This is a genomic window from Paenibacillus larvae subsp. larvae, assembly GCF_002003265.1.
GTDB classification, from domain to species: Bacteria; Bacillota; Bacilli; order Paenibacillales; family NBRC-103111; genus Paenibacillus_H; species Paenibacillus_H larvae.
Genome location: NZ_CP019687.1, coordinates 3,117,672 through 3,348,357, shown reverse-complemented (window position 1 = coordinate 3,348,357; position 230,686 = coordinate 3,117,672). Strand labels below are relative to the sequence as shown.

Here is a 230,686-nt window from a genome sequence, read left to right as displayed (position 1 = left end):
CTCCTCCTCGGGTAATCTGGCGGAATCTGTCCGGACGGAGGGAATCCAGACTAATATTGACGCGGGTAAGTCCGGCTTCCTTCAAAACCCGGGCTTGTTTGGCCAAAAGCATCCCGTTGGTCGTTAAAGCTATATCCTGAATCCCCGGAATCTCTGCCAGCCGCCTGATCAACACAGACAGATGCTTGCGGACAAGAGGCTCTCCCCCTGTCAGGCGAAGCCTGGATATACCCATACGGGCCGCCACACGGACGAATTCTATTATCTCATCAAAAGAAAGGAGCCGGTCTTCCGGCTCAAACTTCATTCCTTCAGCAGGCATACAGTAGACACATCTCAAGTTACAGCGGTCTGTTACTGAGATACGCAAATAGTCATGATTCCGTCCATAACGGTCTGTCCAATTCGATTGCATGCCCTCTCACCTGCCCCTGAAATGAATATTTTTTAATCATATAATAGAGATTAATACCACCATTACCTGATCTATTATCTTTTACCCGCTTTTATGCTTTTATAGATGCCTTCTGAACCACTAGAGGAATTATCCGGCCTGGAACCCTCCCCCTGCTGATACAAAAAGACAGCTATCACCATGCTGGATAATGCCGCCATCGACAGCAGCATGAAACCGATGGAATATTGTCCTGTCAGAGAAAAAACGCCGCTTAGAATGAGAGGAGGGAAAAATCCGCCAAGGCCTCCCATAGCGGAGATAATTCCGTTGGCGATTCCGGCCTGCTTACTGAAATACATCGGTACCAGTTTAAAGACGGCACCATTGCCGATTCCCGCAAAAACCGCTATGCTCAAGCATCCGGCGGTATACAGCCCCAATGAAGGAGTAAATGCAAGCAAGATCCCCGATAAGGTAAGACCAGCAAAAACGGCCATTAATATTTTATATGCATTGAACCGGTCTCCCAGCCATCCCCCGACAGGTCTCAGCAGCGTAGCCAAAATGATGAACCCGGCAGTACGAAGCCCTGCATCCACTTTGTCCAGCTGAAAATGAGAGGACAGGAAGTTCGGTAAATAAACGGTAAAGGCCACGAAAACGCCAAAGGTAATAAAGTAAAACAGGCATAGATACCAAAGTTTTTCGTTCTTATAAACACTCTTAAATTGTTCGGTCAGCGACTGCTTCACCTTCGGCTCTTTCGGATCTCCCAGGAACATATTCCCTACGATGAACACGGCCAGAAGAATCAGATAAACCCGGACGGTATTTTCCCATCCCAGATGATTCGCCAACACGGGGGCAAAGAATGTACTAACGGCAGAACCAAGATTCCCCATGCCAAAGACCCCGTTTACAAAACCATGGCGTTCCTTAGGATAATATTTAGGCAGGGAAGTAACACCTACAGAAAACACGGCACCTCCAATACCCAAAAACAATCCCCCAAGAATCAAATCCCGGAAAGAACCGGCGTAGCTGATGAACAGGACTGGCGGCAGCAGCAAAATAAAGCTGGCAGAAAATACAAACCTCGCCCCATACCGGTTGGTCAGATATCCAATGGGAATCCGCAGCAGGGAGCCGAGCACTACCGGGATTGCGGTTACCCAGGAGAGCTGCGCAGGAGTTAGGTGAATGTCTTCTTTGATAAAAGGGATCAGGGAAGATAAAATTCCCCATACTGCAAAACCTGCGATCAGACTGAGCGTTTGAAGAGGAAGCTGCAGTTTGATTCTATTCATCCTTAAATCGACCTACTTTCTCATAAAAGTCTTTCTTACTTTTATCTTGATTGGTTCATGATGCCAAATAAAGAGGGGAAATCCCTCATTCCCCGGGAAGGATTCCCCCAAATGAATTACCTTTTCCACTTTCCCCGGCCTGTACCTGCCAGGAGGGGTCCTCCAGGAGCAGGCCAAGGTGATAGTTCATGACTAAATAGAATTCTCCCGGGGCATTGTACATTTCCACATTGCCTTTTAATGTTTGAACCCTTTGGATCAACCAGCCCAACCGGTAATACGGGTCCTGTACTTTCCGGTTCAGCATCAGGTCTATGGATAATAGAAAGCCTTGCTTTCGTTCCATACTGACAATAATTCGATCTTCCTGAAATTCCAGGAGTTCGCTGAAAAGCTGTGCCAACCCTTCCAGCAAATAAATCTGAATGGAATCGGCCAGTTTGGTCACCTGTTGGTCCAACAACTGGCAGGTAATCCGGGTTTCCACCCTGCGAAGCCGCTGCACATAGTTTTCCAGACTGGATGACTGCTTTTCCTGCAAGGGTTCACCCGTATAACCATGCAGGTTATAAAGTGCAGATGCCTCCGCAATTTCTCCGGCTACCTGCTCGCAAGCTTCGACGGGATCGTGTGTAAAAGATTGCCGGGTCCGGTAACCGGCCAGCAATACCCCATATACCTCCCCGTCTTTCTTTATAGGCACAACGATAGCAGAACGAAGCCGCTCCACCATCATAATCGGATATTCCATTTGGTCCTCGGGCATTTCTTCCGGGAAAGCTTCTACCACAAGCTTCCTTTGCGTTTGCAGTACCGTGCCGGCCACTCCTTTTCCTATCCGGATGGCAATAGCCTTATATTGTTCACTGGAGGCCCCGTAAGCAATGCGCCAGCGGATTTCCCGCCGGTTCCGGTCATACAAAGCCAGGGCTATTACATCTACGGCCCATGCCCCTTTTAAGGTGAGCAGCTTCTGACAAGCCTCATGTCGGAAGGCCTGCTCCTGTGAAGGTTGGTTCATCCGCATTCCCCTTCTTTCCTTACATTCTGTCCTGTTTTCCATGGAATCAGTCATCAAAATCAAGAAGCCCTCTCTTAACGGCAAAACGGATCAGATCTCTTCTGGTATTGAGGTTCAGTTTGTCCATGATATTCGCTTTATGGTTTTCTACTGTCTTGGCACTGATTGACAGAAGATCGGCAACTTCCTTGTTCGTATACCCTTTAGCCACCAGACTGAGAATTTCCTTCTCGCGGTCCGTTAATTGCTGAAATGCATCCGTATGGTCATGGGAAGCAGATTGCAAATAGCCTTCTATGACCTTTTTGGCTGCCGCATGATGCAGATAAGCCTGGCCCTGATATACCTGACGGATAGCCTGGATCAGTTCCGTGCCCGGAGAGGACTTGAGCACATAGCCGGATGCCCCGGATTTGAGCGCCTGAAATAAATATTCTTCATCATCATGCATTGTTAAAATGATAACCTTGATCTCGGGCATGCTTCTCAGAAGCTCGGCGGTCGTGTACAGCCCGTTCCGGCCGTTCGGCATATTCAAATCCATAATGACAATATGCGGCTTGAGTTCGAGGGCCTGACGGATCGCCTCCACGCCGTCGGCCGCTTCACCGACCACCTTTAGATCAGGTTGGGCATCAATCAGCATTTTAAGGCCGCTCCGGACTACGGCATGATCATCTACCAGCAAAATCCGAATATTCATTACTGATCTCCTCCTTCCGTAAATGGAATGCGCACTTCAATTTTCGTCCCTTTTGTTTTTTGTGACGTAATGGTTACACTTCCTCCCAAAATACCGGCACGCTCTTCCATACTATAAAGACCGACTCCACGTGCTGTTCCGGGTTTCAGTTCAAACCCTACGCCAAAATCCTGAACGCTCAACCTGGCCTGATCCGGCTCCCGGTCCAGCAAAATGTGAATATTTTCCGTCTGGGCATATTTAGCCGCATTGATCAGTGCTTCCTGGCAAATCCGGTATAAGGCCGTCTCTACAGGCGCGGGAAAACGTTCTTTGCTTCCTTCATAGGCAAAATGAACCTGGATGCCGAACTTGTGGCTATAATCCTGAATATAATTTCGCAGAGCCGCCACCAGCCCTATATCATCCAAAGTTGACGGCCTTAGTTCAGCTGATAAATGACGGACATCCTGAATCAGCAATCGTGTAGATTCCTCCAATTCACCAAGCGGATTTATGATAGAATCCTGCCCTTCCGCTTCCGCTTTAATCATTCCCAAATGAATCATCATAATATAAAGCTGCTGTCCGATGCCGTCATGAAGCTCCCGGGAAATCCGCTTCCGTTCATTTTCCTGTGCTTGTAAAATCGAACGAGTGATCATTTTTGCTATTTTTTCCTGTTCTTCCTTACGTTCATCCCCCACTTTGCGCACGCGCAAGATAAACATGGGTCCGTGATCCGGATCTTCATACTCGGATGTTGTTACGGTTACGGAGGCTGATTCGCTGACCGGAGTCCGTATCTGTACCTCCACAGGCTCATGCTGGTGAGTGGCTACATAACAGGAATCGTAATCGCATAATTTCTCAAGACCTGGGTAATTTGAACAAAGAGAGCAATAAGAAATCTTCTTGGCATCCTCAGGTAATTGAAGCAATTGACGGGCTGCCGGATTGGATTTAACAATCTCCAGATACTTGTTCAGGACAAGCACCCCATCTGAAATATGTTCGAATACATTGCTCAGCATTTGCTGTTCCGTACGCAACCAGCGACCCTGCCAATAAATAATGACGAAGAATGCCGTCGTGACAACCAGAACAAATATAAATACAGGCAGGAGCCGTACCCTATCCGTCAACTGGACACCCATCATGGCAAAAATGGAAATTACGATCAACAATGAAGTCATGACGGTAAGCAAGCCGTTCATCAATAAAAAGAAAGCCATCCTCCCGTATCTTTTCCTGCCGGTGTTCATCCGTAAAAGACACACCTCCTATGGTAGAGAAACCCGGTTACTGGTTCCGAAGCTTCGTTGTTTGAAACCGATTCTTTTTCGTGTTCATTATACCGCTATGTTCCGCTATGTTCATACTTACCGGTTTGACGTTTTTGTGCCATCTGTTTAAGATGGTCTACATGCACTTATGATATACTGAGTCCAAAAGGCTTGCCTGGAGCGTGATGACATGAGTTACACCATTCATATTTTTGCAGGTTTGGCTGATTTGCTCGGAGGTTCCGTCATTTCTATACAGAGCACCAAACAGCAAATGACGGCGGAAGAACTGATCCGGGAAATCGGTGAACAATTTCCTGAAGCGTCCGAAGCTCTTCGGAACTGCTTTGTTGCCAAGAATCAGGCCTATGCCGGACCGAACGAGTTGCTTTCACCAGACGACGAAATTGCCTTGATTCCTCCGGTTTCGGGCGGACGGGGGGAAGGAACGGAAGGTGAACATACTTCCGATTCGGAAACGCCCCTTTATGTTATAACTTACGAACCTATTCAGGTGGAAGAAGTTACTCAGAAAGTGATTCATCCCCATCATGGAGCCGTACTTTCTTTTGTCGGGACAACAAGGGAATTTACAAACGGACAGCGCACTGTACTGCTTGAATATGAAGCCTATGTGCCCATGGCTTTAAAGACCATGGAACAAATTGGAACGGAACTTGCTCAGCGCTGGCCGGGAACACGATGCGCTATTACCCATCGGCTGGGGCGGGTAGACCTGGCAGAGATTAGTGTAGTCATTGCCGTCTCTTCCCCGCACCGGGCTGAATGTTACGAAGCAAGCCGTTATGCCATTGAACGGTTGAAACAAATTGTTCCGATCTGGAAGAAAGAAGTATGGGAGGACGGCTCGGAATGGAAAGGCCAGCAAAACGGCCCATGGAATCCGACTGCGGGGATAGAGGATGATGAAGAGGTGAAGCGGCCATGAAAAAAACGGATGAGCAAATTCCCGGACGTTATTCCCGCCATATGCTGTTTCCCCCTATTGGCCGGGCAGGTCAGCATCGTCTCATGGAGTCCAGAGTCGTTATAGTCGGCATGGGCGCGCTGGGTTCAGTCCTGGCCAACCATATGGTGCGGGCGGGTATTGGCTATGTACGCATTATCGACCGGGACATCGTCGAGGAAAGTAATCTTCAGCGGCAGATGCTCTACGATGAAGAGGACGCCATCCAGTTGGTGCCCAAGGCCAATGCTGCCGCGGACAAGCTGCGGCGAATTAATTCGCAGGTCCAAATCGAGCCCCATGTCACAGACTTGCATGCGGTTAATGCCGAGGACCTGTTGGGAGGTGTTGACCTGATCCTGGACGGTACCGATAATTTTGCCGTCCGATTTCTGATCAACGATGTCTCTGTGAAGCACCGTATCCCATGGATCTATGGCGGTGCTGTAGCATCCCGGGGCGTATCGCTTGCGATTCTCCCCGGTAAGACCCCCTGCCTCCGCTGCCTTTTCCGCCAGGCTCCTGTACAAGGAAGCGCGGAAACCTGTGATACGGCAGGCGTTATCGGAGGCATTATTCATGTAGTCGCGTCGTATCAGGCTACCGAAGCATTAAAGCTGCTGGTCGGAGATACAGAGCATGTAAATCCCTCTATGATGCAGTGGGACCTTTGGTATAACCAGCAGTCCGCCATTGATGTCTCCAAAGCCCGAAGGCAGGATTGCCCTTGCTGCGGGGAACAGCGTTACGACTATCTGGATGCCGAGCTGGAAGGGGAAACCATTCAGACGCTTTGCGGAAGAAACTCTGTACAGGTACAGCCAAAGATACCCAGTTCCCTAAGCCTGGAAGAATGGGAAGAACGCCTTCAGGGCATCGGTCCCGTCACACGCAACAAGTTCCTGTTAAAAGTTGAACTCAGCCCGGACTTTACCCTCGTGGTCTTCCAAGGCGGACGTGTAATGGTCCAGGGGACCGACGACCCTGTTACTGCCAAGAATCTGTACTGCCGTTATATAGGAATGTAAAAAAAGCCCTACTATATACCGGTGCCGGTATGCAGTACTCCGGACTGTATAGAAGGGCTTTTCTGTTGTTATCCCAAGTGCTTTATTTGCTTTTATTCTTAAACTTTGGCCTTTGGATCAAACGAGCTTTTTAGGGATACGATCAGGTTAAAGACCAATTGGTTATTCGTGCTGTCTTTAGGATCTACATTGAAGTAGCCGTGGCGGAAGAATTGGAATTTGTCCTGGACCTTGGCCCCTTTCATGTTCGGCTCTACGAATCCGTGCACCACTTCCAATGAATTTGGGTTGATCCGTTCCATGAACGGTTTTCCTGTCGGCTCATCTTCATCCAGCACAAGCGGTTCGTACAAGCGGAACTCGGCGGGAACAGCCTGTGAAGCGTCTACCCAATGAAGGGTTCCCTTCACTTTCCTTCCGGTGAAACCTGTACCGCTTTTGGTCTCCGGATCGTAGGTACAGTGAATTTCCACGATTTCCCCTGCCTCATTCTTAATCACATCATTGCACTTAATGAAGTAAGCGTGCTTCAGACGTACTTCGTTACCCGGGAACAGACGGAAATACTTTTTCGGAGGATTCTCCATGAAATCGTCCTGTTCAATGTAAATTTCCCGGGAGAATGGAATTTGTCTGATGCCCATGTCCGGATTCTCAGGATTGATCTCTGCATCCAGCATCTCCACGTGCCCTTCCGGGTAATTGGTGATCACTACTTTCAGCGGCTTGAGTACCCCCATAGTCCGCGGAGCTTTGAGCTTAAGATCTTCACGGATAAAATGCTCCAGCATTTTCGAATCCACAACACTGTTGCTCTTGCTTACACCGGTTTCCCTACAGAGATTGCGGATTGACTCCGGTGTATACCCTCTCCGGCGTAGGCCGGAAATCGTCGGCATCCGCGGGTCATCCCACCCGTCTACGATGCCGGCTTCCACGAGCTGCTTCAGATAGCGCTTGCTCATAATGCTGTTGGTCAGATTTAGGCGGGCAAATTCGTACTGATGCGGAGTATGCTCCATTTCGCACTCCCGGATTACCCAGTCATACAACGGACGCTGATCTTCAAATTCCAATGTGCAGATAGAATGTGTTACGCCTTCGATAGCATCTTCCAGAGGGTGGGCGAAAGCATACATAGGATAGATGCACCACTTGTCTCCGGTATTGTGGTGGGTAGCATGAGACACACGATAAATAACCGGGTCACGCAGGTTTACATTGGGAGAAGCCATATCGATCTTGGCCCGGAGCACTTTCTCCCCGTTCTGGAATTCACCCTTGCGCATCCGTTCGAACAGATCCAGGTTTTCCTCCACAGGCCGGTTCCGGTACGGGCTTTCCTTTCCGGGTTCGGTTAATGTTCCACGCGTCTCGCGGATTTGTTCGGCACTTTGATCATCAACATAGGCTTTTCCTTTCCGGATTAGCTTAACGGCGCGGTTGTACATCTCCTCAAAGTAGTCGGAGGCAAAGTAAAGTCCGTCCCAATCAAATCCAAGCCATTTCACGTCTTCCTTGATTGCTTTTACGTATTCCGCATCTTCTTTTAAAGGATTGGTATCATCAAAACGAAGATTGGTTCTTCCCTTAAATTCATCGGCCAGTTCAAAGTTCAGACAGATGGCTTTGGCGTGTCCAATATGCAGATATCCGTTAGGCTCAGGCGGAAAACGGGTAACCACTTCCTTGACCTTGCCTGATTTCAAATCTTCTATCACAATATTTTTTATAAAATTTGACGAAGCGTTGTTATTCTCCACTGTATCCCAGCCTTTCTCTCCGAAAATTCTTTATCTTCTTAATATATAACACTACCTTCCGCTTACTCAACTTTTTTTGCCTTTTCTCTTGACTTCTGTTTATTAGTCATCGCGGCTGCATCAGCTCCGGAGTAAGGGAAGCTGATAATTAAGACTTTATTCTACCATAGAAGAAGGCTATAATCAGAAGAAAAACTTATTTGCACTAGAGGGGGATGACCATGACAACTATGTATAGGGCATTAACCGTGGCGGGATCGGACAGCAGCGGCGGTGCCGGCATTCAAGCTGATCTGAAAACATTCCAGGAACGCAACGTTTACGGAATGACTGCGATAACAACTATTGTATCCATGGACCCTAAAGATAACTGGGCACACCATGTTTTTCCACAAGAAGTATCGACCGTACAAGCCCAGTTGGATACTATCATTTCCGTTGGCATTCATGCCATGAAAACCGGTATGCTTGGTTCGGTTGAGATCATCGAGCTAGTTGCGAAAACGATCGATGAGTACAAGCTGTCCAATGTAGTAATTGATCCGGTTATGGTCTGCAAAGGCGTTAATGAGGTACTTCATCCGGAAACAGCAGTAAGCCTGCGAGAAGAATTGGTACCAAGAGCTGCCATTGTGACACCTAATCTGTTTGAGGCTTCCCAATTGAGCGGCCAAGGCCCGATAACGACTGTAGAAGCTATGAAGGAAGCCGCCCGGGCCATTCAAAAGCTGGGTGCCAAATATGTGCTGGTCAAAGGCGGCGGTAAATTGGAACATGAAAAGGCCGTTGATGTTCTGTATGACGGAGAGACGTATGAACTCCTGGAATCCGACCGCATCAATACTACCTATACCCACGGAGCAGGCTGTACTTACTCTGCGGCTATTACCGCCGAGCTCGCTAAGGGCAAAAGTGTAAAAGAGGCTGTGCATATTGCCAAGGCTTTCATTACGGAAGCTATCCGCGAGTCTTTCAAACTCAATGAATTCGTAGGGCCTACCTGTCATGCTGCTTATCGCAAGTTTGACCGTGGCTGACATAAACTGAACGATCGACCAGGTTTCCGGAAATACCGGAGGCCTGTTTTCTTATAGCCGGAAGAGTAGGGTATAATGAGGATATCATCCATAAAGGAGGACTCCTATTGTCCACGTCGAATAATTGAAACAGCAAATGAGCGGCAAGAGACCCCGCTTCATATTTGGGGTTCAGATGGAAATCTAGGGCTATAAAATTAATCGCGAACATAAAACAAAACGTTTCACGTCATACCATTATTAACAAGAAGCTTTGAAACGTTTCGAGTTTATTCATGATGTTCTTTTTGCATTTGTACGGCTCAATCATTAAAATGGGTAAATTGAAGAGGAGAGAAATATGACAGCTTAGAAAGAGATGTGATTGTTTATATGTTTTGGCTTCAATTGCTCGTTGTACTCGCAGCCATCTTCGCAGGAGCACGAATCGGAGGAATCGGGCTTGGTATATTGGGAGGACTGGGTCTAGGAGTCCTCACCTTTATATTCCATCTTGAACCTACTTCTCCCCCTATCGACGTCATGCTTATGATCGCCGCTGTAACCACCGCAGCAGGAACCCTGCAAGCGGCAGGGGGAATGGATTATCTTGTTCGTTTGGCAGAAAAAGCTTTGCGCAGGCATCCTCACCGGATTACCTTTATGGGCCCCATTGTAACGTATCTGTTTACTTTTTGTGCAGGTACGGGGCATATATCTTATTCAATCATGCCTATTATCGCCGAAGTATCAAGACAGTCCGGAGTCCGGCCCGAGCGGCCTATGTCCATTGCCGTCATCGCTTCTCAGCAGGCGATAACTGCAAGCCCCATATCTGCGGCCACTGTAGCCCTGTTGTCCCTTCTTTCCGGAGCCTCTATCAGCTTGTCCCAAATTCTGATGATCTCCGTTCCCGCCACTTTCATAGGGTGTATGATTGCTGCTTTTGTAATGACAAAAGTAGGAAAGGAACTAAAGGATGATCCTGAATATCAGAAGCGGCTTCAGGATGGGGATAATCTGGATCTTCAAATAATGGATCAGGACGAGCTGCCAAAAGGGGCAAAACTATCTGTTCTTCTCTTTTTGGCAGGAGTTCTATTCGTTGTTCTATTAGGCTCATTTCCTTCCATGCGTCCCGGGTGGTTCACTGAAAACGGCTGGAAACAGCTAGATATGGCGTCTTCCATCGAAATCGTAATGCTCGCAGCCGCTGCCCTCATCGTATTAATCTGTAGGGTCAAACCGGACAAGATTGCTAAAGGCAATGTATTTATGGCAGGGACTCAGGCTGTGATCAGCATTTTCGGGATCGCCTGGATGGGAGATACTTTCTTCTCAGGCAATATGGAACTGATCAGCGGTTCCATTCAGGGAATGGTGACTGCCGCACCTTGGCTGTTTGCCACCGCTCTTTTCCTTCTGTCTATGCTACTGTACAGCCAGGCGGCTACTGTAAGGGCTCTTGTGCCTCTCGGAATCTCTCTCGGGCTTCCCGCTCCCGCCCTAATTGCCATGTTTCCGGCTGTGAACGGATACTTTTTTATTCCGAATTACCCGACTTTGGTAGCGGCTATTAATTTTGACCGCACCGGTACAACCCGAATCGGGAAATATGTCCTGAACCACAGCTTTATGCTGCCTGGACTCATTGCTACCATCAGTGCTGTAGCCATCGGCTTTGTTCTTGCCCAAATCATCCTGTGACCAAATCTCCTCAGCTCAGAATAAGCCCCGGCTAGTGCCGGGGCTTGAGCGTGTAGACAAAGTATGTCCGAGTTATTCACTTAATCTCTACTTTACGCAGATAAGCGATCCGATAGGATAGAGCCACGAAGATACAGCCCCCGACAAAATTACCAAGAAAGACCGGAATAAAGTTCGCCAGATACTCCCCCCAGGAGAAATGGCCGGCAAAAATAGCAGCCGGAATGACGAACATATTGGCCACTACGTGCTGAAAGCCGATGGCAACAAAAGCCATGGTCGGGAACCAGATACCGAGAATTTTACCCCAAAACTGTCCGCACCGTAAGAAAGCCATACAGCCAAAGCCACAAGCCAGTTACATCCGATCCCTGATACAAAAGCCTGAAGAAAGGAATCGTCCAGTTTATGTGCAGCCACATCCACCGTCTTGGCTAAGTACGGGCCGGCTTCCGTCAATCCTACAATATGTCCAAAAAAATAGGCAACAAAGATGGCTCCCAAAAAATTGCTTACCGTTATGACAAGCAGGTTTCGAACCGTTTCCCAAGTGCTGATTCTTCCCATTATCCTCGCAAGCGGAACGGCCATCATATTTCCTGTTAATAGTTCCCCGCCAGCTAAAAGAACAAGAATTAAGCCAACCGGGAAAACCGAAGCACCCAGGAAAGATGAGAAACTTCCCCATTCTGCCGGTACACTTGCTATAACTCTAATGTAAAGTAAGTAACCAAGCGCGATAAAAGCTCCAGCCAGGAATCCGAGCACAATCATAGTGGAGAATGGGTTGGTAGCTTTTTTGTACCCTGTCTCTACAGTGAGTTCCGCAATTTTTTGAGGTTTTTGATATGACATAGCATCTATACCCCACGATCTGTAGTGGTTTGTGAAAAAAATCCCAATATCAACTACAAGTATCGTGTAATATAGCACCTGTCTCAATAAAAAACATCACATTCCTTTCGCTACGCCTTCGTCCATCCGGATCAACCCTTAGGGTAGCATATCACACTAGAAGGGAAGATCGTCCATATACTAAATTAACCTCCTTTCATACGGAAAGAGGTAGTGCCCGATTACAACGTGCTTGATATTAGAAGCTCCCTGTCTACTCGAAGGTGAACAATGCACATATTGCCCCGGGCATTTTTTTTATTCCTTTTCCCTGCTCTTTTCCCGGATCGTTCCCGGCTGGATAAGCTGTGGAAGGATGATGCCCGCGAAAATAATAATAATGCCTATCCATTGAAGGAAGGTAACGTTTTCTCTAAGGACCCATACAGAAACCACCACCGCGGCAGGCAGTTCAGCAGCACTGAGAATAGTTCCAAGCCCGGGCCCCACCTTAGGTACTCCTATTGCAAAAAAGACTACCGGCACGATAATTCCGAGTAGAGACAAGACAAGTCCATATTTCCAAAGTCCCCCTGGAATAGAACCATCATATAAGATAGAGGGGGAGAAAACGGCAAATACTAAAACAATGGCTCCCGTTACCATAAATAAGCTTTTGTTGAGTACCGGTACACTTGTCCCTACACGCCCGCTGACAAAAATGTAAAAGGCAAATGAACAAGCCGCCACAAGTCCAAATAGGATACATGCTACCGAGAGAGACTCCAGGGTACTGTTAAATACTCCCCCGGCCAGAAAGCTTCCGGTCAAAAGCAGCACCATGGAGAGCCATTTTTCTCTCGAAGGCCATTTTCTCTCAGCTACGGCCTCAAGAAGGACCCCAATCCATGTAAATTGAAAAAGAGCAACAACTGCGATAGAAGCCGGCAGCACGGTGACCGACTTACTGTAAAAGATCGACGTCACACTCATGGACAAGCCTACTAGAACCAGCTTAAGAGCCATTTTCGCGTTGATTCGTACTCTGGAGAAAACAAGCGTCAACAAGAGAAGCAGCAGCCAGCCAAACAAATATTGACCGCCTATAAGCTGCTGTGTCGTATAACCATCTTGAAAAGCTACTTTCATAATTGTAGATAAAGTTCCGTAACTGCATCCTCCGAGAAGTACGAGTATGGCATATTTCAGTTTATTCATCTCTTCTGCGACTCCTTTCCCCCCATAAAACAAGCCCCCTGCCGACAACAATCGGCAGGGGGCGACTGAAACCAAAGAACATTTCTTCGTAAAATTTCGCCACTCCGTCTTCCTGGGTGAAGAACTGGAGTTTGGATAGGTATATCTTTATGAACCCTATTATAAAAAACTGGGCCCATTAGTCAATACCTTTTTCATGTGAAGTGACCTCTTTTTTCCCTTTACTGTGCAGCAAGACCTGCAGAATTCAGAAAATTCCAAGGTTTGTTATAATGAGGCTGGAAGAAAAAATCTACAAAGCCAAGATCATCAATAGTCATCCCATTCTGAATACATACAGAAATGGTATTAATAGATTGGGTCAGATCAGCTTTGGACATTATCTGTGCTCCGACAATCCTTCTGGTATCTGCCGTATAAACAACTTTTAGGGTAATAGGTTCATAAGTAGGCATAAACTCCGGCCGGTAATTGTCCGTTATCAGGACTGATCTTATAGGCAGGCCCTGTTCTGCAGCAGCCCGTTCCGTAAGTCCCGTTGAAGCCAGGTTATACTCGTAAATTTTCAAACCGGATGTACCTTGAGTCCCCATATACTTCGTGACTGGATTCACAAGATTTCGTGCAACAAGGGTCCCCATTCGAACAGCGTTTGTAGCGAGTGGAATATATGCATGCTGTCCGGTAGGATTATAGTAAATGGCACAGCTGTCTCCAGCGGCAAATACATCAGGTTTGCTTGTGCGCATATATTCATCCACTATGATAGCCCCGTTACTCAGCATGTCTACCTGGCCGGCCACCAATCCGGTATTCGGACGGAATCCAATGCACAGAATGACCAAATCGGTCTCATATTCCCCTTTTGTAGTAATGACTTTGGATACTTTACCATCAGTACCCTCAAAACGGGTTACCGTCTCTCCAAGGGCCAGCTTGACGGAATGGCGGCTCAATTCCTGTTCGATAACATCTGTAAATTCCGGATCCAGATATTTGGCCAGAATACGGTCACAGCTGTCAATCAATGTTACCTGTTTTCCGTTCATTTCAAAAGCTTCCACTAATTCAATGCCAATATAGCCGGCTCCCACTACGGTAATATTTTTGGCTGCTTTTGCTTTCTCAATAATTGCATTGGAATGATTGAAGTTTTTGGACAGCACGATGTTTTCCAGATCGCTTCCTTCTAACTTCGGCAAAATCGGCCAGGAACCTGTGGTCAGAATCAGTTTATCGTAAGGTTCTTCAAATTCATCTCCTGTCTCCAGATTTCGGGCATTCACTGTTTTTCTCTCTGTATGAATCGCCAGCACATCATGTCTCATTTTCGTAGTCACTCCCAGTTTAGCCAGTTCTTCTGGGGATGAGTAAAACAATCCCTGGGGATCTTCCACAACTCCTCCTACATACAGTGCGATTCCGCAAGACAAAAAAGAGATATTATCGTTTCGTTCAAAAACGGTGATCTTAGCGTCAGGATATAACTTGGCGGTATTGACAATAGCTGCAGTCCCTGCATGTGTACAACCTACAACAATTACTTTCATGTATGTTCCCTCCCGATTCCATCTTGTTGATAAAAATAAGTAATTGTATGTGAATACTTTCACTATTTAATATGTGACTAATATCACAACATATTACAATTCTTATTATATTATGGCCGGATATCAGTAACAAGAAGCAAAACATGAAAACTGTGACTTATTTGTGAATTATTTCTCATAAGGACATGATTTTCATCACATCGTATTCCCGGGTCATTATCCCGATCATACGTGACGGATTTCACTGCCAATGGAACGTGAAAGAGGCATGATAAAACAGAAATTCAGGCACGGAAAGGATACGATTGTTTCATGAAAACCAACAAGGAAATCACCTGGGAAGCTTCCCGCTTCAATGCCCAGACCCTGGTTGAGGATGGAAGTCTAGTCCTCTATAACAGTTATACCGGGGCTATCGCTTCATTTCCCCCTACAGAAGCCGATGTAATCAGACAATGGCTCAAGAAGCCCGTCCCCCAACAACAGAACCTTTCCATCCACCAAGAGCTGTTTACCCATATGATCCGGCAAGGTTTTTTGGTTCCCAATCATGTGGATGAGAAACGGAGGGCTCTCTTTTTGCACCAGTCCATGCACCGTGCTGATCTGATGCATCTGATTCTCCTGGTTACAGAAGCCTGCAATTTCCGCTGTGAGTATTGTTATGAAAGTTTTCCACGCGGTTCGATGACCAAGGAAGCCATCTCCGGATTAAAAACATACGTGGATGAAAAAGCCCGGACACTCAGGGAACTTACTGTCAGCTGGCACGGGGGAGAACCTCTCCTTGTCCCTCATATCTTGGAAGAATTGTCCCTCTCTTTTATAGAGTCAGCCCGCAAACATGGAGCAGCATATAACGCTGAAATGTCTACTAATGGTTATTTCCTCACAAAAGAGCAGTTTGAAAAGCTGTTAAGCTGGAAAGTGCAGCGGTTTATGGTTACATTGGATGGACCAGCAGATGTCCACAACCACCGGAGGGGCTTGAATGGGGGCCGAGCAACTTATGAACGGATTATCGGCAATTTACTTTCTCTTAAAGAAGTAGCTGCACCTTTTGAAATCAATCTTCGGGTGAATTTTGACAACAGCAATCTGGAAGCAGTGGAGCAGTTTATTCCTGTTCTAAGTGAACTTTTTGCAGATGACGACCGTTTCGCAGTCTACTTCCGCCCTGTCGGATGTATGGGCGGGGAAAATGATCTGAATCTTCCCGTCTGTGACGAACGGACCAAAGATCAGAAAATTTGGGAGTTCAATCAGAAAGCAACTGCATCCGGACTCGCCCTGAGTTCGTTCATTTCAGACATTTTGATGCCGACAGCTGCTGTCTGTTACGCCGCCAAGCCGAATTCAATGATTGTCGGCTCAGACGGAAAATTGTACAAATGTTCAGTTGCCCTTGATGAGGAATATAATCAAATCGGCCGGCTTTACAAGGATGGAACGGCTGATATCGATTATGACAAAATAGCCCTTTGGGTTACTTCCGGAGAAGATCAGGATGAAAACTGCCAGGCTTGTTTCTTCCGCCCTTCCTGCCAGGGAAACCATTGTCCTCTTTACAGGATGCGTACCGGAAATCGGCCTTGTTCTTATGAAAAAAGACAAATCAAGAAAACCCTGCAGGCAATCTGGAAAGCCTCGGCAGGCTGCTGATTTTTAGGTCAAATCCGGCAAGGAGGTGAATCCATATGACCATTATTCGTCCTGCAGCCGCCCAAGCCCATTTGGTAAAAGCAGGCCGCTTATCCAAATCGGTACCCGGAAACCTCCGGTAGAAATTTAAGAACAGCCTGTTTTTCCAACGGAAAAACAGGCTGTTTGATATCCATAAGCTTTTCAACGGGCAAAAGTTCGGTTATAATCTCACATTGTACATAATCCTTTTTGCCTGGAACAGACTCGTACACCTGCTCCGGGTATTAGAACAACTTTGAAGATAGACCCGAGGAGGCATGACCTTTGTCTGTATATTTATCTCATTAGGATGGCATCCTGCTTTTCCCTTTGTTTGCCCTGCTGCTAACCATTCCTTTTTGCTTGATGCAGGAGATACGTAAAAACCCATGGAATACGCTTATGCCGGGCTTGTTCCACGTGAATCATTTTTGTTTCCCCAGGAAACAAGTCAAAGAAATTATCGGTTAAGACTAACTCTCATCAGTTCAATGTTCACCATCATGTAATCAAAGCATCTTCCACAAACATTCTGACTTCCTCCTCATATTTTTCCTTATCCACTGCATAAGAGTTCCCATGACTGGCTCCCTCCACAACAAGAAGCTTTTTTTTCCCTATTTTGGCCTCGTACAGTTCTTCGCTCATATAAGTCGGAACGAAATTATCCAATGATCCGTGGATAAACATCACAGGAATTTCTGCCTGCTTCATGGTTTCAATTGGCTTAACATCAGCCAAACGAAATCCCGCTTTTTTATATACCAAACGATCCACCAACTGATAGAAGGGAAAGGCAGGAGCTCGCTTTATTTTTATCTGGTATTTGATTAGGGCGCTGAGGTCCGAATAAGGGCAATCCGCGATAATAAATGAAACATGCTCGTTAATGGCGGCATATTCCAGAACCGTCGCGCCGCCGAGCGATTGCCCATGAAGGCCAATCACACAATTTTGATCATAACGTTTCCTTACCCAATTCACCCACTCATCAAGATCGTATTTTTCCAAATAACCATAAGTGGTATATTTGCCTTCACTCCATCCGTGAGCCCGCTGATCTACTACTAAAATATTGAACCCTTGTTCAATAAACATATCGGAAAAAGGCAGAGAAACAGGGTGGGCGACAGTATAGCCATGAACTATAATCATGACTTTTCGGCTGTTTTCGTTCGGCTTTAGATGCCACCCTCTTAATTTATATCCATCCTGGCTTACAATCTCAACTTGTTCCTTATCCATATGATCAAGTTTACTCCGGGAATAGCCGATCTTATGCTCCAGTTCAGCAAAGCACTCGTCCACAGACATTTTTTTCATCTGAGTCACTTGGATAAAGCCGTAATAAGCCAGACTGTACAATATGATGATTAGCAGGGTAAAAGTAAGAAGCGAATACATCAACACAGGAACCTGATCCTCCTTAAATGTTCATCAGGTTTTTTAGTATTCGTTCTTCTCGGCAGTTCATTCACTACATATATTAATATGTAAATATTTGCAATTTTCCCTCGACAAGATTCTATTCAACACTTGCAAGAATTTGTATTTTATACTATATTAAATAAAATATTATAAATAATTGAACTATTAGGTTTAATGAACCGGAGATATTTGTCTTATTAATTCAAAAAATTCATAGCCCCGGGGGTGACGATATTGTTAAGCGGCCTTCATTTCAAAGAAAAAAAGTGGCATTATTACTTCCTCTTTGGTGTTACTTATCTGATTCTATCATCTACAATACTTTTGGCTATTGTTTCAGATATGAGTGACGACGAATTTGGAAACATTCAACAACTTTTTTCAGAAAAGAAAATACCCATGTTAGCCTTACTTGGAATATGTCTGATTTTCTTCTTGCTGTTTGTATTTGTCCAAATCTTCTTTGTGGCTTTTGTTTTATATTTAATTGCCAGGTTTCTTTTCTCTATTCAAACGACGTTTCCTTTGTTCTTTCAAATAGTCTTAAAATGCAGTGTTCTGTTTTCCTTAAGTATTTTAACTCATATCGTTCTTGCTTCTGATGTTCCTTACGAAAAATGGTTACTGGCTTTGAATCCATTTCTATTGGTTTGTTTTGTAATGCTATATGTTAAAATTCGCAAACATTTAGCTGCTTCCTTACAGAAAGCCCTTCTCTTTTCGAGTTCCTTATATATCCTTTATATTTCAATACAAATTATACAAGGAGGTTGAACTCATGCTATCATCAGCCATTAGTAACAAAATAGTTTCTAACAAAGTCTTGTTCATACTTATTGGAGCTGCCGCTGCCATCTTCCTGACCATTTATATGTTCACTACTTCCACATTTAATATCTCGCGGATTGTACCTGGGCTGACTTATGCTTCTGCCTTTAATGGACTAAAGCGTGTTCGAGAAGTATGGAGAACAACAAAAAATGTCAGGAAAGCTATGAAGGTAGCTTTTGGATGGACTGTTATCAGCTTCGTTATTTCTGTTTTGGGTGAAGAGGTAATAGAAAATCTTTTGGAAAATAATCTTGATACTCTATCTAAGTGGTAAAGGATTAAATTAGAAATGAGAAGGGCTTTTTTATTTTCTATAGGAGAACACGTATGTCGAATTTAATGTGCCAACTTTATACCATATTCTTTTATACTTGGAAGATCATATTGAACAAGGTCTTTCTTCGTTTGCAACAAACTGCCTTTATAGGTAAAAAGATTGCAAGTAAAAGCGCTGCCTCTCTTACCCATTGGATAATTGCAGGTCTTTCTTTAACTTACATACTGTGGATGGCCCTATCCATTTTATTTCAAATCTTTTTTCACTACACTTCATTCTCACCTGATAACACCGAACTACTATTAGTTTTTGGCTTTATCCTAAGTGCTTTCTTTATTACAGGGTTTCCCATCCACCAGGACTTTGCCCTTTATATTTATGAGTCCAACCAGCCTATTCCTGTGAAGAAAAGATTACTTTTATTAAATACTTTCCTGGGGGTTACTGTTAGCTGGAGTTTTATTCTTTTATTATCTCTGCCCTTTCTGCTCTGCCAGTTTTATTGGTACGGTTTTTCGGGAATAAGTGTCCTGCTTACGTTATTATTAACCTTACTTGTTATTGGATTTGTAGCAGATTTCCTTAAATTTATCGGGTTTTATCGGAAAATATATTCCCGCGGTCAATCCAATCGATTTATTACCTATACAAGTCATCTCATTTTTTTGATTTCCATTCCTTATTTGTCCCGGTTTTTTAAAACAATGATCGATCAGTTTATCCTAAAATTGAATCCTGAAGACCGGATAAACAATATTCAGCAGTTACTGAGTTATATCCCATTCAGGCTTACTGAAGTATCCTTCTCTTATGTCTATTTAATCGTAGCTGCAGGAATCATCCTAAGCATAATTATAAGCACGAAATGGGTAAGCAAATCCTTCTTTAAGGAAAGAATATTACATATTCCAAACAGGAGATTATTTTTCCCATCTCACCCCTATGGGGCCTTGATTACACACTTTGTCAGAAAAAACGGGTGGATGAATAATGAGATTATAGCCGCCGTATTCATGACCTTCTTTATCAAACAATATACAGACCAATTAGATGCAAGCTCCCTTTTTACAATAGCCGTACCGGTATCTATTCTGCTTTCAGCGTGTGTCTTTTTCAATAAGGCGGATTATATCTTTATGTTAAAACAAAACCAATGGACTAGAGCCCAAATCTCCTGCTCCTATGCTCTTTATATATTCATTCAATATATATTTGTTCAAATTTCGCTTGGAGTCCTCGGTACTTATTCATTGTCTCTAACTGGGTTCTGGAGCTGGACCGAATCGATCCTGCTCGGATTTGTTTTCATTTCCTGCACGATGAGCTGCTATATATCCACTCTCTATACATTTGATGGAATGATTGAACCTAAATTTTTCTATACGGTATCCACCTATTTAATCAATGGGTTCCTGCTTTTATGTACAACCCCCATCTATGTTCTTGAGAAAATCATGAATCCCGTATTCCTGTTATTTCTTACGAAGTTGGCAGTTCCCTATATTGTCATTTTTGTTTATTACAGGGTGATACGAATAATACGGGGTCCTATCCATTACGGAGTTGATTAACGTGAAATTTGGAGGATTAATCATTAAGAACAACAAGAAATTGCTGCTCACCATCGTATTTCTTTGGGTTGGCTTTTTGGTTTTAACCGCGTTTTCTATAAGCCTTTCAACTGATCCTATAATTACAAAAGAAGATTTCTTAGCAGAATCTTTGCATCCTATGAGTATATTTGTTCATAACCTTCTGTCTGCTTTTTTTCTTATTCTCTTGGGAAATTTAACTTTAGGGTTATATGCCATTTACGCCCTGCTCCTGAATATATATATTACATCTTATGCCATTTATTTTGTATATACGGAAACAGGGATGTTTTCCTACGCTTTTGCTATTATTCTTATTCATGGCATCCTGGAAATCCCAGCTATCTGTTTATGCTTTTTACTCTCCTCTTTTACTCTTCGCCTTTCGCTTAACAAAATATTTGGTCATCATGTATTCCATATGAATTCGGCTAACGAAAAAGTGGCTTTAGTCCTGCTTATGATAGTACTTTATTTTATTGCCTCTATTGTTGAAGCTTATATGACTCCGGCTTTATCCGGAACCATGTATCAGATACTATAAAACTATTCGGGAGAAATCGAAATGATATTCAATATAAAAGGATTAACCAAAAGATACAATCGCGTTATCTTAGATCAGGCCGCCCTATCCATGGAATCAGGGAACGTTTATTGTCTCCTTGGCCGAAATGGGGCAGGGAAAACCACTTTAATGAAAATATTATCCGGGACGGTTCCCTACGAGGAAGGACAGATATCCACCAGTAACGATCATTCCCAGAAAACACAACTTTATTATGTACCGGAACACCCCATTTTTCTTGAATACCTTACAGGTTATGAGCATTTAGACATGCATGCCAAAATAAACGGGTACAAGCTCAAAAAAGCGGAATTAGACAACTTTGTTGAACAGATGGGGATAGCCTCTTTCTGCAATGATTTTATTTTCCAATACTCTCATGGGATGAAGCATCAGTTAGCTTTGGCAATGGCTTTCTTAATTACTCCCCCTGTTCTGCTGCTGGATGAACCCCTTGTTTCGCTTGACCCAATTAATATATACGATATGAAACAAAGGCTCATCGATTATGCCAGGAAGGACCATATTGTCCTCGTCTCTACCCACATGATTCCGATTGCCCAGCAAATAGGCGACCATATTCTGGTATTATCAAATGGGAAAATCACGCAAGTAAAAAATGACTTTTCTGAAAAAGATTTAGAACAGTTCGTCCTGAACCTGCTTTCTGCTTTTCCCCAACAAAACACTGATTAAGTTCAGATTCCCTGGAATGAAACAGCGCTGGAAGCAAAATCTTTTCCCTATCTGCTTTGTCTGCATACTTAAACGGAGTACTTCTACAGAAGCACTCCGTTTTTAGACTCCGACAAAGTTCCTTGAATTTACTGTTAAGGGAAAAGGTTTTAGCTGGAGTTCGTTAGCGGGCGCCTTTCATTCCGGGGAATGCCCTTTACAAATCCCTATTCAGGATTCCCTGGAGTGAACAGCACCGGAAGCAAAATCTTTTCCCTAATGAAGCAATCCGCTTTCTTTTGCCTTCTTCACCATTTTGGCCGAGTGTTTATTGATATGCTTTTTAAACAGGAGCCCTAACATCAGCGTAATCACCACATAGATACATAGGGCAGCTATGTCCTTTAATACAATGTCCCAGATTATGCCGCCCACTGCTTCCCGCATCATGCTGATGGCATAAGTAAACGGCAGAAACGGATGGATCATCTGGAAAAATGGCGGTGTAACCTGAATCGGGAATGTCCCGCCCGAACCGGCCAGTTGAAGCACCAGCATAATAATGGCCATAGCTTTTCCGACATTGCCAAATACCGATACCAGCGTGTAAACCATTAACATGAATACCGCGCTGTTTATCAGCCCGAAGAGGACAAACCATAAAGGATTGGATACATACGTTCCAAGAAGATATATATCACCCATTGTCACGATCACGGACTGCAGCAGGGCAATCGTTAAAAAGGTCAGAAATCTCCCAAAGTAGACTTGATAGCTCTTATATGCTTTTTCCGGATGGTGTACCTCTGTCGTTAGCAAGGACACAAGCAGCAGGGCTCCTACCCATAAGGATAAGGTAGAAAAGAACGGGGACATACCTGAGCCGTAATTTGGAATCGGGTACAGCCTATTTTCCTTCAGTACAACCGGGTTAGCCAGAAAATCACTTTCTTTTTCTACATCATGCTTTAAAAGATCAATAATCTGATGGATATCCTCAGTGGATTCGAACTGGCGGATGCGGTCAGCTATCTGTTTAATTTTGCTTTCTATGGCCGGAAGCTCTTTTTGAATTTTCGTGACCTCTTCCTTGCCGACCGTAATGCCCTTGGAAGCATCACTTAGCAGTTTGGAGACATCCGGCAAGCTGTTTTGGGCATCCTGCAGGACAGTCGATGCATCTTTTGCCGCTGTTTTGGCCTGGTCTACTGCCGCGGAAATAGCCGGTACAATCGTGGAATCGTACTTGCCCAGAATATCATCCAGTAAAGCCACACTGTCTTTGGAGATCTGATTGACACCGTTGATGATGTCCTCCGCCGGCTTTTCCCCTTTGTCTATAGCATTTATCGCTGCCTGAATATAATCGATCTGCTTCTGGAACATAGCCTTCACCTTGTTTAGCTTATCGATTACATCCTTTATGGCAGGCTGGGGAGAAGCTTTCGAATTAAGGCGGTCGAGAAAGTTAACAATACCGTCGATGATCTTAATTCCGCTTTCCAGGCGGGACTTTACGGTATTGAGATCCTGCTTGGCTGTTGCAGGGTCGATCTCGGGATTTTGCAGGATAGCGGTTATCTCCGCAGACGAGGAAGCAATCTGCCTAAGCGTATTAAGTTCCCCTTTGATATTTGGTGCTGCTGTTTGCAGAGCCTGCCCGCTTTTATCCAGGAAATCAGTAAGCCCTTTGGACAGGTCCCCGGCGTTTTTGGTCAGTTCAACCACAAGAGGTAAATCCGACTGCGCCTTGCTGACAATATCCTGTGCTTTCTGTGCGTCAGTCAAAGCCAGATTAACCGCTTCATTGATCTGGGGAAACTCTTTCTCCAGCCTGAACACAAGGTCCTTTACTCTTTCGATACTCGGTAAATTTTGTTCCAGCTCAATACCAAGGTCATGCAAAACACTAAAAATTTTTTCGTTCACGGTCTTGGTAAAATTGTAACTCACTTTCTCTATAATGCTGGATGCTCCCTTGGAGGTGATTTTAGGAGCAACAGCATTGATTTTTTCGTTTACACTATAATCCAACTCGGGTTTTTGGGGATTATCCGAGATAATAGTTGCAATCTTCTCAGAAAAATCCTCCGGTATAACAATGCTTGCATAATACTTACCGTGCATAACCCCGTTCAGGGCCGTTGCTTCATCGACAAACTTCCATCCGATCGCTTCATTTTGTTTAAGACTGTCTACAATCATATCTCCCATTTTAATATCATGGTCTCTTATAGTTGTACCCCTATCCTTATTGACTATAGCTATGGATAATCCCTTGGTATTTCCATAGGGGTCCCAGGATGCCTCTATGTTAAACCAGGCATATAAAGAAGGCAGAATAATAAGGCCTAAGATAATAATGGCCGCTGCCCAATTCTTCACTATCTTCCGTACATCCGTAAAATAAATGTTGAATATGTTCTTCATACACGCATCTCCTGCACCTATTTTGTCTTTTCGTGTAGTATGGGATAGCCATCTCCAAACAATTCGCTTCCCATTTGGGCTTCCCCATTAAATAGGGATTCAACTATTATAGTACAGATAAGCATGAGAAACCAAACTCTAACTTTGTTAACAATTCCATACCCGGAACTTGGCAAAAGCAAACAGGGGATACCTCTACTAAGCCGGAAAACTTTCCTCCTGCCGGTCAGAAACTATCTTTTGCCCCGTTTAGCCGATGGTTTTCCCGCAAACCGCTTCCTGTTTTCGGTCCTCCCATTTGGAGCCTTAGACCGGGACCTTCCTTGGCCGGCATGATTGGAACGATTTTTTGCGGGCCGGGAGCCAACTTTTCCGGACCTCGTCCTATGGAGCCCTTCTTCTCTTTTCACCGGTATCTTATCTTGGGTAAAGGCCGGTCCCGGCATGATCTTTCGTTCCAGCGTAAGATGAATGCCCTTCTCGATTTGTTCCAGGTACTTCCGGTCCTTGGGAGCTGCAAGCGTAACAGCCAACCCTGTCCCGCCCGCGCGGCCGGTTCGGCCTATGCGGTGAATATAACTCTCCGCATCATGAGGGATATCATAGTTAAATACATGCGTGACACCCTCCACATCCAGCCCCCGTGCCGCTACATCCGTAGCTACAAGAATGTGCAGCCTGGCCTCGCGGAATTTTTTCATCACCTGTTCCCGCTTAGCCTGGGACAAATCTCCATGAAGTTCATCGGATATATACCCCTTCGCCTGAAGGGCTTGATTCAAGGTGCCGGCTCTCCGTTTCGTCCGGCAAAATACCATGGCCAAAAATGGTCTATACTCGTCCAGCAATGTACAGAGTACCCGCTGTTTGGCACGGTCGGTCGTCTCCACCACAAGCTGGCGGATTTCCTTCACCGTAATTTGCCTGGCTTGGATTTCAACCGTCTCCGGCTGATGCATGAACCGTTTCGCGAGTGATCTCACCTGTTTCGGCATCGTAGCTGAAAAAAGCAGGGTCTGCCGATTTGCCGAAAGTTCGGCCAGTATCTCTTCCACTTCCCCCAGGAAACCAATATGCAGCATCTGGTCTGCCTCATCAAGTACCAAGGCGGTTGCCCGGGACAAATCGATAGTTTCCCGCCGGATATGGTCCAACAGCCTTCCGGGTGTACCGACAACAATCTGTACATTTCTCCTCAGTTTATTCATCTGTCCCTCTACATCTTGTCCACCATATACGGCAAGCACCCGTACCTGTTCCATAGCAGCTGTAAGTTTCTTCAATTCAGCGGTGATTTGCAGCGCCAGCTCTCTGGTAGGGGTTATGATAAGTCCCTGAATGTGAGGTGCATCCGCCCTAATCTTTTGAAGAAGGGGAAGAATAAAAGCAAGCGTCTTGCCCGTTCCTGTCTGGGCTTTGCCGATCACGTCAGTTCCTTTCAGTATACGGGGAATGGCTTGTTTCTGAATGGGAGTTGGTGTTATGATCCCGTTTTTTTGTAGCGTTTCTGTAAGCGGCGGGTCGATGCCTAACGCAGCAAATGCTTGCATACCTATCACGTCTTTTCTTTTATTATCTTTATCTTATTTTCTAAACACTTATATTATGAAACCAAATCTGATTGGATTAGTCCATTTCATAAATAGATCCGGATTTGCTGGCATAGAGCTCCGTATATACTTTTTCTGCATAGGCGTCCGTCATGCCGGAGATATAGTCCGCAACAAAACGGGGCCATGGCCAATGCCCATTATGCAGCTCGTAGTTCTCCATCCAATCAGGCGGAATAATGAGACTGCCTTGTTCCGGTATTTTGAAGCTGTCCCAAAGCCGGTGCAGCATAATTTCACTGCGTTTCTGAAGGCGTTGGACCCGAAAGTCTTTGATCAGGGTAACCCAGGCGAGTTTTTTCAAAATTTCCAATGTCCGCAAAAGCTCCAGATCCTGCCGGCCTTCTTTTACAAAGGTAATCTTCTTCCAGCTTTTCACCGGGTCCTCAATAATCCCTATTCGCCCTGCATATGCACTGACCCAGCGGCCTTTCATCTCTCTGCGGGCCCGTGAAGAATCCCTTCCGCATTCCCTATATACCTCTTCCCACTGCTCCAGGTAGGAATGAAGCACCCGGGTAACCATCTCTTTAATATCTACCTGATCCCAGCCGACCTCACTATTTCCCTGATCATTCACGATCTCCTGCACCAGATGCTCTATCAGCCGGTCATCCTCCATGAAAGACTGATTCATCTGAATTTTCCCCGAACGGATTCCGTCCTCAATGTCATGGGTCGAGTAGGCTATATCATCGCAGAGGTCCATGAGCTGGGCTTCCAAAGTGGAGGCCCCAACCGGCATTTCCCATCGGTCTCTTATGGCTTTTATCCCTTCCCATTCCATGGAGTAAACACCCTTCAATCGTCCCGGCTCATCCAAACAGTAGGGATATTTGTTGATCGCCAGCAGCACGGCTGCCGTCAGATCCAGCCCGCTGTCACTCCCCGCTCTCTTTTCCAGGAACATCAGGATACGGAAATTCTGGGCATTCCCTTCATAAGATAAGCCGTATTCCCGGGTCAGCAAATCGTTCAAAACTTCTTCCCCTTTATGCCCAAAGGGGGGATGCCCGAGATCGTGGGCCAGAGACGCACATTCCACAACACCCGGGTCCAGCATTAAACCCGGGTACCCCCTGCGGATTGAGAGAGAATACTGCTTATCCAACCGTCTTGCGATTTCCCTGGCAATCTGGGAAACCTCCAAAGAGTGAGTCAGTCTGGTGCGGTAATAATCCCCGCTGCCTGCACCAAACACCTGGGATTTGCCCTGCATTCTGCGAAAAGCGGGGGATTGAATCAGCCGTGCATAGTCCCTTTCATATTCGTCCCGCTCCTCGCTAAGTGTATTCATCATCGGCTCATCCAGCCGCAATTTGCGTAAGTCCATCATGATTCCTCCTTTATAGGACCATAAACAAAATGATGTCAGTAAGTCTTACATACAAGTCTTTTTTGCAAATTGTAGCACAGATGAACCTCAAACAAAAATAGGTATCCCGAAGCTAATGCAGTCCAATTGGAAATGGTTCCGTCCAAGGTGCCCAAACAGGAAAAACGACCGCCGGCTTTGCGATGGCAGTCGTTCTCCTGCTAATTCTTCATCCTTGGGTCCAGCACATCCCGTAATCCGTCACCCAGGAGGTTAAAACCAAGTACGGTAAGCATGATGGAAAGGCCCGGGAAAATCACCGTCCACGGTTCCTGTTCAAAAAACTGTCTGGAATCCGAAATCATCTTCCCCCACTCCGGTTCAGGAGGCTGCGTACCAAGACCCAAAAACCCGAGGGAAGCAGCTTCTATGATAGCGGTCGCAAAACCCAGGGTCCTTGAACAATAATAGGGGATAAGCTGTTAGGAAGGAGATGGACGAACAAAATCCGCCGGTCCTTCATCCCTTGTGCTTTGGCCGCGATGATAAATTCTTCCTGTTTTAGGCCGAGCACTTTGGTTCTTGATTTTTTTATAGTTTTCTTATCCGAATAGTTGGCAGATGCTGAAATCAACTGCCGGGTCCGAAGGGAAACCATGATTTCATCTTTGTCTTTATGCTTCGCTGTTTCTATTCAGCCTTTTCCGCCATTTCCTTTTTGGCTTCTTCCATTTCATTTTGTTTCTCTTGGCGAACTTGTTCCTGAATTGCATTTTGGAGCTCTCGGATCTGTTCTTCCAGTTTCTTTATCTTATCCCTTTTTACAGCCTGGCTTTCTTTTCAGGATACGGGATAATTCACTTCATCCGCAAACGGAATGGAAGAGAACGCCCCTTTTCTTTGAACAACCAGAGAGGAAAAATAACTCGCAAACCGCACAGCTTCCCGGATATGCTGCACATCCTCCCATCGGGAAATATCCAGCTTGCTGGTGAAAGCCCCGATGAAAGAATCCCCTGCAGCAGTTGTATCCACTGCGTTTACCTTAAAGGATAGGACAAAAACTTCTCCTCCCGAATGACAGAGCAGGGAACCCTGTTCACCTAAGGTCACCAGAACGTAATGGACTCCTTTTTCAAGCAATGCTTTAGCCGCGATTCCCATATCTTCCCGGCTCAATGAATCCTTGCCGGTGATTACCTGCATTTCTGTTTCATTAGGGATAAGGACATCCGTGAGCCTAAGCAGTTCATCCGGAATCTCACCCGCCGGGGCCGGATTCAGTACGGTTTTCACATTATGCTGTTTCGCATAAGTAAAAGCTTCTATGATAGCCGGTACCGGAACCTCAAGCTGGGATATGAGGAAATCCGCTTTTTCTATGGTGGAACGGGCAGCTTGAACGTCTTTGCTATTAAGTTCCATATTGGCTCCGGACGTTACAATAATCGCATTGTTTCCATCCTGCTGGATCAAGATGCACGCTTCCCCTGTTGGGGCCTCCTTATCCAGCCCTACGTAAGAGGTGTCTATTCCTTCCTCTTTAAGAATATCCAGCAATTGTTCCCCGTGCTTATCTTTTCCTACTTTCCCAATAAAGGAAACGCTTGCTCCAAGCCTTGATGCGGAAACAGCCTGATTGCACCCCTTGCCCCCGGCATTGGTCAATTTGCCGATCCCTTGTACCGTTTCGCCAAGCTTGGGCAATTTTGAAAGCAGGAAGCTGTTATCTATATTTAGACTTCCCAATACACATATAGTATTCATAGTTTCTCTCCTTCTTCCTTACCGGACTTTTACCCATTAAGCGAACATGAAGAACGATAAAAGCATACAGCCAATGATACCGATAATAATCGGAACGGAGGTCCGTTTCACGACCTGAATGGGGTTAACGTTCACAATAGAGGCCACTACGATAATCACAGCCGCAACCGGGGATACCGAACGAATCAGGTTGGACGTAAGCTGCATCGGTAATGCTACCATAATACTGTTTACCCCGATCTTCTCCGTAATTTCCGGAATGATATTAATGAACGAATAAAATACGGCCAAACCGCTTCCGCTGATGAAACCGATTAGCGCAGCAACACCAGAGAAAATCAGCATGAGAATTGAACCGGCGCTTTCCACGTGCTTTACAGAATCGATCAGCATGTCAATGATGCCGATGGATTTCAGGCCCTCAACCAGCAAACTGGCAGCTACGATCAAGGATACAACCTGGGCGAATCCCGTTCCCATTCCTTTGAAAAAAATGCCAAATTGCTTGGACGTTTCTTTGAAGGAACGGCTGCGGATCACCTCGACTATAACTGTAATGGTCATACACAGTAGAGAAATGCCGACCAATCCAAAGTTGATACCTTTTATGGCCAGATTAAAAACCAGTACCAGAATAAGCGGCAGAATCGGGAAGATGCCATAATAAGCAGGAGGCAAGTTCTCATTCAGATTTAATTTGTCATCATTAATTTCGGCAGGTTCAATCGCGCCTTGTTTTTTGTCCATATATTTTTGCCAAAAGTAATGGGTTACCGCCATAATCAGCAGCACAGGGATAGAAATCTTGGCATGATAGGAAAATACGTAATCAACCAGGTTATACCCCAATTTTTGGGCAGCTACAACGTTATCCGCCCCCAAGGGAGTCGGCATAATGGTAGCAGTTGTGGCAATGACGGCCCCTGCGGTCAGCGAGGACATCCCTGTCTTTTTAAGAACCGGATATAAGGTAGCCATCAGGAGTACCGCCAAGCTCGATGCGCTAGGAACTACCAGGGACAGCAGGTTCCCAAGCAGGAAAATAATCGGTACCAGAATGTACTTGGATTTAATGCGTCTGAGCGGCTTGGTCATAAGATGAACCGCCACATCATTTGCCCCGATATGGGACATATAGCTGGAAAACCCGAACAGTACCATAATCGTTAGTCCGGCTGACCCGAGCTGTTTGACGAAAATCTCTTCAATTTGTTTAAACGGATCCAGCCAAACGGAACCGGTAGCCAGCTTATCCGAAAGGATCGGGTGTCCGAGTAACGCCGCGGAAAAAAGAAGGACAAGGCCGGCAGCCAAAAGGACTACTTTGGCATCGTAGTTTTTGGCAATGAGGTATCCCGTGAGTACAAGGACAACTAAACTGATGATGATTTCAATCATGCGTGAGCACCCTCTCTAGTTAGTTAAATAGCTTTTCTCAGTTGCTCAAGAACCCAAATACGGAAAGAGGGAACATCAATTTCCAGACAAACCGTGGCGTTACTTGGTTTATTCAAACGTCCGCGAAGATCAACGACTGTTGTGCCGGAAGTATAAACACCTTGCGTTTCTATGTCGACAAAGCTGTCTTGCGTCTGGAATAACTCCGGCTTAATCAGATAGGCAATGGCACACATATCATGCATTTTCAACCCGGTTTTGAGACTGCCTCCGCGGTAATGCTGGAATAAAGAATACAGCATCTCGCCGTTTTTGTTCATTTCCCTGATTTCTTCCACATTCTCTTTGGTCAAGGTGGCTTGACTAGTTACATCTAACCCGCACATGACAATCGGAAGTCCGGACTCAAACACGATCTTGGCTGCCTCAGGGTCGGCGAAAATATTGAATTCCGCGTTCGGCGTATGATCTCCTCTGGATGCGGAACCACCCATCAGGACTATACGTTCAATGTTTTCCTTGCACTGAGGGAACACAGTAAGCATAAGAGCCACGTTAGTCAAAGGTCCGATAGGTACGATAGTAATGGGCTCAGGACTTTTCAGGATGGTATCTCTCATTGCTTCAATAGCATGCATAGGCAGCAGATTCTGGCTGCTTTCCTCAAATTCATATCCGTCCATGCCGGAGTTTCCGTGAATATGACTGGAATCTTCAAGATGCTTCACCAATGGCTTCGTCGCACCTCTGGCCACAGGAACATCTTTACCGAAAAATTTGAGCAGTTTCAGTGCATTGTTCGTCGTTTTGTCTACAGATACATTGCCGGCTACAGTAGTCAGCAGCTTCATATCCATGTTTTCATGAAACAAAGCCACTGCAATGGCTACCGCATCATCAATGCCGGGATCAGTGTCCAGAATGACGGGAATTCTTTTGTGTTGTTGGGTCATGTTCAACATCTCCTTTGTATTTGTTAAGGGAAAGATTAATTTTTTTATTGGAATAAACTATGTGTAACCGATTACACATCAGATAGTATAATTATTTGGAAGTATTCCCTAATGCCTGTTTATCCCTTCAGGCCATTTGGGAGAAATCCGGCAGGGAGCGGGAATTTCGCATTATCCTTCCCGTTGTTTGCTCTTGCCGCTTCCCTTTTGTTCAGGATTCGCTTTTTGAGGTTGTCCCCCGCTCCAGTAAATAAACCGGGAAAACATGATGCAGGGACTCAAGGGGTTTGCTTTCAATCAATTTGATCAAGATACGGGCTGCTGTCAGCCCCATATCATAAATCGGCTGGGCTATGGTCGTTAACTCGGGATAAACCATGACGCTTATGGGAATGCCGTCATAGCCGATAATTTCAAGACCGCCAGGAACAGTCAGATTATACATCTGGGCAGCCCGCAGGGCACCGATAGCCATGATATCATTACCGGCAAAAATACCGTCCAGGTCAGGATAACTCTCCATCAGCTGATAGGCCTCTTCTGCCGCTTTATCCATCTTGAAGAGACCGTTTACAATCAGGCCCGGTTCAAACCAGTCCAGCTGCTGCACCATATCAAGGTAACCTTGACATCTCTCATCCGGAATGGTGAAGTGTTCAGGTCCACGGATATGAGCGATCTTACGGCAACCCTGATCCAATAAAAATTGCACCGCTTTGCGGGCGCCAACCCGGTTATCTGCCGTAACACTGGGAACATCATCGGATATGATACGGTCCAGGGTGACAACCGGTACGGTCAAATCCTCCACTTCTTTGGCAGACAAGGTATTGGAGGCCAAAATAAATCCATCTATATATTTTTGCCTAAGCACGTCTACGTAATGCTTTTCCTTATCAGGAGAATCATCCGAGTTGCACAATATAGTGGTATACCCATATACGTAAGTTACATTCTCAACGGCTTTAGCCAGTTCGTTAAAAAAGGGATTGGTTATATCAGGAACAATTAGGGCTATGGTCTTGGATGTCTTTTTTGTCATGCTCCTGGCCACCAGATTAGGTGCATAATTTAATTCTTTAATCGCGTTCAGCACCTTTTTTTCCGTATCCTCATGCACGTAACCGTTCTGGTTAAGCACCCGGGATACGGTAGCCACGGATACCCCCGCAAGCTTGGATACATCTTTTATGGTAGCCATAAACGGTAATGTCGCCTCCTCTTCTGTAATCGGTTACACATTATTTGTAACCGATTACATATTTCATGCTTTGATTATAGTTCAGGCTTGTATCCGTTGTCAATCGGTCTTTTAAAAATTCTCTCTCATTATTGCAGTAATGAATTCCATTTTTGGATAAATAAAAAACAGCTTCCTCCTTAAGGGACGGGAAAGCTGTTTTCCTTCTTGCTCTACAGGTTATTCATAAAGTCCCGAATAGCTTTTAAACCACTCAAAATATGAAGCACAATGACTTTCAGTACCGCATATCCGGGGACAGCAAAGATAATTCCGAGAATCCCAAACAGGTTCCCTCCAATCAAAATAACGAAAATAATCGTAATTGGATGGACGCTCAGGTTTTTACCCATCACCTGAGGGGAAATAAACTTCCCTTCGATCGACTGCACAATAATCCAGACGACAGCCAGTTTCACCAGCATAGCCGGAGAAGTTACAGCTGAGATGATAATCGCGGGGGTAATAGCAATTACAGGTCCCAAGTAAGGAACTATACTGGTTAGCGAAGCAATAATGGCCAGAACCAATGCATAATTAAGGCCTATAACCAAATAGCCGACAAACAGGAGAAATCCGATACAAAAGCTGACGATAATCTGCCCGCGAATGTACGAGCTTATCTGATGATGCATTTCATACATCATTTGATACGTATGTTCCCGTGTTTTTACCGGCAGCATATTCAGAATAAAACGGGGCAGCTTACGGCCGTCTTTTAGGAGATAGAACAAAATGAACGGCAAGGTTGCGATGGCCAGAACAATTTCGGTAACCGTTCCAACTACTCCACTAACGCTAGCCCAGGCATTTTGCAAAATAACGGAGCTTTTTTCAGAAATGTAATTCATGATATCGGTACTTACATTGTTCAATTTGTCATTAAATTGATGAAATAGACTTGTGCCTGCAAATTCATTGAATTTTTCTGCTACCTGCTGCCCGTATTTAGGGAGATTATCAACCAGGTTCAGAACCTGGTCTTTTACAAAAGGAAATACCGTTAAGATCAAGATGGTTACAACCCCAATTATCACCAGGAACAATCCGATAATAGAGTAAATCCGGTTAATCTTATGCCTTTCAAGCAAATCCACAATCGGATTTAGCAGGTAAAAGGCAATTCCCGCCAATATCAACGGCAGCATCACCGTTTTAACGATAATGCCAATGGGAACAAAAATGAAAGAGATTTTTGAAATCACCAGAATATTCAATGCAACCAGCAGCAAAATCAATAAGAACACCACAAATTTATTGTGCAGAAAAAACAGTTTCAATCTCTCCGTTCGAGAGCGGGGGCTTTCCATGGGGTTTTCGAACTCCTCTCCCTTAGAAATCAACATTGTAACGAATAGATGCTATGTTTACCTGTTCTAAATTAATGTGTATCTATTCTTGTTTTTGAAAAGAAAACCTTCCGGTTTTTTCTTGTATTTTATCAGACTTTCATGAAAATACCACCTTGATTTAACCCAGAAAGGTTTAAAAAGATGACTTATTTGCATGCCCGGGCTTCTTGTTAAAAAATGGATCCCGGGCTTTAATTTATATTTTCCTGATAATCGTTCCGACAAACATCACCTGCAGCCAATTTGAAAATTTTATCCTTATTTGTATAAACTCGGATAAACTTCTTGTTCGGGGTCGAACCTGTTTTATACATAATCAGTAAGACCTTTTCAATAATGGGACATGCATTCTTTCAAAAAAAACGATCATAATAACGGTTGCATGCTCATTTATCTATATAAACAGGCCCACTCTTTCATTGAATTAATCAAAATAGGGGTGTAATTTAATTTTTTTCCTTTAAAATAAAAGAAGGGGGAACCTGGCTGTTTGGTCATAGCCCCATCTTCATTCTTAGATCAATACAAGGGCCCCCGACGAAAGTCTAGGTTGGAAACCGAACCGTAGTCCATTTTGATACGTATGAAAGAAACATAAAATGAAATTAATCGATTGTACGGTACGCTTATTGGTTTAAATATAAACAGAGAGAGTTAAGAAAAAGGGAGTTGTTTAAGGATGCAGGAGCTTGGTATGGTGAAAATCACTTCAGATAAACAAATTAAGGTGCTTGTACTTACAGGTTCATTGGGGCACGGCCACATTCAGGTTGCCAATGCGATTCGGGAAATGGCCGACCGGTGGGATCACCATCAAGTGAATGTTGAAATCATAGATTATATGGAACTGGTATCTCCCAATCTGCATGATATCAGTTCGACCTGTTTTTTGCAGTGGGTCAAGCATTTCCCAAGTTCATACGGTCTGTTGTTTGAAATGACCCGCAAAGACCGTATGCTGGCCCAGTTCATCAAGAGCATCCGGTTTACCAGCTTAAAACCTCTGATCCAACGCATTGAAGATGAACAGCCGGACGTTATTATCAGTACACTGCCTGCGGCAAGCGCGGCAGTCTCTAAAATAAAAGAACGGGGACTCATAGATTGCCCCGCAGTAACCGTGATTACCGATCATACGGATCATAGCTTCTGGCTGCATCCTTATACAGATAAATATTGGGTCGGATCGGAAGATGCCAAGAACAAACTGCTTCGCCAGGGTATTCCCGCTTCCAGCATTGAAATTACGGGTATTCCGGTAAGGCCTGTTTTCTATGAAACTTATGATCAAACCTTGCTGCGAGAACAGTACGGCCTGAACCAGGAGGCCACCACCATATTGCTAATGGGAGGTGGCTGCGGTTTGATAGATTCTACCTTGCTGCGTTCTCTGGAAGAAGCGGAATGGACACGTTCCCTGCAGTTTGTCGTAATCTGCGGCCGGAATAAGAGCCTGCGCAAACGTCTTGAACGCTGGTCTGCCCAAACATTATTGGATGTACATGTCATCGGATATACAAAAAATGTGCATGATTATATGGCGATGGCCGATTTAATGATCACCAAATCCGGTGGTGTGACAACAGCGGAAGCTATTGCCCGTCGGCTTCCTCTGCTAATATATAAGCCGCTCCCCGGTCAGGAGCAAGATAATATTGATTATCTGATTCGCAATGGTGTTGCATGCTGTGCAGATAATCGGCTCCAGCTTTTTTATCAGCTTTTCTTCTTAATAACCCATGAAGATAAGCTGCAGAAGATGCGTGCGCGGGCACAGCTTCTCAGACAGCCTAGACCTCTGGATCTCATTAAAACCCTTGTCCATGTTCAAGAGCAGCCGGTCCTTCAGCCATCCAGAGTCCATACCTGGTTCCGTAAAAGTGTTGTTTAGGCTGATCCTCCCATATGGACAAGCAGGAAAGACTTCGTTCTATTCGTGATTGAACCTCTTTCGTGTTGAAAAGCAAGATCCGCTTTTCTCCGGGCCCGCACCTTTCCCATTGTGCGTTGCGGCGTCCCCGTCGGGGTGGTCAGAACTTGATTAATAAAAGACAGCTGTTTAGGCCTGATACTGGCACTAACAGCTGTCTTTTTTTGAATATGAAAAACATGTTCTGCTTAATTCCGTCCTTCTTCACCCAAAGAAGACTGAGGGCGAATCATAAACATGTAGCAGAAGATGGCCCCAAGGCCGCAGCAGACAATGACTATCCCCATAGGCACCGCCGTATGGTTTCCGGCAATCCCGACAAGAGGCGCCGCCACCGAACCTGCAATAAAAGGAAGCAAACCAAGCATCGCCGATGCGCTTCCGGCATTTTTGCCCTGATTCTGCATGGCCAACGAGAATCCAACGGTATTTACTATACCTGTACTTGATACGACAATAAACAGAAAGATCAGGACAGCAAACAATGGGGCTCCAATCAAAATCATAGCCAGCAACAGCAGGGCTCCAATTAAAGATAAAAGGATTCCGCTGATAAACAGCCGGCTTTCATGAAAACGTGGGGCCAGACGCCCGGTCAACTGTGTTGCAATAATCAAGCCTAATCCGTTTAATGCAAAGACCAAGCTGAACTGCTGGGGAGAAGCCCCGTAAATGTCCTGCAATACAAACGGAGAACCGGATATATAACTGAACATGGCTGCAAAGACAAAACCCTGGGTACAGACATAACCCATAAATACTTTATCGCCCAGCAGCCTGCCGAAGGTGCCTACGGTTGTTTTTATCCCGCCTTTGGACCGGCCTTCCCGGGGCAGCGTCTCCTGAAGACCGATAAATGCCGCCAATACCATAACCAGTCCAAGAATACCAAGAACAGCGAATACGCCATGCCAGGAAGTAAACTGCAGCAGTTGCCCTCCGGCAACAGGGGCCAATATCGGTGCCAACCCATTAATAAGCATCAGCAAAGAGAAAAACTGGGTCAGCTCTGTACCCGAATACATATCCCCTACCATGGCACGGGCAATCACAATACCGCCGGAGCCGGCCATTCCCTGTATAAACCTTAAAAGGATCAGGCCCCAGATAGAAGAGACAAGGCCGCATAAGAAAGAAGCCGCCGCATAAATCAGCAGGGATATAAGCAGAGGGCCGCGCCTTCCCCGGGAATCACTGAGCGGACCAAGCAGCAGCTGCCCGATCGCCAAACCCAGCAAACAAGCCGTAAGGCTCAATTGGGCAAGTGAAGTGCTGGTGCCAAGATCGTTAGCCAAAATAGGCAGTGACGGCAAATACATGTCAATGGAAAGAGGTCCGATAGCCGTCATAGAGCCAAGAACTATAGCCATGGAAATCCTTTTTTTCCTGGTAACAGCAAAAGAAGTATTTACCGGATTCGTGCTGGGGTTCATAAGATTTATCTCCACCTTTCTCTCTATAACAATATAGCGGAAGCGGCCTCCCTGTCTATGAAAAAGGTGACCGTTCCCAACGAAACATTCATTATACCAGAATTTGAGTCCACTTCTTTTTGGTACAAGAACGATTCTTTCTTTGAAAAATCATATGTAACAATTATAGTTACAACAAATAAATGAATCAACCCTTTTCCACAAAAAAACGGCCCTGCCTTCGAAGAGGCGGAACCGATATTTGTCCTATGTTCTTTTTAAGATCCCATAAGCTGCATGAAAAGCGGAATTACCACAACAGTTACAACACCAACCACAACAACCGCAATACTGGCCATCGCCGCTTCCACTTCTCCCATTTCCATCCCTACTGCAACCCCGAGGGCATGGCCGGAAGTACCCAAAGCAAGACCACGGGCAATCGGATTTTTAACCCGGAATGTTTTAAGAAAAAGAGCACCGAGAGCATAAACGATCACTGCATTGAAAATGACTGCAAAGGAAGTGATAGCCGGAATCCCGCCAATTCCCTCGGATAAAGGCAGGGCAATAGCTGTCGTAGCGGCTTGGGGAAGCATGGAATTCATCACTGCCGTGTCCAAATGTATGCCTTTGCTAATCACATATACAATTCCCACCGAGCAAACAGATCCCACTACAATAGAAGCTAAAATCTGCCACCAGTACTTTTTCAGCTTATCCGCCTGTTTATATAAAGGGATGGCAAATGCAATCGTAGCCGGTTCAAGGAAAAAACTGATGATTTTACCGCCGTTGTTATACTGCTCGTAAGAAACCCCTCCCGCTTTTAAAAACACTATACCCAGTACCATTGCAACAAACAAGGGGGTGAATAAAAAGAAGCCTTTTGTATACTTAAACAGCCACGTTCCAATACCATATGCAAGAAGGGAAACGACTATGCCAAAATAAGGTGTTGTAAAAAATTGCGTCATCTTTATCTACCGCCTTCTATCATAGTTAGGTGACCCTGGGATAAAGTCCTGGCCTGATCATGCCGTTTACTTTTTGGTTCTGCCCCTTTTCTTTTGAATGGGTTGGCAGTCGGTTTCTTTTCCTTTTTCTTCACCTATTAAACCTTCCATACTGCGTTTACCCAGGATCATTTGAGAAAAGAGCCCCGTTACTGCAAGCAAAATCGCAGTTGCCGCAAAAATGACCAATATAATCTGCAATCCGAACTGCTGCATAACCCCCAGCGAATTCATGACGGAAATTCCCGATGGGACGAACAAAAAACCAATAATCCCGGTAAGGGCCGCACCAAACGATTCTACTTGCTCCAGTTTCACAACTTTGAGGCAGAGCAGAACGAACAGAAGCACAAGACCGATTACGGATGCCGGCATAGGGATTGGGAGTAAAGCCGTTATTATATGGGAAACCAGCATAATCACGGAAAATATGAATGCCTGAGTTAAGAAACCTGCCGCCTTTTTAGTGCTCATGGCTGCCACCTCTTTCTCTTTGTTGCCTTTAGTATAATGAATGAAAAAGCATATAAAACGGTTTCATCATGAAAGGTATTATTATGAGGCTGAGCTGCAGAAATTAAGGGATGAAATACAGGAAAAAAGGAAAAAGCCCGGCTAAATACCGAGCTTTTGTTTCAGTTCTTTGGCATAGGTTCTGCTTACGGGAACCTTTGATCCATCTTTCATTATTAAGGTATAGGTAGAATTAAACCAGGGTTGCAGCTCTAAAATATGATCAAGATTCACGATAAAACTGCGGTGAACCCGGAAAAAACTGCTGAAAGTCAATTTCTTCTCCAGAACTACTAAGGTATCATTCGTAAAACATGTACGGGTTAAGGTCCGGACCGCTACCTTCCCGTCCACAAGTCCGGCAAATACTATGTCCTTGACCGGGAGCAGAACGATGGATTCTTCTACGGAAAGAGCAAGCTTATTCGCATTCTTATTTTCCTTATGCTCTTGGGAAACTGTTTCATTATTGTCCGCATCTCTGGCAGGGCAGAGCTTGTTATATTTTTGGATGGTTTGAATAATGCGGTCTTCATCAAAAGGTTTCAGAATGTAGTCCAGGGCATCTACTTCAAAGGCTTTAACGGCATATTGGTCATAAGCGGTGGCAAAGACAATGGCAGGCGGCTGCTTCATTCTAGCCAGCCGATTGGCAAGTTCAAACCCGTTATCTTCGGACAGCTGAATATCCAAAAACACGATATCCGGTTTGAAGTCCAGCATTTTCCCAACAGCCGTTTCAATACTGTCCGCCTCATCGATAATATCTACTTCCTTCGTCCTGTATAACAAGTATTTCAGCTCGTCCCTTGCGAGCATTTCGTCATCCACTACAAGCACCCTAAGCACTGGTGTCTTCCTCACTCTCTCTTTGAATAGGCAGGGCAAACGTAATCTTTGTCCCTTCTCCCTCACGGCTCTCAATATGAAGCCGGGTCTGGCTGCCGAACAGCCCTCTCAACCGTTGATTAATATTGTACAGGGCTGTTCCTGTGCCCTTCTCGGACTGAACAAGTTCGTAACCCAGAAAGACCAAATGATCGGCGGAAATTCCCTTGCCATTATCCCGGACGCTGACCTGCAGCTTCCCCTGATTTTTGAAGATCCGGATGTCCACCTTGCATTCAGGCTGCTTTCTTGGGAATGCATGACGGAGAGAATTCTCGACAAGAACCTGAAGCACAAAAGGCGGCACCAGAACGTCCTCCAGTCCGTCCTCCATGAAGGTATTCACTGTGTATTTGCCGGGAAACCGGGCTTGTTCCAAAGATAAATAAGCATGGACATGGCTGATTTCCTTTTCCAGCGGAATCAGAAGCTGCCGGGCTCCCTGGAGGTTGGACCGGAAATAAATACTCAACTGGAAAAGAAGTTTACGCGCTTTCTCCACATCCGTACGGCACAGGGCAGAGATTGTATTAATTGCATTAAACAGAAAATGCGGATTTACCTGCGCTTGAAGTGCCTTAATTTCAGCATCCTGCAGGAGCTTACTCTGCAGTTCGGCTTCTCCAAGCTCAAGCTGAGTAGAGAAGATATTAGCCAACCCTTCGGCCAGTTCCTCTTCTACCCGACTAAGGCGATTTACCTCCTTGAAGTACATTTTTAAGGTGCCAATAGTCTGGCCATGAGTCTTCAAGGGAAGAACAATTGCGGCTTCCAGCGGACAATTCTCATGGGAACAGGCAATCTCCCCCCGGCTCTTTGCTTTCTTGATCTCCCCGGTACGGAGAACCGTCTTGGATAACCCTGTAATCAGGCTTCTGGATGGAATATGGTGATCTGATGCCGCTCCGACATGGGCCAGAATTTTATGTGTATCTGTAAGAGATACCTCATCACTTCCTGTAGCCTTATAAATAATTCCCGCCACATGCCTGCATGACTCCTCATTTAGACCCTGACGAAAATAAGGCAGGGTCTCATCGGCAATGAGCAATACTTTATGAGTCTGCAAGGCTCTCGCCTGTTCTTCCTGCCGAAGTATGGACTGGATAATGGATAGAAAAATGAAGCTGCCCAGACCATTGACGATAATCATCGGGACCGCGATAGTACTGACCAGCAGCCAGGCGTCTGCGAACGGCTTGGCAAAGAGCAAAATGATGAGCATCTGCGAAGATTCCATGGCGATCCCGATAATAGCCGCGAATCTGGGTGAAATAGCGGCATGACGTCTCCGGTACCTCCGTCCGATGACCCCGGTTAATAGTCCGGCCAGAATGCTGGATAAAGCACAACTAAAGGCAGTACTTCCCCCCAACAAGTACCGGTGAGCGCCTGCCAAAACCCCCACACCAAACCCGACAACCGGTCCGCCTAGCAATCCTCCCATTTCTACACCCATAATCCGGGTATTGGCAATCGAACTGGACGGATCCAGCTTCATTTGCCAATCCTGATTAATAATCGTACTCCCCTTGATCTCAATGCCAGTATAGTTGCTGATAATACTGAACAGGGAAAATACTGCGATGAGAGCCAGCTTTTCTTTCACTCCACCCGAATCCTGAAGAAGTTTCCTGAACAATTTCATGTGGGCAAGCAGAAACCCCAGGATAACCATAACTCCTACCCGTTCAAGCATCATAATAAGTAAATGTGCCATCTTACAGTTGTTTCACCATATGATCATATGTTTTGTTATTTATGATCTTCTCTTTGTTCTTCACATAACCAAGCCGTTCGTACAAGGCCCGGGCTCTCGGGTTCTCTTGCACTACAATCAGCGCAATCCTGGCATAACCCGATGCGGCGGCCTTCTTCTCAGCGGCTTGAATCAGCTCTTGACCGATACCTTTTCCCCTTGCATTGGGGGAGACCGCCAAAGAGTCTATATAATACTCATCTTTATCCGCTTCCTGACTAATTCGTATTTCACTGCCTCGATTAAGCGAACGGAGCCGCTCCAGGATAGGCTGGTCCAGCCGCACAGCTTCACTTCCGTGGTAAGCCAGTAAAACGCCGGCTAGATTCCCCTCCTTTTCTTTAACCAGTACATTCTGGTAGCTGAGGCGGTTATCCTCTATGTGAAACAGTTCGGTTAATTGCCCAAGTACTTCGGATTCTTCTGAGGCTCCGGTCAATTGATAGGCTATACCCTGCATGGCCGCAAGCAGTAAGGGGGCTGCTGCGGCAGCGTCAGAGGGGAGTGCTTGTCTTATTGTCATGTATGTCACCTTTACGTTTTTTCTGGTTAAATCATATCATAAGGGGCAAAACAAGACAAATAACCATGAGGAGCTCCCATAGTTCCTGTCTTTAATAACTAATCGGCTTAACTATTCAAGGTCTATCTGCCACTTCAATATGATCCTTCCCGCCATAAAAGTCCCACCATGGCGTAGCGGCACCCGCGATGACCTCATTAAGTTTATTCATACGGCTTATACCTTCTTCTTTTAACCAGGAGCGAAGGCCGGCCTCGCCTTCTTTACCGTAAATTTGAATCCCGTCCTGCCAGGTTGCCCGTCCGCATAAAACGCCCGAGAACGGAACTTTCGCTTCACCCGCAAAGGTCAAGGTTTTCAAGAATAATTCGTTGGAAACACCTCCGCTTAAATAGATAAACGGAATGGTGGCGAGTTCAGCCGTATCCATAAAATGCCCAAGAGCTTCTTCCCGGGTAAAGACCGTTTCCCCTTCCCCGATGCCTTTCACGTAGTTCATGTTAACAGGAACCTCCAGCTTCAAACAGTCAATTTTGTACTGGGGTTTAGTGAATTCACGCATGCTTGCCTTCACTTTGGCCGGTCTCACTTTGGCAAATTCCACACTTTTGGCATCGGCTATATCATCTGTATAAGTCACCGCTTCGAAGAAAAACGGAATATCGTATGAGTCGCACTCCGCCCCTACCCGTTCAATGAAAGCGTGCTTAATATCATTAATATCCCCTGAATCGTCCGGATCGTAATACATCAAAATTTTGATTGCATCTACCCCTTTGTCCACAAAACGTTTCACAGACCAGTTGGGCAGCAAATCCGGCAAACGTCCTTTAACTGTCGCATCGTAACCTGTTTCCTCATAGGCAATTAATAACCCGCAGTTCTTATCCCGGATTTCTGCCGCTTTCCACCCGTATTCGGGATCAAGAAGAATAGCGCTGGAGTATGGGGTAAGCTCCTCGGAGACGAGCCTTTTAAAGTTTGCAACATGATTCTCATCCGCTTCCTTCCCGGTTGCTTCGGCCAACGACTTCTTGAGTGAACCCCGCTGGTCCAAAGCCGTAGCCACAATCAGCCCTTTTTCGTTCGCCAGTTTATTTAAGCCTTCGAATTTCCCTCTGGTCATTTTTACCGTCACAGTCAGCACCCCTATCTACAATCTTTATATGATTAATTTAAGTCAAAATACAACAGATGAATCAACCAGTACATGGAAAACAGAAAAGATAACGCTATCAAACTGATACGGACACAAAACGTCCACACAAAACGTCCAAAACAAAACGGGAAAGATGTGCCATGAAATTTCATACCTCCATACATAACAACCCGAGGAAATCATACCTACTCAAAACGGTTTTGAATACAATTTCATTTTGATCGCTCTGGCTGTAGGTATCGGACTAACCGGACCTGGTGTCTGCACTTTATTGTAAGAGTTAAAAACAGGATCTCTTCCAAAATTACAAAGGAGATCCTGTTTGTGTTCATATGTATCGGTTAAGTTCCCAAAATCCTGTGAAGTGAAGCAATATGGCTGCCCCCAATACAACAATTCTCGCCATGTTCAGAATGATAAAATTTTGAACGGCTAATCCGAACGTCTCTGCCTTCGATTGGTTACGAACAAACAGCGTAATATTTTTCCGTAATGGTATAAAAGTGATCAGCACAAGCACAAGAAGAACCGGATGAACACCCAGCAGATATAGTACGATCAGATCCAGATAAGAAACATAATAAACAAGCCGGAACAGCTTCAGCGCCAGCGTTTTCCCGATGTAGACAGGAAGGGTATACCGTTTATTCTCGACATCCTCTTCCATGTCGCAAATATTGTTGGCCAACATGATATTCCCAATGCCGGCGATAGCGGGAATCGAGACCAGCAGCATCAGCAGGACTTCCCGGATGTCCACGTGAACGGTCAGCCATTTATCCTCCAGCATAAGCAATACAATCTGTCCTTGTTCCAGATGGATATAAGACGAAATGAACAGAATGACAAAGCCCATAAAAAGCCCTGAGAACAGCTCACCCAGTGGCATTCGGGAAATGGCCAGAGGTCCGAAAGAGTATAAAATGCCCACCAGAAACGAGAGGCCCCCAAGCAGGAAAATCAGAATATCTGTCTCAATAAATATCCAGAAAGCAGCTACCGCCGCCACAAACAGCAGTGTAATAATCACGGTAACTACCGTGCTTTCTTTCAGCTTGTACTGCACAATGGCATTATGGACCTCATATCCGTATCCGTCAGTTTTAACCGCTCTTTTATAGTCATAGTAGTTGTTAATAGCCGTAGTCGCCATGTCAAATGAAAGCAGAGAAATCAGCATCAGCAAGAAATGGAAACCGTGGAATTCTTGAAAACGGAAGAAGGCATATAAGGTTCCCATAAAGAACGGGATTATACTTGCTGTTTTAGTCCGAATCTCAACCAGTTTGAAGAATTGTCCGAATGTCACGAGAGATACCCCTTTATGTCCAACATCATGATGCAACCTTAACATTATAAACCTTTTTCGGAAAAAGAGATTCCATAAACCAAAAAAAGCAGCCATTTTCTTTGCAGAAAATGCTGCCGGCCCGATTATTCCCCTTATGCGGCCAAAGCGGTAATCAACACCCCCACGGCAATAAAGGCCACTCCGACCCCGCCCCAGAAAGATAATCTTTCCCCAAGAAACAAGAGAGCGAATCCTACTGCCAATACGACGCTAAGCTTATCGATCGGAGCTACTTTGGCTACCTCGCCCTTTTGAATAGCCACAAAATAAAACAGCCAGGACAAAGCGCCCGCCACCCCGCTAAGAATAATAAAGAGCATTGCCTTCTTATTTACCAGGACATCACCGATTTGGGACAATTTCCCCTGGACGGCCAGAACCCCCATCAGAAACAGCATCATAATCACGGCCCGGATCGTCGTAGCCGTGTTAGGATCGACCTGATGAAGGCCTATTTTTCCAAAAATGGAAACAAGCGCAGCCATAACCGCTGAAGCAAGTGCAAACCATAACCAGCTCATGGCTTTCTCTCCTTTCTGATTTCCGTTTAACTGCAAAGAATAACACCCTAACTTATTCATAAGGTTAATCAAATATGTACTCCGCTATTTTATCGGAATTGAGAATCATTATCAACATAAATCTGTACTTATCCTCCCTCTTTATTCTACAATAGAATTGGGCTTGCCCGGAAACCCACTTCAATTGGAAATGGTCTGCATAGGCCAGTGGGGAAATCCCTCAGCCGCTGCCCGGGAACCCGCGAAAGGGATTGGAATTAACGGTATTTCATAGGTCCCAAAGGCGGACGTAAACTCTTACAGGATATCTCCCACCTCATTTTTACATAGCCATTTCCTGATTATGGGGTTTGTCGACAGTCTGAGATGAATTTCATACGTGAAGAAGGAGATGTGAACCAATTATGAAATTTCACCGATTAGGAAGCAGCGGATTAAAAGTATCCGCTTTAGGTCTGGGCACTAATGCTTTTGGAAAGCGCGCCGGCGAAGAAGCATCTGTCCGGGTTATTCATCAGGCTCTGGACATCGGAATTAATTTCATTGATACCGCTAATATTTACGCCGGGTCCGAGTCGGAAAGAATCATCGGTAAAGCCTTAACCGGAAGACGGCACAATGTGATACTGGCAACCAAAGCCGGACTGGTTCAAGGAGAAGGTCCTAATGAAAAGGGTTCATCACGCTATCACCTTCAGCAGGAGCTGGATAAAAGCTTGAAGCGGCTTAAAACTGATTATGTGGATCTTTATCAAATTCATACCTTTGATCCCTACACACCGCTTGAAGAGACACTCAGGACACTGGACGATATGGTCCGCACAGGCAAAGTCCGTTATATCGGGGCTTCCAACTACGCGGCCTGGGAACTGATGAAGGCTCTCGGAATAAGCGACCGGTTGGGACTGAACCGTTTCATATCCATGCAATCCTGTTATTCACTCGCGGACCGGACAATTGAACAGGAGTTGATTCCTCTCTGTCTGGATCAAGGTGTGGGGATGATCCCTTATTATCCGCTCGCAGGAGGAATTCTAACCGGCAAATACAGCTCGGCAGAAGCCGTACCCGCGGGGTCCCGTGCCGAAACAGATCCAAACTTTACCCGCTTTTTAAGTGAAGAAAGACTAACCCTCGGACATCAAGTCAGCGGACTGGCGGAGGAACTCGGCTGCAGTCCGGGAACCCTCTCCCTGGCATGGCTCATGCATCAGCCCGCTGTTTCCACCGTGATCGTAGGCGCTACCCGTGCCGGCCAAGTTGAGGAAAATGGGAAAAGTGTATCCCTGGAACTGAGTCAGGAGATTCTGGACAGGCTGGATTCCATCAGCCGTCCCTTCCGGTATGGAGAACCTTTTGCCGTATACCGCCTTCCGAAATAAGCTGAGGTGCCTGATTTACCGTAGTTGCATGGGGTTTGACCACCTGCCGTGCAATGCCGCAACGCGTAACGGAAGAGTTACGCGTTGCCTTTTCAGTATTGCTAAGAGGATTCTTCAGCTTCCAGCCATTGCTCGTAAAGAATGTCAAGCTCTTCCTGGACCTTTTCCCTCTCTTTCCAAATGTCGCCTGGATCTTGGATGTTTAAGGTCCACTCCCCCGGAGCATCCAGAGCAGCATCCAGAATTTTCATCTTTTGTTCCAATCCATGAATCCTCCGCTCCAACCCGGTACTCCTATGGTCCGGCTTATTGGGCGGACAAGGTTTATTAGCCAATGAGGTTTTACGGATCTGTCCTTCCGGATCTGCCTTTTCAGGCGGCCGTCCTGGTTTCCGGTCTTTCTCTTCTTAATAGGGTAGATTTCCCGCTGCCGTTAGGGCCAATGAGCCCGATTCTTTCCCCTTTCCGTACTTCCAAAGTGACATTTTTCAAAACTAACTGGGCGCCATGATATTTTAGCAGCAACAGGAATATTGGAAAAAGTAACATGGCCTTCAAGCAGCCGTGGTACAATAAACACAGAATGGCTAAAGGAGATGAAAAAAGTGAAGCAAGAGATCATTGAACGGTTTACCTCCTACGTGAAAGTAGATACCCAATCCAATGAAAACAGCGAGGCCTGTCCTTCCACGCCGGGGCAGCTGAAACTTGCCAATCAGTTGGTGGAAGAACTTAAAACCATAGGTATGGAGGAAGTAACCATCGATGAGAACGGATATGTTATGGCCAGCCTTCCCTCCAACACAGACAAGCAGGTGCCGACCATCGGATTTTTAGCACACGTAGATACGGCCACAGATTTTACCGGAGCTAATGTGAACCCGCAGCTTGTGGAAAACTATGACGGCAAGGAGATCGTCTTGAACAAAGAGCTTAACGTCATCTTGTCTCCTAAAGAGTTCCCTGAACTATCGGGTTATAAAGGCCATACCTTGATCACCACAGACGGCACGACTTTGCTTGGTGCAGACAACAAAGCGGGCATTGCCGAGATTATGACAGCTATGGCCTATCTGATCCGGCATCGGGAAATCAAGCACGGCAAAATAAGGGTAGCTTTTACACCTGACGAAGAAATCGGAAGAGGCCCCCATAAATTTAATGTTGCCGCCTTTAACGCTAAATACGCCTATACGGTAGATGGCGGTCCGCTTGGCGAACTGGAATATGAGAGCTTTAACGCTGCCGCAGCCAAACTTACCATAAAGGGAAACAGCGTTCATCCTGGAACGGCGAAAGGCAAGATGGTGAACTCCGCTAAGATTGCGATGGAATTCCACAGAAGACTTCCGCCTGATGAGGCGCCTGAACTAACGGAGGGTTATGAAGGCTTCTACCATTTGGTCTCTATTCATGGTGATGTGGAACAGACGAAGCTTCACTATATTATACGGGATTTCAACCGGGAGCAATTCAATGCGAGAAAAGCCAGGGTTGAACAAATTGCAAATGAACTGAGGAAAATTTATGGAGACGAGTGCATTACGCTTGATATGAACGATCAATATTACAACATGAGAGAAAAGATCGAGCCGGTAAAAGAGATTGTGGATATTGCCTATCAAGCGATGAAAAACTTGGGAATTGAACCGAAAATCTCCCCCATCCGGGGCGGTACGGACGGTTCACAGCTTTCCTATATGGGACTGCCAACCCCAAACATATTTACAGGCGGAGAAAACTTCCACGGCAAGTTCGAGTATATCTCGGTGGATAATATGATCAAAGCAACTAATGTTGTTATTGAGATTGTGAAATTATTTGAAGAAAGAGCAAAGGGATAAATTCCCTTTGTACCCGGTCCAGTTCAGCGACCTAAAAAAGTCCCAACCCCGAAGGGTTGGGCTTTCTTATCTGTTGTATTAAATTAATCGGAAGCTGCGAGTGCATGAAAGCTTTCAGGGCCTACGCGAGTCGCCAAAGCTATACCGGTCACACTGACGAAAGCCTGGTAAGTCAGGAAGCCAGGGTTCGGAGGCAGGAAGTCGGAACCGGCAATGGTGATGACTTCTGTGCTCAAAACGCCCACACCGAGCAGAGGTAAAGTATGGATCGCTGTATAAACAGTCGTTCCTACCCCCGGTCCGCCCAATCCTCTGACAATTTGAATGATAACGGATGAAGCAACGCTAACAATTGCACTTATTGTAACAGTGGCCTCAAATTGTACACGCAAATTCGGTCCTGCACCTGATGTGATTAACCCCAACGTCCCAAACAGAAGAGGGGCGCCGTCAACGGGAGTCAACGGAGATCCAAAAGAACCGGAGTTTTGGGAAACCTGATCATCTAAATAGGTCGGCATGATTCTTTCACCTCCTTTACATTTGATACTCTATCTTATGAATCTTTCATAGTTTCGCTTGGACGAACCGTCATATTCAATCATCTAAATCTGTAGTTTCCAAATAGGTTAGCATGATTCTTTCACTCCTTTTGCGTTTGATATACTATTTTATGAACCTCGCATCATTAGGTTTGGACGAACATTCCATAACCAATTACCCAATTCTTGTCCACCAATAGCCGTGAGGCCATCTTCCCCGGACAAAGTCACTTTTTATAGAGCTCAAGAATACGATGTGGTAACTATAACAAGGAGGAAACCATCCATGTGTTATCGGAGCCATTTTATAGGAAGCGAGATGATTTCCGGATGACGAGTGCAGCACAGTGCCGGTTTTGTTCCCGTTCGACACTGTACAGCTTCGTGGATTTAGGTTTAACGCCGCTATCCAATGCATTCGTCAAAGAAGAGCATCTTGGGAAATACGAAGCTTTCTACCCTCTGCATGCCTATGTATGCGCATCCTGTTTCCTCGTCCAACTGGAACAGTTCGAGTCCCCCGAGCATATTTTTGGCGACTATGCCTACTTCAGTTCCTTCTCCAGCAGCTGGCTCGCGCATGCCGAACGGTATGCGCACCAAGTCACGTCAGCATTCGGTTTGGATAAACATTCGAATGTTGTAGAGATCGCCAGTAACGATGGCTACTTGCTGCGATACTTCAAACAGAGCGGCATCCGGGTTCTCGGCATCGAGCCGGCCGGTAACGTAGCAGAAGCAGCCATAGAAAGAGGAATTCCCACGGTCATAGATTTCTTCGGAAGCAAGCTGGCTTCTGAACTCACCCGCCAGGGCCGCGGTGCCGATTTGCTGATTGGCAACAACGTGCTGGCTCATGTACCGGATTTAAATGATTTTATATCCGGCATGAAAATATTGTTGAACGAGAACGGCATCATTACAATGGAATTTCCCCATCTGCTTCAATTGATGCTTCACAATCAGTTCGATACGATCTACCATGAACATTTCTCCTATTTCTCCCTGTTAACCGTTAAGCATGTGTTCGCCAGTCACGGACTTGTAATTTTCGATGTAGAGGAGCTTTCTACACACGGAGGGTCGCTGCGGATTTATGCCAAACACGAGACAGACGGCACTAAACAGGAGACCGAACGGTTACGGAAGCTTATAGAGCAGGAACGGACATACAAACTGGATACCCTTCAGGCGTATCTCGTCTTCTCCGAACAGGTAAAGCAAGTAAAAAGGGATATTTGGAAATGCCTTATCGGGTTAAAAAACAAGGGCAAACAAATGGTTGGATACGGTGCCCCTGCCAAAGGAAATACGCTATTAAACTATTGCGGAGTCGGAAAAGACGTGATCGATTACGTCGTAGACAGAAATCCTTACAAGCAAGGGCTATATTTGCCCGGCACCCGTATTCCCATTTACCCGCCTGACCGGATTAGGGAAACGGAGCCGGATGTGGTCATTATCATGCCATGGAACTTATCGGATGAAGTGATCACCCAAACCGGCTACATTCGGCAATGGGGTGGTCAGTGGCTCCGGCTTATCCCCGAACCGGAGGTGCTGGAATGAAATTTTCCAAAACTCCATTGGAGGGAGCTTATCTCATTGGACTCGAAAAGCATGAAGATGAACGGGGATTCTTCACACGGACTTTCTGCGCTAACGAATTCGAAGCAAGGGGTCTGATGCCGCAATTCATACAGTGTAATCTTTCCTATAACCGCAAACGAGGAACGATTCGGGGCATGCATTATCAGCATCCCCCTTACGGGGAAGCCAAGCTTGTCCAGTGTATTCGGGGTGAGCTTTATGATGTCATTATAGATTTGCGCCCGCTTTCCAAAACCTATAGGCAAACGTTCGCTGTTCACCTGGCCGGAAATAGCGGGACGATGCTGTATATACCGGAAGGTTTCGCCCACGGGTTCCAGACACTGCAGGATGAGACTGAGGTCCTTTACTATATGAGCAGTCCTTATAAGCCTGAGGCAGCAGCCGGCATCCGCTGGAACGATCCTTCCTTCAGCATCGTATGGCCCCTTGATGTGAAAATCATTTCTGAACGGGACCGCCATTACCCAGATTATAGGGAGTTCTCCCGATGAGGACAGTTCTTGTTACTGGAGCCGGAGGTTTTATTGGCAGTAGTGTATTAAAGCTCCTAGACAAAAACCCGGATAAAATTCATGCCGTTTCACGAACAGTACCTTTACCGGATCATCCCTATGCCGTTTCCAATATAACTTGGCATAAGACTGATCTGTTCAACGCTGAACAAACCGTGAATCTCCTGAATCTCGTTCAGCCTACTCATCTGCTTCATTTGGCCTGGGAAGCGGAACCCGGGCTTTATTGGACATCACCGGCTAATTTCCAGTGGGCCGAGGCCTCCTTGCGGTTAATCCGTTATTTCCATGCCAACGGCGGACAACGCTTTGTCGCAGCGGGTACTTGTGCGGAATATGACTGGAAACACGGGGTACTATCGGAAGCAAGCCCCCTTGCTTTCACATCCCCTTACGCCACTTGCAAAAATATAACCCGTCTTCTCATGCAAGCCTATTCTGAACAAGCGGGACTCTCCTTCGCATGGGGCAGGCTTTTTTACTTGTACGGACCCCGGGAATCCCCTTCCCGTTTCGTTCCAACTGTCATCCGGTCGCTCCTGCGGCAAACCGAAGCTACGTGCACCAACGGGAATGCTTTCCGGGATTACCTGTATGTGGATGATGCGGCCTCTGCACTAATCACTCTATTGGAAACCGACGCTGGCGGTACATTCAATATCGCATCAGGGCAAGCCATTTCCTTGAAAACGTTGACCAAAACAATAGCCGCTATGTTAGGAACCCCAGAGCTGGTCCGATGCGAAGCCCTTCGAGCCGAACAGAACGAAACTCCGCTTGTCCTGGGTGATGTACGCCGCTTGCGTGATCTCGGCTGGAGTCCGGAAACCGGCCTGGAGGCGGGATTGGAATGTACAATTGCCTGGTGGAAAGAAACGATGAAGGGAGAGGAAAGATGAAAACCATCTCTGCAAAATGCCCTGTCTGCACTGATAAACAGACAGAATGTTTATTGTATAGAGCGCAAGTTCCCGTTCATCAGAATATGATATGTCAGGTTCAAGAGGATGCCGTTAACATAAAGCGGGGCGACCTGGCCATCCGCATTTGCGGGCGCTGCGGATTCGTGTTTAACGAAGCCTTTGATCCTGCCCTGATGAGCTACGATCAGCATTATAACAATAGCCAGAATTACTCCTCCGTATTTTCCGGTTATACGGGTTCTCTGGCTCAATCTATCGTCAGACAGACAGCGGGTAAACCGGAAACAACGATCATCGAAGTAGGATGCGGAAAGGGAAGTTTCCTTCATCAACTGTTCGACCTCGATGACCGGTTGACGGGATACGGGTTTGACCCGAGTTATGATGGCCCTGAAAAAGCATTCGACGGAAGACTTGGCTTTATCAAAGACCTATATGGGCCCAAATATGAGCATATTCCGGCTGATATTGTGGTCTGCCGTCATGTCATTGAGCATATCCCGGATCCGGTCGGCCTGCTGTCAACTGTTCGAAAAGCGCTCCGGAATTCCCCCCAAGCACGTGTCTTTTTCGAGACGCCCTGTGTAGAGTGGATTTTCAATCATCACGCAGTATGGGATTTTTTCTATGAACACTGTTCTTATTTCTCTGCAGCTTCCCTTACTAAAGCATTTCAGCAGGCAGGCTTCAAAACGGAACAGATAAGCCACGTTTTTAACGGCCAGTATTTATGGTTAGAGGCTTCACTTAATGCAGATAATCCGGCAAAGACGTTTGATTTGGCGGGTGACCCCCTTTCCGATACAGTCCAAGTAGTGGAAGCAGCACGTCAATACCGGCAGCAGGAGAACAACACAATGAACAGATGGCGGGAACTGTTCCATCTGACATTGGCGGAAGGGCCTCTTGCCATATGGAGTGCCGGAGCAAAGGGGGTCACATTTGCCCAATTATTTGACCCCGAAAGAACGCATATCTCCTGTATTGTGGATATAAATCCGAATAAACAAGGACAATATCTTCCGGGTACAGGGCATCCGATCGTGCATTGCCGTGACCTTCCCGATCTGGGGATCCGGAACGTTATCTTAATGAATCCGAATTATAAAACGGAGGTTCAACATTTGCTTGCAGATCATGAACTTCCGGTAAACCTTATGGAGCTGGAGTGAATGGAATGAAGTTAAATATCGACCTGAACGAAAGAAAGTTATCCATTGATAACGGAGGAGAACAGTTGGAGCTGGACTTGTACACCAAAGAAGCGTTCACGTATCTTTCGGACGTTTGGTTGAAATGCGGATGGATGAATAAATACGCATACAGCTTCACCTGGTTTGGCCGGCCTATCATTCAATTGCCCGAAGATATGATTCGCATCCAGGAGCTTATCTATCGTGTCCAACCCGACGTCATCATTGAAACGGGAATCGCACACGGGGGTACCCTCATTTATTACTCCAGCTTTTGCAAGGCGATGGGAAAGGGAAGAGTCATTGGGATTGATATTGAAATCCGCCCGCACAACCGCCAGAAAATCGAAAACCACGAATTGTTTGACTACATTACACTTATTGAAGGAAACTCTGTGGATTCCGCTATCGTACAACAGGTCCGCTCATTAGTGAAAGATGGAGAGCGCGTACTCGTTATCCTTGATTCCAATCATAGCAAGCAGCATGTACTGCAGGAACTGCAGCTTTATTCCCCGCTTGTCTCTGCGGATTCGTATATTGTAGCTACAGACGGTATTATGGAACAACTAGCCGGGGCACCCGGTATAAAACAGGATTGGTCCTGGGATAATCCAAAAGCGGCCGCCGAGCAATTCGTGCAAAACGATCCCAGGTTCGTACTGGAAGAACCCCTTTTTCCGTTCAACGAAGGAAACATTACAGAGCGGATTACGTATTGGCCAAGCGCCTACATTAAAAGAATCATATAGACGTCAGGAGGAGGAGACATGAAGTACGTATACGGCTTCTTCTACCGAAACAGCCTCGATTTATTGCGCCTCGCCCTTAACAGCATTAAGCCGTGTTGGAACCATACCGTCATTATTGATAATACTTCTGATCTTGCTTTACGGGGGGAATCTTTTCCGCAGGGAGTGCAAATTCTGGAGCCTCCCGTCCCCCTTACATTCACCCAATCGATGAACTACCTCATTCGTGTTGGTGAAGAGTGTGAAGCCGACGCCGTCATTTTCATGCATAACGATGTTGAATTGCATCCGGGTACAATTGAAGCTTATCTTTCAGCTTTAGAAAACCTTGTGCATTCAGACAAGAATTGGGGTGTCTTGCTGGCGAACGGCTTTTTGCTCGCAGCCATGCGGATGGAAGCCGTGAAAAAAATTGGTTTATGGGATACGGTCTGGTCCGATATTTTCAGTGATTACGATTACTGCCAGCGCATTCATATTGCCGGATACGACATAGTGGACACGTATCTTCCGCTGACCCACCATAACGGCGGAAGCAATACGATTAAAAAAGATCCCCTCCTGTTTTCATTAACCCAGGTGATGGGGCCATTGTGGCTGGAAATTTATAAAGCGAAATGGGGCGACATGCAGGTGCAAGAAAAATACCGTATTCCTTACGACCCCTCTTCTACGACGCCGCCACCGACTCATTGGCCCGATTATTACCGAGATTATAAGACCTATATCAATGAGAAGTAGTTCCGGAAACCAGAAGGAGGAGAATGCGTGATGAATTATTTGTTGTTCATCGGATTCGTCAACCGCCATGACTTACTGGAACGGGCCGTCCGCAGTATCGAACCATTGTGGCGGCATACTTCCATTGTTGACAATTCCGAGCTACGTACGCTGCGCACAAGCCCGCTCGCTTCTTGTGTAAACATCATTGAGCCTCCCGTCCCTCTTTCACTTAGCCAAACGATGAATTTGCTGAAGCGGAAAGGGGAAACGAACCACTGCGACGTTATGATGTTCATGCATAACGATGCGGAAATGCCCCCTGGTATGGCCGAATTATTTCTGAAAAAGGTAGAGCAGCTTTCTCAGTCTAATGTAAATTGGAGAACCGCTATCCCCCGTTGCGACGCTCTTACCGCCTTTAATGTAAAAGCCATGACCGAAGTCGGCCTGTGGGATACGTACCTGCCCAAATATTTCGCTGATGGCGATTATTACCGCCGTTTGAATTTGGCGGGCTACCCGCAAATCAATACGGAAGTTCCCATCTTGCATCATAACAGCGGTGCCTCTACCGTAAAATCCGATGCTTCACTGGCTGCCGTACACAATGCCACTTTTTCCCAATACCTCCGTTATTATGTAGTCAAGTGGGGCGGAGAACCCGGACAAGAGGCGTATACGGCACCATTTAACCGTTCTTAGTATGCCTGATTGAATTGTCTTCCAATTAAAATCCGGGGAGGTTAGACCCTTGAAGGTCGTCATATTAGCCGGAGGATTCGGAACAAGAATAAGCGAGGAATCCCACTTGAAACCGAAGCCCATGATCGAAATCGGAGATAAGCCGATCCTCTGGCACATTATGAAAATTTACTCTTACTATGGATATCATGACTTCATTATTTGTTTGGGATATAAAAGCTACCTGATAAAAGAGTACTTTGCCCATTATTACTTGTTCGATTCCGACGTAACATTCCGGCTTGGAGAGAACGAGTCTATCGTCCATAATCATGCCGCAGAACCATGGACGGTAACTCTGGTAGAGACGGGCAGAGACACAATGACAGGCGGCCGCATCAAAGCCATTCAAAAATACGTTGGGAACGAGCCGTTCATGATGACTTACGGCGATGGAGTATCCGATATCGATATCGGGGAGCTGGTGAAATTCCATCAAGCCCACGGCAAGCTTTCGACCGTGACGGCAACGCAGCCGCAAGGCAGGTTTGGGGCGCTCGATGTCACGGAGGATAACTGTGTCACCGGTTTCCAAGAGAAACCAAAGGGTGATGGCGGCTGGATTAATGCGGGTTTTTTTGTATTACAGCCCGAAGTATTCGATTATATCGAGGGTAAACAGACAAGCTTTGAGAGAGAGCCTCTTGAAAGCCTGGCCAGGGATGAACAGCTGGCTGCATTCAAACACAAAGGATTTTGGCAACCAATGGACACGCTGCGAGACAAAAACTATCTGGAACAACTGTGGAATTCCGGACAGGCCGCATGGAAGAAATGGTGAGGCATATGGATCGGGAGTTCTGGAAAGGAAAAAAGGTATTCATAACCGGTCATACCGGGTTTAAAGGAGCCTGGTTATGCTTATGGCTATACACGCTTGGCGCCAAGCCTGTCGGTTATGCACTGCATCCGCCGACAAATCCCAGCTTGTTCGGGCTCGGAAACTTGCAGGATATCGTCCCTACTATTTACGCGGACGTCAGGGACGGGGGCCGGCTGAGGCAGGCACTTGCAGATGCAGATGCGGATATCGTGATTCATATGGCGGCTCAACCACTAGTTCGGGAATCTTATCAAGACCCTGTTTACACGTATCAAACGAATATAATGGGTACCGTTCACCTGCTGGAAGCGGTTCGTCACCTTAACACCAAAGGACCCACCCGGACAAAGTCCATTATTAATGTCACAACAGACAAGTGCTACGATAACCGGGAATGGATCTGGGGATACCGGGAGAATGATCCTCTTGGGGGTTCCGACCCCTACTCCAGCAGCAAAGCATGTTCCGAGCTTGTCACGGCAGCTTACCGCTATTCCTATTTTCATCCGTCTGAATACGATCAGCATCAAATCTGTCTTGCAACGGCGCGGGCAGGCAACGTTATCGGAGGGGGTGACTGGGCCCGGGACCGGCTTATTCCCGATTGCATCCGAAGTTTCCCCCAAGGAGACAAGATCACAATCCGCCATCCCCAATCTGTCAGACCATGGCAGCATGTACTGGAGCCGCTGGGGGGTATCTACTGCTGGCACAACGGGCTTACGAGGAAGGACCAATTTATGCCCAGAGCTGGAACTTTGGCCCTGCATACAGGGATGCCAAACCGGTAGAATGGGTCGTTCGGTGTCTATGTGACAAATGGGGGGCGGTTGGGTACGAAGTGGATGATCAATCCCACCCCCACGAAACCGCCATGCTCAAGCTAGACTGCTCAAAAGCGGTTGAGCAGCTCGGATGGATGCCCCGGTGGAACCTGAATCAGGCGCTGGACAAAGTGGTGGAATGGATGCACGCATACCAGAAGCGGGAGGGCGTTCGGTCCATCTGCATCCGGCAAATTGAACAATATATGGCGGAACAGGTATAGTCCGTCACTCCATAAACATGCACCCTTTGGAATCTATCGAACCATTCCAAAGGGTGCATATTGTCATAGCAGGCACTGCAGGTAATCCCACCAAATTTTTTGGGTGTTGGTTTTCGAGTAGGCAGCCCGTCTTTTTCTCTGGGCGTTAAGTACCCTCATCTTCAATGAATCGTCTTCCAGTACCTGATTCATTAAAGCGGCTATAGCTACCCAATCCTTATTTGAAACAAGCAGACCACCGCTTCCGAGCGTTTCTCCGACAGCACTGCTGTTATAAGCGACAATTGGAACATTAAAATGCATGGCTTCGAGCAATGGTACACAAAATCCCTCATGCTCGCTCATGCACAAAAAAAGATCTGCATTACGGTAATACGCCAACAGCTGTTCAAAGCTCACATGTCCCACTAAATGAATATTTAGCAGATACTGTCGGGCCAACCGCTTGATTTCTTCCGTATAAGCTTCAATCACCGTGGTCCCCACCAAGAACAGCCTGGCTTGCGGCTGCATATGCTTTTGGTAAAAGGCAAATGCGTGGACAACATCCTCGATTTTCTTGTTTGGCACTATCCTCCCGACGAAAAGGATATCCTTTCCCTGCTTACTGCCGGCAAGCCAGTGGAGCAACTCCGTATCCGTCGGTCGGTCGTAATCGTCAAAATCGAGAATAATGGGAGCTGTGGCCGTATTTCCGTAGCCATAATGGAGAAGCTCCTGACGGTTATATTCCGAGTCGGCGAGAGCCATATGAATATACGGCCTCATCTGCGCCAAATCGGTCCGCCCTTGTTTGCACAACGAGGCGATATGCGAATCGTAGGGTTCAAAATAGCAATCCGGGGTGATGTTGTGGTAAATCATCCACCTTTGCCCGGTGAAATCCGGAATAATATGGTTCAACTCGCAGCCGATGCTCATATGATAAATAACATGGCGGTCAAGCGGAATTTCGTTCACCGGATGTACGGTCCCGTAAAAGTAAGGGTGAATGTTCCGGGCATAAATTTCTGATTTGACTCCGTGGGCATTCAATACTTTTTTGATATTCAGCGCGGAATTTCCTATAGCGTCACCATATGTCATGGATATCATGAGCTGATTGACTTCCATCGTCTGTCTTCACCTCCCCGCCAAAGAATGGCCAGCGATACATGTGCATAAAATGCCTTTGTGCCAGTCTGTATTGATCCCAGTTTGCATCATCCAGGCAATGATGATATACCCATGCCGATTGCTGGGCAGGAACAACGACCCGGTACCCGCGAAGGTTAAAGCGGATGGATTGCGTTGTGTCGTAATAATGAAATCCGTCCAAACGTTCGTCCCATTCCAAATCGTACTGAGTGATCATGATAACCCCGTCAATAATTTCGACGGGAGCAAAAAGTCCTTCGACCTCACCGATACGAAGCGTTATATGATTGGTGAAACAAGCCTCTATCAGCCCGTATTGCGGCTTCCCGTCCCACCAGGAACCTGTTGGAGGTACATGTTTAGATCCGACAACACCCAGCATTCCGATCCGCTCATCCAGGAGGAACACATTCAGACAGTCCCCAATAAAATGCTCATTTATAATAAATGTATCCTGATGCAGATAGACTTTATATTTCGCATTCGTCCGCCGCATCCCCTCGTTATATCCTTTAGTCATGCTGGAAGCACCATAGACCGGAACCAACTCGACGGCATATCCGGGCGGAATCACTAACTTATTGATATGTTTGACATGAAAATCATAGGTCTTCTCATCATTCACACAACAAATGAAAGCAAATAAATGGGTGTTCATCTTGCTCCCCCCTGAAAATGCCATACGATACATGCTATGCATATTGCTCATGAGCCGGAAGGGCTCGCTTCCCGTACGGAGACAATATATTTCGCATTCCGGTAATGGATACCCATCCAAGCGAGACGCCCTGACGGATCATATCTTAGCAATAGAACAGTTTGCCACCTAGGAGGGAATTATGACGATAAACGACCGGATCATCAATCAAATTTTAAGTGAATTCAACCGGAGCCCGGCGCGCATGCCTCAGGCACACTTCCAAGTAGTACTGAACACGGAATATACCCACATGGAATTCACTGGTGAACGTTTAGTCATAAACGACCAGGTGAAACAGCATTATGCCAAAGTGTTTCATGAGCATGTGATGCGCTATGACTTTGCCAGCAGATTTGTTAAAGATAAAATCATACTTGATGCAGCTTGCGGAGCCGGTTACGGGGTAAAAATGTTTGAAATCGCCGGAGTCCGGCAGGCGACGGGAATCGATATTTCTGCAGAAAGCATCCGCTACGCCTCCTCCCATTATCAGGGCCCAAATACCCGATTTTTGATTGCGGACATTCTCTCACTGCCTTTTGCCAACGAAACCTTTGATATTGTCATCTCGTTTGAGACGATCGAGCATATCCCGAACGGGGCGGATTGGATACGCGAATCAGCCAGAGTGTTAAAAGACGGAGGACTATTGATCATATCTACACCTAACCGGGTGCTGCACAGTCCGGGCATATATTTTGGTGAAAAGCCCCGGCATACCTATCACCTGTTCGAATATAGTCTCCCTGAATTCGTAGGTGAACTTCTTACTGAGTACGATATCGCTGAATTGTACGGACAAACGTTCGTTCACGATTTTGAACAGCCCGCTATACAACCGATCCGGGAATCAACAGGTCTTCATTCGGATGATGCTCCCCTGTACCTTGAATTTGTCTCGGAGTTGAAGAATCTGTATCATTTGGTACCACTCAGCCGCATCAAAAATGCGCAGCCTACATTCGTTATCGCCGTTTGCAGAAAAAAATCGAAATAAAAAGTCCACCCCGATTTTCATTTACCTTTCAAACGGAGGGATAAGGCCGTGATACCCGATCCTCATTCCATCGCATTCATCTCCTGTGTATCAGATGAAAAAATGTATCAGCGATGCGTTTCCTACTTGAATCTTCTACGTCTGCCTCCCGGATTTTCTCTCGAAATCGTCCCGATATACGGTGCCGCCAGTATGACGGCAGGATATAATGCAGGGATGCGGGCTTGCCGTTCCAAGTACAAAGTTTATTTGCACCAGGATACGTTCATTATTAATCAGGATTTTATTTATGAATGTCTCGGCGTTTTTGGACAAGAACCTAAAATCGGCATGATCGGCGTTATGGGAAGCAAGAATCAGCCTGCTTCGGGGGTTTGGTGGGAAGGTGAGCCATTGCATACAAAGTGGGTTTCTTATGTAGACGGTGTTTTTTCGGTGCAGGTTATCAATGAAATCACTTCCCCTTATGAGATTGTTCAATCCATAGACGGCGCCTTCATGGTGACCCAATACGACGTCGAGTGGGATGAAGCCGTAACAGGCTTCCATTTTTATGATGCCTCCCAATCCATTCGCTTTACGACTTCCGGATATTGGGTCGTCATCCCGGCTCAGCGCGATCCCTGGATTTTACACTATCGCCTTCATGATACGAATTGGGAGGAGTACTACAGTTATCTCCAAAAGTTTGTTCAGCTCTATCAATGGGCGTTACCGCCTAAACAATAAGCGAAAGGGGCTGCATGATGCTCAAATCGAAACTTTGCAGTGAGAAGGACTTCTGTACGGAATGGTATGCGATCGGCAATGAAAAGATGAAAGCCGAAACGTTTCTGCTCAAGTCCCACCCGCACATCCGCAGAGAACAATTCCGTTTTCACCGGAAAATATGGGAATGGTGCTACATTTATCAAGCATTGAAAGAACGGGATCTGCTGCGCCCCGGTAAAAAAGGGCTTGGATTCGGCGTTGGTACTGAACCGTTAACAGCGGCCTTCGCTTCCCACGGTTGTTCTATCACAGCGACAGACCTGGACTTTGCCAGGGCCAAGTCAATGGGATGGGTCGATACGAACCAGCATGCGGTTAGTCTGGAAGATTTAAATAGTGAAGGGATTTGTACCCCCTCCCAATTCGTTCAACTCGTTGAATTCGAATATTCGGATATGAACCATATTAACCCGAAGTATAACAATAAATATGACTTTACGTGGTCCTCCTGCTCCTTCGAACATTTAGGCTCACTGGATCAAGGCAAGCAGTTTATCATCAATCAAATGAAATGCTTGCGTCCGGGAGGCGTTGCCGTTCATACGACCGAATTTAATCTGACCTCCAATGAGCATACACTTGATCATGACATGACCGTTCTGTTCCGGCAGCAGGATATCGAGTGGATGGTGGCTGAACTCAGAAGTCTCGGTCATAAGATCGATATTGATTATACTGTGGGAACCGGCCCCGTAGAGTCGTGTGTCGATGTACCGCCTTTTACCCACAACCCCCATCTGCGCCTCCAGCTTGGGCAATATGTATCAACCTCTATCGGACTAATTATCCACAAATAAAAACCACAAAAGAGGGCTTTTCCCTGAAGCAGAGTAGGCTACTTCAGGGAAAAGCCCCTTCTATCTGACCAGCATTAAATCAATATGTTCCAATTCCCCGTAATCGGCCAAAAAGTCTGCATTCGTCGGCTTAACCTCAAAATTCCGCTGAATGTTGTGGAAGCTGAACCCGGTTTCGACAAAAGGCCTGAGTACGGACTCCGGAGGGTAGCCGCCATAGATTAACGGACAATACTCCAGAAAGACGGTCATACTTCCATTGGTGTTGATAATCTGCATTAAGTTATCCATGATGAGCGGTTCTCCACCGTCAATATCGATTTTAATAACATCGACCTTCAAAGAGGGCAAGTAATCGGAAATAAGCCCGACAGGTACCGTTGTTTCCGTCACTCCGTTCAAACTCTCCGCACCCGGAAAGAAGATGCTGGCTCCGCCTTCGCCGAACGCTCTCAGCTTCATCTCTCCCCTCGTGTTTGAGGCAGCCAGGCGATTCAAGTGGACCCTATCCTTGAATCCATTGTAACCGATGCTTTTTAACATGTTTTTGTGATAAAACGGGTTTGGCTCAAATGCATGGACCGCCCCGGACTGACCGACCAGCATTCCTGCAAGCATAGAGTAGTATCCACAATGCGCCCCAATGTCCAATACCGTCATACCGTTCTTGACCGTGGACAGAAAGACTTGTGTAACGTGATCTTCCCATAGGCCGGTCACGGCGATTTCCAGACAAACGGGATCACGGGTATCCAGGAAAATTCTCGGTCCATTCGAAAGCTTCGTCAATATCGTATGGTTTCCCACATACAAGGGTAAATGGTTCAAATCATAATCCTCCCTCTCGGTTGGCGTTCATATATCATGCATGCTGTATTATATGCAGACCAACTATAGTGGAATAGACGATTCCACTGGTTGCCCATCGTAAAATTTAAATTATCTCCCGAACTTATGCGGTCGTACGTTTCCCCGAGGCTGCAAATTTTCATATACTGATGTAGTGTCAATTTCGGCGAGATCCATTTTCTTGCAAAGGCAGGTATTCTTATATGAAATACTCCGGTGTCTACTGGATGGGACATGTATATGATATGGGCGGGTATGGAAATGTTTCACGAAACTACTTGAAAGCACTTGAAGCCGCCGGAATCCCTGTATATATCTACCCAATCGGGGAGGCCCACTCCGAAATCGGGTCGGGTACGAAGCAGTGGATCGAACAGTTATCGACCTCTCAAATCGGCAGCAACCCGGTTTTTGTCTTGCATACGCTGCCCAGTCTCTTTCACGTGGTGAAACCGCCAATTCCACATGCGGCCAAGAAGATCGGAATCACCCTGTTCGAGACAGACCGGCTGCCGTTCGGCTGGGGCGCGTTTTGCAATAAAATGGATGAAATTTGGGTTCCTTCCTCCTTTAATCACCAAACATTCCATCATAGCGGCGTTGTTCTTTCCAAACTTCAGATCGTCCCTTACGCCATTGATGTCACCAAGTTTTATCCCGGTAGGCCGTTTACCAAATTTCCGTTTCCCGTTTCGGACCATACCTTCAAGTTTACGTATGTTTTCGGCTTCGATTTCCGCAAAGGGTATGACCTGTTGATTGAATCGTTTTGCGAGGCTTTTTCCCCTCAGGAAGAGGTTTCTCTCATTTTGAAAGTATATATCTACAGTGAACATACTCCCGAGTATGTCCTTAACGAAATTCGGTCCCACATTCCAGAAGAGCGGTTCCAGAGGCAAATTGCCGTTATTATCGAATCTTTTTCCCAGGATCAGCTTCTTGATTTCTACCTGTCCAGTGACGTATACGTATCCATGGACCGGGCCTGCGGCTGGGGAATGCCTCTGATGGAGGCAATGACTTTGGGACTTCCGACTATATCCATCCGTTGGGGAGGTCCGACAGAATTTATGAATGATGGCAACAGTTTCTTGATCGAACCTGAAGGGGGACTTGTTCCGGTAGAGGAGAAACTCCAATACTCCCGGCCTGAGGTATATCTTAACCATCAATGGGCCGACGTATCGGTTCAGAATGTTGCAAAAGTACTGCGTGAGGCTTATGAGAACAAAACGAAACGGGAAGCGGTTGCTAAACAAGCTGCCTACGATATGCATACCAAATTTGCCCCCCATGTCATAGGAACGAAGATCAAGAATCTGCTTGGACGGAGCTGAGGCTATGAATCCGGTTGAAAAGGGAGTCAATCTTATCGGGTTCGTCCGTTCGGAAACCGGTATGGGGCAATCATGCAGGCTGGCGGCCCGGGCATTGGAGGAAGCCGGCATTCCGTTCTGCATTCTGAACTATTGCCAAGGTGATCCTTCTCCGAATGAGGATACATCCTGTCTGGATAAAGTGACCGATCATCCACGATATTCTATTAATCTAATTCATGCTAATGCCGATCAAATGCAAGCTGTCCTGCAGCATTTTGGTCCGGCTCTGTTTGCAGGCAGGTTCAATATCGGCTATTGGCATTGGGAACTTCCCATTTTTCCTGACCGCTGGATTCCAAGCTTTCAATATGTGCAAGAGGTATGGGTACCGTCCCGCTTTATTGCCAATGCACTCTCTGCTAAATCACCCGTTCCTGTCACCCTTATCCCGCATGGATTTGGGAGCATGGAAGAGAAACCGGATAAGAAGGATATCCCGTTCTCAAAAACGGAAGAGAAGCCTTTTCTTTTCCTTTGTATGTATTCAGGATATAGCTTTCTTGAAAGAAAAAATCCCTACGGTGCAATTAAAGCCTTCCAGACTGCTTTCCATCCGGAAGATGTCTCGGTCAGCCTGTTGGTCAAAATCAACCACGCTGATGATCACCCGGACGAGGTGGAACGGTTAAGGTCATTTGTGGAGCCTTATCCTAACATCCGAATGATCGAAGGTACCTTAACCAGAGCAAATGTGCGGTCGTTAATCCGGCGCGCGGACTGCCTCATCTCCCTGCACCGTTCCGAAGGGTTTGGACTGCCCCTTGCGGAAGCAATGGCGGCAGGCACCCCTGTCATCGCTACAAATTGGTCGGGTAATACCGACTTTATGAATGAATCGAACGCTTGCCCCGTTCAGTTCAAGCTTGTCCCGCTCGGAAAGGACTATGGCCCTTACGAAGCCTATCAAATGTGGGCGGAACCGAACATCGAACACGCGGCCCATTACATGCAGCGACTCCTCTACGATGCAACATTCCGGGACCGGATAAGCCGTGAAGGACAGCACACAATCCAGAACCTTTATTCTCCGCAAGCTGCCGGAGAGGCCATCAGGCTGCGGCTCCATACTCTTGGGTTACTATAGCGGCCGATACGATTAAAAGGTATGTATTGCTGACATTTCAGAGGGGAATCCAATGTACAATATGGATTCCCCCTTCTTGGCATCACCCGCGAAACAGAATTAAAATTCGCTCCGGAGCAACGCGTTTCAATACCCGGTATCCCTCCTTTGCTTTGGTGGCAATGCCATTCTCACCCGGCTGGCAGTATCCGTTGACTTGACAGGAGCCGTCGTCGCGGACAAGCAGTTTACCGAGCAGGCCCACAACAACCCATTCATCCCGTTTCAACCGTGAAACGTACGGAATATCCGGGTCCCATGCCGGATTCAATACTGGTTGTAGTTCGGTCCTTTTGGGAATGATTACTTTTCCTTCTTCGTCTTTGTACGGAGGAATCTCAACCTCCTGGACTTGTACCCGTCCCCATTCATCAACTGTATATTTGTCTGCCCAATGCAGTTCCCGGCTATCACCGACAAAACCCGACGGTGCCGTCGTTACGCCAATCACATAGGAGTCCTTGCCGTTCGCTTTGCGGACCCGGTCCCCCTCAGTTGTCACGAAATAGCCAACTTCAATCGGACTGCCATCTTTCGTTTCAAAGCATTCGGCATAGCTTGCCCCTCCGGCGGCAAGATATCCGCTAACGTATGCGTTTCCGAAGGCACCGATTACTTTGGCTGCGAGGCCGGGATGCTTCTCGTCCGTGCCATTCGCCAAATACCAGGAATACTGCCCTTCAATGCCCGAATCCGCCTGACCGAATTTGCCGATGATGTGTACCCCGTCCTGCCGCAGGGCAGACGTACCGATTCCCTCCGAATGGGCGGCAATCCCTCCGGCTGATGTACCCGCACCTTCGGCATGCGACGCGAACGCACTTGCCTCTGTCGAGTTCCCTTCCGCATGCGCTGCAAACGCAGTTGCCTCCGTTGTATTCCCCTCCGCATGGGAAGCAAATGCCATTGCCTTGGTTGTGTTTCCTTCCGCATGCGTAGCAAATGCACCCGCTCTGGAACCGGAACCCTCCGCGTGGGAGGCGTATCCCTCCGCCACAGCCTGCGCCCCTTCTGCGTGCGCAGCTTCGGCTAGTGCAACCGTACCGACCCCTTCGGCATGAGCCGACTCCCCGCTGGCAGTCGTCCCCGTCCCTTCCGCATGCGCATGGCTATTGCTCGCGGTTGTTCCGCTCCCTTCCGCATGGGAGGAAATACCCTGCGCAAGTGTTGAGTGTCCTTCCGCATGCGAGCTGATCCCCTCCGCTTTCGTGTTCGAACCTTCCGCATGAGAGGTCTCCCCCAGTGCATCCGTCGCGTATCCCTCCACATGGGACATATTTCCGCTGGCCTTGGTGGTGGAGCCTTCCGCATGCGATGCGATACCGATAGCTTCCGTCATATAACCTTCTGCATGAGCGGCGTTTCCGGAGGCACTGGCTCCGGAACCTTCTGCATGTGCTGCGACACCGCCTGCAACCGTATTGATTCCTTCTGCAACTGACCCATGCCCGTTTTGGTTTAACCCATTCGTCATCCAGTGATTCACCCTTTCTTTAATCCTCCCTTACAGTAAATGCACATACACGGCGAATGGATAGGGACAATTTCACTAATCTTGCGTTAGTAAGTGGTCTAGTCCACGGATACCGTTTCCTGTCGGCTCTATCATGCATTTACTGTAATAGAGCAAAAGTCTGCCACTTGATTCGTTCTTAAAGGAGATGAAAAAATGGATTACCGAATCTCCAAACCGAAAGTTTCCATTATTATTCCGGTATATAACAATGCGCCGTTTCTGGAACAATCTATTCGTTCCGCCATCTGCCAAACCTATGCCAATATTGAGATCGTCATGGTGGACGATTGCTCCACCGACCCCGCCGTACAGCCGATACTGGACAAATTCAGCGCATATCCGAATGTCCGTTTGTATCGGAACAATCAAAATCAAGGGATTTCCCGGACACAGAATATCGCTATCTTCCACGCTACGGGGGACATTATTGCATTTCTTGATTGTGACGACTTACTTGAACCGTTTGCGGTTGAGCTGTCATTGGTTCATTGGACCGAGGAGACGAAATATTCATTCTCCAACCGAATACACATTGATGAGCATTCGTGCGAGATAAAGCGGGTAGGGTGCGAGCATAACCCTCTACACGATCTGTTTACAGAACAGCTTGATGCCAATATGTATGCATCGCACTTTAAAATGATCAGCCGAGATGTTTTCCGGAAAATAGGGGTTTTCAATCCCGATTACGACAGTGCACAGGATTACGATCTCGTGCTCCGGGCTGCTTTCCGTTATCCCCGTACGGCCTTTGTTCATGTGCCTTACTATTTATACAAATACCGCATTCACTCCAAGCAAACGACACATTTAATTATGCAGCAGCAAATCAAACTGGCAGGCCGCATCTCCCATGATGCAAAAATGAGACGAAACATCCGAAACGGGCATTTTCATATTCCGATCCAGTTTGTCATTGTGACACATAAGAACGGCAAGGCTGCTCTAAAATGTATCCGCTCTATCGAAAAAACGGTACATGTGCCTTACGGAATCCTTCTGTTTGAGAACGGATCGCTCACAAGGTGCACCACCTATATAAGACGGCGGATAAGAAACAGGCCGGGCGTAAAGGCGATTTTCTCAAGAAATCGTATAAGTCCGGCCAGTGCCTTGCGGGAAGCCCTGCGTTTTGTGAGAAAAGATGCCTATATCATCCGCCTGGACCCGGATCTCAAAGCTACGGAAGGTTGGATCGAAGAATTTTTGCTAAACGTACCCATATGGATATCCACATCATCTTGCAGTCGGAGCTCATGGCATAACCCCTCGCCGTGCACCCCGTAAATCCCCCCGCTGTGTGCCTCGTCCACCATAAGCATCGCTCCGTATTCATGTTTGAGCGTAACAAGCTCACGCAAGGGCGCCAGGTCTCCATCCATTGAAAAGAAAGCGTCTGTAACGATCAACTTTCGCCTTTTATCCCGGTACTTTTCCAATAACGTACGCAAATGATCCATATCATTATGACGGTATCGAGCATGCTCCGCACGGTTTAATACAATGCCATCCACAATGCTTGCATGATTTAACTGATCACTGAAAACAACATCACCTCGGCCCACTAGTGTACCAATAACACCCGAATTAGCCATATAGCCATTTGCCAAAACAAGCGCTGCCTCACACTTCTGCCAGTCAGCGAGCGCTTCTTCAAGACGGCCATAAGACGGTCGGTTGCCTGTCACAAGGCGTGAAGCACCGGAGCCCGCTCCTTCCGTGAGCAGCGCTTCGTGCATCGCTTTGATAATGGCAGGGTGTTGAGAAAGTCCAAGGTAATCATTAGAGGACATGTTAAGAAGCATACGTCCTCCACGCAACGTAAAGCCAGGAGATTTAGGTACCAGGCTGTTTTCACATAAGGAACGCTCTAATGAAGCGTCAGCCAATAAACCAAGTTCTTTTTCAATCCAATACATGATTAATAACTCCATTAATATTAGCTCTTTTTGGGTAAACAATTACCTTTTTTTCGGCTGGAATTGTTTTTATCTTCATTATTCTTTCATAGGTTAAGTTATAAATGCCTGTCTGATAGGACTAAATTGTATTGTTTTTCGTACAGTATGTATCAACGTTTCTGAAGTTGTTTCGGCGTTTAAGTGAGGAAATCAGCCAAGGACCTTTAGACCACTGTAATATTCGATAAGTTCCGCATTGGTAGCAATGCTCGAATCCTCGGGCAGATCCGTTAATTCACCGTCGTTCATTATCACCCCTACAATGGGAATTTTGTAATGCCTTAGCCATGACACAGTCAAAAGCGTGTGGTTAATGGTACCGAGGCCAGAACGGGCTACAATCAGAGCAGGTACCCGAAGCTCTGCAATCAAGTCCGCCACTAGTGCGTCATTGGTTATCGGAACAGCAACTCCGCCTGCGCCTTCGATGACCAGGGCTTCGTAACGTTTAATGAGAGGTACACCAGCAGCGACGAGTTCCTTTAGTGTGAGGGTTACTCCAGCCTGCTTGGCGGCTAACATCGGAGTAAGCGGAGCTTCAAATGTGAATGGTGCCACCATCTCGGGTGGTTCATCGATTCCCGTACTTTGCAGCAGCCGTTCAGCATCGGTGATTCCGCTCCCAAGGGGTGCGCCGGATTGAACCGGCTTCCAGACACCGACATTTAGCCCATCGGCACGAAGCATAGCGGTAATGGCCATCGTCACAACCGTTTTCCCTACGTCAGTGTCCGTACCTGTCACAAATAAACCGCGTATTACTTCGGGATTTACTTTATTCATGAAATTGAAGCTCCTTCGGTGACGTCGACTATTGATTTCTCCAAAATTTGTATCATGATATCCAGGTCAGCTTCTGTGCTGGAAAGCGGAGGGATGAAGACGATCACATTACCGAGCGGCCTCGTTAGCATTCCGAGTTCTCTGGCCCGCAGGCTCGTACGTACGCCGATTCGTTCTCCCCAATCGTACGGCTCGCGCGAAACCTTATCTCGTACGAGCTCAATCCCGATCATCAGTCCTTTTTGCCGGACTTCACCGACATGCGGGCGATTCTTAAGTGCCTCTAACTTATGCTCGACAAATGACGCCTTCTTTTGTACTCCTTCAACCATGCGCCGCTCTTCAAACAGCTTCAAGCTTGCCAAAGCAACGGCACAACCAAGCGGGTTGCCTGTGAAGGAATGACCATGGAAAAAAGTCTTCTGCTCCTGATAATTGGCAATAAACGCGTTGTACACCTTATCTGTTGCAAGCGTTGCAGCCACAGGCAAGTACCCCCCGGTCAGCCCTTTCCCAATAACCATCAAATCGGGTGAAACGTCTTCGAGATCACAAGCGAACATAGCTCCCGTCCGACCAAAACCAGTCGCGACTTCGTCAGCGATAAGCAGAATGCCATACTTGCGGCATAGTTTTGCAATCTCGTCTAAACAGCCCGGCGGCATAACAATGATGCCACCGGCCCCTTGTACAATCGGCTCCACAATAAGAGCTGCAATCTCATCAGCGCGTGTCTCAAGTAAATTACGCAGTGCGGTTAGTGTATCTTCCAATGCCTTCTTTCCGCCGCCCTCATGGCGATAAGCGTAGGGATACGGAATGACATGTGAAGGAAATAACATGGGACGGAACACGTCATGAAATAGAGGAATTGCACCGACACTTACTGCGCCAATTGTATCTCCGTGGTACGCTTGATTCATCGTGATAAACGTTGTTTTCCCCCGTATCCCTTGGTTATGCCAGTATTGAAACGCCATTTTGATTGCTATCTCGACACCAGTTGCTCCTGAATCTGAGTAAAACACTTTGTTTAATCCTTTAGGATTGATCCCTACCAACTTTTCCGCAAGCTCGATTGCAGGTACATTGGCCATTCCAAGAAGGGTGGAGTGGGCAACACGACTTAGCTGTTCCGTGATGGCCTGATTTAGCTCCGGCACGTTATGTCCATGTACGTTAAGCCAAACTGATGAGAAACCGTCATAATAAGCGTGACCATTGACGTCATACAGGATGATACCTTCGCCGCGTTCAATAATGAGAGGGTCAGAGTTATTGTAATCTTTCATTTGGGTAAAAGGATGCCATAGGTAATTCTTATTTATAGCAGCAAGCCTTTCGTAATCCGTTGTCAAAATAATCACCATCCATAAACAAATCAATTGTTAACCAAATAAAAATGTTATTAGGTTAACAATTGGATGTGGTTATTTTACCAGAGAGGAACCCTCCTGTAAAGAAAATGAAAGATCGTCCCCTGCTTGACCCTTGTTCATCCCGGGGTTCAATCCTGTAATCAAAACAAAAGCCAGATTTGAAGAAAGGGCCATATATAACAGACAAAGTTCAAACCAGGACCATCATTCACAATCACAATGGTTAATTATAAGAACGCCTATATGACTCGATTAAATCGCTAAGTTAGGTGTTTTTATTTGATTTTAATCCTTTGTTGTTCGGTTGTATAAAGACCGCTGGTGTGTACTTAATCAAAAAAACCGCTCCGGGTTTTGATTCCGGCAGCGGCGAGATCATTTCGTTGGATAGTGACATCTTGTACATCGGTAGGGACGGGGGTATTTAGTCGGATTTAAAGGAAAGAAAGAGTATTCTCCGCCAGCCGGGCTGCAGCACATATGCATCTTTAGAAGACGATGTGGTGAAGATTAGCGTTGAGTTTCCGCTCTACCATACTGGCTATAAAGAATATTGCCGCCGTTTTAGCCGTTTTATATGCATTTATATTGTAACGGACCGTTAGGCCCATAACGCCAACCAATCCCTATTTGAGCCGGACTTTATTTCATTTAAAACGTGTGTTAAAATAGCGGTAACAAGCATATACTAAAAACGACCGCAGACGCTGCGAACGTCCACGGTCTGGCAATAGCCGTGCTATATGTTGGCGGTTGGCTTATGAGGTTACTACCAAAAATAGATCGCAACCTTTGACCGAGGGCGATCTATTTTTTTTGGATGAACGTCAAAAGCGCCAGAATAAACATCCCGAATAGGAACATTAATTGCAGTGCTTGGAACGTTTCCATTGGCATCACCCCCTTTCCGGGGGATTAGCCCGACCGCCCACGTATAAGCCACTATTGCTTATTAGTATTTTACCATATATTGTTATGTGGTTTACATATAATTCTTATTTTCTTACCAAGTCTTTTTTTATAAAAGGGAAACATACATATCCAAATAAAAAGACGCATTTTTTCCCTGCCACTTGGGCACTGGGCAATCCCCTTGTGGAGTCATTCCGGTTTCGGAATCCTGCTTATAAATTGTAACTTGGCCTAAAACTACATCATTCGTTAACGTTACAGTTGATGTTTCACCGGCATTTACAAAAATATTTTCTGAAGTACGATTAATGGTATAGCCATGTGGTGCCTTTAACTTCTCCAACTGTATAAGTTTTATTCGGAAGCAAACCTTTCGTTGTTGCTTTACCATCATCCCCGGTAGTAATCGTATCTACAGTAACGTCTCCATCCTTAACCTCAAATACCGTACCTGATAATGATTCTGCTTTATTTCCTTTTTTGGATACTTCAATATATCCTTCACGAGCCTCGAAATGAGCAGTAAATTGAACCGTTTCCTTAGAGTCAGCTACACTGCTCCTTACTATACTTTGTAATTTTGAATCAGCCATCTTATACAAAATGGGTTGAAATTCTTTTATACTTCCTTTCAATTTGCCGCTGCTAAAGTCACTGTCATAATTTAATGGAGCAGTAAAATAAAAAGTTTCTCCGCCCTTAACTGTTACTGAACAGCCTTCCTGACTATCACCAATAGTTCATTCACAGTTGCCACTTGTTTAGGTAAACTCAAAGGAAATTTTGTTCCTTGAGTGAGCTTTTAATGTGATACTTTCTGTTTTTTGAACGATGCCATCAACAAAACTGTTTACATAAGAACTAGATAGTTTTAATTGAGTATCTGGAACATCCTCAGAAAGAGCCTTGGCTTTCAATTCAGCATAACCCGGAATTTTTTCCCAGCCATCAGAATAACCAAGATACATTTCACTTAAAACCCCAACCATTACCTAAATCTCCATCAATATATCCCCGCTGCTTAAAAAGGCGCCTCGATCTCCTTCCTTCTAAATTTTCGTATTACTTTTCTTTTTCAATATTTTATCATAACCTTTATATGGATATTACCATACTTATTAGACTTTTTCCCAATGTTACGGTGGCTATATGGCGTTTTATTCTATACGGTGTTTGTTAGGCTGTGCTGGCTGGGTCGTGGAAATGGATCTTGAAATGGCGGTAAAGATAACGTCAAATAGATCGCATCCTTTATATCCAAGGGCGATCTATTTTTTGAGATATTTGTTTTTAGCCGTTATTTGGGGATGCTTCTTCGTAGTTAAGGATTTTTCTATATGATGAAAATTTAATTTTCCGTACAAGCCTTTAAATAAAAATCAAATTTTTGTGCAGCATCAATTAAAGATCCTAAAGCATAGTATCCTTCTTTAGTAATACCTATACACCCAATTAAAGGTGAGGATAGAAACTCTAACATTTGTTTTATTTCATCAATAGTCGGTAAAGTTTTAAAGATACTCTGATTTTTTAGTAGTAAATAAATTTCTTTTGGTTGCATTATACCTTCAGTCAGGGGATCATCACTTTCTTCAGATAAGCATTTCATAATTGCTTTAAGCAGGTTTCCATCTCTAATGATTTTCCTTCTATCTTCTTCGATTATTTGTATATCAACAATTCCTTTTTGAGAAAACAACTTTCTATAAGAATCTGATTTTAGTGGTACCTCTAAATGCATTTTAATTAAATACTCTAGTTGTTCTACATCTAATAAGGCTATGCCATGATTTATCGCTCTTTGATTTACCCGTTCTCCCTGAAATTCACGTCCTACAACAAGTGAAAAATCTGCATTATGTTTCTTTCTATGTTCAACTAGTGTATCGAAATTTAATTGACTTTCTGTTACTCCACCACTATAAGTTGTTTTTGCATCTACTGCTACAGTATATGCAAATTTAGGAGAAGTTGGCGCTTGAATAAGTATGTCTGTTTTTCCAGATCCCCCGAGCCATTCAGATTTGAATCCTAATAATGTAAAAGATCGTGCTAAAGATTCTTCAAATCGATCTGGATCAGAAGAGTGGCGTGATGAAATCCTAATTTCGTTTAAAAGTTCAGTAATGGATTCATTACTATCTTTAACTTCAAGTATTTCCGATTCAATTTTCCCTCCTTCGATATTCAGATAACATGATTTTAATTTTTTACAAAAATTTTTTCCTCGATTAGTTAACCCATATAAATGAACTCCTGTTTCCTGAATAAGTTTAGCATTTTCTAAAATATGGAGTCTCTTATGTATTTCATTGGTTTTTTCATTTGGAAAACCATGAGAAACTTTTGCTATAACTGCTAATTGTTTAGCACTTAGTTCTTCTTTTTCAAGTTCCAATAAAATCTCAAAAACAAATGCGAATTTTTTGTTTATACAGCAGGCAAAATCAATTTCGAAGTTTTCTGTTGGGAATTTGTGTCCTAATTCACTTGTTTGAAACAAAGTTCTGGTTTTTCTTTCAATAACCTCTAAATTTATAAGACTTGAAATAAAAGTTCTAGTAGATGATTCGGAAATACCGAATGTTACCGAAGAATACTCAGCTATTGTAGAAAGTTCTGTAGGATTGTCCATCATTAATAAGTAATCTAAAACAGTATTATGAATATCTTGTATACTCCCTGGGTAATATCCTATGCTTGCCTTTCTATTTTTTTTATCATTCTCATCCAACCTACACATTTCCAACGCCCAACTTGAAATAGGAACCCCTTTTTCATCCATTGTCTGATCGGTATAGCTTTTAAGTTCCTCTGCCTTGAAATATCCGACCTTTTCTAAGAGTTCCTTACCTAAATCTGTAATAGAATATTTCATAGAAAAATCTTCATATTTTATTAATCCTAGATCCTTTAGCCAATTTAATCTGGCATGGATTTCTGATTTAGTTTTCCAACTCAATTTGTACTGATTACTAGCTATATCCTGAATTACCCTTGATGTCGCTGTATTTTCTTTAAGCACAGCTAGAATTTCTGAAAAATATCGGATATGTGCAGTAAGCAGTGCAGCTAAATATAGGTTATCTTCAGACTCCAAGCATTTATCAGCATCTACAGATATTTCCCATCCAGTAATTAATTTCTTTACAAATCCTGAAGGCCTTAATTTAATATATAAATCCTCTAATGTGTTAGTACTTTTACTTCCCTCAATACTAATTGGAGTTTTAACAGGAGTTTTGTTCTTCAAAGCAGTTAAAATATATCTTAATGAATTCTGAAACCCTTTTTCCCCTCTAGGTATATTAGGCATAGCAGAAACTTTTGTTTCCCAACTTCTTATCGTAGGATAATCTTTGGAATCCACTTGAACCATACCCATCCCCTTCCTTTTATATGTAAATTTATTATAAAATCTTACTTTTTGTAGATGAGTTTGAAAAACCACATTTACTTATGATACGGTTTCCCCAGAATTATCTTAAACGTACTATAAACGATCCGGCAACGCCAGCCCTATATCTTTTAATTTTTCAAAAACCTTTCGTTTAATAAGACATATATTTTGTTCGATAATAACTCAATTCTTCCCGTTTAAATTGGATTTAGTAATGGACCAGTAGGAAAAACATAACGTCAAATCTAAACCCTTTATTAGCCAGATTAGACCTTTATTTCATTTAAAACGTGTGTTAAAATAACTTTAGCAAGCATATACTAAAAACGACCGCAGACGCTGTAATGCCTACGGTCTCGCAATAGCCGCGCTATATGGCGGTCGGCTTAGAAAGATCACGTCAAATAGATCGCATCCTTTACACCTGAAGGCGATCTATTTTTTTTGGATAAACGTCAGAAGCGCCAGAATAAACATCCCGAATAGGAACATTAATTGAAGAGCTTGAAACGTTTCATTGGCATCACCCCCTTTCCAGGGGATTAGCCGACCGCCCACGTATAAGCCACTATTGCTTATTAGTATTTTACCATATATTGTATCTAATTAATATGTGATTTTAAGATTCTTTTCCAAGCAACACCTGGCCATCTTCACATACCATTACAAACTTATGCGTCTTATCGAACTTTCGTCCAAATTCCTCGACTTGCAATCGTACATCAATAGTCGTATTGGAGAGATCTATGTCAACAATTGACATAAATTTATAAGAAATTTAGTACCTGACTTTTAAAATGCTCTCTTATTCTTAATAGCGCCATTTTTGCATCAAAAATTATATGGTAGTATCATAGCCATCCTACCATAATTTTTTTGCATCCTAAACTGTAGAAATTCTTTTAGAACATGTTCAGGGATATAAACGACTCAATATTGTTAGATATTGAGCTCTCTTGAGTTTCCACCTACCTATCTCCATTTTAAAACGTTCTGTTTCTTGAACTTTTTCAAGTATTTTTATTAGGGACCCTTCTGGCTTCTCCTCGGAAGCTTTAGATTCTCCCCGTTCCACCTTTGCTGCTCATTCACCTAAAGCAAAGAGAAGAGCCCATGTTTTTGTTAACAACAGTCTCATTATCATAGCCTAGGTCTGTTCCATGTAAAATCCCATTCTAATAAGGAAGACTACTTCTTTTCTTTCGTTGTCTTACGGTGACCTTTACGTAGAATTATTACCAACTTCCCTAGACCCTGATGGGCAGCAATAGAATCCCATGACCTGCTTTATTGATTCCGCAGAGATCCCTTTATGATCTTCATGAAGTTCATTTACTAGACTGTCAGTTAGGGCCAGTATAACCGGAAAACATGCATGATAGCGTTTCTCTTCATAGTTTATCAATTCCTTTAATGCTAGGTCCATTCTTGGCAAAAAGGCTTTGATTGGACTTGAACGCTTTAACTGGAACCGCACCGTTTCAACATCATAATATCTTAGGAGAACCTCTTGTGCATCCTGAAAATTACCCGATTCAGCTTTTAGTACTGTTTCTTTTGCCACCTCAAAACTCATCATACTGTTATCCTACCATGACCAGCAACAAAAAAATTACATCAGGGATACTAAACAGTTCATTTGTTTGTTTTGCTATGTTCTCTATGTCTTATAATGCGTCTTCTACTTTATCAACATCTGCCCCAGCCTGTTTAAAATTCACATATTTGTCGCTGTAGTAAATAAGTCTTTCATACTAGGAGTATCACGAAGATGCTGCTTGCCTTGTTTCTTTGGCTTTTTCTTCCCCATATGCTCCCTCTCCTTATAACTTATTTTCTTGCTCTTAATCAAAATCGTTGCCGTCACTTATGGTACCGTTCCCCCCGATTTATCTTAAACGCGCGATAAATCTGCTCCACCAGCACCAGCCTCATCAGCTGGTTAAGCCAAATCCTTTATTTCTTTACACTTCAAAAACCCTTATATTCTAAGGTTTTTTTTCTGCCTTTTATCCCTTCTATGCTTAAAATTCTACACCTATTCGTACATTTCGTCCCCAATTAAAAAACCTTAACGGTAATGCTATATAATCTGTCAATATCTAAAAAACGATAAGAGGAAAACCGAGAATAAAGGTGTGCTTGCTGGAAAATTTGTTATCTTAGATTGTAGTAATACAGTTATTAATGTTTATCATACGTGCTTTTCTTTATTGATCTTTCTGATTCTCATGTGATAGAATTTTTTTTGCAAAGTTATATATTTCACAAATCAGGAGTGAATTTTTTGACACAACAAAGGTTAAAAAAAGAGATTGGTTTTTTTGCCGCTTTAACTACAGTTGTTGGTACTGTGATTGGAGCAGGTGTTTTCTTTAAACCAACTGCAATATATGGTATTACTGGAACAGCAAGTCTGGGGTTACTTGCCTGGATATTAGGTGGATTATTAACAATTTGTGCTGGCCTAACAGTTGCTGAACTATCAGCAGCTATCCCGGAAACAGGTGGCATGATGACCTATTTAAAGCGTGTTTATGGTAACTTAACTGCCTTTCTACTAGGTTGGGCACAAACCATAATATACTTACCAGCTGTTTTAGCAGCACTTGCTATTATTTTTGGAACTCAAGCTGTTAATTTGTTCGGATTAAATCCAAACGAAAATCAATTATTAGTTGTAGGAGTTGCTGCTATTATTGCAACCTTTGTAACTCTTATGAATTTTTTAGGTGCTAAAGCTGCCGCAGGAATCCAGATAGTTTCCACAATAAGCAAGTTTCTTCCTTTAGCTCTGATTATCATATTTGGCTTGCTTAACAATAACCAAGTATCTTTTCAACTTTTCCCCATTGAAGCAGGGCCGGAAAAATCTTTCATACCTGCTCTTGGCTCTGCCTTACTAGCAACAATGTTTTCCTATGATGCATGGATTCATGTTGGGAATATTGGTGGAGAAATGAAAAATCCGAGGAGAGATTTACCTAAATCAATTATTCTAGGTCTTTCAATTATTATGATTGTTTATTTATTAATTAATATTGCTTTCCTAATGGTGATGCCTGCTACAGCACTTGCAGAAACGGCGACACCTGCTTCAGATGTAGCAACAATAATTTTTGGTGCTATGGGTGGAAAATTAATTAGTATAGGTATCCTAATTTCTGTATTTGGGACGATTAATGGAATTATTTTGACTGGAATGAGAATCCCTTATGTCATGGCAATAGAAAAAAAACTACCTTTTAGCAAATGGTTTGCTACTCTTTCTAATAAAAACAAAATTCCGTATAATTGTGGTCTATTCATCTTATTGATTTCAGTTGTGATGATGCTTGTAGGCGGATTTAACACATTAACAGATATGTTAGTATTTGTCATATGGATGTTTTATACATTGACATTTCTTTCCGTTATTATTCTGCGAAAGAAAGAGCCTCAACTTGTACGTATCTACAAAGTGCCATTATATCCGTTTGTCCCAGTATTAGCTTTGTTAGGGGGACTATTTATAGTGTTGAATACACTATTTACCCAACCATTTCTAGCCTTATGCGGTATGGGACTTACTTTTTCAGGTCTACCTTTGTACTTTATCATTCTCAGGAAACAAACTAGTAAAATATAATGATCGTAGCATAATTCAGATGTATTACTTTAATAATAGTGACGACAACTGATACAACTTTCCTAAACAATGGAAAATCACGTTCCCGCCACGTATTTTCGACTTTTTCGTATTTTTTACGTTCTTCAAAACGTTGTTAGGATTAGTTCGGATATGTTCTGAAAAAAATATGGTCAAATAAATAACTGTTATCTTGATTATTGAGACGTAAGCTATCTCCTCATTTGTATGATTTACTTTGATGCAAGAAGACATGGTACAAAAGCAATATGTGTATAAAGCTGATAAACCTGACCATATTCGCTTTATAAGAGATGATATAAACAAATCGGATAAAACGATTAATGGATTAGTTAAAATCGCAAATTCTATGAAGCAATTCCTTTTTACTTCCTTCAAAACAAGAACTGCTTATTTAGCTTTACATAATTATACGGACTCAACTTTAAAATAACACGTATTAAAATAACATTTAAGGGTCATACTAAAAATGACCATAAACGTGCTAAGACAAAGGAGAGATCAATATGAAAGTTGTAATACTTCTTTACAATGGAATGACAGCTTTAGATGCAATTGGTCCGTACGAAGTATTTGTTTCCGTAGAGGAAGCTGAAGTGAAACTTGTAGCCAAAAATAAAGGTTTAATCAAACTGGATTCTAAAATGGGTTATTTGCATGCTGATTTTAGTATTTCTGAAGTTAATTCAGCTGATATTCTTGTTGTTCCCGGTTCTCGTCCTCCTAATTATAAGTCTCCGATAAATGACAAAGACATAATGAATTGGATTCGTCAAATACATGAGACAACGAATTGGACCACATCAGTATGTACCGGTTCTTTAATTTTAGGTGCCGCAGGTTTGCTGAATGGATTAAACGCAACCAGTCATTGGAGTTGCTTGGACCTACTCCATTCCTATGGTGCTATCTCAACTAATGAAAGAGTGGTTCGTCAAGGAAAAATCATTACTTCAGCTGGTGTCTCTTCTGGTATAGATATGGCCCTCCAGCTAGTAGCATGGGAATCGGGGGAAGATATCAGCAAATACGTTCAGCTGATTTTGGAATACGATCCTATGCCTCCGTTTGATTGGGGTTCACCCGAGAAAGTGCCTGCTCCACTGATAGAACAATTAAAAGAGATGATACAAGAGGTAAAAAAACAGGAGCCCGAAATTTAAAAATTTTCAACTTTACTCGGAAAGAGGTTTTCCCAATTTTATGTACTGTAGTAGCTTCACGATATAATTAAAAAACTTCTTTCCAAGGGAATTAAACCCATGTATGCAAATGTTATTTTACATTTTTTACATTTATCGATTTTATACCCAATCTTTAACTATAAATCCTCATCCCCAAATCTTCTAATTAAATCCATTATACTCTGCATATTTTTTACGTTCTTCAAAACGACGTTAAGATTAGTTCGGATTAGCTATATATAATAGGATTTTCTCGTTTTGCATTCCGATTATTTCGGATCGAAAAAATATAGTCAAAACACGTATAACCTTGTTAAACAAAACAGACCTGTGTTAAAATGCAACTAGAAGCATATACTAAAAAAGACCGCAGACGCTCCAACGTCTACGGTCGGCAATAGCCGCACAATAGGCGGTCGGCTTATCAGGTTTATACGAAATGGATCGCACTAACCTTTCCGTGGTGGGCGATCTATTTCATTTCTGGATAAACGTTAGAAGCGCTAGAATAAACATTCCGAACAGGAACATTAATTGAAGAGCCTGAAACGTCTCCATTGGCGTCACCCCTTTCTATTGAAGGAATGACGCCGACCGCCCACATAAGCCACTATTGCTTGTTCCATTGTATCATATTTCCATTTACTATGCTTCTAATATTTCACTGATCTACCAACTCCACATTATTCACTTTCCATTCTCCTCCATCTACCTGTATAACATCCGTTTTGACTATCCGCTTGATTGTATTTTTTTTGCCCCCTCCAAATGATATCGTCTGCATAAATTCATTAATAAACCTAATGTGTTTTTCATCAAGCTTTTTATCATAAACCTCCAACCCTGATATTTCCGCCTTGACATCAGAATTATTTTTTTCTGAAATACCGGAAGGATATGCTTTTAAGAGTCCCTCCTCTGTAAGCATCGGTTTTACTTTATCCAAACGAACATTTGTATCTTTATACATAAAAAAAGCATCTATAAAATCAGCGTTAACCTGAAAAGCCCCTATATTCTTCTTTCCTAGTTTTTGCTCTTCTATCGTTTCTGACTTATGTGCGCTATTTTCGGAAACCGTGTTGTTTTGGGATGCCACAGACTTTTCTTTTTTCAAATTCCTTATTTCTTGCAAATTCTTATAGTTCAAGACGCCTAGCGCTATAACTAACAATGATAACACTACAATAGACATTTTTTTAAGCACCTAATCACCTTCCTATCCTTCCGAATGTTGGACGATGTTCCGCCCAATATCCCTTTGTTATGTCACTATACTCAACACCACTATCATTGCTATTAAACATTCTTCCGTTACCCACATACATCCCAACATGAGATATATGAGATGGTCCACCATAGGTACCGTAGAAAAATACCAAGTCCCCCGGTCTTGCATCCTCCTCAGAAAAGACCCCCAAGTTTTGCAACAATTTCCTTGACTGTAGGGACCCAATACATATTAAGTCCGCTAGGGTCATTTGATGCACCAATTGGTGCATAAACAGCACCCAAATCTTCTATCGTGATTTTTCCATCTATTAGAATTCTATTATGCAAAGTTAACCCCATTGCCTCTAAACCGTCATCTAAGGTGGGAAAAACCATTAGACCAGTAGCTGTCATAAGTCCACCAGGATTATTCTTTGTTGTTACTGCATTACTTTTACCCCAAGCTGACTCATGCAAACTAATTGCGGCAAAGAGAACAGGATCAATTCCTTGTTTTTCTGCTATTTCAATATATTTATTCGCTTTATTACTGAGAACACTGCCTGAGAAAAGGCGGAATCCCACATTTTTCTATTTATTTCCCCAGTTGCAGAACAAACATACATTCCACTGTTACCTTTATTTTCTTCTTCTCTAGCCTTATTACCGCCAAAAACACCTATAATCAAAATAACTAATATCATCAACACAAAAAAGGGAGCTCGCTTTTCCATAGTCCACGAATTAAGCCATCATATACTACACCAAGGCATAAACACTCCTTTTCTAAAAAGAAATACACTATTTTCAATTGATAAAATTGAAAGAGAGGCTAATGAGTTAGCCTTATACATATTAATTGGTAACAATAAACCAGAATATGGAGAAACAAAAAATGCTTCTTATTACGTTGTGGTATACCAGAAGAGTTTCATGTTTTTTATTAATCAAAGATGGTTTGTAAAAGCACCTTTATGTTAAAAGGTGCAAAATTATTACTTTAAAATAGAACATATATTCTGAGAGGAGTAAGAGGAATGGCTTCTATTGAAAAACGAGGGAAAAACGCTTGGCGCCTTACAATTGAAACTGGGTACGATCATAAAGGAAATAGAAAAAGAGAAAGAAAGGCCATCTTAAACGCATCATTATCCCTGAATTTGGACATATGAAAATTAATGAAATAAAAACTCTACATTTAGTTAAGTTCTTCGAAAATTTAAAAAAGCTTTATGCCATCACCAAAATTTGTATACACAATTTTAAAAAGTATTTTTGGAAAAGCTAAACAATGGTCTGTCATTAAAACAAACCCAATGATTGGAGTGGATCGCCCAAAAGGAGCAACACGTTCAAGAAAATATTATTATTCTGAACAAATAAAAATAACACTGCAAGCATTACAAAAAGAACCATTAAAATGGCGATTATTTTTATTTCTTATATGATAGGTGGTCTCAGGCGCAGTGAATCACTCGCATTAGAATGGAGTGATATTGATTATGATGACAATTCTATCTTTGTTCGTAAATCCATTGCAGCAGGTCAAAAAATAAAACCGCCAAAAACAAAACAATCTATACGAAAAGTGCGAATGCCTAAATGGTACTTCGATGAGCTTTCAAAATTTGAAATTATATGGAATGAGGAAAAAGAAACCGCTGGGCAAAAGTGGGAAGAAAGGAAACATTCCTTTATATTCCACAATGGACTTGGGAAACCTTTCTATAGAACAGTTCCTTCTCAACGTTGGCTCCAATTTATAAGAGCTAATAACCTCCCCCATATCCGCCTTCATGATCTCCGTCATACTGTTGCTACCCTTCTACTTGAAGAAGGTGTACGCCTTAAAGTTATCCAAGAAAGACATGGACATGCTAATTATCAAACTACCGCAGATATTTATTCTCACGTTACAAAAAGATTAACAGAAGACGCAGTAGATAAGTTTGAAAAATTTGGTCCCCAATCCGTCCCCAAATAGCTTTATTTATGATACGGTTCTCCTCGATTTATCTTAAACGCGCGATAAATCTGCTCCACCAGCACCAGCCTTATCAGCTGGTGCGGCATTGTCATGCGGCCGAAGCTTAGCCGCATGTCCGCACGGCGGATCACCTTATCACTCAGACCGAGCGATCCGCCGATGACAAACGCCACCTGGCTTCGCCCATAGATGGCCAACTGGTCGAGCTGCTGCGCTTGAGTTTCGCTAAGTGTCTCCGGTGCCTTCTCATCCGGCACCTCTATCATCTGTACCTTGGCATACGGGCCAAGCCGCTTTACATATTCCGTGATTCCCTGCACCAAATATTTTTCCTTCAATTTACCTACTGTCACAATCTGTATATGCAAACAAGTCCACTCCTTCTATAGTATCATCCTCCAAACAGGAAGACATTGTAGTTTCTGCTTATGCCCAGGAATTGCTTCCTTATGTTGGTGATCTTTGTTGGAATATTGCTGGATCGCCTTATTCGCTTCGCATATTTGTCCATCATACCGTACACTTTAGTTTATGGAATAATAATTGGAGCATATTATCAATCTTTAGTGTAGGCAAGAAACAACCAACCTTTTCTAGGTTTATAGCATAAAAACTCTTTACCTGCACCCTCCCCCTACTATCAGTTCGGTCACTTTCATTCCTCTATATAAGTAGCTCTCCATAACCCCTAAGGTATGTAATAGTTACCAATCGAGATGCTTTAGTTCATACAGAGTGTTGATTGCGATTCCACGTTCCAATCAACTTATTTAAATTTTTTGTCTCAATTGAATTACGTTATGCAAGTTTTCAAGTTAGCGAAACAATCTTGTTTATCTAATTGTTCGAGATGCTAAATCTTAATCTACCCTAACATCCCAAATTCGATCTGCATCCCTGCCTTCCCTTTCCTATATCAGTCAATATGATCCTTCCCTCTTCTTACATTACACATTTTAAATTCCTTACCACCACTTACCACGTTACACGTGGAACATGTTGCCAATTGCCTTATATAAAATAAAAAAGGAGAGCTTACGCTCCCCATAGACTGGTGAGAAACCCTATAATGACAAAATAGCTATATAAAACAGAAGTGGATTATTCCTAGACCTGGGCCTATCCTGCCAGCGTTCGTCCGGAACAATCTTGCGTGAACTGGGTGTCTCGATAAGTTCGGAGAGCCAACGCTCTCAAAACCCACTTACCGCATGGGACTATTTAGCCAATTTATCCGGTTTACTCCTTCATCACAATCATTTCCTCTACCATTATGAAGTAGAAGATGCAGAGGCTTTGCCCCCTGCGAATGCCAGCAAATCATCCGCTAATGGTGGAATAGCCACCGTCTGTCCTCCGCTGCGCATAGAGGCTGCCGCTGCACAACCGGTGGCTACGCTCATGCGGCCCGCTAGCGGGTGAGCAACCGGTTCAATGCCGTACTGAATCATGTCAAGAAATTCCTCGCAGATGACCGGGTCAGCCCCTCCATGAGTCCCTTCCCCGGTTTTAATATCATAAGTTTGGTCAGATAAATCACGCCATGCACCCGACTTCCGGGTCTTTACCCAAACTTTTCCGTCCGGCTCCGAATTCTCCATTCGGCCTTCTGTCCCGATAAATACATAGTTACGATGATAATCTGGAGTAAAGTGGCATTGTAAGTAAGATGCTTTGATACCGCCCTCCAATTCCATGATCACCATGTTGTTATCTTCCACATCTATTTCCTGGCGGAATGCGCATTGGGTCCGTTCGTTAAACTGTGCTTCCGGACATGTCCGCTGCCGTTCACATTGCGGGCAGGTCAGGTCGTTCGGGGCATCACCGCCGAAATAATCAAGACTGCCGAATGCGGAAACTCGCTTCGTATAGCGGCCTGTAATCCAATGGATGATATCAATATCATGAGACCCTTTCTGCAGCAGCAATGACGTCGACTTAATCCGCTCCGCATGCCAGTCATGGTAATAAAAATCCCCTCCATAACCGACAAAGTGCCGTACCCAAACGGCTTTGATCTCCCCTATAGTACCGGACTCTACAATCGCCTTCATCGTACGAAACATGTTCATATACCTCATATTGAAGCCGATCATGAGCTTCTTGCCCGATTCTTTCCATGCCTCCAGGATACGGTCGCACCCTTCCGTTGTAATAGCAAGCGGTTTTTCACAGAAGACATGCTTTCCCGCTTTCAATGCCTCGATTGCCTGCTCTTCATGGCAATAATCCGGTGATGTAATTGCAACCGCATCAATTTCTGGGTTTGCCAGAAGCTCCCGATAATCAGTTGTCAGTTGCATATTATCTGTATCATTGTCTGTACCAAACTCTTGCCGGAATTTCTCCAGTGCCTCCGGCCGTAAATCAGCCGCTCCTGTGATAACCGAGCGCCCATCCGGCTGATGCCAATACCGGGCCAAAAAACTCCGCATTCCTAGTCCAATCATGCCTATCCTTACAGGTTTATTCTTCTTTCCCTCCAATTTTTTCTCCCCTTCCATTTCTACTTCTTCATCTCCCATCTTCCATCACCTTCGTTTTGATTATCCGTTCCCCCTCCCCTTGATCCTCGTCCGAAAAATCTTACCGGAAACAATACCTTCTCTAACATGGTACAGTCTATTCAAGAGGATTGTTCAAAAGTGAAGACTTGGAAGCCCTTACAAAATCTCAAATCAAATATTATAATATTCGTTATCCCAGCTCTGTGAGATAGCGGGTCGCCTCCAGTGCCGCTTTCCGGTGGTCCCAAATGGCGATGTTTATCCCTTTCCTTTCTTTTCCACCGTAAAATACGCTCGGAATTCCGGATTGTTCGACCATATCTATTAGAACATCATCCATGTCCCCTGTAATCAGGATACCATCCGTCTCACGGACACCTAAAAATTGCTTCAGCCTATGGAAATCATCCGGTATCGCCTTGATATTCATGAACAGCAGCCGATAATCGTGTAAACCTGCTGTCTCCTCAACAATGTGAAGATCTTCCATGTACCGCGGGTCATCTGTCTCCCGGTTGTATAAAAGAAAACAAAGTGTAGGCGGGGATACTTCCTTATCCCGATAGCCAAGCTCCTGGGCCGCTTTTAAAATGCGTTCCCGGGTTTCCTTCGAAATCGTACTGCTTGGCGTATTGTTCAGCACGAGCGATACAGCCGTGCGTGAGATGCCCAAGTAATCGGCAATATCTTTCTTAGTAACGGACATGGCAAGCTTCCCTTCATTTTACGTTATCCTGATAATAAATCGCGTTATATTCCTCTTCATTATAGTACAATTCATTATTGCGTCAAACAGCCTTCCCTCTTCCTTACCTTCTTCCTTCCCTTCTTCCCTTTTCCTTTTTTCTATTTTTTTCTCTCATCATTTTCTTTTTTCTTCTTTCATTTTTCTTCCTCTCTTGAAGTCCTTGTCCCCACTCTCCCCTTCACTCAGAAGTAGGAACCCGCTAAAAATAAGCTACACAAAGATTAAGCAGGCATAATTGACGGACGGCAAGTGCCGGTATTTTGAGGGAACCCTCAATTGAGACAAGACCCATAAAGCGCATGAGTGCATGGAACATATTGAGTACCTGGGGCACTTGAAGCACTTGAATTTTTCGAAAAACTGAACGAATGGGATAGTGGCACTAAGCAATTCAAAAATAGAGATATATCAAAAAAAGATTAATAGTGGACTAATAAAGGTTAATAAAGGCTAATAACGTTCAATCGCCGTTCCTACCCGATCCGTCCCTACACCGATATTGCCGATCTGATTAACAGCCTGCTCAACGACGGTTGTTCCATTTTCCTCTTGCCCGGCTGCCTCCTGGGCTACCTCGGAAACCATGGACGCGGTTTCGGCGATTTTCACAATACCTTGCGCCATATCGTTCATGGATATCGCCACTTCTGGACCCGGAAGCGTGGGAATTGGCGCTTCGGCAATCTGGCGGATGGAAGAACCGATCCGGTTAATGCTGCTTTGCGCCCTATCCACACCGGAAGAAACGATTTCTGTCGTTTTTAGTACCCGATCGGATGACTTCGAAACGTCTTCCACCAAATGCTTTAAGTGAAATACTGTCTAGTTAAAGTCTTGGGACAGTACGACAATTTCGTTCTTCCCCTGAACATGGGTCGTTTTCGTCAAATCTCCTTCCGCCACTTCTTTCACCGTTTGATTTAGTTTATGAATAGGACGGACAAACCGTGCCGCAAATACATACACGAATACGATTGTGATCACTAGCGCAACCAGGGAAATTAAAACCAATGTAAAAGAAAGTTTTGCAATTGGAGCATGGAGTTCTTGAATCGGCGCCGTAACAAATACCCCCCAGCCATAAGAAGAGCGTAGGCTGCTTTATACTCCGTATTATCTGGAAGATTCCTTTAGAAAAAATTCGAAAAAAGAAAAAAACCCCCTTCCACAAGGAGGTTTCAGACTTTTGACAAAGTCTTTTTGCATTTATCATCACAAAAGGTTTCGCTTATACCACCAGATATCGGGCCTCACCATCACACATTTCACAATGTGCAGGGGGATTCCATGCCGGGAACTGCGTAGTTTTCAAATCCACAATATCGGGCGCATCTTCATACTCATCTAGAAATTCATCAATAGCAATGTCCAGGTGTTCCTGGCAAACAACGATCATGATCTACCTCTTTCCTGTCTAATTTCTTGCTTTACGCATCTTTCTGGCTACGTACATCACTTGGCCTCTCCGGATTCGCTTAATTGAACCGTAGTGGTCTGTTTTTTCCCGTCCCGGTAAAACATCACTTCCATAGGGTCTCCAATATGTTTTTGCAGATACAGATACTTGCGCATCTCAACGGTCGTATTAATCCGTTTGCCATCCATTTCAACGATAACATCCCGGGATTTCAGCCCTCCTGCTTTGGCAGGGCCGGACGCCTCAATCACAATCAGACCGGTCTGTATTTCCTTGGGCAGCTTCAACACGCTGCTTCCGCTTACCGATTGCAGCTGCTGGGTTGCTACTCCAAGAAAAGGTCGTTTAACCTTATGCTCCTCATCCAGCAAACTGTTCAAAATAGGCTTCACATCATCGATCGGAAGGGCAAAACCAACACCCTCCACACCGGTATCCGATACTTTCAGGCTGTTGATGCCGATGACTTTGCCATCCAGGTCCACAAGCGCCCCTCCGCTGTTTCCCTGATTAATGGCCGCATCCGTTTGGATCACTTCCATTTCCCAATCCGGTACACCGTCACGGGCTAGTGAGACCGGAATGGTCCGTTTCGGTGAAGAGATAATTCCCCTTGTCACGGAAGGAGCTTCCCCCAGGCCAAGAGGATTGCCAACAGCAATTACCGTTTCTCCCGTTTTGACCTGATTGGATTCGCCAAACTCCGCGATACTTGAAAACCCGCCCCCGTCAGCCTCCAGAACAGCCAGATCGGAAATATGGTCTTTGCCTATCACTACGGCCTTCTTCTTTTCTCCGTGTTCAATGGCCACTTCAAACTCATTGCCGCCTTCGATAACATGATTGTTCGTAACAATATGCACCTTATCGTCGGATCGTTCGAACACAACGCCCGAACCGACTCCACTTGCTTCAGCTACATCATCCTTCTTTTTTTTGTTTAAACTTGTAACACTGACTACGGACGGCCTGATTTTCTCGGCAGCATGAACAACCGAGTCACTGATTTGTCTTTGCGTGTCTTTTTGTAAAACCCCAGAAGGATTTGCCACCGGATTGCCAAACGGACGAAAAACCAGCAGCAGTAACAGCATAACTGCCGCTCCGGCAGCAGCGGAGATCAGAATCAGCCGCGTGTTTCTGTTACGGGAGCTGCGTACCTTGGGAGGCTGTTGGCCTTTTTGCTGCATCTGCAGCCAACTTCTTTCCATCCGCTTCGTGGAAAAAAAATCATCATCAAACAAAGACATAGGACTCATCCCGCATTCAATTTCCTAATCTGCTATTTTTCTCTCAATCTTTCCGTAAGTAGAGGAATGTTTATCTTCTTCCTGGTCTACACTAGTACTAGCTGTCCCAATCGTTTCTGATTCTATTGAAATTACCATTTAATTAAGGAGTGAAACGTCCAATGAATAAGCCCTATTCCCCCTGGAACGAAGTCGGCATCATAGCCAAACTGGCCGATATGAAGGAAACACAATACCAGCAGGCTCTCCTGCTCTCTTCAGTAATCGATCTCTTAATGGAGAAAGGTATACTTACCCAGGATGAATTAGCTAGAACCGCTAAACATCTGGATAAGGAGCTTACCCTGCACTTAGATCATCCCATTCCGTAGGACGGTCAAAATAAGTATCCATCAATCGGATATTTTTCTCTTTCAGACATAAGCCCTTGTCCTGCACTACGGCCCGGATTGTCATCCTGGCAAGATCCATCAGGTTATGATCCCGGCTTAGGTGGGCCATATATACGGATTTTGTTTTTTCTGTAAGTATATCACAAAGGGCCTCGCCTGCAGCTTCATTTGACAAATGCCCGATATCACTTAAAATTCTGCGTTTGATATTCCAGGGATAATGTCCTACCCGCAGCATTTCAATATCATGGTTTGTCTCTAGAATTAACGCATCAGAATCTCCGATCTTATCCTTCACTTTGGAGCTCATGTACCCAAGGTCGGTAGCAATGCTGAGCTTACGGCTTCCCTGATAAAGTATGTAGCCAACAGGTTCAGCAGCATCATGGGAAATTCCGTAAGACTCAATCCGGATGTTTTCAAACTCAACGGATGTTCCGGTTTCCATGAAACGCTTATGTTCATCGGTAATAGTTCCGATATATTTATCGAGCTGTTCCCACGTTTTCTGATTAGCGTAAATAGGCAGCTGATGTTTGCGGGATAGGGCACCAAGCCCTTTGATATGATCCGAATGCTCATGAGTAACAAAAATGGCATTCAGCTCCTGTCCTGATACTCCGCGTTCCTCCATCAGCTGCTCCAGCTTCTTTGCGCTAAGCCCTGCGTCAACGAGCAGCTTGGTTTCTCCTGTATCTACCAACACCGCATTTCCCGTTGACCCGCTGGCCAGTACGGTAAAGCGAAATGACATGCTTTCTGCTCCTCTCATTTCTTCAAAATGCAGGCCCTCCGTATAACTATCTCTCGGATTTGTCCCCATTTGTTCCAATTGTTTTTTCCGGTTCTTTCGATTCGGCATCCACAGCACCATTAAAAGCATGGATATAATAAACGGAGCCTTTGCCTGTCGTTACTCTCCAATAGGGAACCATGTATTGTACCTGAGAGTTAAACATCTGTCCATGATACCCCAGTCTTACATCATTGATTGTACTTCCCTCCAGCAAATATTTCTCAATCAAGGTCCGGAGGGCTACATAAGCAGGAATAACCTTTTGTTCCTCTTTTTGTCTGTCTCCTTGTTGAACATCTACATAAGCCTGCTTATAGCTGACAATCTCTCCGCCTCTCTCATCCAGTTCGAGCCTCACATCAAAGAGAGGCAGCTGATTATACATCTGATTCAGCACATACACTCCCTCTTTACTGCTCACCGGATCATGCTGATAAGCATCAAACTTCGGTATTTCTGTTATAGTCTCGCTCTCTTTCTGATCGAATTTTGAAAGGATCGCATTCAGCCGGATCGGCTGCTGCAGCATCACTTTTTCATTTTTAAACTGATCATTATAAGTGACCGTAATCTCCCTCAGCCTGGGGGTATCCGTCGGAAGTACAGCATTCAGCTGAATATTCTTGCTTCGCAGGAGTTTATTGGTCTCCTCCAGCATATCACCGGGGAGATCGGACCCGCTACCATTCCCCTTGAGAAGCTGGTAGCCAAGCACAATATTCAGCAGCAGAAAAGCAATGATCAGAATTGATTTGGCCCGACTCCAGTCCACAAGTTCATCTCCTTATCCCCGTCTTTACAGACTTATTTTAATGGTTCAATCGAACCGTCCTTCCATTGCACCATCCATACCGGCATCATGGTAAAGCCATTCTCACTATATTCCGCCTGATAGGCGACAAATACGTTCACGATAGAAAGACCCGGCTTTTTCGGATGGGAACGGATTCGTTCCTCCAGATCTTGTCCGCCTTGCAAGGTTACTGCTTCTTCCCGTTTGGGCTGTGTCATGTCAGTATTGATCATAGACCGCTCATAATTGGATATAATTCCTTTTTGAACGGTAATCCGAATGATCCCGACTGATTCAGATTCTTTGGCGAATATCGGGACGCCATCCAACATGATAGCAAACTCAAAGGTTTGGTCGGAGTACGAAGGGTACGAGGATGGCTTGACCAATTTGTACCGTCCGTTCCAGCCTCCGTGCTGATTAATAAATCTGACACCGGCCTGCAGATTCTCGTATGCATCGTTCTTGGCTTCCACAGGAGCAACCGGATCCGAGTAGATCATCCAGCGCTGGTCACTGGTGATTTGCAAACCTTTCTTCCCGTCCGTATAGATTTGGGAACCGTCACGTTCCGTCAAATTCCGGGTAATAATCGGATCTACAAACAAAGTGCTCTTTAGCTGTTCAGCTGTAAACTGGACCATCTGGTATTCCTTTTTACTCAAGGTTATTTCTTTATCAGGCAAATAGAAATCGCCCGAAGTCGAAAGATGGTAAGGCATGCTCTCTTCCTGATAAGCAATGAAGCTGTCACGGTCATCCGCTGAAAAATCCTTGGCTGAGAAATCGGAGCGGTTCACCTCATAAAGAGGGGTAGTCGAATCTGGTGGAAACAAGAGGGTCTTTACCGTTTGCTTGTCTTCTTTCAAGTAAATGAGTATAGTCCCGATTAACGTATTTTCCTGGGGCATGTCCCCCTTGAATTGAAACATTTTTTGCAAAATATTAAGCGAAATGCCCTGGCTAAACCTTAGTTCTATACCGGGTTGTTTGGTCCTTGCATCCTCCAGGCCGGATGCGGTAATCCCTTGACTTATACGACGAACATCCTCGAAGGTACGCCCCTTGATTTTATTGCCTATAGAATAATATTTGGCAATATTCGGGTACAGAACTGTATGTGCCTGATTTCCTAGATGGAGGACAATCTGGTCCGGAAAAAGTAAATCCTTGGTTTCAACTGTAGAGCCCAGAGGCTCCGTTTTAACATAATCATTTTGCGGGATAGGATCATAATTCGGATTGCTGTAGGAGAGTACTAATGTCTGAAGCAAGCTAAGTCCGACCAGAAAGGCAAGAACGGTTGTCTTCACTTTTTCCATCATGCCCGATCCTCCTCCTCATGATGAACCGGAAGTGTAAACGAAACCCTGGTTCCCACGTTATATTCAGACTCCAATTGGATGGATCCCCCATGGGCTTTCACTATTTCCCGGGCAATCGACAAACCTAGACCGGTTCCGCCCATATTGCGTGATCTTGCTTTGTCCACACGGTAAAAACGCTCGAAAATACGCGATAGATCTTTTTTCGGTATCCCTATTCCTGTATCTTCGACAGAGATTTCTACCCAATCATGATCTAACCTGTTTGCTTGTATGCGGACTATCCCCTCATCAGCAGTATATTTAATCGCATTGGACAATAGATTATCCAGGACTTGGTCGATCTTATCCCGATCTATTGAAATGCTGCCAACTCGGGCATCCACACTTACATCAATTCTGATTTTCCGTTGTCTGGACTGTACCGCAAAACGGTCAGCCACCTCTTCCAGCATATCGGAAATGTTAGTCGGTGTCTTCACCAGTGTAGCCTGATTGGAGTCCAGCCTGGATAAATGGAGAAGATCTGTAACCAGCCTGATCATTCGCTCTGTTTCGTTCCGGGTAACACCCAGAAAACGTTCTGATAGCTGAGGGTCCTCAATAGCACCGTCGCCCAAAGCCTCCAAATAGCTTTTTATGGTAGTAAGAGGGGTTCTGAGCTCATGGGATACATTAGCGACAAACTCTTTCCTGGATCGCTCCAGCTTCTCCTGTTCCGTCACATCCTGAAGAACGGCAATGGAACCTGTTATTCCTTCTCCCCTTCTATGAATGGGGGTAAAGGTCACCCTGACCCATATTTTCTCATCCTCATCCAGCTTGAGCTCAAGAAGAGTGGTGTTTTCATGCTGGGAATATTCTGTCACAATTTCCTGAGAGATCCCAAGAAGCCGGGATAAAGGTTTGCCAAACCACTGTTCTTCCTTTACCTGCAAAATCTGCTTAGCCCGGCGGTTCATGACAATAACCCTCCCGCTATCGTCCGTCGCGATCACACCGTCATTCATATTGGCCAGAATAGAGGAAAGCTTTTCCTTCTCTTCTTCATTTATGGACAAAGCCTCTTTCAACCGGTTCATCATAAAGTTGAATGTATGTCCAAGCTGGCTGATCTCGTCCTTACCGTAGACCTTAACTTGCTGATCAAACTTTCCTTCAGCCGCTGCTGTCGCTTGTCTGGTAATTTCCTTTATCGGTTTCGTAATAGTACTGGATAGCGTAACTCCAAGAACCCCCGTTAAAGCGAGTGCAATTGCCGTACCTACGATCAGAATCTGGTTTATGCTGGTCATTGTTTTGTATAATTCTTCCATCGACGATACGATGTATACCGCTCCAACAGGCCGGACGTCGCTGCCAATAGGTTTTGCCAGCACCATCTTCCGGATGCCGTCAGTATCGGTAAAAATCCGCTGATTATCCCGAATTCCTTGCAGCGCCAAGGTCACTTCCGTCTGGGTATTCTTTTGACCGACCAGGTTTTTATGCCCTTGTACGGAGGTAGTAAGTACCTGCCCGTTGCTGTCAATAATTTGAATCTCGGTTTGTGAAATCGCAAACAGATTGTTTACCTCACCCAATTCCGCTTCCAGCTTCTTTTCATCCGTTTTTCCTTTTTGAAAGTCGTCAAATTTCTGCTCCGCATATATGGAGATCAGTTCCGCATTCTTGCTGCGGGCTTCGATAAAATCATTTTTGTAGTAACTCTCCAGCGTCCGGTAAAAATAAACACCAATCAGCTGCATGGCAATCAGAATAAGCAGTACATAGATGATAATCAGCTTGGATTGGATAGATTGAAAGAAGCGGATATTCTTCATTTAGAATCCTCCGCTTTTGCCACTCCGCATCATGTAGCCAAGGCCTCTGCGGGTTACGATATATTCCGGTTTGCTTGGGTCTGTCTCAATTTTTTCACGCAGACGCCGGATAGTCACATCTACCGTACGTACATCTCCAAAGTACTCGTAGCCCCATACCGCCTGAAGCAGATGCTCCCGCGTCATGACCTTGCTGGGGTGCTTGGCCAGATAATAAATCAGTTCAAATTCACGGTGGGTTAAATCCAGAGGATCACCGTCTTTATAGACTACATACATATCAGTATCAATAAATAATGTGTCCAGCCTGATTCCCTGGGGTTCTTCCTTCGCCACTTCCGGTGCGGCTTCTGATTTAATCTGCCGGCGCAGATGGGCCTTCACCCTGGCCAATAGCTCTCTTGTTCCGAACGGTTTGGTGACGTAATCATCGGCTCCCATTTCGAGCCCAAGGACCTTATCGATTTCTGTATCTTTAGCAGTTAGCATAATAATAGGCGTGTTCAATTTGCCCCGCACTTCTCTGCATACATCCATTCCATCTTTTACAGGCAGCATCAAATCAAGCAAAATGAGGTCCGGCTTTTCAGAAAAGGCCAGTTCCACAGCTGTTCCGCCATCATAAGCGCAAATGACTTCATAGCCTTCTTTTTCAAGATTGAATTTTAAAATATCCGCAATCGGCTGCTCATCATCTACAACCAGAATTCTTCTTTGCATCCGTTCTTCACCACCTGTCTGCCTGTAACTTGGCAACTTTCTTTGTGCCATACTTTTTATTTTATCATAATTCTGTATCAAGCAGAAACGCCCCGCGTTCTTTACGGGCAGGATATTGTTTCCTCCCAAGATAAGACCTTCAAATTAAGGTTTATACTTTCTTATCTTTAAAAAGAGACTTGAACGTCCCCGGATTTGGGTTTCCGTTCAAGCCTCTCTTCTCCAGTTATTTCATTATTGAGCCAAATATTTCAGAGGATTTTGCAAATCCCCATTCAGATGAATCTCAAAATGAAGATGGACTCCCGTGGAAAAACCGGTACTGCCCATCATCCCGATTTTTTCCCCTTTTTCTACAATACGCCCTACGGACGTATCAATCTTGCCAAGATGCATGTAAACTGTCTGAAATCCATTCGTATGATCCATGATAATATAATTGCCGTAATCATGGCGGCTGCCCGTATTCACTACTTTACCGTTATCCGCTGCCATAATAACCCGGTTTCCTGTCATATCAATTCCTTTGTGCATCTTGCCCCAGCGCTCCCCGAAAGTGCTTGTAATGCTTGGCGACAGTACAGGCCATATAAATTTACCGGTTCCTTTGCCTTGACTTTCCTTGGTCCCTTTTTTAATCTTTTCAGTAACGGGGTTCTCCAGGACATCTTCCCGGATAACTTTTTCCTCAATAATCTGACCGTCTACTTTGGTTCGTTCAATCGTTACCTGTTTCTTTCCGTCTTTGCCTTCAACAATCACTTCTTGTCTTCCTGCCATTGTGGTATCATCCCAGATAATTTCGGTCTCGTGCCCGATCTTCTCCGTCTCCGTTACTTGCTTAACGGTTTTAACCGAAAGAAGAGGGCCTTCCCTGTCCCGGAGCTTCGTCATCATCTTTTCCTCCCCCATGACAATACCGGGAGGCACCTGAACCTGGGAAGTGCTTACTTTCTCCACAAACTGTACCTGTTCTACTTGATCAGGCCCATCAACAGAAAGCACTCCCACCTCGCCTTTTCGCCCGAAAGAATCTTTGAGCTCAGCCAGAATCCGGTCCGCTGTCGCCTGATTGTTTACATAACCAACTGTATTGCCGTCCACACGGATAGCTACCCCTTTGGCCTGTGGTTGTACCTTCTCATCAAGCACATTCAACACTTCCTGATTGCTGAACGAATTCCCGTACAGCACTTTCACTTCCTGGCTTACTTCTATTCTGGGAAGGGATATCTCTAAACCGGGATACTGCTTCTGACAGCGGTTCAGCACTTCGTCCTTATACTGCTCGATAACTTTCTGGTCAAAAGCATATCCTACTTCCTGGCCCTCCAGCAAAACCGGATACAGTTTAATCAGATGGGTACTTACCCAATATCTCCCGCCAATCAGCAGGCCTATCATTATAAGAATAGCAGCAGCTATATAGAGAACTGTTTCATAGGGATGCCGGAAATTTTTGATCTGTTTGGACCCAATCATCTTCTTCTCCCGTTTGTTTAGTAGCTGGTCAGGCATTTATTGCCGTACAAGTAACCCCATACAAAAATGGACATGACGGAGTAAACGGATTCGCCGTTTAACGAATCGGCAAATGTCTTTATAGACAGCCCGCAGCTCAATGTCCCTATCAATTACCATACCAATTCTTTCAATTTCAACAGCATCCTACACATTCTGCATCCGTTTTCATAAATTTTTTATAAGCCGGTGCAGATTTGGTAGATGAAGGAAGTATTTGGCATATGATGGGATTAAAACGGGATCGGCTCACCTTCCTTTCCTTATTGGCCTTGTTTGAATGCTCCGATGATCTCCTCCACCTCTTCTTTTTTCAAATAGCCGAGCAAGATCTCCTGTACCTTGTCTAGTTCGTCTTGGGTTAACCCATCTTCCATCAGTGTGGAGATGGTATGCATCTCTTTTTCAGGTACTTTGGATGCAAATAGCTGAAAAATTTTGTCCTTCTCTTGTTTGGACAATTTTTTCTTGAATTCCGTTAATTGGTCCGGTGTAATCACAACGCGCTGATCATGCACTGCCTCTTTACTTTCGGACTGCTTCGCTCTGCCCATTGTTGTAATCGCTTCTTCCTCTTCCGGTTTTTTCTCTGCGGAATTTTGCCCGCCGTCACCGGGAATAGCGGATGGGGTCGGAACAGGGCCTGTTGGAGCCGGAGTTGGAACCGGAGAAGACTTTTGGGAAGCTTCTGCCTTGTTCTTTTCCGTACTCTCTTTCTTTTTGTCCTTGGATGTAACTATATTCAGTTCCTCACCGATTCTTTCGGCTAACCACGAGAATTGAATCTTTTGGCCTAAGGGCAGATGAAATTGTTTAGCCGCATCTTCGATAACCATATTGATGATAAGCAGTGTAATACACGTCGAAATCACCAGTACCATGCCTGCCATTGCCACGAATTTGGCGAGCCAGATTACCGCTCTCATGCGATCTTCCTCCTTGCTTTTCGCCAAAGCTTAGTTGCCGTTAACTTCCAGTATCGACGAAAACAAGCGGAATCAATCCTTTTCTGCTTATAATGCACAAAACAAAAAACACCACTTCCGCAGTTGAGTGGAACGGAAAGTGGTGACCCTTAGGGATTATATCTATTTGAAGTAAGGGCTGCTATAAGGAAAAGGACCTGCCTGAAGAAAGGACAGCCTGTACCTTTACGGAGTGGCCTGGAGTTTCTCCTTCACTTTGTCCGGCAATTCTTCTTTCTTCACTTCATCGTAGCTGGTTACTACTTTCTTGCCATCCTTATCTTTCATATAAAGGCGTAGATATGCACCCTGTTTAAATTGGTCTTCTCCAAATTTAGAGAACGTTAGCTGAATTTCTTCTCCCTTTTCGTTATAAGCCGGGAGCGTATACTCGTACTGTTTATGTTGATTATCCAGTTTGCCCTCACCTTTAATTTGGGTGTAAGCCTGATCTTTAAACATTCTGTTAAAATCGCACCCGGTCAACATCACGACAACGACTAGGAAAATACCGATATAAGCAGTATATTTTCTCATAGTTTATTTACCTCCTTAGCACTTCCTATTTGTAGTTTAACAGTTTTCCACTCTTTTTATGATCGATTTTCATTACAAAATACGCCTGAACCTTACATTTATGTCATAGTAGATGAAACAGCAAAAAACCCCGGCACTTTGCAAAAGGCCAGGGTGAAAGAAAAACGGTAGCTTATGCGTAAACAGGGCGCACCAGATTTGTTTGTTCCCGGTTGCGTCCAACAGAGAAAATAGCGATCGGAATTCCGGTCAGCTGGGAGACGCGCTCCAGGTAATGACGTGCGTTCTGAGGAAGATCTTCTAGATTGCGGACTTTCGATAAATCCTCGTTCCAGCCTGGCAGTTCCTCGTAGACAGCCTGGCATTCCGCAAGCATCTTCAGACTTGCCGGATAATGGGTAATCAGTTCCCCACGATACATATAGCCCGTACAGATCTTTACGGTTTCCAGACCTGTCAGCACATCGATGGAATTCAGGGAAAGTCCTGTGATTCCGCTGACACGGCGGGCATGACGGACTACAACACTGTCAAACCAGCCCACACGGCGGGCGCGTCCTGTGGTTGTTCCATATTCATTGCCTTTCTCACGGATATAATCCCCGATTTCATCGTGAAGTTCGGTTGGGAATGGACCGTCGCCAACCCGGGTAGTATAAGCCTTCGCTACCCCGATGATTTGGTGGATCTTCGTAGGCCCAACACCGGAACCAATGCAAACGCCGCCGGCAGTCGGATTAGAGGAGGTGACGAACGGGTACGTCCCCTGGTCAATGTCAAGCATGACCCCCTGAGCCCCTTCGAAGAGCACACGCTTGCCTTCATCAATGTTATCATTCAAAACTACGGATGTATCGGTCACATACCGGCGAAGTTCCTCTGCGTAGCCCAGATATTGCGACAAAATTTCCTCTACATCCAGTCCTTGTTTACCGTATACCTGCTCAATGAGTTCATTTTTTTCTTTTACCATATGACGAAGTTTACGTTCAAATTCAGCAGCATCCATTAAGTCTGCAATACGGATTCCGTTACGGGCTGCTTTATCCATATAACAGGGGCCGATGCCTTTTTTGGTGGTACCGATTTTGTTCTCGCCTTTGCGGTCCTCTTCCAGCTCATCCAGCAGAAGATGATAAGGCATAATAACATGGGCGCGGTCACTGATCTTCAGATTATCGGTAGAAAAGCCATTACCATGGATGTATTGAATTTCTTCGATTAAGGCGACCGGGTTGATTACCATCCCGTTTCCGATTACACAGATTTTATCCTTATAAAAAATACCGGACGGGATCATATGAAGTTTAAATTTCTTACCATCGATCAGGATGGTATGACCGGCATTATTACCTCCCTGATAGCGGGCCACAACTTCGGCGGACTCCGCAAGAAAGTCGGTAATTTTCCCTTTCCCTTCATCTCCCCATTGTGTTCCGACAACAACTACTGTCGACATAAAGCACAACCTCCGTTATATATTGATGTGTGCACCTGAATATTTGTCTTTCACTCAATTCCCGTAATAAGTGTAGCAGTAGCTGAAATCAAAGTCAAATAAAAACGAACGATTCTATTAGTCATAATAGAATCGTTCGTATATTTAATTACTTGATAGATTAGGCAAAGCCGGCAGCCGCTTCCTGATGTGTACGGTCCAGACTAACAAACTTGTTATAATTTTTAAGAAAGGCCAGCTCTACTGTCCCGACTGGACCATTCCGCTGCTTGGCTATAATAATCTCGATGATATTTTTCTTTTCGGTTTCTTTATCGTAATAATCGTCCCGATACAGAAACGCTACGATGTCGGCATCCTGCTCAATCGAGCCGGATTCCCGAAGGTCTGACATCATGGGACGCTTATCCTGCCTTTGTTCAACGCCCCGACTGAGCTGGGAAAGGGCAATAACAGGGACATCCAGTTCCCGGGCTATCTGTTTCAAAGTACGGGAAATTTCTGATACTTCCTGCTGCCTGTTGTCTCCTTTTCCCCTTCCTGAGATCAGCTGCAAGTAGTCGATGAGAATCATCCCCAGTCCTTTCTCCTGTTTCAGCCGGCGGCATTTGGCCCGAATATCCGCTACGGTGATACCTGGGGAATCGTCAATATAAATATTCGCTTCCGAAAGAGCACCGATCGCCATAGTGAGCTTTTCCCAGTCGTCACTTTCCAGAAAGCCCGTACGCATCCGTTGGGCGTCCACATTAGACTCGGCACATACCATACGCTGAACAAGCTGGGCCGCCCCCATCTCCAAGGAGAAGATCGCTACGGTTTCCTTGGCCCGTACCCCGACATTCTGGGCGATATTCAAAGCAAACGCCGTCTTACCGACAGACGGACGCGCTGCTACAATAATCAGATCGGACCGCTGAAAGCCTGATGTCATTTTGTCCAGATCATGGAAACCGGAAGGAATACCGGTCGTTCCTCCTTTATGCGAATAAAGAAATTCGACGCGCTCGAAGACCTCCATTAGCACATCCCGTATTGAAACAAAGCCGCTCGAAGAGCGGCGTTGGGAAATTTCCAGAATGCGCTGCTCCGCATCATTGAGCATCAGACCTACGTCCTCACTGCTTGCATAGCCGTTGGACACAATCTGAGTCGCCGTACGGATCAGTCTGCGCAGCATTGATTTCTCTTCAACGATCTGCGCATAGTAATCCACGTTGGCAGCGGTAGGGACCGCATTGGCAAGCTCGGACAAGTAGGTAACACCACCTGCTTCCTCGAGCTCCTGCTTGTTCTGCAGTCTGGCTGTCAGCGTGATCAAATCGACTGGCTCATCTTCCTGAGCCAGTTCGATCATGGCTTCAAAGATTCGCTGATGTGAGCCGCGATAAAAGTCATCGCTCGAGACCCGTTCCATGGCCGTAACCAGTGCGTCACTATCGAGCAGTATAGCTCCAAGTACGGCTTGCTCTGCTTCGATATTTTGAGGTGGCACACGATCCATCAACATTTCGCCGCTCATATCTTCTCACCTTTGCTTCATCTATTATTCTTCCACTACCTGTACACTCAGGGTTGCCGTGACGTCTATATGCAGTTTAACCGGCACACGGGTAACACCCAGAGAACGAATAGGCTCGTGAAGTTCGATCTTACGTTTGTCAACCTTAATATTTTGCTGCTTTTGTAGGGCTTCGGCAATTTGCTTGGCCATAATGGCACCAAACAAGCGGCCGCCTTCACCGGACTTGGCTTTAAGCTGAACGGTCATCTCGTTCATTTTTCCTGCCAGTACTTCCGCATCTGCTTTTTCCTGGTCTTTCCGTTTCTGTTCCGCTTTTTTCTGCTGATCCAGCTGTTTTACCGCGGAACTGGTAGCAACGGAAACCAGTCCTCTTGGTATTAAAAAGTTATTGGCGTATCCCTCAGATACTTCCTTAATTTCCCCTTTTTTACCTTGGCCTTTAACGTCTTTTAAAAATACTACTTTCATTCGAAAAGCCCCTCCTCTTCTTCAATTTGCGTAAGTACAGATTTCAGCTGCCGGGCCGCATCTTCCGTCGTACTCCCCAGTTGGGTTGCTGCATTGGTCAGATGGCCGCCTCCGCCAAGACGTTCCATTACCACTTGCACATTGAGGTCACCTAAAGACCGGGCGCTGATGCCGATCAGACCATCAGAACGCTCACCAATGACAAAGGAGGCTTTGATACCTGTCATATTTAACAATGTATCAGCAACCTGAGCAATCATCAACTGAGAATATTTGTGATTTGGCTCGGCAACAGCCAGCGCAACATGGTCATATATAATCTCAGTATGCTTGATAATCTCCGCTTTTTCTATATAAGCATGGAGATCTTCTTTCATCATCTTCTGTACAAGAGACGGATCAGCACCATGGCGGCGCAGGAAAGACGCTGCCTCGAATGTTCTGGCTCCCGTCCTTAGGCTGAAGCTTTTTGTATCCACAACAATCCCCGCCAATAGTACGGTTGCTTCCATAGTATCCATGGGAATGGAATCTGCAAAATATTGCAGCAGTTCGGTAACCAGCTCACAGGTTGAAGATGCGTAGGGTTCCATATAAACCAGTGCGGCATCTTTAATAAACTCTTCCCCTCTGCGGTGATGATCAACCACTACAATGCGGCTCGTCTGCTGCAGCAGCTTTGGCTCGGCAATCATGGATGCTTTGTGTGTATCTACGATAACAGTAAGCGTCCGCTGGGTTATGAGCGTTTGGGCTTCCTGTGGTGAGATAAACCATTTGCACAGCTCTTCCTTTCCGTCAATCATCTCCATTAATTTGGAAATAGACGGGTTGATTCCTTCTATGACGATATACCCCTCTTTATCGCTCAATTGAGCCGCTTTAAGGACGCCTATAGCAGCTCCTATTGCGTCCATATCGGGGAACCGGTGTCCCATAATGACAACCTTATCACTCTGCTTGATCAGCTCTTTGAATGCGTGAGAGATAACCCTTGCCCTGACACGGGTCCTTTTTTCTACCGCATTGGACCGGCCTCCGTAAAACGATAACCGCTGTCCCACTTTCACTGTCACCTGATCACCGCCTCGTCCAAGTGACATATCAAGGCTGGCCTGGGCCATCTGCCCGAGCTCTTCCAGACTTGACAGGCCTGAGGCTATACCGATGCTGAGCGTTAGCGGAATTTTCTGGTCCGTTGTCAGTTCCCTGACATCGTCCAGGATTTCAAAGCGGCCTTGCTCCAACTCTTTCAGGGAAACCTGGTCCATCAGAATTAAAAAACGGTCCGAGGAGGTACGTCGAAGATAAATCCTGTGTTTATGGGACCAATCAGTAATCAAGCTCGTTACTTTGGCAAGTAAAATGCTTCTTGTCTGATCATCAACAGCCTGGCTGATCTCATCCAAATTGTCCAGCATCACCAGCCCTATAGCCAGCTTTTCTTCCTCATACCTGATTTGAAGGTGAACCTGATCCGTAATATCACGGAAATAAATGAGCCGCTCATCCTCGTTGGACCTGACTTCATAAATTCGTTCATTTATTTCATAACGGATCATCTCGTCGGCCTTGAGGCTAAGACCAGGAAATAATTCCCCCAGTTCCTCATGAATAACCGACTCTTTTCCAAGCATACGCGTTACATATGGATTATTCCATTCTACTTTATGATCTTCATCGTAAAGCAAAATTCCAACAGGCAGCTCTGTAAGGACTTCACTTCCCGCTTTTTTTACGCGGTAGGACAAAGTGGAGACATACTCATCCAAGTCCTCCCGAAAAACACTTTCCGCTTTGATCGAGAAATAGAACAACACAGCGGTAACAAGCAAAAAAGCTGCACCGAGTACCCATTGGTAGATGAACATGATCAAAGAGATCCCCAGCAATAGGCCGTACGTCCACAAAATATATTGGCCGTGCCAACGCTTTAACAGGTTTTTCGGCATGTTTACACTCCCGGTACTTAACGTTTATTCATTCTTTCCCGGATCGGGAAGGCAGCATCAAATACGCCTATCAGGCTATAGACTACCAATAAAATCGGAAAAAACAAGACGAGCGCGACAATACTTAGAACAGGTATTACCTTATTCCATTTGTTTCTGTTAGCCAGATAAAAGAAAAAGGAAATCGCTTGTACGGCAAATGCCAGCATTAACAGCGGCATCAGATTGACCAGGATAGCGGACAGCATCGAACCCAGTTTAACCGTTAAAAACATATTGCAAAGAAATGCAATAAAGTAAAGCCAGACAAATGACTTCGGCAGTCTCCAGTCTTTTACCGGTTTCAGGCCGGGGATAGTCTCCCCGGTACGCCTTAAATAAAACCGGCTTATTCCATGTGTTAAGAAAACGAAATAAAGCGAGAACAAGATCAAATCAAGCGGAAGCATCTGAATCAGATAATTAATATACCAGTCTTCCTGGCCAGGCTGAAGAAAACCTCCCATAGCAGGCTGAACAGCCTTGAGGTATTCATGCATAAGCTCTTTGAATTCGTTGATGAAATTAAAACCGAACGCATAGCCAATGACCAACGTAAGCAAAAATTCACCAAGAAGCATGGATGTACCGGCTGTAAGTACCGTCCGCGCAGAGGATTGTTTTTTATACAACGTCCCCATAACAAGAACCGGCGGCAGGAAGAACAATGCAATAGCGAGCACGATCATGCCCTGCCAACCCAGCAACAGGTTTACAATCAATAAACTGATTACATAGGTCACTACAAACGTCTTCGTATTCAGCTTTACAAACAAAATCATGACAGGAATCATCACTAAACTGAAGGTTAAAGCCATGAAAGGAGTAACAAAGGACAGCAGGACAATGATATAGACCAGTGCCCATGCCAAATACGACCAATTTCGTTTTGCCAAGCAATTCACCTCTGTTTCTTTAAGCAGTGTTCTATGCATTTTCAGTGTTTCCATTATGAGTGCATCTAAACTATTGGAATAGGAAGAGGCCGCTCTTCTGCACCCTATGTATTTCCGTCCCCAAGCAGAAACGGCAGCAAATAAAATCTTATGCTTCCTTAATGTCTTTCAAAGAAAGAGACTTTGGTTTCAATTATATCACAAAATAAATATGCCTGCGCCGTAGCAGCCGCCCGGTTAAATATCCGGAAGGAGCAGCTCTTTTCAAAAAAGAAACAACCTTATGCACAGGCTGTTTCTTGGCGGAGTATTATGATGTCGATGATACAAAAGGGGGAGTTATTCACATGTGTATATCTTAGTTGACCAATCTGTTGTTATCCCGTTGGGGATAGCTTAAGTTTTTACTGCCCCAGCCCTTTCATATAAAATAGCTTATACCATTTGATTTTGAATTTGGATTTGACTAAACGCTGACCGGAATCTGTTTGCTGCTGGCTCTTGGATTTTAATTTGGCCATTAGCTGCACGTCCCTAACCTTATTTTCTTTGCGGAGCACCTCTTCCTTGGCCTTGTCATTATTCATTAGGAGAGGTTTCGCCAGCCTTTCCTTTGTATAATGCGTTATCTTCTTTTTATAATGGAAAGGAAACTCCAATGCCTTCATTGTCGTAAATCCTACCGTCGCCAGGACAGCTATGATCAAAAAAGACATCCCCACTTTTTTCATGCGCGACATTACTTGTGCACTCCTTTAACCCGTTGTTTTCTCTCTATCCTATCCTATGTATTTTAGTCTACCGGAACTTGCTCCGTTGTACCATAGATTTAAATTACATTAATATTACGATCTTGTAAGGTTAGACGTTTCAAACCATACAGAAGAAATTTTAGATGGGAAATTCCTATTTTTACCTTTTTGTACTATAATACATTGTATTATTAAGTAATGTTGTTCATGGGGTGATCAGTTACTTTGGATGTTGAAAAGGAAATATTAAAAGGATATGTGGAAACGATCCTCTTAAGTCTTTTATACAAAAAAACCTATTACAGATATGAAATGCAAAAAGAAATAAAACGGCTTTGTAATGGTAAAGTTGAGTTTAAGGAAGCAGCCGTTTATATCGCTTTAAAAAGATTGGAGAAAAACGGATTCGCATCTTCTGCATGGGATGATTCGTCCTCCGGAAACCGAAGAAAACAATATGGTATAACAGACAAGGGAATAGGACGCCTAAGGGATAAAATTGAGGAATGGGAATTTTTCAAGAAACAAATAGATCTTTTTTTAGAAGGAGTTAAATGATGGTGGGAAAAATTCGGATAACTTGGGCAGTTAGACAAATTTCCCTGCGGCTGGCTGAGCCTCGCCATGTAAAGAAAGATTTTGAGGGAAGAGTTAATAGCCGATCTGAATCATCAAGTAGCGGATTATATCAAAAGAGGGGTTCCTTTAAGGCAGGCTGAAAAAAAAGTCATCAGTGGGCTGGATGAATCGTTATTGGAACAATTAAAAGATATCTATCGAATGAAACGGTTTGTTTATAATTGGATTTTGTTCATTGCTTTACTGTTTGGATTTTTGGGATTGGGTATCATTTTAGCTTATCATCACACAGATAAGCATACCTATCAACAAGAACAGAAAGTTTCAATAGGCATTCATACTCTCACCCAAAATATAAATATGGAAACCATGGGACCTGAATGGAATAAACCGGTTCGGGATCTGGTAGAATTAGTAAGGCCATAAAGCAATATTCTTCTCCAAGAGAAGACTGGATTATGGCTTGAAGAATTGGCTACACCCTATATTTTATTTACACTTTCCAGATTTAATGTTGATATTGTATCCATAAAGGGAGGAAAAGTACCCTTGGATCAGTGGTCTATTCCAATTGACATACTCCCTATATTTGAATATGTTAAGCCCTTGCTACAAAATACCAAACCAATATCATCCGTAAATTTTTTAAATTACGATGCAATACTATTTTGTGGTGGACACGGAGCTATAGTGGATTTTCCAAATAATCCATATGTAGCAAATTTAATTCTTAACATGTATAGGAATAGACGTATTGTTGCAGCGGTTTGCCATGGAGTAGCTGGCTTAGTCAATGTGAAAGATGAGTATGGTTCATTTTTTGTTACTGGTAAGCGTATTACCGGGTTTACAAATGAAGAAGAAAAAGCAGTGCATCTTGCAGACAGGGTTCCCTTTCTGTTAGAAAGTAAATTAATTAAAGAAGGTGCCTTATTTTATGAAACACCAATTTTTACATCACATGTAGTCGTTGATGGAAATCTAATTACAGGCCAAAATCCCCAATCCAGTTTAGAGATAGCAGAAACCATTAAACAATGTTTATAGATGGCTTATTTTTGTGTTCTTGTGAACATGGCGTTAATCCCCATCCCTGGCACGATTATCTCATAATCCCATAATGAAGCAGCCAACCGCCGACGCCAGAATCGTTGCGATAATACCGGCTTCTTGAGGAATACCGGCATCCATCAGTATCGAAGAAATATCAATAATGATATAGACGGCCGCAAAAAAAGATACCGTACCCGCTAACAGCTCCCGCTGCCAATCACTTGGGGTGAGGCAGGAAGCTGGATTAGATGAAGTATTTCCCTTTGCATGCGATGGTATCTGTTTCTAGGAGTCTGTCCGACAAAACAGGGAAGTCCCTATCTCGCGGCGAATTCGTATATGGGCTCATAAAATTCATCCGTCGGACAGACTCATAGGTAGCTTAAAAAAGTTTGATACGCCGATAGTTTTTAAAACAAATTCGGTTTTGTACTAGAAATGCTTCACTTATCCAAAACAAGAAAATGTGGGGATGTTGGACTTTTAATTTCAAAAAAAGTGGCTCCCGATAAATTCAGGAGCCACCTTATGATAGCATAAAGCTATTATGAATTAAGACTACTCAGTTGTATACGGAAGAAGCGCTACTTGACGGGCACGCTTAATCGCGATAGTCAGCATACGCTGATATTTCGCAGAAGTTCCGGTTACACGACGAGGAAGAATTTTACCACGCTCGGAGATAAATTTCTTCAGCGTATCGATATCTTTGTAGTCAATATGTTTAATTTTGTTAGCCGTGAAGTAACAAACTTTTCTGCGTTTACCGCCTTTACCCCCGCGGCGAGGAGTAAATTTACGCTCTGGACGTTCTGGGCGTTCGCTGCGCTCTGGACGTTGTTCTGGAGCTTTGTTTTCCATATCAGTTTTCAGTCCTTTCTACTTTAGAATGGCAAATCATCATCTGAAATATCAATCGGCTTGCTATCATCGAGGAACGGATCTTGCTGTTGTGATCCACCGCTTCGGCTTCCGCCACCGTATCCTGCATTAGAATAAGACCCTTCGTCGTTATTGCGGTTTCCGGCATTATTCGATTCAAGGAACCGCACATTATCAGCCACAATTTCGGTCACGTATACTTTGCGGCCCTCATTGTTCTCATAATTACGCACTTGAATTCTTCCTTCTACCGCCGTCAAACGGCCTTTCCGCAGGTAGTTGGCACAAGTCTCAGCCAGCTGTCTCCACGTCACGATATTAATGAAATCTGTCTCCCGCTCACGCGTTTGCTGGTTCATATACGGACGGTCTACCGCCAGGGTAAATTGGGTAACAGCCACACCGGATGGAGTGTATCGCAATTCCGGGTCTCTTGTCAGCCTGCCGATCAGAATCACACGGTTAAGCAACGTTCATCCCTCCCGATGAATCAAATTACTTGGCTTAAGCTAATTAAGCTACGTCATTTACGATGAGGTAACGAATGATTTCGTCAGAAATCTTCATTACACGATCCAGTTCCTTCACTACTTCTGGTTCAGCAGTGAAATTGACAAGGACATAATGTCCGTCGCGGAACTTTTTGATTTCATACGCAAGACGGCGCTTACCCATAACATCATGCTTCGTAATTTCACCACCGTTGTTCGTGATGATGCCTTGGAACTTCTCTACAGTAGCTTGGACTTGATCCTGTTCAATGTCAGGACGAATAATGTACATGATTTCGTATTTGCGCATGGTTTCACCTCCTTTTGGACTAACGGCCCCTATCCTTAAATAGGAGCAAGGAGCGAGAATTTTTATTTTGAAAAAACTCGCACTCAAATACTATACCAGATTGCCCTGTTCATGACAAGTATATACCTGAAGCTGGAAACAGCAGCATACATGGTTTTCCCTTCAAGAGGTCATGCTAAGAAACAACGGAGGTGAAGCAATATGGGTGAAAAATCCCAATTCGTGCCCGGAGACAAAGCCCCTAATGATGGAGAATACATGGAGATTGGTGAGAACGCGTTCCATATGGGGATTAACGACCCTCAAATCATTAAATTGAAAAAAGGGGACCCTTTCCCCGAAACATCCAATCATAACCGCAAGTGGAAGCGCAAGTACAGGGGCTAAGAACGATGAGATCCTTTACCTGGTTATGTACGTTGATAGGAACTATTCTTTGCCTTATGCATTGGGCAGGACATAATTACGATCCCATGTATATGATATTTTACGCCCTTAGTATTCCGGCCTGGATCGCCCCTCTTTTTACCGATATGGTTGATATTGCCCTATGGAAAATGATGATTATCTACCTTTTTACCGTTTTGACTTGGGGAGCTAGCGGCTTTCTGATTGACTGGCTTGTTGCCAAACAGCGCCGCGGTCAACTGAGATAAATATTCACTATATGGACAGGGAAATGATCTTTCTTTGCCCTATTCATAAAATATTGTTCTGCCAAAAGATAAAAAGACGGTCTCCTAAAAGGAGCCGTCTTCGCTTCTTATGTATGGCGGAAAGAGTGGGATTCGAACCCACGCACGGCTTGTGCCGCCTAGCTGATTTCGAGTCAGCCCCCTTGGACCACTTGGGTACCTTTCCTCAGACAGTGCCAAAAAAGATTATATCACAGGGCTGATTGTTTGACAACTAACCCTCTCTTCCTTTACTTGGTCCACCTATTCTTTTCCGTATCATTCTAATTCTGTTCTGAATCTGTTTTTGAACGGAGCACTTTTTTTAGCTTGCTTTCAAATTTTGCCCGGGGAATCAGTACGCTGTGCTGACACCCTATGCATTTAATCCGAATATCCATTCCCATGCGGATAATCTCCATTTCGTTAGTTCCGCACGGATGGGGCTTTTTCATCTGTACAATATCCCCGAGTTGATATTGTTTCTTTTCCATATTATTGGGCAACCCTTTCTCCTTTTATATAAGTTACTGATTTGGGATATGGGATTTCGATCTCATGATCATCAAACCTTCGTTTCACTTCCATAAAGATCTCTCTGGTCACTGCTGCCTGGGTGTTAGGCACACATTCTGCCGTCAGGCGAAGTTTTACTTCCGAGGGGCCAAGCTCCTGTACACCCAACACTTGAGGCTCTGCCAAGACATTCCCGTTTTTTTCATAGATTTCCTTAACCAGCTGATTCAAGACTCCTATCGCTTTTTCCGTGTCAGATTCATAAGCGATTGAAACATCTATGACTGCCAGCGAGTTGTAGATAGAGTAGTTGGTAACCTTCGTAATGGTTCCGTTCGGAATAAAATGCACCTCGCCGGTCCAGCTCTTCAGCTTGGTTACCCGGATCCCGATCTGTTCAACCGTCCCCCGGAAAGTATCAATTTGCACGATATCACCTACAGCAAACTGATCTTCAAAGATTATAAAAAAGCCCGTAATAACGTCCTTAACCAAACTTTGGGCTCCAAACCCAATAGCTAGACCCAACACCCCTGCACCGGCCAGAATAGGACCGAGATTTAGTCCAAGCTGACCTAGGATAAGGAGAATGGCAATAAAATTAATGGTATACGTAATAACGTTGTTGGCCAATTTTCCTAGCGTATTGGTTCTTCTGGTATCAAAATTAATCCTGCTTTGTTTTTGAGCCTGAACCATGTGGCTGATAACTTTGGTCAAAATACGGATAAGAATTCGGGCTACCATATAGATCAAAGCAATTTTAATAACAATAAATAGCACGGCCATTAAACGGTCAGGGTCCAAAAAATAGGCTTTTACCGAGTCCAGAAAACTCTGTAAGGCCTTATCATTGATTGCCAAATTCATAGAGAGTTTCCACCTCTCCCTTTCCAAACATATCACAAATTATTTTTTCATCTTAACATACTTATGCTCTTTTATGAAATAAACTCCTTTCAGTTCCACTTTCTCCCGAATTATAATCTCCTTCACATCGGGTAGGTTTTCCGCAGGAAATTCCAGAGACAAAGCACAGCCCGCTGTAATTTCTTTGGGGGTTGGCCGCATATCGTTATCGATCCCCGCATAATCCAGCAGCATTTCTGCCCGAAGAGCCTGCTGGGTGGAATCAAATGCCATCAGCATTCTTTCCTCCATCTTCTGCCTCCTCTATTTCAACCTCCGGCAAGTATATTTTCTCCTTGCCATCCGTATACTAGTAAAAAATAGGAACCCCATTCTGGAGGAAATCTGCATGAAGTCGAAATCAAGCATGGGAAGCTCAGAACATCCTGCGGGCTCTCCCGTTAAATGGCTTTATTCCGATCCTGAGACAAGCCCCCGTCTAACCGGTCATCTGGTTAAATCGTTTTCCAGACTGCCATCCTATCGGCCTATTGTTTTTATATGCATAGGGACGGACCGTTCTACAGGAGATGCCTTGGGCCCTCTGGTGGGGTCCCGCCTAAAAAAATATAGCAGCAAGGCCTATCATCTGTTCGGGACGTTAGATGAGCCTGTACATGCTATGAATTTAGGTAAAACTATCACCGCTATTGAACAATCATTTACGAATCCGTTCGTAGTCGCCATAGATGCATGCCTCGGGCAAGTCTCAAGCGTAGGCTGCATCCAGTTGGGAAAAGGGCCATTAAAACCCGGAGCCGGCGTGAACAAGCAGCTTCCGTCCGTTGGGCATATGCACATAACGGGAATCGTAAATGTGGGTGGTTTCATGGAATATTTTGTTTTGCAAAATACACGTCTCCATCTTGTTATGAATATGGCTGAGACTATTTCAGATTCCATTCATCAGTCTTTTCTTGAGATGGGAAATGCCTCTTCTACATCTTTTGTACAATTTGATGGATAACCTGCTTTTCTTCCGGGGACAGCGGATAAGTAGACTCGCCTTTTTCAACTGGCTTGGCATATACGTACGCTTGTTCCCTGCTATGAAGCCCTGTTAATACCAGTCCATTTAAATAGTCGTCCAAAATGGCAATCGTAAAGCTCTGATTACTGCCGTTTTCAGCAAAAGCATTATAGCGCATGACCTCCACTTGCGTCTTCATGGATTTCATTTTTTCCGTAATTACAGCAAGCTTTTGGACGACTTCCTTTCTTTGTTCCTCCTGATAATTGAGGTTTTCCTGAACCAAAATAAGCATTTCCTCCAGATTCATACCGCTCGTTCCGTTGATCAGTTTCTGATAATTTTTCTTCATGTTATTTAACTTGGCCCATAAAATCAGTACGATCAAAATAAAAATGAAGAAAAGTGCCGCAATTGCTATTAACAATAGATCTGTTGTATTAAATTCCATATGTTTTTCTCCCATGCTAAAAATTTCCATCACCCATACTGCTGACTTATCTCCTGTACAGCACCAATAAACGTATTCACTTCCTGCTCAGTAGTAAAATAACCTACACTTGCCCTTATAGCCCCTGTCTCGAAAGTACCCGCCGATTCATGAGCCATTGGAGTACAATGGAAGCCGGCGCGCACCGCAATATGAAAAGACTGGTCCAAGATAAAAGCTACCTCCGAGGCATCTGCATACTCCAGATTAAAGGCAACAATACCGGTCTTATCCTCTCCCGGCTCCGGTCCGAATAGCCGGATACCTTTTATTTGCATAAGTCCGGTCATGAGCTGTTGGGTGAGTTCCCACTGCCTCTTATGGATAGCTTCCACAGTTTCCTGCAGAACAAATTGAATTCCCTGATTAAGCCCTGCCAGACCAACCGTATTCTGTGTTCCGCCTTCGTACCGGTCTGGTCGTATATCCGGTTGATCCAGGCTTTCCGATTGACTCCCGGTCCCCCCATGGAAGAGAGGTTCTAGTGTAAGTTCCGGATGTATGTATAAGCCTCCGGTTCCCTGGGGGCCAAGAAGACCTTTGTGTCCTGGAAAAGCCAGTAAATGAATATTCATTTTGTCTACATCTATGGGAAGGACCCCTGCACTCTGGGCAGCATCTACAAGAAAATAGACATCTTTACGTTTACAAATGTCACCTATTTGCTGAATAGGCAGAATAGTCCCTAACAAGTTAGAACTGTGGGTTGCTGCTACCAGACGGGTCTTTGGACAGATTGCTTTGTCCAGTTTGTCTACATCCACATATCCTTTCGTATCTGTCGGTACATAAGTAACCTCTACCCCAAATTTCCGCTTCATATATTCAAGCGGTCTGCGCATTGAGTTATGTTCAATACCGGTTGAAACAACGTGGTCTCCCGGCTGCAGAAACCCTTTTATCGCGGCATTTAACGCATGAGTAGCATTCAGGGTAAACGATATGTCATTCGGGTTACGAGCACCAAACAGCTTAGCCGCATGTCTACGGGTATCAAATAGGACCCTGCTTGCTTTAACCGCCAATTGATGACTGCCTCTGCCCGGATTGGCTGCATATTCCTGCAGACATTCTGCCATGGCTTGAAGTACGGCAGGCGGTTTGGGCCACGATGATGCAGCGTTATCAAAATAAAGAACATCCATTTTATTCTTCTGCTCCTTCACAGATATAGCATACCCGCTGTCTTTTCCGGTTACAAAAAAGCGGGATTAGGGGATGCTATAGGGATCAAACGGAAGAGACCTTTCCTTGAAGCATATCAAGCAAACGTTCCAAATCATCGTTGGAATAATACAGAAGCTCAATCTTACCCTTATTCTTTTGATGTTTTATTTTTACAGTTGTCCGGTACACGTCTCTAAGCTGATCTTCCACTTGTTGGATGTACGGATCTCTTTTTTTATCTTTTGATTTTTTCTTTGCATTACCGCTATTCCCTTCCAATTTTTTGATTTCTTCTTCCAGTTGTCTTACACTCCATTGCTCCCTAATGCAAGCATCGGCTAGAATCTGTTTTTTCTGATTATCTTTAACCCCTACGATTGCCCTTGCATGGCCCATGGAAAGCGTTCCACGTGAAACATGCTGTTTGATTGAATCCGGGAGAGTCAATAATCGAAGGAAATTGGCAATATGAGAACGACTTTTCCCAACCTTGGCTGATAATTCCTCTTGCGTAAGTGAAAATTGATCGATAATGGCCTGATAGGCAATCGCTATTTCCAAAGCATTTAAATCTTCCCGCTGCACGTTTTCAATTAGGGCGATTTCCATTACCTGCTGATCGCTAAACTTTTTGACTACAGCCGGGATCGATTTTAAGCCACAAGCTTGAGAAGCCCGGAACCTGCGTTCCCCCGCAATAATTTCATAACCTTTCAGTACACTGCGTACAATGATTGGTTGAATGACCCCATGCTCTTTGATGGAGGCAGCAAGTTCTTGTATACCGTCTTCATTGAATGATTTACGTGGTTGATACGGGTTTGCTCTTAGCTTGGATAATGGAATTTCTATCACTTTATCATCATCCTCAATATCCATGGACGGAAGTAAAGCATCCAGACCTCTACCTAGCCGTTTGCTCAAGACTGATCACTTCCTTTGCAAGCTCTAAATATACTCCTGCTCCTTTGGAACGGGGGTCATATGTAATAATCGACTGCCCGTGACTCGGCGCTTCACTTAAACGAACGTTTCTTGGAATAATTGTCTGGTACACTTTTTGCTGAAAATATTTTTTCACTTCTTCAATAACTTGGATACCTAAATTAGTTCTTGCATCAAACATGGTCAGAAGAACCCCTTCAATTTGAAGAGTGGTATTAAGGTGTTTTTGCACCAGTCTTACCGTGTTTAATAACTGGCTAAGCCCTTCCAAAGCGTAGTATTCACATTGAATCGGAATAATAACGGAATCTGCTGCCGTTAAGGAATTTACAGTAAGGATACCGAGAGAAGGAGGACAATCAATTAGAATATAGTCATAGTTATGTTTTAATAATTGAAGAGACTTTTTTAAACGGACTTCTCTTGAAATGGTAGGAACCAATTCAATTTCCGCTCCCGCCAGTTGAATTGTAGCGGGAATAATGCTCAGGTTAGGGATTTTAGTTTCCACTGCTGCATCTTTCGGGTGAATATCATTAATGAGCACATCATAAATGCAATACTCCACATCTGCTTTGTTAATGCCTATACCGCTTGTCGTATTCCCTTGGGGATCAATGTCAACCAGAAGCACCTTTTTACCGAGGGAAGCAAGACATGCTCCCAAATTTACAGATGTGGTTGTTTTTCCAACCCCACCCTTCTGGTTTGTTATGGCAATTATTTTGCACAAAGTCAGTTCACCTCTATTAATAGTCTCTCAAATAAACATAGAAGAGAATAGTATTAGTTTATCATATCCTTGTCCCAGTTCAAAAGGAACTTGATATTTAATTTCCATTTTCCACCGACTATCTCCTTCTTTTTTTGCTTCTTTTCTATTTCAATCCATTTCATGAAATCATAGGCGGATAATTTTCATCGTTACTGTCAAGATCAGGTTTTACACAGATCTCTAAGTTATTGACACCGTACATATTAGTCCTCAAACTTATTTTAATACCGGTTCAATCAATTATGCAAAAATGCAATCAAGGAAATAAACCATATCAATAAAATAAAAAAACGGCTTGCGCCGTTTCGAACGTGTAGAGAAAGTATATCCAAAGAAAGGGGAAAGGTTTTGCTTCGGTACTGTTCATTCCAGGGGATCTGAAAAGGAAATTTTGCCGTAATTCCTCGGAATGAAGGGCGCACGCTGCCGCTCTACAGCGAAAACCTTTTACCTGTAGACGATGAATTCGTAGACTTTCTCGACAGTCTGAAAACAGCTTGCGCCGTTTTATTGGTTTAGACGGAAGTATGTCATAATAAATGTAGTAAAAAGGTTAACTTCCCTTTTTTAACGTTGTTTTGGTATTTTAATCACGATTTCATAATGATCCTCGAAATCTTGTTCAGCCGTATCAATATGAAGTCCGGAGTTCGCCACCATTTCCACTGATTGGCGAATCGTGTTTAATGCCAACCGTACATCCTTTGTATATGAAACTCTTTTTCTAGTTTTCTTCTGCTCTTTGTTAGCTTCCTTGATAAATTGAACTCGCATTTCCGTTTGCTTTACATTCAATTCTTTATCTATGATTTCGGACAATAATTTTTCCTGTTGCTCAGGCTTATCTAAGGAAAGCAGTGCACGCGCATGTCTCTCTGTAATACTTCTGTCCATCAAAGCCTGTTTAACAGGTTCGCTTAAGTTGAGCAAACGGATTTTATTGGCAATAGTTGATTGGCTTTTTCCTAATCGTTGGGCCAAGCTTTCTTGAGTAAGATGATGCATTTCCATTAACTGCTGGTAAGCAGATGCTTCCTCTATAGCCGTCAATCCTTCACGTTGAAGATTCTCGATTAAGGCAATAGAAGCTGCCTGGGAATCATTAAATTCGCGAATAATCGCCGGAATAGTATCCATTCCCAGTTTCTTTACTGCTCTTAGTCTGCGTTCTCCGGCAATCAGCTCAAATGTATTATTTCTAACACGTACAACAATAGGCTGAATAACCCCATGGGTCCGAATCGTCTGACAAAGCTCATCAATACGTTCATCATCAAAAACTGTTCTTGGTTGATACGGACTAGGGATAATATTATTTACAGGTATATGCTTAACCTCGTCGGTAGACGATGAACGATCCGTAAAACCAAAAAACTTAGAAAGTTGTTCTTTCATAGATTAAGTGACCACCCAATTCTTCTCCAAGTATTTGCGTTACCATGAAGAAATCAATTTTCAAACAGAGACCCCCTGTTGATCCCATCCCCCAGTTAGAAGAATCTATTACTAGTATTCTCTATACAAGCAGAATCTCCTGCCAAAAAATCCTTGTTTGTGAAAAAACGGGAATGTTCCACGTGAAACACAAGTACTACAATTTGACTAATGGATTTTTCACAGGTGTCCCTGCTTTACGAGGGTATTTCTTCGGCGTAGGACCTTCCTTTTTAATTTGGACAAAATGACGAACCGAATGCTCAATAGGTAGTTCCATCCGATCTAACTTCACAAATTCGGCTTTCAGTTCTTTTAAACTGTAAGCCGCTTCTTTCATTTCATTCTCTGTTTCCGACCCCTTCATGGAAATAAAAAACCCCCCGGTTTTGTAAATGGAAGGCACAATTCATTTAATACAGCCAGCCTTGCTACCGCCCTGGCTGTTACAAGATCATATCTATCACGGTGAGACTCCAACCTTCCGGCATCCTCCGCCCTGCTGTGAACACATTCGACTTCCTTAAGCCCCAACTTGTCTATTAACTGGCGTAAAAATAAGATACGTTTATTTAACGAATCAACGATAGTAAGTTGAAGATGCGGAAACATAATTTTCAGAGGTATACCGGGAAAACCCGCTCCTGATCCGATATCCGCCATCCTCTCCACCTTATTCATATCTTTGAAAAATGACAAAGACAATGAATCGTAAAAATGCTTTACGTACACTTGTTCCCGTCCGGTAATAGCAGTGAGGTTCATCTTCTCGTTCCATTCCACAAGTTCTTGATAGTAATACTCAAATTGCTGCAGCTGCTGGTCCGAAACGGAGATCCCTTGGTTCCTAAGAAGTACTGTAAACTGTTGTTGTACCTGGTCCATATTCTTTACCCTCTTCGCGCAGCAGTTACTTGATTATAGTGTTCCAGATAAACAAGCAGAATGGAAATATCCGCAGGTGATACTCCGGAAATACGAGAAGCCTGGCCAATGGAGATAGGTCTGATTTTGGCTAACTTTTGTTTGGCCTCTGTAGCTATACCATGTATTTCTTCATACACAATATCATCCGGAATCAATTTCTTTTCCATCTTCTTAAGGCGCTCAACTTGAGCTAATTGTTTCTCACTATATCCGGAATATTTGATCTGAATCTCTACCTGTTCCTTCATCTCCCCATCTAACTCCAGAGGCGAAGGAGACATTTGTTCAATATGGCTGTACATAATTTGGGGCCTTCTTAGAAGGGACAACAAGTCCACCGCATTATTTAACTGGACAGTCCCCGCTTCTGCAAGAAGATCTTGAATGAAAGCTTCCGGTCGCACCTTGGTTGTTCTAAGCCTTTCAATTTCCTGTTCGACCTTCCCCTTCTTATTCAGGAAAGCCTGGTACCTTTCTTCCGTAATTAGACCTATTTCATATCCAATAGGGGTTAATCTTAAATCTGCATTATCATGCCTTAGCAGCAACCGGTACTCAGCACGGGATGTTAATAAACGATACGGTTCATTGGTACCTTTGGTTACAAGATCGTCGATAAGAACCCCAATATACCCTTCCGACCGGTCCAGAATAATGGGTTCTTTACCTTGTACCTTCCGCGCCGCGTTAATCCCGGCCATAATCCCTTGACCCGCCGCCTCTTCATATCCGGATGTTCCGTTAATTTGTCCAGCGGTAAATAATCCTTCAACCAGCTTGGTTTCAAGTGTGGGTTTTAATTGGGTTGGTATTACGGCATCATACTCAATGGCATAACCTGTTCTCATCATTTCTACACACTCAAGACCCGGGATTGTCCGAAGCATACTCAACTGGACATCTTCAGGCATACTGGTGGATAATCCTTGCACATAATATTCCGAAGTATATCTGCCTTCCGGTTCAAGGAAAATCTGGTGTTTCGGCTTATCAGCAAAACGGACGATTTTATCTTCAATAGAAGGGCAATACCGTGGGCCGGTACCCTCAATAACTCCTGAAAACATGGGAGCCCGATGCAAATTTTCCGTAATCAGTTCCTGCGTTTCCGCAGAGGTATAGGTTAGCCAGCATGGAAGCTGTTCTTCTTTCACCGGTTCTCTGGTTTCATATGAGAAAAACTCAGGCTCCGCATCTCCCGGCTGAATTTCTGTCTTGGAAAAGTCAATGGATTCCTTATGCACACGGGGAGGTGTTCCTGTTTTGAAGCGGACCAGTTCAAATCCCAAATTACGTAGCGATTCCGATAGTTTAATGGAAGGCTGCTGATTATTAGGACCACTCTCGTACATCAGTTCTCCCATAATTACTTTACCCCGCAGGTAGGTTCCTGTTGTTAAAACAATTGCTTTGCCGTAATATTCAGCGCCTGATTTGGTAATTACCCCTTTGCAGACACCGGCCTCTACGATCAGTTCTTCCACCATTCCCTGCCTCATCGTCAGGTTAGGTTGTTTTTCTATTGTTTCTTTCATGGTTTGCTGATACAGAAATTTGTCGGCCTGAGCACGCAAGGCATGAACAGCGGGTCCTTTTCCTGTATTCAGCATCCGCATTTGAATATAAGTTTTATCTATGTTGCGCCCCATTTCACCCCCGAGGGCATCAATCTCTCTTACTACATGGCCCTTCGCAGGACCTCCAATGGACGGATTGCAGGGCATGAACGCTACCATATCAAGATTAATGGTAAGCAATAAAGTGCTGCATCCCATACGGGCCGCGGCTAATGCTGATTCACACCCTGCATGGCCAGCTCCGATGACAATCACATCGTATTCACCAGCTTGAAATCCCATTATTGTCGCCTCCTTTATGTGAATTATTTTCCTAAACAGAACTGAGAGAAAATCTGGTCAATTAAAGACTCCGCCACGGAATCCCCGATTATCTCACCCAGCTGCTCCCAAGCAGCACGTAAATCAATCTGAATCATATCAATTGGAACGCCGTTCTCATTGGCTTCAATCGCATCCTGCAAAGACTGTTTAGCCTGCTTCAGCAGATGGATATGACGAACATTGCTTACATAATTCATATCCCCGCTCTCCAGCCTTCCTTCAAAGAACAAACCGGAGATAGCCTTTTCCAGATCCTCAAGGCCTTTTTGCTGGATAAGAGAAAGCTTAACCACTTGTTCCTTCGGATATAAATTGCAGATGTCTTCCAGATGTAAACCTAACGGTAAATCCGTTTTATTAAGAATAATCAGGGTCTGTCTATCCTTCAGTTGGGACAACAGTCGGAGCTCCTCTTCCTCCAACGGCTCACTGCTGTTTAGAACGAGCAAAATCAAATCGGCCTCGGACAAAGCAGAACGTGATCTTTCCACACCAATTTGTTCCACAACATCAGTCGTTTCCCGAATACCTGCTGTATCCAGCAGTTTGAGCGGAATTCCCCCAACATTGACATACTCTTCAATAACATCACGAGTAGTTCCAGGAATATCAGTCACAATAGCACGATTCTCCTGGGCAAGTGCATTCATCAAAGAAGATTTTCCTACATTCGGTTTACCTACTATAGCCGTCACGATACCTTCTCTCAGAATTTTCCCCTGCTGAGCTGTATGAAGCAAGAAATCTATCTCCTGAATACCTTTATTACATTTATCCAGAATAAGCGCGTGCGTCATTTCAGCTACATCATGTTCCGGATAATCAATATTTACTTCAACATGTGCCATTAATTCAACCAGTTCCTGGCGAATTTTCCGGATTCGTTTTGACAGAATACCATCTACCTGTTTGAGCGCAATCTGAAAAGCCCGGTCCGATTTGGCCCGGATCAGGTCGATCACGGCTTCTGCCTGCGTTAAATCGATCCGTCCGTTTAAGAATGCTCTTTTTGTAAATTCTCCAGGTTCGGCCAGACGTGCACCCTGATCCAAAAGCAGATCCAATACTTTCTTAACGGATACGATCCCCCCATGGCAGCTTACTTCCACAACATCTTCAGTTGTGAAGGACCGGGGTGCCCGCATTACCGTTACAAGCACTTCTTCCACTTTATGTCCATCGGTATCCACGATATGCCCATAGTGAACCGTATGGGTCTCCGCCTCAGTCAGTGGAGTACGTGACTTGAATATTTTGTTCACAATTGCAATGGATTCGTCTCCACTCACCCGAATAACCGATATCCCTCCCTCACCAAGTGGTGTAGAGATTGCCGCAATTGTTTCTTTTAGCATAAAAAACACCTCGCACGGTTTAACGGGAAGCCAATTTTTTAAAAATCAGCGAAAGGCCCCCAAGGATGAAAAAAAGCAATGACGCCCGGACTTGCAGGGTCATTGCAGAATGGTTATCTCAAAGCAATTACGACTCTACGATTAGGCTCGTCACCTTTACTGTAAGTCTTGACGCTTGGATCATTTTGCAGCACGGTATGAATGATTTTACGTTCTTGAGCATTCATTGGCTCAAGCACAACCTCCCTCTTCGTCCTTACGACCCTCGAAGCAAGGCGATGAGCCAAATCCTTCAGCGTCTTTTTTCTGCGGTCGCGGAAGTTTTCCGCATCCAGAACAATACGCACATGCGAAGAGGAATACCGGTTGGCTACAATGTTAGTTAAGTATTGCAGGGCATCCAGAGTTTGTCCTCTTTTTCCGATTAAAATTCCAAGTTCAGAACCCTGCAGGTTAAATAAAGCACCGTCTTTATTTCTAGTGTGGTCAATTGTTACCGATACATGCATGGAGCGGAACAATTCCTCTAAGAAAGAAATCGCTTCTTCTACGGCATCAGGGATATATTCGAGTTCTACCTTCGCGTCTTTGGAGCCGATAAGTCCAAACAACCCCTTGCTTGGCTGTTCCAATACGTGAACATTGACCCGATCCTCTGTAGTATTCAACTGAATCAGTCCAGCTCTCACTGCATCTTCAATTGTTTTGCCAGTAGCGACTACTTTTTTCATTTAGATCGGCCACCCTTATTTTGTTGTGAATTTTTCTTACCTTTTGGCTTACTTTCGTTTGCAATTGCTTCGGCAGCAGCCTCATCCTTTTTCTTTCTATTATCTCTTCCGTACAAGAAGTAATTTTGAGCAATGGTAAACAAGTTGCTGTATATCCAATAGAGCGGTAATGCGGATGCAAAGCTCATGGACATGACGAAAATTAGAACCGGGAAAATGAACAGCATGGATTTCATCTGCTGATTCATTTGGGCAGACATCGTTTTCTGTTGGAGATACGTAGTAATTGCTGCAATAAGCGGAAGGATATAATAGTCGTCCTTCGCCCCTAATTGCAACCATAGAAATGTATGCTCACGAATCGCATCATTTCTCATGATGGCCTGGTAAAGTGCAATCAGGATTGGCATCTGAATCAAGAGAGGCAAGCATCCTGCCAACGGATTGACTCCATGCTGCTGGAACAGCTTCATAGTCTCTTCCTGCTGCTTTTGAGGATTATCTTTGTATTTTTGCTGCAGCTTTTTGATTTCAGGCTGAATTTCCTGCATACGCTTGGAACTTCTATACTGTTTTAGAGTTAGCGGCAAAACGATAAAACGGATAATGATCGTCAGGATCAAAATTGAAATACCGTAGGAATTACCGAACACACCAGCAAACCAATCAAGGGACCAAGATAACGGATATATAAAATACTTGGTAAAGAACCCCCCATTTACTGGATCAATAGGTTGGTTAGGGCTGCTACAACCGGCCAATAACAAGAATAAAAGAAGCAGCGGAGTTATTTTATAGAATCGACGAATCAAAACAGGGTCCTCCTAATATTCATTTCCATTCTAAACTATACCATAATCTGTGCTGACAAGGAAACAAGATCAGTCCGTGTTTTTCCGTATTTCTTTTGAAAGAAACGACTTCATAATTCCTGAAATTCGCCTTATCTTGGAACCCGAACCCTACTCTCTTTAAAAACGAAACCTTTTTCCTCTTCAAAGTATCCGGATGCTGCAAGATAACAGTTCGGTTCAACCTGGGGCTATGATTTCTTGACTTTTAAAAAAGAGGCCTTTCTAAACACATGAAATAAGCTTTTTTCTAGTTCCTTATAATTCATCTCGGCACAAGGCTTGCGAACAATAATAATGTAGTCATACCCACCTGTTATACGGTCTATATTTAAACGGACGATTTCCTTAATTACTCTTCGTAAACGGTTACGAACAACAGCATTCCCTACCTTTTTGCTGATAGAGAGCCCGAGGCGGAATTCCCCCTGCCTGGTCTTCGGCAGATAGTATAATACAAACTGATGGTTAGCTACTGATTTCCCGTACCGGTATACCTTGTGAAAATCTTCCCTCTTCGCTAATCGATATTTTTTTTCCACAGAAAAAGCACTCCAAACAAAGCCTCACTCTCGAAACGAGGTTTACGGTCTTCCTATTATCTTGAGCTGTTTCCTTCTACTTTAATCGTCAATTTAAGAAAAAAAGCTTCTTTAACGAAGCTCTTTTTCATGTGCTGCTCATTAAGAGTTCCAACCAAGAGGCAACCTTTCCGGAAACAACCTACTTGTAAAAGATAAGAAGGGGTATGCCCCTCCCTAAACTTAAGTAAAAAAAAGCCACCTCTAAGTGGCCTATCGATTAAGCACTTAATACTTTTCTTCCTTTTTGACGGCGAGCGCTTAATACTTTGCGGCCGTTCTTTGTGCTCATTCTTGCACGGAATCCGTGATTTTTCTTACGTTTTCTGTTGTTTGGGTTAAAAGTTGGACGCATCTATATGCACCTCCTCTGAGGATTTCACCCTGAAAATTTCTTTTTACATTAAATCATTTCCACCTCCAAAAGTCAATACCATACAGCTGTGGACAAGGTTGCTACGGCCGCAAGGGAGTAGTCCAGGAAACCATCATAACCGTTTTTTTCCGGAACAAGTTGTGCACAAGTTCTGACACGTTTTTTACGAATGTTGTCGAAAATGAACAGATTATCAACAATATGTAGTGGTGTTGACAAAAAATATACACAAGGTATTGAAATTGTGGATAAAATCAAACAATACATTGATAAATCAGGGTCCTTTTGATAATATATTTAGTGTTTCTGTTGTGGATATTCTCCAACACGTCTTCGAATTATCAACAACCTGTGGATAAGGTTGTGAACAATTTTCCCTCTGCTCGGATATGTCTCCTCTTGATATTCTGATTATTGTGGATAAAAACGACAAGTTTATGTGTAATCTGACATGCATTGAGATGACATGGCTAGAGCCACAATTTTTTTTATCTTTTTAAAGGAGTGAATCAGCTGTGGAAAGCCATAACCCCGACCTATGGCAACAAGTGCTGTCTATTATACAGACGAAACTTAGCAAGCCTAGCTTTGATACTTGGTTAAAATCGACAAGAGCCACCGTCTTTACTGATACGTATGTGGTTATTTGTGCTCCTAATAACTTTGCCAAAGAGTGGCTGGAGAGCCGCTATGCCAAAATGATCAGCAGCACCATCTATGAATTTTTGGGAAAGCAGGTCGAGATCAAATTCATTGTTGAGTCCGAAGAAGACCAGGTTAACCCAGTACCTGAGGCTGTACCTGATATCCCGAAAGGACCTGCTTTAGGGCAGGAAGAAAACTACAGTAACATGATGAATTCCCGCTATACATTCGATACATTCGTTATTGGCCAAGGCAACAGGTTCGCGCATGCCGCATCCCTGGCTGTTGCCGAAGCGCCCGCCAAAGCCTATAATCCCCTATTTTTATATGGAGGCGTAGGGCTTGGCAAAACACATTTGATGCATGCCATTGGACACTATGTACTAGAACATAACCCGGAAGCCAGAGTACTCTACATCTCGTCCGAAAAATTCACCAACGAGTTTATCAATGCGGTCCGTGACAATCGCGGTGAAGATTTCCGTAATAAATACCGAACGATCGATGTCCTTCTAATAGATGATATTCAGTTTATCTCCGGAAAAGAAGGAACCCAGGAAGAATTTTTCCATACATTCAACGCGCTCCATGAGGAAGGCAAGCAAATTATCATATCCAGCGACCGGCCGCCGAAGGAAATTCCCACTTTGGAAGACCGGTTGAGATCCCGCTTTGAATGGGGACTTATAACGGATATTCAGCCACCGGATCTGGAGACACGGATTGCCATTCTGCGCAAAAAGGCAAAGGCAGAAAACCTGGAAATTCCAAACGAAGCCATGCTGTATATTGCCAATCAGATTGACACCAATATCCGGGAATTGGAAGGCGCTTTGATACGTGTAGTGGCCTATTCCTCTTTGATCAACCAGGATATTACTACTCATTTGGCTGCTGAAGCGCTTAAGGATATCATTCCTTCCAGCAGACCCAGGGTTATAACCATACAAGATATTCAGCAGAAAGTCGGAGAGTTTTACGGTCTTAAGCTGGAGGACTTCAAAGCCAGAAAAAGAACGAAGGCCGTAGCCTTTCCAAGGCAGGTGGCCATGTACCTGTCTAGAGAATTAACCGATTTTTCACTACCGAAGATTGGGGATGCGTTCGGGGGCGTGACCATACAACGGTTATTCATGCTCACGAGAAAATTTCAGAAGCGGTCAAGAAAGATCAGGAACTGTATAAAATCATTCAATCGATAACAGAAAAAATTAAAACGCCTATGTAAGGTTAAGAACTTATAAACACACTAAAAAGTTATGCACTTCTCTTATATTGTTAACAAAAGCCTATGCACAATCTATTCACATGTGGATAGGCTTGCTTTTTACGGGTTTTCTTCACATATCCACATATTCAGACTCCCTACGACTATTACTAATAAATTCTTTATTATTGTATGATAAAATATATATGCGTTCTCCCGAGAAATAAGAACCACAGGAGTGAAAATATGAAATTAACCATTTTGAAAAATTATTTAACGGAATCCATTCAGCATGTGTCCAAAGCTATTTCAAGCAAAACAACCATTCCTATCTTGACCGGTATTAAAATTGACGCCGCCACTTCGGGTGTTACATTGACAGCAAGCGATACGGACATTTCCATTCAGAGTTTTACTCCCAATGAGAACGAGGAAATCGCAATTATAGAGCTGCATCAACCAGGGAGCGTAGTGCTTCCTGCCAAATTTTTTATGGAAATTATCCGTAAGCTTCCTTCTCAAAAAATTGAAATTGAAGTACGGGATCATTTTCAAACGATTATCCGTTCCGGTTCTTCCGAGATTCAAATTATGGGATTGGATCCCGAAGAATATCCCCTTCTTCCACAGCTGGAAGAAAGCAAAATGATCCAAATTCCAAGCGATTTGCTTAAGACAATGATTAAGCAAACTTCCTTTGCCGTATCAACAAATGAAACAACACCAATACTAACGGGTGTACTTTGGCATGTTCAGGACGGCAAACTCAAATTTATCGCCTGTGACCGTCATCGTTTGGCCAGCCGGGAAATAAGCCTGGACCTGGATGTGGCCCAAACCTTTCATAACATTGTCATTTCCGGCAGAACCTTGAATGAACTCAGCAAAATTCTGCCTGATCAGAATGCACTGATTGATATCCTAGTTTCTGATAACCAAGTACTTTTCAAGATAAACTCGATCTTATTCTATTCCAGAATCCTGGACGGCACTTATCCGGATACCTCCAAGCTGATCCCGCAATCGTTCCAAACGGAACTTATAGTGAATACCAAAGAGCTGGCGGATGCAATTGACAGGGCCTACCTCCTTTCCAGAGAGGATAAAACCAATATCGTCAAGCTTATTATGCTGGAAGATGAGACTATTGAAATATCCTCCAGTTCTTCCGAATTGGGAAAAGTGACGGAACAGTTAAGTCTGCAATCTTTCAAAGGAGAGCGTCTCCGTATTTCCTTTAACTCGAAATATATGCTGGATGCCTTGAAAGTAATGGATAGTGATTATATTCAAATAGGATTTACCGGTGCTATGCAACCGATTATCATTAAACCGGAAGATCAGGCAAATATTTTGCAGCTGATTCTTCCTTACCGTACAACGAATTAACGGACGAAGGAGATCTCATGAAGAAAGTAACGATTCGCACCGAATACATCACACTCGGACAATTTTTGAAACTGGCGGATGTCATTGATACTGGGGGACAAGCTAAAGCTTTTCTCCAGGAAACCGCCATTACCGTCAATGGAGAACCTGAGAACCGCAGAGGCAAAAAGCTGGTGTCTGGCGACCAGATCCGCATCGAGGGTCACGGTTCCTTTAAAATTGGACATGTGTGAGGGTGCAGGAGGAAAATGCTTTGTTTTTACAACGGCTAACTCTTCACCATTACCGGAATTACCAACACGTGGAGCTTGTAACGGACCGCAACGTGAACATTTTTGTCGGTCCCAATGCGCAGGGCAAAACGAACCTGCTGGAGTCCATTTATGTGCTTGCACTTACAAAATCCCATCGGACCCACCATGATAAAGAACTGATTCAGTGGGAGGGTGAAAGTGCCCTCCTGCAAGGGGATGTAGAGAAAAAATATGGTTCATATTCCCTTGATCTGGCTATTTCCTCCAAAGGGAAAAAAGCAAAAATTAACGGACTTGAACAAAAAAAACTAAGCCAATTCATTGGCGCATTGAATGTGGTATTATTTGCTCCTGAAGACTTGGAGATCATCAAAGGAAATCCTGGAATTCGCCGGCGTTTTCTGGATATGGAGATTGGACAGGTCTATCCCGGTTATTTATACGATTTGAGCCAGTATCAAAAAGTGCTTGCACAACGCAACAATATGCTGAAGAAGGCTTTTCCGGCGCCCTCTGCTGAACATGCCGCCATGCTCGATATCTGGAATGAACAACTCGCCCAGTTTGGTGTTAAAATTATGAAAAAACGTCAAAACTTTATAAAGAAGCTCCAAAACTGGGCTGAACAGATTCACGACGGCATCACAAATGGGGGGAGGAGTTAACAATTAGGTACCAGCCTTCCTTTGCCGTGCAGGACTTTGAAGATGAAACTGTCTTAATGGAGCAATTTATGATAAAGTTATCACAGATAAAAGACCAGGAAATAAGAAGAGGGGTTTCCTTAGCGGGTCCGCACCGTGATGACCTGCTCTTCTATATTAACGATAAAGAAGTTCAAACGTACGGTTCCCAAGGGCAGCAGCGGACGACTGCTCTTTCTTTGAAACTGGCGGAGATTGAGCTGATTCACAGCGAAGTGGGGGAATACCCCATTTTGTTGTTGGATGATGTGCTTTCCGAGCTGGATGAATACAGACAAACCCAGTTAATTCAGACTTTCCAAAAAAAGGTGCAGACGTTTATAACGACGACCGGATTAGAAAGTGTCCATTTGGATCAGTTGGAAGATGCTTCTGTATTTCGTGTGACTAGAGATGGGAGGCTGAAGTTAAAATGTTTATCCATTTAGGCGGGGAAAAGATTATCCGGTCTTCCGAGCTCATTGCTATTTTTGATTTGTCTATGGGAAAATCTTCGAAAATATCTAAGCAATATATTGCTGAAGCAATGAAAAACAAACAGATCGAAATCATCGGGGAAGAAGAGAACAAGTCCCTTGTTCTCACCCAGAGCAAGGTGTACTACTCCCCCATATCCTCCATGACGTTAAAAAAACGGGCTCATCAACTTCTGACTAACTAATCGAATTAACTAAAAGAAAAAGCAGGTGAAGGATAGAATGACTTTAAATCAAAATACGTATGATGAGAGTCAGATTCAGGTACTGGAAGGTTTAGAGGCCGTTCGTAAAAGACCTGGTATGTACATCGGCTCTACCAGCAGTCGGGGCCTTCATCATTTAGTATGGGAGGTCGTCGACAATAGTATTGACGAAGCCCTTGCAGGATTTTGTACCAAAATCGATGTAACTATTCACGAAGACAACAGCATCACCGTAATCGACAATGGCCGTGGTATCCCGGTCGGGGAACATCCTAAACTCAAAAAACCTACTCTGGAAGTCGTCCTGACCGTCCTTCATGCGGGGGGAAATTCGGCGGAGAAGGATACAAAGTATCCGGCGGTCTCCACGGTGTAGGGGTGTCCGTTGTGAATGCCCTATCCGAATCACTCGTCGCTACGGTAAAAAGGGATGGGCATATTTATCAGCAGGAATTCAAACGCGGTGTACCCCAGTATGGGGTTAAAGTCATTGGTGATACGGACGAGTACGGAACGGTAATCACTTTCAAACCCGATGCGGAGATCTTTACCGAGACAACGGTCTATGATTATGAGGTCCTTCAATCCCGTATACGGGAGCTTGCTTTTTTGAACAAGGAACTGGAAATTAATCTCAAAGATGAGCGTACGGGGGCTTCCCATTCCTACAAGTACGAAGGCGGGATCATTTCCTTCGTGGAATACCTGAACCAAAACCGCGAGCCTCTGAATCAGCCTCCCATTTATGTAGAAGGCAACAAAGACAACATTCAAGTTGAAATCGCGATTCAATATAATGATAACTTCAATGAAAATATCTATTCGTTTGCCAATAACATTCATACTCACGAGGGGGGTACCCATGAATCAGGCTTTAAGAGTGCCTTAACCCGGGTCATTAATGATTATGCCCGCAAAACGAATGTACTGAAAGACAGCAACTCCAACCTGTCAGGAGATGATGTCAGAGAAGGAATTGCCGCGATTATATCCGTAAAAATCCCTGACCCCCAATTTGAGGGTCAGACAAAGACCAAGCTCGGAAACAGCGAAGTCCGCGGAATCGTAGAGTCTTTGCTGGCAGAGAAACTCCAGGAATTTTTGGAAGAAAACCCGAGTACGGCAAAACGGATCATGGAGAAGTCCATGCAGGCGGCCAGGGCCCGGGAAGCCGCAAGAAAAGCAAGGGAATTAACAAGACGTAAAAGTGCACTGGAAGTTAGCTCTTTGCCGGGTAAATTGGCTGACTGTTCCTCCAAAGATGCCGCCATCAGCGAATTGTATATCGTAGAGGGTGACTCTGCGGGCGGATCGGCCAAACAGGGACGGGATCGGCATTTCCAAGCGATCCTGCCGCTGCGCGGTAAGATCTTAAACGTGGAAAAAGCACGTCTTGACCGGATCTTGTCCAATATGGAAATCCGGGCTATTATTACGGCTTTAGGTACCGGTATTAGTGAGGATTTTGACCTGTCCAAAGCCCGTTACCACAAAATTATTATCATGACGGATGCCGATGTGGACGGTGCCCATATCCGTACCCTGCTTCTTACTTTTTTCTTCCGTTACATGAGGAAATTGATTGAGGCCGGATATGTATATATTGCCCAGCCTCCCCTTTACAAATTAGAAAAAAATAAGACTGTTCGATATGCTTACAATGATAAGCAGAGAGCGGAAATTATGAAGGAATTTGGCGAAGGCTCCAAAGTGAACGTTCAACGTTACAAAGGTCTTGGTGAGATGAATGCCGGGCAGCTTTGGGAAACGACGATGGATCCAGAAAGCCGCACCCTCTTGCAAGTAAACATCGAAGATGCGATCAAGGCCGACGCTATTTTTGACATGCTGATGGGTGATAATGTAGAGCCCCGCCGCAATTTCATTCACGAGCATGCCAAATATGTAACCAATTTGGACGTCTAGCCGAATAGGTACTGAACTACAAGCCCGTACGCAAGATGCGTATGGGCTTTCAGGAGGATAGGATCATGACCGAAGAAAGTCGTTCGCAAGTTAAAGAAGTTGATATTGGTTTTGAGATGCGCAATTCGTTCATGGACTATGCCATGAGCATTATTGTCAGCCGGGCTTTGCCGGATGTCAGGGATGGGTTGAAGCCGGTTCACCGCCGTATTTTATACGCCATGTCTGAACTTGGCATAACACCGGACAAGCCGCATAAAAAATCCGCAAGGATCGTCGGTGAAGTAATTGGTAAGTATCATCCGCATGGGGATGCGGCCGTGTATGAAACCATGGTCCGGATGGCACAGGACTTTTCATTGCGTTATATGCTCGTAGACGGACATGGAAACTTTGGTTCCATTGATGGAGACATGGCAGCAGCAATGCGGTACACGGAAGCCCGCCTGTCTAAGATCGCGATGGAACTATTGCGTGATATTAACAAAGAAACGATTGATTACACACCCAACTATGACGGTGAAGAGCAAGAGCCAGTAGTTCTTCCTGCACGGTTCCCGAACCTGATGGTGAACGGGAGCTCCGGGATTGCAGTAGGGATGGCGACGAATATTCCTCCTCATAACCTGGGAGAAGTGATCGATGGGATCCTGATGCTGATCGAAAATCCGGATGTCACGCCACTTGAGCTAATGTCTGCCATTAAAGGGCCGGACTTCCCTACCGGAGCTTATATTCTGGGGCGCGAAGGGATTAGACAGGCATATTCTACCGGACGCGGTTCGGTAACTATGCGAGCTAAAACCACCATCGAAGAAGTGAACAATAAAGCCAGAATTATTGTTGACGAGCTTCCTTACCAAGTAAATAAAGCAAGATTAATTGAAAAAATAGCTGAACTTGTACGCGAGAAAAAAATCGACGGGATTACGGACTTGCGGGATGAATCCGACCGTAACGGAATGCGGATTGTGATCGAGCTGCGCAGAGACGTAAATCCTAATGTCGTTCTTAATAATCTCTTTAAGCATACCGCACTGCAATCAAATTTCGGGATTATTAATATTGCCTTGGTTAACGGGGAGCCAAAAGTATTAAACTTAAAAGAAATGCTCTATTATTATCTTGAGCACCAGCGGGTAGTGATCCGCAGACGGACTGAATATGAGCTGCGCAAAGCTGAAGCCCGTGCTCACATCCTTGAAGGGCTGAGAATTGCCCTAGATCATCTGGACGAAGTCATTGCTTTAATTCGCAGTTCCCGCACTACGGATATTGCGCGAACTGGATTGATGGAGCAGTTTGAGCTTTCCCATGATCAGGCCCAGGCCATATTGGATATGCGTCTTCAACGCCTAACAGGTTTAGAACGCGAGAAAATTGAAAATGAGTATAAAGAACTCATGGCTAAAATAGCTGAATTAAAAGCTATTCTTGCCGATGAGCAGCTGATACTGAAGATTATCAGTGAGGAACTTCAACAAATTCGTGCTTCTTATGGGGACGAAAGAAGAACGGAAATTACCATTGGCGAAGATGCCATCGAGGATGAGGATCTGATCCCACGGGAAGAAGTCGTGATCACCATAACTCATTCCGGCTATGTGAAACGCCTTCCGGTATCCACTTACCGCAGCCAGCGCCGCGGTGGACGGGGTGTTGTGGGTATGGATACCAAAAATAATGATTTTGTGGAACATTTATTTGTGACCAATTCCCATCATTATCTAATGTTCTTCACAGATAAAGGGAAGGTTTACCGGCTTAAAGCGTATGAAATTCCGGAGCTTGGCCGTACTGCAAGGGGAACCCCCATCATTAACCTGATTCAGATAGAGCAGGGGGAAACTGTGAATGCGGTCATCCCTATTGAGTCTTTCGAGAGCGGACATTTTCTGTTCTTTGCGACGCAACAGGGCATCGTGAAGAAAACACCTCTTAAAGACTATAACAATATCCGTAAAGGTGGCCTGATTGCCATTAATTTGCGGGAAGATGACCGTTTAATCGGTGTGAAACTGACAGACGGAAATTGTAATATCATTATGGGAACCCGGCAGGGGATGTCCATCCATTTCCCTGAGAGAGACGTACGTTCCATGGGCCGTGCAGCCACAGGCGTAAAAGGGATTCACATTAGTGAAGATGATGCCGTTATTGATATGGATATAGTAGATGAGAATAACACTGTCCTGATTGTTACCTCCAAAGGATTCGGAAAACGGACTCCTATGAGTGAATACCGGATTCAAACCCGGGGAGGTAAAGGAATTAAGACTCTGAATGTTACTTCCAAGAACGGGCCAGTGGTTGGACTCAAGGTTGTTGAGGAAGATGAGGATCTTATGATTATAACAGCCTCCGGTACTGTTATCCGTACAAGCATGTCTGGCATTTCCATCATGGGCCGGAATACACAAGGGGTACGACTTATTAATACGAGGGAAGATGACGAAGTAGCAACTGTGACCCGTGTTGAAAAGAGTGAAGAACACTCTGAAGAAGAAGAGGAAACAGAATAAAGATAGTATAGGTTTAAAGTCTAAAGATAGGGACTTACATCCCTATCTTTTTTGTTTTACAATAGATTTGATACATTGGAAACGCATTCGAGGGATAATATGGTTAAAATTATAAAATGAACATGATTAAGGTGTGTGAATGATGTGCCGACCGTTTCGGTTTCCCCTTATTTAGTGGGAGAACAATTAGCAGAAGATGTTTTAACTGGGCAGGGCAATGTCCTGATGTATAAAGGGAAGATCCTGAATGAAAGAGATATTGAAGTACTGCAGGCATTTTTAGTTTCAAATATTCCAGTTCAAAACCGAAAGGGATATCAGGAGGAGATGAAGAAAGGGGAAGAAAGGGAAACAGGTCCGCGTTTTTTTAAAAAGAATGAACTAACCTCCTTTGAGCAAGAGTACAAAAAGGCTGTTAAAAGTCTTAAAAAGCTGTTTGCTTCTTCTCTGGGCGGGAAACCCATACCAGTACATGATTTCCGTCCATATGTACAGACACTAATTGATCAAATTGGGCATTATAATATCTTAACGTTTATACCACCAGACTGGACTATAGAGGACTACCTGTTCCATAACAGCATATTGACCGGCTTAACTTCTTATCAATTGGCCAAATGGTATGGGATCTCTTCTAAAGAGCTGATGCAGGTGGCACTTGCGGGAGTTTTTCACGATATCGGCAACTGCAAAGTAGATCAGGGTATATTGCAAAAACCCGGTCCGCTCGAACCTGAGGAAATTAAAGAAGTCCGTAAACACACCGTTGCCGGATATGAAATGTTAAGGTATGTCAGCTCATTAAATGAAGGTGCAAAATTGGCTGCCCTCCAGCATCACGAGAGGGAAGACGGGCACGGTTATCCTCTTGGTTTGAAAGGCAAGCAGATTCATATATACGCCAAAATAGTTGCCATAGCGGATATGTATCACGCTATGACCAGCCAACGTTATCATAAAGCGGCATGTTCCAAATACATGGCATTGGAATCTCTTCATAATGAATCACTTGGAAAGTTGCATCCAGCTTTAGTGCAGACATTCATTCGTAAGATTACACAATTTCATACAGGAACCAAGGTGCGTCTTAATGACGGACGGCTTGGGGAAATTGTTTTTACGGATCAGATCCATCCCACACGTCCGTGGGTGAACATCCGCGGCACTATCATTAATTTGTCCATCGAGCGCAGAATTCACATCGAGGAAGTTTTACAAACCTGATTGAGGGGATTGACACTAATTTATAACCATGATATATTATAATTCCGCTCAAGATAGCGGAGATCATAACAAAAGCTTAAACGTACAGCATTTTAAAAAAACTGTTGACACAGAAGCGAGCGTTATGATATATTAAAGAGGTAGCCGTGAGAGTGGCTGACACGAAATGTGAGATTAACTCACATGATTGTCCTTTGAAAACTGAACAACGAGTGATAAAGCGGGTCACGCAAAGTGACTAAGAGAAGAAATTCTCGTCAGCAAAGTATAGTTGAGCAATCAGCTCATTCGATAAAGAAACAACTTTATTGGAGAGTTTGATCCTGGCTCAGGACGAACGCTGGCGGCGTGCCTAATACATGCAAGTCGAGCGGACCTTGTGTTTCCTTCGGGAGACGCCAGGTTAGCGGCGGACGGGTGAGTAACACGTAGGCAACCTGCCTGTAAGACCGGGATAACTTGCGGAAACGTGAGCTAATACCGGATAGCTGGTTTCTTCGCATGAAGAAGTCATGAAAGACGGGGCAACCTGTCACTTACAGATGGGCCTGCGGCGCATTAGCTAGTTGGTAGGGTAACGGCTTACCAAGGCGACGATGCGTAGCCGACCTGAGAGGGTGAACGGCCACACTGGGACTGAGACACGGCCCAGACTCCTACGGGAGGCAGCAGTAGGGAATCTTCCGCAATGGACGAAAGTCTGACGGAGCAACGCCGCGTGAGTGATGAAGGTTTTCGGATCGTAAAGCTCTGTTGCCAAGGAAGAACGGCCAGGGGAGTAACTGCCCCTGGAGTGACGGTACTTGAGAAGAAAGCCCCGGCTAACTACGTGCCAGCAGCCGCGGTAATACGTAGGGGGCAAGCGTTGTCCGGAATTATTGGGCGTAAAGCGCGCGCAGGCGGTCTTTTAAGTCTGGTGTTTAAGCCCGGGGCTCAACCCCGGTTCGCACTGGAAACTGGGAGACTTGAGTGTAGGAGAGGAAAGTGGAATTCCACGTGTAGCGGTGAAATGCGTAGAGATGTGGAGGAACACCAGTGGCGAAGGCGGCTTTCTGGCCTATAACTGACGCTGAGGCGCGAAAGCGTGGGGAGCAAACAGGATTAGATACCCTGGTAGTCCACGCCGTAAACGATGAATGCTAGGTGTTAGGGGTTTCGATACCCTTGGTGCCGAAGTTAACACAGTAAGCATTCCGCCTGGGGAGTACGGTCGCAAGACTGAAACTCAAAGGAATTGACGGGGACCCGCACAAGCAGTGGAGTATGTGGTTTAATTCGAAGCAACGCGAAGAACCTTACCAGGCCTTGACATCCCTCTGACCGGTTTAGAGATAGACCTTTTCCTTCGGGGACAGAGGAGACAGGTGGTGCATGGTTGTCGTCAGCTCGTGTCGTGAGATGTTGGGTTAAGTCCCGCAACGAGCGCAACCCTTGATCTTAGTTGCCAGCACGCAGAGGTGGGCACTCTAAGATGACTGCCGGTGACAAACCGGAGGAAGGTGGGGATGACGTCAAATCATCATGCCCCTTATGGCCTGGGCTACACACGTACTACAATGGTCGGTACAACGGGAAGCGAAGGAGCGATCCGGAGCCAATCCTCAAAAGCCGATCTCAGTTCGGATTGCAGGCTGCAACTCGCCTGCATGAAGTCGGAATTGCTAGTAATCGCGGATCAGCATGCCGCGGTGAATACGTTCCCGGGTCTTGTACACACCGCCCGTCACACCACGAGAGTTTACAACACCCGAAGTCGGTGAGGTAACCGCAAGGGGGCAGCCGCCGAAGGTGGGGTAGATGATTGGGGTGAAGTCGTAACAAGGTAGCCGTATCGGAAGGTGCGGCTGGATCACCTCCTTTCTATGGAGTACAGAAATGTACAAGAAGGCTTTACTCACTCGTTGTCAGTTTTGAAAGGGCGACCTTTCAACCCTTGTACCTTGAAAACTAGATAGCGAAACAAAGCGAGAACTTAGAACATCCTTAATATAAAGCGAAGTGTTTCGTTTGAAGTGAGCGACTTTGCAGATGAATGTTCACCTTACGTGTGATTGAAAACATTCAGGTGCAGCGAAAGCCCTTCAAAGAAATACAAAGCATAGGTTAAGCTGGTAAGAGCACACGGAGGATGCCTAGGCGCTAGGAGCCGAAGAAGGACGTGGCGAACAACGATATGCCCCGGGGAGTCGTAAGCAGACTTTGATCCGGGGATGTCCGAATGGGGGAACCCGGCTGCGGTTATGCGCAGTCACTCACTTCTGAATCCATAGGAAGTGAAGAGGCAGACCAGGGGAACTGAAACATCTAAGTACCCTGAGGAGAAGAAAACAATCGTGATTCCGTCAGTAGCGGCGAGCGAAAGCGGAGGAGCCCAAACCAGAGAGCTTGCTCACTGGGGTTGTGGGACACCTTATACGGAGTTACAAAGGAGCAGATTAGGCGAAGAGGTCTGGAAAGGCCTGCCACAGAAGGTAACAGCCCTGTAGCTGAAAGTCTGCTCTCTCCAAGGTGGATCCCGAGTACGGCGGGACACGGGAAACCCCGTCGGAATCCGGCAGGACCATCTGCCAAGGCTAAATACTCCCTAGCGACCGATAGTGAAGCAGTACCGTGAGGGAAAGGTGAAAAGCACCCCGGGAGGGGAGTGAAAGAGAACCTGAAACCGTGTGCTTACAAGAAGTCAGAGCCCTATGATTTTCTTCGGGAAATCAGGGTGATGGCGTGCCTTTTGTAGAATGAACCGGCGAGTTACGCTTGCATGCAAGGTTAAGGTGAAGAGCCGGAGCCGCAGCGAAAGCGAGTCTGAACAGGGCAAAGCATAAGCTTACGAAGTAGCAATACTTTGTATTGCTTGGAAGTATGCAGGCGTAGACCCGAAACCGTGTGATCTACCCCTGTCCAGGGTGAAGGTGAGGTAACACTCACTGGAGGCCCGAACCCACGAATGTTGAAAAATTCGGGGATGAGGTGGGGGTAGCGGAGAAATTCCAATCGAACTCGGAGATAGCTGGTTCTCCTCGAAATAGCTTTAGGGCTAGCCTCGGGTTAGAGTGATGGAGGTAAAGCACTGATTGGGTGCGGGGCCCGCCAAGGGTTACCAAGTCTAGTCAAACTCTGAATGCCATCCACTCGGTGCCCGGGAGTCAGACAGTGAGTGCTAAGATCCATTGTCAAGAGGGAAACAGCCCAGATCATCAGCTAAGGTCCCCAAGTGTGTGTTAAGTGGGAAAGGATGTGGAGTTGCACAGACAACCAGGATGTTGGCTTAGAAGCAGCCACCATTTAAAGAGTGCGTAATAGCTCACTGGTCGAGTGACTCTGCGCCGAAAATGTAACGGGGCTAAATACACCACCGAAGCTATGGGTCCTAATTAAGGGCAGTAGGGGAGCGTTCCAAGCAGCATAGAAGGTTGACCGTGAGGACAGCTGGAGCGCTTGGAAGTGAGAATGCCGGTATGAGTAACGAAAAGATCAGTGAGAATCTGATCCGCCGAAAGCCTAAGGGTTCCTGAGGAAGGTTCGTCCGCTCAGGGTAAGTCGGGACCTAAGGCGAGGCCGAAAGGCGTAGTCGAAGGACAACAGGCAGAAATTCCTGTACCACCAAACACCGCTATGAGCGATGGGGTGACACAGTAGGGTAGGGACGCAAGCTGATGGAAGTGCTTGTCCAAGCAGTGAGGCTGGTGTGCAGGCAAATCCGCACACGATGAAAGTCGGGCTGTGACGGGGAGTGAAAATAGCAGTAGCGAAGGTCTTGATCTCACACTGTCAAGAAAAGCCTCTAGCCAGGTGCAGGTGCCCGTACCGCAAACCGACACAGGTAGGCGAGAAGAGAATTCTAAGGCGCGCGGAAGAACTCTCGTTAAGGAACTCGGCAAAATGACCCCGTAACTTAGGGAGAAGGGGTGCCCCGGTAGAGTGAATAGCTCGAGGGGGCCGCAGTGAATAGGCCCAAGCGACTGTTTAGCAAAAACACAGGTCTATGCGAAGCCGCAAGGCGAAGTATATGGGCTGACGCCTGCCCGGTGCTGGAAGGTTAAGGGGAGTGGTTAGGGCTTAAGGCCCGAAGCTATGAACCGAAGCCCCAGTAAACGGCGGCCGTAACTATAACGGTCCTAAGGTAGCGAAATTCCTTGTCAGGTAAATTCTGACCCGCACGAATGGCGTAACGACTTGGGCGCTGTCTCAACGAGAGATCCGGTGAAATTTTAATACCTGTGAAGATGCAGGTTACCCGCGACAAGACGGAAAGACCCCATGGAGCTTTACTGCAGCTTGATATTGGACTTTGGTACGATCTGTACAGGATAGGTGGGAGCCTAAGAAGCCGGAGCGCCAGCTTCGGTGGAGGCAGCGTTGGGATACCACTCTGATCGTATCGGAGTTCTAACCCGGGACCGTGAACCGGTTCGGGGACAGTGTCAGGTGGGCAGTTTGACTGGGGCGGTCGCCTCCTAAAGAGTAACGGAGGCGCCCCAAGGTTCCCTCAGAATGGTTGGAAATCATTCGAAGAGTGCAAAGGCAGAAGGGAGCTTGACTGCGAGACCTACAAGTCGAGCAGGGACGAAAGTCGGGCTTAGTGATCCGGTGGTACCGCATGGAAGGGCCATCGCTCAACGGATAAAAGCTACCCTGGGGATAACAGGCTTATCTCCCCCAAGAGTCCACATCGACGGGGAGGTTTGGCACCTCGATGTCGGCTCATCGCATCCTGGGGCTGAAGTAGGTCCCAAGGGTTGGGCTGTTCGCCCATTAAAGCGGTACGCGAGCTGGGTTCAGAACGTCGTGAGACAGTTCGGTCCCTATCTGTCGTGGGCGCAGGAAATTTGAGAGGAGCTGTCCTTAGTACGAGAGGACCGGGATGGACGTACCGCTGGTGTACCAGTTGTTCCGCCAGGAGCACAGCTGGGTAGCTATGTACGGAAGGGATAAGCGCTGAAAGCATCTAAGCGTGAAGCCCGCCTCAAGATGAGATTTCCCAAGTAGTAAGACCCCTTGAAGACGACGAGGTAGATAGGTTGGGGGTGGAAGCGCAGCAATGCGTGGAGCTGACCAATACTAATCGGTCGAGGGTTTATCCTAAAGAAACAACTGTTCTAAGTACACTTTGCTTCGCTGCTAGTTTTCAGGGTGCAAGAGGCTGGTTCAAGCTGCATGCCTTTTCTAAGGCAGGATATTTTCTCGCAGCCTGATCGAAGAAGCAATGCTTCGAAAAATCCGGTTTGGTGACGATAGCGGAAGGGAACCACGCGTACCCATCCCGAACACGGCCGTTAAGCCTTCCAGCGCCGATGGTACTTGGACCGAAGGGTCCTGGGAGAGTAGGACGTTGCCAAGCAATAAGAAAACCTTTTTGGAACTAATCCAAAAAGGTTTTTTTGCAATAGAAGAGGAAACAGAGTTGCTCTGTCAGCGCATAAGATAAGAGGACAAACCTCACACTAACCTAAGATTCCGTAAATTGTTATACTTGCTTGAAGATTCCGACTTAAGCTGAAACAACCAACTTGTCTTGACATAAAAATTAGGCTTTTGTTACTATTGCAATAATATACAGATATACAGAGGAGGACAACCTAAGTGTGGGAAGCCAAATTTGCTAAAGAAGGACTTACTTTTGATGATGTGCTTTTAGTGCCTCGGAAATCTGAAGTATTTGGGAAAGAAATTGATATTTCGTCCGAATTAAGCCCCAATGTCAAACTGAATATTCCGTTCTTGAGCTCAGCTATGGATACTGTAACGGAAGCAGCAATGGCAATTGCTATGGCACGTGAGGGAGGAATCGGCATTATCCATAAAAATATGTCCATTGATCAACAGGCTGAAGAGGTGGACCGGGTAAAACGCTCGGAAAGCGGAGTCATCACTAACCCTTTCTCCTTGACACCGGACCATCATGTTTACGATGCAGAAGCACTGATGGCTAAGTACCGGATTTCCGGGGTTCCAATTGTAAATGAGCAAAATAAATTGGTCGGTATTTTAACTAATCGCGATCTTCGGTTTGTTCATGATTTCTCTATTCAAATTAAGGAAGTCATGACTCATGACAATTTGGTTACAGCTCCGGTTGGGACTACATTGGAGCAAGCCGAAGTGATCCTCCAGCAGCACAAAATCGAGAAGCTTCCTTTAGTGGATGAACATAATGAACTGAAAGGCTTAATTACAATTAAAGACATTGAGAAAGCCATTCAGTTTCCAAACTCGGCAAAAGATGCACAAGGGCGGTTGCTTGTTGGTGCGGCAGTGGGTGTCTCCAAGGATGTTATGGAGCGGACAGCTGCACTTGTTAAGGCCGGTGTGGACGTGGTTGTACTTGATTCAGCACATGGGCATCATATCAATATTCTCAATACGGTTAAACGGATCAGAGAGCAATATCCCGACCTCACCATCATTGCCGGAAACGTGGCTACTGCTGAGGGGACTCGCGATCTTATTGAAGCGGGGGCTTCTATTATAAAAGTGGGAATCGGCCCCGGCTCTATCTGTACGACACGAGTAATTGCAGGAATTGGAGTGCCTCAAATTACAGCCATTTATGATTGTGCTACTGCCGCAAGAGAATATAACGTTCCCATTATTGCGGATGGAGGGATCAAATTCTCCGGAGATGTAGTGAAAGCCATTGCAGCGGGTGCGAGTGCGGTTATGTTAGGCAGCATGTTTGCCGGAACCGAAGAAAGTCCAGGTGAATTTGAAATTTATCAAGGACGCCGTTTCAAAGTATATCGTGGTATGGGTTCCCTTGGAGCAATGAAAGAAGGAAGTAAAGACCGCTACTTCCAGGAAAATGAAAGTAAATTGGTTCCCGAAGGTATTGAAGGCCGGGTAGCATATAAAGGGCCTCTGGAAGATACCATTTTCCAACTGGTTGGGGGCCTGCGCTCAGGTATGGGGTACTGCGGAGCAAAAAATATCAGTGAACTGATTAATGACACTACTTTTGTAAAAATTACCGGTGCGGGACTGAAAGAAAGTCATCCGCATGACGTGCATATTACCAAAGAAGCTCCTAACTATTCATTGTAAGCCGTCCATAGCCAAGAAGGCAGGGTCCCGTCCCTGTCTTCTTTTTTTTACGTTATGGGTGTGTTACAATAAAGCAGACTATTTACTTATATGGGAGTGTGGACCTTTGAGAAAGTTTGTTTCATGGAAACGAAAGTTGTCGGTTGTTTTAGCAGTATGTATGCTGCAATTGTTTGGCATGCATCTATTCGTTTCCTCAGCTGCCGCTGCAGATGCCAATGCGATTCCGGATTTACAAGCTAAATCTGCTATTTTGATGGAGGCAAATACGGGACAAGTTCTTTATGAAAACAATGCCGATACTCTTTTGCCTCCGGCAAGTATGTCGAAGATGATGACCGAGTATTTGATTATGGAAGCTATTAAAGATGGGAAAATAAAGTGGGAGGACAAAGTTCCCGTTAGCAAACAGGCAGCTTCTGCAATTGGATCCGGACAGCTTCTAGCTGAAGGCGAACAGCTTTCTGTTAAAGATATGTTTTACGCGATCTCTATTTATTCTTCTAATGATGCTTCTGTAGCCATGGCTGAATATTTAGGTGGAACTGAAGAAGAGTTTGCCAATATGATGAACAAAAAAGCTAAAGAACTGGGACTATCCGAAGGTGCCCATTTTATAAACGCAACAGGTCTGACCCGTGCTGATCTTGGACAGTATGCCCCTAAGAATATCGAAGGTGAAACGATGATGACAGCACGGGATGCGGCTATCTTGGCCCGCCATATTGTGCTCGACCATCCACAAGTATTGGAATTTACCAAAACCACATCCAAAAAGTTAAGAGAAACCGATAAAACTCCGATGATCAACTTTAACTGGATGTTGGAAGGAAATAAAGGGAACATTAACTTCAAACCGTATGCTTATGATGGCTTAGACGGCCTCAAAACAGGACATACCAATGAGGCTGGTTATTGCTTTACGGGCACAGCTCAGCGCGGTGATATGCGCTTAATCAGTGTTGTAATGGGAACTAACAGTGAACCAAAACGTTTCCAAGAAACACGGAAAGTATTAGATTATGGCTTCAATAATTTTGAAATGAGAAAAGTACTGGATGCTAATGCTCCGGTTGAGGAACAAAAAACCGTAAAAATCTCCAAAGGTGTTAAAAAAGAAATTGAGGCCGGTGTGAAGGAACCCGTTAGCTTCGTTGTGAAAAAAGGCTCGGGAGATGTAAAGGTAACTGGCAAAGTTGATCCTGTCAGTGATAAGGATTTGGTAGCTCCTATCAAGAAAGGTGACAAAGTAGGAACCGCTACTTTAACCTTGGACGGTCATAATCAGACTGTGGATCTGGTAGCTACCGAAGACGTAGAGAAAGGCAGCTGGTTACGTTTGATGTTCAGGGCAATCGGGGAGTTTTTTGCAGGTCTGTTCAACAGCATCAAAAATCTCTTCTAATTCGTTTTAGCCGGTTGTCTAAACTTATGGGTTACTGTAAAATTAATGCTTAGAGGTTAACAAAATCGACACGTGTATGTACTGTGCCCATAAGGCTTATAAATGTTCAGGAGGAGTCATTGAATGGAAACTGGAACGTCTCTTGTAAAAAGAGGAATGGCTGAAATGCAAAAAGGTGGCGTCATTATGGACGTTATGAATGCTGAACAGGCAAAAATAGCAGAAGCAGCAGGAGCCTCCGCAGTTATGGCTTTGGAAAGAGTGCCATCGGATATTCGCGCAGCAGGCGGCGTTGCCCGTATGGCTGATCCGACAATTGTGGAAGAAGTTATGAAAGTAGTATCCATTCCGGTAATGGCTAAAACCCGTATTGGCCATTATGTTGAAGCTAAAGTGCTGGAATCCATGGGTGTAGACTATATTGATGAAAGTGAAGTACTGACTCCTGCAGATGAAGTATTTCATATTGATAAATCCGAATTTACTGTACCGTTTGTTTGTGGAGCCAGAGATTTGGGCGAAGCACTCCGCCGCATCGGAGAAGGGGCTTCCATGATCCGGACGAAAGGCGAACCAGGTACGGGGAATATTGTGGAAGCTGTCCGCCATATGAGAATGATGGTATCGCAAATTCGCAAAGTTCAGGGAATGTCCAAAGACGAGCTGATGGCAGAAGCCAAGAACTTGGGGACTCCATATGAGCTGATTCTTGAGGTACATCGCACAGGGAAGCTGCCTGTCGTCAACTTTGCGGCAGGTGGAGTAGCTACGCCTGCGGACGCGGCATTGATGATGCATCTGGGAGCAGACGGTGTATTCGTTGGGTCTGGTATTTTCAAGTCGGATAATCCGGAAAAATTTGCAAAGGCTATCGTGGAAGCAACAACTCATTACACAGATTACCAGCTCATTGCTAAAGTATCCAAAAACTTGGGTACTCCTATGAAGGGGATTGAAATATCGAAGTTGGATGCTTCCCAACGTATGCAGGAACGCGGTTGGTAACACCCAGGATAGCGGCAAAGGATGGAATGAGCATGAAAATTGGTGTATTGGCCCTTCAAGGTGCCGTAGCTGAACATATCCGGATGATTGAAATGGCCGGCGCAGAAGGAGTCGTAATTAAGCGGCCGGAACAGCTCGAAGAGATTCACGGATTAATTATTCCAGGGGGCGAAAGTACCACAATTGGCAAACTCATGAGAGCGTATGGTTTTATAGAAGAAATCAGGTCTTTTACAGCTGACCGTAAACCGGTTTTCGGAACCTGCGCAGGAATGATTTTGGTAGCCAAACAGATCAAAGATCAGACTGAAACCCATCTGAAATTAATGGATATTGAGGTTTCCCGCAATGCTTTTGGCAGACAGCGGGAAAGTTTCGAGACGGATCTTGCTGTAAAAGGTTTGGATGATCCGATCCGTGCCGTATTTATCCGGGCCCCGTTGATTAACAAAGTAGGGGAAAGGGTAGAGGTATTGAGCATCTATAAGGACCAGATTGTAGCGGCAAGGGAAGAACATATATTGGCAGCTTCTTTTCATCCTGAATTGACGGATGATTATCGTCTGCATAAATACTTTATAGATATGGTACGTCTGTACCAGGCTTAGAGGAACCATAAGCACCCGTTTCCGTGGTGCTTTTTGTCAAAACTTCCGTCGTTGGACGGCGGGGTTTTCCCTCTTGCATATATTTCACATAGTTCAGGAGGAGTCTCCTTGTTTGACGTTAAATTGTTAAGAACAGATCTACCCGGAGTACAACAAGCGATGCGGAATCGCGGCAGCGAAATTGCAGAATTGGATCGGTTTACCGATCTTGACCGCAAGCGCAGGGAATTGTTACAGGAAACGGAACAACTGAAAAGCACTAGAAATAAAGTTTCCCAGGAAGTGGCTATTCGCAAAAAAAATAAAGAAAATGCGGATGACCTGATTCAAGAGATGAAAATTGTGGGGGATAAAATCAAATCTCTGGACGAGGAAATCAGAAATCTGGAAACAGATTTAAACAGCTTGCTTTTATCTATTCCCAATATGCCGCATGAATCGGTACCTGTTGGAATGTCGGAGGAATACAATGTGGAAATCCGCCGAATTGGCGAGGTTCCTTCTTTCAATTTTGAAACTAAGCCTCATTGGGATCTTGCTGCCGGTCTGGATATTCTTGATTTTGAACGGGCAGGGAAAGTAACGGGATCCAGGTTTGTTTTTTATAAAGGGCTTGGGGCACGGCTGGAAAGGGCCTTACTTAATTTTATGATGGATTTGCATAGTGATGAACACGGTTATATGGAAATCCTCCCTCCTTACCTTGTAAACCGGGATAGCCTGACAGGAACCGGGCAATTGCCTAAATTTGCTGAGGATGTATTCCGTATTGATAATTCGGATTATTTCCTGATTCCCACTGCGGAGGTTCCGGTTACAAACTATCACCGGGATGAAATTTTGACCGAAGAGCAGCTTCCCGGGAACTTTGTAGCTTTCAGTGCCTGTTTCCGTTCTGAAGCAGGGGCAGCCGGAAGGGATACCCGCGGGCTTATCCGTCAGCATCAATTCAATAAGGTTGAACTTGTTAAGCTGGTGAAACCTGAAGACTCTTACAAAGAACTGGAAATCCTAACAAGTCATGCTGAGCGTGTGCTGCAACTTCTTCACCTGCCTTACCGTGTACTTACATTGTGTACAGGAGATCTTGGGTTCTCATCCGCTAAGACGTATGATCTGGAAGTATGGCTTCCTAGCAGCGGTACTTATAGAGAAATTTCCTCCTGCAGTAATTTTGAGGATTTTCAGGCTAGGCGGTCCAATATTCGTTTCCGCCGGGATGCCAAGGCCAAACCTGAATTTGTTCATACATTGAACGGGTCAGGACTGGCTATAGGACGGACGGTTGCAGCTATATTAGAAAATTACCAGCAGGAAGATGGTTCCGTTGTGATTCCGGATGTACTGGTACCTTATATGAACCAAATCACCCATATATCCAAAAAATAGGGCTTGCCTAAATGCCTTTGAATATGATACAATTTATTCTGTTACTTTAATTTGTATATTCCCTTCTAGAGGGATATGAGACTTACTGGAGAGGTGGTCGAGTGGTTTAAGGCAGCGGTCTTGAAAACCGCCGTGTTCGCAAGGGCACCGTGGGTTCGAATCCCACCCTCTCCGCCAGTACATATGGAAACCAAAGTCACATAGCAGGACTTAACAAGTCCTGTCATGTGGCTTTTTTTGTTACTCTGCTCTTTTGAATAAAGCCTTTATCTGTTGAGGCATGTTAAAGAGTGTGGAGGTGTAGGTATGAACCTATCTGAACAACCATCGGTTAATTATAAGCAGTTAGCATCTGCCTGGACAGAGGAACTTCCCCGTAACTTACCGGAGTCTGACCATGCCCGTGTCTGGGCGGATGAAGCTGATCCCAATGCTCTGCGTATCCATATTACAAATGCAGGCAGAACCAGCTACACATTTGATTTTAAATGCACATATGCAGATCCTAGAGAAGTAAAGGTAGAACTAATCGATGTGGAGAGGGATGATCTTCATGTAAGTGAGCAGACCTCTACCATTCAGAACTTAGCCCAGGACTATGTCCGCCATATCCATGAATGTGCACAAGCTCTTCAGAAAATTACCAATCCGTGAGGAGGTGCTCACATGACCCGACAGAAAAGCAGGGACAAGAACCTGCAAAATGTAGTGAAGGATTTCGATAAACAAGTAGTCAATAGGCATCAGGCCCAGCAGGTACAGCAACAAACGAATGATCACCGTCATCAGGATGCTCTGAACCACGACATGAATTAATACACTGACTACCGCATACTTTTAGGAGGACAATAGCCTTATGAAGCTAAGAACGCAGCCTACAGGTATATCGATGCAGGAAGAAACACGTGAAGAATATACGGAACGGGTTAATGAGCCTCTTTCCGGGTCCAAAAAGGTCAAAAACCGTAATCATTCAAGAAATAATCATGGCGAAGGCAGCTAATCCTTTCTTCACAACGGAATTAAAATGAGCTTCTCCGGATATACTAATTCCTGTCGGTGAGAGAGAGGTGTGGTTCCGTTGGAACAAACAGCTGAACAACCGTTAGAAGGTCTTTCTTGTTTGTTATAAAAGACTGGAGGAGATGTGCTAAAGACACTTTAAGTGTTTTTGAAGCAGATAGCCGAAAGTTGAACAAGTAACAGGCGCTATAGATTGATCATCCATTAATCACCGGCTAAAGTCCTTATGGATCCGTTCCATAAGGACTTTTTTATGACAAAAAACTCCGGGCCTTCTAGGAAAGGTCGGAGTTTTTGTTTGGAAGTTCATTGGAAGTAGGTTGTTGTTTATCCGTTTCCTTCTTTTTTCCCTCATCTTCCTTGAAAAGAGGGTCATCTTCTTTAAAGAAAGGAATTTGATCGATAGAATAAGAAGAAGGCGGTTTAACCTCATCATAAGAATCGAAAGGCGGAAAATTCGAATCCAAATCTTCGGGAGGTTCTTTCTTTTTACTTTTGAATAGAAGAACTAAACCTACAATTATCAGAACAAGGGTAACTGTAAGTGTCTGTATATACGATTGAAGATAATAAAACCAATTTTCGGTTTCCGGAAAAAATTTATTCAGTACAACATAGAAGATGGGTCCCATCACGACATTGTATAAAGCAACAAAGATCAGGAACAGTCCGATAATTTTATTGTATCTTTGCCAATCGCCAAAGACAGGTCGGTCCTGGAGAACCTCATATTCCATTTTGGAGATATTCTGTAAGGCATCGAAAAAACTGAAGAACCAAAGAATCGGAACCAGAAACAAAAACAGGGATAACCGCATGACATCAAGGGTGTAAATGGTTATCAGAAATGCAACCATAAGCTGAAAGCCCCGCTTTTGGAGTCCTAAATACATATGGCCTGCTCCAGGAAAAATGGCTAATACCGTGGCGATCGTGCGATTTTTTTTGCCGGTATAGTTATTATCATGGAAATCATCCATAAATGTCCGGTCAATCAATTCTTCACCTGCCTGTTTGCGTTTGTATTGATGAATAGCATCAAAGAGCACATAAAACCAAATCACCGGAAGCACAACAAGGAAAGCCAAAAACCCTTCTCTTCGAGTAATAATAGCTAGGAAGAATATGATTCCGGATGCCCCGAAAAAGAGGACCAAAGCTGTCAAGCCGCGGTACATGAGCCCTAGATGGAAATGGCCTAATCCCGGAATAATGGAAAGGGCGACGATTTTATTTTTTTCAGCATCTATTTGCTGCCAATTTTCCTCATACGGGTACCCCTCAGGGGATATGCCGGGGGGAGTATAAGGCCTGGCCGCTGGCCGGGTAGCGATAGTAATCACCATATCAATAAGATTGATGAACCAAATGAAAGCCGCACAGAACAGAAGGAAGACCGCGATGGTATCACTAATATGACTGTGGCTTATGATTGCCAGGAACAACAGACCCAGTGGGCCGAAAAAGCCGCCTGCATAGAAAAAGGCGCGAATATATCGTTTTAAATACAAATGTCCTAAGCCCGGAATAAATGAAAGCAAAATTAACAACAAGGATGAAATGCCATTCAACGGGTTGTACCTCCTTTAGGGGGATTTGTCTGGAAAGAATCCAAAAGTCCCACAGTTTTCTCCATCACTTTATCAGATACACTGGTTGGCTTCTTTTGGGGAGAGGCAGGATGGTCATCAAGACCGCCAAATCCGTAAAAGGCTCCTGAAACAACCAGAATGAACGTAGCAGCCGCTGCAACAGCATAGTGTATCATAAACTGCTTCCGCTGATTAGGCTTAGTCTTCCGAGCCGCAGGACGGGATATCCCTCCGGACTGTTTCCGGAAAGCGTGGGAATTCATTCTTTGAATCTGTTCCACTACATCATCCATGAAAGGGCCGGGTGCAGTTGAAATTGGAGGCAGACTGGATAATTCCAGTTCCTTCATATACATGGATAAGCAAAGGTCACAGCGGTATAAATGAGTTTCCAGTTCATGGCGGCGGGTTTCCTCCAAATTATCCTCGATGTATTGCCGAAAATCCAATCTGTTATAATGCTGTTTCATTTGAAATCCTCCTCCTTCCAATTTGCTCTTACCCATTGTTTGGCCCGGTACAACCTGGATTCCACAGTTTTTACCGATATGCCTTCTTCTTCAGCTATATCTTGGTAGGTTTTATCATAAAAATAATACAATTCGACTGTTTTCCGGTAATTCGGGGGTAGCTGGGTCATCATTTGCACCACAAGCTCTTTTCTTTCTTTGCGAATCAAGGTTTCTTCGATATCGGTTGAAGCAGCAACATGTACCGAAAACGTGGAGGCAACTGCCTCCATTTCGTCTGTAGACTCTTCCCGTTTTTTGAACGCCCTGCGTTTGTAATCAATGGCTTTATTGGTGGCGATCCGGGTCATCCACGCTTTTAAACCTTTACCTTGATAATGAGGGAGAGAGAAATAAATGGTGACGAACGTTTCCTGCGTAATGTCTTCCGCATCTTTAGGGTGCCGTAAGACCGAATAGATGACTTGATAGATATAAGTACGGTATAAACTCATCAATTGCCGGAATGCGGCTTCATCCCCGATTAAGATACGCTTCACCAACGCGTCTTCAGTAATCGGACTTATTATCTCTCCCTCCCTTCTGCATGTATATAGACCGAGCAGACAAAACCATCCCCTGCATCCAGGCCAAAAAATAAGCCTTCTTTATCATGAAACAACCTCATAGACTTGTAAAGAAAAAAACCTAAATCTCTGCAGCCAAGATTTAGGGTTTAGAAGTTCTTATATGAATTTGCAGGGCTTCCTCCTGGGATGTTTTTTTGCTCGGCAACTAAAAAAAGACCTGATCCATTTCCTTAACGGAAGGATCAGGTCTTCTAATAGCGAATAAGGACAATCGAGACGACAGGATTTGAACCTGCGACCTCTTGGTCCCGAACCAAGCGCTCTACCAAGCTGAGCCACGTCTCGACACAACAAAGTAGGAAAGCAAACGCGCCACGGTGGGACTCGAACCCACGACGCACAGTTTAGGAAACTGTCGCTCTATCCGGCTGAGCTACGGGCGCATATCCTATGCATAGTATAGCATAAAATAGGGCATGTTTGAAACAAGACATTTCAGGTTAAACGGCTACTTTTTTCTAGTTTCTTTTCCCTTGGTCCGGTTTAATAAGAAAGGTGTAATCCAAGCCTATTGGGACCAGACATCTAAGTCTCATATTCTCATTAGGAGGGAGCCAACATGACGGAATTTTCAATAACAAGAAGATGGAAAAACCGGTTTTTGCAGATTTTGCTGCGCTGTAAACAGTTGCTGCTGCCAAACCGGGAGAATAAATCAGAGCGGCTATCTTTAACTTCGGTTCATGTTATGGAGTCAATCCCTAAAGAGAAAGACCCCGGTTATTCCTGTCAGGCCATTCTCCTGAAAGGTCTTCAGGAACATACCCCTCATTTTTGCAGATTGACCATTGAAGAAAATATAGTGATAGTCGAAACACTGGATTATGAATATAAGATTCATGCAGGTCAGATTATTTCTGTCCATATGAATCGCATTGATGGCATTGTTATAGGGCAGGCCCGTAAAATAGTCCACAGCAAAGATCTGATGAAAATCCTCTACAAGGAATCCGGACAAAAAAAAGAATTACTTTGTGCAGCCGAAGATGAAAGGTTTGCCCAGAATCTGAACGTTTTTCTGGGCAGATATACATCGTAAAAGACCTTCGGGAATATCTGACGGCTTCTAATCCCAGCCGTAACTATCATAGAGTATGCCGTTCCGGAAATTGAGAATAGCTTTTTTTACAAAAGGAACCATGTTATCCGGGAGTTGAAATATCGGTACCCATTTAAGCTCATCACATGTTTCAGGCTCCCTGTTCGTTACTTTCCCTTGCCAACCTGCGGCTGTCAGGAAAAAATCAACCCGGTCTTCCACATCGTGGCGGTGCAGGATTCCAACGAAATCCAAATCTTCAGGAATTAATTTGATGCCCACTACCTCCCGGGCTTCACGCACCATAGCTGCCTTGATTTCTTCTCCAGGGTTCAGGTATCCCGTAACGACACTATACTTTCCATCTTCATATCCCGTATTACACCGTTTTAACAACAAAATGTTGTCTTCTTTAATTAAAAACAGATGGACTGAGCAGTTTACTTGATGATGCAACCAGATCACCCCAATGGAATAAGCTCAAAGCTTTATTTCTTATATGATAGTCTGCCGGGAGGGGCGTTATGATTTATTTCTCAGTTTTCGGAAAAAGGAAGTTAGCAAAGAGGAGCATTCTTCCCGAAGAATTCCGTTTATAACTTCCACACGATGATTAAATCGGTCTTCCTGAAGGAGATTCATTAATGTACCCGCACAGCCTGCCTTGGGATCAATGGTTCCATAGACAACGCGGAGAATTCGGGATTGAACAATGGCACCCGCACACATCGGACAGGGTTCTAATGTGACATACAGGGTACAGTTCAGCAGCCTCCAGGCTCTTAGATACTCACTTGCCTCCCGGATAGCAATCATTTCAGCATGGGCCGTTGGATCCATAGAAGTCTCACGAAGGTTATGGCCCCGGCCAATAATGCGTCCTTCATGAACAATGACAGCTCCTATGGGGACTTCATGAATAGTTTCGGCTTTCAGGGCTTCGGATATAGCTTCTTGCATCCATTGTTCATGTTCTTCCACAGATGCACCTCCCATATAGATTCTACAGTTACCAACATGTGAATAAAGTAGAACGAATATTCGTTTGTTAACAAGCTGTGGACAAAGCTGTGGACAACTTGTTTTTTTGTGGATGAATATCTTCTATATTGTAGTTAATTTGTGGGTAAGAAAGCAAGGAAGAAGAGAGGCAAAGGCAGATGAAAGGAATAGTTTTTTTCTGCTTTGATAAACCTAGCAAAAAAGCCTGTACCAATTGAACGGGTTTCCATATTATATAATAGCTCACTTTAGAAAGGAGGAGAGGAGAGTGTCCTTTAAACCTAATCATTCGGATGAACCGGCCGAGAGGTCCATAAACAGCGGCAACTCATATGTTTTTATAGATACATCCGCTGGTGTTCAAGCTGCTGCCGAAGGAATAGCCCGAATTCTGAAAAAACAAAAGCAAAAACAAGTCGAAGATCAAGAACAGAAACAAATCGGTGATCAACCCTATCGAGGTTTCTAGATTTTTTGCTATCACTCTATCCTGGGCAACCACCTTTTTCTAGGAAAATATCAATAAGCCTGGACCAAGTAGATAAGTTTTCATACTTTATAGTATCTGATAAAGAAAGGGGGAGAAGACATGGGATTCGACAAAGATTCCGTGAATGTGGCCAAAGTGGTAAACAGTGGAAACTCTCATGTTTTTGTGGAAGCTTCGGCTACTACTTCAACCTTTGCAGATGCTATTGCTAAAGCTTTGCAGGTCATAGGAGAAAGCTTAATAGCTGCTAAAGAATAGTTGTCAGGAGGGATGCTAGTTCTACTAGTATCCCTTCTTTTTTAAAAGATTGAATTATTGGAAATTTTGTGTGCGGTATTCCGGGATGAAGCTATAAAGCTCAGAGGAATTTTTTCATTTTAATAAAGGAGGGAACAATGTGTCGGTAAGAATGAATAAAAACGGAAATTCAACTATTATGGTTACCCTCGACTCTACTCCACTCGCCTTTGCCGTCCTCTACATGTGCTATGCTTCCAAACAACTTACAGAAGAGCAGTTTCATCAAGCGGTTCAGCAGTTGTCAGCATTTCATAAAAAAAATATAGAAGAACAGATGGATACTATTCATAGCTATTCTCCCCCTCCTAAGAGTCGACGGATTCATTCTTCTCTTCCTTCTCAACGAAGCCATGGTCTTCCTTCAAAAAAAAGATAGATATAACTCTATTTTCTATAAAGTTAGTAAAAGTGCCTGAATCCATTCTTTGTAATTTTCATAGTATGAAGTATCTGGAAAGGGAAGAGGAAAAAATATTATGGCGCGTAAGCATAATAACAATCATGATGCTAATATTGCCAAGGTAGTAAATAGCGGCAACTCCCATGTCTTTGTAGATGCTACAGCTACGGCTAACGCTTTTGCCGATGCACTTGCGAAATCCTTGCAAAAACAAGACCAAGACCAAGATCAGGATCAAGACCAAGATCAAGATCAAGATCAGTAAACCAAATATATCCTCCCTCAAGAAAGGCCTGCTATAGCTCGCTATGGTGGGCTTTTTTTAGGGGAAATAAGAGTTGTTTATGTTGTTCTTAAAATGCTATTAATTATATTGAATATAAAAGGAAAATAAGGTAATGTGAAAGAGCTATATTTTTTTGGCTAAACTATATATAATAGTATAGATGTGAACTTATTTTTTAAAAGTGGACTTAAGTTACTTAAGGAGTTGTCATATACATGGCTTTAAAAGCGGGGATAGTGGGGTTGCCTAACGTAGGAAAATCCACTTTATTTAATGCAATTACACAAGCAGGGGCCGAGTCGGCTAATTATCCGTTCTGTACGATCGACCCCAATGTGGGAGTTGTGGAAGTTCCGGATGAAAGATTGCAAAAGCTGGCGGACATCGTAGTACCCAATCGTATTGTACCAACCGCCTTTGAATTCGTGGATATTGCGGGGCTTGTTAAAGGCGCCAGCAAAGGGGAAGGGCTTGGAAACAAATTTTTGGCTCATATCCGCGAAGTGGATGCTATCGTTCATGTGGTCCGCTGCTTCGAGGACGAAAACATTACTCACGTGTCTGGCGGAGTAGACCCGATTTCCGACATTGAGACAATAAATCTGGAATTGATCCTTGCGGATCTCGATTCCGTAGAGAAGCGGATTGACCGCACCCGTAAGAATATGAAGGGCGGCAATAAACAGTATGCGGCTGAACTTGAAGTGCTTGAGCGTCTGAAAGATACGCTTTATGAGGACAAACCGGCTCGCAGCCTGGATCTTAATGACGAAGAAAAGCTGCTGATCCGCGACCTCCATCTCCTTACCATCAAGCCCGTACTCTATGCGGCGAACGTAGGGGAGGACGAGGTCTCCGATGCTGAGAGTAACCCGAATGTACAGAAGGTCCGCGAATTTGCGGCTGGGGAAAATGCGGAAGTTGTTCCTATCAGTGCCAAGGTAGAAGCCGAAATTGCAGAGTTGGAGGGAGAGGACAAGGATCTGTTCCTGGAAGAACTCGGTCTTGAGGAATCCGGTCTGAACCGGCTCATCAAGGCGGCTTATAAACTGCTGGGTCTTTATACGTACTTTACTGCGGGAGTGCAGGAAGTAAGAGCGTGGACCATTCGGAAAGGGACAAAGGCTCCACAAGCAGCCGCCGTTATTCATACTGATTTTGAACGCGGATTTATCCGTGCAGAAGTGGTATCTTACGATGATTTGATTAACTCGGGTTCCATGAATGGTGCCAAAGAAAAGGGACTTCTTCGCCTGGAAGGAAAAGACTATGTCGTTCAGGATGGCGACGTGATGCATTTCCGTTTCAACGTTTAAGCATAGATCAAATACAATAAACAACTCACAATAGTAAGGAGTGATCCGAATATGATGTTGGATCGTTTACAGGCTTTGGCGGATCGCTACGAAAAGCTGAGTGAACTGTTATGTGACCCGGATGTTACCAGTGATACTAAAAAACTCCGTGAGTATTCCAAGGAACAATCCGGTCTTCAGGAAGCATACGATACCTATATGGAATATAAGCAAGTATTGGGACAGCTTGAAGCGGCTAAAGCCATGCAGAAGGAAAAGCTCGATGATGAAATGAGCGAGCTTGTCAAAATGGAAATTGAAGAACTGTCCGGCCGCAAAGAGGAACTGGAGGAGCGTCTGAAAATTCTGATGCTGCCAAAAGATCCTAATGATAATAAGAATGTTATTGTGGAAGTACGCGGTGCAGCGGGCGGTGATGAAGCGGCTTTGTTTGCGGCTGATTTATACCGGATGTATAGCCGGTATGCGGAATCACAAGGATGGAAAACAGAGGTGCTGGATGCGAATCTGAATGATCTGGGCGGATTCAAGGAGATTACATTTATGATCAAAGGAAACGGAGCATACAGCAAGCTGAAATACGAAAGCGGGGCGCACCGGGTGCAGCGTATTCCGGTTACGGAATCCGGGGGCCGGATTCATACGTCTACCTCGACAGTAGCCGTTATGCCGGAAATGGAAGATATCGACATCGAGATTAAGGATAGTGATATCCGCGTGGATACTTTCTGTTCCAGCGGTGCCGGAGGACAATCTGTAAATACGACCAAATCGGCGGTTCGTGTTACTCACGTTCCGACCGGTATTGTTGCGACTTGTCAGGACGGCAAGTCCCAAAATGACAACAAGGCGAAAGCCCTTCAGGTCCTTCGGGCGAGAATCTATGACCAGGTTCGACAGGAAGAGGAGGCGAAATATGCAGGCGAACGAAAAAGCAAGGTGGGAACAGGGGACCGCAGCGAACGAATTCGGACTTATAACTTCCCTCAAAGCCGGGTGACAGACCACCGTATTGGATTGACCCTGCACAAACTGGATAGTATCCTTGGCGGAGATTTGGAAGAGATCATTACCGCCTTAACTATGGCCGCACAGGCTGAACAGTTGGAAAAAGGAGAGCAGTAAGGCGATGCCTCATGCGGAAAAAACGATACGAGAAGCCTTTCTGAAGGCTTCTTCTTTTTTGAAGGAACGCGATGTGAAAGATGCGGTCATTTGTACAGAGCTTTTACTGCAGCATTTGTTTGGCTGGGAGCGCAGCACTTTACTGCTCCGGTGGGGAGAGGTTTTCCCTGCATCTTATGAAAATCAGTGGGAGGAACTGGTGAACAGGAAGGCTGGCGGCGAACCGGTTCAATATATTTTGGGGGAGCAGGATTTTTACGGCCTTCCGTTTGAAGTTAATAAAGCGGTACTGATCCCGCGTCCGGAGACCGAACTTCTCGTGGAACGAATCATCTACGAGGGCAAGCGCCTCTTTCCCCAAGGCAGCCCGCTGCTTGGGGATATCGGTACCGGGAGCGGGGCGATCCCGGTGACCTTGGCCCACGCCTGCCCGGAATGGCGTGTGTACAGCTCCGACCTCTCGCCTCTGGCGCTTGAGGTCGCAAGGCGCAACGCCGTCCGTAACGGCGTTGGAGACAGGGTCACCCTGCTGCAGGGTGACCTGTTGCTCCCCTACGTGGAGCGCGGTCTGCCTATTGATATTTTGGTGTCGAATCCACCTTATATCCCAACAGGGGACCTGCCCGCACTGCAACCTGAAGTGCGGCAGTTTGAGCCGCATACAGCTCTGTTCGGCGGTCCGGACGGCCTGGACTTATACCGCCGCATGATGGACCAGCTTGGCAGCCTGCCGAAGCAGCCGGCGCTGGTCGGTCTGGAAGTCGGCATCGGACAGGCGGATGACGTTGCCAATTTGCTCCGGGGAGCCGGAGACTGGTCTTCGGTGGAGTATGTAAAGGATCTGGCCGGCATCGACCGGCATGTCATCGCTCTATCGGCAATCTGATAGATTTGTTTTTCCAACTGTCAGATTCATAGGTTTAGGTCTCCCTTCCCTTGGCCATACTGGTGATAAGGGAAGGGGAGACTGAAGACCATGGTTAAACGGAAATCTTACAGGATTTATATGTATCTTATTTTTGCTGTGCTAGTGATGATGATGTGCTGGGATGCGAACCGGACGAATGCGGCTGTTCTGGGTGCGCCTATCCCCCAGGATTCCATTCGTTTGCGTATTCTTGCAAATTCGGATAAAGCTGCAGATCAGGCGATTAAACGCCGGGTGCGGGATGAGATTGTGGCCGCCATGCAGACATGGGTAAAAGGACCCCATAGCATTGAAGAGGCGAGAGGGATTGTAAAAGATCATTTGCCTGAACTCAGGGAGTTAACCGGGCGTATATTGAAGGAACAGGGATATGATTTTGGATACACCGTCGAACTGGGTGTCGTTCCTTTCCCTACCAAAATGTACGGAAACCGGGTTTATCCTGCAGGAGATTATGAGGCTTTACGGGTCACTCTCGGGGAAGGGAAAGGCCAAAACTGGTGGTGTGTGCTCTTTCCGCCGCTTTGTTTTGTAGATTCAGTCAAAGGGGAGGCCGTGGCCACCGCTGCTGATGGCCAAAGTGGGCCGGTACAAGGTCAGGCTTCCGGGGATATAGGGAAGCGGGCTGATGATCAAACGGCAGCAAAAGAAAGCGGAACCGCTTCAGACGAAAAAACCGAAGTCCGTTTCTTTCTCGTAGAGGTGATCAAATCTATCATAGAATGGATTGCTTCGATATTTAAATAGTTAGGATGAATCGTCATGACCTTGCATTGGAAAATAGACGAAAATGCCGCAACCCCGGCCTCTCTGAAGGCTGTGAGGGAAGCGGCTGCATTGCTTCGGGAAGGAAAAACTGTAGCCTTTCCGACAGAAACCGTATACGGGCTTGGAGCAGATGCTGCTCAAACAGAGGCGGTAAGGGCCATATTCACGGCAAAAGGAAGACCTTCAGATAATCCGCTTATCGTCCATATAGCAGATTGCAAACAGTTGGAAGACCTGGTAAGCGGGGTGCCGGAGGTGTTAGTCCCTCTTATGGATGCCTGTTGGCCGGGTCCGCTTACGTTAATTCTGCCTGTCAGGCCGGATGCGGTCTCTCCTCTTGTTACAGCCGGACTGGATACGGTGGGGATCCGTTTTCCGGACCATCCTGTAGCACTAGCCTTATTAAGGGAAGCCGGGATTCCAATTGCGGCACCAAGTGCTAACAGCTCCGGCCGCCCAAGCCCCACCAAGGCTTCCCATGTGCTTGAGGATCTGGACGGATGCATTGGAGGAATCATAGACGGGGGTGCCGCTGGTGTCGGAATTGAATCTACTGTTTTGCAGTGGAAAGATGGCGTTGTACATGTGCTGCGTCCGGGGGGATTTCATTGGAGCAACTCCAGGTTTTGCTTCCCGGGGTCCCTCTTAGAGAACCGGCTTCCTCTGAGCATGTGGAAGCACCGCGTGCCCCTGGAATGAAATACACCCATTACGCTCCGGCCGGGAAGCTTCTATTGGTTCAAGGCTCTCCGGCATCCCGGGTTCATCAGTGGATGAATGGACAGCTTGCCTTGGCCAAGGGCAGGGGGGAGCGGACAGGAGTCCTTACCTTTGAAGAACACCGGACCTGCTTTGAAGCAGATTATGTATCTGTCTGCGGGAGTCTGGCTAATCCTGATACAATTGCCCGCCGCCTTTATGACGGATTGCGTTCTTTTGACGAACATGATATTACGTATATCCTGGCTGAGACTTGCCCGGAAGAAGGGATTGGTCAAGCGGTCATGAACCGCCTGCTTAAAGCGGCAGGTCACCACATCGTCCAAATCTAGCATGTTTGAGAGATTGTCCGCATATCTTGAAAAAGAATATGTGGACAGGAGGGAAGCCGATGTTGACCGCAACCTCGTATGAGGCCGGGCAGTTTACAACGATCCTCATTATGGCTTTTGTGCTGGGTATGGATGCTTTTTCACTTGGCATTGGTATGGGGATGAGAGGGATTCGCGTCCTCGATATTTTAAAAATCAGCTTTATTATCGGTCTTTTTCATATTTTGATGCCGCTTACGGGCGTTTTTATGGGCCACTATGTCAGCAGCTTCCTGGGACATGTCGCAGCTTCTGCAGGAGGTGCCCTTCTCATCTTGCTTGGAGCGCATATGGTTTATTGTTCTTTCAAGGGGGAATCAGTCCAAACTTTGAATTACTCGTCTATATGGGGGATCTTCGTTTTTGCCTTGATGGTCAGCATTGATTCTTTTTCCGTTGGCGTATCTTTGGGCATGTTTGCCACGGATGTAATGCTTACGGTACTGACATTTGGCCTATTGGGAGGCGCAATGTCTATATTCGGATTGCTTCTCGGAAGACGGGTGGGTACTTGGATAGGTGAATATGGCGAAGCGATTGGCGGAGTAATTCTGCTTGCTTTTGGTCTGAAATTTTTGTTTTAAAAGAAACTATGCCCTAACTTTTATATTTATATTTAAATACCTTCTAGTTGGAATTATATTTCATTAAACACTTTAATCTAAATTATGCAATGACTCAATTGCAGAAGGATAAAGGGAGATTGCTTGGCATTTTTGGTTCCGCATGTTTCCGAAAAGAGTTTTTTTGGCTAAAATAGAAGATAGTTTCTCTTTTTTCCTTAAAGGATACTTATTTATAGAAGCTGTGAAAGGGGGACATGCCCTATGAAGCGTATTCTCTTTATTTGTACAGGGAATACCTGCCGCAGCCCTTTGGCTGAAGGGATATTGAGAAAGCTGGCTGAAGAAAAGGGGCTGGATATAGAGGTCCGCTCGGCGGGAGTATTTGCTGAAGAAGGAAGACCCATCTCTTCTCATTCGGCCCAAATTCTGAAAGAATACGGCCATGAGGAAACCATGAATAGCCGGCAGCTGAACGAACAGGATGTCCAGTGGGCAGACCTCATTCTAACCATGACGATGGGCCATAAAAGCAACGTAGTTTCCCGGCATCCGGAAACAGTAGACAAAATCTATACCCTCAAAGAATTTGTAGAGGATGACGGTGAAGTACGGACGATTATTGAAGAACGTGAAAAATTGATGACCGATATCCAAATTAAGCATTCTCTCTCTCAGGAAATAACTGTTGAAGAGAAGACCCGTATCTTTTTACTGGAAAACCAGTTGCCAAGCTATGATATTTCAGATCCGTTCGGCGGATCGATGCATGTATACAAAGAAACGGCGGAAGAAATCAAAATTTATCTGGAAAAGCTTGTGGCGAAGCTGGACCAGGATAAGCCTGAAAGCGAATAAGAACGGCTTCTGCTGAGAATTGCTTGGAGAAGCCAGTTAATTGGCATTTAAAATTCCGGATTATTGGTTTAGTTTTTTAGGCTTTACAGTCTTCTGTTCGGAAGGTACAATAAATGCAAAAGGAGCCCCGGTGTAACTGGCGACAGGTGGAGCGAACCACATGGAAGCACCGGGGAATACGGCCGGTCGCCTGGGCAAAGAGCAGCAGCATGCAAGTGAAGCATGCCGTCTGCTCTTTTTCGTTTTCCTTCTGCCCCCACGCTTGTTAACAAAGATTCAGGGACAAGGATTTTCCTATGCCGGGTTTGTTTAGGGTATAATACTAATACATGCTTATATTTGAACAAAGGAGGGGATTATGTTGAAATTAGCCTTAGGAGCCGACCATGCCGGTTACCGGCTAAAAGATGTGCTGATTCCGTTTATTGAATCTTTGGGACACGAAGTGGTGGATCTGGGGTGCAGCTGTGATAGTTCGGTTGACTATCCGGATTATGCATTGGAAGTATGTGATCATGTCATTTCAGGGATAGCGGACAAAGGGATCCTGATATGCGGGACCGGTATTGGTATGAGCATAGCTGCCAATAAAGTGCCCGGTATACGCTGTGCACTTGTTCACGACCTTTTTTCCGCACAGGCAACCCGTGAACATAATGATTCCAATGTACTCGCTATGGGGGAACGTGTAGTGGGGCCGGGCGTGGCTCAGGAAATTGTACGGATCTGGCTGGAAACGGAATTTTCCGGTGGAGAACGCCATGCCAACCGTGTAGGAAAAGTGAAAGCAATTGAAGAAAAGTATGCCATACATCCGTAAGAAGCAGTGATGACTTTGGCCTATTTAAAGTTCCACATTCCTACCTTTTAAAGAACAGGGTTACATAAAGAATCGAAGGCAAGGTGAAAATCGTGGTACAGAAAGAAACTACCGCCATAATAGCTGCTGTGAAAAAGGTTTTAACCGAGCTTATTGAGGCAGGAGGGCTGCGTAAGGGACAGTTGGTAGTGTTCGGCGTAAGTACAAGTGAGGTAATGGGCAAGCATATAGGAACAGCCGGAACTTTGGATGCCGCCAAACAAATCTACACGGGGGCTTCTGAGGTGGCCCGGCAGTATGGACTGCACCTTGCCTTTCAATGCTGTGAGCATTTGAACCGGGCTCTTGTTATAGAAGAGGATGTAGCAGAACGATACGGTCTGTACCCTGTCAGCGTAGTTCCTGTTCCCAAAGCGGGAGGTTCTATGGCTGCTTATGCTTACCGCCAAATGAAACGGCCCTGCGTGGTGGAACAGATAAAGGCTCATGCGGGTATAGATATTGGCGATACTCTTATAGGCATGCACTTGCGCCCCGTTGCTGTTCCGGTTCGTCCTTCAATCCGTTTGATTGGTGAAGCTCACGTGACAATGGCTTACACACGGCCCAAGCTGGTTGGTGGAGCCCGGGCGGTCTATACAATTGGGGATGAAACTTGCCTGGGCTAATCCGAAAAATGTGTTGAAATGAATTCAATCATTAATCATGGGGAGGAAACAAGATGAGCAAATTAGCCAAGCAAGATCCGAAAATTTTAGAAGCTATGAATTTAGAATTGAGACGCCAGCGCGACAAAATTGAGCTGATCGCTTCCGAAAACTTTGTGAGTGAAGCTGTTATGGAGGCAATGGGTACAGTCCTGACCAACAAATATGCGGAAGGATACCCAGGCAAGCGTTATTATGGCGGTTGTGAATGTGTAGATATCGTAGAAGGTATAGCGCGCGACCGTGCAAAAGAACTGTTTGGTGCCGAACATGCCAATGTCCAGCCTCATTCCGGCGCCCAAGCTAACATGGCTGTTTATCTTGCGGCTCTCAAGCCGGGCGATACGGTTCTTGGTATGAATCTTTCCCATGGGGGACATTTAACCCACGGAAGTCCGGTCAATGCATCCGGTATTTTGTACAACTTTGTTGAGTATGGAGTGTCTGAAGAAGATTTCCGCATTGACTATGATAAAGTGCGCAAGCTGGCATTCAAACATAGACCGCGCCTTATCGTGGCGGGAGCCAGTGCATATCCGCGTACGATAGATTTTGAGGCACTTGGCAGAATTGCCCAGGATGTAGGGGCGTTGTTTATGGTGGATATGGCCCATATTGCGGGACTTGTAGCCGTCGGCCTTCATCCAAGTCCGGTCCCTCATGCCCACTTTGTGACAACCACAACCCATAAGACTCTGCGTGGTCCCCGGGGAGGCCTGATTCTATGCAAGAAGCCTTGGGCTGCCGCCATCGATAAGGCGGTATTCCCGGGTACCCAAGGAGGACCGCTCATGCATATTATTGCAGCCAAGGCGGTAGCTCTCGGCGAAGCCTTGCAGCCGGAATTTAAGACGTATGCCCGGAATGTCATCGACAATGCAGCTGTACTGTCACAGTCTTTGCAGGCTGAGGGGCTTCATGTAGTATCCGGTGGTACAGACAACCATCTGATTCTGATTGATCTGCGCAATCTGAACATTACAGGCAAAGAAGCGGAACACATACTTGATGAAGTGGGCATTACCGTGAATAAAAATGCTATTCCTTTCGATCCGACCAGCCCGTTCATTACAAGCGGAGTCCGGATTGGAACACCTGCTGCCACTTCCCGTGGAATGGGTCGGGAAGCCATGAAAGATATCGCCCGTATCATTTCACTGACTTTGAAGAATCCTTCTGATGAGACGGCTTTGGAAAAAGCCAGGGCGATGGTGAATGAACTGACTTCCCAATATCCTTTGTACGAAGGATTGTCCTATTAAAAAAAGAGTAGAGACCGGCTGTTTTCCAGCCGGTTTTTTTATTTGGGAAATTGGGTTACTTTCATACGGACATTCCTGTCTTCCCAAAGTTGGCCAACCGGTTTCCCTTTTTGTAAAAAAAGGGGGTTTTTGTATACAGGGGTGTCGGAAATGGGGAGGATAAGTTAGATAACATATGATATAATATACGGGATTATTTGAAAGATGGAATGAAAATATCCTTTAAGAGACATCTGAGAGAAGAAGAACACAGGAGGAATATGCATGGGAAAAGTATTTGTGTGTGATCATCCGCTCATCCAACATAAACTGACATACATACGCGACGAGAACACGAAAACCAAAGATTTCCGGGAGCTGGTAGATGAAGTCGCTACTTTGATGGCGTATGAAATTACAAGAGATATTTCATTGGAAAATGTAAAGGTGAAAACCCCGGTTGCAACTGCTGACGCCAAGGTCATTTCCGGCCGGATGCTCGGTCTGATTCCTATACTACGTGCAGGACTCGGAATGGTGGAGGGAGTTTTGAAATTAATCCCGGCCGCAAAAGTGGGACATGTGGGCCTTTATCGTGATCCGGAAACACTTCAACCTGTCGAATATTATGTGAAACTGCCGACGGATGTTACGGAAAGAGAACTTATTGTAATTGATCCGATGCTGGCTACAGGCGGTTCGGCAAATATGGCGATTGAAGTGTTGAAAAAGAGAAACTGTTCGCAAATTAAACTGATGTGTCTCATTGCCGCTCCGGAAGGTGTGGAAGCTGTTCAAAAGGAACATCCGGATGTAGACATTTACGTGGCAGCAATCGATGATTATCTGGATGATCACGGATATATTATCCCAGGGCTTGGAGATGCGGGCGACCGTTTATTTGGTACGAAATAAAGTAGGAGGACATCTCATGAAGCGCTTAAAAGTAATTACAATTTTTGGCACAAGGCCTGAAGCCATCAAGATGGCTCCTTTAATTCTGGAATTAAATCAACATCCAGAACATATTGAATCTTTAATTTGCGTAACAGCCCAACATCGGGAGATGCTGGACCAGGTACTGGAGCTTTTCAAGATTCAACCTGATTTTGACCTGAATGTAATGAAGAACCGTCAGACGCTGAATGAAATCACCATTCGTGTGTTACAGGGACTGGAGCCTATATTCCGTGAAGCCCAGCCAGATCTGATTCTGGTTCATGGGGACACGCTTACTACATTCCTTGCCAGCTATGCGGCATTTATGCAAAAAATTAAGGTGGGCCATGTGGAGGCTGGTTTGCGTACGTGGAACAAGCTTTCTCCTTATCCGGAAGAGATGAACCGTCAGCTGACAGGGGTTCTGGCGGATCTGCATTTTGCTCCTACTGGCTGGTCGGCGGGGAATTTGCGCAAAGAAAATAAAAATGAAGGTCAAATTTATATAACCGGAAATACAGTAACGGATGTGTTCCAGTACACTGTGAAAAAAGACTTCCATCATCCGGTATTGGAGTGGGCAAAAGGGAAAAGAATGATTTTGATGACAGCCCATCGCCGGGAAGCTCAAGGAAAACCGCATAGACAAATTTTCCAAGCTGTGAGAAGAATCGCAGATGAGTTTGACGATGTCGTGGTAGTATATCCTGTACATCCTAGCCCAGCAGTAAAAGAACCTGCATATGAGATCCTAGGAGATCACGAACGAATCAAGCTGATTGATCCGCTTGATGTTTTTGAATTCCACAACTTCTATCCTCATACCCATATGATCTTAACGGATTCCGGTGGGCTGCAGGAAGAGGCGCCTTCATTTGGCGTACCGGTTCTGGTATTGCGGGACACCACTGAGCGGTCGGAGGGAGTGGAAGCTGGCACTTTGGAACTCGTAGGTACCGACGAGGAGAAAGTGTACGAAAGCACAAAGGCTCTTTTGACAAATGTATCCAAATATGACCGAATGAGAGAAGCGGTCAATCCGTACGGAGACGGTCAGGCCTCTAAACGGATCGTCCAATCCATTCTCTATGATTTCGGTTATATTTCTGATAGGCCAGAACCGTTCCATCCGTGACAATATATTGACAAAACATGAAAGTATACAGTTATGGTGTTTGGTTTGAAGAACAAGAAAACCTTGATAAATAAGGGTTTTCCTGTTCTCCTTCCATTTGAACGTTCTACAGGAATGAATTGACAAAAGGAAGATGGCTTGGATAAAATAATGTAGGATTGGTGTGACGCAAATCACAGACATTCTTTTAAGGTGGAATTATTTTGAAAACGCCTAACTCTAACCCTAATCCGTGGAAGGCCGCCGGGTTAGTCAGTGCCATGGGGTTGGACATAGCCGCTTGCACATTGTTTGGTTATTGGATTGGACGCTATTTCCATCTGCATTTTGGCTGGTCGAAAAACTGGATATTGGGCGGTGTTTTTACCGGATTTTTCATCGGAATAGCCACTGTAATAATACTGCTCAAGAAGTTCTTGGAGGACTCAAATGAATGATTACCTTAAGACCGCCATGCGCTTCGCTCTCTTTTTCCTGAGCATCTGTTTGCTTACCTGGGCTTTATCGGTCCCGCTTAGACCATATGTGGCCGGACTGATTCTAGGAGTTTCAGTCAGCTTGTTCAATGCTTACCTGCTAAAGCGGAGAATCGAAGTAATCACCTTGTACAGCTTGCAGAACAAAGGGAAAAAGGTTAGTCTGGGGTTTGTGACCAGAGCTTGTTCCGCTTTGCTTGCCGTTATGATTGCTGTCAAGTATGCCGGACAAATTCATCTAGTTACCACCATTATCGGATTATTCCTTATACAGCTTTTCATGCTGTTGATTGGTATTTTATCCAACAAAGGATATAAAGCGTAGTGCATGGAAAGGGGTGAATGAAGGAAAATGCATAAATTTCCAGTTCTAGAAATCGGCGGTTTAAATATTGATATTTCTACGTTCTTGGCTATTATTATCAGCTGCATTATCGTATTTGTTTTAGCAAAACTGAGCGTCAGGAATTTATCAGTAGACAATCCGTCGAAGCTTCAAAACTTCATGGAGTGGGTCGTCGAATTTGTACACAATTTGATAGCCAGCACCATGCCTTTAAAACAAGCCAAGACCTATATCTCACTTGGTATGACCTTGATTATGTTCATCTTTGTTTCCAACCTGTTGGGTCTTCCGTTTGGAATTGTAACCGAACATCATGAGCCTCTTACGGTTGCAGGACATAACATCGTATCTGAACAAACTATCCAGGAAGCTGTTGCAAAAGGAAAAGAAGGTGTCGAAATCGCTTGGTGGAAATCACCTACAGCTGATTTGTCCGTCACATCCGGACTCGCCGCCATCGTATTCTTCCTAGTCCATTTCCTGGGTCTAACACGCAATACTAAACATTATCTGAAACATTATTTCCAGCCGTTCTGGTTCTTTTTCCCGCTCAATCTTATTGAGACGTTGGCTAAACCAGTTACTCTGGCCCTTCGTTTGTTTGCCAACATTTTTGCGGGAGAGGTTCTAATTGCTACGATTCTGATGGCAGGAATATTTGGTACGCCTCTGCTTATCGCATGGCAAGGTTTCAGTATCTTTGTCGGTGCCATCCAGGCCTTCTTGTTTACGATTCTGACTATGGTATACATTGCGGATTCCACCAAACACGAAGAAGGACACTGATTCTCTGTTGCAAATCGAAACTGACCGGGGTTACCTGCTTCGGCAGATTAGAGAACTTATATTTATTTTGAAAAACTGAAGAATGTTTAAGGAGGAACATATTCATGGAATTTTTAGCAGCAGCTTTAGCTATTGGATTAGGCGCTATCGGCGCAGGTGTGGGTAACGGTTTGATCGTAAGTAAAACAGTAGAAGGTATCGCTCGCCAGCCTGAGCTTCGCGGTGCCCTGCAAACTACGATGTTTATCGGTGTTGGTATTGTTGAGGTTGTTCCGATCATCGGTGTCGTACTTGGTTTCCTAATGTTCTTTAAATAACCATAGCCAAGGTTGGGCGGGGAAGGCCTGTGCCATCCACGCCTTCGTTTTGCTTTAAGATGAATTCAAATCCGGTTTAGGTCTGGAAAGGAGTGGAATGAATGTCTTGGCATTGGGAATCGTTTGTGTTTGCGATTTTTGCCTTTGCAATTTTATATTGGCTTTTAAATAAATATGCGTTCGGCCCATTATTCGGCATTATGGAAAAACGCGCGGAACTGGTTCAAGAACAGCTTAAATCAGCTGAAACTAACCGTACGCAGGCAGAGCAGCTGGTAGCAGAGCAAAAAGAGGCTATCCAGGAAGCGCGCAAGGATGCTTACAATATTGTCGAACAGGCTAAACAGGCCAGCACACGGCAAGCGGAAGAGATCGTACACAAAGCCAAAGAGGATGCTTCCCGCATCAAGGAAGAGGCTGTACGTGATATTGAAAGCGAAAAGAACAAAGCTATTGCTGCCCTTCGCGAGCAAGTCGGCGATATGTCCGTGTTGATTGCCTCGAAGGTTCTTGAAAAAGAAGTCGATGCAGGCGAGCAGCAAAAACTTGTGAACCAATACCTCAAAGAGGTAGAGGGGGACAAGTATGAACAATGATATCGTTGTTGCTAAACGTTATGCCAAAGCACTTTTCGAAGTAGCCCAGGAGCAAAACACAGTTTCCCAAGTGGAAGAAGAGCTGAAAGTAATGGTCGAACTGATTCAGGGTGATAGGGAATTGGATGCTTTTCTAAACCATCCCAACGTGGAATCGGATGTGAAAAATGACGTTCTGCAAAAAACATTGGAAGGGAAAATGTCCGCCCCTGTTCTGAATACTTTAAAATTGATGGTATCCAGAAAACGGATAGGCATTTTGCCTGTTTTGCTCCATGACTTTGTAGATATCGCCAACGAGAAACTTGGCAGGGCAAATGCGGTGGTGCATACACCATTTGCTCTTAATCCGGAACAAGAAAAAGATCTCATCGATTATTTCGCTAAATTAACTGGTAAGACCATACGTTTAGAAACTGTTCTAGATTCAAGTCTTATTGGCGGTGTTACTGTCCAAATCGGAGACCGTGTATATGACGGCAGCTTGAAAGGTAAGCTGGACCGTTTACAAAAATCATTGAAACAAGCTCAATCACTGTAGATAGGGGTGAGGTTCGTTGAGTATCAGACCTGATGAAATCAGTACGCTGATTAAACAGCAAATTGTTAACTATAAATCAACTGATTTGGACGTAGTTGATGTAGGAACTGTTATCCAGATTGGTGACGGTATTGCCCGCGTTCACGGGCTGGAAAATGCAATGGCCGGCGAGCTTCTTGAGTTCTCTAACGGCGTTATGGGTATGGCGCTGAACCTGGAAGAAAACAACGTGGGTATCGTTATTCTGGGGCCGTATACAGACATTCGTGAGGGAGACCAAGTAAAGCGTACCGGACGCATTATGGAGGTTCCTGTTGGTGAAGAGCTTCTTGGCCGGGTAGTGAATCCTCTGGGTCAACCACTTGACGAAAGAGGCCCGATTGAAACGAAGCAATATCGCCCTATTGAGTCTCCGGCTCCTGGAGTTATGGCCCGTAAATCGGTTCACGAGCCTATGCAGACAGGAATGAAAGCCATTGACTCCATGGTCCCGATCGGACGCGGCCAACGTGAGTTGATTATTGGCGACCGCCAAACCGGTAAAACCAGTATTGCCATTGACACGATTATTAACCAAAAAGGCAACGGCATGAAGTGCGTATACGTAGCTATCGGACAAAAACAGTCCACGGTAGCAAATGTAGTAGAAACCCTTCGCCGCCATGGCGCTCTGGATTATACTATCATCGTAACAGCAAGTGCTTCCGAGCCTTCCCCGTTGCTTTATCTGGCTCCTTATGCCGGCTGCGCAATGGGTGAGTATTTTATGTACAAAGGCGAGCACGTTTTGGTTGTGTATGACGACCTGTCCAAGCAAGCAGCTGCATATCGCGAACTTTCCCTGCTGCTCCGCCGTCCGCCGGGCCGCGAAGCTTACCCAGGGGACGTTTTCTACTTGCATTCCCGTCTTCTTGAGCGTGCAGCTAAATTGAATGATGAACTGGGTGGAGGTTCTTTAACCGCCTTGCCGTTCATTGAAACACAAGCGAATGACGTATCTGCGTATATTCCGACTAACGTAATTTCCATTACAGACGGACAGATCTTCCTGGAATCCGACTTGTTCTACTCCGGTCAGCGCCCTGCGGTTAACGTAGGTAACTCTGTATCCCGGGTAGGGGGTTCGGCGCAGATCAAAGCAATGAAGAAAGTTGCCGGTACCCTGCGTCTGGATTTGGCTCAATATCGTGAGCTTGCCGCCTTCTCGCAGTTCGGTTCGGATCTTGATAAATCGACGCTTGCCCGTTTGAACCGTGGTGAACGTACACTCGAAATTCTGAAACAGGGTGTGAATGAACCTCTGCCGGTTGAAAAACAGGTAGTTAGTATCTATACCGCTGTCAAAGGATTCCTGGATGATATCCCAGTTGTTGATGTGATGCGTTTCGAAAAAGAATTCCTCTCTTTCATCGAAAGCAACAAGCCGGAAGTGCTTGAAAATATTCGGGAAACCAATGACCTTACTAGCGAAAACGAACAAGTGTTACAAGATGCCATTAATCAGTTCAAAAAAGGATTCGCACCTTCCGAATAAGATAAATCGGTGTTGATCTTGCTCCCGCAAGCTCAACCATCATCGTGAATTATGCAAAATGCTAATGCAGAAAAAGCGAAATAATAAACGGTTTTTATATATATACGCAGTGCTTACGAGAAGTTAGTTTCGCTTTGCGAAACAAGGTAATGCTACGAAGTAGTTTTTGCTAACGCAAAAACTTTAAGGTGGTGAAAAAGTTGGCTGTATCCATGCGCGATATTAAGCGTCAGATCAAAAGTATCCAAAATACGAAGCAAATCACCAAAGCGATGGAGATGGTCGCGGCATCTAACCTGAGGAAAGCTCAGGAAGCGGCACAATCCTCCAGACCTTATGTGGAAAAGATCAAAGAGTTTGTCTCTGGCATTGCCGCCGGAACATCAGGGTTTAAGCATCCTATGCTGGACAAAAGACCAATCAAAAAGACGGGCTATCTTGTAATAACTTCCGACCGCGGGCTTGCCGGCGGGTTTAACTCTAACTTGCTTCGTAAATTGATGAATACTTTTAACACCAAGCATGCATCCAAGGACGAGTACGCGGTATTTGTAGTAGGACGAAAAGGCAGAGACTTTCTCAAAAGACGCGGTATTCCCATCGTAGAAGAAGTAACGGGATTGCCTGATAATGTCAATTTTTCTGACATTAAATCCATTGCCAATGCTGCGGTAACGATGTTCGCAGAAGGCGAATTTGATGAATTGTATCTCGTATATAATCAGTTCATTAATGCAATTTCCCAAGTTCCTGTAGAAAAACGTTTCTTGCCGCTGGATGATGTGACAGAAGACGCTACAACAATCAGCTATGAATATGAACCGTCTCCGGAAGGTGTACTGGAAATTCTTCTTCCAAGATATGCTGAGACTCTGATTTACAGTGCGGTATTGGAGAGCAAGGCCAGCGAATTTGGGGCTCGGATGACAGCTATGGGTAGTGCGACGAAGAATGCGACGAAGATGATTTCCAACCTTACCCTTACCTATAACCGGGCACGACAAGCTGCCATTACTCAGGAGATTTCTGAGATTGTGGCTGGCGCCAATGCTCTGTAGGATGGACCAGTCCCGGCCTGCAAACGGTTGGGTATCGGGTCAAGACCTAGTACCGCTTATGAAGAAAGCTTTTCTTTAGGAAGAGCTCTTAGGAGGGAAAACGATGAACAAAGGACGCATTGTGTCCGTTCAGGGACCGGTTGTTGATATCGAGTTCGAACGCGGACATTTGCCTGATATTCTAAATGCAATTACCATTGAGAAAAAAGCAGAATCGGCTAATGAAGTAGGTATCCATCTTACGGTAGAAGTTGCACTTCAATTAGGGGATAATCTTGTTCGCTGTGTAGCTATGTCTTCTACCGATGGTTTGGTACGCGGAATGGAAGTCGTGGATACCGGAGCCCCGATTATGGTTCCTGTAGGCCCATCTACACTTGGCCGTGTATATAACGTGTTAGGGGAACCAATTGATGGAGATGGAGAAGCTGATCGTACTTTGACTTCTCCGATTCATAAACCAGCACCCGAATATAGTGATCTGACTACTCAAGCTGAGATGCTGGAGACAGGAATTAAGGTTGTCGATTTGCTTGCTCCTTATATGAAGGGTGGTAAAATCGGCCTTTTCGGTGGTGCCGGTGTAGGTAAAACCGTTACCATGCAGGAACTTATTCATAACATCGCCCAGGAACACGGCGGTATCTCTGTATTTGCCGGTGTAGGCGAGCGTACCCGTGAAGGGAACGACCTGTACCATGAGATGAAAGATTCTGGTGTTATTGCAAAAACTGCGATGGTGTTCGGTCAGATGAACGAACCGCCAGGTGCCCGTCTTCGCGTGGCTCTATCCGGTTTGACAATGGCTGAGTATTTCCGGGATGAAGAAGGTAGGGACGTTCTTCTCTTCATCGATAATATCTTCCGCTTTACCCAAGCGGGCTCCGAGGTATCCGCACTACTGGGACGTATGCCTTCTGCGGTTGGTTATCAGCCGACTCTGGCAACCGAGATGGGGCAGCTTCAAGAGCGGATTACCTCTACCAAGAAAGGTTCGGTTACATCCATTCAGGCGATTTACGTGCCTGCGGATGACTATACAGACCCGGCTCCAGCTACGGCATTCGCCCACTTGGATGCGACGACTAACTTGGAGCGGAGTATTGCTGCAAAAGGTATCTTCCCTGCGGTAGATCCTCTTGCCTCCACTTCCCGTATCCTTACTCCACAAATCGTCGGAGAAGAACATTACGAAGTGGCTCAAGGCGTGAAAGAGATCCTGCAGCGTTATAAAGAACTTCAAGACATTATCGCCATCTTAGGTATGGATGAACTGAGTGAAGAAGATAAAATTACCGTTAACCGTGCCAGAAGAATTGAACGTTTCTTGTCTCAGCCTCTTCACGTTGCAGAACAGTTCACTGGTATCAAAGGTATCTATGTCCCCGTTAAAGAAACTGTACGGAGCTTTAAAGAGGTGCTTGAAGGTAAGCATGATGACCTTCCGGAAGCGGCTTTCATTAACGTGGGTACAATCGAAGAAGCAAGAGAAAAAGCCAAAACGCTGTAATTCAGCAAGCATGCTGTCATCGCTTGCCCTATAGGGGGAATGAACGTGAGTACTTTCCTTTTGGAAATTGTAACTCCGGAACGCAAAGTGTATGAGGCAAATGTTCATATGGTTATCGCGGAAGGGGTGGAAGGGCAGCTTGGTATTCTGCCTAATCACATTCCTCTGGTCACACCTTTGAAAATCGCACCTTTCCGGGCCAAGCTCGAAAATGGAACGGAAGATGCCATAGCTGTGAATGGCGGTTTCATGGAAGTGCAAAAAGATAAGGTGATCGTGCTGGCGGAAAGTGCCGAACTTCCGGGGGATATCGATGTTGAACGTGCTCAAGCTGCAAAAATGCGTGCGGAGAATCGCCTTGCCCAAAAGCAGGACGAATTGGATTTCCGCCGGGCTGAACGGGCTCTTCAAAGGGCATTGAACCGGCTTGAAGTTCATGGTTTGAAAAGACAATAAGGCCAATATGAGAACAGCCCAAGCTATACGCTTGGGCTGTTTTATGCAGCCGCAGATTTTTTGCATTTTTCGGTGAACCATGTTGGTCGGGTACTCGTATTATCATCGACGTCACAGGAAAGGGGCTTTTCCGGGATGGAATCCACCCAAGAGCAAACACGGATTAAGCAGGCGCAAAGTGGAGATCAGAAAGCTCTGGCTTTGCTGTTCCATCACTATTATCCTTTTCTGTTCAAATATGCGCTAAAGTTAACATGGAGCCGGGAAACAGCGGAAGATTTTGTGCAGGAAACGATGCTGAAGGCCATGACTCATCTCTCCTCGTATAATGGAACCTCCCGTTTTTCCTCCTGGTTGGTTACGATTGGAACCCGGCAGTATTTTGATCAGATTCGCAAATGCAAACGGGAGAAAAAATGGATAGAGGAAGAAAAAAAGCATGCGCTGAGAAAACTTCAATGGAATTTTGGTACTCATAATATAGAATGGTCGGAGACGATGGGGATTTTCCATAAGATTCCTGACAGCACCCGTATTCAATTCTGCTGAAGCATTACTATGGGTTTACTTATGAGGAGATAGCCGAGATGATGAATGTTCCGACAGGTACTATAAAATCGAGAGTGTCCATTGGACTCAAAGGGCTAAGAAAGGAGCTGAAAGCAGATGAAACGTAAAGACGAAATGAATCAGAGCTTGTCGGGGCCCAGGGAACAGAGGCAGGAGACGGAGGATATCCCCGAGGAACTGAACGTTCTTCTTGCGCAGTTAAAACAGGCGGAGGAGCTTTTTCCTGTAAAGGTACCCTCTGCAGAGCAGCTTGACCAACAGCTTGCCGAAAAATTGAAACAACAAAAGGCTGCGTCCCGCAGGGAACTGGCCTGGTTTTCATTGTCTTCTTTGGCAGTAATATCCGTATCTTTCCTTACCTTTACGGAGATACCTGCCGTCTTCATGGGTATCCAGCTGGCAGCTTCTTTAGGTATCCCGGCCGGTTATTTGCTGGTTTTGCAGCGGAAAAGAAGAAAGGACGAAGTCCTATGAGGCAGATTGCTCCCGATATGGCAGTCTGGTTAATTCCACTGATTATCGTACTGCTCCTCATCCAAAGTTTCTGTTTATTTACCAATGCCAGAAGAAGAGGAAGGAATGCCTGGTTTTGGGGATTGTGGGGATTGATCCAATTACCCTGTCCAACTTTATTTTATCTCCTTTTTGTAGTTAAACCGTTTCGTAAAAAAACAGGCGGGTAAAATATTTGGGACGTATACTTTTACAGCACCTTTATCCTGACTCTTCTTTGCATTATGAGGGCGGCTGCCATTCCCGGTAAAGAGAGAGGAGCGGCCTAAACCATGTCTGTTCATACAAATGTCATAAATATTCCAACCGGAATATTTTGCCAATTACCCCTGAAAACTTCTTGACAGGGGCTTTTTATATGTTCATGCACACTTATTTGGAATTATTTTTATTAGACACCTATTTTTTCCTTGTGCTATAATGGCCTAAGGTTGATATTTCCATTATTAGAAGGAAAGATAGCTAGAAGAATCCATGGTGAAAGTAAAAAATGCATCCGAAAATGGGTTCAGACTAAATCTATTGGATGCGGTTACATAGGCATGTACACTACAAAGTATGTCATTGTAGCAATCTTTGTTGGACTGGGGATTCTACTCCCGATTACTGCACTTACCCTTGGAAAATGGTTAAGGCCCCATAAGCCGGTCCAGGAAAAGTACACAACCTATGAAAGTGGAAACGAACCAGTCGGGGAAGGGCAAATCCGTTTTAACATCCGGTATTACCTGTTTGCCCTTATGTTTATCGTCTTTGACGTGGAAACTGTTTTTTTGTATCCGTGGGCAGTAGCTTATAAAAAGCTGGGGCTGTTTGCTTTAGTTGAAATGTGCATTTTTGTTGCCATGCTGGCAGTTGGACTTCTCTATGCCTGGAAAAAGAAGGTGTTAAAATGGAATTCCGTTTAGATGCCGTCTTACCCGAGGTTCAGGAGGAACTGCAGCGCAATGTCTTTACTACAACACTGGATCAGGTGAAGGCATGGGCGCGAAGCAGTTCGCTCTGGCCATTAACGTTTGGTCTGGCCTGCTGCGCCATAGAAATGATGGGAACAGGGGCAGCCCATTATGATTTAGACCGTTTTGGAGTCATATTTCGTACCTCTCCCAGGCAAGCCGATGTAATGATCGTAGCGGAAACCGTAACGAAAAAAATGGCTCCTTTGCTGCGCCGTCTATACGAACAGATGCCGGAACCAAAATGGGTAATTGCCATGGGGTCCTGTGCAACGGCGGGAGGACCTTATGTGAAGTCTTATGCAGTAGTTAAGGGAGTGGATCAGGTCGTTCCGGTTGACGTTTACATCCCGGGTTGTCCGCCCAATCCGGCTGCCTTAATCTATGGCATTCATAAGCTGCAGGAAAAAATACGCTATGAAGCGAAAACCGGAAAGCGGGTGACCAACCTGTGACCGAGGAACATCTGAACAAAAAAACTGGAGATGAAAACGGACAGCAAGAGGAGACAGTGGAGAAAGCTGCTGGAAAACCGGTAGATTCCTCCTCAACTGAAGAGACAACTGCCCGGGAGATGAGCAAGGTAACAGAGGATGCGAAAAAAACGGCTGCGGAAGCAATAGATGCGGACAAGGAGGTGAAGCGGAAAGCGGCAGCGGAAGCGAGGGCGGGCCGTGCTGCAGCCAAAGCGGCCGAAGAAGCGGCAAAACCAAAAGAACCTTCCCCAAATCAACCGCTACTGGATAGGATGGTTCAGATTTTAACAGATCGGGTCCATGAAGAAGTGATCCAGGAAGCCTATATCAATGAACTTAACGGACATCTTCCCTGCGTAGTGATTCACCCTGAGCATTGGTATCAGGCGGCCGAGGAAATACATGCGCATGAAGAATTCGCGTGCAACTATCTGAGCAATCTAACCGGCATTGACCAGAAATCCCATTTGGAAATGGTTTACCACTTGAGGTCAATCCCTTCTGGAAGAGAATACATGGTAAAGGTGAAAACCGATCGGGATCGGCCTTCCATTCCTTCTGTGACTCCTATTTGGCCGACGGCTAATTGGAATGAAAGAGAAGTCTATGACCTTCTTGGAGTGGACTTTCCGGGGCATCCGGACCTGCGAAGAATTATGATGCCCGATGATTGGGTAGGCCACCCTCTAAGAAAAGACTATGAACCGCTTGACCCGGAGGTGTAGCTCTTGTTGCGTACTGAAGAATTGCTGCTGAACGTGGGGTCCCAGCATCCAAGCACCCACGGGGTATTCCGTATTATCGTCAAGCTGGATAGTGAAATAATCAAGGATGCCATCCCGGTTATGGGGTACCTGCACAGGGGAACAGAAAAACTGGCAGAGAATCTAACCTATACACAGGTGATTCCTTACACCGACCGCATGGATTATGTTTCAGCCATGACCAATAATTATGTGCTTGTACATACGGTAGAACAAATGATGCAGATTGAAATCCCGGAAAGGGCCGAATATCTAAGGGTTATTGTTATGGAACTGCAGCGGGTCGCCAGCCACATGGTTTGGTGGGGGACCTATTTGCTTGATATCGGGGCCATGAGCCCTTTCCTGTATGCTTTCCGTGATCGTGAAATCATTATTAATTTATTCAATGAACTATGCGGGGCCCGCCTGACTTACAATTACATGCGCATCGGCGGGGTTAAATGGGATGCACCAGATGGCTGGATTCAGAAGGTAAAGGACTTTATCCCTTATATGTACGGCAAACTGGAGGAGTATGACAGACTGGTAAGCGGAAACGAAATTTTCTTGGCACGAATCAAAAATGTGGGGGCTTACAATGCAGAGGACGCGATTGCCTATGGATTAAGCGGGTCTAACTTGCGGTGTACGGGGGTAAAGTGGGATTTGCGCAAAAACAAACCGTACAGTATTTACGACCGCTTTGAGTTTGACGTACCTGTAGGGAAAAACGGGGACTGCTATGACCGGTATCTGATTCGCCTGGAAGAAATCCGGCAATCCCTGCGTATTCTGGAGCAGGCTACCCGGCAAATTCCCGAAGGGGAAATTATGGGCAAGGCCCCCAGGGTTATTAAGCCTCCGGAAGGGGAAATGTATTGCTCTATTGAAGCCCCTCGTGGTGAAATCGGCTGTTATATTGTTTCACGGGGTAAACCCGAGCCTTACCGGCTGAAATTCAGAAGGCCTTCATTTGTGAATTTGCAAATCTTGCCTAAACTTTTAATTGGCGAAACGATGACCAACCTCATCACAATTTTGGGGGGCATCGATATCGTCGTTGGGGAGGTGGACTGCTGATGCTGGATCTTCTGCAGGAACAGCTTACCTGGGGACATTTTGCCGTATTTTTGGCATATGGAGTTGCAGTACTGCTCATTGTGCTGGTTTTTGTTACGTATGCCATTTATTTTGAACGAAAAGTCATCGGGTGGATGCAGTATCGGCACGGACCGAATCGAACGGGCCCATTGGGACTTTTGCAGACGGTGGCGGATGTTCTTAAATTGCTGATCAAAGAGGATACCATTCCGAAAAAAGCGGCCCGGGATTTGTTTATTCTGGCCCCGGTCATCACATTCGTCCCGGCTTTTTCCGTCATTGCAACACTTCCTTTTTCTCCGGGTTTAATTCACGCTGATTTGAATGTAGGTATTCTGTACTATGTGGCGTTATCCGGGCTTTCGACAATCGGGATCATTTTGGCAGGGTGGGCATCCAACAACAAGTATGCACTGCTTGGGGGAATGCGTTCCGTTGCCCAGATGATCAGCTATGAGGTTCCTCTTGTCATCTCGGTGGTCGGAATCATTATGATGACGGGAACGCTCAATTTGAACCAGATCATTGAGGCTCAAGGCGCCAATTTCTGGACCTGGAATTTTCTGCCTCAAATTATTGGATTCGTTGTTTTTATGATTGCAGGGGTATCCGAATTGAACCGGACGCCGTTTGACCTGCCGGAAGCCGAATCGGAGCTTGTCGCCGGCTATCATGTTGAATACAGCGGATTCCGCTTTGCTTTTTTTATGCTTGCCGAGTATGTATATGTGTTTGCTATCGCTTCGCTTACTACTATTTTATTTCTTGGCGGCTGGCAGCCTCCCTTGCAGATACTGGATTTCATTCCCGGAATTATCTGGTTTATTCTCAAGTTTTCCTGCATCGTCTTTTTCTTCTACTGGCTTAGAGCTACACTCCCCAGGGTTCGCATTGACCAATTAATGGGGCTTGGCTGGAAAGTACTCCTTCCATTGGCCCTTTTAAATATTTTTGTAACCGCGATTTACTTACACTTTGTCTCCTGACTCCACAGACTCGCATACGTATTTCTATACATGAGGGGGGATCACCCTTGAAAGGCATTATTAAAGGCCTTGGTGTCACACTCAAGAGTATGGTGTCCAAAAAAGTTACGTACGCCTACCCTGATGCTCCGCTTCAAATGCCGGACCGTTTCAGGGGAATTCAGCATTTTGAACCTGATAAGTGCATTGTCTGTAATATGTGCGCAAAAGTGTGTCCTACAGACTGCATCACTTTAACGGGAAAACCGAATCCCGATCCCGAGAAGAAAGGGAAGGTCATCGATACGTACGATATCAACTTTGAGATTTGCATCCTCTGTGATTTCTGTACGGAAGTATGTCCGACAGAGGCAATAGTCATGACCGGGAATTTCGAACTAAGCACTTACAGCCGGGATGAGCTTTTCAAAAATATGGAGTGGCTTGCCAACAATAACACTAACGTAAGGAAAGAAAATATCACGACTGCTCCAAAGGGAGGTGCCAGGAAGAATGTTAAGTAATATAGGGGCCTTCTTTTCTTCCGGTTCCAACTGGCTGTTTCTCTTTTTTGCCATGTGCGCCATTGGCGGTGCTATCTATATGGTCACATTTACAAAGGTTATTTACATGGTATTGTCTGCAGCCTTCACATTTATAAGTCTCGCCGGACTATATGTGCTTCTGGAGGCAGAATTTGTAGCTTTTGTACAGGTGCTAATCTATGCCGGAGCTATTTCCATTCTGATGATTTTCGGTATCATGATGACCAAACACCGGGCGGAAGAAAAACCCGGCGGACGGGTAGCACAGAAGGTACTTACCGGTATAGGTTGTCTTGCTTTGTTTGGCCTTCTCTTTTATGCCATCCAGCAGTCTACCTTTTCACCGGGCGAACTGAGAGAGGAAGATAATACGCTGGAAATCGGTAAGCTGCTCTTCAGCGGACATGTCATTCCTTTTGAAATTATGTCTGTTTTACTGACCGTTGCTTTTATAGGAGCTATTGTGATTGCCAAAAGGGAGGAGGACTGACTGATGGATTCTCTGGCAACTCCTTATTTGTCCTTGGCAGCCATCCTGTTTTGTATAGGGCTGCACGGTGCACTTACGAAAAAGAACGGAGTAGTGGTTCTGCTATCTATAGAACTCATGCTCAATGCCGTTAACCTGAACCTGGTTGCTTTTTCCAAAATGGGAATAGCGCCTTCGTTGACCGGGCAAATCTTTTCTTTATTTACGATTACGGTGGCTGCGGCGGAAGTAGCTGTAGGCATTGCCATCCTGATTAGTTTATACCGAATCAAAGGAACGGCAGATGTTGATGAAATGGATTCTATGAAGCGCTAAAGGAGGAGTCGATCCGACATGGTTTCAGAATACTCGCATTACGCCTGGCTGATCCCCTTGTTACCGCTTCTGTCCTTTCTGCTGCTGATTCTGCTGGGCCGGAAGCTGAAAGCGGCGGGAGTCATCCTGGCGATATTGATGATGGCTGCATCTTGGATCCTCTCTTTACTGGTATTTATCGAGAGGTATTCGAATCAGACAGCAGCCTATATATGGGATCATTGGAGTTGGCTCCGTGTGGGCGATTACACGCTTCGCATGGGGTTTGAAGTCAACAATCTCAACTCGCTGATGCTTATTGTGGTGACTACCGTCAGTATGCTTGTCTATGTATATTCCAGGGGGTATATGGCAGAAGACGGGCGCATTCATGTATTTTACGCTTATCTTTCTTTATTTTCCTTTGCCATGCTGGGACTGGTGATCTCAGTAAACCTGGTAGAACTGTATATCTTCTGGGAACTCGTCGGGGCAGCGTCCTTCCTGCTGATCGGGTTTTGGTACCACAAGCCGGAGGCCAGAGCCGCTGCCAAAAAGGCTTTTATCATAACCCGGATCGGGGATGTAGGCCTCCTGATAGGCATTTTGCTGCTCTTTTGGGTTATGCCCGGACATGTGCTTGATTTTGCTTCTATTCAGTCTGTGCTCAGCCAGGGTACAGGAGGGATAGGGGAGCAAGTTCTATTCTGGATCGCTTTTTTGATCTTTATAGGGGCTGTAGGTAAATCGGGCCAATTCCCTCTTCATACATGGTTGCCGGATGCTATGGAAGGTCCCACGCCGGTCAGTGCCCTGATCCACGCCGCAACCATGGTAGCCGCTGGTGTATATTTGGTGGCAAGAACGTACGATATTTTCCTGGCGGCGCCGGATGCCCTAACTATTGTGGCTTATGTGGGCGGATTTACCGCATTGTTCGCAGCTACCATCGGTACTGCACAGAATGACATCAAGCGGGTGCTGGCCTATTCAACCGTCAGTCAGCTTGGTTACATGATGATGGCTCTCGGGCTTGGTGTCAGCATATCAGCAGGCATGTTTCATTTATTCACGCACGCTTTCTTCAAAGCACTTCTCTTTCTGGGTGCGGGAAGTGTCATTCATGCCGTTCATACACAGAATATTCAAGAGATGGGCGGATTGTCCCGCAAGATGAAAGTGACTACCTGGACCTTCGCGGTTGGTGCGCTTGCTTTATCCGGCATTCCCCCGTTTTCCGGCTTTTGGTCCAAGGATATCATCCTGTCGGAAACACTGGGAAAAAGCCCGCTGCTTTTCGTAATCGGTCTGTTAGCCGCCTTTTTTACGGCATTTTACATGGCCAGATTATTTTTCCTTGTTTTCACGGGTCAAAGCCGCAGCCAAACATCCGTAAAAGAATCTCCGGCTGTTATGACGGTTCCTCTGGCCGTGCTGGCTGTTCTTACCGTGGTGGGCGGCCTGGCTATTGTACCTTTCGTCAGCAGCAGTTGGCTGAGCGGACAGGGAGCGGATGGACATACCAATTACCTGGTGATGGTTCTATCTGTCCTGGCAGGGCTTTTGGGCATCGGTTTAGGTTATCTGATGTATGGAAAACAATCGGGCCGTCCGGCTGCAGTTGCCAAGACAATTCCTTGGCTATACCAGCTTGTCAGCCGGAAATATTATCTGGATGAACTGTACCATGTGGTATTCGTTATTCCCCTCAAAGCAGCTGGTACGGTTCTTAATGCGGTAGACCGTTATGTTGTAGACGGTGCCGTGAGACTGGTTGCAGGGGTTGCAGTCGGCCTTGGGAAAACCGGTTCACGCCTGCAAAACGGGCAGGTTCAGACTTATGCTCTGGTGACTTTGTTTGGTCTGCTGATTCTGGTAATTGCTATGGTGGGAAGGAGGTTCCTCCATGTTGGTTAATCCGCTCACCCTGCTTGTATTTTCTCCTCTTCTGGGAGTTCTTGTATTATTGCTTCTTCCTAAAACAAAAGAACATGCCCTTCGCTGGACTGCCTGGGTGACAACTCTAATCCCTGCCGGGCTGTTCATCTATATATACGCGTTATTTCAATCCGGACGGGGGATGCAGTTTAAAGAGTCGTTCAATTGGATTACTTTCCCGCTTAATAAAGAATTTTTCGGGGAAGGAGTACAGTCTTACTTTTTTAATGTGACCTTGAGTCTGGGGATTGACGGTTTATCCCTTCCTCTTGTTGGTTTAACGGCTCTGGTATTTATAGCTGCCGCATTCGCATCCTTTCATGTTAAAACCAGGCTGAAACTGTACTATATTTGGTTTTTAGTACTGGAAACAGGAGTAATGGGCGTATTTACTGCGCAAGATTTATTCTTGTTCTTCCTGTTTTTTGAACTGACGCTGATTCCGATGTTTTTCCTGATTGGCATGTGGGGGGAGATGGACCGCGAGAAGGCGTCAATGAAGTTTCTATTGTATAACGGAGTCGGTTCGGCACTTATGTTTATTGCTTTCCTCATTGTAATTGTTACAGCAGGCTTCACTCAGGAAATGTCGAACAGCGGGGTTATAGTCCAGTACAGCGGACAGTTAGATACCATTATGAATAATCTGTTTCAGGATCCGAATGCACTGGTAAATATGCCTGTAAACGGACCGCAGGAAAATCCGTTCTTCCTAAGCGAGGCAATGAGAATTGGCCTGTTTCTGCTCATGCTGTCCGCATTCGGCATCAAGCTGCCGTTATTTCCGTTCCATACCTGGATGCTGAAGGTACATACGGAAGCCCCGCCTTCCATTGTCATGATTCACTCTGGAATTTTGCTTAAAATGGGGGCATACGGCCTCATCAGGTTCGGTGTTCTGTTATTCCCTCAGCAAGCGGTGGATTTGGCCTGGCTGCTCGCCCTTCTCGGCGTGGTCAATATCTTGTACGGTGCCATCTTGGCTTTTGTCCAGAAGGAATTCAAGCTGGTACTGGCCTATTCCAGTATCAGTCACATGGGAATTGTGCTTTTGGGGCTTGCGGCTATGAATACGATCGGAATGCAAGGTGCCGTTTTTCAACTTGTCTCGCATGGTCTGATTTCTGCCTTGTTGTTCCTGCTAGTCGGTACTGTTTACGAACGGACTGGTACAACCGAACTAGGTGGACTGGGCGGACTCGCGAAACCGGCCCCGTTCATCAGTGGGATGCTGCTTGCAGCAGGTCTTGCTTCATTGGGACTTCCCGGCATGTCCGGTTTTATAAGCGAGTTTCTGTCGTTCCTGGGACTATTCGGCGTATATAAAGGATATGCCATTGTGGGAGTGGTCGGCATTATCTTCACAGCCGTTTACGTGCTCCGTGGGGTAATGTCTATCACTTATGGACCTGCACCGGAACGAATAACAGCGGTCCCGGATGCCAAATGGGCTGAAGCTGTGCCGATGCTGATGCTGATTGCGGCGATTGTGCTTATCGGAGTCTATCCGGCTATCATCAGTGATCCTCTTCAGCAGACCGTTGCCGGATTCAATCAAGTCATTCAAAGCTTCGCCGGGAAGATAGGGGGATAGAGGATGGAACCGCTACGTTTACATGCTGCAGATCTGGCACACCTGCTTCCGGAATTGACCTTGTTGATTACTGCAATTGTTCTTTCATTACTGGATTTATTGCTGCCTTCCAGACTGAATAGGGGATTTATTGGCTGGCTCTCCTTGGCAGGGCTGCTCCTGTCATCCTTTTTTGTGATGCAGCAGCTAAATCCTGCCGAACCTGTTGTTCTTTTGCATCAAAGTTTCCGTGTAGATGACTTTGGAAATATACTCAAGCTGATCATACTCGGCAGCACAGCCCTGATCACGTTTATGAGCATCGGGTGGGTGGACCGGAAGCAAATTCCGCATACCGGTGAGTTTTACTACCTGCTTCTCCCTGCTGCATTAGGAGCCATGATTACAGCTTCATCCGGAGATCTAATTACGTTGTATGTAGGTCTTGAACTCCTGAGTATTTCTACCTATATTCTTGTAGCTATGAAGAAAAAAGAGGGAAAATCAGGTGAAGCCGCTTTTAAATATGTAGTTCTTGGCAGCATCTCTTCAGCTTTCATTTTATATGGAATGTCCTTCCTGTATGGAATCAGCGGTACAACCAATATAGCGGAGATGGCCAAAACCCTTCCGGCAGCTGTCCAGTCCTACGAACTGCTCTTGTATATGGCTGTTTTCTTTCTTATAGCAGGGTTTGGATTTAAAATATCGGCCGCTCCCTTTCATAACTGGGCGCCGGATGTCTATCAGGGGGCCCCGACGCCGGTTACGGCCTTTTTGGCTGTCGTATCCAAACTCGCCGGTTTCTCCATTTTATTCCGGTTGTTCTATGGATTGTTCACCATCACAGATATGGGAGTTTTTTATAAGGATGTTTTTCTGGCCATTTCCGTAGTTGCGGCGGTATCCATGATCGCCGGGAACGTGATCGCCTTAAGGCAGAATAACGTAAAGAGGCTGCTGGCTTATTCGGGAATTGCCAATGCGGGGTATTTGCTGGTTCCGATCGGTGCTTTTTTCGGCTCATTGCATTTCAGTATGTTTACTGAATTCATTTATTATCTGATTGCCTATGCGTTTATGAATATCGGGGCTTTCGGAGTGCTTATGGTGATTGAAAAATCCCTTGGAACTACGGATCTTAAAGGATTCACCGGCCTGTTTTACCGGGCGCCTTATACAGCAGTTGCTATGACCCTTATAGTATTTTCTCTGGCGGGAATGCCTGTAACGGGAGGATTCTTCGGAAAACTTTATATTTTGCTCGGTTCTATGGAAGCGGGGAACTACTGGCTGGCGGCCGTCATGCTGCTCACCAGTGTTATTTCCTTCTTCTACTACTTTGGCATTTTAAGACAAATGTTTATGCGGACCCGGTACAATCTGGATAATCCGATCCGTATCCCCTTTCCATTGGGAATGGTCATCTGGATCTGCGCTTTGCTCGGCGTGATTATCGGATTTTATCCGCAGGGCATACTGGAAGGGATCAATCAAATCTTTAGTTTTGCCAAAGACCTCCTTTTTTTTATCGTAAATTTGGTATAATAGTAACCTCTTCGTAATCCATTACGGGGAGGTTTCTTTGTATAGTTAAAAGGGTGCATGTTAAACACTTGCATAATTCAATTGAAATGCTTTTTAGGACTTAAGTAATTGATGGTTTCGATTAACTGGAGAAGGACTTCTTTGATATGAAAAAATGCTGGTTTATCTTGCTGTTGGTTTTTATCCTTATAGGTGTGGAAAGCATAGGGTTCCAGTCTACCCAAGCGATCCCTTTATCCAATGACCCTAAACTGAGCAAGCAGGATTATCTTCAGAGAATTGGTATAGAACGGGCGTGGAATGCTACACCAAGCGACAGCAGTACGGTACTTGTGGCTGTCGTGGATACAGGTGTGGATCTTAACCACCCTGATCTGGTTGGTAGACTGGTAGACGGCGTTAATTTGATCAATCCCAAACTTCCCCCCAAAGACGATAACGGACATGGAACGAACGTTGCCGGAATCATAGCGGCAACTATCAACAACGACATAGGGATTGCCGGTATAGCCCCGAACGCCAAAATTATGCCGATCAAGGCCATGGAAGCAGATGGTACCGGCAGCGAGGCAAAGCTTGGCGAAGGTATTCGTTATGCGGTCGACCATGGTGCCAAAATCGTGGTGCTGTCCCTTGGGCTGAATAAATATTCTGAATATATGAAAGATACTGTTAAGTATGCTGAGGATCACGATGTGCTTCTGGTGGCGGCAACCGGCAACGAAGCCGGGTCCGTCAAATATCCGGCAGCTTATCCCTCCGTTCTTTCTGTGGGTGGAGTGGATGCGAACAAACAAAAATCCCCTCTTTCCAACTTTGGTCCTGAACTTGATATTGTAGCTCCTTTTGATGTATACACAACTTGGATGGGTGGTGTATATGATTATAATCGGGGGACTTCTATGGCTGCCCCGCAGGTTGCCGGGGTCGCAGCTTTGGTTTGGGGGAAATACCCTGACATGAAATCGTATGAGGTAGCGGACTTGCTAAAGCAAACCGCAGAGAAACTTAGCCCTTCAGGATGGAATGAATACACAGGATATGGGATGTTGAGAGCCGATGAGGCTATGGTTCAACCTTTGCTGGCGGACCGGTTTAAGCCGAATAATACCCGGGAAACCGCTGCTAATCTTCCGGTCATCGCTAAAGAAAGAGCCGAATTCGATACTGGAAAGGATCAAAGCTGGTTTGCACTGCAAAGTCCGTATCCCGGGACAGTACAGATGAAAGTAACCACCGAAGACGAAAGAGACGTTTCTATCGAATCATTTTCAGGTAAAGAGAAACAGGGCAAGAAGAGAATCGTTAAGAGCGGAGAAGTTGTTAGCCTCCCGGTAGACAAAGGAAAGAATCCGGTCAGGCTCCGGCTTGCCGATTCAGAATACCCCGGAAAAGTCAGATACACCATTGAGAATGATTTCCTGATTTACCAGGACCCATTCGAATATAACGATCAGCAATACAAGGCTTTTGCCTTGCCGCCGCGCAGTCAGACCATTAAAGGGACCTTTTATAAGGCAGATGATGAAGACTGGTATTTACTTTCTTTGAAAAAATCAGGAACGTTAAGCTTGAAATGTTCCGTAGATACAGCTAGAATAGACCCGGTGGTATTGATTCAGAAAAAGGGAGAAAAGGCAACAATTTTCGACGAAGGCGGAGAAGGAGCAGATGAACAAACCCCGCTTCTCAATGTGATGGAGGGGGATTATTACATCCGGATTTCCAACGCCAAGGAACAGGATCATCCTGTGATGGGAGAGTACACCCTGTCGATTGACTTTAATCCCAAACTCGTTGATCCCAATGAACCTAACGACAAATCCTACCAAGCCTCTTTTATAGCACTTGATACCGAATATTTTGGTCTATTTCATGATGATTCTGACGTGGACTGGTTTCAATTCAAGCTGGAGGAGGAAAGTCTCGTTGAATTTCAGCTTTGGGACATTCCTTTAAATCGTCAGATGAAAATGAGAGTGTACGACCATTCCTGGAACAATGTGCTAAACCAGACGAATGATGCTCAAGATCCAAGGCTAGAGAGAGAATTAAGACTGGATCCGGGTGATTATTACATTCGGCTGGATAGTGATAAAGGATTCGATGACCAGCTGTACCGGTTAAAGCTTCATGCACAGCCGCTTGTAGCGGGTTTTTCTGATATCAGGGGGCATTGGGCAGAAAACAGCATTGCTGAACTTAAGAGAAAACAGGTCATTTCGGGATATGGCGATTACCGTTTTGAACCGGAGAGGACGATTACCAGATCAGAAGCTTCTGCTATTCTGGTAAATGCCTTTCACTTGGAAAAGCAAAAATTGCTGCGTTTCAATGACGTGCCTATTGGACACTGGGCTTACAGCTTTATCGCCAAAGCGGAATACCGCGGTCTTGTGAACGGATATGAAGACGGAAGTTTTAGGCCGGATTATCCTTTGACCCGAATGGAAATGACTGCGATGCTGGCGGAAAGCATGGGTAAAACAGGGAAGTTGAGAGGCCGCTCTCCATTTCCTGATGTCAGTGAAGACTATTGGGGTGTCAGGTATTTGAAACAACTTTATGCGGACAGATGGATAACGGGCTTTCCGGACGGAACCTACCATCCTGACGCGCCGGCCACTCGTGCCGAGTTTGTTACTATGTTAGCCAAACTGCTGAATCAACGATAAGGGGGAACCTGCGTTGTCCGACTTCAATTGGGTTACATCCGAAGTTTCCTTTATGGTAGTTATTAATATTGCCGTGTATATTCTTGCAGTGGGTTTATCATGGTGGGCTCTTCAAGAATTCCGGTTTGACCTGTTCTTGAAAAGGCCGCATAGCGGCAAAGCCAAGATGCTGATGATATTTTTATCTCTGGGCCTCGGCCATCTCGTAGCCAGCTTCTTCTTGCAGTATTTGAGCTGGTCCATTAGCCTTAATCAAATCTTTCGCTGATTGATTTTAAGGGAATAAGCTCCCCATCATTTGTCAACAATTGATAATAGTACGGACTAAAACCGCGAATTGTGCCGAATGATATGGTGGATGCAAAATTGCATGTTCAACTTGTCGACTTTTGTTTAAAAGATATAAATGGACGTATAACTGTTATCAGAAACTATAAAATGTTCGCGGAGGGACCAAGATGAGCAAAATTATCGTCCGCGGTGGCCGAAAATTAAGTGGAAAGGTCAAAGTCAACGGAGCTAAAAATGCAGTGCTGCCCATTATTGCAGCTTCTTTGCTTGCTTCGGAAGGAGAAAGTGTCATTCAAGACGCGCCTCCCCTTGACGATGTTCTAGTAATCAATAAAGTGCTGGAAAGCCTGGGCGCCAAACTCGAATATACAAATAATGCCATTCGAATATGTGCAAACTCTATTCAAACCTGCGAAGCCTCCTATGAGCTCGTGAGAAAGATGAGGGCTTCTTTCCTTGTAATGGGGCCTTTGCTTGCTCGTTTGGGTGAAGCAAGGATCTCCCTTCCCGGAGGATGTGCTATCGGAACAAGACCAATTGATCAGCATCTCAAGGGATTCGAAGCAATGGGAGCCGAGATTGAACTGGGACAGGGCTATATCGAAGCACGGGTGAAAGGCCGCCTCAAAGGAACCAAAATCTATCTGGATGTAGCCAGTGTAGGTGCTACGGAAAATATCATAATGGCAGCAGTGTTGGCAGAGGGGACGACCATTCTCGAGAATGCGGCGAAAGAGCCGGAAATCGTGGACTTGGCCAATTACCTTAACGCCATGGGAGCTGTGGTACGCGGTGCCGGAACCGGCATGATTCGTATTGAAGGTGTTGAGAAATTACGGGGTGCTGTACATACGGTTATTCCCGATCGGATCGAAGCGGGTACTTATATGATTGCCGCGGCGATAACGAAGAGCGATCTCTATGTGGAAGGTGCAATAGGAGACCATCTTCGTCCTGTAATTTCGAAACTGCAGGAAATGGGCGTAACATTGGAAGAGGATGAAAATGGAATCCGTGTTATTGGAACCGATAAACCACTGAAAGCAGTTGATGTTAAGACGCTGCCGTACCCGGGTTTCCCTACAGATATGCAATCTCAAATGATGGCTCTTCTGATGGTGGCTGACGGTACAAGTCTGGTCTCAGAAACCGTGTTCGAAAATCGGTTTATGCATGTCGACGAGTTCATCAATATGAACGCGGAGATTAAAGTCGATGGAAGAACAGCCATCGTAACCGGTAATACAAAGCTCAAAGGTGCCAAAGTATGCGCAACCGATCTTCGGGCCGGAGCGGCTCTGATCCTGGCGGGGCTGGTTGCCGAAGGGGAGACCGAGATAACGGGTCTTCATCATATCGATCGTGGCTATGTAGATATTGCAGCAACCCTTAATTCCGTTGGTGCGGATATTCAACGCGTCAGTGATCAGGAACTGAAAGCCGTAGAGCCGGATATGGGCATGCTTGCCGTGCAGCCGACCTGGGCCTAAACGCAAACTTAAATTCCAAAAAAAGCCTGTTTTCCTTTGGGAGAACAGGTTTTTTTATGCCGACGCAGACTTCCCCGAAAAAGGCCGGGTCATAGCAAATTATATAGTATAATGGATTCCCTCACTATCTCCGGGAAGTCAGTTCCGGGTCTATTTTCTCTTTTTTTCTCATAGACTTGGTAGTATTCCAGGCAATAATCTTTGTCTAACGGAGGAAATCATGCAGAAAACTATGTACCGGAAGAAAGTAGACAGAAGACGGCGTAAATCAGCCAGGACCGATAAGAAGGGAATAGCGGCTCTAGCGGCAGGGGCGCTTGCCCTATTATTGTTGATGCTGGGTATACCCGGGCTGCTGGTAGACAAGATTGCCCCGGTAGAGAATTCTACCAAAGCCCAACCTATCACTGTCCAGGAAGATGAAGTAGTTATCCCGGTCTATTTGTCAAAAACAAAACAGGTCGAACAAATCCCTATGGAACAATATGTGATGGGGGTTGTAGCCGCTGAGATGCCCATTGAATTCGAACTCGAGGCACTCAAGGCCCAGGCGCTTGCAGCCAGAACGTATATAACGAGAAGAATAGCCGCCCGGGATTTCAGTAATGTTCCCGTCGAAAATGCCTGGGTAACCGATACAGTCACACATCAGGCTTACCTTAGCCAGCAGGATCTTAAAAACAAATGGAAGGATGAAGCTGTTTATAAAGCCAACATGGAAAAATTGCAGCGGGCTGTAAACGAAACAAAAGGTGAGATTCTACTGTATAACAACAAGCCTATAGAAGCTTTCTTTTTTTCTACCAGCAATGGGTATACGGAAAACTCAGAAGATTATTGGAATACACCGGCCCCCTATTTAAGAAGCGTAGAGAGCCCCTGGGATGTTCAATTATCTCCCAAGTATAAAACGACGGTCTCCTTCCCTATGAAGGACCTGGAGGCTAAATTGGGCGTCTCACACATTACTCAGGATGAGGGGAAGCTTGGAATGAAAGTTTTGGAACAGACGGAGGGGCACCGGGTGAAATCGGTCAGAATAGGCGGGAAAACATTCAGCGGAAAAGAAGTGAGGGAAAAGCTCGGGCTGAAGTCCTCCCAGTTTGAATGGGCCTGGAAAGGGACTGAAGTGGAGATAACCACATACGGATTCGGACATGGGGTAGGAATGAGCCAATACGGGGCAGACGGTATGGCCAAGGAAGGCAAGAAGGCGGAAGAAATCGTCAAGTACTATTACAAGGGAGTAGAGGTAGGAAAGACAGGTAGTCTTTTAGCCTCTCTTGGCCTGAAATAGAATCTTTTAGATCTAATGTATAAAACTCTCTTTCCTGTCAACAATGGTTACTGAGGTGATAACCATATGAGTGACCAAAAAAGAGAAGTTCAATCAACTGAAGAGGCGCCAAAACAAGCAATAGGGACGCCTGAAAAGACAAGTTCTTCATGGAAAAAATTCCTGTCAAAACGATGGGTATTTCCTGCAACCTACGTGGCAGCGGCGGCAATTATCTTAACGTTAATGTGGGTCTATCAGGGTGTGAGCCAAAAGTCTGCGAAAGAAAATACTAGCGTGACACAGACTGATAAACCGGTTAACGATGCAGCAAACAAAGGAGATGCCGTAGCTGTTAACGGAAAAGAAGAAACGATGCAATGGCCGGTGAAAGACCGTAATGATTTTACCGTAACCCTGCCGTTCTTTGACAGCAATGCTTCGGGTGAATCCAAACAGGCTGCCATGATTGAATACGGTGAAACTTTAACACCGCATGTCGGTTGGGATTTGCAGAAGAATGACAAAAAAGAATTTGAAGTCGTAGCTGCCATGAGCGGAAAAGTGACGAATGTGGATAAGAGCCCGGTAGCCGGCAATTTTGTGGAAATCACCCACAATAACGGTATCGTAACGGTATATCAGAGCCTGGTGGATATAAAAGTGGCCAAAGGAGCCGAAGTGAAGAAAGGCGATGTAATTGCCAATGCCGGCCGCAATGAGCTGGAGAAGGACGAAGGCATTCACCTTCACTTTGAAGTTCGTCAGGGAGAGGGCGGAGCTGTGCTCAACCCCGAGAAGTATCTGGGAAAACAATAATTCATCAACTTTGAGCCCGAAAAGGGAGGCAGACCGGTTGATCCGGCTGCTTTTTTTCTTTGCGGAAAAACAGGACTTATTCAGGCTTATCCGGGGGGATTTCAAAATCCTTTTCTAAAATAAATGTCCCTAAAACAGCTTGTCAGGCTTGGAAACAAAGAATATTAGCCCTACCCACTCATATAATGTACCAAACTATCTTGAGTAGGGAGGCGAGGGGAGTGCACGATTACATCAAAGAGCGAACCATTAAGATTGGCACCTGTATCGTTGAGACCAGGAGTACGGTTCGCACCATTGCCAAGGAATTTGGAGTCTCCAAAAGTACGGTGCACAAAGATTTGACGGAAAGACTGCCGGAAATCAACCCGGAGCTGGCCAACCAGGTTAAACATATCCTGGAGTACCATAAGTCCATTCGGCACCTTAGAGGAGGGGAAGCTACCAAGATCAAATACCGGAAGACGAAAAACAACAAGCCGGCAGAACCGTTAGTTCCCGTCAAGCTGTAAAATTTGTACTTACTCCTCCTCCTGTTAAATCTTGTCGAAATGTACACAAAAAAAAGAGGTTTTTTGTTTTTCTCAACGAATTTAGCTTATAATGAGTAAAAATAATATTTGATAGAGGCACCGCTTCTTTTTGAGTGGACGGTTAGTTTAGGGAGGATTTGTGTTCATGTTAAGCAAGGACATTGGAATTGACTTGGGAACAGCGAATGTGCTCATTCATGTAAAAGGACGCGGCGTTGTGGTAAACGAGCCATCCGTCGTAGCGATTGAAAGCGAGTCTAAGCGAGTGTTGGCAGTAGGAGAAGACGCAAGGAAAATGGTAGGACGGACACCGGGGAACATTACCGCTATCCGTCCTCTAAAAGATGGCGTCATCGCAGATTTTGATATCACGGAAGTGATGCTGAAGTACTTTATCAACAAAGTAGGAGGGAAAAGCATGTTTTCCCGCCCGCGCATTCTGATCTGCGCCCCTACAAACATTACGTCTGTTGAACAGAAAGCCATTCGCCAGGCTGCTGAACGCTGTGGCGCCAAAGACGTATATCTGGAAGAAGAACCTAAAGCCGCGGCTATCGGTGCAGGCATGGACATCTATCAACCGAGCGGAAATATGGTGGTGGATATTGGCGGAGGAACGACGGATGTTGCCGTATTATCCATGGGTGATATCGTCACCTCCTCCTCTATTAAAGTCGCTGGTGACAAATTTGATATGGAAATTATCCGTTATATCAAATCCAAGTATAAGCTGCTGATTGGGGAGCGGACGGCGGAGGATATCAAAATCCAGATCGGGACGGTATATCCGGACGGACGGGACGAGCAGATGGATATCCGCGGGAGAGATATGGTATCCGGGCTTCCCCAAACGATTACTATTCGTTCGGGAGAGATTCAGGAAGCATTGTGGGATTCGGTGGCCACGATTGTTTCTGCAGCAAAAAGTGTATTGGAACGTACACCTCCGGAACTTTCTGCCGATATAATAGATAGAGGTGTTATTTTGACCGGCGGCGGTGCGCTTCTGCACGGGCTGGATCAATTGCTGGTGGACGAGCTAAAAGTGCCTGTTCTTGTAGCTGAAGATCCGATGCACTGCGTGGTCAAAGGAACCGGCATCATGCTGGATAACCTCGATAAAGTAACCAAACGAAAACTATTCTAGAGGTGAATCCGCTATGTTAAGGGGATTGTATACGGCTTCTTCCGGAATGATCGCACAGCAGCGCAAACACGATACGGCAACGAATAATATTGCGAACATGAACACACCGGGGTATAAACAAAGTACGGCCTTATCCCGGTCTTTCCCGGAAATGCTTATTTCACGTTTCCGTGATGATGAAACAGGAACGCAGCAGGTAGGCCGCCTGCATACCGGTGTGCTTATGGAGGAAAATGTGGCCATACCGGTTCAAGGAGTTATTGAGGAGACCCGGAATCCGTTCGATTTTGCGATTGTGTCAGATCTTCAGGTGCCGGGAGCAGCATTTAACGGAGCCGGTATTTATGTTAATGAGGATGGGGAGACCATTTATAAACCCCAGGCCTATTTTATGGTAGAAAATCAGGCCGGCGAGATCCGGTATACGTCTAATGGGAAATTTCATGTGGACGGCAACGGCTTTCTGGTCAACGCTGAAGGATTAAGGGTGCTTGACAATAACAGAAGACCTATGCAACTGATTAATTTGCTCACCAACGAGCCGATCAAGTCAGTACAGGTAAGTAATGAAGGAAATATCCTGGACGAAAACGGATATCCCTACATGAATGCCAATGAGGAGCCTGTAAGAATTGGTCTTGCAAAGGTATCCGATCCCCATAAGCTCATGCATGAAGGAAACGGCCTTTATTACCTGAATCAGGAGGATCAGGCATTAGCGGAAGATGTTCAGCCTGGTGATAATGTCATGATCAGGCAGGGATTTGTTGAACAGTCAAACGTCGATCCTACCCAGGTGATGGTGGATATGATGTCGGCTTTAAGAGCGTACGAAGCCAATCAGAAAATGGTTCAATTCTATGATAAAAGCCTGGAAAAAACCGTGAATGAGGTTGGACGGATCTAGTACGGCATCTGTGGAAGGATTATCCATAGGAGGAATACATAATGAACCATTCGATGATCAACGCCTCTGTATCGATGAACGGACTCCAGCAGAAGTTGGATATTTTGGCAAATAACATTGCAAACATCAATACGGTAGGTTACAAAAGAAAAGACGCCAGCTTTCAGGAAATCCTGAAGAGTGTTAAGAACCAGCCGGAGAAATTCCAGCTGCCGGGAAGAATGACTCCTTCCGGGCTTCAACTCGGGTGGGGGGCCCGGCTCTCCCAGATTAGCTCAGACTTCACACAGGGCCCGGTTGAGAATACCCAAAATTCCCTCGACTTGATGGTCCAAGGGGATGGTATGTTCGAAATCCTGGTGGATGGAAAACCTTACTGGACAAAAAGCGGATCTTTCCAGCTTAGTGTTATGCCGGGTAACCAGGGGTTGGCTCTAACCACTAAAGACGGACATTACGTATCCGGTTTAAATGGGGAACCGATTATTCTGCCGCCGAATACCCAGCCGAAGATTGATGAACAGGGGAATGTTGTGGCTTATAGTGAGACAGGAGCCCGTCCTGTTCAGGTAGGGCGGATCCGCGTTGTTCAAATTGAGCGCCCCCAACTGCTGGAAGCAGTGGGTGAAAATCTCTACACTCTAAAGGCGGGCATTGAAAAGGGACAAGCCTTAAGAGATGCGGCCGGATTGACGGTCCAGGAACAGGGTAAGCTAAAAGTAATGCAGGGTTATCTGGAACAATCCAATGTCAATCTGTCGGATGAAATGACCGAGCTGATTAATGTGCAGCGGGCGTTCCAGCTTAGCTCGAGGGCTGTTACCTCGTCCGATTCTATGATGGGCTTGGCGAACAACCTCCGCGGCTAATGTCAGAAAGTGAGGAGACTCCCATGCCGGAGCATAATAATCAGCCATCGGCTGAACGAGAACTGAATAAAAAACGGAACGAACGGGATAATGAGCCGATGGAGGAACAGGCTAACGGGGCGGGAGAGTTTCGGGCTTTGCCGGAATCCTGCCCGTTGGAGTCAACCAGTGAGAATAGGATTGCTTCGGCAGAAACCGAAAAAGAGCATACACTTTCTTCCCCAAGACGACCTAAAGAGGATAAGATTCTGAAACAGGACCAAGCATCCGAATTGGAGTCCCAGATTCCTGTTGTTATAGCGCATACCACAGAGAATGAAACATACGAAGAGCCTGAAGATGCTAAGTTGCCGAAAGATAAGAAACCGGCCGGACAACGCTCCACTGCTTCCCGGATTGCTGTCAAAACCCTAAAAATCCTGCGTATACCGCTATTATGCATCCTGGTCTTATTTATCGGTTTATGGATTGGGTATTCTGTGATAGGCAAGCAGCCGGCATCAGAAATATTCCACATCGGCACATGGAAGCATATCTTCGATTTAATCTATCAGAAATAACTGAATCGCTCCCGAAAGGGAGTTTTATTTTTATAAACAGGAAGGGTATAATGATTAAAATACAAGCTGATACGGGCAGAGAGGAGGAAAAGAGTGAATTTACCTAATACACTGACCCTGAGCCGTTTCTTCCTCATTCCTGCCTATATGTACGTGTTCTATCTGGGTTATATTAAAACTTCATTTATTATTCTCCTTCTTGCAGGGTTAACGGATATTATTGACGGGCGGATGGCCAGATCCAGGGGGCAGGTTACCCAGGTGGGAGTAATGTTGGACCCCTTGGCGGATAAATTGATGATGATAACAGTCATCATCTCCCTTGTTTTATCAGGGAGAGTTCCCTGGACGGCGGCAGCAGCTATTTTCTTCCGGGACATCGGCATGATTGTCTGCTCGGCCTTTTTTCACTTCAGGGGCAAAAAGACGGTTCCTGCCAATATAATGGGAAAGCTGACGACGGTCCTGTTCTACATTGCCATTCTGCTGGTTATCTTTGAAATCCCGCTAGCCATCCCATACCTTTGGTTTGTCATCATAGTTTCGTATATAACCTCGATTCTGTATGCTTTCCAATTTGTAACCATTAATCAGGGAGAAGAAAGTAAACTAAGCTAGGATGAACTTTTTTTGGAAAAAAAAGAGCTTGTTTACGGAGGATGATCATCATCATAACCGTAAATAAGCTCCCTTATATAAACCTTCACCTCTGCAGAAAGTGAAGGGATAGTACTAGTGTAAGTTGTCTGAAGTCATTTTATACAGGTGTGAAAGGGGATTTTTCCGTGCTGGACATTAAACAAATTCAAGAAATCATTCCTCACCGTCCGCCGTTTTTATTGGTGGACCGTATTTTGGAAGTGGAAGAGGGAAAAAGGGCTTTAGGAATAAAAAACGTGACCATGAATGAACCTTTCTTTACGGGTCATTTTCCGGACTATCCGGTTATGCCGGGCGTGTTGATTATTGAAGCACTCGCCCAAGTAGGGGCAGTGGCCATTTTAAAATCCGAAGCCAACAAGGGAAAAATTGCTCTTTTTGCCGGTATTGATCATGTACGCATCCGCCAGCAGGTTGTACCTGGGGATACGTTGACCCTTGAGCTGGAACTGACCCGCATGAGAGGGAGCTTCGGCAAAGGAAAAGGAACCGCAAAAGTGGGAGACAATGTTGTGCTTGAAGGGGAGCTAATGTTTGCATTGACCGATCCGGAATAACCTAAGGAAACCATTTCAGAAGTAAGGGGGCAGGGTAAGACATGAACTGTATCGAAGAGAATTATCAATTGTGGCTGAATGCCCCTTCCGTTGACCCGGAAACAAAACGGGAACTGGAAGGTCTGAAAGGCAATGAGAAGGAGATTGAAGACCGCTTTTATAAGGATCTCGAATTTGGTACTGGCGGCCTCCGCGGTGTGGTTGGAGCCGGAACGAACCGGATGAATATTTATACAGTAGGACGTACTACCCAGGGATTAGCCCAATATTTGCTGGAAACGGCAGGGGAATCGATATCCGCGGTCATCGCTTATGATTCCCGCCATTGTTCACCGGAATTTGCATTGGAAACGGCCCTGGTATTTGCCGGGAACGGGATAAAAGCTTTCGTTTTTGAATCTCTTCGCCCGACGCCGGAGCTCTCTTTTGCCGTCCGAAAACTGAAAGCTTCTGCGGGGATTGTCATCACAGCAAGCCACAATCCTCCTGAATATAATGGATATAAAGCATACGGGGCGGACGGAGGCCAGCTTGTGCCGAAATATGCGGAACTGGTTTTGGCCCAGGTGAAGAAAGTGGACCGGTTCGATAAAGTGAAGAAACTTTCCCGGGAAGAAGCCGAATCCAGAGGATTGCTTGAGTGGATCGGAGAACAGATAGATCAGCATTTTATTCAAGCTGTGACATCTCTCTGCCAGCATCCGGAGGTAATCAGGCAGATCAGCCCGGATTTCCGGATCATTTATACACCTTTACATGGTACCGGCAACATACCTGTCCGTAAAGCACTGAAAACCATTGGTTTTGACCAGGTCAGAGTTGTAGCAGAACAGGAAAAACCGGACCCCGACTTTCTTACAGTAAAATCACCGAACCCGGAAGAACGGGCCGCTTTCACACTGGCGCTAAAGGAAGCAAAAGAATGGGATGCGGATATTATTATAGGGACCGATCCGGATGCAGACAGGATGGGTGCTGTTATAAAAAACAGGAAGGGCGATTATATTGTCCTGACCGGAAACCAATCCGGGGCTATCCTGGCGGATTACCTGTTTCGGAGTATGAAAGAAAAAGGCACCCTCCCGGCGAATGGTGTATTGATTAACACGATCGTAACGAGTGAGATGGGGGCAGAAATTGCTAAACATTACGGTTTGTCAACCCTGAATACACTGACCGGATTCAAGTACATAGGCGAAAAAATGACCGAATTCGAACGTACAAAGGAATATACCTATGTCTTTGGCTATGAAGAAAGCTATGGATATCTCGCGGGTACTTATGCAAGGGATAAAGATGCCGTTGTGGCATCCATGCTAATCTGTGAAGCGGCCGCTTTTTATAAAAGCCAGGGGAAAACGCTGTATGATGTATTGGAAGAACTATATGCATCGTACGGATATTTTCTGGAAAGGCTGGAGTCGAGGACATTCAAGGGAAAAGACGGGGTTGAACAAATCAACCGCTTGATGGAAGAATGGAGGACAAATCCTCCGTTAAAAGCCGCGGATGTAAAAGTAACCGATATGGAAGACTACAGCCGGGGCATTAATGGACTTCCGCAAGAGAATGTATTAAAATTCAAGCTGGAGGATGGGTCCTGGTTCTGTTTGCGTCCGTCCGGGACCGAACCCAAAATTAAATTCTATATAGCAGTGAAAGGTACTTCCGCTCCCCAAGCTGCTGAACAGGTAGAGCGTCTTACAAGTTTTGTGCTTGACAGAGTGAATGCGTAGACTGCAACAGCGAACCTCTCTAAGAACTTGCCGTTGTTAGAGAGGTTTTCAAATGGGTGGACAGAATGGAGTGAATAGTTTGGTTCAATGGTATAAAAAAGGAAACACCGTATTGCGTAAGTGCCTATGGTGGTTCGTCATCATCGGACTGCTTGCCTCTTTGCCGCTTGCCTATGTGAGGTATGAGACCGAATCTTCTGCAAAACAGGTAGAGTTTGTATTTGACTACCGGAATCTTTTGGATATTGCTGATCTTCGTACGAATCCGGAACAATTCGTGCAGGACCAGCTGAAAAAAATGAAGCAAAATGGCATACATTCTTTAGCCGTATATGAAGCAACCTTGCCGGAACTTAGGGAAAGCCGCCGTATTGAACAATTCACTTCGAAAGAAGCGGCAACACTTACCCAAACCCCGGTAAAACCTGATGAAAATTTCACTTACATTTTGTTTAAGGACGCCGATACCCAAAAGCAGCTCGAACCGATGATTAAAGAAACGTTTGCTGCATATAACGTCCAGACAAAACCGTGGAGCTTCAAAAATCAGCCCGGTCTGGTTATCCAAATGAGCCAGGACGAAGCTAATCTCAAACCGATGGACCCTGATCCGATAACACTTAAAATGTTGAAAGACGAAGGCTTCAATATTGTGGCCCGCCTTTCCAACAAACGTCCTTTTGATGAGAAAAAGATGGATGCTCTCCTTAAGGATTTATCCGGGTATGGGGTTAGCCGCATTGTAGTAGATGGCGAATCCATGCCGGGTTATGATTCTGCAAAAGGCGGGGAAAATAAGAATAATCTCGAAACGATGGCCAAGCTTATGAACAAATATCACATGGGTACGGCTACTGTCGAGATTATTGTGAAAGAACAGCCTAAAGGCTTCGATACTATCGCCAAAGAAACAAACTATAACGTGGTACGGTTACATTCTTTCTCCGAGAAAGACAGTGAAAAATTAATGGAAAATGTACCGTACGCTAAAATGAAAGACAATATCCAGACCGTTGCTGACCGGTTCGTGCTTGCCGTAAAGGACAGAAACATCCGGATGGTATTCCTGCATGCGAAACCGGTGCGGAATATAGATAACGGTACGATCAAAGATCCGCTGGACAACTTGTACAAAACGCTTACCGGCAAGGACGGGGCTATTAAGCGGATTGAACATGACGGGTTTAAGATGGATAAAGCCCATGCCTTTATCAACAATACCTTTGATGGAATCGGCCGGACGATCTGCAGCTTGCTCGTATTACTTGGAGGAGTGAGCCTGATCACCCTTTTGGTTTCCTATTTCTTCCCTTGGTCCGCACTAGCGGTGTTTGTCATCGGCTTGATCGGGACATTAGGGCTGAATGTATTATCTAACCATATCTATTCGATGGTTATGGCTCTTGGTACGGCGGTCAGCGCCCCGAGTTTGGCTGTTATGGTCGCCATACGTTCAGTACGTACGGGACAGGTTGCCAAATCAAAATCCGCTGTAGGTTTTGCCATATGGACACTGATTAAATCAACCTTGATTTCAGCAATCGGAATTCTGTATGTAGTGGCCTTGCTGAACAGCATTGTATATTATCTGCTGCTAGAGCAATTCCGCGGTGTAGGCTTGCTTCATCTTCTGCCGATTGCTATCGTGGCGCTTTATCTCCTGTTCTTTAGCGAAGACTTGAGTTTCCGCGGTAAAATTGACCGGATGAAAGGTATGCTTGCCTTCAATATCAATGTATTGTGGGTAGCTGTTGCTGCTATTGCCGGCGTTGCTGCTATGTACTACCTGTCCCGGACGGGGAATGAAGGCCAAGTTTCCGGAATCGAGCGGACGTTCCGTGCGTTCCTGGAAAATACGATCGGCGTTCGCCCGCGGAACAAAGAGTTTCTGCTGGCCCACCCTTTGTTCATCCTGGGAGCCTATTTGGCGGTGCGTTATAAGCATGCCGTCTACTTGTTCATTGTAGGGGTTATTGGACAGCTTTCCATCGTGGATACTTTTGCGCATCTGCATACCCCTCTGATGATTTCAGGTATCCGGGTTGGCATCGGATTGGTATTTGGTATTATAATCGGACTGATATTGGTCGGGTGCTGCGAAATTGTATTAGGGAGCTGGAAGAAATGGGCGCCGAAGCTAAAAGATTAGTCTTGTCAGGTTATTATGGCTTTGGCAATAGCGGAGATGAGGCTGTTCTTCAATCTATCCTGCTTGCGTTGAAGCAGCAGGGGGAGGTCTGGGGTATTCCGATTCATCCGGTTGTTCTTTCGGCAAATCCGGAACAGACCAGTAAAATGTACGGTGTGGAAGCTTTCCACCGTATGAAGCCGGTTCAGGTATGGAATGCCCTCCGGTCGAGTGACGGTTTAATCAGCGGGGGAGGCAGTTTGCTGCAGGATGCAACGAGTTCCAAGACCATTCCTTATTATCTGGCCATCATTAAGCTGGCCCAATGGCAGAATAAACCGGTGTTTGTCTATTCACAAGGAGTGGGGCCGGTTCATAACCATAAATTTTACAATTGGATTCGTTCCACATTGGACAGATGTGCTTACATCTCTGTGCGCGACCGGGAATCAGCACAACTGCTCGGCGAGATGCGCCTTCCGGCGGAGCGTATAGCCGTTGTGCCCGACCCGGTCATGGGGCTGCCCCTCCGGACTGAAACAGGTCCTGGCTCCCGTGAAGAAGTACCGATTGTTGGAGTTTCGGTACGCTTTTGGAATCAGGATCGGTCCGAGCTGGAGGCCCTGGCCGGGGCGCTGGGGCAGCTGCACGCTGAGACAGGTATAAAGCTGCGGTTTCTGCCGTTCCACCTGCCTTCCGATACGGAAGCATCGGAGTACGTGATGGAACGGCTGAGCCCGGAAGCCCGCGGGCCAGCGGCAATTGTCGCGGGCATCACGCATCCGCAGGACATGTTGGCCGAAGTAAGCGCCTGTGATCTTCTCATCGGCATGCGGCTTCACTCGCTGATCTATGCCGCTTCGCAGTACGTGCCGATGATTGGCATTTCATATGATCCGAAGATCGATCATTTCCTGAACCGCCTTGGCATGCAAGTAGCCGCATCTACAGCTGCTTTCAACCCGGGCAAGGTAGTCCGGGAAGCATTGGAATTGCTGCAAAACCGCAAAACCTGGGTAGAGAAGAAAACAGCCGCCATTCAAAAGCTTAAAGAAGAATCGCATGAACCGGCAAAGCAGATTGCCGCATTTCTCGCAAAGTAGGCAATCTTTTATAAAACTGCTATAATGGGCGATAGACGGAGTTTACGATGGCCTTCTTCATGTTCGGATATTTGTTGAAGGGAATAGACAAGTACATCAAATTATTAGAGAGAAAGAAAAATGGTGAAATCATTATATAACCTGGGGAAATGGACTAAATCTGTCTGTTTTCAGGTGAAAACAATCATGGTGTTTTCCGAGCATCTCGAAGTATAATTTTGTCGGCAGGAATGGAGTGGAACTGCAGACAAAGAGGGGTTGTGAAAGAAAAAAATGTATGCATTCAATGTTATAGGGTTTATTGTAGCGTGCCTGTTTGCCCTGCTGCTTACACCGCTGGTGAAGAAATTCGCTTTTTGGGTAGGAGCAGTGGACGCGCCCAATCATCGTAAGGTACATACGAGGATTATGCCGCGCCTCGGAGGCCTTGCTATCTTTATTGCATTTGTCGGAGCTTATTGTGTTATTTCTCCCGTAATTGGCGCCTTTCATACTGAGGCAACGATTCCTATGCTGCTTGGCGGTTTCGTCATTGTATTAACAGGAGCGCTGGATGACCGCTTCGAACTGTCTCCGAAGATGAAGCTTCTGGGACAGCTTATCGCGGCAATTATGGTGGTAGTGTCCGGTCTTCAAATCGACGTAGTTAAGATTCCTTTTACGGGCAGTGAATGGGTAATCCCGAATGTCATCAGCATTCCTCTGACGATCATTTGGATCATCGGTGTATCGAATGCTATTAACCTCATTGACGGACTGGACGGACTTTCTGCCGGGGTGTCGGGAATTGCGACAGCTACTATGATGGTCCTGGCCATCATGATGCCGGAACCAACGGTCGTCCTATTCTCTGTTATCCTGCTTGGAAGTATTGTAGGATTTCTGTTCTACAACTTCCATCCGGCCAAAATCTTTATGGGTGACTCGGGAGCGCTTTTCCTGGGCTATGCCTTAGCTACATTATCGATCATGGGCTTCAAGCAGGCCGCGGTATTGTCGCTGCTTACCCCGATCCTGATTCTGGGTGTGCCGCTATCAGACACATTCTTCGCCATTGTACGGCGTTATGTGAATAAAAAGCCGATTTCAGTTGCCGACAAGAATCACTTGCATCACTGTTTGCTCCAGCTTGGTTTTTCACATCGAACTACGGTGCTGATAATTTACGGAATTGCTCTTTTCTTCGGCGGGTGTGCGATTCTGTTCAACCAGGTAGGTCAATGGTGGGCTGTGGCAGGAGTAGTCGTACTGAGCGTGATCCTGATTGTAGGAGCCGAAGCTATCGGAATTATCAGCAAGAGCCGCAAGCCGGTGTTGGGTCTATTGCAAAAAATGAGAATGAAAGATTCTTTAAACAGCAGATTACCGAAATAATTTCTATTATATTCATACAAATTCAAGTCCTATCCTCCCAGAGGGTAGGATTTTTTATGCTTTTTTTCCTAGCCCGCTAAAAATTTTGGGTCTAAGTGCCGATATCAAAAGTACGTGATCGTTCAGATTTTCGTAAAATTTTGCCATTCACGATATTTATTTGCACAAGGAGGAAGTGTAGTGAACAGGAAATTTCGTAAGCTGATCCACTTGACGATGATCCTGGCCTTGATGTTATCCCTCCTTCCCGCTCTGCCGGCTTCTGCCGCTCCGACCATCAAGATTTTGAACATGTATACGGACACGACAGACGGGAAGCCGACGAACGAGAATCAAGTCACAAGGGTAACCAAGAATCCGGTTCAGATCAAAGCAAGTATTCAGGATATCAGTGAGTCACAGATCAGTACCATTTATTACGAACTGACAAATATGTCTACAGGTAAAACTACTGTGGTGAATACCGTTAAGCCTTCCAAGATAGGACCGAACGAAATTACGTTTGATAACGTAACATTGACCGAAGGACTTAACAAAGTGGTAGTGATTATGGGAGATACCAACAAACTGGTCTCTGCACCGGGATGGATTACCTATACTCCGACCACAAACCTGACCGACTTCAAAATCAATAATGAAGAGATGGTTGAAGGTAAAATGTACCCCGGCAACCGCAATAACCTGAAAGCCGGCGTTACGGCTGTGGATATTAAAGCCAAAGTCAGCAATGCCGATACGGTAAAAGCGAATGTCGAGGGCAGCGGCAAGGTAAAAATAGGCGTCATCAACCGCCGTGACGGCAACGTCTATTTCCGTGCGGATGACAAGACGAAGTATGCTTGTGATTCTTCAGGGGATCTTTGTCTGCGCCCAGGGGACAACAAGCTTAATTTTGTCTCCGAAAATGCCTCCAATTCTTACTATACAACCAAAAGCTTTGTGTATGACAACGGGAAACCGTTTGCCTTTAATGTAAGTGCAACAGCAGGCGGGAAAACGGCCAAATTGGTGGATACTCCGACTTTTGATAAGAAAGACATAACATTCAGCGCAAGCCTGAAAGTGGATTATGATACTGGAACGGCTCTGAAATACGATAAGGGAAGTATTTCCCTGAACGGTCTGCTTATTGCTGACGGATTGAACTTTAACGATCCTTCTGCCGTAAATCTGCCTGGTGTTACTTTTACGAAGAACAGCAGCCTCTCCCGTTCCGGGGAATATGCCGTCTTTGATGTAAAGGTTACAGTAGATGCGGCCAAATGGAATGAAAAAGCCAATCCGCAAGCCGTGAACTTTAGTTTTGCAGACAGTTCCAACCGTCTGCCTAAAATCGATTCCACCTATAACTTTAATTATGTTGATGGGAAGCTCGCCTATATCACCGATGTAAAAATGGTAATAGGCCAAAATTCCAAGACCAAGGAAGATATTGAAGTTTCCTTAAGTGAAACCAGTACGAACGAAATCAATGAGCTTCCGGTAAAGCTGAATATCTACGCCAATGCCAACACAGCTAAAGTGAAAGCTGTTGTGGACGGTAAAGAGACCGAGCTGACCAAGCAAGGCGACAAATTTGTTTACACTCTGGACAATCTGACGGACGGCCTGAAAGAATTAACGCTTACTCCGATTGACGGTTCCGGTAATCCGAACAACTCCGGATTCAAGAAGTACAGTATCCAGATCAACAATGCTCCGTACATTATTGCTCACCAGATCACCAGTCCGGGCAATACGGGAATCGTTATCGGCGACCCGAAAGAGCTTCAGTGTGACGGACAAGCTTACTGCATCTCGGGGAAAGTGGTGAATTTCGATCCGAGCGGAACGAATAACTACGTAGAGATGTATCTGAATGATAAAATGATCCGCCTGAACGTGGACAAAGACACATGGACATTTAAAGCAGACTTGAATGAGTTTGTTAAGCAATACGGGAAAAATGATCCTAATGTAACCATCGATGACTTTTTCCATGAAGGCAAAAATGAAATCAAATTCAATATCTATGTGGACGGACGCAAAATTACAACCTCCACGCACAATGTCATCCTGGTATCCAATGATGCTCCGTTGATTACTTCCTTTGCACCGGATGCGGATGATAATGTATTCAGTCCCGGACAATATCCGGACTCTTATGTAACGAACCAGAAAACCGTGAAATTCAAAGGAAAGTATGCCCTTGAAAAGAACGGTACCCTGACTATGAAAGTCCGTTACAAAAACGGGGGCTCCTCAGAGTATATGCAGATTCCTGTGAAAGGCGGCACGGCTGCGATCAGCGGAAACGATGTGATCAATACCGTAAGCCAGACTTCAGAGGCAGGGAACTATTTTACAAGCAATCTGCAGTCAGGCAGTGATTTCTATACCAATGAAATCAAGCTGGCTGCTAACGGGGAAACGATTATCGAATTCCAGCTGGTAAACAGCGGAAACGTCACGGTGACAAAAACGATAACGATCGCCCGCCAAAATTCGGCATTCGTAATTAAGAAACCTCTGCTCACTTACAACAGCAACAAAGAACTACAGGCTAACATCAACAGCAATTTTTATCAGATTGAGATTGAAGCCGAAGGTGCGGACAGCATTACGTACAATAAAGATACGATTGCCAAAAATCCGGCTAATCCGAACCTGTTTAAGTTCGAAGCCAGAGATCTGAAGGCCGGCAAGAATACGATTAAATTCACTGTCAACCGCGGCAAGGATAAAGTGAACGGTTCTTTCGTCCTGTACAATACCAATACGCCTGTACAGGGTGCCCAGTACTTAACTGACCTGAAAACGAACCTGAATGTGTTTGACAATAATATCAAGCTTAAATTTGATAAAGATACCAATCTGATGCGGTATAAACCAACCTCCGAGCATGAACAGTTCATCACAAATGAACGCAAGCTGTTCTTCGGTATCGCCGATTCGGAAGATGGCCGCGTCGATAAAATGGATCATGCACCGAACGATTACGCAAGATCCCTGATTATGAACAAGTCCTTAACGGACTCCTTCAGCCCGGCCAGTGACTTGTATATAATCGATAGCGGTGTGATCGGAGAGAGAGGTCCTAAAGAGGACAAGCAGGAATACCTGGAAAAAGGATTGAAAGGCCGGGGACAAGACCCTTATGATGGGGATGCGGCTTATTTCTCCAGAAATGTAGAAGATACCGTAGTACCGACAAAACGGGGAACTTTAACCCTGAAATACAACAAAAACATCCGGGATGATGCCTGGAAGTACATTACCGTTTTCTACTTTGATACGTACGAACGTTATGACTCCATGACCGACCGCAAATGGGTGAACCTGGGCGGAGTCGTGGATACCAAGTCCAAGACGATTACGGTTCCTTTCGATAAATTTGGATATTATCAGGTCATGTATATGGGCAAAGGATTTGATGATATTACCGGACACCCATGGGCAAGAGATATCCTGGATATGCTGTTCTCCAAGGGCATTATGAAGAATACATCTCCGTATTCCTTTGGACCGAATGAATCCGTAACGCGCGGTGAGTTTGTATCCATGCTGGTGAAGATCTTTGAAATTCCGCTGGATTATGATGGCGCTCCAACCTTCTACGATGTGCCTAAGCGGGACCCTTCCGAAACGGACGTTTACGATTACAAGTACATTGAAACCGCGGCCCGTGTCGGTATTGTCCGGGGTACGGGAGGCAACCGTTTTAGTCCTGACGGATTGCTGACCCGCCAGGATGCTGCCATTATGATTGCCAAGGCGTCCAACGCTAAGATAAACAATGATCCGGATAAAGTTTTGGCAAGTTTGCAGAAGATGTTTACGGATGCCAATGAGATCGATTACTATGCGAGAACCAGTGTTGAAGCCATTGCGAAGAGCAAACTGATCTCGGGTAAACCGAATGTAATGCTTCCCGGAGACAAGAAAGAAACGTTCCGTTTTGACCCGCTGGAAACGATGACCCGGGCAGAAGCAGGTGCCGTAGCTAATAACGTCATGAAACAGCAAAACAAAGTACCGAAATAATGTTTTTACAGGTTGGGCACACCTTATTTGCAAAATTGGGTGTGCCTTCATATAAGTTTGGTATATTAAGGATAATAAAATGAAATAATTAAATATGTTGCTCAGCAACTTTTTACAAAAATATACAAAATGAAAAAAATCGATCATTTTTTTTGAATTTCGAGCAACTTTTTTAAAAAACTTGCGTCTAATACTATGGAAGAACCAAGATGACCCACAATAAACAAGATATTGTCGAAAATATCCTTTACGGACTAGGATAGTCATTGTATAATGTGAGGGATAGTTTTAGGTCTAATTTCATCTGGTTTAGTTAAAAATCACTAGATTCTTATCCAAATCTAGTACTTTGGTTAGCCAATATTGAAGCTCTGAACTCTGGAAGGGGGGTGAATCGGCAGATGAGGAATATGGGCTCCGCTATTTCCAATAATACCCAAAACGAGAAACAATCCCGAGGAGGAGAAAAAAAGGTTATGAAGAAAAGTTTATCCGTAATTGTTTCCAGCGCTATGGCATTATCCATGTTTTCTTCCGTAGCGTTTGGTGCGAAAATTGATGATTTTAAAGATTTAAAAGATCTGAGTGCAAAAGATAAAGCAAAATTTGCTGCAATGATCGATGCAAACATTCTGCACGGTCTGACTTCCGACTACTTTGGCCTGTACGAAGCAACTAACCGTGCCCAATTTGCAAGGGTTGCTGCTGATGTATTCAAACTGAAAGTGGATACTTCCCTTGAGAAATCCAGTTTCTCCGATGTGAGCAAGGAAGATCCTGCCAACGGTTATGCCCTTCCTTACATTGAAGCTGCTAAAGATAACGGCATTGCCGCAGGTTACGAAGACGGAACCTACCGTCCGGATAAAACCCTGACCAAAGAAGAATTAGCTACTCTTCTCGTGAAAGGCCTGGGCTTTAAAGATGAAGCTGAAGCAGCTACAGGTAGTGACCCTTCCGTATCCGACTGGGCACAAGGTTACGTAAAAGTTGCTGTTGAAAAAGGAATTATGAACAACGATACCAACGGTATGTTCAATGGTCAACAGCTTGTTAACCGTTACATGCTTGTAACAAGCACTTATCCTGTTTTTGAAAAGAACTATCAGCAAATCGTTATTGAAGGTGCCAAGGTAACAGTAAATAGCGATGATACAGCCACTGTAACAGGTACAGCTAAAAATGCCATAACGGTTAAAGTAACAGTTGGCGACACAACCAAAGAAGTACAAGTGAAAGAAGATGGAACTTTCTCTTATACTACTGATAAGCTTCCTACAGGAGATACTACTATATTCTCTGGTTGCTTATAACGGTGAAAACAAATCGGCTCAGGTTGACCTTGTAGCAACTATTGGAGAAGCTGCTGTTAACAGCGTAACCATGCTTAACGAAAAAACAGCTGAAGTAAAATTGAATAAATCCATTGGTGATGTAACACGCGAAAACATCGTAGTTAAGCAAAAAGACGGCGAGCGTCAATATGTTCAGGCAGTAAAATGGGATGAAAACAAACAAGTTGCAACCTTGACTTTCTTCAACGATCTGCCTAATAACAAAGATTTTACAATCGAGCTGAAATCCGGATCTTCAGTAGCCAAAGGTGAATTCAAAGTTGCGATTACAGAAGTAAGTTCTATCGTTCTTAATGACATGACAGTTCCTGTTGACTCCCCAACCCCAATCGAATATAAGGTATTGGATGCTAACGGAGTTGATATTACGGCATCAACAAAGGTTACACTCAACTCTACTAAACCCGATGTTATTGTCGATAACAAGATCACCCTTGCTAAAGATGATGTAGTGTTTGTTCAAGCTGAAGCTACCAAAAAAGACGGTTCCAAAGTCCTGTCTAAACAAATTCGTGTTGTAGCTGAGGGAACTGAAGCTGTAACGCTTGATAAATTTACAATTGCTGCTAAAGGTTCTGCGGATTTCGATTCTCCAAATACGTTTATAACCGAAGATAAGTCGGACCAGTTCATTCAAATTCAGGTTAAAGACAAATTCGGCAAAGAAGCTACTACTCAAGGTGCAAGGTTTGAGTCTCTAAATAAAGATGTAGCTCTTGTAGACCGCAGCACTGGTGCTATTACTCCTATTAAACCTGGAAAAGTAGATGTCCGTGTCAAGGTAGGAGCGGTAGACCAAGTTGTTTCATTTGAAGTGGGTGCTAAGGCAGTAGCTAAAACCATAGAATTGGATAAGTCTTCCATTCTAATCTCTACGGCAGCTCCTACAGAAACGGTTAACATTGTAGTAAAAGACCAGTATGGAAATGAATTCAAGAAAGATGAATTAGCTGCTATTTCCAAAGACACTAACGTTGCTAAAGCTGACCTTGATAAAAATAAAAATCTTGTAATTGAAGCAGTTAACTCCGGTGCAACAACAGTTGAAGTAAAACTTGGGGATATTACCCGTACCGTAACGGTCGAAGTGAAACAACCAGGTGCTGTTGCATCCTATAAACTTGAAGGTTTTGTAAAAGAACTGGATCAATATAAAGGAAAAGACAACGAAAATATTGACCAAATGACTTTGAATGTAGCAGGTTATGACGAAAATGGAGTCAAGGCAGTAGCTGATGTTAAAGCAGAATATACTGTTACAGATAAAGATGGTAAAGAAGTGGAGAAAGAGGTAAATAATAACAAAATCGAAGCTAAAAACCTTACAGCTGGTGAAACCTATACGTTAACCGTAAAAGTAGGCACATTAACTGTAGCAACTGAATCTTTCAAAGTAATTAATACAGAAGTTAAAGCTGTATATGGATTCAACCGTATTAAAGACGCAATTACAGTTAAGGAAAGTAAAGATTTAATTGAAACTCTTAATGCAGAAAATAGAACTGCATTTGAGATTGTTAAAGACGGAGTTTCTATTGAAAATGCAAAAATTCAATCTCTTAAGTTTTTCTCTGACAACTCAGAAGTAGTAGCTTCAGCTAAAGACGGAGCAAAAAAAGCTGAGTTGAAAGCAGACGGAACAGCTAGCATCTTAATTACTGAAGTTACCGTGGAATTAAATAATGAGCCCGAACAAACAATCACTACAAATTCCTTGATGGAAGTAAATGTGAAATCCCATGCAGCAGAACTTGAAAAAGCAAAAGCAGCAGCGATGACCAAAATTGAAAATGCGGAGAAAAGTGTTAATGAATCAAGTGAAAAAGCTGATAACGCAGTAAAAGATGCCCAAAAAGCATACGATGAAGCTATACCGGAACAAAAAGAGGCCGCTAAAAAGGAACTTGATGCTAAAAGTGCTATTTTCAGACAAGTAGAAAAAGAAGCAACGAAAGTATCTGAAGCAAAAATTGCTTATGAAAAAGCTACAACAGTCGATGCTGTAAAAGCAGAAGTTGCAAAAGCTGTAAAAGCTGCAGAAGATGCTGGTAATCTTGTTAAAAACCTTTAATTTTTAAACTAAAGAACTCGTTCTTTATAAAGAATGGGTTCTTTTTTCTATTCATGGTACTTTTAATGGACAAAGTTTTCTGCAGTACCGATATATTTTCTATTTATAAATAAATTGTGCTGGGACATTACGCTTTATACCCCAGTCCCAAAACAAAATTTACCCGCCCTAACAAAAACTCTACAGATTGGCCTCCCGGGACTGGATGCATACTAATGGCATACCACAAGAAGGAGGTTTTTATGTATGGCCCGAAATCAAAAAGTGGTTCCCGAGTCGCATCAGGCTTTAGATGCGCTCAAGTATGAAATTGCCGCGGAGTTGGGGCTTCCGGTGGGAAAGAATAAGCCGGGATTTTATGGGAATGCCGACGCGGAATTTGCTTCTGAATTGGGCTCCGTATCGCTGTCTTCGACAAAAGAAGATTACTGGGGACATATTACATCCAGAGATGCCGGAGCAGTAGGCGGAACGATTACCCAAAGGCTAATACGGAAAGCGGAAGAAACCTTGTTTACCCTGTGAATTCATCGCTTCTTTTTAATTGACATTAATGGACAAATCAAGTACTATTACTCCAGAAGGTCACTGACAAAAACCTTTTCCGATCAGGGAAAAGGTTCATTTTTTGATAACACCTTTTGCAAAATTCGGGCCTTCAACAGGAAGGCGGCTTTGCCGTTCTTGTGTAGCACTGAACGAAGTTCTACATATTATAGGCAATTAGGAGGTTGATGACATGGCACTTACACACGGTCGTCGTTTGTTTACATCTGAATCTGTGACAGAGGGTCATCCGGATAAGATCTGTGACCAAATTTCGGATTCTGTCCTGGACGCGTTTTTAGCTAACGACCCGAACGCACGTGTAGCTTGTGAAGTATCGGTTGCAACTGGATTGGTACTGGTTATCGGAGAGATTACGTCCCGTTCCGAATATGTGGACATTCAAGCCATCGCCAGACAAACCATCAAAGATATAGGATACACACGGGCAAAGTATGGTTTTGACTCTCAGACCTGCTCGGTACTTGTATCACTGAACGAACAGTCCCCGGACATTGCCCAGGGCGTGAATCAGGCACTGGAAGCAAGAGAAGGGCAAATGACAGATGATGAGATTGAGGCAATCGGAGCCGGAGACCAGGGGCTCATGTTTGGTTTTGCCGTTAATGAGACTCCTGAACTGATGCCGCTGCCTATTTCCATTTCCCATCAACTCGCACGCCGCTTGACGGAAGTGAGAAAGAACGGAACACTGCCTTATCTTCGCCCCGACGGAAAAACTCAGGTTACTGTAGAGTACGAGGGAGATAAGCCGGTTCGGGTTGACACCATTGTTGTCTCTACCCAACATGCGGAAGATGTTACTTTAGAGCAAATTCAAGCCGATATCCATGAGCATGTCATCAAGCCGATTGTGCCTGAACAGTTTTTGGATACGGAAACCAAATATTTCATTAACCCGACAGGCCGTTTCGTAATTGGAGGTCCTCAAGGGGATGCCGGTTTGACCGGACGTAAAATTATTGTCGACACATACGGTGGTTATGCCCGCCATGGCGGTGGTGCGTTCTCCGGTAAGGACCCGACTAAGGTGGACCGTTCCGGTGCTTACGCGGCTCGCTACGTGGCTAAGAACATTGTTGCAGCCGGACTGGCGGACAAATGTGAAGTTCAATTGGCCTACGCTATCGGTGTAGCCAGACCGGTGTCTATTAATGTAGACACATTCGGTACAGGCAAAGTGAGTGAAGAGAAGCTCGTAAAGCTGATCCGCAAGCACTTCGACCTTCGTCCGGCAGGTATTATCAAGGAGCTGGATCTGCGCCGTCCGATTTACCGCCAAACTGCCGCATACGGCCATTTTGGACGTACCGATGTAGATCTTCCATGGGAACGTACGGATAAAGCCGATTTGCTGAAAAAAGAAGCAGGACTATAATCCTATCTAAATAATAAAAAAAGATTCACTCCAAGCTGGGTGAATCTTTTTTATATGACTATTTTTGCCGATATAAATAGGATAAAGCCATAATTTCAGGACTTTAGTCACTGTATAACTATGAGTCTAATAGAATAGAAGAAAATGCAGGTGGTTTCCCGGGAGCCCGTTACTTCGGCGGAAGCGCGGCCGATTACGTCCGTACTCATTTGAAGCAAGGAGATCCGATAAAGGCAGACTATGATATTGTGGGGCAGGACAGCTGCAAAGGTTATAGTGCGTCTGATTTTAAAATGATGATCGGGGGCATACTATTCTCGTTGAAAACGGAAAGACCGCATCATTTTCCTTGGATGCATCCTCTCTTGGAGGATACCGTTCCAGAACAGCCATCGGCTATTCAACTGACCGGAAAAAAGTTATTGGATCACGTACGTAAGAAACGGGAACAGTGACGGCATGATTTTAAAGGAACTCCAGCAATTCATGGTCCAGCTTGGGGGGCTATAAAAGAATGAATCTTGATGGAGGAGGTTCGACGCAAATGGTATCCCGTCCCCTTGGCAGCAATGCGGTCAGCTTGTCCAACCAAACCGAATACGGGACTGAGCGGAAAGTAGTTGATGGAATAGGTATTTGGTCAACGGCGCTGAAAGGTCAGGCTAAAGGACTCATAATTCACGGTGATAACGAACTATTTATGTATGAGCGGGGAAAATATACCTTAGCGGATATGACGAATATTATAATCCTCTTAAATCGGAAGATAAAGCCTGACGGGTCTCTTTCCAACCCGGTTGGAAAATTCGAGGGAAACGGATTTATTCCTGTCAAATCTGGTGATACCGATATAACGGCGCGGTGAAGGGTCTCAGAGCACGAAGGAAGAAATGTGGTATGACATGGATAACCGCTCTGTCCTGACAACAATCCGGGGGTATCCTAGTGAAGTAATCGGCAGGGTAGATATTGTGAAAGAACCGTCCGGAAATGAGGTTTTAGGCCTGACTTATGATTTTACTGGAGGGACCGGAACGAAAGCGGTCTATGCTGTCTTTAATCAGGGGGCAGGTTCTCAAATCGGGGGATTCTTATCAAATTATTCTGGAGTAGGAATTTTATCACTGTAATCTTTTAAAATATGTTACTATAAAAAAACAGAAGATTACCGTGATAGAAGGAGATTGAAGAAGCTTGCAGGTAGACGCTTTAGACCGCGTAATTAAAAATGCACTGTCTGTTATGGAAGACAGCAAGTATCAGGTGTTTGAAATTTGCGAGAGTACGCGCAGGGAAAGGGAGTCTCTTGCGGCTGAGCTTCAGTATGTAATTGAAGAAGTCCAGCGGACCATCGATCAGGTGGATGGGCTGGAGAAAGATTACAAGAAATCCAGAATCCGTCTTACAGAAGTGAGCAGGGACTTTGACCGTTATCAAGAGCATGATATTAAAGTAGCCTACGACGCGGCAATATCCATTCAACTGCAGCTGACGGTGGCACGGGAAAAGGAAAACCATCTTAAAGCCAGACGCAATGATATTCAAAAGCGCATTAAGAATGTGGACCGCCAACTGGAGAGAGCCGAGATGATTGTGTCCCAGATGAATGTTGTGCTTGAGTATCTGTCCGGTGATCTCAATCAGGTTACACGAATTCTGGAATCGGTCAAAAACCGGCAACTGCTCGGATTGAAAATTATTTTGGCTCAGGAAGATGAACGCAAGCGCATTGCCCGCGAGATTCATGACGGGATGGCCCAGACAATGGCCAATGTAGTGCTTCGGACCGAGATTGCCGGGCGGATGCTGGACAAAGAGGAGTTTGATCTTGCCCGGGAAGAACTGGTTGATCTGAAAAGCCAGGTCCGCAGCGGTTTGGAAGAAGTCAGAAAAATTATTTTTAACCTCCGGCCTATGGCCTTGGACGATCTGGGACTTGTGCCTACGCTCCGCAAGTTTGTGCAGGATTTTGAGGAAAAGACGAAAATCCTTACTAAATTTGATTTTACAGGCAAGGAAAGTCGGCTGCCTTCCGGGATGGAAGTGGCTGTTTTCCGTCTGGTGCAGGAGGCTTTCTCCAATACTTTTAAGCATGCCAACGCTTCTTATGTATCGCTTGAGCTTGCTTTTAATCAAGATCATGTGACGATCACTATCACTGACAATGGGGTCGGGTTTGATGTAGAAATCACAGAGCAAAAAATCGCAAAAGGGAATAATTTTGGCATCTTGGGTATGCGGGAGCGTCTCCAGCTCCTGGAGGGTACAATGAACATATTCTCCAAAAAGAATGTGGGAACCAAAATCAAGATGCATATTCCCATTCGTTCTGAGAATAAGGAGGACGTAATAAATGGACTACCAGGGAAGCCCCAAACCTAATCGTGTGAAGCTGATCCTTGCGGATGATCACCAATTGTTCCGTGAGGGACTCAAGCGTATTATTAACATGGAAGATGATATGGAAGTAGTCGGTGAATGCGGTGACGGTATTCAGGTCATCGAACTTTGCAATGAAATTCAGCCTGACGTTGTGCTGATGGATATCAACATGCCGCTCGAGAACGGTGTTGTGGCTACAGAACGGCTGAAGCTGATTTTCCCGGACATCAAGATTATTATCCTGTCTATTCATGACGACGAAAGTTATGTATTTGAAACACTGCGAAAGGGGGCTTCGGGTTATTTACTCAAAGATATGGAGGCAGAGTCTCTGATTAATGCGATCCGTTCGGTCGTGGCAGGTCATGCCTATATTCATCCTAAAGTAACCGGCAAGCTGATCAATCAGCTTCGCAGGATGACCTACCTGGATCATACCGGCGTAGCCGGAGGTAATCCGGCCCATGATTCTGCACTGAGATACATTGATTCTCCAAGCAGCCCTCTAACAAAACGGGAAGCGGAAGTTCTCCGCTTGATGGCAGAGGGACGCAGCAACAAATCCATTGGGGAGTATTTGTACATAAGTGAGAAGACAGTGAAAAATCACGTGAGCAGTATCCTGCAGAAAATGGAAGTGGATGACCGTACCCAAGCAGTGATTATCGCGATCAAAAATGGCTGGGTGACTTTATAGGAACCTCCCCTCCCTTATGCGCATATACTATGCATGAGGGAGGGAGTTGCCATGTGGATCGGACTCTTATGGATCATAGGCTGCTATGGACTTAGTGTTGCCATTCTTCATCTTATTTTTGGCCTCACCAAAGCTAAACCCCGCCAAAGTTCCCATTTTTTATTGATTACTAAAAATAATGGTCTGCATATCGAATGGTATATCCGCTCACTGCATGTATTCTCCTGGCTAAGGGGAAGGCAGGTGAAGGTCACCATTCTGGACGAAGGCTCAACCGATGATACGCTGCCCATTCTTGAACGTATGGCCGGGCAAGCCCGTATCGAACTGGAATTTCTCGCTTCAGGCACCTCTACGGAAGAGTGGCTTAGCCAATTTGAAGAGGGGGAAATACGCGTAATCCCTTTGAGCGGACGCGAGTATCTCGTAGAAATGCAGTTATGCGAGTCGTAATCGTTTTCAAACGAATATGGAATATCCTATTAAGAAAAAGGTGAAGCCTTGAAAGCCAAGCTGTATGCCGTGGAAACAGCGGCCTCATGCCGTTGGTATGTAACACTGGATGAGCAAGTGGATGCGGCTTATTGGTTCAGGCAATATGGGGACCTTACGGTACTCCGTTTGCTGGAACCTTCCCTGTCTTTTGGACAAGCCAGTGCCCTTTTACCCGTTTTGCAACAGGAACTGCCCGCTATTTCGGCACTATTGCCGCCAAAACGTGCTTCGCATGGAAAAGCATTCCCCGAACTACCCAATGCCCGGATGATTCCTTCATCCACCTTAATTGATTCCAACACGCTAACATCCCGTCTCTTTCATCTTATTCAATCTGCGGCCAAGACATGCCATCTTGCCTCTTGCCGTCCGGGGCAATTCCGCTTCCATAACGTGACGTTTGCCCGCTGGGCGAATCAAGACAATGAGGTTCCCTTCTTAAGTCAAGACGTATATACCCGGATTGTAAGGGGCTGGGAAGGGCGTGCCCTGCTTCCGGAGGAAGCGGAACAACTGGTTCAAACAGTCCATGGAAAAGGCGTCTTGGACGGTTGCTCTCCCGGTCTTCCCAAGAACAGAACCTCCAGCGTATCCTGGTGCAGCTATATCCAATTGGCGTGGCTCCAGGGTGATCTTGCCTGGGCAAGCGGCCTGGAAGCTGCGGAGCGGAGGAGCCTGCCGCATTTCTGGAAAGCGGAGAGACAATATACTTGCAGAAGATGCGGAAGCGGAAAGGACAAGCTGGTATGGACTTCTTGTCCTTACTGCCGGACGAAATGCCCGTATTGCAGCGAATGCCTGGGAATGGGACGCGTACGCTTCTGTTCCCCGCTCATTTATGGGGGGAAGCAATCATCTGTGACGTCTGGAGCCAAGTTAACCGGTGCAGGAGTCACCCCGGAGGATAAGGGGAGCGGTACAAAGGGGGACTGGAAGCTGAGCGAGGCCCAGTCTGCCGCTTCCGCCGAAGCGGTTCGGTTTCTGGACCGCAGAAGAAAGAATACTGCGGATAGGCAGCCGGACCGGTTTCTGATCTGGGCCGTAACGGGAGCGGGAAAGACCGAGATGATTTTCCCTCTTATAGCGCATGAACTGGCCCGTGGGGGGCGTGTCTTAATCGCTACTCCCAGGCGGGATGTGGTGCTGGAGTTGGCCCCGCGTATCGCGAAAGCTTTCGCCGGGGTGGAATTGGCCGTGCTCTACGGCGGAAGCACGGACCGCTGGGAACGAGGAGCCCTCACCATCGCCACCACTCATCAGCTCCTGCGTTTCACGCAGGCGTTTGACCTTGTGGTGATCGACGAACTGGACGCGTTCCCCTACCACAAGAACCCCGTGCCGCTGCTGCTGGCCGCGCCCCCACTGCGCAGCATGCTCGCTGCGCACAAGCTCTCCGCGCCGCTGGTGAAGAAGCTGGAAGCTTCGCTGAAGCGCGGCGCGCAGGTGTTTGTGTTCGTCCCGAACATCCGCTCCGTGGAGCCGCTGGTGCACCTGCTTCGGCAGGTGCTTGGACCGCTTCACGGGGGACGGGGAGGGACGAACACGAGGAAGTGCCCTGTCCCGTGGATACAGGGCACTTCCTCGAAGGACCCGCACCGGACGGAGAAGGTGCGGGACTTCCGGGACGGCGCCACCCGGGTGCTGATGACGACGACCATTCTGGAACGCGGCGTTACGGTCCCGAGGACCGACGCGTTCATCCTGGATGCGGATTCCCGCCTGTTCGACGCAGCCGCCCTGGTTCAAATGTCGGGCCGGGTGGGGCGTTCCAAGGACGACCCGGCGGGAACGGTCTGTTTCGTGGCGAAGGAGAAGACAAGCTCACAGAAGGAGGCCATCCGCCAGATAGCCATGATGAATGCCCAGGCCAAGAAGCAAGGATATCTGATCGATAAAGGGGGGAGAACATGAACGGACTTGAACAAAGCCGGTTCGCAAAAGTATGGAAGAAAGTGTTGTCAGCCGCGCAGGGGCTGCTTTCACCGCGGGTTTCCGCCTGTCCGGGCTGTAATCAGCCTGCCGTATTGAATACCCGCCAGATGGGCCTATGCCAAATCTGCTATACGGGAATTCCCTGGATTCGTGAAGTCATATGTCCGATATGCGGGCGTTATGAAGAGTGCGGGGATTGTTTGCGAAGAGAGGAGACCTGCTTTATAAGAAACCGGAGTGCCGTCCGCTATGACGAAAGTATGAAGGAACTGCTTGCCCGTTACAAATACCGGGGAGATGAGCAATTAAGCAGTCTGTTTGGAGAAATGCTGTTGTTTGCATATTTTTTGCATCAGGAGGAGAACCGGAACTTGGCTGCTTCCAAGGCTTCCCCTCCCCGGGTGGTAACCTATGTGCCGTTAAGCGGGCAAAGGTTGCTGGAACGGGGGTTTAACCAGGCGGAGCAAATGGCTAAAGCGCTTGGGAAAAACCTGGAACTTCCCGTTGTCCCACTGCTTGTTCGCAGCCGTCATACGGATAAGCAAAGTCAGAAGACACGCAGAGGGCGTCTGGAGGATGTACAGGGATCGTTCGAACTGGATGAGCGGGTATGTTCTCTCATGCCTGCCTTTTTTCGTTCAGGGTTTGATCTCTACCTTGTGGATGATGTTTACACGACTGGCAGTACGATGAATGAATGTGCAAAAGTCCTGCGGGCCAAACTGCCCGCACGGGTGTTTGGTCTGACTTGGGCCAGGTAATTTGGAATAAAAAGAATGGAAAAGCAATTCCGGTTCCCTTTTGTAAAAATATTCCTTGCCATGATATAATAACGATAGGTTATAGGGGGAGTGTTATGAAAAATAGGATTGTGCTGCGTGCTGAACTTGAAAAAACGATAGCCGAAACAGGCTGTACGTTATCCAGGCTTTCCGAACTGGGAGGGGCCGCCGTCGGAAATCTAAGTGCCAGTCTGCGGGGGAGATCGCTGCGGCCTATTACGGTTAAACAACTGGACGCACTTACGAAGGTGCTTGGCCAGCCTGAAGGCCACTACTATGATTTGTACCTCGCGGAATGTTTTTATAAAGGCAGGGTAGCTAGGGCCAGAATGGAACCTTTCTTGGTCCGCTGTGCCCAACTTGGCAGGAATGAACTGATTACCAAAGCCATTCACTTATTGGTAGAACATCCCAAGTTTCCGGAACTCCTGTTTTCTGTAGCCGAAAAGTTATATTTGGGCGGTTTTGTTAAAGAATCGGTCCCCTTTTACGAAGAAGTGATTGAAGGCGAAAAGTATAACCATTCCGAGCGTCTGGCTATCAGCCACTATAGAATCTTTAGGGCCAAAATAGGACCGGATGCCGAAGAGAACTACAAGGCCTTGATCCGCTTTGAGGCTTTTCGCAATAAACTCCCTGAACATTTCCATCTGGATGCCTTATTGCATCTGGCAAAAGTTTGTTACTCATTACAAAAATGGACCATGGTTGAGCAATTTGCAGATGAATTAAGGATATTAACGACGATAGCATGCCAAAACGGGCTGAGAAGGCAGTATAATAGAAGGGTAGAAGAAATGCCTAGTCCCGAAAGACATCTTGTTGTCTATTATGGACAAGCTTACTTATTGTTAAGTGCGGCTTTAATTGAACAAAAACGTTATGGGGAATCCAAAAAATACATACAGGAATACGAAGACCTTACTTGGTTTGAACCATTGGATGAGTTGGGCAAAAAAGAAATGGAGAAGCTGCACTTATGGGCCAAGGCCAATAAATATATAGTGGATATACTGAGTGGAAACAGAACAAAGCTCCATGAATACGTGGATTTCCTTGCACAACATTCAAATGAGGTAGAAGATGGACTTTTAGTAATATTGGAAAGTGCAAATAAATATGAATATAACATAGACCCTGTTCTTGATAAATTCTCAAAAGCTTATTCCACTTATAACAATAGGAATGTCGTTCATACACATCGCTATTTTAGGTTTTGCTACCAGAAAGCCATATATAATTTTAAGCAGAGACGTATTAAAGAAGGTTTGGACCAAATTTTATACTGTCTTTCTTTGTCTATCGCAACACATAAAAATTCAGATACAGTCAATTGCTCAGCCCAGTTCCTTAAGTATATGGAGCATGCATCGGGATCTCAAAAGAATGACTTTATAATTATGATGAAAGGGGTATTGGAAGATGAAAATTAAGAAATACGTACCATCTGTTGCGTTGGCTCTTGTAATGCTTAGTGGTCTATGTGTTAATCAGCAAGATCATTCAGTCAAAACAAGCCCGGTTGATCCCCCAATATTCTTTATTTATTTCGTACACGGAACTGGAGATTAAAAAATAAAAAGGACTCCTTCGGGAGTTTTTTCTTTACCACAATTTTAACATAGGTTTGTTATGGTACTTCCCTTTAATCTATTAGAAAATAGAGAAGCGAGGGGTTAAACGACATGACATCTCCTGCTTCTATTTATCAACCAAAAGTTAATTCCAGTGTCTTAGCAGATGAGTATTTATATAAAACGATCAGGGAGAAATTTTTGAAATCAGTACTTTAAATTAAAAAATGGTCTAGTCGGTTCGGTTACGACTAGGCCATTTTTCATTGCAATCATTTTTTAGTATTGTTCTGTGGTTGTCAAATTGCTGTCAGAGGAAAGCGATAGAAAAAGTAACTGCTGCCAGATGTATTGGCACAATTCTTTGGTATGGTCATGGAGATAAAAATGCTCTCCCTCAAACCATTTCACCGTGTATGGCTTCGATGTGAACCGACTCCATCCTTCGATCTCAAGCAAATCTATAAAAGAGTCCTGTTTTCCGTTAAGAATAAAAAACGGACAGTCCAGTGGCGTATCCCGTTGACAATGATAGATCTCAACCAATTTGAAGTCATTCCGAATAATCGGCAGAAAAAGTTCAATCAACTCGCTGTTCTCGCATAACTCCGGCGGGGTGCCGCCCATCTTGATAACCTCCTGCAAAAGCTCTTGTTCAGGCAAATTATGATACACCCGCTTCTCTTTGGAGTCAGGGGAGTCTCTGCCCGACAGAAATAGAGAAACCGGCAACGGGTACCCTTGTTTTACTAATTCGTGAGTCACCTCCAGAGCCAGCAAACTTCCCATACTGTGTCCAAAAATAGCATAAGGAACAGATATTCCGTATGCTTCCATACTCTTTATTAAATCAGGAACCATGGACTGGACAGAGTTTATCAAGGATTCCTTGTACCGCCTTCCTCTTCCGGGCAGCTCTAATGGGTAAATTTGAACTTCCGGGGGCATAAGTTTTTTCCAATTCAAATAAACAGATGCGGATCCTCCGGCATAGGGCAGCATAAACAGTTTTGTACTCTTCATGGCTCATCTCCAACATTTTTTTCTCAAAATACCATTATGTAACATATTAAACCATGGCTTAAAATTTGTCTATGATCAAGTTCGGTTTCCATTCGCAGTTATACTTCTTTACTTCAGTACTAGACCAAACCATCATAACCCCCATGCAATAATTTTCTTAACAATCCTTCCATTTGTCATGATATTGTCACGAAAGTAGCCCGGTTGAGTCATACTCTGCTTAAAGGGCTTTTTTTACAATATAGGAAAGAACAAGTGTTTACCATTGGGCAATTTTTCCGGGAAGGAGAGGGATTCATTCATGAGGCGTTCTTTATTGGGACAGGCAGCAAGAACAGGCTGGCTGCTTCTTCTTATGTTGTTCTTGCTTCCGATACATGAATCTGCTGTGGCAGCTGAAGATAGCGGGCTATCCCTTCAACAGAGACTGGATAGCGCTTTTAAAGGTGAAACCATCCGTATCCCCCCGGGACGTTATCAAGGCTCTTTCGTAATCCGTAAACCGCTTCGTCTGGAAGCGGAGGGGGAGGTGGTTCTGGTTGCTGACTCTGCCAAACCTCCGTTGACGATTCAAACGAACGGTGCCGTAGTGAAAGGCCTTCAGCTTGAGACCGCCTTTGCTGAAACGGAAGACTCGGCTCTATGGATGGAGGGATCAGGTAACGAGGTATCGGAACTGAATATCCGGACCTCCGGAACCGGAGTGCAGCTAAGAAATGCCCTTGAAAATATGCTCACCGGCATCGGGATAACCCGGATTTCCGGGGTTAACGGCGGTGGAGAAGCACAAAGAGGCAATGGTATCGATGCAAGGGAATCGCATGGCAATTTCATCCGAAACTGCTTCGTAACCAATATGTTTGATGGGATTTATCTGGAGAATAGCGACCATAACGAGGTAAGGGAATCTGCAGTTTCCATGTCCCGGTACGGGTATCATCTGATGTTCAGCAAGGGGAACCGCTTGGTGAATAACTCCGGGGACCGCAATGTAACAGGAGCTATGGTGATGACTTCGGAAGATGCTGTGGTTACGGGAAACCGGTGGATCAAACAATCGGAAAGTGTAAATTCACAAGGTCTGCTGCTCTATGACGTTAAAGGATCACGTTTTGCCGGAAATGAAGTGGAAGGGAACCGCGTAGGGATGTACATAGAGCTTTCCGATGAAAATGAGCTGACGGACAATGTGGTCCGAAGCAATTTTATCGGCATCCAGATCAAGCATGGAAGTCATAACCGCATTCAGGAGAATAGTTTCCTGAGCAACGTGTTTCAGGCAGAAGCCCAGGAAAGTAGTGAAAACCAGGTATCCCGCAACTACTGGGATGCTTTCAAGGGGCTGGATACCAGGGGGACGGGTTTCAGCTCGATCGCTTTTCAGGTGAATCCTTTTTATTACACGCTAACGGATGAAACTCCGGCTTTTCAGCTGTTTTTCCAGTCTCCCGGGTTGGCACTGCTGGAGCAGATGATGGATTCCGGCTTATCGGAACAATCGTTTACGGATACGGCTCCTGCGATGGGCCCGCTGCATGAGAGCGTACCGGTACCTTTACCAGGATGGGGGGCACTTGTATTAAGCCTGCTTTTGGCAGGAGGAAGCTTTTGGATATGGATAAAAATGGGGGTTCGATCAAAATGAAAAAAATAGGGATATTTATCTTGACAGCGGTTGTATGTCTGGCAGTTTCGGCGTGCGGGTCCAAGCTGCCTGAACCGGCAGATATTGTAGAAGGCGTAGATAAATGCGAGATTTGCAATATGCAGGTGGCCAATAATCAGCATGCCACCCAGATCATTTTAAACGATGGAAAAATATTGAAATTTGATGACCTCGGTGATATGTACGCCTGGATCAAGAAAAACGGCAAAGGGAAGATCAAGGTCCAGTATGTGAGGGATTTCCATTCCAAGGAATGGATTAATGCCAAAGAAGCTTCCTATTTATATGATCAGGAATTCCAGACTCCGATGGCTTTCGGTGTGCTCTCTTTTAAGGACAAAAACGGGGCAGAATCCTATCAGAAAGAACAGCAGAAAGGCAAACTGCTTACCTATGAGGATCTGGACAAGCATAGCTGGGAACCAAACCGTGAGATGATGAAAAAGATGAAGGAAGAACATGGTGGTGGTCATGAACATAAGGACGGAGAGCAGGGACACCAGGATCACGGTAAGCAGGACGGGGAACATGGCGGTCAGGATAACAATCACAAAGAGGATACTGCAAATCGGGGAGATAGCCATCATACTCAGGATGCCGGACAATCAGGTAAAGAGCACGGTGGATATGAATAAGTTGATGAATCAAGAAGCGGGAGGGTTCAGTGATGGACAGCTTGATTATCGCCAAACGGGAAATGAGGCTCGGGTTTCGTAACCCTTGGGCGTATACTTTTCTTGTTCTATTTACTGTATTCAGCCTTGCCCTGCTGCTGATTCAGTCGAGGCAGGCCTTTGAAGGCTACACCTATTCGACCGGATCGATGCTGCACCTTATTTTATATTTGCTTCCTTTAATGGCTTTGATGCTGGGTTCGTTTTCCGTAACCGGGGAGAGAGAAGAAGGGAGATGGACACTGCTTTCCACTTGTTCCCTCTCTACGGTACAATTTGTTTTAGGCAAGTATGCCGGCCTTGCTGGTGTGATTTGTGCCATACTCGCTTTTGGCTTCGGTTTTTCCGGATGCGTCAGCTATGTTATGGGAAGGGGGATTAATCCTTCTTGGCTGCTGTTCTTTTTCTTACTCTCTCTTGTACTTGTTTTGCTTTATCTGGGTATAGCGATGTTAATCGGAACCTGCTGTAAAAACCGGTGGCAAGCCCTGACGTTTTCGGTATGCGTATGGTTTATCACCATTTTGGCCTGGCCGACACTGCTTGTTTCCATTCTGGGGACTCTTCCTTATTTATGGATCAAGCCGGCCTTGGTGGGAGCCACGTTCTTCAATCCGGCTGAACTTACAAGGGTGTTTATGGTCATTCGAATGGGTGGAGGCTCTATTTTTGGTCCCGAATACTATCAGTGGATAGATTGGATACGTGCCTCCGGGGCTCCTTTTATATTCGGCGGCTTATGCCTGGCCTGGATTGGTGTTTGTCTGGGTATAGCCTGCCTGATCTGGGAAAGGAGGAGATTCCGTGAATGAATCCGGACTTTTGGTTCAACAGGTAAGCAAACAAATCGGGAAGAAAACGATTGTTCATCCGTGTTCACTAAAGGTGAGGCCCGGGGAAGTCCTTGCTTTGTGCGGAGGAAACGGAGCCGGAAAAAGCACTTTACTGCGTATGATGGCAGGTCTGCTGTCCCCTACTTCGGGGGATATTAAACTGAACGGTCTCGAGCCAAAAGCTGACCGCAAGGTTTATGCAAAGGCAATTGGATATATGCCGGACCATTATGAATTCGAGTCGTCTCTTACCGCCTCCGAAACCCTCCGTTTTTTTGCTGATCTGAAAAGGGTTGGCCAGGTTCGCATGGAAGCTGTTCTTAAAGCGGTTGGTTTATCGGAGGTCCGCCATGCGAAGGTATCCTCCTTATCCAAAGGCATGAACCAGCGGCTGCTTTTTGCCCAGGCTATGCTGGCTTCCCCTGTGTTAATGCTGCTGGATGAGCCCACTAACGGGCTCGATCCTTATTGGGCGGATGCTTTCGTATCTTTAATCCGGGAAGCTAAATCGGAGGGACAGGCGGTAGTGTTTTCCACTCATCATTTGCATATAGCGGAACAGATAGCCGACCAGGCGGCATTCTTGAAAGAAGGCCGTGTGGTTCATACCGGACCGCTAGCCTATTATCAGGAGCAGTATGGAGAGGCCGGATTACAGGGCGCTTTTAATGAGCTTTTCGGATTTGCGCTATCGCCGGAAAACACCTCTATGAATCTACAGAAAGAAGTGAGAAAATGAAACGATCCAATCGTTGGACCCGGATAATCGGGCTATTCATGCTTACAGTTTGTCTTGCTGTATTGGCGGCCTGTGGGAATGTGACGGGACCAGGCGGAGAAGACGCAGAAGCTAAAGCGGAAATCACCTTCACAACAGATCCGGCTTCTCCGAAAACTGGAACCCCCGTCAAACTCAAAGCAGATGTAAAAGGCTTAAGCAACTATATGGATGCGGCTGCCACTGTCCAGTTTGAGATTAAGCCTGCCGGAACGGAAAAGAGAGAACTGGTGAAGGCCGAGCGGCTCAAAAAAGGGGATTTTGAAGCGTCCAAAACGTTTACGGAAGCCGGAAAATACGAGATAATCGTACATTTTTATTCGTACGAGCTTCATCAATATCAGGAGCATACCATCGAAGTGAATTAATTTTGTTCTGCCCGCTGGACGATAAAATAGTTTCTTTTTGACTCTTTTTTTTGGGAGAAAACATTGCAAAAATAGGAAACTTAGGTAAACTAAAAGAGACTAGCATTTTGCATAATTCGATTGAACCATAGCCTCACAGGATGGATGCAAACTGCAGGGATAGAAACATTTTGGAGACGTCGTTGTAAGGGGGACTTTGGAACTATGGGCATGGATATTGCGAACTGTCCGGTATGCGGCAAAATTTTTGTAAAAGGAATCCGGGATATTTGCCCAAACTGTGTAAAGAAACAGGAAGAGCAATACGAGCGCTGTGCGGAATATTTACGCCAGCATAAAGGAATTACACTTTATGAGTTGAGTGAGGCCGTAGATGTGCCGGTACGGCAAATTACGAAATTCATCCGGGAGGGACGCATTTCCATCGAAAACGCCCCCAATATGTCCTACCCCTGTGAAGTATGCGGTGAGATGATCCGGGAAAATTCCATGTGCGAATCATGCCGGAGTCGTTTGATTAGGGACATGGCGCAAGCTTTGGAGGAAAAAAGGGAAAACTCCGCCTCATCCGGCCGTGAGTCGATTAAGTACAAAATCAGCGATCGTCTTGAAGACCGCCGCTAGTCCTGTTTTCAATTGAATATATAAAGTTTTCTAAGAACGATGCCGATAATAAATACAAAGATTATCGGTTTTTTCATTGTATGGATAATCGTATAGAGGTGAAACAAAATGAAAATTAACGATACCAACCGGGTTGGTGCTTTCAATCCATATGCACGTAATCAGGCCGCAAGCTCCCATGGCACATCCGGGAAAAAAGCATGGGTAAAGATGAAGTGCAGATATTAGCTGAAGCCAAAGAACTGCTGGATGCCCGGGAACCGGAACGGCAAAAACGTATTGAGGAATTGAAACAGGCTGTATCTGCAGGAACCTACCAGGTAGATGCTCGTAAATTGGCGGAAAAGCTTTTGCCCTTTATTAAATAAATGCTAAGAGATATGAAAGCAGGTGAATGCCCATGTCGATAGAAAAAATGGTTCATGTCATGGAGGGGCTGATTCGCCTTCACCGGGAACTGCTTGTCCTGGCCAGAGAGAAGACACCCGTGATTGTCAACAACCAGGTTGAAAAGCTCAACCTGATTGTCCATAAAGAGAACAAATTGCTCAGAGAAATGAATGAATTGAATCAGGAACGGATTCAGGCCACCGGCGAATATTTATTGGCCCGCGGTTACCGTCCTGACCCTAAAGTGACGATCCGGGATTTAAGCCGGCTTATTTTTAAAGCCGAAGAGAAGAAGGAGCTGATGGAACTTCAGGAGGAATTGATGGGGCTAATTGAGGAGCTTCGTCCGATCAATGAATTGAATCAGAAATCGATAGAACAATCGCTGGCTTTTATAAATTATTCGTTAGACTTATTCATCCAGACTCCGGAAGTGGAGGCTGTATACCGGAATCCGCAGGAGGCTTCAACTTCAGGTGTCACCTGTCTTGGAAGGTTTGATTCTAAAGCGTAAGGAGTGTTAGTAAATGAGATCCAGTTTTTTTGGCTTTGAAACAGCCAAACGAAGCATGCTAGCCAGTCAAAACGTATTAAATATTATCGGGCATAATATTTCGAACCAACACATTCCTGGTTACTCCAGGCAGCGTGTAAACTTAAATGCATCTATGCCCATTGAATATCCGGGAATTGGACATACCACAATTCCGGGACAGATGGGAACAGGCGTTGATATGCATTCCATTACCCGGATTCGTGACCGTTTTCTGGACGAACAATTTCGTAATGAATACAAAAATCTGGGAAATTGGGAAATTCAGAAAGATACTTTGGATAAGTTGGAAGGGATTTTTCCGGAGCCTTCAGATACCGGATTAAGAAAAGTCCTGGAAAACTTCTGGGATTCATGGGCGGAGTTTTCCAAAGACTCAGACAAAAATACCGGCAGAAAGCTGATTCGCCAGAACGCAATAGCACTTACAGAAGCCATAAACCAGGCCAGTAAACAGATTAAGGACATAAGCCAGGGTCTGGATAAGAGCTTAAATATGAAGATAGAAGATGTTAACTCTATACTGAAGACCATCTCAACCCTGAACAATGAGATCACTCGTGTGGAGAAGATGGGCGATCATGCGAATGATCTTCGTGACGAACGGGACAGGATGACTGACGAGTTGTCCAAAATGATGAATATTACCGTGTCGGAGGGACCGGAGGGTTACAACATCTCCATGGGCAAAGTTAATTTGCTATCTGGGACGGAGGTAAATCCGGTAACAAAGGAATCCATTGAAGAATCCTTTAAATCAGGGGATTTATCAAGCGGGGAACTTGCAGGTTTGATTACATCCAGGGATACTTATGTCCATGACTACAAAAAACAGCTTGACGATATTGCCAATACTATTGCAAACGGTGAAATTACGATTACGATTCCAAAGGGATCTGTACTCCCGGAAGGTACGGTGTTGGATGGAGTTACTTACACAGGGGCAAACCGCACACTAACCGAGGATTTGACCGTAACGGTCAAAGGGCTTAACGGCCTTCACCAGCTTGGATATATAAACGGGAACCCTCCTGAGGCCGGAGGGCCGTTCTTCACAACCAAGGACGGATCTGATGTGATTACAGCCGAGAATATTTGCCTGAATCCGGATATTATCAATGATCCGAATAAAATAGCGAGTTCTATGGCAACAGAAGGTACGGGGGCAGATGAGAAACTGATCAGCGGAAATAATACGCTAGCCAAACTTATGGCTCAATTAAAAGATACCAAGTTTACCTTTAGCGGGGCGGGGCGTGGGATTACAAACAGTACAATAAACGATTTCTATGGATCTTTAGTAGGACAGCTTGGTGTGCAATCTAAGGAAGCCACCAGACAGTATGAGAATGAAGGAAAACTGGTAGTGCAGGCAGATACTCGGCGAACATCTGTAAGTGGTGTAGTGGAACTGGAAGAAATGATGGAAATGGTAAAATACAATCATTCCTTTAATGCCGCAGCACGATTTATGACTACGTACGATGAAATACTGAATAAATTGATTAATGGAACCGGAACGGCAGGTCGGTAGGAATTAGGAGGTAAACGAGATGTCTATGCGTATCACGCAGGGAATGATGCATTCACAAATTAATCGAAACTTAAATTCGACTTTAAACAAACTGGCTGACATAACCATGCAAATAAATACCGGACGTAAACTGAACAAGCCATCGGACGATCCGATAGGGGTTACATATTCCGTTTATTACCGCAGTGAACTTACGGCTAATCAACAGTATAAGAAGAACGTCGAAGATGCTTTATCATGGTTTGATTTTAACGATAAAACTATCGGCCAATCAACGGATATTATGCATCGTCTTAAAGAACTGGCTACAAACGCGGCATCATCGGGGGAAAGTCCCCGGAAACATTGAACGGTATTAAAAAAGAAGTCAATGAATTGAAGGATGAGCTTTTGAATATCGCGAACAGCCGGTACAATGGCAGGTATGTATTTAACGGACAAAAGGTGGATCAAATGCCTTACACTGAAAAAACGGCTGCTTCAGCTTTTACCGATGCCGGTAAAATTATTTACGATATAGGTGCAGGTGTTCAAATTGATATCAATTATTCGGGTGGGGAAATTTTTGGAAATCCTGAAGATGAAGATCAAATTTTTAAAGTGTTGGAGGAATTTTCCCAGGCCCTGGAAAACGAAGATTACGATCAGGTTAACGCCCTGAGAGGCAAACTGGAAAGCCGTTTTGATAAAATGCAGTCGGTCCGTTCGGAAGTAGGGGCTAAGGTAAACCGTGTAGAACTGACCCGAGAAAGGCTGAAGGATCTTGAGACAAATTTAACCAGCCTACAGGCCAAGACAGAAGACGCCGACATTATTAAATTAATTTATGAAGAAAAGATACAGGAAAATTGTTATCAGACTTCTTTGGCAGTAGGGTCCAAAATCATTATGCCTTCTCTTGTGGATTTCATGAGGTGATCATTTCCTTATGATACCCATGATTGCGATGCACCAGGAACATGGCAGGATTGGAATGAATACGGAACCAGGACAATATGAGATCCGCCAGCATCAAGCGGATATGCAAATAAAGACCACTCCTGCCCATGTGGAAATCAGAAGTCCAAAGCCAGAGATGTATATTGATCAAAGCAAGGCTTGGGAAGCATTGAACGGGGGGAAACTTGTCCCTTTCCTGAACCATATTTATTCCCAAACCCCGCAAATTGTGCTGCAAGCTATTGCCAATATTGTAGAACGGGGAAATCGGTTGGCTGCTTTTCATAAAGGGAATGCCATTGCGGATATAGGTACAGAGTGGCGAAATGGCAGATCCAAAATAGATTATTTGGGTCCGGCCAGCTCAAATAACGTAGATATCTACTTTGTGGTAAATGAAAAACAGAAGGACGTAGTAGAAGGCGACTTCCAGTTGCAGGTTCGGGTGAATAAGCCGGAAATCAAGTACCACAGTGGAGAGTTGAGCATATGGATGGAGAAGTATCCTTCCCTTACAATCACTCCGCCTGTCGTTGATCTCAAGGCCTAGCAAGGTATCATTAAGCTGTACGGATGAACTTCCATTCCTGATTCATCTGTGTGGCTTTTTTGTAATTTTGGTTTGATGGAATCTGTCAAGAGTGAGGAGTGATGCCTGTGTTTTTAGAAACGTCCCGCTTTGGGGAAATTGAGCTGGAGGAAGAACATATTTATTCATTTGCAAAAGGAATCCCCGGTTTCGAGGAGTTTAGGCGATACATTCTGCTGGATATGAATAATACGCCCTTTTCCCACTTGCAGTCTGTAGAAAATGGGGATCTTGCTTTGGTTGTTGTGGATCCGTTTTCTTTTTATGCGAATTATGAGTTTATCCTTCCCGATACAGTCATGCAGGAATTGGACATTGAAAAATCGGAGCAGGTAGCGATTCGCTGTGTCGTTACGGTAAAACGCCGATTGGAGACAGCTACGGTAAATCTTTTGGCACCTCTCGTATTCAATGTGGAGAAACGGAAAGGAAAGCAGATCATTCTGCATCAGTCTGCTTATACGACTAAACATCCTTTACTCCCACCTGCCAGTCTAACCTCAGAAGCAAGGAAAGAGGGGTGACCCCAAATGTTGGTATTATCCCGAAGGAAAGGCGAATCCATCATTTTGCAGGAGAACATTGAAATTACAATTCTTCAGGTAGATTCTGATACGGTCAAAGTTGGTATAACGGCTCCCAAGGACGTGGACATTTTCCGTAAAGAGGTATACCTAGCCATCCAGGAGGCCAATACAGAATCCGCCCAGTATGCACTTGATATAAAGGAATTGAATGAAAAATTAAAAAAATTCTCAAGAGCTATTAAACTTTCTGAAAGGGATGTCGATAGTATAAGTAATGCTGATTGAAAGTCGGCCGACCTTCTGAGCAGCAGCCACATGGATGTGGTAAAAAATTTACTTTCAAGGAGGAAGAATGAATTATGATTATCAATCATAATATTACTGCAATGAACACGCATCGCAACATCGGCATTAATAATCTGAGCTCCAGTAAAAGCATGGAAAAGCTGTCTTCCGGTCTACGCATTAACCGTGCGGCAGATGATGCGGCGGGACTTTCCATCTCGGAAAAAATGAGAAGCCAAATCCGCGGTCTCCAACAAGCTCAGCGCAACGCCCAGGATGGTGTTTCCCTTGTACAAACGGCTGAGGGTGCAATGAACGAAATCAGTGACATGCTCGTTCGTATGAAAGAACTGACTATTCAAAGAGCCAATGGGACCTTCAATGAGGATGATAAAGCCAACCTTGATCTTGAGATGATTCAATTGGCTGAAGAAATAAAAAATATTCAGGAAAAGACCAAGTTTAACGGTAAAGAAGTCTTTAAAACGGATAACGAATTCAAAATTGTAACCGGGGATTCCGAGGATGTTTCCCTAGTAATCAAGGGGGCAGACATTTCTCAAGCAGCTGGACTACTTGAGAAATTGAAAGGAAAAGAAGATTCTAAAGCACCTGAAGATCCTAAAGCACCTGAAGATGCAAAAATTAAAGTATCCGATATTGAAGACGCAATAAAGCAAGTAAATACGGCTCGTTCCACGCTGGGTGCTCAGCAAAACCGTCTGGAGCATACGGTAAATAACCTGGGAACTACAACAGAGAACCTGCAAGCCGCAGAATCCCGTATTCGCGATACCGACATGGCCTCCGAAATGGTGAAACTGACGAAAGACAACATACTTTTGCAAGCTTCCCAAGCCATGCTGGCACAAGCGAACCAGCATCCCCAAGGCGTGCTTCAATTGCTTCGCTAATCTACTCATTAAAGATTCTGAACTTATGTTCAGGATCTTTTTTTGCATATACGTCCAACTGGGTGTCATCTCTGGGGTGAAAGTCCGAATGGGGGCTGGAAAGCGCCTCATAGCCAAGAGCAAGGGTCTGGCCGGTTAAATTTCGTGTTACCATTTTTAATATTATTTTTACAAAGTACTTCCATGTTTTCATAGGTGAGAGTATAGGAGTTAACCGCTCCCCGTTTTTTGATAAATAAAACTAATAGGTTTTGTTTGGTGATCACTTTTTGCCGGATATGATAAAGAATCCTGGCGTATATTTCCTCATCTTAGCCCGGAACTGGAAAAACTGCCGAAACACCTAAATAACTAGGGTGAAAAGGTCGATATTAAGTATAAACGTTATATGGGAGGTTATTGTATGCAGATTCAAAATTGTATTGCAGACAATCCAAACCAATTTAGACCCCCGAGGTCTAATTGATTTTCATCAAGGTATTAATTAAGGAAACTGGAGAATGGAAAAATATAAGGAGGACATCATATGAGAATTAATGGTTTTAGTGGTATGGACATTGATTCAATGATAGCAAATTTGATGAAGGCCCACCGCCAGCCGATCAACAGAATGAATCAGAAGAAGACTTTGTATGAGTGGCAGCAGAACAGCTACAGAGAAGTTAATAGTAAATTAGTAGATTTCCGCAATAACAAATTATTATCAAAATATACTTCCAGTTCCTTTAATACTTTGAAGGCTGCGGTATCCGGAAATGCTTCCGCCATTACGGCAAAAGCAACGAGTAAGGCAGCAACCGGCACCATAACCATAGACGTGGAAAGTCTGGCCTCTTCCTCAAGGGTAAAAGGAAAAAACAGTCAATTAGCGGGCAGAGGGGATGAAAAATTGGCTGACCTGGAGGCCGCTGGAGTCCTCAAGTTGGATGGAGAAACCTCTATCAAAATAAA

Annotated in this window: 229 protein-coding genes, 4 tRNA genes, 3 rRNA genes, 13 pseudogenes and 1 riboswitch (2 of these 250 only partly in view); of the genes and pseudogenes, 148 read left to right on the top strand and 101 right to left on the bottom strand. The window is 45.1% G+C overall.

What is annotated here, in order from left to right:
- The 5 genes and pseudogenes from moaA to BXP28_RS17365 all read right to left on the bottom strand — a co-directional run.
- Window positions 1-415: pseudogene (gene moaA / locus BXP28_RS17385) on the bottom strand (GTP 3',8-cyclase MoaA); it reaches 589 nt to the left of the window's first position.
- Between the two features lie 74 nt (window positions 416-489).
- The gene (locus tag BXP28_RS17380; protein WP_023482308.1) at window positions 490-1,704 is read right to left on the bottom strand and encodes a nitrate/nitrite transporter; all 1,215 of its coding nucleotides are present in this window, start codon (window positions 1,702-1,704) and stop codon (window positions 490-492) included.
- Between the two features lie 85 nt (window positions 1,705-1,789).
- Window positions 1,790-2,725, bottom strand: coding sequence for a GAF domain-containing protein (locus BXP28_RS17375; protein ID WP_158225699.1), 936 nt, complete (start codon window positions 2,723-2,725; stop codon window positions 1,790-1,792).
- 46 nt (window positions 2,726-2,771) lie between these two features.
- Window positions 2,772-3,428, bottom strand: coding sequence for a response regulator (locus BXP28_RS17370; RefSeq protein ID WP_023482310.1), 657 nt, complete (start codon window positions 3,426-3,428; stop codon window positions 2,772-2,774).
- Window positions 3,428-4,672 carry a sensor histidine kinase gene (locus tag BXP28_RS17365; protein ID WP_024095502.1) on the bottom strand — a complete coding sequence of 415 codons (1,245 nt, stop codon included), beginning with the start codon at window positions 4,670-4,672 and terminating at the stop codon, window positions 3,428-3,430. The genes BXP28_RS17370 and BXP28_RS17365 overlap by 1 nt, the downstream gene beginning before the upstream one ends.
- Window positions 4,673-4,883: 211 nt before the next feature.
- On the opposite strand from BXP28_RS17365, the gene BXP28_RS17360 reads away from it, so the two are divergent.
- Window positions 4,884-5,642 (top strand): molybdenum cofactor biosynthesis protein, encoded by a 759-nt coding sequence (locus tag BXP28_RS17360; RefSeq protein ID WP_023482312.1) that lies wholly within the window; start codon window positions 4,884-4,886, stop codon window positions 5,640-5,642.
- Window positions 5,639-6,688 (top strand): ThiF family adenylyltransferase, encoded by a 1,050-nt coding sequence (locus BXP28_RS17355; protein ID WP_023482313.1) that lies wholly within the window; start codon window positions 5,639-5,641, stop codon window positions 6,686-6,688. The genes BXP28_RS17360 and BXP28_RS17355 overlap by 4 nt, the downstream gene beginning before the upstream one ends.
- A gap of 98 nt (window positions 6,689-6,786) precedes the next feature.
- Here the strand turns inward: BXP28_RS17355 and BXP28_RS17350 are convergent, their stop codons facing one another.
- Window positions 6,787-8,451 (bottom strand): glutamine--tRNA ligase/YqeY domain fusion protein, encoded by a 1,665-nt coding sequence (locus BXP28_RS17350; protein WP_023482314.1) that lies wholly within the window; start codon window positions 8,449-8,451, stop codon window positions 6,787-6,789.
- 230 nt (window positions 8,452-8,681) lie between these two features.
- On the opposite strand from BXP28_RS17350, the gene pdxK reads away from it, so the two are divergent.
- Both pdxK and BXP28_RS17340 read left to right on the top strand, forming a co-directional pair.
- On the top strand, window positions 8,682-9,488 hold the full coding sequence (gene pdxK / locus BXP28_RS17345) for a pyridoxine/pyridoxal/pyridoxamine kinase (protein WP_036657247.1): 807 nt from the start codon (window positions 8,682-8,684) through the stop codon (window positions 9,486-9,488).
- A 372-nt stretch (window positions 9,489-9,860) separates the two neighbouring features.
- The gene (locus BXP28_RS17340; protein ID WP_036657248.1) at window positions 9,861-11,174 is read left to right on the top strand and encodes an anaerobic C4-dicarboxylate transporter family protein; all 1,314 of its coding nucleotides are present in this window, start codon (window positions 9,861-9,863) and stop codon (window positions 11,172-11,174) included.
- Between the two features lie 76 nt (window positions 11,175-11,250).
- Here the strand turns inward: BXP28_RS17340 and BXP28_RS17335 are convergent.
- The 3 genes and pseudogenes from BXP28_RS17335 to BXP28_RS17325 form a co-directional block, all read right to left on the bottom strand.
- A pseudogene (locus tag BXP28_RS17335) lies at window positions 11,251-11,948 on the bottom strand (formate/nitrite transporter family protein).
- A 378-nt stretch (window positions 11,949-12,326) separates the two neighbouring features.
- Complete coding sequence (locus BXP28_RS17330) at window positions 12,327-13,226, bottom strand: EamA family transporter (protein WP_036655604.1); 900 nt, start codon at window positions 13,224-13,226, stop codon at window positions 12,327-12,329.
- Window positions 13,227-13,447: 221 nt separating this feature from the next.
- Window positions 13,448-14,776 (bottom strand): FAD-dependent oxidoreductase, encoded by a 1,329-nt coding sequence (locus BXP28_RS17325; protein WP_023482318.1) that lies wholly within the window; start codon window positions 14,774-14,776, stop codon window positions 13,448-13,450.
- Window positions 14,777-15,088: 312 nt separating this feature from the next.
- Between BXP28_RS17325 and BXP28_RS17320 the strand changes: the two genes are divergently transcribed.
- Window positions 15,089-16,438, top strand: coding sequence for a radical SAM/SPASM domain-containing protein (locus BXP28_RS17320; RefSeq protein WP_023482319.1), 1,350 nt, complete (start codon window positions 15,089-15,091; stop codon window positions 16,436-16,438).
- Window positions 16,439-16,804: 366 nt separating this feature from the next.
- Here the strand turns inward: BXP28_RS17320 and BXP28_RS25265 are convergent, their stop codons facing one another.
- Both BXP28_RS25265 and BXP28_RS17315 read right to left on the bottom strand, forming a co-directional pair.
- Window positions 16,805-16,909: a hypothetical protein gene (locus BXP28_RS25265; RefSeq protein ID WP_367869683.1), complete on the bottom strand. Its 105-nt coding sequence runs from the start codon at window positions 16,907-16,909 to the stop codon at window positions 16,805-16,807.
- A gap of 51 nt (window positions 16,910-16,960) precedes the next feature.
- Window positions 16,961-17,863, bottom strand: coding sequence for an alpha/beta hydrolase (locus BXP28_RS17315; protein WP_036657250.1), 903 nt, complete (start codon window positions 17,861-17,863; stop codon window positions 16,961-16,963).
- A gap of 258 nt (window positions 17,864-18,121) precedes the next feature.
- Between BXP28_RS17315 and BXP28_RS17310 the strand changes: the two genes are divergently transcribed.
- Genes BXP28_RS17310 through BXP28_RS17290 form a run of 5 tightly spaced genes read left to right on the top strand, consistent with a single transcriptional unit; the run spans window position 18,122 to window position 21,848 of the window.
- Window positions 18,122-18,661 (top strand): hypothetical protein, encoded by a 540-nt coding sequence (locus tag BXP28_RS17310; RefSeq protein WP_036655605.1) that lies wholly within the window; start codon window positions 18,122-18,124, stop codon window positions 18,659-18,661.
- Between the two features lie 4 nt (window positions 18,662-18,665).
- Entirely contained in the window at window positions 18,666-18,992 is a 327-nt protein-coding gene (locus BXP28_RS17305; RefSeq protein ID WP_046654997.1) for a hypothetical protein, read from the top strand.
- Between the two features lie 53 nt (window positions 18,993-19,045).
- Complete coding sequence (locus tag BXP28_RS17300) at window positions 19,046-20,566, top strand: hypothetical protein (protein WP_036655607.1); 1,521 nt, start codon at window positions 19,046-19,048, stop codon at window positions 20,564-20,566.
- Window position 20,567: 1 nt separating this feature from the next.
- Window positions 20,568-21,131: a stage II sporulation protein M gene (locus BXP28_RS17295; RefSeq protein WP_023482323.1), complete on the top strand. Its 564-nt coding sequence runs from the start codon at window positions 20,568-20,570 to the stop codon at window positions 21,129-21,131.
- 21 nt (window positions 21,132-21,152) lie between these two features.
- Window positions 21,153-21,848, top strand: coding sequence for an ABC transporter ATP-binding protein (locus BXP28_RS17290; protein ID WP_023482324.1), 696 nt, complete (start codon window positions 21,153-21,155; stop codon window positions 21,846-21,848).
- A gap of 255 nt (window positions 21,849-22,103) precedes the next feature.
- Here BXP28_RS17290 and BXP28_RS17285 read toward each other — a convergent pair whose 3' ends face one another.
- The 9 genes and pseudogenes from BXP28_RS17285 to BXP28_RS17245 form a co-directional block, all read right to left on the bottom strand.
- Window positions 22,104-24,257, bottom strand: a complete 2,154-nt coding sequence (locus BXP28_RS17285) for a YhgE/Pip domain-containing protein (protein WP_023482325.1) — start codon at window positions 24,255-24,257, stop codon at window positions 22,104-22,106.
- Window positions 24,258-24,490: 233 nt separating this feature from the next.
- Window positions 24,491-25,807: a DEAD/DEAH box helicase gene (locus BXP28_RS17280; protein WP_023482326.1), complete on the bottom strand. Its 1,317-nt coding sequence runs from the start codon at window positions 25,805-25,807 to the stop codon at window positions 24,491-24,493.
- Between the two features lie 76 nt (window positions 25,808-25,883).
- Window positions 25,884-27,200: a deoxyguanosinetriphosphate triphosphohydrolase family protein gene (locus BXP28_RS17275; RefSeq protein WP_036655609.1), complete on the bottom strand. Its 1,317-nt coding sequence runs from the start codon at window positions 27,198-27,200 to the stop codon at window positions 25,884-25,886.
- Between the two features lie 203 nt (window positions 27,201-27,403).
- Window positions 27,404-27,765 (bottom strand): annotated as a pseudogene (locus tag BXP28_RS17270) (ABC transporter permease); the annotation flags it as partial.
- Window positions 27,766-28,022: 257 nt separating this feature from the next.
- The gene (rbsK, locus tag BXP28_RS17265; RefSeq protein ID WP_023482330.1) at window positions 28,023-28,949 is read right to left on the bottom strand and encodes a ribokinase; all 927 of its coding nucleotides are present in this window, start codon (window positions 28,947-28,949) and stop codon (window positions 28,023-28,025) included.
- Window positions 28,950-28,985: 36 nt separating this feature from the next.
- Window positions 28,986-30,347 (bottom strand): C4-dicarboxylate transporter DcuC, encoded by a 1,362-nt coding sequence (gene dcuC / locus BXP28_RS17260; protein ID WP_023482331.1) that lies wholly within the window; start codon window positions 30,345-30,347, stop codon window positions 28,986-28,988.
- A gap of 23 nt (window positions 30,348-30,370) precedes the next feature.
- Window positions 30,371-31,300, bottom strand: coding sequence for a ribonucleoside hydrolase RihC (gene rihC / locus BXP28_RS17255; RefSeq protein ID WP_036655611.1), 930 nt, complete (start codon window positions 31,298-31,300; stop codon window positions 30,371-30,373).
- Window positions 31,301-31,511: 211 nt separating this feature from the next.
- Window positions 31,512-32,501 (bottom strand): LacI family DNA-binding transcriptional regulator, encoded by a 990-nt coding sequence (locus tag BXP28_RS17250; RefSeq protein ID WP_023482333.1) that lies wholly within the window; start codon window positions 32,499-32,501, stop codon window positions 31,512-31,514.
- Between the two features lie 219 nt (window positions 32,502-32,720).
- Window positions 32,721-33,850 (bottom strand): annotated as a pseudogene (locus BXP28_RS17245) (AI-2E family transporter).
- Window positions 33,851-34,571: 721 nt separating this feature from the next.
- Here BXP28_RS17245 and BXP28_RS17235 point away from each other — a divergent pair.
- Window positions 34,572-35,783, top strand: a complete 1,212-nt coding sequence (locus BXP28_RS17235; protein ID WP_023482335.1) for an MGDG synthase family glycosyltransferase — start codon at window positions 34,572-34,574, stop codon at window positions 35,781-35,783.
- A 227-nt stretch (window positions 35,784-36,010) separates the two neighbouring features.
- Here the strand turns inward: BXP28_RS17235 and BXP28_RS17230 are convergent, their stop codons facing one another.
- From BXP28_RS17230 to BXP28_RS17190, 9 genes are all read right to left on the bottom strand, one after another.
- Complete coding sequence (locus BXP28_RS17230) at window positions 36,011-37,255, bottom strand: multidrug effflux MFS transporter (RefSeq protein WP_023482336.1); 1,245 nt, start codon at window positions 37,253-37,255, stop codon at window positions 36,011-36,013.
- A 257-nt stretch (window positions 37,256-37,512) separates the two neighbouring features.
- On the bottom strand, window positions 37,513-38,211 hold the full coding sequence (lrgB, locus tag BXP28_RS17225; RefSeq protein ID WP_023482337.1) for an antiholin-like protein LrgB: 699 nt from the start codon (window positions 38,209-38,211) through the stop codon (window positions 37,513-37,515).
- Between the two features lie 66 nt (window positions 38,212-38,277).
- Window positions 38,278-38,724 carry an antiholin-like murein hydrolase modulator LrgA gene (lrgA, locus tag BXP28_RS17220; protein WP_077585147.1) on the bottom strand — a complete coding sequence of 149 codons (447 nt, stop codon included), beginning with the start codon at window positions 38,722-38,724 and terminating at the stop codon, window positions 38,278-38,280.
- Between the two features lie 141 nt (window positions 38,725-38,865).
- Entirely contained in the window at window positions 38,866-39,612 is a 747-nt protein-coding gene (locus BXP28_RS17215) for a LytR/AlgR family response regulator transcription factor (protein ID WP_036655614.1), read from the bottom strand.
- Window positions 39,605-41,371 (bottom strand): sensor histidine kinase, encoded by a 1,767-nt coding sequence (locus tag BXP28_RS17210; protein ID WP_036655616.1) that lies wholly within the window; start codon window positions 41,369-41,371, stop codon window positions 39,605-39,607. Before BXP28_RS17210 ends, BXP28_RS17215 begins: the two co-directional genes overlap by 8 nt.
- 1 nt (window position 41,372) lies before the next feature.
- Entirely contained in the window at window positions 41,373-41,933 is a 561-nt protein-coding gene (locus BXP28_RS17205) for a GNAT family N-acetyltransferase (RefSeq protein ID WP_023482341.1), read from the bottom strand.
- 115 nt (window positions 41,934-42,048) lie between these two features.
- Window positions 42,049-43,059 carry a tagatose 1,6-diphosphate aldolase gene (locus tag BXP28_RS17200; RefSeq protein ID WP_036657256.1) on the bottom strand — a complete coding sequence of 337 codons (1,011 nt, stop codon included), beginning with the start codon at window positions 43,057-43,059 and terminating at the stop codon, window positions 42,049-42,051.
- A gap of 361 nt (window positions 43,060-43,420) precedes the next feature.
- Window positions 43,421-44,401, bottom strand: a complete 981-nt coding sequence (locus tag BXP28_RS17195; RefSeq protein ID WP_174567578.1) for a 1,4-dihydroxy-2-naphthoate polyprenyltransferase — start codon at window positions 44,399-44,401, stop codon at window positions 43,421-43,423.
- Between the two features lie 134 nt (window positions 44,402-44,535).
- Window positions 44,536-44,964, bottom strand: a complete 429-nt coding sequence (locus BXP28_RS17190) for an EamA family transporter (RefSeq protein ID WP_036655618.1) — start codon at window positions 44,962-44,964, stop codon at window positions 44,536-44,538.
- Between the two features lie 404 nt (window positions 44,965-45,368).
- Here BXP28_RS17190 and BXP28_RS17185 point away from each other — a divergent pair, with 404 nt between their 5' ends.
- On the top strand, window positions 45,369-46,346 hold the full coding sequence (locus BXP28_RS17185) for an aldo/keto reductase (protein ID WP_023482345.1): 978 nt from the start codon (window positions 45,369-45,371) through the stop codon (window positions 46,344-46,346).
- Window positions 46,347-46,447: 101 nt separating this feature from the next.
- Here BXP28_RS17185 and BXP28_RS17180 read toward each other — a convergent pair whose 3' ends face one another.
- The gene (locus BXP28_RS17180) at window positions 46,448-46,609 is read right to left on the bottom strand and encodes a hypothetical protein (RefSeq protein WP_158225700.1); all 162 of its coding nucleotides are present in this window, start codon (window positions 46,607-46,609) and stop codon (window positions 46,448-46,450) included.
- A 109-nt stretch (window positions 46,610-46,718) separates the two neighbouring features.
- The gene (locus BXP28_RS17175; protein ID WP_096761128.1) at window positions 46,719-46,895 is read right to left on the bottom strand and encodes an ATP-binding cassette domain-containing protein; all 177 of its coding nucleotides are present in this window, start codon (window positions 46,893-46,895) and stop codon (window positions 46,719-46,721) included.
- Between the two features lie 56 nt (window positions 46,896-46,951).
- Between BXP28_RS17175 and pepT the strand changes: the two genes are divergently transcribed.
- The gene (gene pepT, locus BXP28_RS17170) at window positions 46,952-48,190 is read left to right on the top strand and encodes a peptidase T (RefSeq protein WP_036655623.1); all 1,239 of its coding nucleotides are present in this window, start codon (window positions 46,952-46,954) and stop codon (window positions 48,188-48,190) included.
- A gap of 83 nt (window positions 48,191-48,273) precedes the next feature.
- Here the strand turns inward: pepT and BXP28_RS17165 are convergent, their stop codons facing one another.
- Window positions 48,274-48,711: a hypothetical protein gene (locus BXP28_RS17165; protein WP_036655625.1), complete on the bottom strand. Its 438-nt coding sequence runs from the start codon at window positions 48,709-48,711 to the stop codon at window positions 48,274-48,276.
- Window positions 48,712-49,062: 351 nt separating this feature from the next.
- Here BXP28_RS17165 and BXP28_RS17160 point away from each other — a divergent pair, with 351 nt between their 5' ends.
- The 10 genes from BXP28_RS17160 to BXP28_RS25260 are packed head-to-tail and all read left to right on the top strand — an operon-like array spanning window position 49,063 to window position 57,061.
- Window positions 49,063-50,301 (top strand): class I SAM-dependent methyltransferase, encoded by a 1,239-nt coding sequence (locus tag BXP28_RS17160; protein WP_036657260.1) that lies wholly within the window; start codon window positions 49,063-49,065, stop codon window positions 50,299-50,301.
- Complete coding sequence (gene rfbC, locus BXP28_RS17155) at window positions 50,298-50,837, top strand: dTDP-4-dehydrorhamnose 3,5-epimerase (RefSeq protein WP_024092967.1); 540 nt, start codon at window positions 50,298-50,300, stop codon at window positions 50,835-50,837. The genes BXP28_RS17160 and rfbC overlap by 4 nt, the downstream gene beginning before the upstream one ends.
- Window positions 50,834-51,757, top strand: coding sequence for an NAD-dependent epimerase/dehydratase family protein (locus BXP28_RS17150; protein WP_023482350.1), 924 nt, complete (start codon window positions 50,834-50,836; stop codon window positions 51,755-51,757). The genes rfbC and BXP28_RS17150 overlap by 4 nt, the downstream gene beginning before the upstream one ends.
- Window positions 51,754-52,953, top strand: coding sequence for a class I SAM-dependent methyltransferase (locus BXP28_RS17145; protein WP_036655627.1), 1,200 nt, complete (start codon window positions 51,754-51,756; stop codon window positions 52,951-52,953). Before BXP28_RS17150 ends, BXP28_RS17145 begins: the two co-directional genes overlap by 4 nt.
- A 5-nt stretch (window positions 52,954-52,958) precedes the next feature.
- Window positions 52,959-53,726, top strand: coding sequence for a cephalosporin hydroxylase family protein (locus BXP28_RS17140; protein WP_023482352.1), 768 nt, complete (start codon window positions 52,959-52,961; stop codon window positions 53,724-53,726).
- A gap of 18 nt (window positions 53,727-53,744) precedes the next feature.
- Window positions 53,745-54,467, top strand: coding sequence for a glycosyltransferase family 2 protein (locus BXP28_RS17135; RefSeq protein ID WP_023482353.1), 723 nt, complete (start codon window positions 53,745-53,747; stop codon window positions 54,465-54,467).
- A gap of 27 nt (window positions 54,468-54,494) precedes the next feature.
- Window positions 54,495-55,151 (top strand): glycosyltransferase family 2 protein, encoded by a 657-nt coding sequence (locus BXP28_RS17130; RefSeq protein ID WP_023482354.1) that lies wholly within the window; start codon window positions 54,495-54,497, stop codon window positions 55,149-55,151.
- Window positions 55,152-55,200: 49 nt separating this feature from the next.
- Entirely contained in the window at window positions 55,201-55,971 is a 771-nt protein-coding gene (gene rfbF, locus BXP28_RS17125; RefSeq protein ID WP_024092971.1) for a glucose-1-phosphate cytidylyltransferase, read from the top strand.
- A 5-nt stretch (window positions 55,972-55,976) separates the two neighbouring features.
- Window positions 55,977-56,804, top strand: coding sequence for a CDP-glucose 4,6-dehydratase (rfbG, locus tag BXP28_RS17120; RefSeq protein ID WP_367869682.1), 828 nt, complete (start codon window positions 55,977-55,979; stop codon window positions 56,802-56,804).
- A gap of 50 nt (window positions 56,805-56,854) precedes the next feature.
- The gene (locus BXP28_RS25260; protein WP_311795071.1) at window positions 56,855-57,061 is read left to right on the top strand and encodes a hypothetical protein; all 207 of its coding nucleotides are present in this window, start codon (window positions 56,855-56,857) and stop codon (window positions 57,059-57,061) included.
- A gap of 63 nt (window positions 57,062-57,124) precedes the next feature.
- Here BXP28_RS25260 and BXP28_RS17115 read toward each other — a convergent pair whose 3' ends face one another.
- Together BXP28_RS17115 and BXP28_RS17110 are read right to left on the bottom strand one after the other, a co-directional pair.
- Window positions 57,125-58,174, bottom strand: a complete 1,050-nt coding sequence (locus BXP28_RS17115) for a glycosyltransferase family 4 protein (RefSeq protein ID WP_046654998.1) — start codon at window positions 58,172-58,174, stop codon at window positions 57,125-57,127.
- Window positions 58,134-58,856 carry a glycosyltransferase family protein gene (locus tag BXP28_RS17110; RefSeq protein ID WP_051427956.1) on the bottom strand — a complete coding sequence of 241 codons (723 nt, stop codon included), beginning with the start codon at window positions 58,854-58,856 and terminating at the stop codon, window positions 58,134-58,136. Before BXP28_RS17110 ends, BXP28_RS17115 begins: the two co-directional genes overlap by 41 nt.
- A gap of 181 nt (window positions 58,857-59,037) precedes the next feature.
- Between BXP28_RS17110 and BXP28_RS17105 the strand changes: the two genes are divergently transcribed.
- The 3 genes from BXP28_RS17105 to BXP28_RS17095 are packed head-to-tail and all read left to right on the top strand — an operon-like array spanning window position 59,038 to window position 61,463.
- Entirely contained in the window at window positions 59,038-59,895 is an 858-nt protein-coding gene (locus BXP28_RS17105) for a class I SAM-dependent methyltransferase (RefSeq protein WP_023482359.1), read from the top strand.
- A 48-nt stretch (window positions 59,896-59,943) separates the two neighbouring features.
- Window positions 59,944-60,624: a glycosyltransferase family protein gene (locus BXP28_RS17100; RefSeq protein WP_023482360.1), complete on the top strand. Its 681-nt coding sequence runs from the start codon at window positions 59,944-59,946 to the stop codon at window positions 60,622-60,624.
- A 17-nt stretch (window positions 60,625-60,641) separates the two neighbouring features.
- A complete protein-coding gene (locus BXP28_RS17095; protein WP_036655634.1) occupies window positions 60,642-61,463 on the top strand; it encodes a methyltransferase domain-containing protein in 822 nt (273 codons plus the stop codon).
- 60 nt (window positions 61,464-61,523) lie between these two features.
- Here the strand turns inward: BXP28_RS17095 and BXP28_RS17090 are convergent, their stop codons facing one another.
- Window positions 61,524-62,291, bottom strand: coding sequence for an FkbM family methyltransferase (locus BXP28_RS17090; protein WP_036655636.1), 768 nt, complete (start codon window positions 62,289-62,291; stop codon window positions 61,524-61,526).
- Window positions 62,292-62,515: 224 nt separating this feature from the next.
- On the opposite strand from BXP28_RS17090, the gene BXP28_RS17085 reads away from it, so the two are divergent.
- Window positions 62,516-63,649, top strand: a complete 1,134-nt coding sequence (locus BXP28_RS17085) for a glycosyltransferase family 4 protein (RefSeq protein ID WP_023482363.1) — start codon at window positions 62,516-62,518, stop codon at window positions 63,647-63,649.
- A gap of 4 nt (window positions 63,650-63,653) precedes the next feature.
- The gene (locus tag BXP28_RS17080) at window positions 63,654-64,775 is read left to right on the top strand and encodes a glycosyltransferase family 4 protein (protein ID WP_024092978.1); all 1,122 of its coding nucleotides are present in this window, start codon (window positions 63,654-63,656) and stop codon (window positions 64,773-64,775) included.
- A gap of 82 nt (window positions 64,776-64,857) precedes the next feature.
- Here the strand turns inward: BXP28_RS17080 and BXP28_RS17075 are convergent, their stop codons facing one another.
- The gene (locus BXP28_RS17075; RefSeq protein ID WP_144029502.1) at window positions 64,858-66,300 is read right to left on the bottom strand and encodes a peptidase G2 autoproteolytic cleavage domain-containing protein; all 1,443 of its coding nucleotides are present in this window, start codon (window positions 66,298-66,300) and stop codon (window positions 64,858-64,860) included.
- Between the two features lie 183 nt (window positions 66,301-66,483).
- Here BXP28_RS17075 and BXP28_RS17070 point away from each other — a divergent pair.
- Window positions 66,484-67,479 (top strand): annotated as a pseudogene (locus BXP28_RS17070) (glycosyltransferase); the annotation flags it as partial.
- Here BXP28_RS17070 and BXP28_RS24525 read toward each other — a convergent pair.
- The 12 genes and pseudogenes from BXP28_RS24525 to BXP28_RS17025 all read right to left on the bottom strand — a co-directional run.
- On the bottom strand, window positions 67,479-68,249 hold the full coding sequence (locus tag BXP28_RS24525; protein ID WP_077585144.1) for an aminotransferase class I/II-fold pyridoxal phosphate-dependent enzyme: 771 nt from the start codon (window positions 68,247-68,249) through the stop codon (window positions 67,479-67,481). The pseudogene BXP28_RS17070 and the gene BXP28_RS24525 sit on opposite strands and share 1 nt — an antisense overlap.
- 192 nt (window positions 68,250-68,441) lie before the next feature.
- Window positions 68,442-69,074 (bottom strand): dethiobiotin synthase, encoded by a 633-nt coding sequence (bioD, locus tag BXP28_RS17060; RefSeq protein ID WP_023482367.1) that lies wholly within the window; start codon window positions 69,072-69,074, stop codon window positions 68,442-68,444.
- Window positions 69,071-70,444 carry an adenosylmethionine--8-amino-7-oxononanoate transaminase gene (gene bioA, locus BXP28_RS17055; protein ID WP_023482368.1) on the bottom strand — a complete coding sequence of 458 codons (1,374 nt, stop codon included), beginning with the start codon at window positions 70,442-70,444 and terminating at the stop codon, window positions 69,071-69,073. Before bioA ends, bioD begins: the two co-directional genes overlap by 4 nt.
- Window positions 70,445-71,260: 816 nt before the next feature.
- The gene (locus BXP28_RS17050) at window positions 71,261-71,317 is read right to left on the bottom strand and encodes a putative holin-like toxin (protein ID WP_235430632.1); all 57 of its coding nucleotides are present in this window, start codon (window positions 71,315-71,317) and stop codon (window positions 71,261-71,263) included.
- Window positions 71,318-71,670: 353 nt separating this feature from the next.
- The gene (locus tag BXP28_RS17045) at window positions 71,671-72,000 is read right to left on the bottom strand and encodes a SpaA isopeptide-forming pilin-related protein (RefSeq protein ID WP_023482369.1); all 330 of its coding nucleotides are present in this window, start codon (window positions 71,998-72,000) and stop codon (window positions 71,671-71,673) included.
- A 39-nt stretch (window positions 72,001-72,039) separates the two neighbouring features.
- A pseudogene (locus tag BXP28_RS25785) lies at window positions 72,040-72,102 on the bottom strand (hypothetical protein); the annotation flags it as partial.
- Window positions 72,103-72,126: 24 nt separating this feature from the next.
- A complete protein-coding gene (locus tag BXP28_RS17040; RefSeq protein ID WP_036655640.1) occupies window positions 72,127-72,354 on the bottom strand; it encodes a hypothetical protein in 228 nt (75 codons plus the stop codon).
- Between the two features lie 359 nt (window positions 72,355-72,713).
- The gene (locus BXP28_RS17035) at window positions 72,714-74,744 is read right to left on the bottom strand and encodes a hypothetical protein (RefSeq protein ID WP_040930318.1); all 2,031 of its coding nucleotides are present in this window, start codon (window positions 74,742-74,744) and stop codon (window positions 72,714-72,716) included.
- A gap of 456 nt (window positions 74,745-75,200) precedes the next feature.
- A complete protein-coding gene (locus tag BXP28_RS24520) occupies window positions 75,201-75,257 on the bottom strand; it encodes a putative holin-like toxin (RefSeq protein ID WP_235430632.1) in 57 nt (18 codons plus the stop codon).
- 730 nt (window positions 75,258-75,987) lie between these two features.
- Window positions 75,988-76,341, bottom strand: coding sequence for a hypothetical protein (locus BXP28_RS17030; RefSeq protein WP_051427957.1), 354 nt, complete (start codon window positions 76,339-76,341; stop codon window positions 75,988-75,990).
- 141 nt (window positions 76,342-76,482) lie between these two features.
- Window positions 76,483-76,632, bottom strand: a complete 150-nt coding sequence (locus BXP28_RS22910) for a hypothetical protein (protein ID WP_155116213.1) — start codon at window positions 76,630-76,632, stop codon at window positions 76,483-76,485.
- A pseudogene (locus BXP28_RS17025) lies at window positions 76,629-76,709 on the bottom strand (23S rRNA (pseudouridine(1915)-N(3))-methyltransferase RlmH); the annotation flags it as partial. The gene BXP28_RS22910 and the pseudogene BXP28_RS17025, both read right to left, overlap by 4 nt.
- Before the next feature lie 343 nt (window positions 76,710-77,052).
- Here BXP28_RS17025 and BXP28_RS17020 point away from each other — a divergent pair.
- Together BXP28_RS17020 and BXP28_RS17010 are read left to right on the top strand one after the other, a co-directional pair.
- Complete coding sequence (locus tag BXP28_RS17020; protein ID WP_040930320.1) at window positions 77,053-78,393, top strand: APC family permease; 1,341 nt, start codon at window positions 77,053-77,055, stop codon at window positions 78,391-78,393.
- Window positions 78,394-78,920: 527 nt separating this feature from the next.
- On the top strand, window positions 78,921-79,577 hold the full coding sequence (locus BXP28_RS17010) for a DJ-1/PfpI family protein (RefSeq protein WP_023482373.1): 657 nt from the start codon (window positions 78,921-78,923) through the stop codon (window positions 79,575-79,577).
- Window positions 79,578-80,075: 498 nt separating this feature from the next.
- Here the strand turns inward: BXP28_RS17010 and BXP28_RS24515 are convergent, their stop codons facing one another.
- The 4 genes and pseudogenes from BXP28_RS24515 to BXP28_RS16995 all read right to left on the bottom strand — a co-directional run bounded on the left by BXP28_RS24515 (window position 80,076) and on the right by BXP28_RS16995 (window position 81,395).
- Window positions 80,076-80,129 (bottom strand): putative holin-like toxin, encoded by a 54-nt coding sequence (locus BXP28_RS24515; protein ID WP_230460824.1) that lies wholly within the window; start codon window positions 80,127-80,129, stop codon window positions 80,076-80,078.
- A 130-nt stretch (window positions 80,130-80,259) separates the two neighbouring features.
- Window positions 80,260-80,805: a YddI family membrane protein gene (locus BXP28_RS17005; RefSeq protein ID WP_023482374.1), complete on the bottom strand. Its 546-nt coding sequence runs from the start codon at window positions 80,803-80,805 to the stop codon at window positions 80,260-80,262.
- Between the two features lie 4 nt (window positions 80,806-80,809).
- Window positions 80,810-81,007, bottom strand: a pseudogene (locus BXP28_RS17000) (NlpC/P60 family protein); the annotation flags it as partial.
- Window positions 81,003-81,395, bottom strand: a complete 393-nt coding sequence (locus tag BXP28_RS16995) for a glucosaminidase domain-containing protein (protein ID WP_023482375.1) — start codon at window positions 81,393-81,395, stop codon at window positions 81,003-81,005. The gene BXP28_RS16995 and the pseudogene BXP28_RS17000, both read right to left, overlap by 5 nt.
- On the opposite strand from BXP28_RS16995, the gene BXP28_RS25255 reads away from it, so the two are divergent.
- The 3 genes from BXP28_RS25255 (at window position 81,396) to BXP28_RS16980 (ending at window position 82,794) form a co-directional block, all read left to right on the top strand.
- Complete coding sequence (locus BXP28_RS25255; protein WP_077585271.1) at window positions 81,396-81,791, top strand: ImmA/IrrE family metallo-endopeptidase; 396 nt, start codon at window positions 81,396-81,398, stop codon at window positions 81,789-81,791. It abuts the gene before it with no gap.
- Between the two features lie 163 nt (window positions 81,792-81,954).
- Window positions 81,955-82,098 (top strand): tyrosine-type recombinase/integrase, encoded by a 144-nt coding sequence (locus tag BXP28_RS25250; protein ID WP_077585141.1) that lies wholly within the window; start codon window positions 81,955-81,957, stop codon window positions 82,096-82,098.
- A gap of 132 nt (window positions 82,099-82,230) precedes the next feature.
- Window positions 82,231-82,794 (top strand): site-specific integrase, encoded by a 564-nt coding sequence (locus tag BXP28_RS16980; RefSeq protein WP_023482376.1) that lies wholly within the window; start codon window positions 82,231-82,233, stop codon window positions 82,792-82,794.
- Between the two features lie 2 nt (window positions 82,795-82,796).
- Here BXP28_RS16980 and BXP28_RS16975 read toward each other — a convergent pair whose 3' ends face one another.
- The 7 genes from BXP28_RS16975 to BXP28_RS16950 form a co-directional block, all read right to left on the bottom strand.
- Window positions 82,797-83,165 carry a 23S rRNA (pseudouridine(1915)-N(3))-methyltransferase RlmH gene (locus BXP28_RS16975; RefSeq protein WP_036655646.1) on the bottom strand — a complete coding sequence of 123 codons (369 nt, stop codon included), beginning with the start codon at window positions 83,163-83,165 and terminating at the stop codon, window positions 82,797-82,799.
- A gap of 903 nt (window positions 83,166-84,068) precedes the next feature.
- Window positions 84,069-85,325 (bottom strand): Gfo/Idh/MocA family protein, encoded by a 1,257-nt coding sequence (locus BXP28_RS16970; protein WP_023482378.1) that lies wholly within the window; start codon window positions 85,323-85,325, stop codon window positions 84,069-84,071.
- A gap of 172 nt (window positions 85,326-85,497) precedes the next feature.
- Complete coding sequence (locus BXP28_RS23355) at window positions 85,498-86,013, bottom strand: LacI family DNA-binding transcriptional regulator (RefSeq protein ID WP_023482379.1); 516 nt, start codon at window positions 86,011-86,013, stop codon at window positions 85,498-85,500.
- A gap of 492 nt (window positions 86,014-86,505) precedes the next feature.
- Window positions 86,506-86,853 (bottom strand): hypothetical protein, encoded by a 348-nt coding sequence (locus BXP28_RS24505; protein WP_023482380.1) that lies wholly within the window; start codon window positions 86,851-86,853, stop codon window positions 86,506-86,508.
- Window positions 86,854-86,877: 24 nt separating this feature from the next.
- Window positions 86,878-87,039, bottom strand: a complete 162-nt coding sequence (locus tag BXP28_RS24500; RefSeq protein ID WP_230460789.1) for a HAMP domain-containing protein — start codon at window positions 87,037-87,039, stop codon at window positions 86,878-86,880.
- Between the two features lie 244 nt (window positions 87,040-87,283).
- Complete coding sequence (locus BXP28_RS16955; RefSeq protein WP_024092951.1) at window positions 87,284-87,451, bottom strand: CxxH/CxxC protein; 168 nt, start codon at window positions 87,449-87,451, stop codon at window positions 87,284-87,286.
- A 56-nt stretch (window positions 87,452-87,507) separates the two neighbouring features.
- Complete coding sequence (locus BXP28_RS16950; protein ID WP_023482381.1) at window positions 87,508-88,722, bottom strand: S1C family serine protease; 1,215 nt, start codon at window positions 88,720-88,722, stop codon at window positions 87,508-87,510.
- Window positions 88,723-88,883: 161 nt separating this feature from the next.
- Between BXP28_RS16950 and BXP28_RS16945 the strand changes: the two genes are divergently transcribed.
- Window positions 88,884-89,093, top strand: coding sequence for a hypothetical protein (locus BXP28_RS16945; protein WP_024092949.1), 210 nt, complete (start codon window positions 88,884-88,886; stop codon window positions 89,091-89,093).
- On the opposite strand, the gene BXP28_RS16940 is transcribed toward BXP28_RS16945, so the two are convergent.
- The 14 genes from BXP28_RS16940 to BXP28_RS16875 all read right to left on the bottom strand — a co-directional run bounded on the left by BXP28_RS16940 (window position 89,062) and on the right by BXP28_RS16875 (window position 104,673).
- Window positions 89,062-89,868 (bottom strand): MBL fold metallo-hydrolase, encoded by an 807-nt coding sequence (locus BXP28_RS16940; RefSeq protein WP_036655649.1) that lies wholly within the window; start codon window positions 89,866-89,868, stop codon window positions 89,062-89,064. The two genes, BXP28_RS16945 and BXP28_RS16940, sit on opposite strands and share 32 nt — an antisense overlap.
- A gap of 46 nt (window positions 89,869-89,914) precedes the next feature.
- On the bottom strand, window positions 89,915-90,682 hold the full coding sequence (gene yycI / locus BXP28_RS16935; RefSeq protein ID WP_023482383.1) for a two-component system regulatory protein YycI: 768 nt from the start codon (window positions 90,680-90,682) through the stop codon (window positions 89,915-89,917).
- A 32-nt stretch (window positions 90,683-90,714) separates the two neighbouring features.
- A complete protein-coding gene (locus tag BXP28_RS16930) occupies window positions 90,715-92,028 on the bottom strand; it encodes a YycH family regulatory protein (RefSeq protein WP_023482384.1) in 1,314 nt (437 codons plus the stop codon).
- The gene (gene walK, locus BXP28_RS16925; RefSeq protein WP_023482385.1) at window positions 92,025-93,851 is read right to left on the bottom strand and encodes a cell wall metabolism sensor histidine kinase WalK; all 1,827 of its coding nucleotides are present in this window, start codon (window positions 93,849-93,851) and stop codon (window positions 92,025-92,027) included. Before walK ends, BXP28_RS16930 begins: the two co-directional genes overlap by 4 nt.
- Window positions 93,852-94,571, bottom strand: coding sequence for a response regulator YycF (gene yycF, locus BXP28_RS16920; RefSeq protein ID WP_036657280.1), 720 nt, complete (start codon window positions 94,569-94,571; stop codon window positions 93,852-93,854).
- A gap of 234 nt (window positions 94,572-94,805) precedes the next feature.
- On the bottom strand, window positions 94,806-96,053 hold the full coding sequence (locus tag BXP28_RS16915) for a peptidoglycan DD-metalloendopeptidase family protein (protein ID WP_051427958.1): 1,248 nt from the start codon (window positions 96,051-96,053) through the stop codon (window positions 94,806-94,808).
- Between the two features lie 302 nt (window positions 96,054-96,355).
- Window positions 96,356-97,018: a hypothetical protein gene (locus BXP28_RS16910; protein WP_051427959.1), complete on the bottom strand. Its 663-nt coding sequence runs from the start codon at window positions 97,016-97,018 to the stop codon at window positions 96,356-96,358.
- 225 nt (window positions 97,019-97,243) lie between these two features.
- A complete protein-coding gene (locus tag BXP28_RS16905; protein ID WP_023482389.1) occupies window positions 97,244-97,594 on the bottom strand; it encodes a YxeA family protein in 351 nt (116 codons plus the stop codon).
- Window positions 97,595-97,766: 172 nt separating this feature from the next.
- Entirely contained in the window at window positions 97,767-99,053 is a 1,287-nt protein-coding gene (locus BXP28_RS16900) for an adenylosuccinate synthase (protein WP_023482390.1), read from the bottom strand.
- Window positions 99,054-99,213: 160 nt separating this feature from the next.
- Complete coding sequence (gene dnaB / locus BXP28_RS16895) at window positions 99,214-100,575, bottom strand: replicative DNA helicase (RefSeq protein WP_023482391.1); 1,362 nt, start codon at window positions 100,573-100,575, stop codon at window positions 99,214-99,216.
- Between the two features lie 24 nt (window positions 100,576-100,599).
- Window positions 100,600-101,046, bottom strand: a complete 447-nt coding sequence (gene rplI / locus BXP28_RS16890; protein WP_023482392.1) for a 50S ribosomal protein L9 — start codon at window positions 101,044-101,046, stop codon at window positions 100,600-100,602.
- Window positions 101,043-102,998, bottom strand: coding sequence for a DHH family phosphoesterase (locus BXP28_RS16885; RefSeq protein WP_036655652.1), 1,956 nt, complete (start codon window positions 102,996-102,998; stop codon window positions 101,043-101,045). The genes rplI and BXP28_RS16885 overlap by 4 nt, the downstream gene beginning before the upstream one ends.
- A gap of 17 nt (window positions 102,999-103,015) precedes the next feature.
- Window positions 103,016-103,933 carry a DUF2232 domain-containing protein gene (locus BXP28_RS16880; RefSeq protein ID WP_036657285.1) on the bottom strand — a complete coding sequence of 306 codons (918 nt, stop codon included), beginning with the start codon at window positions 103,931-103,933 and terminating at the stop codon, window positions 103,016-103,018.
- Between the two features lie 404 nt (window positions 103,934-104,337).
- Complete coding sequence (locus BXP28_RS16875; protein WP_036655655.1) at window positions 104,338-104,673, bottom strand: hypothetical protein; 336 nt, start codon at window positions 104,671-104,673, stop codon at window positions 104,338-104,340.
- Between the two features lie 237 nt (window positions 104,674-104,910).
- Here BXP28_RS16875 and BXP28_RS16870 point away from each other — a divergent pair, with 237 nt between their 5' ends.
- The 3 genes from BXP28_RS16870 (at window position 104,911) to BXP28_RS16865 (ending at window position 106,311) form a co-directional block, all read left to right on the top strand.
- A complete protein-coding gene (locus BXP28_RS16870) occupies window positions 104,911-105,243 on the top strand; it encodes a PadR family transcriptional regulator (RefSeq protein ID WP_023482396.1) in 333 nt (110 codons plus the stop codon).
- An 81-nt stretch (window positions 105,244-105,324) separates the two neighbouring features.
- Entirely contained in the window at window positions 105,325-105,690 is a 366-nt protein-coding gene (locus BXP28_RS22895) for a hypothetical protein (RefSeq protein ID WP_023482397.1), read from the top strand.
- 6 nt (window positions 105,691-105,696) lie between these two features.
- A complete protein-coding gene (locus BXP28_RS16865) occupies window positions 105,697-106,311 on the top strand; it encodes a type 1 glutamine amidotransferase domain-containing protein (RefSeq protein WP_036655658.1) in 615 nt (204 codons plus the stop codon).
- A 14-nt stretch (window positions 106,312-106,325) separates the two neighbouring features.
- On the opposite strand, the pseudogene BXP28_RS24495 reads toward BXP28_RS16865, so the two are convergent.
- From BXP28_RS24495 to rpsF, 4 genes and pseudogenes are all read right to left on the bottom strand, one after another.
- Window positions 106,326-106,596, bottom strand: a pseudogene (locus BXP28_RS24495) (NCS2 family permease); the annotation flags it as partial.
- A 279-nt stretch (window positions 106,597-106,875) separates the two neighbouring features.
- Window positions 106,876-107,178 carry a 30S ribosomal protein S18 gene (gene rpsR / locus BXP28_RS16860; RefSeq protein ID WP_023482399.1) on the bottom strand — a complete coding sequence of 101 codons (303 nt, stop codon included), beginning with the start codon at window positions 107,176-107,178 and terminating at the stop codon, window positions 106,876-106,878.
- Between the two features lie 23 nt (window positions 107,179-107,201).
- A complete protein-coding gene (gene ssb / locus BXP28_RS16855; protein WP_036655661.1) occupies window positions 107,202-107,669 on the bottom strand; it encodes a single-stranded DNA-binding protein in 468 nt (155 codons plus the stop codon).
- 43 nt (window positions 107,670-107,712) lie between these two features.
- On the bottom strand, window positions 107,713-108,000 hold the full coding sequence (gene rpsF / locus BXP28_RS16850) for a 30S ribosomal protein S6 (RefSeq protein ID WP_023482401.1): 288 nt from the start codon (window positions 107,998-108,000) through the stop codon (window positions 107,713-107,715).
- 201 nt (window positions 108,001-108,201) lie between these two features.
- Here rpsF and BXP28_RS16845 point away from each other — a divergent pair, with 201 nt between their 5' ends.
- Together BXP28_RS16845 and BXP28_RS16840 are read left to right on the top strand one after the other, a co-directional pair.
- On the top strand, window positions 108,202-108,387 hold the full coding sequence (locus tag BXP28_RS16845) for a YjzC family protein (protein ID WP_023482402.1): 186 nt from the start codon (window positions 108,202-108,204) through the stop codon (window positions 108,385-108,387).
- 5 nt (window positions 108,388-108,392) lie between these two features.
- Window positions 108,393-108,656: a hypothetical protein gene (locus BXP28_RS16840; protein WP_036655664.1), complete on the top strand. Its 264-nt coding sequence runs from the start codon at window positions 108,393-108,395 to the stop codon at window positions 108,654-108,656.
- 114 nt (window positions 108,657-108,770) lie between these two features.
- Here BXP28_RS16840 and BXP28_RS16835 read toward each other — a convergent pair.
- The 4 genes from BXP28_RS16835 to BXP28_RS16820 form a co-directional block, all read right to left on the bottom strand.
- Window positions 108,771-108,861: transfer RNA gene (locus tag BXP28_RS16835), tRNA-Ser, on the bottom strand.
- Window positions 108,862-108,958: 97 nt separating this feature from the next.
- A complete protein-coding gene (locus BXP28_RS16830; protein ID WP_023482403.1) occupies window positions 108,959-109,168 on the bottom strand; it encodes a DUF951 domain-containing protein in 210 nt (69 codons plus the stop codon).
- Between the two features lies 1 nt (window position 109,169).
- A complete protein-coding gene (locus tag BXP28_RS16825) occupies window positions 109,170-110,060 on the bottom strand; it encodes a mechanosensitive ion channel family protein (RefSeq protein ID WP_023482404.1) in 891 nt (296 codons plus the stop codon).
- Window positions 110,061-110,099: 39 nt separating this feature from the next.
- A complete protein-coding gene (locus BXP28_RS16820) occupies window positions 110,100-110,351 on the bottom strand; it encodes a putative Se/S carrier protein (protein WP_024095527.1) in 252 nt (83 codons plus the stop codon).
- A gap of 97 nt (window positions 110,352-110,448) precedes the next feature.
- On the opposite strand from BXP28_RS16820, the gene yyaC reads away from it, so the two are divergent.
- Complete coding sequence (gene yyaC, locus BXP28_RS16815; protein WP_024095528.1) at window positions 110,449-111,066, top strand: spore protease YyaC; 618 nt, start codon at window positions 110,449-110,451, stop codon at window positions 111,064-111,066.
- Here the strand turns inward: yyaC and BXP28_RS16810 are convergent.
- The 12 genes and pseudogenes from BXP28_RS16810 to rpmH form a co-directional block, all read right to left on the bottom strand.
- Window positions 111,038-111,520 carry a DUF4446 family protein gene (locus BXP28_RS16810; RefSeq protein ID WP_158225702.1) on the bottom strand — a complete coding sequence of 161 codons (483 nt, stop codon included), beginning with the start codon at window positions 111,518-111,520 and terminating at the stop codon, window positions 111,038-111,040. The two genes, yyaC and BXP28_RS16810, sit on opposite strands and share 29 nt — an antisense overlap.
- A gap of 29 nt (window positions 111,521-111,549) precedes the next feature.
- Window positions 111,550-112,704, bottom strand: coding sequence for an aminotransferase class V-fold PLP-dependent enzyme (locus BXP28_RS16805; protein WP_036655667.1), 1,155 nt, complete (start codon window positions 112,702-112,704; stop codon window positions 111,550-111,552).
- An 85-nt stretch (window positions 112,705-112,789) separates the two neighbouring features.
- The gene (locus BXP28_RS16800) at window positions 112,790-113,650 is read right to left on the bottom strand and encodes a ParB/RepB/Spo0J family partition protein (protein ID WP_036655670.1); all 861 of its coding nucleotides are present in this window, start codon (window positions 113,648-113,650) and stop codon (window positions 112,790-112,792) included.
- Window positions 113,631-114,404, bottom strand: a complete 774-nt coding sequence (locus tag BXP28_RS16795; RefSeq protein ID WP_023482408.1) for a ParA family protein — start codon at window positions 114,402-114,404, stop codon at window positions 113,631-113,633. Before BXP28_RS16795 ends, BXP28_RS16800 begins: the two co-directional genes overlap by 20 nt.
- 609 nt (window positions 114,405-115,013) lie before the next feature.
- Window positions 115,014-115,841 carry a nucleoid occlusion protein gene (gene noc, locus BXP28_RS16790; protein WP_023482409.1) on the bottom strand — a complete coding sequence of 276 codons (828 nt, stop codon included), beginning with the start codon at window positions 115,839-115,841 and terminating at the stop codon, window positions 115,014-115,016.
- Between the two features lie 196 nt (window positions 115,842-116,037).
- Window positions 116,038-116,765 (bottom strand): annotated as a pseudogene (gene rsmG, locus BXP28_RS16785) (16S rRNA (guanine(527)-N(7))-methyltransferase RsmG).
- A gap of 5 nt (window positions 116,766-116,770) precedes the next feature.
- Window positions 116,771-118,666 (bottom strand): tRNA uridine-5-carboxymethylaminomethyl(34) synthesis enzyme MnmG, encoded by a 1,896-nt coding sequence (gene mnmG, locus BXP28_RS16780; protein WP_023482411.1) that lies wholly within the window; start codon window positions 118,664-118,666, stop codon window positions 116,771-116,773.
- A gap of 23 nt (window positions 118,667-118,689) precedes the next feature.
- Window positions 118,690-120,063, bottom strand: coding sequence for a tRNA uridine-5-carboxymethylaminomethyl(34) synthesis GTPase MnmE (gene mnmE, locus BXP28_RS16775; protein ID WP_040930523.1), 1,374 nt, complete (start codon window positions 120,061-120,063; stop codon window positions 118,690-118,692).
- 113 nt (window positions 120,064-120,176) lie between these two features.
- Complete coding sequence (gene jag / locus BXP28_RS16770; RefSeq protein WP_023482413.1) at window positions 120,177-120,794, bottom strand: RNA-binding cell elongation regulator Jag/EloR; 618 nt, start codon at window positions 120,792-120,794, stop codon at window positions 120,177-120,179.
- Window positions 120,791-121,606 (bottom strand): membrane protein insertase YidC, encoded by an 816-nt coding sequence (gene yidC / locus BXP28_RS16765; protein WP_023482414.1) that lies wholly within the window; start codon window positions 121,604-121,606, stop codon window positions 120,791-120,793. The genes jag and yidC overlap by 4 nt, the downstream gene beginning before the upstream one ends.
- Before the next feature lie 230 nt (window positions 121,607-121,836).
- Entirely contained in the window at window positions 121,837-122,187 is a 351-nt protein-coding gene (gene rnpA, locus BXP28_RS16760; RefSeq protein ID WP_077585139.1) for a ribonuclease P protein component, read from the bottom strand.
- Window positions 122,188-122,446: 259 nt separating this feature from the next.
- Window positions 122,447-122,581 (bottom strand): 50S ribosomal protein L34, encoded by a 135-nt coding sequence (gene rpmH, locus BXP28_RS16755; protein WP_024095536.1) that lies wholly within the window; start codon window positions 122,579-122,581, stop codon window positions 122,447-122,449.
- A 536-nt stretch (window positions 122,582-123,117) separates the two neighbouring features.
- Between rpmH and dnaA the strand changes: the two genes are divergently transcribed.
- From dnaA to BXP28_RS16660, 20 genes and pseudogenes are all read left to right on the top strand, one after another.
- Entirely contained in the window at window positions 123,118-124,449 is a 1,332-nt protein-coding gene (gene dnaA, locus BXP28_RS16750) for a chromosomal replication initiator protein DnaA (RefSeq protein WP_437435892.1), read from the top strand.
- Between the two features lie 251 nt (window positions 124,450-124,700).
- Complete coding sequence (dnaN, locus tag BXP28_RS16745) at window positions 124,701-125,843, top strand: DNA polymerase III subunit beta (protein ID WP_023482417.1); 1,143 nt, start codon at window positions 124,701-124,703, stop codon at window positions 125,841-125,843.
- 17 nt (window positions 125,844-125,860) lie between these two features.
- A complete protein-coding gene (yaaA, locus tag BXP28_RS16740) occupies window positions 125,861-126,076 on the top strand; it encodes a S4 domain-containing protein YaaA (RefSeq protein ID WP_023482418.1) in 216 nt (71 codons plus the stop codon).
- Window positions 126,077-126,096: 20 nt separating this feature from the next.
- Window positions 126,097-127,229, top strand: a pseudogene (gene recF / locus BXP28_RS16735) (DNA replication/repair protein RecF).
- The gene (gene remB, locus BXP28_RS16730; protein WP_023482420.1) at window positions 127,214-127,462 is read left to right on the top strand and encodes an extracellular matrix regulator RemB; all 249 of its coding nucleotides are present in this window, start codon (window positions 127,214-127,216) and stop codon (window positions 127,460-127,462) included. Before recF ends, remB begins: the two are co-directional and overlap by 16 nt.
- Window positions 127,463-127,499: 37 nt before the next feature.
- Window positions 127,500-129,409: pseudogene (gene gyrB / locus BXP28_RS16725) on the top strand (DNA topoisomerase (ATP-hydrolyzing) subunit B).
- Between the two features lie 65 nt (window positions 129,410-129,474).
- On the top strand, window positions 129,475-131,931 hold the full coding sequence (gene gyrA / locus BXP28_RS16720) for a DNA gyrase subunit A (RefSeq protein ID WP_036655676.1): 2,457 nt from the start codon (window positions 129,475-129,477) through the stop codon (window positions 131,929-131,931).
- Between the two features lie 144 nt (window positions 131,932-132,075).
- Window positions 132,076-133,155, top strand: coding sequence for an HD-GYP domain-containing protein (locus BXP28_RS16715; protein ID WP_036655677.1), 1,080 nt, complete (start codon window positions 132,076-132,078; stop codon window positions 133,153-133,155).
- Window positions 133,156-133,460: 305 nt separating this feature from the next.
- Window positions 133,461-135,015: ribosomal RNA gene (locus BXP28_RS16710) — 16S ribosomal RNA — on the top strand.
- A 241-nt stretch (window positions 135,016-135,256) separates the two neighbouring features.
- Window positions 135,257-138,237 (top strand): 23S ribosomal RNA (locus BXP28_RS16705).
- Between the two features lie 139 nt (window positions 138,238-138,376).
- Window positions 138,377-138,493: ribosomal RNA gene (gene rrf / locus BXP28_RS16700) — 5S ribosomal RNA — on the top strand.
- The 16S, 23S and 5S rRNA genes sit together here, the layout of an rRNA operon.
- Window positions 138,494-138,735: 242 nt before the next feature.
- On the top strand, window positions 138,736-140,193 hold the full coding sequence (guaB, locus tag BXP28_RS16695) for an IMP dehydrogenase (protein ID WP_023484068.1): 1,458 nt from the start codon (window positions 138,736-138,738) through the stop codon (window positions 140,191-140,193).
- A 106-nt stretch (window positions 140,194-140,299) separates the two neighbouring features.
- A complete protein-coding gene (locus tag BXP28_RS16690; RefSeq protein ID WP_024092840.1) occupies window positions 140,300-141,598 on the top strand; it encodes a D-alanyl-D-alanine carboxypeptidase family protein in 1,299 nt (432 codons plus the stop codon).
- A 123-nt stretch (window positions 141,599-141,721) separates the two neighbouring features.
- Window positions 141,722-142,603, top strand: a complete 882-nt coding sequence (gene pdxS, locus BXP28_RS16685; protein WP_023484066.1) for a pyridoxal 5'-phosphate synthase lyase subunit PdxS — start codon at window positions 141,722-141,724, stop codon at window positions 142,601-142,603.
- A gap of 32 nt (window positions 142,604-142,635) precedes the next feature.
- The gene (gene pdxT, locus BXP28_RS16680) at window positions 142,636-143,211 is read left to right on the top strand and encodes a pyridoxal 5'-phosphate synthase glutaminase subunit PdxT (protein WP_036655679.1); all 576 of its coding nucleotides are present in this window, start codon (window positions 142,636-142,638) and stop codon (window positions 143,209-143,211) included.
- A gap of 108 nt (window positions 143,212-143,319) precedes the next feature.
- Window positions 143,320-144,600, top strand: a complete 1,281-nt coding sequence (gene serS / locus BXP28_RS16675) for a serine--tRNA ligase (protein WP_036655681.1) — start codon at window positions 143,320-143,322, stop codon at window positions 144,598-144,600.
- 87 nt (window positions 144,601-144,687) lie between these two features.
- Window positions 144,688-144,777, top strand: a tRNA-Ser gene (locus BXP28_RS16670).
- A 129-nt stretch (window positions 144,778-144,906) separates the two neighbouring features.
- Window positions 144,907-145,254, top strand: a complete 348-nt coding sequence (locus tag BXP28_RS16665; protein ID WP_023484063.1) for a hypothetical protein — start codon at window positions 144,907-144,909, stop codon at window positions 145,252-145,254.
- Window positions 145,255-145,266: 12 nt separating this feature from the next.
- Entirely contained in the window at window positions 145,267-145,416 is a 150-nt protein-coding gene (locus BXP28_RS23350; protein WP_024092844.1) for a hypothetical protein, read from the top strand.
- A 40-nt stretch (window positions 145,417-145,456) separates the two neighbouring features.
- Complete coding sequence (locus tag BXP28_RS16660) at window positions 145,457-145,603, top strand: small acid-soluble spore protein P (RefSeq protein WP_024092845.1); 147 nt, start codon at window positions 145,457-145,459, stop codon at window positions 145,601-145,603.
- Between the two features lie 295 nt (window positions 145,604-145,898).
- On the opposite strand, the gene BXP28_RS16655 is transcribed toward BXP28_RS16660, so the two are convergent.
- The 5 genes from BXP28_RS16655 to BXP28_RS16635 form a co-directional block, all read right to left on the bottom strand.
- The gene (locus BXP28_RS16655) at window positions 145,899-147,194 is read right to left on the bottom strand and encodes a hypothetical protein (protein WP_023484062.1); all 1,296 of its coding nucleotides are present in this window, start codon (window positions 147,192-147,194) and stop codon (window positions 145,899-145,901) included.
- The gene (locus BXP28_RS16650; protein ID WP_023484061.1) at window positions 147,191-147,685 is read right to left on the bottom strand and encodes an anti-sigma factor; all 495 of its coding nucleotides are present in this window, start codon (window positions 147,683-147,685) and stop codon (window positions 147,191-147,193) included. Before BXP28_RS16650 ends, BXP28_RS16655 begins: the two co-directional genes overlap by 4 nt.
- Window positions 147,682-148,224 (bottom strand): RNA polymerase sigma factor, encoded by a 543-nt coding sequence (locus BXP28_RS16645; protein ID WP_023484060.1) that lies wholly within the window; start codon window positions 148,222-148,224, stop codon window positions 147,682-147,684. The genes BXP28_RS16650 and BXP28_RS16645 overlap by 4 nt, the downstream gene beginning before the upstream one ends.
- A 301-nt stretch (window positions 148,225-148,525) precedes the next feature.
- Window positions 148,526-148,599 (bottom strand) — tRNA-Pro (locus BXP28_RS16640).
- Window positions 148,600-148,622: 23 nt separating this feature from the next.
- Window positions 148,623-148,697, bottom strand: a tRNA-Arg gene (locus tag BXP28_RS16635).
- A 176-nt stretch (window positions 148,698-148,873) separates the two neighbouring features.
- Here BXP28_RS16635 and BXP28_RS16630 point away from each other — a divergent pair.
- Window positions 148,874-149,353 (top strand): hypothetical protein, encoded by a 480-nt coding sequence (locus BXP28_RS16630; RefSeq protein ID WP_023484059.1) that lies wholly within the window; start codon window positions 148,874-148,876, stop codon window positions 149,351-149,353.
- Between the two features lie 27 nt (window positions 149,354-149,380).
- Here the strand turns inward: BXP28_RS16630 and BXP28_RS16625 are convergent, their stop codons facing one another.
- Window positions 149,381-149,818, bottom strand: a complete 438-nt coding sequence (locus tag BXP28_RS16625) for an NUDIX hydrolase (protein WP_023484058.1) — start codon at window positions 149,816-149,818, stop codon at window positions 149,381-149,383.
- Between the two features lie 57 nt (window positions 149,819-149,875).
- Window positions 149,876-150,313 carry a tRNA adenosine(34) deaminase TadA gene (gene tadA, locus BXP28_RS16620; protein ID WP_437435899.1) on the bottom strand — a complete coding sequence of 146 codons (438 nt, stop codon included), beginning with the start codon at window positions 150,311-150,313 and terminating at the stop codon, window positions 149,876-149,878.
- A 310-nt stretch (window positions 150,314-150,623) separates the two neighbouring features.
- Here tadA and BXP28_RS16615 point away from each other — a divergent pair, with 310 nt between their 5' ends.
- From BXP28_RS16615 to BXP28_RS16275, 70 genes and pseudogenes are all read left to right on the top strand, one after another.
- Window positions 150,624-150,824 (top strand): hypothetical protein, encoded by a 201-nt coding sequence (locus BXP28_RS16615; protein ID WP_024092847.1) that lies wholly within the window; start codon window positions 150,624-150,626, stop codon window positions 150,822-150,824.
- 120 nt (window positions 150,825-150,944) lie between these two features.
- A complete protein-coding gene (locus BXP28_RS22890) occupies window positions 150,945-151,103 on the top strand; it encodes a hypothetical protein (protein ID WP_155116284.1) in 159 nt (52 codons plus the stop codon).
- A 139-nt stretch (window positions 151,104-151,242) separates the two neighbouring features.
- Window positions 151,243-151,521, top strand: coding sequence for a hypothetical protein (locus BXP28_RS16610; RefSeq protein ID WP_036655691.1), 279 nt, complete (start codon window positions 151,243-151,245; stop codon window positions 151,519-151,521).
- A 100-nt stretch (window positions 151,522-151,621) separates the two neighbouring features.
- Window positions 151,622-151,810 (top strand): hypothetical protein, encoded by a 189-nt coding sequence (locus tag BXP28_RS16605; protein ID WP_036655694.1) that lies wholly within the window; start codon window positions 151,622-151,624, stop codon window positions 151,808-151,810.
- Window positions 151,811-152,046: 236 nt separating this feature from the next.
- Entirely contained in the window at window positions 152,047-153,147 is a 1,101-nt protein-coding gene (ychF, locus tag BXP28_RS16600) for a redox-regulated ATPase YchF (protein ID WP_023484056.1), read from the top strand.
- Window positions 153,148-153,201: 54 nt separating this feature from the next.
- Complete coding sequence (gene prfA / locus BXP28_RS16595) at window positions 153,202-154,272, top strand: peptide chain release factor 1 (RefSeq protein WP_023484055.1); 1,071 nt, start codon at window positions 153,202-153,204, stop codon at window positions 154,270-154,272.
- Window positions 154,273-154,276: 4 nt separating this feature from the next.
- Window positions 154,277-155,158, top strand: coding sequence for a peptide chain release factor N(5)-glutamine methyltransferase (gene prmC / locus BXP28_RS16590; protein ID WP_023484054.1), 882 nt, complete (start codon window positions 154,277-154,279; stop codon window positions 155,156-155,158).
- Window positions 155,159-155,248: 90 nt separating this feature from the next.
- Window positions 155,249-155,947, top strand: a complete 699-nt coding sequence (gene spoIIR, locus BXP28_RS16585; protein ID WP_024092856.1) for a stage II sporulation protein R — start codon at window positions 155,249-155,251, stop codon at window positions 155,945-155,947.
- Between the two features lie 15 nt (window positions 155,948-155,962).
- Window positions 155,963-157,020 (top strand): annotated as a pseudogene (locus BXP28_RS16580) (L-threonylcarbamoyladenylate synthase).
- Between the two features lie 59 nt (window positions 157,021-157,079).
- Window positions 157,080-157,643, top strand: coding sequence for a manganese efflux pump MntP (locus tag BXP28_RS16575; RefSeq protein ID WP_036655700.1), 564 nt, complete (start codon window positions 157,080-157,082; stop codon window positions 157,641-157,643).
- A gap of 243 nt (window positions 157,644-157,886) precedes the next feature.
- Complete coding sequence (locus BXP28_RS16570; RefSeq protein WP_023484050.1) at window positions 157,887-158,480, top strand: low molecular weight protein arginine phosphatase; 594 nt, start codon at window positions 157,887-157,889, stop codon at window positions 158,478-158,480.
- Window positions 158,481-158,602: 122 nt separating this feature from the next.
- A riboswitch (ZMP/ZTP riboswitch) is annotated at window positions 158,603-158,683 on the top strand.
- Window positions 158,684-158,841: 158 nt separating this feature from the next.
- On the top strand, window positions 158,842-159,300 hold the full coding sequence (gene rpiB / locus BXP28_RS16565; RefSeq protein ID WP_036657297.1) for a ribose 5-phosphate isomerase B: 459 nt from the start codon (window positions 158,842-158,844) through the stop codon (window positions 159,298-159,300).
- Window positions 159,301-159,392: 92 nt separating this feature from the next.
- Window positions 159,393-159,968 carry a TIGR01440 family protein gene (locus tag BXP28_RS16560; protein ID WP_024092861.1) on the top strand — a complete coding sequence of 192 codons (576 nt, stop codon included), beginning with the start codon at window positions 159,393-159,395 and terminating at the stop codon, window positions 159,966-159,968.
- Between the two features lie 53 nt (window positions 159,969-160,021).
- Window positions 160,022-161,269, top strand: a complete 1,248-nt coding sequence (gene glyA / locus BXP28_RS16555; RefSeq protein ID WP_023484047.1) for a serine hydroxymethyltransferase — start codon at window positions 160,022-160,024, stop codon at window positions 161,267-161,269.
- A gap of 264 nt (window positions 161,270-161,533) precedes the next feature.
- Entirely contained in the window at window positions 161,534-162,163 is a 630-nt protein-coding gene (upp, locus tag BXP28_RS16550) for a uracil phosphoribosyltransferase (RefSeq protein ID WP_023484046.1), read from the top strand.
- A gap of 16 nt (window positions 162,164-162,179) precedes the next feature.
- Window positions 162,180-163,322 (top strand): non-hydrolyzing UDP-N-acetylglucosamine 2-epimerase, encoded by a 1,143-nt coding sequence (gene wecB, locus BXP28_RS16545; protein ID WP_023484045.1) that lies wholly within the window; start codon window positions 162,180-162,182, stop codon window positions 163,320-163,322.
- A gap of 203 nt (window positions 163,323-163,525) precedes the next feature.
- Window positions 163,526-163,759, top strand: coding sequence for an AtpZ/AtpI family protein (locus BXP28_RS16540; RefSeq protein WP_024092862.1), 234 nt, complete (start codon window positions 163,526-163,528; stop codon window positions 163,757-163,759).
- A complete protein-coding gene (locus BXP28_RS16535) occupies window positions 163,752-164,123 on the top strand; it encodes an ATP synthase subunit I (protein ID WP_023484044.1) in 372 nt (123 codons plus the stop codon). The genes BXP28_RS16540 and BXP28_RS16535 overlap by 8 nt, the downstream gene beginning before the upstream one ends.
- Window positions 164,124-164,150: 27 nt before the next feature.
- Window positions 164,151-164,930, top strand: a complete 780-nt coding sequence (atpB, locus tag BXP28_RS16530; RefSeq protein WP_023484043.1) for a F0F1 ATP synthase subunit A — start codon at window positions 164,151-164,153, stop codon at window positions 164,928-164,930.
- A 104-nt stretch (window positions 164,931-165,034) separates the two neighbouring features.
- Window positions 165,035-165,247: a F0F1 ATP synthase subunit C gene (gene atpE / locus BXP28_RS16525; RefSeq protein ID WP_024092863.1), complete on the top strand. Its 213-nt coding sequence runs from the start codon at window positions 165,035-165,037 to the stop codon at window positions 165,245-165,247.
- Window positions 165,248-165,348: 101 nt separating this feature from the next.
- Entirely contained in the window at window positions 165,349-165,843 is a 495-nt protein-coding gene (atpF, locus tag BXP28_RS16520; protein WP_024092864.1) for a F0F1 ATP synthase subunit B, read from the top strand.
- Window positions 165,833-166,384, top strand: coding sequence for a F0F1 ATP synthase subunit delta (locus tag BXP28_RS16515; RefSeq protein ID WP_023484041.1), 552 nt, complete (start codon window positions 165,833-165,835; stop codon window positions 166,382-166,384). Before atpF ends, BXP28_RS16515 begins: the two co-directional genes overlap by 11 nt.
- Before the next feature lie 16 nt (window positions 166,385-166,400).
- Window positions 166,401-167,918: a F0F1 ATP synthase subunit alpha gene (atpA, locus tag BXP28_RS16510; RefSeq protein ID WP_023484040.1), complete on the top strand. Its 1,518-nt coding sequence runs from the start codon at window positions 166,401-166,403 to the stop codon at window positions 167,916-167,918.
- Window positions 167,919-168,118: 200 nt separating this feature from the next.
- The gene (gene atpG / locus BXP28_RS16505) at window positions 168,119-168,976 is read left to right on the top strand and encodes an ATP synthase F1 subunit gamma (RefSeq protein ID WP_036655701.1); all 858 of its coding nucleotides are present in this window, start codon (window positions 168,119-168,121) and stop codon (window positions 168,974-168,976) included.
- Window positions 168,977-169,079: 103 nt separating this feature from the next.
- A complete protein-coding gene (gene atpD / locus BXP28_RS16500) occupies window positions 169,080-170,486 on the top strand; it encodes a F0F1 ATP synthase subunit beta (protein WP_023484038.1) in 1,407 nt (468 codons plus the stop codon).
- A 45-nt stretch (window positions 170,487-170,531) separates the two neighbouring features.
- Window positions 170,532-170,942, top strand: a complete 411-nt coding sequence (locus tag BXP28_RS16495) for a F0F1 ATP synthase subunit epsilon (protein ID WP_036655703.1) — start codon at window positions 170,532-170,534, stop codon at window positions 170,940-170,942.
- A gap of 135 nt (window positions 170,943-171,077) precedes the next feature.
- Window positions 171,078-171,491, top strand: coding sequence for a sigma-70 family RNA polymerase sigma factor (locus BXP28_RS16490; protein ID WP_023484036.1), 414 nt, complete (start codon window positions 171,078-171,080; stop codon window positions 171,489-171,491).
- Window positions 171,482-171,619 (top strand): sigma factor-like helix-turn-helix DNA-binding protein, encoded by a 138-nt coding sequence (locus BXP28_RS24490; RefSeq protein WP_309564047.1) that lies wholly within the window; start codon window positions 171,482-171,484, stop codon window positions 171,617-171,619. Before BXP28_RS16490 ends, BXP28_RS24490 begins: the two co-directional genes overlap by 10 nt.
- Window positions 171,609-171,986 (top strand): YxlC family protein, encoded by a 378-nt coding sequence (locus tag BXP28_RS16485; protein ID WP_023484035.1) that lies wholly within the window; start codon window positions 171,609-171,611, stop codon window positions 171,984-171,986. The genes BXP28_RS24490 and BXP28_RS16485 overlap by 11 nt, the downstream gene beginning before the upstream one ends.
- Entirely contained in the window at window positions 171,983-172,195 is a 213-nt protein-coding gene (locus BXP28_RS16480) for a hypothetical protein (RefSeq protein WP_024092868.1), read from the top strand. Before BXP28_RS16485 ends, BXP28_RS16480 begins: the two co-directional genes overlap by 4 nt.
- A 372-nt stretch (window positions 172,196-172,567) precedes the next feature.
- On the top strand, window positions 172,568-172,933 hold the full coding sequence (locus tag BXP28_RS16475; protein WP_023484034.1) for an NADH-quinone oxidoreductase subunit A: 366 nt from the start codon (window positions 172,568-172,570) through the stop codon (window positions 172,931-172,933).
- A complete protein-coding gene (locus tag BXP28_RS16470) occupies window positions 172,918-173,436 on the top strand; it encodes a NuoB/complex I 20 kDa subunit family protein (RefSeq protein ID WP_023484033.1) in 519 nt (172 codons plus the stop codon). Before BXP28_RS16475 ends, BXP28_RS16470 begins: the two co-directional genes overlap by 16 nt.
- Entirely contained in the window at window positions 173,433-174,182 is a 750-nt protein-coding gene (locus BXP28_RS24790) for an NADH-quinone oxidoreductase subunit C (RefSeq protein WP_023484032.1), read from the top strand. Before BXP28_RS16470 ends, BXP28_RS24790 begins: the two co-directional genes overlap by 4 nt.
- Window positions 174,183-174,185: 3 nt before the next feature.
- Window positions 174,186-175,283, top strand: a complete 1,098-nt coding sequence (locus BXP28_RS16460) for an NADH-quinone oxidoreductase subunit D (RefSeq protein ID WP_036655708.1) — start codon at window positions 174,186-174,188, stop codon at window positions 175,281-175,283.
- Window positions 175,283-176,290, top strand: coding sequence for an NADH-quinone oxidoreductase subunit NuoH (gene nuoH, locus BXP28_RS16455; protein WP_023484030.1), 1,008 nt, complete (start codon window positions 175,283-175,285; stop codon window positions 176,288-176,290). Before BXP28_RS16460 ends, nuoH begins: the two co-directional genes overlap by 1 nt.
- Before the next feature lie 47 nt (window positions 176,291-176,337).
- Window positions 176,338-176,793: an NADH-quinone oxidoreductase subunit NuoI gene (gene nuoI, locus BXP28_RS16450; RefSeq protein ID WP_024092873.1), complete on the top strand. Its 456-nt coding sequence runs from the start codon at window positions 176,338-176,340 to the stop codon at window positions 176,791-176,793.
- Complete coding sequence (locus BXP28_RS16445) at window positions 176,783-177,304, top strand: NADH-quinone oxidoreductase subunit J (protein ID WP_023484028.1); 522 nt, start codon at window positions 176,783-176,785, stop codon at window positions 177,302-177,304. Before nuoI ends, BXP28_RS16445 begins: the two co-directional genes overlap by 11 nt.
- Before the next feature lie 3 nt (window positions 177,305-177,307).
- Window positions 177,308-177,619: an NADH-quinone oxidoreductase subunit NuoK gene (gene nuoK / locus BXP28_RS16440; protein WP_023484027.1), complete on the top strand. Its 312-nt coding sequence runs from the start codon at window positions 177,308-177,310 to the stop codon at window positions 177,617-177,619.
- 18 nt (window positions 177,620-177,637) lie between these two features.
- Window positions 177,638-179,515, top strand: a complete 1,878-nt coding sequence (nuoL, locus tag BXP28_RS16435) for an NADH-quinone oxidoreductase subunit L (protein WP_077585138.1) — start codon at window positions 177,638-177,640, stop codon at window positions 179,513-179,515.
- Window positions 179,505-181,130, top strand: coding sequence for a complex I subunit 4 family protein (locus BXP28_RS16430; RefSeq protein ID WP_023484025.1), 1,626 nt, complete (start codon window positions 179,505-179,507; stop codon window positions 181,128-181,130). Before nuoL ends, BXP28_RS16430 begins: the two co-directional genes overlap by 11 nt.
- A 3-nt stretch (window positions 181,131-181,133) precedes the next feature.
- A complete protein-coding gene (locus tag BXP28_RS16425) occupies window positions 181,134-182,657 on the top strand; it encodes an NADH-quinone oxidoreductase subunit N (protein WP_023484024.1) in 1,524 nt (507 codons plus the stop codon).
- 146 nt (window positions 182,658-182,803) lie between these two features.
- Window positions 182,804-185,332, top strand: coding sequence for a S8 family peptidase (locus BXP28_RS16420; protein WP_023484023.1), 2,529 nt, complete (start codon window positions 182,804-182,806; stop codon window positions 185,330-185,332).
- A 13-nt stretch (window positions 185,333-185,345) separates the two neighbouring features.
- The gene (locus tag BXP28_RS16415) at window positions 185,346-185,600 is read left to right on the top strand and encodes a DUF1146 family protein (RefSeq protein WP_036655712.1); all 255 of its coding nucleotides are present in this window, start codon (window positions 185,346-185,348) and stop codon (window positions 185,598-185,600) included.
- Window positions 185,601-185,790: 190 nt separating this feature from the next.
- Complete coding sequence (gene murA, locus BXP28_RS16410; protein WP_023484021.1) at window positions 185,791-187,113, top strand: UDP-N-acetylglucosamine 1-carboxyvinyltransferase; 1,323 nt, start codon at window positions 185,791-185,793, stop codon at window positions 187,111-187,113.
- Between the two features lie 220 nt (window positions 187,114-187,333).
- Complete coding sequence (spoIID, locus tag BXP28_RS16405) at window positions 187,334-188,410, top strand: stage II sporulation protein D (RefSeq protein ID WP_024092880.1); 1,077 nt, start codon at window positions 187,334-187,336, stop codon at window positions 188,408-188,410.
- Between the two features lie 66 nt (window positions 188,411-188,476).
- Complete coding sequence (locus BXP28_RS16400; protein WP_036655715.1) at window positions 188,477-189,208, top strand: M23 family metallopeptidase; 732 nt, start codon at window positions 188,477-188,479, stop codon at window positions 189,206-189,208.
- 221 nt (window positions 189,209-189,429) lie between these two features.
- The gene (gene spoIIID, locus BXP28_RS16395; RefSeq protein WP_023484018.1) at window positions 189,430-189,720 is read left to right on the top strand and encodes a sporulation transcriptional regulator SpoIIID; all 291 of its coding nucleotides are present in this window, start codon (window positions 189,430-189,432) and stop codon (window positions 189,718-189,720) included.
- Between the two features lie 166 nt (window positions 189,721-189,886).
- Window positions 189,887-190,888 carry a rod shape-determining protein gene (locus tag BXP28_RS16390; protein WP_023484017.1) on the top strand — a complete coding sequence of 334 codons (1,002 nt, stop codon included), beginning with the start codon at window positions 189,887-189,889 and terminating at the stop codon, window positions 190,886-190,888.
- A gap of 13 nt (window positions 190,889-190,901) precedes the next feature.
- Window positions 190,902-191,795, top strand: coding sequence for a flagellar hook-basal body protein (locus BXP28_RS16385; protein WP_023484016.1), 894 nt, complete (start codon window positions 190,902-190,904; stop codon window positions 191,793-191,795).
- 41 nt (window positions 191,796-191,836) lie between these two features.
- Window positions 191,837-192,664 carry a flagellar hook-basal body protein gene (locus tag BXP28_RS16380; RefSeq protein ID WP_036655719.1) on the top strand — a complete coding sequence of 276 codons (828 nt, stop codon included), beginning with the start codon at window positions 191,837-191,839 and terminating at the stop codon, window positions 192,662-192,664.
- Between the two features lie 23 nt (window positions 192,665-192,687).
- Entirely contained in the window at window positions 192,688-193,224 is a 537-nt protein-coding gene (locus BXP28_RS16375; RefSeq protein ID WP_023484014.1) for a DNA-directed RNA polymerase subunit beta, read from the top strand.
- 93 nt (window positions 193,225-193,317) lie between these two features.
- Entirely contained in the window at window positions 193,318-193,842 is a 525-nt protein-coding gene (locus BXP28_RS16370; RefSeq protein WP_024092886.1) for a CDP-alcohol phosphatidyltransferase family protein, read from the top strand.
- Window positions 193,843-194,009: 167 nt separating this feature from the next.
- Window positions 194,010-194,441, top strand: coding sequence for a 3-hydroxyacyl-ACP dehydratase FabZ (gene fabZ, locus BXP28_RS16365; RefSeq protein ID WP_024092887.1), 432 nt, complete (start codon window positions 194,010-194,012; stop codon window positions 194,439-194,441).
- Between the two features lie 41 nt (window positions 194,442-194,482).
- Window positions 194,483-196,177 carry a phospho-sugar mutase gene (locus BXP28_RS16360; RefSeq protein ID WP_023484011.1) on the top strand — a complete coding sequence of 565 codons (1,695 nt, stop codon included), beginning with the start codon at window positions 194,483-194,485 and terminating at the stop codon, window positions 196,175-196,177.
- Between the two features lie 52 nt (window positions 196,178-196,229).
- Window positions 196,230-198,326, top strand: a complete 2,097-nt coding sequence (locus tag BXP28_RS16355) for a DUF5693 family protein (RefSeq protein WP_023484010.1) — start codon at window positions 196,230-196,232, stop codon at window positions 198,324-198,326.
- The gene (gene csaB, locus BXP28_RS16350) at window positions 198,302-199,408 is read left to right on the top strand and encodes a polysaccharide pyruvyl transferase CsaB (RefSeq protein ID WP_036655721.1); all 1,107 of its coding nucleotides are present in this window, start codon (window positions 198,302-198,304) and stop codon (window positions 199,406-199,408) included. Before BXP28_RS16355 ends, csaB begins: the two co-directional genes overlap by 25 nt.
- Before the next feature lie 273 nt (window positions 199,409-199,681).
- A complete protein-coding gene (locus tag BXP28_RS16345; RefSeq protein WP_023484008.1) occupies window positions 199,682-200,782 on the top strand; it encodes a glycosyltransferase family 4 protein in 1,101 nt (366 codons plus the stop codon).
- 180 nt (window positions 200,783-200,962) lie between these two features.
- On the top strand, window positions 200,963-204,805 hold the full coding sequence (locus BXP28_RS16340) for an S-layer homology domain-containing protein (protein ID WP_040932168.1): 3,843 nt from the start codon (window positions 200,963-200,965) through the stop codon (window positions 204,803-204,805).
- Window positions 204,806-205,281: 476 nt separating this feature from the next.
- Complete coding sequence (locus BXP28_RS16335) at window positions 205,282-206,118, top strand: S-layer homology domain-containing protein (RefSeq protein WP_158673672.1); 837 nt, start codon at window positions 205,282-205,284, stop codon at window positions 206,116-206,118.
- Window positions 206,048-208,231: a hypothetical protein gene (locus tag BXP28_RS16330; RefSeq protein WP_036655725.1), complete on the top strand. Its 2,184-nt coding sequence runs from the start codon at window positions 206,048-206,050 to the stop codon at window positions 208,229-208,231. Before BXP28_RS16335 ends, BXP28_RS16330 begins: the two co-directional genes overlap by 71 nt.
- A 246-nt stretch (window positions 208,232-208,477) precedes the next feature.
- Window positions 208,478-208,756, top strand: a complete 279-nt coding sequence (locus BXP28_RS16325) for an alpha/beta-type small acid-soluble spore protein (protein WP_024092895.1) — start codon at window positions 208,478-208,480, stop codon at window positions 208,754-208,756.
- A gap of 214 nt (window positions 208,757-208,970) precedes the next feature.
- Window positions 208,971-210,176 carry a methionine adenosyltransferase gene (gene metK, locus BXP28_RS16320; protein ID WP_077585137.1) on the top strand — a complete coding sequence of 402 codons (1,206 nt, stop codon included), beginning with the start codon at window positions 208,971-208,973 and terminating at the stop codon, window positions 210,174-210,176.
- 514 nt (window positions 210,177-210,690) lie between these two features.
- The gene (locus BXP28_RS16310; protein ID WP_144029569.1) at window positions 210,691-211,041 is read left to right on the top strand and encodes a phosphodiester glycosidase family protein; all 351 of its coding nucleotides are present in this window, start codon (window positions 210,691-210,693) and stop codon (window positions 211,039-211,041) included.
- A 37-nt stretch (window positions 211,042-211,078) separates the two neighbouring features.
- A complete protein-coding gene (locus BXP28_RS16305; RefSeq protein ID WP_036655726.1) occupies window positions 211,079-211,306 on the top strand; it encodes a hypothetical protein in 228 nt (75 codons plus the stop codon).
- 64 nt (window positions 211,307-211,370) lie between these two features.
- Complete coding sequence (locus BXP28_RS16300; protein ID WP_023485070.1) at window positions 211,371-212,558, top strand: sensor histidine kinase; 1,188 nt, start codon at window positions 211,371-211,373, stop codon at window positions 212,556-212,558.
- Window positions 212,530-213,255: a response regulator gene (locus BXP28_RS16295; RefSeq protein ID WP_036655727.1), complete on the top strand. Its 726-nt coding sequence runs from the start codon at window positions 212,530-212,532 to the stop codon at window positions 213,253-213,255. Before BXP28_RS16300 ends, BXP28_RS16295 begins: the two co-directional genes overlap by 29 nt.
- 51 nt (window positions 213,256-213,306) lie before the next feature.
- Entirely contained in the window at window positions 213,307-213,708 is a 402-nt protein-coding gene (locus BXP28_RS16290) for a hypothetical protein (RefSeq protein WP_024092901.1), read from the top strand.
- 48 nt (window positions 213,709-213,756) lie between these two features.
- Complete coding sequence (locus BXP28_RS16285) at window positions 213,757-215,661, top strand: helicase-related protein (protein WP_023485073.1); 1,905 nt, start codon at window positions 213,757-213,759, stop codon at window positions 215,659-215,661.
- Complete coding sequence (locus tag BXP28_RS16280) at window positions 215,658-216,443, top strand: ComFC family protein (protein WP_023485074.1); 786 nt, start codon at window positions 215,658-215,660, stop codon at window positions 216,441-216,443. Before BXP28_RS16285 ends, BXP28_RS16280 begins: the two co-directional genes overlap by 4 nt.
- Before the next feature lie 95 nt (window positions 216,444-216,538).
- Window positions 216,539-217,897, top strand: a complete 1,359-nt coding sequence (locus BXP28_RS16275; protein WP_024092903.1) for a hypothetical protein — start codon at window positions 216,539-216,541, stop codon at window positions 217,895-217,897.
- 420 nt (window positions 217,898-218,317) lie between these two features.
- Here the strand turns inward: BXP28_RS16275 and BXP28_RS16270 are convergent, their stop codons facing one another.
- The gene (locus BXP28_RS16270; RefSeq protein ID WP_023485076.1) at window positions 218,318-219,061 is read right to left on the bottom strand and encodes a thioesterase II family protein; all 744 of its coding nucleotides are present in this window, start codon (window positions 219,059-219,061) and stop codon (window positions 218,318-218,320) included.
- 301 nt (window positions 219,062-219,362) lie between these two features.
- Here BXP28_RS16270 and BXP28_RS16265 point away from each other — a divergent pair, with 301 nt between their 5' ends.
- The 16 genes from BXP28_RS16265 to fliD form a co-directional block, all read left to right on the top strand.
- On the top strand, window positions 219,363-220,706 hold the full coding sequence (locus BXP28_RS16265) for a right-handed parallel beta-helix repeat-containing protein (protein WP_024092905.1): 1,344 nt from the start codon (window positions 219,363-219,365) through the stop codon (window positions 220,704-220,706).
- Window positions 220,676-221,362 (top strand): nitrous oxide reductase accessory protein NosL, encoded by a 687-nt coding sequence (locus tag BXP28_RS16260; RefSeq protein WP_226989782.1) that lies wholly within the window; start codon window positions 220,676-220,678, stop codon window positions 221,360-221,362. Before BXP28_RS16265 ends, BXP28_RS16260 begins: the two co-directional genes overlap by 31 nt.
- Window positions 221,363-221,394: 32 nt before the next feature.
- Complete coding sequence (locus tag BXP28_RS16255; RefSeq protein ID WP_023485079.1) at window positions 221,395-222,213, top strand: ABC transporter permease; 819 nt, start codon at window positions 221,395-221,397, stop codon at window positions 222,211-222,213.
- Window positions 222,206-222,973, top strand: coding sequence for an ABC transporter ATP-binding protein (locus tag BXP28_RS16250; protein ID WP_023485080.1), 768 nt, complete (start codon window positions 222,206-222,208; stop codon window positions 222,971-222,973). Before BXP28_RS16255 ends, BXP28_RS16250 begins: the two co-directional genes overlap by 8 nt.
- Window positions 222,970-223,380, top strand: coding sequence for a hypothetical protein (locus tag BXP28_RS16245; RefSeq protein ID WP_024092908.1), 411 nt, complete (start codon window positions 222,970-222,972; stop codon window positions 223,378-223,380). The genes BXP28_RS16250 and BXP28_RS16245 overlap by 4 nt, the downstream gene beginning before the upstream one ends.
- A 210-nt stretch (window positions 223,381-223,590) precedes the next feature.
- Entirely contained in the window at window positions 223,591-224,004 is a 414-nt protein-coding gene (locus BXP28_RS16240; RefSeq protein ID WP_036657321.1) for a TIGR03826 family flagellar region protein, read from the top strand.
- Between the two features lie 200 nt (window positions 224,005-224,204).
- Window positions 224,205-224,372, top strand: a complete 168-nt coding sequence (gene flgM / locus BXP28_RS24485) for a flagellar biosynthesis anti-sigma factor FlgM (RefSeq protein WP_235430675.1) — start codon at window positions 224,205-224,207, stop codon at window positions 224,370-224,372.
- Window positions 224,373-224,404: 32 nt separating this feature from the next.
- On the top strand, window positions 224,405-224,908 hold the full coding sequence (locus BXP28_RS16230) for a flagellar protein FlgN (protein ID WP_023485083.1): 504 nt from the start codon (window positions 224,405-224,407) through the stop codon (window positions 224,906-224,908).
- Between the two features lie 13 nt (window positions 224,909-224,921).
- Window positions 224,922-226,481 (top strand): flagellar hook-associated protein FlgK, encoded by a 1,560-nt coding sequence (gene flgK, locus BXP28_RS16225; protein WP_036655729.1) that lies wholly within the window; start codon window positions 224,922-224,924, stop codon window positions 226,479-226,481.
- Window positions 226,482-226,500: 19 nt separating this feature from the next.
- Entirely contained in the window at window positions 226,501-226,830 is a 330-nt protein-coding gene (locus BXP28_RS24480) for a flagellin N-terminal helical domain-containing protein (protein WP_237088869.1), read from the top strand.
- Window positions 226,827-227,399, top strand: coding sequence for a flagellin (locus BXP28_RS24475; protein ID WP_237088870.1), 573 nt, complete (start codon window positions 226,827-226,829; stop codon window positions 227,397-227,399). The genes BXP28_RS24480 and BXP28_RS24475 overlap by 4 nt, the downstream gene beginning before the upstream one ends.
- Before the next feature lie 10 nt (window positions 227,400-227,409).
- The gene (locus tag BXP28_RS16215) at window positions 227,410-227,970 is read left to right on the top strand and encodes a DUF6470 family protein (protein WP_036655731.1); all 561 of its coding nucleotides are present in this window, start codon (window positions 227,410-227,412) and stop codon (window positions 227,968-227,970) included.
- A 107-nt stretch (window positions 227,971-228,077) separates the two neighbouring features.
- Window positions 228,078-228,533, top strand: a complete 456-nt coding sequence (gene fliW, locus BXP28_RS16210; protein ID WP_036655733.1) for a flagellar assembly protein FliW — start codon at window positions 228,078-228,080, stop codon at window positions 228,531-228,533.
- A 6-nt stretch (window positions 228,534-228,539) separates the two neighbouring features.
- Window positions 228,540-228,821, top strand: coding sequence for a carbon storage regulator CsrA (csrA, locus tag BXP28_RS16205; RefSeq protein ID WP_023485088.1), 282 nt, complete (start codon window positions 228,540-228,542; stop codon window positions 228,819-228,821).
- A gap of 74 nt (window positions 228,822-228,895) precedes the next feature.
- The gene (locus tag BXP28_RS16200) at window positions 228,896-229,735 is read left to right on the top strand and encodes a flagellin N-terminal helical domain-containing protein (RefSeq protein WP_023485089.1); all 840 of its coding nucleotides are present in this window, start codon (window positions 228,896-228,898) and stop codon (window positions 229,733-229,735) included.
- A 526-nt stretch (window positions 229,736-230,261) separates the two neighbouring features.
- A protein-coding gene (fliD, locus tag BXP28_RS16190; protein ID WP_024092916.1) for a flagellar filament capping protein FliD crosses the window boundary here: on the top strand, window positions 230,262-230,686 show its start. It continues 1,093 nt past the right edge of the window; 425 of the gene's 1,518 nt are visible here — the first part of the coding sequence; the start codon lies at window positions 230,262-230,264; the stop codon falls past the right edge of the window.

Coding starts and splice junctions, on each gene's coding strand:
- ychF (WP_023484056.1), top strand. CDS start 152,047: ATGGCTTTAAAAGCGGGGATAGTGGGGTTGCCTAACGTAGGAAAATCC.
- BXP28_RS16650 (WP_023484061.1), bottom strand. CDS start 147,685: ATGAAACAGCATTATAACAGATTGGATTTTCGGCAATACATCGAGGAT.
- BXP28_RS17190 (WP_036655618.1), bottom strand. CDS start 44,964: ATGAGCTGGTTATGGTTTGCACTTGCTTCAGCGGTTATGGCTGCGCTT.
- BXP28_RS17175 (WP_096761128.1), bottom strand. CDS start 46,895: ATGTTACTTTTTCCAATATTCCTGTTGCTGCTAAAATATCATGGCGCC.
- nuoK (WP_023484027.1), top strand. CDS start 177,308: ATGGATTCTCTGGCAACTCCTTATTTGTCCTTGGCAGCCATCCTGTTT.
- BXP28_RS17205 (WP_023482341.1), bottom strand. CDS start 41,933: ATGACAATAAGACAAGCACTCCCCTCTGACGCTGCCGCAGCAGCCCCC.
- BXP28_RS16400 (WP_036655715.1), top strand. CDS start 188,477: ATGAGTGACCAAAAAAGAGAAGTTCAATCAACTGAAGAGGCGCCAAAA.
- BXP28_RS16255 (WP_023485079.1), top strand. CDS start 221,395: ATGGACAGCTTGATTATCGCCAAACGGGAAATGAGGCTCGGGTTTCGT.
- BXP28_RS16660 (WP_024092845.1), top strand. CDS start 145,457: ATGAAGCTAAGAACGCAGCCTACAGGTATATCGATGCAGGAAGAAACA.
- BXP28_RS16485 (WP_023484035.1), top strand. CDS start 171,609: ATGAAACGTAAAGACGAAATGAATCAGAGCTTGTCGGGGCCCAGGGAA.
- BXP28_RS16420 (WP_023484023.1), top strand. CDS start 182,804: ATGAAAAAATGCTGGTTTATCTTGCTGTTGGTTTTTATCCTTATAGGT.
- bioA (WP_023482368.1), bottom strand. CDS start 70,444: ATGGTGATTATTTTGACAACGGATTACGAAAGGCTTGCTGCTATAAAT.
- BXP28_RS17380 (WP_023482308.1), bottom strand. CDS start 1,704: ATGAATAGAATCAAACTGCAGCTTCCTCTTCAAACGCTCAGTCTGATC.
- BXP28_RS17290 (WP_023482324.1), top strand. CDS start 21,153: ATGATATTCAATATAAAAGGATTAACCAAAAGATACAATCGCGTTATC.
- rbsK (WP_023482330.1), bottom strand. CDS start 28,949: ATGAATACTATATGTGTATTGGGAAGTCTAAATATAGATAACAGCTTC.
- BXP28_RS17300 (WP_036655607.1), top strand. CDS start 19,046: ATGTCGAATTTAATGTGCCAACTTTATACCATATTCTTTTATACTTGG.
- BXP28_RS17150 (WP_023482350.1), top strand. CDS start 50,834: ATGAGGACAGTTCTTGTTACTGGAGCCGGAGGTTTTATTGGCAGTAGT.
- BXP28_RS16980 (WP_023482376.1), top strand. CDS start 82,231: ATGGCGATTATTTTTATTTCTTATATGATAGGTGGTCTCAGGCGCAGT.
- BXP28_RS16955 (WP_024092951.1), bottom strand. CDS start 87,451: ATGATCGTTGTTTGCCAGGAACACCTGGACATTGCTATTGATGAATTT.
- BXP28_RS16375 (WP_023484014.1), top strand. CDS start 192,688: ATGCCGGAGCATAATAATCAGCCATCGGCTGAACGAGAACTGAATAAA.
- BXP28_RS16475 (WP_023484034.1), top strand. CDS start 172,568: ATGTACACTACAAAGTATGTCATTGTAGCAATCTTTGTTGGACTGGGG.
- BXP28_RS16430 (WP_023484025.1), top strand. CDS start 179,505: ATGTTGGTTAATCCGCTCACCCTGCTTGTATTTTCTCCTCTTCTGGGA.
- dnaB (WP_023482391.1), bottom strand. CDS start 100,575: ATGAGCGGCGAAATGTTGATGGATCGTGTGCCACCTCAAAATATCGAA.
- csaB (WP_036655721.1), top strand. CDS start 198,302: ATGGGCGCCGAAGCTAAAAGATTAGTCTTGTCAGGTTATTATGGCTTT.
- BXP28_RS16900 (WP_023482390.1), bottom strand. CDS start 99,053: ATGTCGACAGTAGTTGTTGTCGGAACACAATGGGGAGATGAAGGGAAA.
- BXP28_RS17035 (WP_040930318.1), bottom strand. CDS start 74,744: ATGGTTCAAGTGGATTCCAAAGATTATCCTACGATAAGAAGTTGGGAA.
- BXP28_RS22890 (WP_155116284.1), top strand. CDS start 150,945: ATGGGATTCGACAAAGATTCCGTGAATGTGGCCAAAGTGGTAAACAGT.
- rihC (WP_036655611.1), bottom strand. CDS start 31,300: ATGACCCAACAACACAAAAGAATTCCCGTCATTCTGGACACTGATCCC.
- BXP28_RS17325 (WP_023482318.1), bottom strand. CDS start 14,776: ATGAAAGTAATTGTTGTAGGTTGTACACATGCAGGGACTGCAGCTATT.
- rfbC (WP_024092967.1), top strand. CDS start 50,298: ATGAAATTTTCCAAAACTCCATTGGAGGGAGCTTATCTCATTGGACTC.
- BXP28_RS16840 (WP_036655664.1), top strand. CDS start 108,393: ATGAGATCCTTTACCTGGTTATGTACGTTGATAGGAACTATTCTTTGC.
- rpsR (WP_023482399.1), bottom strand. CDS start 107,178: ATGGAAAACAAAGCTCCAGAACAACGTCCAGAGCGCAGCGAACGCCCA.
- BXP28_RS16335 (WP_158673672.1), top strand. CDS start 205,282: ATGAAGAAAAGTTTATCCGTAATTGTTTCCAGCGCTATGGCATTATCC.
- BXP28_RS16265 (WP_024092905.1), top strand. CDS start 219,363: ATGAGGCGTTCTTTATTGGGACAGGCAGCAAGAACAGGCTGGCTGCTT.
- BXP28_RS16215 (WP_036655731.1), top strand. CDS start 227,410: ATGATACCCATGATTGCGATGCACCAGGAACATGGCAGGATTGGAATG.
- BXP28_RS16360 (WP_023484011.1), top strand. CDS start 194,483: ATGAACTGTATCGAAGAGAATTATCAATTGTGGCTGAATGCCCCTTCC.
- pdxS (WP_023484066.1), top strand. CDS start 141,722: ATGGAAACTGGAACGTCTCTTGTAAAAAGAGGAATGGCTGAAATGCAA.
- BXP28_RS16295 (WP_036655727.1), top strand. CDS start 212,530: ATGGACTACCAGGGAAGCCCCAAACCTAATCGTGTGAAGCTGATCCTT.
- noc (WP_023482409.1), bottom strand. CDS start 115,841: ATGAAAGAACAACTTTCTAAGTTTTTTGGTTTTACGGATCGTTCATCG.
- BXP28_RS16355 (WP_023484010.1), top strand. CDS start 196,230: ATGGGTGGACAGAATGGAGTGAATAGTTTGGTTCAATGGTATAAAAAA.
- rpmH (WP_024095536.1), bottom strand. CDS start 122,581: ATGCGTCCAACTTTTAACCCAAACAACAGAAAACGTAAGAAAAATCAC.
- BXP28_RS17145 (WP_036655627.1), top strand. CDS start 51,754: ATGAAAACCATCTCTGCAAAATGCCCTGTCTGCACTGATAAACAGACA.
- glyA (WP_023484047.1), top strand. CDS start 160,022: ATGAGCAAATTAGCCAAGCAAGATCCGAAAATTTTAGAAGCTATGAAT.
- BXP28_RS24480 (WP_237088869.1), top strand. CDS start 226,501: ATGTCTATGCGTATCACGCAGGGAATGATGCATTCACAAATTAATCGA.
- BXP28_RS16390 (WP_023484017.1), top strand. CDS start 189,887: ATGTTAAGCAAGGACATTGGAATTGACTTGGGAACAGCGAATGTGCTC.
- atpD (WP_023484038.1), top strand. CDS start 169,080: ATGAACAAAGGACGCATTGTGTCCGTTCAGGGACCGGTTGTTGATATC.
- yaaA (WP_023482418.1), top strand. CDS start 125,861: ATGAAGAAAGTAACGATTCGCACCGAATACATCACACTCGGACAATTT.
- BXP28_RS16385 (WP_023484016.1), top strand. CDS start 190,902: ATGTTAAGGGGATTGTATACGGCTTCTTCCGGAATGATCGCACAGCAG.
- bioD (WP_023482367.1), bottom strand. CDS start 69,074: ATGAATAAAGTAAATCCCGAAGTAATACGCGGTTTATTTGTGACAGGT.
- BXP28_RS23355 (WP_023482379.1), bottom strand. CDS start 86,013: ATGTCCGTTACTAAGAAAGATATTGCCGATTACTTGGGCATCTCACGC.
- BXP28_RS17230 (WP_023482336.1), bottom strand. CDS start 37,255: ATGAACCCCAGCACGAATCCGGTAAATACTTCTTTTGCTGTTACCAGG.
- BXP28_RS23350 (WP_024092844.1), top strand. CDS start 145,267: ATGACCCGACAGAAAAGCAGGGACAAGAACCTGCAAAATGTAGTGAAG.
- BXP28_RS17285 (WP_023482325.1), bottom strand. CDS start 24,257: ATGAAGAACATATTCAACATTTATTTTACGGATGTACGGAAGATAGTG.
- BXP28_RS16445 (WP_023484028.1), top strand. CDS start 176,783: ATGTTAAGTAATATAGGGGCCTTCTTTTCTTCCGGTTCCAACTGGCTG.
- metK (WP_077585137.1), top strand. CDS start 208,971: ATGGCACTTACACACGGTCGTCGTTTGTTTACATCTGAATCTGTGACA.
- BXP28_RS17320 (WP_023482319.1), top strand. CDS start 15,089: ATGAAAACCAACAAGGAAATCACCTGGGAAGCTTCCCGCTTCAATGCC.
- BXP28_RS16240 (WP_036657321.1), top strand. CDS start 223,591: ATGGATATTGCGAACTGTCCGGTATGCGGCAAAATTTTTGTAAAAGGA.
- nuoH (WP_023484030.1), top strand. CDS start 175,283: ATGCTGGATCTTCTGCAGGAACAGCTTACCTGGGGACATTTTGCCGTA.
- BXP28_RS17210 (WP_036655616.1), bottom strand. CDS start 41,371: ATGGCACATTTACTTATTATGATGCTTGAACGGGTAGGAGTTATGGTT.
- pdxK (WP_036657247.1), top strand. CDS start 8,682: ATGTATAGGGCATTAACCGTGGCGGGATCGGACAGCAGCGGCGGTGCC.
- BXP28_RS17095 (WP_036655634.1), top strand. CDS start 60,642: ATGCTCAAATCGAAACTTTGCAGTGAGAAGGACTTCTGTACGGAATGG.
- BXP28_RS16910 (WP_051427959.1), bottom strand. CDS start 97,018: ATGAGAGCGGTAATCTGGCTCGCCAAATTCGTGGCAATGGCAGGCATG.
- yycF (WP_036657280.1), bottom strand. CDS start 94,571: ATGCAAAGAAGAATTCTGGTTGTAGATGATGAGCAGCCGATTGCGGAT.
- BXP28_RS17105 (WP_023482359.1), top strand. CDS start 59,038: ATGACGATAAACGACCGGATCATCAATCAAATTTTAAGTGAATTCAAC.
- BXP28_RS16305 (WP_036655726.1), top strand. CDS start 211,079: ATGGATAACCGCTCTGTCCTGACAACAATCCGGGGGTATCCTAGTGAA.
- BXP28_RS17250 (WP_023482333.1), bottom strand. CDS start 32,501: ATGGCTACCATAAAAGATGTATCCAAGCTTGCGGGGGTATCCGTGGCT.
- BXP28_RS16380 (WP_036655719.1), top strand. CDS start 191,837: ATGAACCATTCGATGATCAACGCCTCTGTATCGATGAACGGACTCCAG.
- BXP28_RS17080 (WP_024092978.1), top strand. CDS start 63,654: ATGAATCCGGTTGAAAAGGGAGTCAATCTTATCGGGTTCGTCCGTTCG.
- BXP28_RS16940 (WP_036655649.1), bottom strand. CDS start 89,868: ATGTCATTTCGCTTTACCGTACTGGCCAGCGGGTCAACGGGAAATGCG.
- BXP28_RS16245 (WP_024092908.1), top strand. CDS start 222,970: ATGAAACGATCCAATCGTTGGACCCGGATAATCGGGCTATTCATGCTT.
- csrA (WP_023485088.1), top strand. CDS start 228,540: ATGTTGGTATTATCCCGAAGGAAAGGCGAATCCATCATTTTGCAGGAG.
- BXP28_RS17370 (WP_023482310.1), bottom strand. CDS start 3,428: ATGAATATTCGGATTTTGCTGGTAGATGATCATGCCGTAGTCCGGAGC.
- remB (WP_023482420.1), top strand. CDS start 127,214: ATGTTTATCCATTTAGGCGGGGAAAAGATTATCCGGTCTTCCGAGCTC.
- atpB (WP_023484043.1), top strand. CDS start 164,151: ATGCATAAATTTCCAGTTCTAGAAATCGGCGGTTTAAATATTGATATT.
- BXP28_RS16425 (WP_023484024.1), top strand. CDS start 181,134: ATGGAACCGCTACGTTTACATGCTGCAGATCTGGCACACCTGCTTCCG.
- BXP28_RS16200 (WP_023485089.1), top strand. CDS start 228,896: ATGATTATCAATCATAATATTACTGCAATGAACACGCATCGCAACATC.
- rpsF (WP_023482401.1), bottom strand. CDS start 108,000: ATGCGCAAATACGAAATCATGTACATTATTCGTCCTGACATTGAACAG.
- BXP28_RS17340 (WP_036657248.1), top strand. CDS start 9,861: ATGTTTTGGCTTCAATTGCTCGTTGTACTCGCAGCCATCTTCGCAGGA.
- BXP28_RS16575 (WP_036655700.1), top strand. CDS start 157,080: ATGTTGACCGCAACCTCGTATGAGGCCGGGCAGTTTACAACGATCCTC.
- BXP28_RS17115 (WP_046654998.1), bottom strand. CDS start 58,174: ATGGAAGTCAATCAGCTCATGATATCCATGACATATGGTGACGCTATA.
- flgK (WP_036655729.1), top strand. CDS start 224,922: ATGAGATCCAGTTTTTTTGGCTTTGAAACAGCCAAACGAAGCATGCTA.
- BXP28_RS16915 (WP_051427958.1), bottom strand. CDS start 96,053: ATGATTGGGTCCAAACAGATCAAAAATTTCCGGCATCCCTATGAAACA.
- mnmE (WP_040930523.1), bottom strand. CDS start 120,063: ATGCTAAAAGAAACAATTGCGGCAATCTCTACACCACTTGGTGAGGGA.
- BXP28_RS17030 (WP_051427957.1), bottom strand. CDS start 76,341: ATGAGTTTTGAGGTGGCAAAAGAAACAGTACTAAAAGCTGAATCGGGT.
- dcuC (WP_023482331.1), bottom strand. CDS start 30,347: ATGATTGAAATCATCATCAGTTTAGTTGTCCTTGTACTCACGGGATAC.
- BXP28_RS17140 (WP_023482352.1), top strand. CDS start 52,959: ATGAAGTTAAATATCGACCTGAACGAAAGAAAGTTATCCATTGATAAC.
- BXP28_RS16325 (WP_024092895.1), top strand. CDS start 208,478: ATGGCCCGAAATCAAAAAGTGGTTCCCGAGTCGCATCAGGCTTTAGAT.
- BXP28_RS17235 (WP_023482335.1), top strand. CDS start 34,572: ATGCAGGAGCTTGGTATGGTGAAAATCACTTCAGATAAACAAATTAAG.
- BXP28_RS16905 (WP_023482389.1), bottom strand. CDS start 97,594: ATGAGAAAATATACTGCTTATATCGGTATTTTCCTAGTCGTTGTCGTG.
- jag (WP_023482413.1), bottom strand. CDS start 120,794: ATGAAAAAAGTAGTCGCTACTGGCAAAACAATTGAAGATGCAGTGAGA.
- BXP28_RS17360 (WP_023482312.1), top strand. CDS start 4,884: ATGAGTTACACCATTCATATTTTTGCAGGTTTGGCTGATTTGCTCGGA.
- BXP28_RS16345 (WP_023484008.1), top strand. CDS start 199,682: ATGTATGCATTCAATGTTATAGGGTTTATTGTAGCGTGCCTGTTTGCC.
- BXP28_RS16810 (WP_158225702.1), bottom strand. CDS start 111,520: ATGGAATTTAATACAACAGATCTATTGTTAATAGCAATTGCGGCACTT.
- BXP28_RS16970 (WP_023482378.1), bottom strand. CDS start 85,325: ATGGGAGATGAAGAAGTAGAAATGGAAGGGGAGAAAAAATTGGAGGGA.
- BXP28_RS16845 (WP_023482402.1), top strand. CDS start 108,202: ATGGGTGAAAAATCCCAATTCGTGCCCGGAGACAAAGCCCCTAATGAT.
- BXP28_RS16945 (WP_024092949.1), top strand. CDS start 88,884: ATGAATAAGCCCTATTCCCCCTGGAACGAAGTCGGCATCATAGCCAAA.
- BXP28_RS17185 (WP_023482345.1), top strand. CDS start 45,369: ATGAAATTTCACCGATTAGGAAGCAGCGGATTAAAAGTATCCGCTTTA.
- BXP28_RS16260 (WP_226989782.1), top strand. CDS start 220,676: ATGGATAAAAATGGGGGTTCGATCAAAATGAAAAAAATAGGGATATTT.
- BXP28_RS16605 (WP_036655694.1), top strand. CDS start 151,622: ATGGCGCGTAAGCATAATAACAATCATGATGCTAATATTGCCAAGGTA.
- BXP28_RS16480 (WP_024092868.1), top strand. CDS start 171,983: ATGAGGCAGATTGCTCCCGATATGGCAGTCTGGTTAATTCCACTGATT.
- BXP28_RS16930 (WP_023482384.1), bottom strand. CDS start 92,028: ATGATGGAAAAAGTGAAGACAACCGTTCTTGCCTTTCTGGTCGGACTT.
- lrgA (WP_077585147.1), bottom strand. CDS start 38,724: ATGAGCACTAAAAAGGCGGCAGGTTTCTTAACTCAGGCATTCATATTT.
- BXP28_RS17280 (WP_023482326.1), bottom strand. CDS start 25,807: ATGCAAGCATTTGCTGCGTTAGGCATCGACCCGCCGCTTACAGAAACG.
- lrgB (WP_023482337.1), bottom strand. CDS start 38,211: ATGACGCAATTTTTTACAACACCTTATTTTGGCATAGTCGTTTCCCTT.
- BXP28_RS16665 (WP_023484063.1), top strand. CDS start 144,907: ATGAACCTATCTGAACAACCATCGGTTAATTATAAGCAGTTAGCATCT.
- BXP28_RS17365 (WP_024095502.1), bottom strand. CDS start 4,672: ATGAACACCGGCAGGAAAAGATACGGGAGGATGGCTTTCTTTTTATTG.
- BXP28_RS16270 (WP_023485076.1), bottom strand. CDS start 219,061: ATGAAGAGTACAAAACTGTTTATGCTGCCCTATGCCGGAGGATCCGCA.
- BXP28_RS17165 (WP_036655625.1), bottom strand. CDS start 48,711: ATGCCGACCTATTTAGATGATCAGGTTTCCCAAAACTCCGGTTCTTTT.
- BXP28_RS16275 (WP_024092903.1), top strand. CDS start 216,539: ATGAAAAATAGGATTGTGCTGCGTGCTGAACTTGAAAAAACGATAGCC.
- BXP28_RS17375 (WP_158225699.1), bottom strand. CDS start 2,725: ATGAACCAACCTTCACAGGAGCAGGCCTTCCGACATGAGGCTTGTCAG.
- BXP28_RS16470 (WP_023484033.1), top strand. CDS start 172,918: ATGGAATTCCGTTTAGATGCCGTCTTACCCGAGGTTCAGGAGGAACTG.
- rplI (WP_023482392.1), bottom strand. CDS start 101,046: ATGAAAGTAGTATTTTTAAAAGACGTTAAAGGCCAAGGTAAAAAAGGG.
- BXP28_RS16570 (WP_023484050.1), top strand. CDS start 157,887: ATGAAGCGTATTCTCTTTATTTGTACAGGGAATACCTGCCGCAGCCCT.
- BXP28_RS17085 (WP_023482363.1), top strand. CDS start 62,516: ATGAAATACTCCGGTGTCTACTGGATGGGACATGTATATGATATGGGC.
- BXP28_RS16630 (WP_023484059.1), top strand. CDS start 148,874: ATGACGGAATTTTCAATAACAAGAAGATGGAAAAACCGGTTTTTGCAG.
- BXP28_RS16515 (WP_023484041.1), top strand. CDS start 165,833: ATGAACAATGATATCGTTGTTGCTAAACGTTATGCCAAAGCACTTTTC.
- BXP28_RS16950 (WP_023482381.1), bottom strand. CDS start 88,722: ATGTCTTTGTTTGATGATGATTTTTTTTCCACGAAGCGGATGGAAAGA.
- atpE (WP_024092863.1), top strand. CDS start 165,035: ATGGAATTTTTAGCAGCAGCTTTAGCTATTGGATTAGGCGCTATCGGC.
- BXP28_RS16490 (WP_023484036.1), top strand. CDS start 171,078: ATGGAATCCACCCAAGAGCAAACACGGATTAAGCAGGCGCAAAGTGGA.
- walK (WP_023482385.1), bottom strand. CDS start 93,851: ATGAAGAATATCCGCTTCTTTCAATCTATCCAATCCAAGCTGATTATC.
- rfbG (WP_367869682.1), top strand. CDS start 55,977: ATGGATCGGGAGTTCTGGAAAGGAAAAAAGGTATTCATAACCGGTCAT.
- tadA (WP_437435899.1), bottom strand. CDS start 150,313: ATGCAAGAAGCTATATCCGAAGCCCTGAAAGCCGAAACTATTCATGAA.
- BXP28_RS17275 (WP_036655609.1), bottom strand. CDS start 27,200: ATGGACTTACGCAAATTGCGGCTGGATGAGCCGATGATGAATACACTT.
- BXP28_RS17315 (WP_036657250.1), bottom strand. CDS start 17,863: ATGTATTCGCTTCTTACTTTTACCCTGCTAATCATCATATTGTACAGT.
- BXP28_RS16825 (WP_023482404.1), bottom strand. CDS start 110,060: ATGAATTTGGCAATCAATGATAAGGCCTTACAGAGTTTTCTGGACTCG.
- BXP28_RS16310 (WP_144029569.1), top strand. CDS start 210,691: ATGAATCTTGATGGAGGAGGTTCGACGCAAATGGTATCCCGTCCCCTT.
- gyrA (WP_036655676.1), top strand. CDS start 129,475: ATGACCGAAGAAAGTCGTTCGCAAGTTAAAGAAGTTGATATTGGTTTT.
- BXP28_RS16820 (WP_024095527.1), bottom strand. CDS start 110,351: ATGGAGGAAAGAATGCTGATGGCATTTGATTCCACCCAGCAGGCTCTT.
- atpF (WP_024092864.1), top strand. CDS start 165,349: ATGTCTTGGCATTGGGAATCGTTTGTGTTTGCGATTTTTGCCTTTGCA.
- nuoL (WP_077585138.1), top strand. CDS start 177,638: ATGGTTTCAGAATACTCGCATTACGCCTGGCTGATCCCCTTGTTACCG.
- BXP28_RS16280 (WP_023485074.1), top strand. CDS start 215,658: ATGAACGGACTTGAACAAAGCCGGTTCGCAAAAGTATGGAAGAAAGTG.
- flgM (WP_235430675.1), top strand. CDS start 224,205: ATGGGTAAAGATGAAGTGCAGATATTAGCTGAAGCCAAAGAACTGCTG.
- upp (WP_023484046.1), top strand. CDS start 161,534: ATGGGAAAAGTATTTGTGTGTGATCATCCGCTCATCCAACATAAACTG.
- BXP28_RS17330 (WP_036655604.1), bottom strand. CDS start 13,226: ATGAATAAACTGAAATATGCCATACTCGTACTTCTCGGAGGATGCAGT.
- pdxT (WP_036655679.1), top strand. CDS start 142,636: ATGAAAATTGGTGTATTGGCCCTTCAAGGTGCCGTAGCTGAACATATC.
- spoIIR (WP_024092856.1), top strand. CDS start 155,249: ATGGTTAAACGGAAATCTTACAGGATTTATATGTATCTTATTTTTGCT.
- BXP28_RS24525 (WP_077585144.1), bottom strand. CDS start 68,249: ATGTATTGGATTGAAAAAGAACTTGGTTTATTGGCTGACGCTTCATTA.
- BXP28_RS16535 (WP_023484044.1), top strand. CDS start 163,752: ATGAATGATTACCTTAAGACCGCCATGCGCTTCGCTCTCTTTTTCCTG.
- BXP28_RS16290 (WP_024092901.1), top strand. CDS start 213,307: ATGTGGATCGGACTCTTATGGATCATAGGCTGCTATGGACTTAGTGTT.
- BXP28_RS16230 (WP_023485083.1), top strand. CDS start 224,405: ATGTCGATAGAAAAAATGGTTCATGTCATGGAGGGGCTGATTCGCCTT.
- BXP28_RS17040 (WP_036655640.1), bottom strand. CDS start 72,354: ATGGTTGGGGTTTTAAGTGAAATGTATCTTGGTTATTCTGATGGCTGG.
- dnaN (WP_023482417.1), top strand. CDS start 124,701: ATGAAATTAACCATTTTGAAAAATTATTTAACGGAATCCATTCAGCAT.
- spoIID (WP_024092880.1), top strand. CDS start 187,334: ATGCAGAAAACTATGTACCGGAAGAAAGTAGACAGAAGACGGCGTAAA.
- yyaC (WP_024095528.1), top strand. CDS start 110,449: ATGAAGTCGAAATCAAGCATGGGAAGCTCAGAACATCCTGCGGGCTCT.
- prfA (WP_023484055.1), top strand. CDS start 153,202: ATGTTGGATCGTTTACAGGCTTTGGCGGATCGCTACGAAAAGCTGAGT.
- mnmG (WP_023482411.1), bottom strand. CDS start 118,666: ATGGGATTTCAAGCTGGTGAATACGATGTGATTGTCATCGGAGCTGGC.
- wecB (WP_023484045.1), top strand. CDS start 162,180: ATGAAGCGCTTAAAAGTAATTACAATTTTTGGCACAAGGCCTGAAGCC.
- BXP28_RS17135 (WP_023482353.1), top strand. CDS start 53,745: ATGAAGTACGTATACGGCTTCTTCTACCGAAACAGCCTCGATTTATTG.
- prmC (WP_023484054.1), top strand. CDS start 154,277: ATGCCTCATGCGGAAAAAACGATACGAGAAGCCTTTCTGAAGGCTTCT.
- BXP28_RS17200 (WP_036657256.1), bottom strand. CDS start 43,059: ATGACCAGAGGGAAATTCGAAGGCTTAAATAAACTGGCGAACGAAAAA.
- BXP28_RS16330 (WP_036655725.1), top strand. CDS start 206,048: ATGGAACTTTCTCTTATACTACTGATAAGCTTCCTACAGGAGATACTA.
- BXP28_RS16805 (WP_036655667.1), bottom strand. CDS start 112,704: ATGGATGTTCTTTATTTTGATAACGCTGCATCATCGTGGCCCAAACCG.
- BXP28_RS17355 (WP_023482313.1), top strand. CDS start 5,639: ATGAAAAAAACGGATGAGCAAATTCCCGGACGTTATTCCCGCCATATG.
- murA (WP_023484021.1), top strand. CDS start 185,791: ATGAGCAAAATTATCGTCCGCGGTGGCCGAAAATTAAGTGGAAAGGTC.
- BXP28_RS17160 (WP_036657260.1), top strand. CDS start 49,063: ATGACGAGTGCAGCACAGTGCCGGTTTTGTTCCCGTTCGACACTGTAC.
- BXP28_RS16830 (WP_023482403.1), bottom strand. CDS start 109,168: ATGGAAAAGAAACAATATCAACTCGGGGATATTGTACAGATGAAAAAG.
- BXP28_RS17305 (WP_046654997.1), top strand. CDS start 18,666: ATGCTATCATCAGCCATTAGTAACAAAATAGTTTCTAACAAAGTCTTG.
- BXP28_RS16875 (WP_036655655.1), bottom strand. CDS start 104,673: ATGTCGCGCATGAAAAAAGTGGGGATGTCTTTTTTGATCATAGCTGTC.
- BXP28_RS17010 (WP_023482373.1), top strand. CDS start 78,921: ATGAAAGTTGTAATACTTCTTTACAATGGAATGACAGCTTTAGATGCA.
- BXP28_RS17110 (WP_051427956.1), bottom strand. CDS start 58,856: ATGAACACCCATTTATTTGCTTTCATTTGTTGTGTGAATGATGAGAAG.
- BXP28_RS16885 (WP_036655652.1), bottom strand. CDS start 102,998: ATGCCGAAAAACCTGTTAAAGCGTTGGCACGGCCAATATATTTTGTGG.